Annotated in this window: 172 protein-coding genes, 7 tRNA genes and 1 other RNA gene (2 of these 180 only partly in view); 41 read left to right on the top strand and 139 right to left on the bottom strand. The window is 68.6% G+C overall.

Annotated features, from left to right (window positions below; genetic code table 11):
- The 3 genes from IFSED24_RS02465 to uvrA form a co-directional block, all read right to left on the bottom strand.
- Window positions 1-1124 carry the 5' portion of a sensor histidine kinase gene (locus IFSED24_RS02465; protein WP_491333644.1) on the bottom strand. 934 nt of this gene lie to the left of the window's left edge, so the window shows 1124 of its 2058 coding nt (coding positions 1-1124); the start codon lies at window positions 1122-1124; its stop codon lies beyond the left edge, outside the window.
- A 143-nt stretch (window positions 1125-1267) separates the two neighbouring features.
- Window positions 1268-2245, bottom strand: coding sequence for a UDP-glucose 4-epimerase GalE (galE, locus tag IFSED24_RS02460; RefSeq protein ID WP_491333643.1), 978 nt, complete (start codon window positions 2243-2245; stop codon window positions 1268-1270).
- Window position 2246: 1 nt separating this feature from the next.
- Window positions 2247-5039 (bottom strand): excinuclease ABC subunit UvrA, encoded by a 2793-nt coding sequence (gene uvrA, locus IFSED24_RS02455; protein WP_491333642.1) that lies wholly within the window; start codon window positions 5037-5039, stop codon window positions 2247-2249.
- A 147-nt stretch (window positions 5040-5186) separates the two neighbouring features.
- Between uvrA and mazG the strand changes: the two genes are divergently transcribed.
- Window positions 5187-5984 (top strand): nucleoside triphosphate pyrophosphohydrolase, encoded by a 798-nt coding sequence (gene mazG, locus IFSED24_RS02450; protein WP_491333641.1) that lies wholly within the window; start codon window positions 5187-5189, stop codon window positions 5982-5984.
- A 5-nt stretch (window positions 5985-5989) separates the two neighbouring features.
- On the opposite strand, the gene IFSED24_RS02445 is transcribed toward mazG, so the two are convergent.
- Genes IFSED24_RS02445 through IFSED24_RS02430 form a run of 4 tightly spaced genes read right to left on the bottom strand, consistent with a single transcriptional unit; the run spans window position 5990 to window position 10093 of the window.
- Entirely contained in the window at window positions 5990-7495 is a 1506-nt protein-coding gene (locus IFSED24_RS02445) for a hypothetical protein (protein WP_491333640.1), read from the bottom strand.
- A complete protein-coding gene (locus IFSED24_RS02440) occupies window positions 7492-7854 on the bottom strand; it encodes a DUF1844 domain-containing protein (protein ID WP_491333639.1) in 363 nt (120 codons plus the stop codon). The genes IFSED24_RS02445 and IFSED24_RS02440 overlap by 4 nt, the downstream gene beginning before the upstream one ends.
- Window positions 7851-8855 (bottom strand): CNNM domain-containing protein, encoded by a 1005-nt coding sequence (locus tag IFSED24_RS02435; RefSeq protein WP_491333638.1) that lies wholly within the window; start codon window positions 8853-8855, stop codon window positions 7851-7853. The genes IFSED24_RS02440 and IFSED24_RS02435 overlap by 4 nt, the downstream gene beginning before the upstream one ends.
- Window positions 8852-10093, bottom strand: a complete 1242-nt coding sequence (locus IFSED24_RS02430; RefSeq protein WP_491333637.1) for a hemolysin family protein — start codon at window positions 10091-10093, stop codon at window positions 8852-8854. The genes IFSED24_RS02435 and IFSED24_RS02430 overlap by 4 nt, the downstream gene beginning before the upstream one ends.
- A gap of 75 nt (window positions 10094-10168) precedes the next feature.
- Between IFSED24_RS02430 and IFSED24_RS02425 the strand changes: the two genes are divergently transcribed.
- Entirely contained in the window at window positions 10169-11167 is a 999-nt protein-coding gene (locus IFSED24_RS02425; protein ID WP_491333636.1) for a glycosyltransferase family 9 protein, read from the top strand.
- 2 nt (window positions 11168-11169) lie between these two features.
- Window positions 11170-12456 (top strand): 3-deoxy-D-manno-octulosonic acid transferase, encoded by a 1287-nt coding sequence (locus IFSED24_RS02420; RefSeq protein WP_491333635.1) that lies wholly within the window; start codon window positions 11170-11172, stop codon window positions 12454-12456.
- Window positions 12457-12508: 52 nt separating this feature from the next.
- On the opposite strand, the gene IFSED24_RS02415 is transcribed toward IFSED24_RS02420, so the two are convergent.
- Entirely contained in the window at window positions 12509-13615 is a 1107-nt protein-coding gene (locus IFSED24_RS02415; RefSeq protein ID WP_491333634.1) for a hypothetical protein, read from the bottom strand.
- 122 nt (window positions 13616-13737) lie between these two features.
- On the opposite strand from IFSED24_RS02415, the gene IFSED24_RS02410 reads away from it, so the two are divergent.
- Entirely contained in the window at window positions 13738-14685 is a 948-nt protein-coding gene (locus tag IFSED24_RS02410; protein WP_491333633.1) for a radical SAM/SPASM domain-containing protein, read from the top strand.
- Here IFSED24_RS02410 and queC read toward each other — a convergent pair.
- Both queC and IFSED24_RS02400 read right to left on the bottom strand, forming a co-directional pair.
- Window positions 14655-15350 (bottom strand): 7-cyano-7-deazaguanine synthase QueC, encoded by a 696-nt coding sequence (queC, locus tag IFSED24_RS02405; RefSeq protein WP_491333632.1) that lies wholly within the window; start codon window positions 15348-15350, stop codon window positions 14655-14657. The two genes, IFSED24_RS02410 and queC, sit on opposite strands and share 31 nt — an antisense overlap.
- Window positions 15350-16027, bottom strand: a complete 678-nt coding sequence (locus IFSED24_RS02400; protein WP_491333631.1) for a radical SAM protein — start codon at window positions 16025-16027, stop codon at window positions 15350-15352. The genes queC and IFSED24_RS02400 overlap by 1 nt, the downstream gene beginning before the upstream one ends.
- A 40-nt stretch (window positions 16028-16067) precedes the next feature.
- On the opposite strand from IFSED24_RS02400, the gene IFSED24_RS02395 reads away from it, so the two are divergent.
- On the top strand, window positions 16068-17294 hold the full coding sequence (locus IFSED24_RS02395; protein WP_491333630.1) for a DUF5700 domain-containing putative Zn-dependent protease: 1227 nt from the start codon (window positions 16068-16070) through the stop codon (window positions 17292-17294).
- Window positions 17291-18115, top strand: a complete 825-nt coding sequence (locus IFSED24_RS02390; RefSeq protein ID WP_491333629.1) for a lysophospholipid acyltransferase family protein — start codon at window positions 17291-17293, stop codon at window positions 18113-18115. The genes IFSED24_RS02395 and IFSED24_RS02390 overlap by 4 nt, the downstream gene beginning before the upstream one ends.
- A 48-nt stretch (window positions 18116-18163) precedes the next feature.
- Here the strand turns inward: IFSED24_RS02390 and IFSED24_RS02385 are convergent, their stop codons facing one another.
- The 30 genes from IFSED24_RS02385 to IFSED24_RS02240 all read right to left on the bottom strand — a co-directional run bounded on the left by IFSED24_RS02385 (window position 18164) and on the right by IFSED24_RS02240 (window position 52095).
- Window positions 18164-19894, bottom strand: a complete 1731-nt coding sequence (locus IFSED24_RS02385; RefSeq protein ID WP_491333628.1) for a dipeptidyl-peptidase 3 family protein — start codon at window positions 19892-19894, stop codon at window positions 18164-18166.
- A gap of 112 nt (window positions 19895-20006) precedes the next feature.
- A tRNA-Asp gene (locus IFSED24_RS02380) sits at window positions 20007-20084 on the bottom strand.
- Between the two features lie 69 nt (window positions 20085-20153).
- A complete protein-coding gene (locus IFSED24_RS02375) occupies window positions 20154-21527 on the bottom strand; it encodes a glycoside hydrolase family 3 N-terminal domain-containing protein (RefSeq protein ID WP_491333627.1) in 1374 nt (457 codons plus the stop codon).
- Window positions 21524-22912 (bottom strand): SpoIID/LytB domain-containing protein, encoded by a 1389-nt coding sequence (locus IFSED24_RS02370; protein WP_491333626.1) that lies wholly within the window; start codon window positions 22910-22912, stop codon window positions 21524-21526. Before IFSED24_RS02370 ends, IFSED24_RS02375 begins: the two co-directional genes overlap by 4 nt.
- Before the next feature lie 13 nt (window positions 22913-22925).
- The gene (locus IFSED24_RS02365; RefSeq protein WP_491333625.1) at window positions 22926-27242 is read right to left on the bottom strand and encodes a C25 family cysteine peptidase; all 4317 of its coding nucleotides are present in this window, start codon (window positions 27240-27242) and stop codon (window positions 22926-22928) included.
- 156 nt (window positions 27243-27398) lie between these two features.
- Window positions 27399-28070: a hypothetical protein gene (locus tag IFSED24_RS02360; RefSeq protein WP_491333624.1), complete on the bottom strand. Its 672-nt coding sequence runs from the start codon at window positions 28068-28070 to the stop codon at window positions 27399-27401.
- 431 nt (window positions 28071-28501) lie between these two features.
- Window positions 28502-29074: a hypothetical protein gene (locus IFSED24_RS02355; RefSeq protein WP_491333623.1), complete on the bottom strand. Its 573-nt coding sequence runs from the start codon at window positions 29072-29074 to the stop codon at window positions 28502-28504.
- Window positions 29075-29200: 126 nt separating this feature from the next.
- Window positions 29201-29821, bottom strand: coding sequence for a hypothetical protein (locus IFSED24_RS02350; protein WP_491333622.1), 621 nt, complete (start codon window positions 29819-29821; stop codon window positions 29201-29203).
- A 273-nt stretch (window positions 29822-30094) separates the two neighbouring features.
- Window positions 30095-30171, bottom strand: a tRNA-Val gene (locus IFSED24_RS02345).
- Window positions 30162-30338 (bottom strand): hypothetical protein, encoded by a 177-nt coding sequence (locus IFSED24_RS02340; RefSeq protein ID WP_491333621.1) that lies wholly within the window; start codon window positions 30336-30338, stop codon window positions 30162-30164. Before IFSED24_RS02340 ends, IFSED24_RS02345 begins: the two co-directional genes overlap by 10 nt.
- A 59-nt stretch (window positions 30339-30397) precedes the next feature.
- Window positions 30398-31483, bottom strand: coding sequence for an endolytic transglycosylase MltG (gene mltG, locus IFSED24_RS02335; protein ID WP_491333620.1), 1086 nt, complete (start codon window positions 31481-31483; stop codon window positions 30398-30400).
- Window positions 31480-31899 carry a Holliday junction resolvase RuvX gene (ruvX, locus tag IFSED24_RS02330; RefSeq protein WP_491333619.1) on the bottom strand — a complete coding sequence of 140 codons (420 nt, stop codon included), beginning with the start codon at window positions 31897-31899 and terminating at the stop codon, window positions 31480-31482. Before ruvX ends, mltG begins: the two co-directional genes overlap by 4 nt.
- Before the next feature lie 10 nt (window positions 31900-31909).
- Window positions 31910-32323: an ATP-binding protein gene (locus IFSED24_RS02325; RefSeq protein WP_491333618.1), complete on the bottom strand. Its 414-nt coding sequence runs from the start codon at window positions 32321-32323 to the stop codon at window positions 31910-31912.
- Window positions 32324-32342: 19 nt separating this feature from the next.
- Complete coding sequence (locus IFSED24_RS02320; protein ID WP_491333617.1) at window positions 32343-32681, bottom strand: STAS domain-containing protein; 339 nt, start codon at window positions 32679-32681, stop codon at window positions 32343-32345.
- 29 nt (window positions 32682-32710) lie between these two features.
- The gene (locus IFSED24_RS02315; RefSeq protein WP_491333616.1) at window positions 32711-33754 is read right to left on the bottom strand and encodes an RluA family pseudouridine synthase; all 1044 of its coding nucleotides are present in this window, start codon (window positions 33752-33754) and stop codon (window positions 32711-32713) included.
- Window positions 33747-34244 carry a signal peptidase II gene (gene lspA / locus IFSED24_RS02310; protein WP_491333615.1) on the bottom strand — a complete coding sequence of 166 codons (498 nt, stop codon included), beginning with the start codon at window positions 34242-34244 and terminating at the stop codon, window positions 33747-33749. Before lspA ends, IFSED24_RS02315 begins: the two co-directional genes overlap by 8 nt.
- Window positions 34244-34621: a TraR/DksA family transcriptional regulator gene (locus IFSED24_RS02305; RefSeq protein ID WP_491333614.1), complete on the bottom strand. Its 378-nt coding sequence runs from the start codon at window positions 34619-34621 to the stop codon at window positions 34244-34246. Before IFSED24_RS02305 ends, lspA begins: the two co-directional genes overlap by 1 nt.
- A gap of 21 nt (window positions 34622-34642) precedes the next feature.
- On the bottom strand, window positions 34643-37789 hold the full coding sequence (ileS, locus tag IFSED24_RS02300; protein WP_491333613.1) for an isoleucine--tRNA ligase: 3147 nt from the start codon (window positions 37787-37789) through the stop codon (window positions 34643-34645).
- A gap of 41 nt (window positions 37790-37830) precedes the next feature.
- Window positions 37831-38661 carry a purine-nucleoside phosphorylase gene (locus IFSED24_RS02295; protein WP_491333612.1) on the bottom strand — a complete coding sequence of 277 codons (831 nt, stop codon included), beginning with the start codon at window positions 38659-38661 and terminating at the stop codon, window positions 37831-37833.
- Window positions 38662-38809: 148 nt separating this feature from the next.
- Complete coding sequence (locus IFSED24_RS02290) at window positions 38810-39613, bottom strand: DivIVA domain-containing protein (RefSeq protein WP_491333611.1); 804 nt, start codon at window positions 39611-39613, stop codon at window positions 38810-38812.
- 111 nt (window positions 39614-39724) lie between these two features.
- On the bottom strand, window positions 39725-40438 hold the full coding sequence (locus IFSED24_RS02285) for a YggS family pyridoxal phosphate-dependent enzyme (RefSeq protein ID WP_491333610.1): 714 nt from the start codon (window positions 40436-40438) through the stop codon (window positions 39725-39727).
- Between the two features lie 23 nt (window positions 40439-40461).
- The gene (locus tag IFSED24_RS02280) at window positions 40462-41166 is read right to left on the bottom strand and encodes a hypothetical protein (RefSeq protein WP_491333609.1); all 705 of its coding nucleotides are present in this window, start codon (window positions 41164-41166) and stop codon (window positions 40462-40464) included.
- Window positions 41167-41184: 18 nt separating this feature from the next.
- Window positions 41185-43272, bottom strand: coding sequence for an elongation factor G (fusA, locus tag IFSED24_RS02275; protein ID WP_491333608.1), 2088 nt, complete (start codon window positions 43270-43272; stop codon window positions 41185-41187).
- Window positions 43273-43411: 139 nt separating this feature from the next.
- Entirely contained in the window at window positions 43412-44497 is a 1086-nt protein-coding gene (hydE, locus tag IFSED24_RS02270; protein WP_491333607.1) for a [FeFe] hydrogenase H-cluster radical SAM maturase HydE, read from the bottom strand.
- Window positions 44498-44506: 9 nt separating this feature from the next.
- The gene (kbl, locus tag IFSED24_RS02265) at window positions 44507-45703 is read right to left on the bottom strand and encodes a glycine C-acetyltransferase (protein WP_491333606.1); all 1197 of its coding nucleotides are present in this window, start codon (window positions 45701-45703) and stop codon (window positions 44507-44509) included.
- A gap of 104 nt (window positions 45704-45807) precedes the next feature.
- Window positions 45808-46827 (bottom strand): class II fructose-bisphosphate aldolase, encoded by a 1020-nt coding sequence (gene fba, locus IFSED24_RS02260; RefSeq protein ID WP_491333605.1) that lies wholly within the window; start codon window positions 46825-46827, stop codon window positions 45808-45810.
- Between the two features lie 104 nt (window positions 46828-46931).
- The gene (locus IFSED24_RS02255; protein WP_491333604.1) at window positions 46932-49178 is read right to left on the bottom strand and encodes a cache domain-containing protein; all 2247 of its coding nucleotides are present in this window, start codon (window positions 49176-49178) and stop codon (window positions 46932-46934) included.
- 86 nt (window positions 49179-49264) lie between these two features.
- Window positions 49265-49618, bottom strand: a transfer-messenger RNA (tmRNA) gene (gene ssrA, locus IFSED24_RS02250).
- 145 nt (window positions 49619-49763) lie between these two features.
- Window positions 49764-51125 (bottom strand): NADP-specific glutamate dehydrogenase, encoded by a 1362-nt coding sequence (gene gdhA, locus IFSED24_RS02245; RefSeq protein ID WP_491333603.1) that lies wholly within the window; start codon window positions 51123-51125, stop codon window positions 49764-49766.
- 202 nt (window positions 51126-51327) lie between these two features.
- Entirely contained in the window at window positions 51328-52095 is a 768-nt protein-coding gene (locus IFSED24_RS02240; RefSeq protein ID WP_491333602.1) for a sterol desaturase family protein, read from the bottom strand.
- Window positions 52096-52175: 80 nt separating this feature from the next.
- Here IFSED24_RS02240 and IFSED24_RS02235 point away from each other — a divergent pair, with 80 nt between their 5' ends.
- A complete protein-coding gene (locus IFSED24_RS02235; protein WP_491333601.1) occupies window positions 52176-53033 on the top strand; it encodes a metallophosphoesterase family protein in 858 nt (285 codons plus the stop codon).
- Here IFSED24_RS02235 and IFSED24_RS02230 read toward each other — a convergent pair.
- From IFSED24_RS02230 to ispF, 5 genes are all read right to left on the bottom strand, one after another.
- The gene (locus IFSED24_RS02230; RefSeq protein ID WP_491333600.1) at window positions 53011-56187 is read right to left on the bottom strand and encodes a PEP/pyruvate-binding domain-containing protein; all 3177 of its coding nucleotides are present in this window, start codon (window positions 56185-56187) and stop codon (window positions 53011-53013) included. The genes IFSED24_RS02235 and IFSED24_RS02230 overlap by 23 nt on opposite strands.
- The gene (locus IFSED24_RS02225; protein WP_491333599.1) at window positions 56177-57913 is read right to left on the bottom strand and encodes a PEP/pyruvate-binding domain-containing protein; all 1737 of its coding nucleotides are present in this window, start codon (window positions 57911-57913) and stop codon (window positions 56177-56179) included. Before IFSED24_RS02225 ends, IFSED24_RS02230 begins: the two co-directional genes overlap by 11 nt.
- Before the next feature lie 57 nt (window positions 57914-57970).
- Window positions 57971-59260: a Glu/Leu/Phe/Val family dehydrogenase gene (locus IFSED24_RS02220; RefSeq protein ID WP_491333598.1), complete on the bottom strand. Its 1290-nt coding sequence runs from the start codon at window positions 59258-59260 to the stop codon at window positions 57971-57973.
- 89 nt (window positions 59261-59349) lie between these two features.
- The gene (locus tag IFSED24_RS02215; RefSeq protein ID WP_491333597.1) at window positions 59350-62346 is read right to left on the bottom strand and encodes a PEP/pyruvate-binding domain-containing protein; all 2997 of its coding nucleotides are present in this window, start codon (window positions 62344-62346) and stop codon (window positions 59350-59352) included.
- Entirely contained in the window at window positions 62343-62831 is a 489-nt protein-coding gene (gene ispF, locus IFSED24_RS02210; RefSeq protein ID WP_491333596.1) for a 2-C-methyl-D-erythritol 2,4-cyclodiphosphate synthase, read from the bottom strand. Before ispF ends, IFSED24_RS02215 begins: the two co-directional genes overlap by 4 nt.
- A gap of 117 nt (window positions 62832-62948) precedes the next feature.
- Here ispF and IFSED24_RS02205 point away from each other — a divergent pair, with 117 nt between their 5' ends.
- Window positions 62949-64691 carry a sodium:solute symporter family protein gene (locus tag IFSED24_RS02205; RefSeq protein ID WP_491333595.1) on the top strand — a complete coding sequence of 581 codons (1743 nt, stop codon included), beginning with the start codon at window positions 62949-62951 and terminating at the stop codon, window positions 64689-64691.
- On the opposite strand, the gene IFSED24_RS02200 is transcribed toward IFSED24_RS02205, so the two are convergent.
- The 10 genes from IFSED24_RS02200 to typA all read right to left on the bottom strand — a co-directional run bounded on the left by IFSED24_RS02200 (window position 64672) and on the right by typA (window position 76073).
- Entirely contained in the window at window positions 64672-65730 is a 1059-nt protein-coding gene (locus IFSED24_RS02200; protein ID WP_491333594.1) for a phosphotransferase enzyme family protein, read from the bottom strand. The two genes, IFSED24_RS02205 and IFSED24_RS02200, sit on opposite strands and share 20 nt — an antisense overlap.
- A complete protein-coding gene (locus tag IFSED24_RS02195) occupies window positions 65727-67241 on the bottom strand; it encodes a tetratricopeptide repeat protein (RefSeq protein WP_491333593.1) in 1515 nt (504 codons plus the stop codon). The genes IFSED24_RS02200 and IFSED24_RS02195 overlap by 4 nt, the downstream gene beginning before the upstream one ends.
- Window positions 67242-67354: 113 nt before the next feature.
- Window positions 67355-68887, bottom strand: a complete 1533-nt coding sequence (gene amaB, locus IFSED24_RS02190) for an L-piperidine-6-carboxylate dehydrogenase (RefSeq protein WP_491335087.1) — start codon at window positions 68885-68887, stop codon at window positions 67355-67357.
- 22 nt (window positions 68888-68909) lie between these two features.
- Complete coding sequence (locus IFSED24_RS02185) at window positions 68910-70229, bottom strand: saccharopine dehydrogenase C-terminal domain-containing protein (protein ID WP_491333592.1); 1320 nt, start codon at window positions 70227-70229, stop codon at window positions 68910-68912.
- A gap of 17 nt (window positions 70230-70246) precedes the next feature.
- A complete protein-coding gene (locus IFSED24_RS02180) occupies window positions 70247-71530 on the bottom strand; it encodes a bifunctional lysine ketoglutarate reductase /saccharopine dehydrogenase family protein (protein ID WP_491335086.1) in 1284 nt (427 codons plus the stop codon).
- A gap of 86 nt (window positions 71531-71616) precedes the next feature.
- Entirely contained in the window at window positions 71617-72174 is a 558-nt protein-coding gene (locus IFSED24_RS02175) for a PepSY-associated TM helix domain-containing protein (protein WP_491333591.1), read from the bottom strand.
- 69 nt (window positions 72175-72243) lie between these two features.
- Entirely contained in the window at window positions 72244-72822 is a 579-nt protein-coding gene (locus IFSED24_RS02170) for a DUF4920 domain-containing protein (RefSeq protein ID WP_491333590.1), read from the bottom strand.
- A 74-nt stretch (window positions 72823-72896) separates the two neighbouring features.
- On the bottom strand, window positions 72897-73874 hold the full coding sequence (locus tag IFSED24_RS02165; protein WP_491333589.1) for an alpha/beta hydrolase: 978 nt from the start codon (window positions 73872-73874) through the stop codon (window positions 72897-72899).
- 62 nt (window positions 73875-73936) lie between these two features.
- Window positions 73937-74245, bottom strand: a complete 309-nt coding sequence (locus IFSED24_RS02160) for an MTH1187 family thiamine-binding protein (RefSeq protein WP_491333588.1) — start codon at window positions 74243-74245, stop codon at window positions 73937-73939.
- Window positions 74246-74261: 16 nt separating this feature from the next.
- Window positions 74262-76073 (bottom strand): translational GTPase TypA, encoded by a 1812-nt coding sequence (gene typA, locus IFSED24_RS02155; RefSeq protein ID WP_491333587.1) that lies wholly within the window; start codon window positions 76071-76073, stop codon window positions 74262-74264.
- A gap of 119 nt (window positions 76074-76192) precedes the next feature.
- Between typA and IFSED24_RS02150 the strand changes: the two genes are divergently transcribed.
- A complete protein-coding gene (locus tag IFSED24_RS02150; RefSeq protein WP_491333586.1) occupies window positions 76193-77284 on the top strand; it encodes a TrmB family transcriptional regulator in 1092 nt (363 codons plus the stop codon).
- Here IFSED24_RS02150 and IFSED24_RS02145 read toward each other — a convergent pair.
- The 11 genes from IFSED24_RS02145 to IFSED24_RS02095 all read right to left on the bottom strand — a co-directional run bounded on the left by IFSED24_RS02145 (window position 77272) and on the right by IFSED24_RS02095 (window position 95462).
- A complete protein-coding gene (locus tag IFSED24_RS02145; protein WP_491333585.1) occupies window positions 77272-78186 on the bottom strand; it encodes a diacylglycerol/lipid kinase family protein in 915 nt (304 codons plus the stop codon). The two genes, IFSED24_RS02150 and IFSED24_RS02145, sit on opposite strands and share 13 nt — an antisense overlap.
- 27 nt (window positions 78187-78213) lie before the next feature.
- Window positions 78214-78678 (bottom strand): hypothetical protein, encoded by a 465-nt coding sequence (locus IFSED24_RS02140; protein ID WP_491333584.1) that lies wholly within the window; start codon window positions 78676-78678, stop codon window positions 78214-78216.
- Between the two features lie 119 nt (window positions 78679-78797).
- Entirely contained in the window at window positions 78798-79712 is a 915-nt protein-coding gene (locus IFSED24_RS02135) for a hypothetical protein (protein ID WP_491333583.1), read from the bottom strand.
- A gap of 12 nt (window positions 79713-79724) precedes the next feature.
- Window positions 79725-81074, bottom strand: a complete 1350-nt coding sequence (locus tag IFSED24_RS02130) for an energy transducer TonB (RefSeq protein ID WP_491333582.1) — start codon at window positions 81072-81074, stop codon at window positions 79725-79727.
- Complete coding sequence (locus IFSED24_RS02125; protein WP_491333581.1) at window positions 81071-81484, bottom strand: ExbD/TolR family protein; 414 nt, start codon at window positions 81482-81484, stop codon at window positions 81071-81073. Before IFSED24_RS02125 ends, IFSED24_RS02130 begins: the two co-directional genes overlap by 4 nt.
- A gap of 2 nt (window positions 81485-81486) precedes the next feature.
- A complete protein-coding gene (locus IFSED24_RS02120) occupies window positions 81487-81906 on the bottom strand; it encodes an ExbD/TolR family protein (protein ID WP_491333580.1) in 420 nt (139 codons plus the stop codon).
- A 16-nt stretch (window positions 81907-81922) separates the two neighbouring features.
- Window positions 81923-82666 carry a MotA/TolQ/ExbB proton channel family protein gene (locus IFSED24_RS02115; RefSeq protein ID WP_491333579.1) on the bottom strand — a complete coding sequence of 248 codons (744 nt, stop codon included), beginning with the start codon at window positions 82664-82666 and terminating at the stop codon, window positions 81923-81925.
- A gap of 210 nt (window positions 82667-82876) precedes the next feature.
- Complete coding sequence (locus IFSED24_RS02110) at window positions 82877-85879, bottom strand: tetratricopeptide repeat protein (RefSeq protein WP_491333578.1); 3003 nt, start codon at window positions 85877-85879, stop codon at window positions 82877-82879.
- The gene (locus tag IFSED24_RS02105; protein ID WP_491333577.1) at window positions 85876-87147 is read right to left on the bottom strand and encodes a PorV/PorQ family protein; all 1272 of its coding nucleotides are present in this window, start codon (window positions 87145-87147) and stop codon (window positions 85876-85878) included. The genes IFSED24_RS02110 and IFSED24_RS02105 overlap by 4 nt, the downstream gene beginning before the upstream one ends.
- A gap of 23 nt (window positions 87148-87170) precedes the next feature.
- Window positions 87171-93938, bottom strand: a complete 6768-nt coding sequence (locus IFSED24_RS02100) for a hypothetical protein (protein WP_491333576.1) — start codon at window positions 93936-93938, stop codon at window positions 87171-87173.
- Between the two features lie 198 nt (window positions 93939-94136).
- Entirely contained in the window at window positions 94137-95462 is a 1326-nt protein-coding gene (locus tag IFSED24_RS02095; RefSeq protein WP_491333575.1) for a PilZ domain-containing protein, read from the bottom strand.
- A 101-nt stretch (window positions 95463-95563) separates the two neighbouring features.
- On the opposite strand from IFSED24_RS02095, the gene glgX reads away from it, so the two are divergent.
- Window positions 95564-97609 (top strand): glycogen debranching protein GlgX, encoded by a 2046-nt coding sequence (gene glgX, locus IFSED24_RS02090; protein ID WP_491333574.1) that lies wholly within the window; start codon window positions 95564-95566, stop codon window positions 97607-97609.
- A 143-nt stretch (window positions 97610-97752) separates the two neighbouring features.
- On the top strand, window positions 97753-98880 hold the full coding sequence (locus tag IFSED24_RS02085; RefSeq protein WP_491333573.1) for a cysteine desulfurase family protein: 1128 nt from the start codon (window positions 97753-97755) through the stop codon (window positions 98878-98880).
- Here IFSED24_RS02085 and IFSED24_RS02080 read toward each other — a convergent pair.
- Together IFSED24_RS02080 and IFSED24_RS02075 are read right to left on the bottom strand one after the other, a co-directional pair.
- A complete protein-coding gene (locus IFSED24_RS02080; RefSeq protein WP_491333572.1) occupies window positions 98877-99566 on the bottom strand; it encodes a hypothetical protein in 690 nt (229 codons plus the stop codon). The genes IFSED24_RS02085 and IFSED24_RS02080 overlap by 4 nt on opposite strands.
- Window positions 99567-99746: 180 nt before the next feature.
- Window positions 99747-103040, bottom strand: a complete 3294-nt coding sequence (locus tag IFSED24_RS02075) for a hybrid sensor histidine kinase/response regulator (protein WP_491333571.1) — start codon at window positions 103038-103040, stop codon at window positions 99747-99749.
- 197 nt (window positions 103041-103237) lie between these two features.
- On the opposite strand from IFSED24_RS02075, the gene IFSED24_RS02070 reads away from it, so the two are divergent.
- The 4 genes from IFSED24_RS02070 to IFSED24_RS02055 all read left to right on the top strand — a co-directional run bounded on the left by IFSED24_RS02070 (window position 103238) and on the right by IFSED24_RS02055 (window position 111980).
- Window positions 103238-103885 carry a TetR/AcrR family transcriptional regulator gene (locus IFSED24_RS02070; RefSeq protein ID WP_491333570.1) on the top strand — a complete coding sequence of 216 codons (648 nt, stop codon included), beginning with the start codon at window positions 103238-103240 and terminating at the stop codon, window positions 103883-103885.
- Window positions 103886-103887: 2 nt separating this feature from the next.
- Entirely contained in the window at window positions 103888-104970 is a 1083-nt protein-coding gene (locus tag IFSED24_RS02065; protein ID WP_491333569.1) for an efflux RND transporter periplasmic adaptor subunit, read from the top strand.
- 5 nt (window positions 104971-104975) lie between these two features.
- A complete protein-coding gene (locus IFSED24_RS02060; protein WP_491335085.1) occupies window positions 104976-109379 on the top strand; it encodes an efflux RND transporter permease subunit in 4404 nt (1467 codons plus the stop codon).
- Between the two features lie 162 nt (window positions 109380-109541).
- Window positions 109542-111980, top strand: coding sequence for a M20/M25/M40 family metallo-hydrolase (locus IFSED24_RS02055; RefSeq protein WP_491333568.1), 2439 nt, complete (start codon window positions 109542-109544; stop codon window positions 111978-111980).
- 180 nt (window positions 111981-112160) lie between these two features.
- On the opposite strand, the gene IFSED24_RS02050 is transcribed toward IFSED24_RS02055, so the two are convergent.
- Together IFSED24_RS02050 and IFSED24_RS02045 are read right to left on the bottom strand one after the other, a co-directional pair.
- The gene (locus IFSED24_RS02050) at window positions 112161-112583 is read right to left on the bottom strand and encodes a transposase (protein ID WP_491333567.1); all 423 of its coding nucleotides are present in this window, start codon (window positions 112581-112583) and stop codon (window positions 112161-112163) included.
- 224 nt (window positions 112584-112807) lie between these two features.
- Window positions 112808-113875, bottom strand: coding sequence for a FlgD immunoglobulin-like domain containing protein (locus IFSED24_RS02045; protein ID WP_491333566.1), 1068 nt, complete (start codon window positions 113873-113875; stop codon window positions 112808-112810).
- Between the two features lie 200 nt (window positions 113876-114075).
- Here IFSED24_RS02045 and IFSED24_RS02040 point away from each other — a divergent pair, with 200 nt between their 5' ends.
- From IFSED24_RS02040 to IFSED24_RS02030, 3 genes are read left to right on the top strand one after another with little or no spacing between them, the layout of a single operon-like run.
- On the top strand, window positions 114076-114645 hold the full coding sequence (locus IFSED24_RS02040) for an RNA polymerase sigma factor (protein WP_491333565.1): 570 nt from the start codon (window positions 114076-114078) through the stop codon (window positions 114643-114645).
- The gene (locus IFSED24_RS02035; RefSeq protein ID WP_491333564.1) at window positions 114642-115163 is read left to right on the top strand and encodes a hypothetical protein; all 522 of its coding nucleotides are present in this window, start codon (window positions 114642-114644) and stop codon (window positions 115161-115163) included. Before IFSED24_RS02040 ends, IFSED24_RS02035 begins: the two co-directional genes overlap by 4 nt.
- Window positions 115164-115179: 16 nt before the next feature.
- Window positions 115180-116079, top strand: coding sequence for a DUF4097 family beta strand repeat-containing protein (locus IFSED24_RS02030; RefSeq protein ID WP_491333563.1), 900 nt, complete (start codon window positions 115180-115182; stop codon window positions 116077-116079).
- A 65-nt stretch (window positions 116080-116144) separates the two neighbouring features.
- On the opposite strand, the gene IFSED24_RS02025 is transcribed toward IFSED24_RS02030, so the two are convergent.
- Window positions 116145-119555, bottom strand: a complete 3411-nt coding sequence (locus tag IFSED24_RS02025) for a right-handed parallel beta-helix repeat-containing protein (RefSeq protein ID WP_491333562.1) — start codon at window positions 119553-119555, stop codon at window positions 116145-116147.
- A gap of 319 nt (window positions 119556-119874) precedes the next feature.
- Window positions 119875-119950, bottom strand: a tRNA-Lys gene (locus IFSED24_RS02020).
- Between the two features lie 202 nt (window positions 119951-120152).
- On the opposite strand from IFSED24_RS02020, the gene nth reads away from it, so the two are divergent.
- On the top strand, window positions 120153-120794 hold the full coding sequence (nth, locus tag IFSED24_RS02015; protein ID WP_491333561.1) for an endonuclease III: 642 nt from the start codon (window positions 120153-120155) through the stop codon (window positions 120792-120794).
- Window positions 120795-120942: 148 nt separating this feature from the next.
- The gene (locus IFSED24_RS02010) at window positions 120943-122532 is read left to right on the top strand and encodes a hybrid sensor histidine kinase/response regulator (RefSeq protein ID WP_491333560.1); all 1590 of its coding nucleotides are present in this window, start codon (window positions 120943-120945) and stop codon (window positions 122530-122532) included.
- A gap of 72 nt (window positions 122533-122604) precedes the next feature.
- Here IFSED24_RS02010 and IFSED24_RS02005 read toward each other — a convergent pair whose 3' ends face one another.
- The 10 genes from IFSED24_RS02005 to smpB all read right to left on the bottom strand — a co-directional run bounded on the left by IFSED24_RS02005 (window position 122605) and on the right by smpB (window position 129031).
- Window positions 122605-123072, bottom strand: a complete 468-nt coding sequence (locus IFSED24_RS02005; RefSeq protein ID WP_491333559.1) for a single-stranded DNA-binding protein — start codon at window positions 123070-123072, stop codon at window positions 122605-122607.
- A 127-nt stretch (window positions 123073-123199) separates the two neighbouring features.
- Window positions 123200-123275, bottom strand: a tRNA-His gene (locus IFSED24_RS02000).
- 17 nt (window positions 123276-123292) lie between these two features.
- Window positions 123293-123369: transfer RNA gene (locus tag IFSED24_RS01995), tRNA-Arg, on the bottom strand.
- Between the two features lie 97 nt (window positions 123370-123466).
- Window positions 123467-123543, bottom strand: a tRNA-Pro gene (locus IFSED24_RS01990).
- Window positions 123544-123675: 132 nt separating this feature from the next.
- Window positions 123676-124689 (bottom strand): non-canonical purine NTP pyrophosphatase, encoded by a 1014-nt coding sequence (locus IFSED24_RS01985; RefSeq protein ID WP_491333558.1) that lies wholly within the window; start codon window positions 124687-124689, stop codon window positions 123676-123678.
- Window positions 124690-124707: 18 nt separating this feature from the next.
- Window positions 124708-125418 carry a ribonuclease PH gene (rph, locus tag IFSED24_RS01980; protein ID WP_491333557.1) on the bottom strand — a complete coding sequence of 237 codons (711 nt, stop codon included), beginning with the start codon at window positions 125416-125418 and terminating at the stop codon, window positions 124708-124710.
- Between the two features lie 6 nt (window positions 125419-125424).
- Window positions 125425-126279: a glutamate racemase gene (gene murI, locus IFSED24_RS01975; protein ID WP_491333556.1), complete on the bottom strand. Its 855-nt coding sequence runs from the start codon at window positions 126277-126279 to the stop codon at window positions 125425-125427.
- Window positions 126279-126917: a GerMN domain-containing protein gene (locus IFSED24_RS01970; RefSeq protein WP_491333555.1), complete on the bottom strand. Its 639-nt coding sequence runs from the start codon at window positions 126915-126917 to the stop codon at window positions 126279-126281. The genes murI and IFSED24_RS01970 overlap by 1 nt, the downstream gene beginning before the upstream one ends.
- Complete coding sequence (locus tag IFSED24_RS01965; RefSeq protein ID WP_491333554.1) at window positions 126914-128536, bottom strand: N-acetylmuramoyl-L-alanine amidase; 1623 nt, start codon at window positions 128534-128536, stop codon at window positions 126914-126916. The genes IFSED24_RS01970 and IFSED24_RS01965 overlap by 4 nt, the downstream gene beginning before the upstream one ends.
- 24 nt (window positions 128537-128560) lie before the next feature.
- Entirely contained in the window at window positions 128561-129031 is a 471-nt protein-coding gene (gene smpB / locus IFSED24_RS01960) for an SsrA-binding protein SmpB (protein ID WP_491333553.1), read from the bottom strand.
- Window positions 129032-129212: 181 nt separating this feature from the next.
- On the opposite strand from smpB, the gene IFSED24_RS01955 reads away from it, so the two are divergent.
- From IFSED24_RS01955 to IFSED24_RS01940, 4 genes are all read left to right on the top strand, one after another.
- Window positions 129213-129299 (top strand) — tRNA-Leu (locus IFSED24_RS01955).
- 163 nt (window positions 129300-129462) lie between these two features.
- Window positions 129463-130719, top strand: coding sequence for a hypothetical protein (locus tag IFSED24_RS01950; RefSeq protein WP_491333552.1), 1257 nt, complete (start codon window positions 129463-129465; stop codon window positions 130717-130719).
- A gap of 194 nt (window positions 130720-130913) precedes the next feature.
- Complete coding sequence (locus IFSED24_RS01945; RefSeq protein ID WP_491333551.1) at window positions 130914-133562, top strand: PP2C family protein-serine/threonine phosphatase; 2649 nt, start codon at window positions 130914-130916, stop codon at window positions 133560-133562.
- On the top strand, window positions 133559-135043 hold the full coding sequence (locus tag IFSED24_RS01940) for a tetratricopeptide repeat protein (protein ID WP_491333550.1): 1485 nt from the start codon (window positions 133559-133561) through the stop codon (window positions 135041-135043). The genes IFSED24_RS01945 and IFSED24_RS01940 overlap by 4 nt, the downstream gene beginning before the upstream one ends.
- A 6-nt stretch (window positions 135044-135049) precedes the next feature.
- On the opposite strand, the gene IFSED24_RS01935 is transcribed toward IFSED24_RS01940, so the two are convergent.
- Window positions 135050-136399: a tetratricopeptide repeat-containing glycosyltransferase gene (locus tag IFSED24_RS01935; RefSeq protein WP_491333549.1), complete on the bottom strand. Its 1350-nt coding sequence runs from the start codon at window positions 136397-136399 to the stop codon at window positions 135050-135052.
- A 96-nt stretch (window positions 136400-136495) separates the two neighbouring features.
- Between IFSED24_RS01935 and IFSED24_RS01930 the strand changes: the two genes are divergently transcribed.
- Window positions 136496-137011: a TrmH family RNA methyltransferase gene (locus IFSED24_RS01930; RefSeq protein ID WP_491333548.1), complete on the top strand. Its 516-nt coding sequence runs from the start codon at window positions 136496-136498 to the stop codon at window positions 137009-137011.
- Here the strand turns inward: IFSED24_RS01930 and IFSED24_RS01925 are convergent.
- Window positions 136981-138009, bottom strand: a complete 1029-nt coding sequence (locus IFSED24_RS01925; RefSeq protein WP_491333547.1) for a phytoene/squalene synthase family protein — start codon at window positions 138007-138009, stop codon at window positions 136981-136983. The two genes, IFSED24_RS01930 and IFSED24_RS01925, sit on opposite strands and share 31 nt — an antisense overlap.
- A 17-nt stretch (window positions 138010-138026) precedes the next feature.
- Entirely contained in the window at window positions 138027-139106 is a 1080-nt protein-coding gene (add, locus tag IFSED24_RS01920; RefSeq protein ID WP_491333546.1) for an adenosine deaminase, read from the bottom strand.
- Window positions 139107-139523: 417 nt separating this feature from the next.
- On the opposite strand from add, the gene IFSED24_RS01915 reads away from it, so the two are divergent.
- Window positions 139524-140996: a hypothetical protein gene (locus IFSED24_RS01915; protein ID WP_491333545.1), complete on the top strand. Its 1473-nt coding sequence runs from the start codon at window positions 139524-139526 to the stop codon at window positions 140994-140996.
- An 86-nt stretch (window positions 140997-141082) separates the two neighbouring features.
- Here IFSED24_RS01915 and IFSED24_RS01910 read toward each other — a convergent pair whose 3' ends face one another.
- The 6 genes from IFSED24_RS01910 to IFSED24_RS01885 all read right to left on the bottom strand — a co-directional run bounded on the left by IFSED24_RS01910 (window position 141083) and on the right by IFSED24_RS01885 (window position 149851).
- Window positions 141083-142360 carry an adenosylhomocysteinase gene (locus tag IFSED24_RS01910; protein ID WP_491333544.1) on the bottom strand — a complete coding sequence of 426 codons (1278 nt, stop codon included), beginning with the start codon at window positions 142358-142360 and terminating at the stop codon, window positions 141083-141085.
- A gap of 71 nt (window positions 142361-142431) precedes the next feature.
- Window positions 142432-143421 carry an ArsR/SmtB family transcription factor gene (locus tag IFSED24_RS01905; protein ID WP_491333543.1) on the bottom strand — a complete coding sequence of 330 codons (990 nt, stop codon included), beginning with the start codon at window positions 143419-143421 and terminating at the stop codon, window positions 142432-142434.
- A 61-nt stretch (window positions 143422-143482) separates the two neighbouring features.
- A complete protein-coding gene (locus IFSED24_RS01900; RefSeq protein WP_491333542.1) occupies window positions 143483-144739 on the bottom strand; it encodes a formylglycine-generating enzyme family protein in 1257 nt (418 codons plus the stop codon).
- Entirely contained in the window at window positions 144736-146025 is a 1290-nt protein-coding gene (locus tag IFSED24_RS01895; RefSeq protein WP_491333541.1) for a (Fe-S)-binding protein, read from the bottom strand. The genes IFSED24_RS01900 and IFSED24_RS01895 overlap by 4 nt, the downstream gene beginning before the upstream one ends.
- Complete coding sequence (locus IFSED24_RS01890; protein WP_491333540.1) at window positions 146022-148436, bottom strand: FAD-binding oxidoreductase; 2415 nt, start codon at window positions 148434-148436, stop codon at window positions 146022-146024. The genes IFSED24_RS01895 and IFSED24_RS01890 overlap by 4 nt, the downstream gene beginning before the upstream one ends.
- A 2-nt stretch (window positions 148437-148438) precedes the next feature.
- Window positions 148439-149851 (bottom strand): dihydrolipoyl dehydrogenase family protein, encoded by a 1413-nt coding sequence (locus tag IFSED24_RS01885; protein ID WP_491333539.1) that lies wholly within the window; start codon window positions 149849-149851, stop codon window positions 148439-148441.
- A gap of 210 nt (window positions 149852-150061) precedes the next feature.
- Here IFSED24_RS01885 and IFSED24_RS01880 point away from each other — a divergent pair, with 210 nt between their 5' ends.
- The gene (locus IFSED24_RS01880) at window positions 150062-152122 is read left to right on the top strand and encodes a S8 family serine peptidase (RefSeq protein WP_491333538.1); all 2061 of its coding nucleotides are present in this window, start codon (window positions 150062-150064) and stop codon (window positions 152120-152122) included.
- 19 nt (window positions 152123-152141) lie between these two features.
- Here the strand turns inward: IFSED24_RS01880 and IFSED24_RS01875 are convergent, their stop codons facing one another.
- Window positions 152142-153824: an ATP-binding protein gene (locus IFSED24_RS01875; protein ID WP_491333537.1), complete on the bottom strand. Its 1683-nt coding sequence runs from the start codon at window positions 153822-153824 to the stop codon at window positions 152142-152144.
- A gap of 242 nt (window positions 153825-154066) precedes the next feature.
- On the opposite strand from IFSED24_RS01875, the gene IFSED24_RS01870 reads away from it, so the two are divergent.
- Window positions 154067-154849 carry an electron transfer flavoprotein subunit beta/FixA family protein gene (locus tag IFSED24_RS01870; protein ID WP_491333536.1) on the top strand — a complete coding sequence of 261 codons (783 nt, stop codon included), beginning with the start codon at window positions 154067-154069 and terminating at the stop codon, window positions 154847-154849.
- A 22-nt stretch (window positions 154850-154871) separates the two neighbouring features.
- Window positions 154872-155843: an electron transfer flavoprotein subunit alpha/FixB family protein gene (locus IFSED24_RS01865; protein WP_491333535.1), complete on the top strand. Its 972-nt coding sequence runs from the start codon at window positions 154872-154874 to the stop codon at window positions 155841-155843.
- A gap of 68 nt (window positions 155844-155911) precedes the next feature.
- Here IFSED24_RS01865 and IFSED24_RS01860 read toward each other — a convergent pair whose 3' ends face one another.
- The 8 genes from IFSED24_RS01860 to IFSED24_RS01825 all read right to left on the bottom strand — a co-directional run bounded on the left by IFSED24_RS01860 (window position 155912) and on the right by IFSED24_RS01825 (window position 165171).
- Window positions 155912-156760 carry a tetratricopeptide repeat protein gene (locus IFSED24_RS01860; protein ID WP_491333534.1) on the bottom strand — a complete coding sequence of 283 codons (849 nt, stop codon included), beginning with the start codon at window positions 156758-156760 and terminating at the stop codon, window positions 155912-155914.
- A gap of 86 nt (window positions 156761-156846) precedes the next feature.
- The gene (locus IFSED24_RS01855) at window positions 156847-157914 is read right to left on the bottom strand and encodes an NAD(P)H-dependent flavin oxidoreductase (RefSeq protein ID WP_491333533.1); all 1068 of its coding nucleotides are present in this window, start codon (window positions 157912-157914) and stop codon (window positions 156847-156849) included.
- 45 nt (window positions 157915-157959) lie between these two features.
- Window positions 157960-159453 carry an alpha,alpha-trehalose-phosphate synthase (UDP-forming) gene (locus IFSED24_RS01850; protein WP_491333532.1) on the bottom strand — a complete coding sequence of 498 codons (1494 nt, stop codon included), beginning with the start codon at window positions 159451-159453 and terminating at the stop codon, window positions 157960-157962.
- Window positions 159450-160232 (bottom strand): trehalose-phosphatase, encoded by a 783-nt coding sequence (gene otsB / locus IFSED24_RS01845; protein WP_491333531.1) that lies wholly within the window; start codon window positions 160230-160232, stop codon window positions 159450-159452. Before otsB ends, IFSED24_RS01850 begins: the two co-directional genes overlap by 4 nt.
- On the bottom strand, window positions 160232-161473 hold the full coding sequence (locus IFSED24_RS01840; protein ID WP_491333530.1) for a glycosyltransferase: 1242 nt from the start codon (window positions 161471-161473) through the stop codon (window positions 160232-160234). Before IFSED24_RS01840 ends, otsB begins: the two co-directional genes overlap by 1 nt.
- Window positions 161470-162150: a DUF5752 family protein gene (locus IFSED24_RS01835; protein WP_491333529.1), complete on the bottom strand. Its 681-nt coding sequence runs from the start codon at window positions 162148-162150 to the stop codon at window positions 161470-161472. Before IFSED24_RS01835 ends, IFSED24_RS01840 begins: the two co-directional genes overlap by 4 nt.
- A 122-nt stretch (window positions 162151-162272) precedes the next feature.
- On the bottom strand, window positions 162273-164405 hold the full coding sequence (locus IFSED24_RS01830; protein ID WP_491333528.1) for a (Fe-S)-binding protein: 2133 nt from the start codon (window positions 164403-164405) through the stop codon (window positions 162273-162275).
- A gap of 91 nt (window positions 164406-164496) precedes the next feature.
- Window positions 164497-165171 carry an NTP transferase domain-containing protein gene (locus IFSED24_RS01825; protein WP_491333527.1) on the bottom strand — a complete coding sequence of 225 codons (675 nt, stop codon included), beginning with the start codon at window positions 165169-165171 and terminating at the stop codon, window positions 164497-164499.
- A gap of 287 nt (window positions 165172-165458) precedes the next feature.
- Between IFSED24_RS01825 and IFSED24_RS01820 the strand changes: the two genes are divergently transcribed.
- The 6 genes from IFSED24_RS01820 to IFSED24_RS01795 are packed head-to-tail and all read left to right on the top strand — an operon-like array spanning window position 165459 to window position 170884.
- Window positions 165459-165863: a CoA-binding protein gene (locus IFSED24_RS01820; protein WP_491333526.1), complete on the top strand. Its 405-nt coding sequence runs from the start codon at window positions 165459-165461 to the stop codon at window positions 165861-165863.
- A 31-nt stretch (window positions 165864-165894) separates the two neighbouring features.
- Window positions 165895-166872, top strand: a complete 978-nt coding sequence (locus tag IFSED24_RS01815; RefSeq protein ID WP_491333525.1) for a GDP-mannose 4,6-dehydratase — start codon at window positions 165895-165897, stop codon at window positions 166870-166872.
- Complete coding sequence (locus IFSED24_RS01810; RefSeq protein WP_491333524.1) at window positions 166869-168188, top strand: UDP-glucose dehydrogenase family protein; 1320 nt, start codon at window positions 166869-166871, stop codon at window positions 168186-168188. The genes IFSED24_RS01815 and IFSED24_RS01810 overlap by 4 nt, the downstream gene beginning before the upstream one ends.
- Before the next feature lie 12 nt (window positions 168189-168200).
- The gene (locus IFSED24_RS01805) at window positions 168201-168656 is read left to right on the top strand and encodes a dTDP-4-dehydrorhamnose 3,5-epimerase family protein (protein ID WP_491333523.1); all 456 of its coding nucleotides are present in this window, start codon (window positions 168201-168203) and stop codon (window positions 168654-168656) included.
- Window positions 168657-168680: 24 nt separating this feature from the next.
- Entirely contained in the window at window positions 168681-169820 is a 1140-nt protein-coding gene (locus IFSED24_RS01800; RefSeq protein ID WP_491333522.1) for a DegT/DnrJ/EryC1/StrS family aminotransferase, read from the top strand.
- Between the two features lie 41 nt (window positions 169821-169861).
- The gene (locus IFSED24_RS01795; protein WP_491333521.1) at window positions 169862-170884 is read left to right on the top strand and encodes a hypothetical protein; all 1023 of its coding nucleotides are present in this window, start codon (window positions 169862-169864) and stop codon (window positions 170882-170884) included.
- Here the strand turns inward: IFSED24_RS01795 and IFSED24_RS01790 are convergent.
- The 11 genes from IFSED24_RS01790 to IFSED24_RS01740 form a co-directional block, all read right to left on the bottom strand.
- Window positions 170881-171816, bottom strand: coding sequence for a dihydroorotate dehydrogenase (locus IFSED24_RS01790; RefSeq protein WP_491333520.1), 936 nt, complete (start codon window positions 171814-171816; stop codon window positions 170881-170883). The genes IFSED24_RS01795 and IFSED24_RS01790 overlap by 4 nt on opposite strands.
- Window positions 171813-172598, bottom strand: coding sequence for an iron-sulfur cluster-binding protein (locus IFSED24_RS01785; protein WP_491333519.1), 786 nt, complete (start codon window positions 172596-172598; stop codon window positions 171813-171815). The genes IFSED24_RS01790 and IFSED24_RS01785 overlap by 4 nt, the downstream gene beginning before the upstream one ends.
- A 47-nt stretch (window positions 172599-172645) precedes the next feature.
- Window positions 172646-174562 carry a tetratricopeptide repeat protein gene (locus IFSED24_RS01780; protein ID WP_491335084.1) on the bottom strand — a complete coding sequence of 639 codons (1917 nt, stop codon included), beginning with the start codon at window positions 174560-174562 and terminating at the stop codon, window positions 172646-172648.
- A 108-nt stretch (window positions 174563-174670) separates the two neighbouring features.
- Window positions 174671-175993 carry a dihydroorotase gene (locus IFSED24_RS01775; RefSeq protein WP_491333518.1) on the bottom strand — a complete coding sequence of 441 codons (1323 nt, stop codon included), beginning with the start codon at window positions 175991-175993 and terminating at the stop codon, window positions 174671-174673.
- A 19-nt stretch (window positions 175994-176012) separates the two neighbouring features.
- Window positions 176013-176963, bottom strand: a complete 951-nt coding sequence (locus IFSED24_RS01770; RefSeq protein ID WP_491333517.1) for an aspartate carbamoyltransferase catalytic subunit — start codon at window positions 176961-176963, stop codon at window positions 176013-176015.
- The gene (gene pyrR, locus IFSED24_RS01765; RefSeq protein WP_491333516.1) at window positions 176963-177511 is read right to left on the bottom strand and encodes a bifunctional pyr operon transcriptional regulator/uracil phosphoribosyltransferase PyrR; all 549 of its coding nucleotides are present in this window, start codon (window positions 177509-177511) and stop codon (window positions 176963-176965) included. The genes IFSED24_RS01770 and pyrR overlap by 1 nt, the downstream gene beginning before the upstream one ends.
- 181 nt (window positions 177512-177692) lie before the next feature.
- On the bottom strand, window positions 177693-179003 hold the full coding sequence (locus IFSED24_RS01760) for an ATP-binding cassette domain-containing protein (RefSeq protein ID WP_491333515.1): 1311 nt from the start codon (window positions 179001-179003) through the stop codon (window positions 177693-177695).
- A complete protein-coding gene (locus IFSED24_RS01755; protein WP_491333514.1) occupies window positions 178996-179760 on the bottom strand; it encodes a tetratricopeptide repeat protein in 765 nt (254 codons plus the stop codon). Before IFSED24_RS01755 ends, IFSED24_RS01760 begins: the two co-directional genes overlap by 8 nt.
- A complete protein-coding gene (gene dusB, locus IFSED24_RS01750) occupies window positions 179757-180797 on the bottom strand; it encodes a tRNA dihydrouridine synthase DusB (protein ID WP_491333513.1) in 1041 nt (346 codons plus the stop codon). The genes IFSED24_RS01755 and dusB overlap by 4 nt, the downstream gene beginning before the upstream one ends.
- A 187-nt stretch (window positions 180798-180984) precedes the next feature.
- Window positions 180985-181833 (bottom strand): thiamine pyrophosphate-dependent enzyme, encoded by an 849-nt coding sequence (locus tag IFSED24_RS01745; protein ID WP_491333512.1) that lies wholly within the window; start codon window positions 181831-181833, stop codon window positions 180985-180987.
- Window positions 181833-183563 carry a 2-oxoacid:acceptor oxidoreductase subunit alpha gene (locus IFSED24_RS01740; protein ID WP_491333511.1) on the bottom strand — a complete coding sequence of 577 codons (1731 nt, stop codon included), beginning with the start codon at window positions 183561-183563 and terminating at the stop codon, window positions 181833-181835. The genes IFSED24_RS01745 and IFSED24_RS01740 overlap by 1 nt, the downstream gene beginning before the upstream one ends.
- Window positions 183564-183716: 153 nt before the next feature.
- Between IFSED24_RS01740 and IFSED24_RS01735 the strand changes: the two genes are divergently transcribed.
- The 4 genes from IFSED24_RS01735 to IFSED24_RS01720 all read left to right on the top strand — a co-directional run bounded on the left by IFSED24_RS01735 (window position 183717) and on the right by IFSED24_RS01720 (window position 188551).
- Entirely contained in the window at window positions 183717-184805 is a 1089-nt protein-coding gene (locus tag IFSED24_RS01735) for a glycosyltransferase family 4 protein (protein ID WP_491333510.1), read from the top strand.
- Entirely contained in the window at window positions 184802-185593 is a 792-nt protein-coding gene (locus IFSED24_RS01730) for a nitrilase-related carbon-nitrogen hydrolase (RefSeq protein ID WP_491333509.1), read from the top strand. Before IFSED24_RS01735 ends, IFSED24_RS01730 begins: the two co-directional genes overlap by 4 nt.
- A 61-nt stretch (window positions 185594-185654) precedes the next feature.
- Window positions 185655-186248: an RNA polymerase sigma factor gene (locus IFSED24_RS01725; RefSeq protein ID WP_491333508.1), complete on the top strand. Its 594-nt coding sequence runs from the start codon at window positions 185655-185657 to the stop codon at window positions 186246-186248.
- A complete protein-coding gene (locus tag IFSED24_RS01720) occupies window positions 186245-188551 on the top strand; it encodes a YfbK domain-containing protein (RefSeq protein WP_491333507.1) in 2307 nt (768 codons plus the stop codon). The genes IFSED24_RS01725 and IFSED24_RS01720 overlap by 4 nt, the downstream gene beginning before the upstream one ends.
- A 100-nt stretch (window positions 188552-188651) precedes the next feature.
- On the opposite strand, the gene IFSED24_RS01715 is transcribed toward IFSED24_RS01720, so the two are convergent.
- From IFSED24_RS01715 to IFSED24_RS01650, 14 genes are all read right to left on the bottom strand, one after another.
- A complete protein-coding gene (locus IFSED24_RS01715; RefSeq protein ID WP_491333506.1) occupies window positions 188652-189071 on the bottom strand; it encodes a hypothetical protein in 420 nt (139 codons plus the stop codon).
- Between the two features lie 75 nt (window positions 189072-189146).
- Window positions 189147-190400, bottom strand: a complete 1254-nt coding sequence (gene glgC / locus IFSED24_RS01710) for a glucose-1-phosphate adenylyltransferase (RefSeq protein WP_491333505.1) — start codon at window positions 190398-190400, stop codon at window positions 189147-189149.
- A gap of 56 nt (window positions 190401-190456) precedes the next feature.
- The gene (locus tag IFSED24_RS01705; RefSeq protein WP_491333504.1) at window positions 190457-190825 is read right to left on the bottom strand and encodes a response regulator; all 369 of its coding nucleotides are present in this window, start codon (window positions 190823-190825) and stop codon (window positions 190457-190459) included.
- Window positions 190826-190908: 83 nt separating this feature from the next.
- Window positions 190909-192672 (bottom strand): PAS domain-containing sensor histidine kinase, encoded by a 1764-nt coding sequence (locus IFSED24_RS01700; RefSeq protein ID WP_491333503.1) that lies wholly within the window; start codon window positions 192670-192672, stop codon window positions 190909-190911.
- Window position 192673: 1 nt separating this feature from the next.
- Window positions 192674-194152 (bottom strand): glycogen synthase, encoded by a 1479-nt coding sequence (locus IFSED24_RS01695; RefSeq protein WP_491333502.1) that lies wholly within the window; start codon window positions 194150-194152, stop codon window positions 192674-192676.
- Complete coding sequence (locus IFSED24_RS01690; RefSeq protein ID WP_491333501.1) at window positions 194149-195111, bottom strand: galactose-1-phosphate uridylyltransferase; 963 nt, start codon at window positions 195109-195111, stop codon at window positions 194149-194151. Before IFSED24_RS01690 ends, IFSED24_RS01695 begins: the two co-directional genes overlap by 4 nt.
- Before the next feature lie 171 nt (window positions 195112-195282).
- Window positions 195283-198333, bottom strand: a complete 3051-nt coding sequence (locus IFSED24_RS01685; RefSeq protein WP_491333500.1) for a FlgD immunoglobulin-like domain containing protein — start codon at window positions 198331-198333, stop codon at window positions 195283-195285.
- A 609-nt stretch (window positions 198334-198942) separates the two neighbouring features.
- A complete protein-coding gene (locus IFSED24_RS01680; protein ID WP_491333499.1) occupies window positions 198943-202026 on the bottom strand; it encodes a FlgD immunoglobulin-like domain containing protein in 3084 nt (1027 codons plus the stop codon).
- 99 nt (window positions 202027-202125) lie between these two features.
- Window positions 202126-203013 (bottom strand): DUF3473 domain-containing protein, encoded by an 888-nt coding sequence (locus tag IFSED24_RS01675; protein ID WP_491333498.1) that lies wholly within the window; start codon window positions 203011-203013, stop codon window positions 202126-202128.
- Window positions 203010-203621: a class I SAM-dependent methyltransferase gene (locus IFSED24_RS01670; RefSeq protein ID WP_491333497.1), complete on the bottom strand. Its 612-nt coding sequence runs from the start codon at window positions 203619-203621 to the stop codon at window positions 203010-203012. The genes IFSED24_RS01675 and IFSED24_RS01670 overlap by 4 nt, the downstream gene beginning before the upstream one ends.
- Window positions 203622-203757: 136 nt before the next feature.
- On the bottom strand, window positions 203758-205851 hold the full coding sequence (locus IFSED24_RS01665; protein ID WP_491333496.1) for a chloride channel protein: 2094 nt from the start codon (window positions 205849-205851) through the stop codon (window positions 203758-203760).
- A gap of 152 nt (window positions 205852-206003) precedes the next feature.
- Window positions 206004-206363, bottom strand: coding sequence for a cupin domain-containing protein (locus tag IFSED24_RS01660; RefSeq protein ID WP_491333495.1), 360 nt, complete (start codon window positions 206361-206363; stop codon window positions 206004-206006).
- A gap of 97 nt (window positions 206364-206460) precedes the next feature.
- Window positions 206461-207327: an endonuclease/exonuclease/phosphatase family protein gene (locus tag IFSED24_RS01655; RefSeq protein WP_491333494.1), complete on the bottom strand. Its 867-nt coding sequence runs from the start codon at window positions 207325-207327 to the stop codon at window positions 206461-206463.
- A 218-nt stretch (window positions 207328-207545) separates the two neighbouring features.
- The gene (locus tag IFSED24_RS01650; RefSeq protein WP_491333493.1) at window positions 207546-208097 is read right to left on the bottom strand and encodes an ATP/GTP-binding protein; all 552 of its coding nucleotides are present in this window, start codon (window positions 208095-208097) and stop codon (window positions 207546-207548) included.
- A gap of 47 nt (window positions 208098-208144) precedes the next feature.
- Here IFSED24_RS01650 and IFSED24_RS01645 point away from each other — a divergent pair, with 47 nt between their 5' ends.
- The gene (locus IFSED24_RS01645; protein WP_491333492.1) at window positions 208145-208771 is read left to right on the top strand and encodes a hypothetical protein; all 627 of its coding nucleotides are present in this window, start codon (window positions 208145-208147) and stop codon (window positions 208769-208771) included.
- A gap of 2 nt (window positions 208772-208773) precedes the next feature.
- Here IFSED24_RS01645 and IFSED24_RS01640 read toward each other — a convergent pair whose 3' ends face one another.
- The 5 genes from IFSED24_RS01640 to opgC all read right to left on the bottom strand — a co-directional run bounded on the left by IFSED24_RS01640 (window position 208774) and on the right by opgC (window position 216937).
- Window positions 208774-210447 carry an alpha-amylase family glycosyl hydrolase gene (locus IFSED24_RS01640; RefSeq protein ID WP_491333491.1) on the bottom strand — a complete coding sequence of 558 codons (1674 nt, stop codon included), beginning with the start codon at window positions 210445-210447 and terminating at the stop codon, window positions 208774-208776.
- Window positions 210448-210506: 59 nt separating this feature from the next.
- The gene (locus IFSED24_RS01635; RefSeq protein WP_491333490.1) at window positions 210507-211112 is read right to left on the bottom strand and encodes a hypothetical protein; all 606 of its coding nucleotides are present in this window, start codon (window positions 211110-211112) and stop codon (window positions 210507-210509) included.
- A 9-nt stretch (window positions 211113-211121) separates the two neighbouring features.
- Window positions 211122-214553, bottom strand: coding sequence for a type I pullulanase (pulA, locus tag IFSED24_RS01630; RefSeq protein WP_491333489.1), 3432 nt, complete (start codon window positions 214551-214553; stop codon window positions 211122-211124).
- A gap of 132 nt (window positions 214554-214685) precedes the next feature.
- Entirely contained in the window at window positions 214686-215711 is a 1026-nt protein-coding gene (locus IFSED24_RS01625; RefSeq protein WP_491333488.1) for an early set domain-containing protein, read from the bottom strand.
- A 134-nt stretch (window positions 215712-215845) separates the two neighbouring features.
- Window positions 215846-216937 (bottom strand): OpgC domain-containing protein, encoded by a 1092-nt coding sequence (opgC, locus tag IFSED24_RS01620; RefSeq protein WP_491333487.1) that lies wholly within the window; start codon window positions 216935-216937, stop codon window positions 215846-215848.
- Window positions 216938-217215: 278 nt separating this feature from the next.
- Here opgC and IFSED24_RS01615 point away from each other — a divergent pair, with 278 nt between their 5' ends.
- Entirely contained in the window at window positions 217216-218643 is a 1428-nt protein-coding gene (locus IFSED24_RS01615) for a tetrathionate reductase family octaheme c-type cytochrome (RefSeq protein ID WP_491333486.1), read from the top strand.
- A 136-nt stretch (window positions 218644-218779) separates the two neighbouring features.
- Here IFSED24_RS01615 and IFSED24_RS01610 read toward each other — a convergent pair whose 3' ends face one another.
- The 9 genes from IFSED24_RS01610 to IFSED24_RS01570 form a co-directional block, all read right to left on the bottom strand.
- Window positions 218780-220543 (bottom strand): FlgD immunoglobulin-like domain containing protein, encoded by a 1764-nt coding sequence (locus tag IFSED24_RS01610; protein WP_491333485.1) that lies wholly within the window; start codon window positions 220541-220543, stop codon window positions 218780-218782.
- Between the two features lie 166 nt (window positions 220544-220709).
- Complete coding sequence (locus IFSED24_RS01605; protein WP_491333484.1) at window positions 220710-221657, bottom strand: thiamine pyrophosphate-dependent enzyme; 948 nt, start codon at window positions 221655-221657, stop codon at window positions 220710-220712.
- 15 nt (window positions 221658-221672) lie between these two features.
- On the bottom strand, window positions 221673-222866 hold the full coding sequence (gene porA, locus IFSED24_RS01600; protein ID WP_491333483.1) for a pyruvate ferredoxin oxidoreductase: 1194 nt from the start codon (window positions 222864-222866) through the stop codon (window positions 221673-221675).
- A 12-nt stretch (window positions 222867-222878) separates the two neighbouring features.
- Window positions 222879-223187: a 4Fe-4S binding protein gene (locus IFSED24_RS01595; RefSeq protein ID WP_491333482.1), complete on the bottom strand. Its 309-nt coding sequence runs from the start codon at window positions 223185-223187 to the stop codon at window positions 222879-222881.
- A complete protein-coding gene (locus IFSED24_RS01590; RefSeq protein WP_491333481.1) occupies window positions 223184-223765 on the bottom strand; it encodes a 2-oxoacid:acceptor oxidoreductase family protein in 582 nt (193 codons plus the stop codon). Before IFSED24_RS01590 ends, IFSED24_RS01595 begins: the two co-directional genes overlap by 4 nt.
- A 155-nt stretch (window positions 223766-223920) precedes the next feature.
- Window positions 223921-226953, bottom strand: coding sequence for a C1 family peptidase (locus IFSED24_RS01585; RefSeq protein ID WP_491333480.1), 3033 nt, complete (start codon window positions 226951-226953; stop codon window positions 223921-223923).
- 153 nt (window positions 226954-227106) lie between these two features.
- A complete protein-coding gene (gene priA / locus IFSED24_RS01580; RefSeq protein WP_491333479.1) occupies window positions 227107-229113 on the bottom strand; it encodes a replication restart helicase PriA in 2007 nt (668 codons plus the stop codon).
- A gap of 126 nt (window positions 229114-229239) precedes the next feature.
- A complete protein-coding gene (locus tag IFSED24_RS01575) occupies window positions 229240-229611 on the bottom strand; it encodes a response regulator transcription factor (protein WP_491333478.1) in 372 nt (123 codons plus the stop codon).
- 71 nt (window positions 229612-229682) lie between these two features.
- A protein-coding gene (locus tag IFSED24_RS01570) for an HD domain-containing phosphohydrolase (RefSeq protein WP_491333477.1) crosses the window boundary here: on the bottom strand, window positions 229683-230686 show its end. 2038 nt of this gene lie beyond the right edge of the window; the window shows 1004 of its 3042 coding nt (coding positions 2039-3042); its start codon lies beyond the right edge, outside the window; it ends in the stop codon at window positions 229683-229685.

The raw sequence follows: 230686 nt of genomic DNA, 5'->3' as shown, positions 1-230686 counted from the left end.
CCCAGATCCACGGTTTCGGGATTGATGGCCAGCCGCCCGGCCTCGGCGCGCTTGGCGTCGAGCAGGTCGCTGAGCAGCCGGTTCAATCGATCCAGGTTGCGCCTGGCCGTGCCCAGGAAGCGTTGCTGGTCGTCGGTGAGCGGCCCCGTGTCGCCACGCAGGACCAGGTCCAGACTCGTGCGCATGGCCGTCAGCGGGGTCCTCAATTCATGTCCCAGCACGCGCATGGTGGCCTCGTGCTCGGCCTCGTCGTGGTCGGCGGTGGACACCTCGTGCAAGCAGACCAGCCGTGGCTGCCGGGGACCCGCCTCGGCGGCCAGGGTCACCTCCAGACGGCGGCCCTTGCTCTGCGAGGCCGTGAGGATCTCGCGCTCCTGGCCCGCCAGGTCCAGTCGCTGCACCGCCCCCAGGAGCCAGGGTTCCCAGTGCTGGCCATCCCGACCGATGCTGGTCTCGAGGAGGGCCTGCGCCTTCTGGTTGACGGCCAGCACCCGGTCGTGGGACACCAGGGCCAGCGCCGCCGGCGCCGCCTCCCAGCCGGCCTGATCGGGCCAGATCGTGGCCGCGGAGGCGTCGGCGTCGGGCGCGTTGACCAGTCGGCTGCGCACCGCCAGCCAGACCAGCCGGGCGTCGCGGATCAGCGCGTGGCCCGGTTCCATCTCGGGGCGACGGCCCGCGAGCAGGACCACGCAGGAACGCGGCTGGTCGTCGATCTCGGCGAGGAAGGGCAGCGCCAGCGCCCACTTCAGGTCGAAGCGCCGCAGCAGCGGTGTTCCGGGCTGGAAAGGATCGGCGTCGAGATGGATCCAGCGCGGCTGCCCGAGCAGATCCTGGACCGGGCTGTGCCGCCCGGCCAGGGCCTCCAGCAACGCCCGCTCCTGACCACCCGGCACGCGGCCGGCGATCAGTTCGAGGTTCGTCGAGGCCGCCCCGTCCAGGGGCCAGGCCGCCACCAGGGCCAGGTCGCAGGGCGCGGTCCTCCGGGCCAGCCGGCAGGCGGCCTCGAGGACCCGTCGCGGCTGGCGGCTCTCCAGCAGACCGGCCGCCAGGCGCAGTCCATAGGCCCGATCGTCCCGTTGGGAGGAACGACCGCGAGCGAACAGACGGGCCAGCGTGGTCGGCATATTTTGCTCTCCGGTTGGTGCCGCCATGTTCCCCCTCCGCTCCCCAGCGGCCTGGCTGCCAACAACTTACGTTTCCTGGTGGGTGCCGGTGCGGGCGACCCACCAGGGAAGTTGCAACGGTTGTGCCAGGAAGAGCGCCCCGGTCAGCGGGCGTAGCCGTGGGGATGCTCGTGGTGCCAGGCCCAGGCGTCAGCGAGAAGCGAATCCACGCCGCTGCGCACCGGGCGCCAGCCCAGCAGGCTGCGGGCGCGGTCGTTGGCCGCCACCAGGCGCGCCGGATCGCCAGGGCGCCGGGGCTGCACCGGGGGCGCCACCTCGCGGCCGGTGACCCGGGCGGCCGCCTCGACGATCTCGTGGACCGAATGACCGTGGCCGGTGCCCAGGTTCATGGCCGTGAAGCCCGGATCCTGAGCCCAGGCCAGGGCCAGGGCATGGGCCTCGGCGAGGTCGCGCACGTGGATGTAATCGCGGATGCAGGTGCCGTCGGGCGTGGCGTAATCGTCGCCGAACACGGCAAATGTTTCCCCCGGCACCAGCAGCGAGCGCAACAGGCGCGGAATGAGGTGCGTCTCGGGATCGTGGTCCTCGCCATGGCCTTCCCAGGCGCCGGCTGCGTTGAAGTAGCGCAGCGCCACAGCGGCGAATCCGGCGGCCTGGGCGGCATCGGCCAGGGCCCACTCCATGGCCAGCTTGGTGTGGCCGTAGGGATTGACCGGACTGAGCGCGGCGTCCTCGGTGATGGGCACCTCTGCGGGTTCGCCGTAGACCGCCGCCGTGGACGAGAAGACGAAGCGGCCGGCGCCGCCGCGGGCCACGCGGTCGATGAGGGAGAGGGTCCCACCCACGTTGTTGCGGAAGTACTTGAGCGGGTCGCGCACCGATTCGCCCACCAGGCTGAATGCCGCGAAGTGGACCACGGCGTCGAACGGGCGGTGGAAGACCGTGTCGAGCACGGCGGGGTCGTGGAGGCTCCCCTCGTGCAGGAGGGTGCCCGCGGGCACGGCCTCACGGTGGCCGGTGGAGAGGTCGTCGAGGATCTCCACGGTGTGGTCCTGATCGCGCAGCAGGGCCGCCGTGACGCTGCCGATGTACCCGGCGCCGCCGGTGACGAGGATCCGCATGCTAGTTCCCTCCGTGGGCCTGCCGCACCGCGGCCAGCCTCTCGTTCAGGTAACGACCGGTGAGGCTGGTGGTGCAGGCCGCCACCTCGCGGGGCGTGCCCTGGGTCACCAGCCGCCCGCCGGCATCGCCGCCGCCGGGGCCCAGGTCGACGATCCAGTCGGCCTGGGCGATGAGGTCCAGGTTGTGCTCGATCACCAGCACGGTGTGGTCGCGGTCGACCAGCTCGTGCAGCACCGCCACCAGGGCCTGGACGTCGTCGGCGTGCAGGCCGGTGGTGGGCTCGTCGAGGAGGTAGAGGTTCCGCTTGCCCGAGGGCATGACCAGCTCGCGCGCCACCTTCAGGCGCTGACTCTCTCCCCCCGAGAGGGTCGGCGCCGGCTGGCCGAGCTTGAGATAGCCCAGGCCCACCTTCTTGAGCAGCCAGAGCTTGTCGGTGATGGTGGCCTGGCCACCGAAGAACTGCAGCGCCTCGGCCACGGTCATTTCCAGGACCTCGGCGATGTTCAGGCCGCGGTAGCGGATCTCCAGGGTCTGCGGGTTGAAGCGCCGGCCGCCGCAATCCTCGCACGGGACCTCGATGTCGGCCATGAACTGCATCTCGACCCGGTGGAATCCCAGCCCCTGGCAGGCCGGGCAGCGGCCGCCGGCGGTGTTGAAGCTGAAACGGCCGGCGGGGTAGCCGCGGACCAGCGCCTCCTTGGTGCCGGCGAAGAGGTCGCGCACTGCGGCGAGGATCTGCAGGTAGGTGGCGGGATTGGAACGGCTGGTCTTGCCGATGGGCGTCTGGTCGACCCGGATCACCTTGCCCACGGCGTGTCCGCCCTGGATCGCGGTGAACGGATGGGCGCGGCCGGGACCGCCGAGCACCTGCCCGGTGAGCCCGTCGTGGAGGCAGCCGTTCATCAGGCTGCTCTTGCCCGAACCCGAGACGCCGGTGAGCGCAGTGAAGCGCTGGAGCGGAACCTTCACGTCGAGATCGCGCAGGTTGTGCAGTCGGGCCCCCTTGACCGTGATTTCGGGGACGCGGCCATGGCGCGGCTGACGCTTGCGCGTGGGGTCGATGGAGCCGTTGAGGTAGCGCGCGGTGATGGTCTCGCCGCTCTCCAGCAGCGGCGCCAGGGCGCCCTGGTAGACCACGTGGCCGCCGTCGTGGCCCGCGCCCGGACCCAGTTCGACGAAATGCTCGGCGCGGCGCAGGACGTCGAGATCGTGCTCCACCACCACCACCGTGTTGCCGCCCTCGACCAGATCCTCGAGCGTGGCGATGAGGCGCTGGCAGTCGGCGGCGTGCAGGCCGCAGGTGGGCTCGTCGAGGACGTAGAGCGTGTCCACCAGGCGCGAGCCCAGGCTGTTGGCCAGGTGGATGCGCTGCGCCTCGCCTCCCGAGAGGGTGCGCGTGAGGCGGTCGAGCGTGAGGTAGCCCAGGCCGACCCGTTCGAGGAAGCTCAGCCGCGAGATCACCTCGTCGAGGACCTCGCCGGCGATGGCGCGGTTGTGCTTGGAGAGGCGCAGCCCGGCGACCTTCCGGAGCGCGTCGCTGACGGCCATCTGCCCCAGCTGCCCCAGATCCAGCCCGCCCAGCTTCACCGCCAGCGCCTCGGGCCGCAGGCGCGAACCGCGGCAGGTGCGGCACTCGGTGTCGCTCATGTAGCGGCGCGTGAAGAAGCGGTGATGAGCCTTCTTCATCTCGGCGCGCATCTGCTCGAGGTAGGGGATGATCCCGGTGTAGGCGCGGTCGGTCGACTCCAGCACCTGCAGCTGCTGCGCGCGGGTCAGCTTCTGCCACGGCTTGTCCATGGGGATCTTTTGGCGGGTGCAGAACCGGAACAGGCCCGACAGCTGGCGCGCGAAGCTCTCGGTGCTCCACGGCTTGATCGCCCCGCCGCGCAGCGTGAGCTGCGGATCGGGCACGATGCGCGCCTCGTCGAACTCGAGCTTGTTGCCGAAGCCGCGGCACGCGGGACACGCGCCTTCGGGCGAGTTGAAGCTGAACAGCCGCGGCGACAGTTCGGGATAGACCGTGCCGCAGGCGTTGCACACCAGCTTGCTCGAGAACTCCTGGCTCTCGCCGGTCTCGTGGTGCTGGACGGTGACCCAGCCGCCCGACTGCCGCAGCGCCAGCTCCACCGCCTCCACGAAGCGCGCCCGCGCCCGCGCCGCCAGCTTCAGCCGGTCGACCACCACCACGAAGGTCGCATCCTTGGGGGGCGCGGCCACCGCGCCCGCCGCCGCCTCCTCGAGCCGGACCACCTGCCCGTCGATCACCGCGCGCTGGAAGCCCTGGGCCAGCAGCGACTCGGTCCAGCCCGCCTGGCCCGTGGCTTCCTGGGGATACCCCACCAGCACCGGCGCCCCATCCTCCCACTGCTGCCGCACCTGCTTCCAGACGGTCTCGGGGGTCTCGCGCGTCACCGTCTCGCCGTCGTTGTGGCAGACGATCTTGCCCGTGCGCGCGAAGAGCACGCGCAGGTAGTCGTTGATCTCGGTCACCGTCCCCACGGTGGACCGGCCGCTGGTGACGGCGTTGCGCTGCTCGATGGCGATGGCCGGCGAGATGCCGTCGATCCAGTCGACGTCGGGCTTGGGCAGGCGCGCCAGGAACTGCCGCGCGTACGTGGACAGCGACTCGACGTAGCAGCGCTGCCCCTCGGCGTAGAGCGTGTCGAACACCAGCGACGACTTGCCGCTGCCCGACAGACCGCTCACGCAGGTGAGCCGGTTGCGGGGGATGTCCACGTCCACATTCTTGAGATTGTGCTGGCGTGCGCCCTTGATGCGGATCCAGTCGTCCATCCGTGGCCTCGTTGCTGGCGGTGGCTGCTACCCGAACGGAACAGGATAACAGGGAACGCGGGCGGGGGAAAGTTGAGGCTTTGGCCTGCGAGGCATTACCTTGTTCCGACCGAGTCCGTGCCCCTTCCCCACACCCCGAGGTCGTCCATGCTCCCCCACGTCCAGGCCCTCCTCGCCACCATCGACACCCTGCGCTCCCCCGGCGGCTGCCCCTGGGACCGCAAGCAGACCCTGGCCTCGGCGGCGCACCACCTCCAGGACGAGGCCGCCGAGGTCCTCGAGGCGGCGCTGGCCGGCGACCGCGAACACGTGCGCGAGGAGCTGGGCGACCTGCTGTTCATGGTCTGCTTCGTCACCCGCATCCTGAGCGAGGACCTGCCCACCGACCTCGACCAGGTGGCCCGCCAGGGCAACGAGAAGCTCATCCGCCGCCATCCCCACGTCTTCGGCGAGCACACCGCCGACGATGTCCAGGAGAGCCAGGAGCGCTGGAACCAGATCAAGGCCGAGGAGAAGCGGGGCCGGGGCCTGGATCCCGACCGGGAATCCATCCTCAAGGACCTGCCGGCGAGCCAGCCGCCGCTGAACCAGGCGTACCGGTACCAGAAGGACGCCGCGCGCGTGGGATTCGACTGGCCCACCATCGACGGCGTCTGGGACAAGCTGCGCGAGGAGGAGGCCGAGCTGCGCGAGGCCGCCACCGCGGGCGACCACGACGCCCTGGAGCACGAGCTGGGCGACGTGCTCTTCGCCTGGGCCAACCTGGCGCGCAAGCTGGGCGTGCACCCCGACATCGCGCTGCGCAAGGCCAACGCGCGGTTCCGTGGCCGCTTCCACCACGTGGAGGCCCTGTTCGGCAACGACCGCCAGGCCATGCAGGACGCTGGGCTCGACGGCCTGGAGGACGCCTGGCAGCAGGCCAAGGCGCGCGAGCGCGCCGAGTAGCCGGGTCAGTTCCCCTGCTTCGCCGCCTGCCGCGCCGCCTCCTGCTCGGGCGTCAGGTCCGGACAGCCGTCCTGGTCCCGATCGCCGTCGTAGTCCTCGGCCTGGTCGGGGCAGGCGTCGAGGCGGTCGTCGATGCCGTCGAGGTCGTTGTCGGGATCGGGACAGCCGTCCTGGTCCTGGAAGCCGTCGATGTCCTCGGGGCTGTCGGGACAGAGGTCGTCCTCGTCGGGGATGCCGTCGCGATCGCGATCCTGCAGCTCCTCGGGACAGCCGTCGGTGTCCTGGTAGCCGTCGTAATCCTCGGGCTCGTCGGGACAGAGGTCGTAGAGGTCGGGGATCCCGTCGCGGTCGTTGTCGGGATCGGGCTTGCCATCGTTATCCTGGAAGCCGTCGTAGTCCTCGGGGTCCAGGGGCGCATCGTCGTAGTCGTCGGGGATGCCGTCCTGGTCGTTGTCGTCCTCGGGACAGCCGTCCTCGTCCTCGAACCCGTCGTGGTCCTCGGCCTCGCCGGGACAGCGGTCGCGGCGGTCGAGGACGCCGTCGCCGTCGCGATCGCGGCCGCCGAAGGAGAACTGGCGCGATACTGCCAGGGCGTAGCCCTGGATCGGCAGCCGAGGATACCAGTCGGTGAAGTACAGCTCGTCCTTGTGGTAGCCCACCTGGTAGTCGGCGTGGAGCGCCCAGCCCTCCTCCAGGCCCCAGCGGAGACCCGCGGCCAGGATCTTCTGGTCCTCGCGCGGATAGACCTGCGCGGCCTTCCACAGCGAATACTCGGTGTACTCGAGCCAGAGCGCGGTGGTGCCGTTGCGGAATTCCACCCCCAGGCCCCAGATCAGGAAATCGTTGTTGCGGTCGCCGCCGCTGCTGGCGGCGTCGGGATACTGGGGGAACCAGGGCTGGGGCTGGGACACGGTAGGGTCGGCGTAGTCCTGGGCGCCGTAGCCCGCCGCCTCGTTGCCGTTGAACCGGGTCCCGAGGGTGGCGTGCAGCCGCAGCTCGGGTAGCTGGCTCTCGCGCCAGAGCGACAGACCCAGGGTGAGGCCCACTTCCGGCGAGAAGGCGCCCTCGCCGGTGGCCTCGGCACCCAGCGGGATGTTGCCGCCGCCCCAGCCAGTGAGGCCCAGCCAATCCGGCAGCCAGGGTGCCGCCGCCGCCACGCGCCACTGGCCGTCGGCGAGGCCGGACCCGCTGGCCTTGGCGCCCGGTGCCTGGTAGTTGGACCACATCCGCAGCGACTGGGACCACGACAGCGCCAGCCCCGGCATGGGTGTCCAGTCGGCGAACAGGCCGGTCTGCAGGACACGGTAGTTGGCGGGGCTGCCCGTGGGGTTGTAACCCACGCTGGTGGTGCCGCCGCGGAAGCCCACGGTGAGCAGGCCGTCGGGCGGCAGGAAGCCCGGGGTCAGCCAGGTCAGGCGGGGCGAATCCTGATGGACGCCCTGCAGACCGGGCGTCGCGCTCGCGGAGGCGGCGACCAGGAACAGGAGGATCAGCGGACGGAGCATCCTCACGCGTCGTCGTCCGTGGTGGGCCCGGTCGCGTCCTCTTCCTCGTTCTGGTCCCCGGCCGGCTCGGCCTGGTCACCGTCCGCGGTCGAGGCCTGGTCCTTCTTGACCTCGTCCAGGTAGTTCATCTGCAGGTCCATGACCGACTGGTCGAGGATCTGCAGGAGCGGCGCGGGCGTGTCGGTGCGGCACTTGACCTTGAGCATCTCCAGGAGGTCGATGGTCTGGCGGGCGCCCTCCAGATCCCGGGCCAGTTCGCCCGTGGCCGAACTGGTGACCTTGCCCAGCTGGATCATGGCCGAGTGCTGCAGGCTCATGACCAGCGACAACAGGACGCTGTCGTGCTTGCCGATCTGATCGCTCATCTGATCTCCTCCGGTTGATCGAACTCGTCGGCGATGGCGCCGGTGACCTTCTCGATGAGGTCCTCCAGCGTGACGATGCCCAGCGCCCGGCCGTCGCGGTCGACCACGGCGGCGAGCTGGGCGCGGCGCGCGTGCAGTTCCTCGAAAAGTTCGTACGGCGAGAGGCTCGCGTCCACCAGAAGCAGCGCCCGGATCAGGTCCACCGGCACGGGCTCGTCGGCCGCGGCCGTCGCCTCGGCCAGGAGCAGGTCGCGCGCCAGCAGGTAACCCTCCAGGTCGCCCCCGGTTCCCTGCACCGGCAGGCGGCTGAAGCCGCTGCTTGCCGCCGCGGTCAAGGCGTCGGCCATGGTCACGCCGCTGGGCACCGACCGCACGCTGGCCAGCGGGCGCATGAGGTCGGACACGCGCCGGTTGCTCAGGCGCAGGAAGCGGCCCATGGTCAGGCGGAACCGGCGATCACGGGCGTCCTCCGCGTTGGTGGACAGCAGCATGGCCAGGGCGCCGGCATCGAGACCGGGCGCCTGGCCCGAATCGTCACGCTGCAGGCGCTGCAGGAGCGCGGCGTAATGTCCCAGCAACCAGCGCACCGGCCAGACGGCGAACTGGAAGGCGCGCAGCGGCGGCAACGAGGGCAACATCAGCCGTTCGGGGTATTCGCGGTAGAGGATCTTGGGCACGATCTCGCCGAAGATCGCCAGCACCACCGAGACCGACAGCACGGCCACCCCTTCGCCGCGCCGGCCCAGCACCTCCACCAGCAGCACCGTGGCCACCGCGCTCGCCATGACGTTGCTCAGGTTGGTGCCCAGCAGGCAGGTCAAGATGGCGTCATCGAGGTTCTCGCGCAGACGGCTCAACCCGGTGACGCGGTGGTCGCCCGCCTGGTGGCGCCGCTGCAGGCGGACCCGGCTGACCGCCATCAGGCCGGTCTCGCAGCCCGAGAAGAATGCCGAGCCCACCACGGCGGTCACGAGCAGGACGAGGGCAAGGTCGCCGCTCATGACGGTTCCTCCGCGCCGCGGGCCGCGAGGTCCACGCCCAGGGTGAGGACCCGGTTGCCGTCCATGGCCAGCACCGTGATCGTGGCGCCCGGCACCGACAGCACGTCGCCGGACCGCGGGATGCGCCCCAGACGAGCCATGACGAAGCCGGCCACCGTGACGTAGTCGCGCGACGGCGGCAGCGAGAGCCCCGTCTCCTCGTGGAGCTGGCGCAGGTCCAGACCGCCGTCGATGGCGTAGTGGCCCGGGCCCAGGATCACCGTACCGCCGCCGCGGCCGGTGCCCGGGTCGCCCACGCGGCCGATGAGCGCCTGCAGACAGTCGGCCAGGGTGACGATGCCGGTGAAGTCGCCGTGCTCGTCGATCACGGCGGCGAGGTGGCCGGCACCCGCGCGCATCTCCACCAGTACCGCCGCCACGTCCTTGGTCTCGGGCACGTAGAGCAGCGGGCGCAGATCCCGGCGCAGCGGCTGCCGCTCGCGGCTGGCCAGAAGATCCTTGGTGTGGAAGAGGCCGAGCGGCATGGCGCCGGGCGTCTCCACCACGGGGAAGCGGTTGTAGCCGGCCTGCCGGATGGTGGCCAGCAGCCGGTCTCGATCCCAGTCGCGCTGGAGGGTGACCACGTCGGGCCGCGGGGTCATGACGTGCTGGACCTCAAGCTCGGAGAGCTGCAGCAGGCGCGCCAGGAAGTTGCCCTCGGTCTCGGTGAGCAGCCCGTCGCGCGCGGCGAGGTCGCAGGCGGTCTGCAGGTCGGCGGTGGTGAAGGGGCGGCTGCCGGTGCGCTCCCAGGGCAGCCGGCCCAGCAGATGCTCCAGCGAGCGGGTCAGGAGGCGGACCATGGGCCCCACCAGCGACACCCAGGCGCGCAGCGGCGCCTGCATCACCAGCGCGAGGCGGCGCCGGCCGCGCAGCGCAACCAGCTTGGGCGTGATCTCGCCGATCAACAGGAGCAGGATCGTGGCCGCCGGCACCGCCACCACGAGCCCCGACGGGCCGAAGTGGCGCAGGCAGACGCTGGTCGTGACCGCGCCGGTGGCGATGTTCACCACCAGGTTGCCGAGCAGGATCGACGAGAGCAGGTCGTTGGGGCGGTCGACCAGCTGGGCCGCCCGGCGGGCCGCCGCGTTGCCGGTGGCCAGGGCGTTGCGCTCGAGGGCGGTCAACGAGAAGAACGCCGTCTCCGAGCTGGAGAAGGCGGCTGACAGGAGCAACAGGACGGTCAGGAGCAGGATATCCAAGCAGGGCCTCCGCGGTGGACGGAGCATAGCCGGTTCCTTGACGCCTCGCAAGCCAAGGCCTAGCATCGCTTGGCCATGCAAGAAATCCTCGTCATCCGCTTCGGCGCCCTCGGCGACCTCTGCCTCGCGGGCTGGACCCTGTCCCGCCTCGCCGATGCCCCCGTGCGCGTCACGCTGGTGACCAAGGCCCGCTTCGCCGACCTCGCCGCGCGCTTCGAGGGGGTCGACGAGGTCATGGCGCTGCCCGAACCCGGGAGCCTGGCCGACCTGCGGCGGCTCGCCGCCCGGCTCCGCTCGCGGCGCTGGGACCTGGTTCTGGACCTCCACCGGGTGATTCGCAGCGGCCTGCTCGTGTTCCTCATGCGGCGCCGTGCCGACGCCACCCTGGCCAAGGACACCGTGGCCCGCCTGCGCCTGCTCCGCGGTGGCCAGGCCGATCCCGCGCTGGCGCAACACATGCGCCAGCGCCTCGACGCAGTCCTCGACCGGGCCGGCCTCACGGGCCTCGAACCCCGACCGCCCCTGGCCACCCTGGCGGCGGCGAACCCCCGCCCGGCGGTTCTCGGCCTCGCCCCCGGCGCCCAGTGGGAACCCAAGCGCTGGCCCACGGCGCACTGGGTCAGCCTGGTCCGGCGCTTCCGGGCCGGCCACCCGGCGCCCATCCGGGTGTTCCTCGGCCCGCGCGAGGCGGCCTGGTTCACGGGCAGCGAGCTGGCGGCGGAGCTGGCCCGGACCGCGGGCGTGGAGATCGTCCGCGACCGCCCACTGACCGCGGTGGCCGCCGCGCTGGCTGATTGCCGCCTGCTGGTGTGCAACGACAGCGGCCTGCTGCACCTGGCCGAAGCGGTGGGTACGCCGGTCACGGCGCTGTTCGGCCCCACGGTCCAGGCCTTCGGCTATGCCCCGCACCTGCCCGGCAGCGTGCTTCTGGAGGAGCAGGGTCTGGACTGCCGCCCCTGCTCACGCAACGGCAAGCGTCCCTGCCACCGCGGCGACCTGGCCTGCCTCGAGCGCCTCGACCCCGACCGCGTCCTGGCCGCCGTGGCCACCCACGGGCCCTGGAAGGAGTACTGATCTTGGGCCTCGCCCTCGGACTCTACCGCGCGCTCTCGCCCGCGCTCGCCGCGCTGGCGCCGCTCTCGCGGCCACTGGTGCCCAAGCTCCAGGAGAGCCTCGACGGCCGCCGCGGCGTCATGGACCGCCTGCTCGCCGCCGCCCCGCAGCTCGCCGGCTGCCTCTGGGTCCACGCCTCGAGCGTGGGCGAGTTCCTCCAGGGCATCCCCATCATCGACGCCGTCCGCGCCGAGCTGGGACCGGCGGCGCCCCCAGTGGCGGTCACCCACTTCTCGCCTTCGGGCTACCAGTTCGCCCGCCGGAAGCCGGTGGCCGACCTCCACGACTATCTCCCCCTCGACCGCCCCCGCGACATGACGCGCCTGGTGGCCGCCTGGCAGCCCCGCGCGCTGGTGTTCGTGAAGTTCGACGTCTGGCCCAACCTCGTGCTGGCCGCACAGCACGCCGAGGTCCCCACCTTCCTCATGGCCGGATCGCTGGCCCCCGGCTCGGAGCGCCTGCGCTGGCCGGGCAAGGCGCTCTATCGCGACGTGTTCGACCGCTTCACCCACCTGGGCGTGAGCACCGAGGAGGACCGCCGCCGCTTCACGGAGGACCTGGGCGTGCGGGCGCCGGTCTCGGTGACCGGCGACACCCGGGTCGAACAGGTCATCGTGCGCTACGAGCAGAGCCGGGGCGGCGCAGTGAGCGAACGCCTGCGCGCGGTGGGCGGTCGCCTCCTGGTGCTGGGCTCGACCTGGCCGCCCGACGAGCAGCTCTGGCTGCCCGTGCTGTCCGATCTGTTCGCGCGCCAGCCCGACCTGCGCGTGGTGCTCTGCCCCCACGAACCACTCCCCGAACGACTGGCCGCCATCGAGGCCGACCTGGACTCCCGACAGACGGCCTCCATCCGCCTGTCGGCCCTGCTCGACGGCGAGATCGGCCGGGCCCGGGTTGTGCTGGTGGACTCGGTGGGCGTGCTCGCCGAGATCTATCGCGCGGGCCATCTGGCCTACGTGGGCGGCAGCTTCACCACCGGCGTGCACAACACCATGGAGCCGGCCATCGCCAGCCTGCCCGTGCTCTTCGGCCCCCGGATCCAGAACGCCGAGGAGGCCGGTGTACTGGTGCGCGAGCGGGCGGGGTTCGTCTGCGCGGAGCCCGGTCAGGCCCTGGCCTGTGCCAACCGTCTCCTGGACGACCCGGAACTCCTGCGCCGCACCGGAGAAGCCGCCCGCCAGGTGGTGCTGGCCCAGCGCGGCGCCACGCGCAAGAGCCTGGCGGTGCTAGCCCCGGCGCTCACCCTCTAAGTTATTCCGCGAAGAATGTTCCCACCTCCCAAGTGAATTCGCGGCAACCACTTCACACCGCGTACGTCAAGTCATGCCGCCTGTTGATCTTCAGCGCCCGCGTCACCACCTCCTGCCAGTAGTACCGCCGCCACCGCACCGGCAACCCCACCTGATCCACGAATAATCGCCTGCCCAACACCTCCCCCACCGTCAACCGTCGACGACACACACCTAGCAGCTGCGCCGGCGTCTGCCCACAACCCCGCACCCGCTTCGTCTTCACGTAGTTCTTCACCACCAGGAAGATCGCCAGCTTGTAAGCCGCACTGTTCCGACGCTTCGTGTAAGCGATCGTCTCCCGCTTGTGCTCCGCCTCACCATGGCGGATCAGCAGATCCAGCAGGTTGATCTCGAACAGCTTGTTGATCCGGTTGCGGACCTCCTTCGAACTGGTCACGATATGGCGGATCCGGCAGCTAAGAGCCCGCAACGCCCTGGGATATGCCTTGTGCTCGTCGCTGTGGATGGTCATCGCACTCGCGCCCTCGGTCAGGTATTCCAGCAGCTCCTGCATGTCCTTACGCACGGCCTGCGGGTCTGGCCTGCCGCGGACCTGCTCGTAGACGGCGCGCCGCTCCTTCTGCTTCGGGGTCATCGTGCCCGACCGGCGTACCTCGCTGTCGGTGAAGTAGGGGAAGAAGGCGGTCTCCCTGTCCACGGCGACGTGGAAATGGAACGGGTGGAACTGGCTGTGCTCGAAGGAAACGAAGCCGTCGATGGCCAGGTCCTTGAAGACAGGCCTGTTCTGCATCATCCGGGTGTGGAAGAGCAGGGCATGCCGACCGAGACGGTAGATCTGGCGGTCGATGGTCGAGGGCGCAACGCCGAGGTCGAAGGCGATCTGGCTGTTGCAGGCGCCGCCGGTGACCTTGGTGGGCAGTTGGTCGAGGATGTCGGGCCGCTTGAGCCAGTAGGTGGTGCTGAAGGTCTGTGAACTGAAGGTGACGCCGCAGGCTTTGCAGCGGAACCTGCGGATACGGTTTGGGGGCACCTTTCGCCGGTAGTAGCCGGAGCGTTTCCAGCGCCATCCTTTGTTCAAGGGGTTGTGGAAGTGGCACTTGCGCGAGGGGCAGTGGGGTGGGACCCACGCGGGATTGTACAGATCGTGATTTTCCATGCAGAGGAAACTGCAAGATAGGAGCCGGCAACATTCTAAGCGGAATAACTAGGCCTCTGAACTGGCTACGCCGCCCGCCTGCTCCTATCTTGCCGGCTCACGCCCAACGGGAAAGGACCGCCATGCGCCCCCATCAGGCCGACCGTACCGACCTCGCCCCCAACCTGCCCAGCCGCGAGGATGCCGGCGCCCGCTGGCGCATGCCCTACGCCGAGCGGCCGCGCTACATCCAGCTCGAGACCGTGACCAAGTGCAACGCCGCCTGCCCGTTCTGCCCGCAGAACGAGCTGGATCGCGGCGTGCCCAAGATGCCCGACCGCACCTGGCAGGCCGTGGTCGACCAGACCCGCGGCTGGGGCCTGACCTACCGCCCCTTCCTGACCAACGAGCCGTTCGTGGACGTGCGCCAGCCCGAGATCTGCCGCTACATCAAGGAGCACGACCCCACCGCCAAGGTCGAGTACAACTCCAACGGCGAGCTGATGACCGAGAAGACCGCGCGCGCCATCCTCGCCGCCGGGGTCGACATCATCCGCTTCTCGGTGGATGGGCTTTCGCGCGAGACCTACGAGCCGAGCCGCGTCGGCGTGAGCTACGACCGCGTCTACGAGCGCGTGCCCGCGTTCCTGAAGATCTGGCGCGAGGAGGGGTACGAGGAGCGGGGCGTCTTCACCGAGGTCCGGGCCATCCGCGTCCCCGAGAACGAGCACGAGATCGAGGACTACCGGGCGTTCTGGTCGCCGCAGTGCAGCGACGTGGTGATCACCGAACTCTACCAGTGGCCCTGGACCGGCCAGCAGCCCCACGACGTGGTCAAGAAGCCGTGCCTGAAGGTCCTCGACGAGCTGTTCGTCTACGCCAACGGCAACGTGACCATGTGCTGCTGGGACGTGCACGAGCGCGCGGTGATCGGCAACGTCCACGAGCAGACCATCGAGGAGATCTGGACCGGCCACGCGGTCAATCACCTGCGCGCGCTGCTGGACGACGGGCGGCGCGACCTCATCCACCTCTGCTCGCGGTGCAACGCCTACAAGAACTACGATTTCTCGCGATTCTCGGTGCGGTAGACGATGGGGTCGGGGATGCCCGCCGCCGCGAAGCCCCGCAACCGGAGCCGGCAGCTCTCGCACTCGCCGCACGCCCGGTCCTCGGCGACGTAGCAGCTCCAGGTGAGCTGCAGCGGCGCCGCCAGGGCCAGGCCGCGCCGCACGATGGCCGCCTTGTCCAGGTGGATCAGCGGGGTCGCGAGGACGAGGTGCGTGTCGGGGCGCGTGCCCGCGGCGATGGCCTGGCCGAAGGCGCGGAAGAACGCCTCGCGGCAGTCGGGATAGCCCGAGCCGTCCTCTTCCACCGCCCCGATGAACAGCGCACGGGCGCCCAGGACCTCGGCCCAGCTCGTGGCGATGCAGAGGATGTGGGCGTTGCGGAACGGGACGTAGGTCGAGGGGATGGCCGCGCCGGCGGCGGGCAGGCCGGTCTCCACCTCCGCCTGGGGATCCAGGAGGCTCGAGCCGCCGATGCGGGCGAGATGGTCGAGGTCGCAGACCAGGCGGCGCTCCGCCGGAACCTCGTAGTGGTCGGCAATGGCCGTGAAGGATCGCAGTTCGCGATCCTGGGTGCGCTGGCCGTAGTTCACGTGGAGCAGGGCCAGGTCGTAGGCCCGGGCCGCCTCGGCCACGCACACGCAGCTGTCGAGGCCGCCGCTGGCGAGCACCACGGCGAGATCACGCATCAGACACCTCCCTCGGCCTCGGGCCAGACCACCTTGTGGAGCTGGATTTGAAAGCGGACCGGCAGGCGGTCGTGCAGGATCCAGGCGGCGAGATCGCGCGGTTGGAGCGCGCCCCAGCCGGGCGACATCGTCACCGGGACGCCGCGCGGCAGTCGGCGCAGGCGACCGCTCACGGCGAGGCCGGCGGTGACAAGCTCGCGGGCCCAGGCGTAGTCGGCGTGGTCGGTGATCACGATCTTGACCTCGTCCTCGGGTCCGAGCGCCGCCAGCCCGTCCCAGTCGATCTGGTCGGCCGCGATGCCGCTGCCCGGGGTCTTGACGTCGACCACGCGGCAGACTGCGGCCGGCACTTCGGCCAGCGCGATGGCCGCGCCCACGGTGCCGCTGGTCTCGAGCACCACGGCCAATCCGGCCGCGAGGGCACCGGTCATCAGAGGGTGGGCGTCGCGCTGCAGGAGCGGCTCGCCGCCGGTCAGCAGGAGCATGGGCTGCCCCAGCTCGCGGACGCGCGCCAGGACCTCGTCGGTGCTCATCCGCTCGCCACCCTGGAACGCATACGCGGTATCGCAGTACACACAGCGGCGGTGGCAGCCCGTCAGACGGACGATGACGCAGGGCCAGCCGCTATGACGTGACTCTCCCATCAACGCAGGGTATATTTCCCGGACCAGCAGCATGGATGGATCCTCCGGATCCGCAACCAGGAGCAGAGCTAGCGTGACGAAGATAACCCGACGGACGCGTGGGCACAATCACACCCGGCGGGCGGCGATCCTGGCCCTGATGGCCGCCGCCTCCCTGCTGGCCGCCTGCGGCGGCGGCGGTGACAGCCAGCCCGTCGCCGACGAGGCCGGGCACACCTACCTGGCGAAGAACTGCGCCCTGGTGGTGACCGACCATGCCCTGAACGATTTCTACTCGCTGGCCGACCGCGTCACGGCGGGGGAGGCTCCCTCCCTCGACGACATCGTGGCCCTCACCGCGGATCCGGTCTGGGAGCGCTGGCGCCGCAGCTTCGAGGTCAGCGTCCCCTCGGACATCAACCTGGCGCGCAACATCTTCATCGCCCAGGTCGGCCGGAACAAGCTGCCGCCCCGGCTGCGCGACAAGTCCTACCGCGTGGACATGGTCCGCAATTACGAGGTGAACCTGGACCTGCGCTCCGAGGTGGAGGCCTTCGTGGCCCGGTTCATCGCCGAGGAGTCCGCGTGCGGCATCGGCGCACACCTGGAAGGCTGGCTCCCGCCCGATCAGCTCCCCGACACGCTGCGGATCGACTTCCTCGCCGGCAACCCCGAGATCCGCCTCTACGAGGATCACTTCATGGTCGACGGCAGCCTGGCCTTCGCCGCGGGCCGCGAGCAGCTGGTGCGCTTCCTGGCCACCATGCTCTACCGCGACCGGGCGCTGATCCCCGGCCTGGCCCCCAACGAGGCCCATGGCCCCGACATCCTCCTGAACAGCCTCCGCATCGTGCGCAACGAGGCCGTCCCCACCTTCATCGATGAATTCGAGCGCATCACGTTCGACCCGCGCCATCCCATCCTGGGACCCTCGGCCGCCGTTCCCGACGAACTCTGCGGCCAGGCCGAACGGACCCTCCGCTCCCTCGACCGGAGCCTGACCCGCGTGCTCCAGAAGACCGATCCCACCGACGAGGACTGGCGCGCCCTCTACCGCCTCTTCGTGGGCGCGCAGAGCTGGCAGCCCACGGGCTGGTACATGGCCCGCGTCATCGTCGATCAGCTCGGCGTGCCGGCGCTCCAGGCAGCCCAGCACACGGTGGCCGACTTCTTCGCCGCCTACCAGGAAGCCTGCGCGCAGCTGCCGGCGGAGCCCACCGCCCCGACGGGCTCGCTGGAGTGGCACCTCCAGGCCGCCCCCGCGTTCAGCACCGCCAACGCCATGTGGATCGACGAGCAGCTGCGGAGGGCGTTCCCGTGAGTCCGAGCAACCGCGACCGTGGCGACATCAAGGAATTCTTCCCGGGCGACCGCTACGACACGCCCGCCGAAAACACGCGCGACCTCATGGACCGCCTCTGCCTCGGCGGCTCGCTGTGGTTCTACCTGTTGCACTCGCGGATCGTCCTGCAGTCGCGGTCGTACGCACTGCAGGACCACTACGACGACGCCACCTGGGCCCAGACCTCGTACGACATCCTGCGCAGCCTCGAGCGCTGCGGCGCCCGCTTCCACATCGCCGGCCTCGACAACATCCGCCGCGCCGCCGGCCCCGTGGTCTTCATCAGCAACCACATGAGCACCACCGAGACCCAGGTCTTCCCCTGCCTCATCTCCCCCATCATGCCGGTGACCTTCATCGTCAAGCGCAGTCTGACCACCATGCCGTTCTTCGGCCCGATCATGCGCTCGCGCGACCCCATCTGCGTCACCCGCGAGAACGCGCGCGAGGACATGGTGACGGTGATGACCGAGGGAGTGCGCAAGCTCCAGGAGGGCGTCTCGGTCATCGTCTTCCCCCAGGCCACCCGGCACCTCCGCTTCCAGACCGACCAGTTCAACTCGCTGGGCACCAAGCTCGCCGGACGCGCCGGCGTCCAGGCGCTGCCCGTGGCCATCAAGACCGACTTCTGGCAGCCGGGCCGCCTGCTCAAGGACTTCGGTCCGCTCGACCGCAAGCAGGAGATCCACATCGAGTTCGGGGAGCCGCTGGACATCGAGGGGAACGGGCGCGCGCAGCACCAGGCGGTGGTGGATTTCATCCGGACGCGACTGGTTGCGTGGGGGGCCGAGGTGGCGTGAAAAGGAAAGGGGCGGAACCCGCGGGTTCCGCCCTGGTTGGCTCGCCCCCTAGTCCCCGGGGTAGTGCACGAACTCCGGCTGGATGTCCACCGGGATCGCCTCCAGCCTGGCCAGCGCGTCGGCCAGCACCGGCGGCATGTGCGCATACTCGGCGATCAGGGCCTGGGCCGCGGCGTAGTCGCCCTCGGCCTCCATCACCAGCAACTCGTTGAGCAGCAGCTCCACCGTGGGCAGGAACCGCTCGAAGTTCACGCGGAACTTGCCGGTGACCGGATCGTGGGCGATGGCGCCCTTCTCCAGCAGGTAGTTGAACTGGATGGCGTTGGCCTGGCCGTGGGCCTCGTTGATCCCGAAGCGCACCGAGCGGAACAGGCCGGCCAGGAAGGTGACGGGCTGCTGCTCGGTGATGGCGGCGGGGAAGTAGTCGCGGCCGTCGGCGTGCAGCTTGAGGATATCCCATTCGCCCATGATGTCGGCCTTCGCCTCCTCGATGGTGGCGTAGGTGTCCTTCAGCTCGAGCCGGACCTCGGTCTCGCGGCCGTCGAGCACCAGTTTGCCCGGCCCCAGGCCGTGGCTCATCTCGTGCCACAGCGTGTGCAGGAAAAAGCTCTCGGCGGTGAGGTGGCCGAGCTGGTCATCGGCCACCAGCGTCTCGGCGATGGGGGTCAGGATCTTGTTGAACTTGGCGTCCATCATGTTGCGCAGCATGACCTTCTTGCTGCCCTTGGCCTCGCGCACGCGCTCGTCGTTGGGCAGGTTGAAGGCGATGGTCTGGATCCCGGCGCGGGTGTCGCCGCCCGAGTAGACCAGGTCGACCACGCGGATGGGCGACTCGCTGCCGCGGTCGAGGTTCTTGTGCTCGTCGGCAAGGGGCAGGTTGGCCTCGAGCCAGGGCAGGTCGTCCTTGAAGCGGGCCAGGCGCGCGGACTCGTCGGGGTCGGTCACGGTGATGAACGCCTCGAACGCAGCCTTGTAGCCGAAGAGACCATCCTCGTAGACCTCGTAGGGGCCGATGGTGGCCTCGACCCGGGCGTCGACGTCCATCCAGAGCATGTCCGACTCGAAGTAGTCGTCGCTCAGGAAGGCGGTGGCGCGGGCCTCGAGGTAGGCGGCGAGGCTCGGGTTCTCGGTGTGGGCGGCGGCCTGGCGCAGGTGCGCGGCGGCCTGCTCGAGGCCGGGACGGAAGAACGTGCTGTAGGGGATGGCCGCCAGCTCGCCGTCCGCGTCGCGGCGGACCATGGTGAACAGGCCGTCGAAGCCGCCGGCCGGGTCGGCGATGAGGTCGCGGTCGGCGCGGGTCAGGTCGCGCGGGTAGAAGTTGGCGCCCTCGGGATGCTCCCAGCCGCCGACGAAGGCCTCGTGGTGCATGCGGCGGTCCCAGGGGCCGGCGTTGATGGCGAAGTACCGGTGCAGCGCCGCGGCGCCCTGGCCGTCGTAGCCGGCGACCCGATCGTGCATGGCGTCGTAGCACGGGGTGGCCTGGACGCGGAACAGGTCGTTCATGATCCGGCCTGCGGCCACCAGCTCGTCAAGGACCGCGCGCTGGCTCGCCGAGAGGCCCGACAGGTCGGGGGCCACCTTGACCACGGCGTAGGCCTCGGTGCGCTCGGCCAGGTCGGCCAGCGGCGCCAGCGGGGCCTCGCCCAGCCAGTCGCATTCGTTGTCGGCGAATCCCTCGCCCACCCATCGGTTCACCGGTTCGACTCCTTGGTTGCCGCCACAGCCGACGAGCAGCAGGACGGCCGCGGTCAGCAGGACGAGGACGGACGTGCGCATCATGGGAGGCTCCTTGTGTGCGTTGGAGGGATCGGTTGCTTCGCGGGTACTGTGACGCATGGCCCGGCGCGGGTCAATATGCATGAAAAAACCGCCTGGTGGCGGTGTAAGGAGGTGGCGGGAGCGACGAGACTTGAACTCGCGACCTCCGGCTTGACAGGCCGGCGTTCTAACCAAACTGAACTACGCCCCCGCCAGGAAACGTAGGAGCGGCAATATAGCGCGCCCCACGCGGTCTGTCAAATGGTGACCGCGCAGTTTTTCAGGGGGCCAGCGGGGCGAAATCGGCGGCCGAGCAGTCGGCCACAGCGTCGATCTCCCACCCGGGTCCCAGCAGGCGTTCCAGATCGCCCGCCAGGCTGGGATGGCCCGCGGCCAGGGCGGTGCCCAGGGCGGCTGCGAGCGGCTCCAGGAGCTGCGCCAACGCCACGGTGAGGGGGCGGTGCGAGGTGACCAGGAGCGCCGCGTAGGGGTCTCCGGGGGCCAGTCTGGGCGTTAGGGGATCGAGACGGTCGAGGCGGGGCCACCAGGACCGGAGACGCGGCTCGAGGCCGCCCGCCTCCCCCAGGCGGTCGCCGCTGGTGGCGTCGAGCCAGAGCACGCGGTCGGGACCGGAACGCAGGCGAATCGGGGCGGCCGCCCGGCGACGGGCCTCGTCGTAGGACGCGGCCGCGGGGCCGCAGACGGCCAGGTCGAGGGCGGGCGGGTCCGTGGGCAGGCGGGGGCCGCCGTCGTCGGGCAGGGGCAGCGCGCGCCAGGGAATGCCGCGCAGGAGGACGCGGTCGCAGCCCCCCGTGGCCTCGAGCCAGCTCGCGGTGAGGATGGCGGGGTCGGCCAGGCCCTCGGTGCGGCCGTCGCCGGCGCCGAGCCCGCGCTCGGCCAGGGGGGCGCGCAACGCGCCCATGCTCACGTCGTCGCTCCAGATCTGGACGCCGGAGCCCAGCTCGCGGCGCAGCGCGGCCAGGCCCGCGGCGTCCACCGTCAGGGGCGGACGATCGGCGGCCACCGGCAAGTGCCCCACCATGATGGCGTCGGCGCCGGCGGCGAGCGCGGCGCGGAAGGGGGCGTCGCGGTCCGGGTTCGCGGCCGCGGCGGGATGGTCGTGGGTGTCGCGGCTGGTGGCGCCGTGTCCGGGCCAGTGCTTGGGGCAGCCGCGCAGGCCGGCGACCGCGAGGCCGGCCATGGCGGCGGCGGCGTGGCGCGCAGTGCGGTCCACGGTGGCGGCGAAGGCGCGGGCGCCGATCACCGGATTGTGGGGCTCGTCGAGGACGTCGCAGCAGGGGGCGAGCACGCGGCCAAGGCCCAGGTCGCGCAGGCGCCGGCCGGTCTCCTCGTGGACACGGCGGGTGAGGTCAGGATCGTCCAGGTCACCCAGAAGACGCGGCGCCGGCGGGCGGCCCGCGGCGGCCTGCAGGAACGACACCGCGCCACCCTCGTGGTCGGCGCAGATCTCGGCGCCGGCGGGCAGCACGGCGTGGAGCTCGGCGATGAGGCGGCGGCAGCCGGCCGTATCCAGGCAGTTGCGGGCGAACAGGATCACCCCGGCGGGGCGCCAGTGGGCGAGCCAGTCGCGCTCGCGCGGGTGCAACTCCGGACCGGCCAGGCCCACCACCAGACGTGTGGCCAGCTCGTTCACGGCATCGCCACCGTGCCCAGCGGCTCGATGCACGTGCCGGGATAGTAGTAGGACAGGATCCCGCGCGCATCCTGGCCAGCGCGCGCGCGGCCCACGGCGCCCATCTGGCACAGGCCCAGGCCGTGGCCCCAGCCGCGGCCCACGGCGGTCACCCCGCGGCCGGCGTCCACCTCCAGGTCGAACCAGGCGCTGCGCAGGAGCGCCGGGCTGCCGCTGGGGGGGCGCAGCACCCAGCGGGTGCGGTCGCCGCGGACGCGGTAGAGGCCGGCGTCGGTGGTGATCTCGAGGACGTCGACCCGGCCCTCGCTGGTGCGCGAGCGGATCTCCAGGTCGTGCAGCGCGCCGGGATCGCGGCCGTCGGCGCCGCCCACCGCGGGCGAGAAGGCGTCGGCAGCCCAGGCCGCGCGCGCCGGGGCGGCCACGATGTCGAGGTACGCGGGCAGCGTGCGCTGGAGCACGCGCGTCAGCTCGCTCCAGGTCCACTGCTGGCGCCACTGGAGGTACTTGCTCTCGGCGCACCAGGGATTGCCGTCGGGGCGCCGGTCGGCGCGGCCCTGGAGCACTGGGTCGGAATCCACGGGCCAGATCTCGTGAGCGCTGGCGGTGTGGCCGCCGCAGGTGGAGTGGTAGATGGTGTCGACCAGCTCGCCGTCGCGGCGCAGCACCAGCCCCGCGGTGGCGGCCACCGCGGCGGAACAGAGCGAGTCCTCCACCGCCACGCCGCCGTAGACCTGGTCGCGGGTGTCGGCGTAGACGTCGAAGCCGCGGTCGCCGCGGCCGTCGAGGTGGGCCGCGGTGTAGGTGCGCGCGGCGATGGCCTGGGCCTCCACCGCGGCCAGGTCGGTGGCCTGGCGGCCGCGGCCGATCTCGCCGGGCACCACCCCGGCCAGGTAGCTCTCGAGCTCGAGCACGTTGATCAGCGACATGCCCACCGAGTCCTGCGGGGTGGGCACGAAGTGCAGCTCGCCGCGCCACGGGCGGTCGTCCCAGCGCAGCACGTGGTCGGGGTCGTCGCTGGCCAGGATGATCCAGTCCATGATGCCGCCCTGCAGATCGCTGGCGTACATCACCTTGCTCTGCAGGTGCCAGGTGGAAACGGTGTCGCCCGGGGTGAGGTCGAGGACCTTGCGGCCGAGCTTGCCCGAGGCCAGGTGCCAGGGGCCATCGCAGGTGACGCGCTGCTTGGCGAGGTTCTCGGCCAGCCCCACCCGCACGAGCACGGGCCCGTCGGCGGGCGCCGGGGCGGGTCCGAGAGGCCGCGCGTCGGTGGTGACCTTCTTGGGGGCCATGCAGCCCGTGCTCAGCGCCAGGAGCAGTCCGAGCAGCGACAGCCGCGCCGCCACCCGCAGGCGACGGCGCGACCGATGATCAGAACGATGAGACATGCGCACCTCCGTGTCAGCGCATGATGACCAGCCTCTGCATGCCGCTGGAGACCAGGCCCGCGGCGCTGTCGATCTCCACGCGGTACAGGTACGTCCCGTTGGCAAGCTGGTCGCCCTCGCGGTCGCGACCGTTCCAGGATACGACCTCCTGGCCCGTTCCGGCCAGCGCGAAAGGCACCTCGGCCACGTAGCGACCGCTCACCGTCCACACGCGAACCTTGCCGCGCCCGCCGTGCAGGCCGGTGCCGAACACGAACTTCGTGCCCTCGCGCATGGGGTTGGGGAAGTTCACCAGCCCGGTGATGTCGATCTCCGTGGGCGGCGCCTCGGTGGTCTCCAGCTCGATGTAGCTGGTGAACCCGTCGATCGTCAGGTCCACGCCCCGTTCGGCCTTGCTGGCCGAGGCGGTGGCGGTGAAGGCGACCTGCAGGGTGTGGGCATCCAGGACGGAGTGGCTCACCGCCGAGAGCGCGAGGTTCTGGCCGGTCAGGGTGACCACGGTCTCCTCGTCGAACCAGGCCGCGCTGCTGACGGTGGTCTCGAAGTCCACCGGCTCGCCCGGCGTGAACGTGAAGGATGCGGGATCCAGCGGCTCGCTGTCCGCCACGAAGATCGTGGCCGCCTCCTGGACCACGTGCAGCGTGAGCACCACGCCGTCGGTGGCCGACGGCGGCGCCGCGCTGTCGTACAGGTGCACCAGCAGGTCGTGATCGAAGGGCCGCACCGGCAGGGTCAGTTGGTAGTCCATGACCTGGCGGCTGCCGTTGTCGTAGTACGGCGTCTCCACCACGGTCTGGCCGGTGAGGTCCTGGCCCGTGCTGTCGAGCACCAGCAGGCGGTCGATCCCCGCCTCGTCGCGCGCCTGCAACGTGATCGTGCGCTGGCCGGAGGCGTCGATGGCGGGCAGGTCGGCCTCGCCCGAGATGGCCCCGCCACCCTCGCCCTCGAGCACGGCGTCGAACTCGGGGGGACCGCAGTCCAGCACCATCAGCGGATCGCCCAGGATGGCGTACTGGTAGACCATGCGGCGGTTGGTGGAGCTCTGGGAGAGGCTCAGCACCGACGCCTCGGCGGCCCACATCAGCTCGCCCAGCAGCCAGCGGCTGGTCACCTCGGCGCCGTCGATCGCGACGTGCGGCGGCTCCTGGGTCATGATCCTGATGGTCTCGCGGCTGAGGATCTCGTTGCTGTTGAGGTACTCGTAGCCGCTGCTGCCGTAGACCGCGGAGGCGCCGCCCTGGGTGTTGAAGAGGAACTTCTCGCCCATGTTGGGATCGATGTTCCCCGAGGGGTGCCCCACGTTCTGGATGAAATCGCCCAGGTGGCAGCCCATGCCGAAGAAGACCCACGGCCGGCCCGAGTTCTGCAGGAGATCGACATCGTCGCGGTTCGCCGTCGATCGATCGTCATCCTGGAACCAGATCTCGTGGCAGAGCAGCCAGTGGTTGGCGTGGCCCTGGTAGTGGGCGATGAGGCCGCCGTTGCTCAACGCTGCGATCAAGGCCCCTGGCGCCCCGCTGGCCACGCACCAGTTGCGCGCCTCATCCAGCTCGACGGTGTCGCCGATGTCCGGGTGCAGCGGATCCATGAAGGGACGCAGCAGCACGGTATCCGCCTCGAGCGACACCAGTCCGGCATTCTCGACCCAGAGGCCGCCCATGTAAGACTCACTGTTCTCGAAGGCCACTTCCGATGGTTGATAGGTCACGATGGTGCCCTCGACCGCCAGCGTGCTGCTCGACCACGCATCATCGGCGATGAAGATCCCGCGCCGCCGCCAGCTCTGGCCGTCGCTGGCGTTCTCCACCTGCTGGATCTTGGTGAGCATCAGCTCCACATCGGCGCCGCTGTTGCAGCTGATCCGGCCGACGTACAGATCGGCGGGTTCGGAAATGGTCTCCGGGAAGCCGGAATCGCCCGCGTCGGGGTTGCCGTACCACTTGTCCGAGGCCAGGACCTCGGGCGCCAGGTTGCTGCTGGCGGTCTGGATATGGTGATGGGTCGGCACCCAGTCGCGGGCCCAGTCCTGGCCGTTGCCGGTCACGCCCAGCATGCGCGGGTTTTCGTTGGCGTCGCCGAAGATCACCAGCGCCCAGGTGCCCCAGGTGGGGCTGGCCAGCGCGTGATTGGCCAGGCGCTTGATGGCCCAGGGGGACTTGAGGCCGCCCGAGTACCAGTCGTAGAGGTCCTGTGGCTCGACCACCTGGAAGGTCAGGCCGCCGCCCGCACGCTGCCGCCGGTACTCCACCCACTGGTCCGCGCCCTCGCGGAACTCGGGGTGCGTCACCACGATCACCTCAGCGTCGCTCTCGAGCAGCTGGGTGGGGATCACCGGATCGGCGACCGCCTCGGCCTCGGTGTAGCGGATGTCTGGCACGCCGTTGCTGGTCATGCGGGCTGCGGTGTAGAACTCACGCTGGCCGCTCGTCTGGTCGACCTGCAGCGACAGCAGGTAGCCGTCGCCGTCGGCGGTCACGTTGCTGCGCGTCAGGGCGACGAATCTGGGCCGGCGTGGGTCGGTCACCTCGACGAGCCCCACGTCGTCGGTGGTGAAGCCGGGGATCTCCAGGTTCATGATCGCCGTCTCGTCGCCGCCGGGGAAATGAAGCCGTTCGAGGGGCGCCTCGTAGTGCGCGTCGTACTCCACGCGCACCCAGTCGAGGAACGAGAACAGGTTGAGCGAGGTGATGGCGTTGCGCATGCGGAAGGTCAGGTTCTCCTCGAAGAGAACGCTCGCCGGCAGCGCGGTCTCGTAGATGCGCTCGTAGCGCGTGGCGATGAGGAAGCCGGGCAGCGTGTGGACCACCGAGCCGTCGTTGAGGAGGTCCAGCAGGAGGTTCCGGTTGCTGTTGGAATTCCCCGAGATCCCCGCTTGCAGCACCGCGCCGGTCTGGTCGGGCTGCGGCGATTTGAAATCCAGCGCGACCTCGGCCGTGTAGTCGAGGACGGTATTGTAGTAGTACCGGTCCATGGTGATGCCCGGGATGTTCTCGCGGTAGCCCAGCGCCGCCTCGTAGTAGTCGATCCGGCGGTAGGTCTCCTCCGGCGTCCCATCCGACGGCGGCAGGCTCACCTGCTCCATGCGCGCCCAGGTCTCGCCGGGCGTGGGCGTGGCCAGCTGCAGCCAGTAGACATTGTACTCGTTGGCGATCTCCCGGTCGTCGCCAGCCGAGTCCAGCGCGTAGGTCTGGTCGCCGACGGTGTAGCTGAAGGGGCCGTCGTCGCGGGGTCGCTGGGCCCAGAAGAGGAACAGGTCGTCCCCGTCGAAGCCGTCGCCCTCGCCCACCATGTGGATGGGCACCTCCACCTCCACGTAGGGACGCGAGAGATCGTCGGCGGGATCGTCCAGGTCCGCGGAATAGCGCCGCTGGTAGAGCCGGATCGCGCTCTCGGCCACCGCCTCGCCCGGCAGCAGGTTGTTGGCCAGCAACTCGCTCGCGCGCACCCGGTAGAGTTGCGTCCGGTTGACCAGGATCCGCACCTGGGGATGGCCCAGGTCCTGGGCCTTGTCGCGCGGCCGCAGCGGCCGCGGCGGCAGGCTGCCCAGGTGGGTCGATTCCAGCGGCAGCCGGGTCACCTGGTCGGCGTTGAGGAAGAAGCCCGCGAAGCGGTCGTCGCCCTTGGCGGTGCGACGCTGACGGGCGCTCGGCGGTGCATCCTTGCCTGCGGCCGGATCGTCGACGAAGCGGATGCGCCACTCGCCTCCGGCGAGCACGCGCTGGGCCCGGGCGTCGCTGCTCGCGCGCACGGCCTGCACCGAGTAGGACACGATGCGGCGGCCGCGCCACCAGGACACCTCGCCCAGGGTCACCGCGGGGCCCGCCGCCAGCGCGGGATCGGGACGCCGCATGTCCTCCTGCACCGAGGCCGGCACCTGATCCAGCGGCGGCGCAAAGCCCGGCCGCGGCAGCCACGGCTGCTCGAACACCTCGTCGGTGGCGGGGTCGCGCTGCATCACCGGGACCGACGCCCGCATCAGACGCCGTCCATCCAGCGGCTGCCAATCCTCCTTGACCACCTCGAGACGCGGCGTGGTCCCGGGCGGGATCACCAGCCAGCCACCCTGGCGCGGCGTGCGGATCTGCCCGGGCAGGGCCATGCTCACGCAGCCGTCGATCCGGAGCTCCCAGGTGGGATCGCCGTCGATCCGGGGGCCGGCCTGCCATTGCGGCTGGGCCAGGTCCAGAGAGAAGTGGATCTCCTCGCGCGTGCTCGAAAGCACTGTCGGCTCGCCGGCAGCGAGGATGGGGGTCGCCAGGGCCATCAGCAGGACGACCGGTCCCAGGGTGCGGACCTGCCATGTCCTGTCCACAGACAGGTCAACGGACATGGATCGCGGCTCCATTCTCAGGGGGTTCAGCGGAATCGATCAGGGGTGGGCTCGATTTCACGACATAGGGAAGTATACCAAGGCATTCGGCGGGGGTCAAACGACGACGGGGCGGGTCGGCCCGCCCCGTCTCACGATACGTCGCCAGTCCAGACTCTACTGGAAGAGGCCCTTGACCTCGGACCAGCTCTTGGCCTCGACGGAAACCGAAGTTCCCCAGCCGAAGACGGGCAGAGACAGGTCCCCATCCACACTGTTGGGGTACATGGCGAAGAAGATGTCGGGGTTGCCGTTGTCGTTGTAGGTCATCTGGCCCGGGACCGTCGGCGGGCTGGCAGGACCGAACCGCATGAACACAGGCTCTCCCGGAGTCGGCACGTTCAGGAAGAGGATCGAACCATCGAAGATCACCACCGGCTCACCGAAATGGGGCACGGGGGTGTTCACACCGGCCAGGTACATGAAGCTGCCGCTGCCGAAGTTGGTGATGCCGCCCTGGCCAGGAACCCAGTTCTCGACCGCGAAGCTGACGTTGGTGCCCTGCACCAGGTTGGTGCCAGCATTATCGAACAGGATCTGGAACTCGAAGCCACCCAGCGTCTGGGACACACCCTCAGGATAGTACAGGACGATCTTGATGGGGTACGGCGTGAAAAGGCCGTACGCCGGGATGAAGTTGTCGCCCGGCCCATCGGTTTCGTCCCAAGTCGTGTAGACGCAGAGCATGCTGAAGCCGTTGTCCACCGGCGGGTCCATGGCCATGGAGGCCGCAGGCAGGATCATGGCCACCAGAGCCATTCCCAACAGAGCGTTGACCGTCTTGCGCATGAGTCTTCCCCTTTCCATTTCGGCTAGCGAATCAGCCCAGGATTTCTTTCGAGCGCCGGCCTGAGGCATCGCGCCTCTGCAACGGGCCAGGTCAGACTAGATATCAGCCTGCTGCACCCGACCCGACCGAGCCTCCTGCCCGGTCTAGATGGGCCGTTGCGGGCAGCCTTACCCTGAGCTCCGTGCCCAAGTTGACCGGAGTCCGGCGCTTCCACCGGTCTTCTGCTGCATGAATATCCCCGCAAAGATCGGTCCTGTCAAGCAACGATACCACACCTGAAGCCATCGTAAACAAAAGGAAACACGGGGAAACCCCCGGATTAAACTCCTGTTTGGTCCCTGGTGCAGGTTGCACGGATCGAGGGCATCAGAACGTAAAAAGAGCCCCGGACCGAAGTCCAGGGCTCTCGGGAAAAGACGCCTGATCGAGATTAGTCGAACAGAGCCTTCACGCCAGTCCAGCTGTGGTTCTCAACAGCGGTCGGGCCACTCTCAGCATTGAAGGTGAAGACGTGGGGCTGACCGGTGATGAATCCGCAGGGGATCAGGTCATCGGGGTTGGCGCCGTTGGAGATCACCGGACCGTTGTGGCCGGGGATGCTCGGAGGATCGGCAGCCATCATCATGGCCTCGAAAACCTCAGCCGGGGGGGTGAGGGAAATGACACCGATGGTGGCGCAGATGAAGATCTCGCCATCCACAGGCTGCGGAGTCGGGTAGCCGACCAGGTGGTTGGTATCGCCACCGAAGTTGTTGCCACCGTAGATATCCAGGTTCTGAATGGTCAGCGGGGGCATGGTCCAACCGACCTCGTAGCCACCGACGGAGCTCACGCTAGCGTTGTGCAGCGTGATGTAGAGGTTGAACGGCTGGTACTGCTCGATCAGCTTGAAGTTCTCGTAGCCGCCAGCACCATCGGTCCAGAGACCGAATTCGTTCTCTTCCTGGGCGAGGGCGCCGCTGGCCATCAGGGCCACCAGAGCCAGAACTAGCAATTTCTTCATGGTTGCTCTCCTGAAGCAGCGCAGGTCTGATGAAGATGCCGGAGGGGGCTGGTTCCCTGCTGCCCCGCCGCCTGCATCGGCGGGGCAGCTTCCGGCACGTTTGTGATGGTCTACAGCCTAGTTGGACTAGTTGCAGCCCGCGCCAATGCCACCGGTCATGCGGACGATGTCCGCCAGGTTGATGGCATTGTCGTTGTTGAAATCGGCACAGTAAGAATAGTCACCGTTCAGAACCTGCGTGAAGGTCACGATATCAGCCAGGTTCACGGCGAGATCACCGTTCAGATCGGCGCTGTTGAAGGTAATGTCCAGGCCACCACCGCTGAGGGGGCTGCCCGCGACAATGATCTCCACCGTCTCCCCTTCGGAGCAGCCGCCACCATTGACCGGGTTGGTCCAGGTGGTCTGACCGTTCTCGTCAGTGGAGGCATCAGCGTCGGTACCGCCGTTGCAGTACGCCAGGCCATCGTCGCTGGTCTCGAGCCACAGATCCTGGAAAGGATACAGGAAGATGCCATCACCGTTGCTGTCGACCAGCGTCAGGGTGATGGTGGCATCCACGGTGGCGCCGCCATCGGCGAAGGCCTCATCCAGACTCGATCCCAGACCATTGGGCAGTGCAAACACCGAAGCGCCAGCAGCACCATCGGGAATAACAGCAGTCGACAGGCCTAGGTCAGGAACGCCAGCCCAAGCCAAATTAGCCAGGCTCACGACCAGGATGCCGAGCAAGAACCTACGAAGCATTAGGTCACCTCCAAAAGTGATCCGTTCAAGCGAGGGTGGCTAACCCAGGCGGAGTACGTGTGAGAACCGCGTAGAGTCCTCCTTCCCACTCGGAGTCCATCACTTGACGTGTATTAGACTACCACAGGGGAGCGCCGCAAGCAACTATCTTTTTTCCCAGCATACCAATAATTTGCAATACCGTATCTGTCGCGATGACGGCAAGATTCGTCATTCGCCACCAGATGCCAGCGAGAGCCCATTGGTTCAAATTTAAGCATTGTAGATCAATCGTGGTGGGCGAAACAGGATTCGAACCTGTGACCCCCTGCTTGTAAGGCAGGTGCTCTAACCAGCTGAGCTATTCGCCCACCCCGCTGCGGAACTGGCGCCAGATGAAGACGGGTAGCGCCACGCAGTAACCACCGACGAGGAGCAAAGGGCCCCAGGAGAGTCGCTGAGCGTCGAGCAGGACGTAACCGAGGCCGATGGCGGCCAGGCCCAGCAGGAGGATCCAGTATTGGCGCATGAAACTCACGGTGTGCCTTCCTCGTTGGCAGGTGTCCGCCGCAAGGTTACGGCCTGGGTGCGGTGGCGTCAACGTCGGCGCTGACGCATGAGGCGGCGATAACGCTCGACGGCTTCCTGATGCTCGGCGAGCGTCCGCGAGAAGACGTGCCCGCCCTCGCCGTCGGCCACGAAGTAGAGCGCCCGGCACGAGGTGTCCGGTGCCGCGGCGGCCGCCAGGGCCGCGGTCCCGGGGCAGCCGATGGGTCCCGCGGGCAGACCCCCGCGGCGGTACGTGTTGTACGGCGAGTCCACCTCGAGATCCTTGTAGAGGAGCCGCTGGCCGCGCTTGCTTAACCAGAAGGCCACGGTGGGGTCGGCCTCCAGGCGCATGCCGTTGGCGAGCCGGTTATGATAGACCGCCGCCACCCTGGGGCGCTCCTCGGCAAGCTGGGCCTCGGCCTCGACGATGGCCGCGAGGGTCACCAGCGCGTGGGGCGAGAAGGGCTGGCCGGTGGCGAGACTGTCGAGCCGCGCCAGTTGCAGCCCGACCACGCTCCGGGCCACCGTGGCCGCGTCGCTGCCCTCGGCGAAGTGGTACGTGTCAGGCGCCAGATACCCCTCGCACCAGTGGATCTCGCGGTCGCCGCCGGTCGCTTCGATGACCTCGGTCAGCCGGCGGCGCTCGACCGCGGTCATGAGCGTGTCCGCGCCGCGCCGGATCATGGTGTCGGCCGCGGCCAGGATGGCCGCGGGATCCAGGTCGAGACTGTCGGCGAGGCTGCGAGCGAGGGCGGCCGCCTCCAGGCCCTCGGTCAGTTGCACCACCACCGGCAGGGGACGCCCGGCCAGCAGCAGCGCCAGGATCCGGCGCGGCGAGGCGCCGGTCGGGATCTCGTACCGTCCGACCTGCAAGGTGTGGTCGCGTCCGCTGAGGCGGGCTCCCAGCAGGAAGATCCGGGGATGGCGCAGGAGACCCTGCTGCTGCAGCTGCCCGGCCACGTGGTGCAGCGTGGCGCCGGGTGCGACCCGCACGATGGTGACCGGCGGCTGGGCGGACCGTGGGGCGGGGCCCGTGGTCCAGGCCCGCCAGGCGATGATTCCCAGGATGACCCCCGCGACCAGGAACGCCAGGGTCGTCGCCACCAGCAGACGAAGCCAGCGACGTCCCCTCATGACGAGTCCGCCGCGAGTCGGTCCAGATGGTTCTGGAGGATGATCTGGGCCGCCACGTCGTCCACCTCGCCCCGCCGGGCGGGGCGCCCCCGCAGGGCGATGGCGCGCGCGGCCTCCTGGCTGGTGTAGCGTTCGTCGAGCAGGACGATGGGCAGTCCCAGCGCCTCCTCGACCCTGCTGGCGAATCGCCGGACCCGGGCCGCCATGTCGGTCTCGCGGCCGTCGGCGGTCAGCGGCAGCCCCATGACCACGCCCGTGGCGCCGCGCTCGGCGGCCAGGTCGCGCAACCGCTGCAGGATGGAGCCGTCACGGCCTTCCACGTGGACCCCCACGGACAGAGCCAACCGCGTCTCGGGATCGCTGACGGCGATACCGATGCGACGCAGGCCGTAGTCGAGTCCGATGAGGACAGGCATGAGCGGCGGGTCAATCCGAATGGTTCAGGTTCTTGGTGAGCCGGACGCGGAAGCGGCCGTCGCTGGCTCGGCCATAGGTGAGTTCGTCGGTGAACTCGCGCATGATGAGGATGCCGCGCCCGCGTTCGCGCATGAGATCCTCGGCCGGTTGCCAGGACGAGTAGTCGAATCCCGGCCCATCATCCATGACGGCCACGTGGATCTGGTTCTCGCCCACCTCGATATGGACCTCGATGGGGCGCTCCTCGGCAAGCTGATTGCCGTGCTCCATGGCGTTGGTGCAGGCCTCGATGACCGCCGTGCCGAGTTCCTCGAGAAGCTGACGGGGACAGTCCAGATCGCTCCCCACCTCGAGTAGCACCGCGTCGGGCACGCCGAGGAAGGCCATCTGACTGGGCAGCTTAAGTTCGATGCGGGAGTTCACGTCGGTCCCCCGTCCAAGGTTAGGCAAAACTCCGGACTGCCTCGTCCTCATCCTCGAAGGAGTGGAAGACGGTGGACAGCTTGGACACGATGAAGATGTTCTCGATACGCTCGGTGACCTTCAGCAGTTTCAACTCCCCGCCCGCTCTGTTGACCGTGGTGTACCCCGAGATGAGGATCCCGAGTCCCGTGCTGTTGACCCACTTCACCTTCTCCATGTTGACGATGAAGTTGACCACACCCTCGTGCATGATGGTCCGCAGCACTTCGTTGAAGGCTTCGGCGTCGGGCCCCCCCATGAGCTTGCCGCTCATGTCCAGGATGGCGATCCCGTCGCGCCGCCGTTCCTTGATCTTCACGCGTCGTCACTCCTCTGGTCGGTGGAGGCTCACTCCTGCGGCACGTCACGGCAGGATAGTTCAGCCGACCTTTCCTGTCCAGCCTCAGGGCCACCTTCGCTGCGACCGAGTTCGCGCCGCAGTCCCGACAGGGCGTTGTCGAAATCTTCGGGCAGGGGGGCCGTGAACGAGAGCCGGCGGCCGTCCGCCGGGTGCTCGAGATGCAATTCGGCGGCGTGCAGCAGTTGCCGAGGCGCCGCCGCCACCAGCCGGGCGGCCGCCTGGCGGTCCACGGGGCGCACGTTGTGGGCGCGCCGATCATCGCCGTAGACCGGGTCGCCGACCACCGGGTGGCCGTGATGGGCGAAGTGCACACGGATCTGATGGGTCCGTCCGGTCTCCAGGCGCACGCGGCAGAGCTGGACGAACTCCAGGTCCTCGCAGACCTCGACATGGGTGATCGCCTCGCGTCCCCCACGCGGGACCACGGCCATCCGCTGCCGATCGGTCGGGTGGCGACCGAGATTCCCGCGGAGCTCGCAGGTCGCCTCGGGCCACAGGCCCCAGCTCAACGCGAGGTAGACCCGGCCCAGGGTGCGGTCGCGCAGCTGGGCAGCGAGGGTGCGGTGGGCCACCGCGCTGAGGGCCACCACCAGGAGCCCGCTGGTCTCACGGTCGAGGCGGTGCACGATGCCCGGGCGGAGCGGGTCGCCGGTGTCGGCCAGGGCGCGCTGATGATGGAGCAGGGCGTTGACCAGGGTGCCGTCGGCATGTCCCGGGGCCGGATGCACCACCAGTCCCACCGGCTTGTTGATCACCAGCAGGTCCGCGTCCTCGTAGACGATGTCCAGCGGGATGTCCTGGGGGCTGGCAGTGGGAGGCTCCGGTGCCGTGATGCTCACCGCGATCTCGTCGCCGGCGGCGGGGCGGAACGACTTGGGGCGCAGCCGTCCCCCCACGGTGACCGCCTCGGCGGCGAAGGCTTTCTGGATGTGGCTGCGGCTGAGCCCGGGCAGGCGCTCGGCCAGGATGCGATCGAGGCGCTGGCCGGCCTCCTCGGCGGTGACGACGAAATGGAGGGGCTGTTCAGTCATGGCCGAGACGCCGGGCCCGCCGTTCGCGGCGCTCCTCGGCCAGCAGGCAGAAGAGGAGCAGGGCGCCACCGCACGTCACCCCGATGTCGGCCACGTTGAAGGTCCAGAACCGGTGCGGCCCGATACCGAAATCGAGGAAGTCCACGACCAGCCCGTCGTAGAACACCCGGTCGACCAGGTTGCCCAGAGCGCCGCCGAGGATCAGGCCCATGGCCAGGCGGCGCCAGCGCTGGACGGCGGGAGTCGCCAGCAGGAACCAGATCAGCAGGACGGCCGCACTGGCACTGATCGCCACCAGCATCCAGCGGCCGAAGGGAGTCAGGCCCATGGCGGCGCCGGGGTTGCGCACGTAGGCCAGACGGAAGAAGTCGCCCAGCACCTCGACCCGGTCGAAGCGCAGGGTCTCGGCATGGGCCAGCACCAGGCGCTTGCTGACGAAGTCCACGATCAACAGTCCGACGGCCCAGAGCCAGGCAGAGGAGCGCCGCATCAAAGGCGTCCTTCCTCTTCCTTCTCCTTGCACTCGATGCAGAGGCGGGCGTGCGGCAGGGCGCGCAGGCGCTCCATGCTGATCTTGCCGCCGCATTCGTCGCACTTGCCGTAGCTGCCATCCTCGATGCGATTGAGCGCTTCCTCGATGTGGTAGAGGTACCGCCCCTCGGTGCTGGCGAACTGGATGGTGGCCTCGTACTGGTACTCGTCGGTCCCCTGGTCGGCGAGGTGATTGGAATGCGCCTTGCCGGTGCCACCGCCGTCCTGGCCGTCGAGGCCACGGATGACCTTGTGGTGGTCGGCCATGGAGTGCATGACCCGCTCCTTCTCGGCCATCAGGAGCTTGCGGAACCGCTGCAGTTCGGTCTTGCGCATGCGTGTCCCCTTCCGCTGCGCTCAGATCTTGGCGAGCTTGACGGTGATTTCCGAATCCTCGATCCGGAAGGTATCGCCATGCGGCATGTCGCCTGCTGCCGCGAGCGATTCGGCCAGGGTCTCCTGGCAGATACGATCGGCATGGACGGCCACGGTCGCCTGCACCGCATCGGGGCCGGCCACCACGAGGCGGATACGGTCGCTCACCTCGAGGCCGCTCTTCTTGCGCAGATTCTGCACCTTGTTGATGATCTCGCGGGCCAGGCCCTCGGCGCGCAGCGCGTCGTCGAGGGTGGTATCGAGCGCCACCGTGAGCCCGCCCTGCCCGGTGGCGGCGAACGGCGCGATCCCCTCCTGGCGTACCTGGATCTCCTCGAAACCCAGGGTTTCCTGCCGCCCGTCGGCCTCGACATCGATCTGCCCATGCTCGCGCAGGTGCATCACCTGGTTGGGCGTCAGGGCGTCGATGGCCTTGGCCCAGACCGGCGACTGCTTGCCGAAGCGCGGTCCCAGCGCCCGGAAGTTCGCCTTGGCGGCGAGGGTGGCCACCTCGCGGGGATCGGCCACGGCCTCGAGCCGCTTCACGTTCAGTTCGCTGGCCACGTAGCTCGTCAGGGTCGCGTCGCCCAGCAGCCCCGCGGCACGATCGTCGGTGCTGTGCACGAGGAGCCGCCCCAGCGGCTGTCGCACCTTGAGCTGGGTCTCCTGGCGCAGACTGCGCCCGAGGCCCACCACGTCCTGGGCCGCCTGCATGCGCCGCTCGAGATCCACGTCCTGCAACGTCGGGTCGACCGCCGGGAAGTCCTGCAGGTGGACCGAGAGGTCGGCCTGCTCGTGACCGCGCAGGCCGCGGTAGAGTTCCTCGGCGGTGAAGGGCACGAAGGGCGCCAGGAGGCGCAGCACCGTCTCGAGCACGGTGAAGAGGGTGGTGTAGGCGGTGTGCTTGTCGGTGTCGACCTCGCCGTGCCAGAACCGCTTTCGCGAGAGCCGGACGTACCAGTTGCTCACGTCGTCGAGGACGAAGGCGGCGAGGGTCTTGCCCGCGCGGGTGAGGTTCATGTCCTCGAGGTCGTCGTGGACCGAGCGCGTGACCGACTGCAGGCGGCTGATGATCCAGCGGTCGAGCAGATCGGGCGCGGTGGCACGCGCCGGATCGGGCGTCCAGCGGTCGAGGTTGGCGTAGGTGGCGAAGAACCTGTAGGTGTTCTCGAGCGTGCCCAGCAGCTTGCTGCGCGCCTCGTCCACGCCCGACTCCTCGAACTTGGTGGGGATCCACACCGGATTGACGGTGATCATGTACCAGCGCAGGGGGTCGGCGCCGTGCTGGCGCATGATGGCCATGGGGTCGACGGTGTTGCCCACCGACTTGGACATCTTCTTGCCCTTGCGGTCGAGGATCAGCTCGTTGACCAGGCAGCGCTTGTAGCTGCTGCGGCCGGTGAGGAAGGTGCCGATCACCAGCATGGTGTAGAACCAGCCGCGGGTCTGGTCGATACCCTCGGAGATGAAGTCGGCGGGATACTGGTTCTGGAAGAGCTCCTCGTTCTCGAACGGCCAGTGGTACTGGGCGAAGGGCATGGAGCCCGAGTCGAACCAGCAGTCGATGACCTCGGGCGTGCGGCGCATGGTGCCCTGGCAGCCCTCGTGGGTGCAGCCGAAGGTGAGGTCGTCCACGTGCGGCCGGTGCAGATCGAGGCCGCTCTGGTCCCGGCCGGTGAGCTCGCTCAGTTCGGCGCGGCTGATGGGCAGGTGCAGCCCGCCGCATGCCTGGCAGACCCAGACGTTGAGCGGCGTGCCCCAGAAGCGGTTGCGGCTGAGCGACCAGTCGATGTTGCCGGCGAGCCAGTTGCCGAACCGGCCCGACCCCACCTCGGGCGGCGCCCAGACGATGTCCTTGTTGGCGGCCACCAGTTGCTCGCGCATCCTGCTGGTGGCGATGAACCAGCTCGGCGTGGCGTAGTAGATGAGCGCGTTGCCGCAGCGGTCGTGGAACGGGTACTCGTGGGTGTAGGTGGCCTTGGCGTAGAGCTGGCCGTGCTCCTGGAGATGCTCGACGATCCTGGGGTCGGCCTTCTTGACGTGCAGGCCCTGCCAGGGCGCGACCTCGGCGGTGAACTGGCCGTTCTGGTCCACCGGCTTGAAGAACGCCAGGTCCTCGCGCTGGCCCACCTGGAAGTCGTCCTCGCCGAAGGCCGGCGCCATGTGGACGATGCCGGTGCCCGAATCGAGGGTCACGAAGTCGGCGGCCACCACCTTGAACGCTTCCTTGCCCTCGGGTACCGCGCAGAACGGCAGCAGCTGCTCGTAGTGCCGGCCCAGCAGGTCGCGGCCCTTGAAGGTCTCGAGCACCTCGATGCCCCGTTCGGCGTCGAGCACCGAGAGGCGGGCCTCGGCCAGGATCAGCACCTCGTCGCCGTGGCGGACGCGGACGTAGTCGAAGTCCTCGCCCACGGCGAGCGCCACGTTGCTGGGCAGGGTCCATGGTGTGGTGGTCCAGGTCAGGAACGACTCGTCGGCATCGGAGGCCTTGAGGCGGACGAAGACCGAGGGGTCGCTGACGGTCTGGTAGCTGTTGGCCATCTCGTGGCTCGACAGCGGAGTGGCGCACACCGGGCAGTAGGGCACCACCTTGTGGCCGCGGTAGAGGAGGTCGGCGGCGTGGAAGCGCTGCAGGATCGCCCACACCGACTCGATGTACTCGTTGGTGTAGGTGATGTAGGGGTCGTCCAGGTCGACCCAGTAGCCGAGCAGCTCGGTGAACTCGTCCCACTCGGCCTTGCACGACCAGACGCTCTCGCGGCACTTGTCGTTGAAGGCCGCCAGGCCGTAGTCGAGGATCTCCTGCGCCCCCTGGATGCCCAGGGTCTTCTCCACCGACCGTTCCACCGGCAGGCCGTGGGTGTCCCAGCCCGCCTTGCGCACCACGCGGTGGCCGGTCATGGTCTTGAAGCGACAGATGATGTCCTTGCACAGCCGCGCCATGACGTGGTGCACGCCCGGCTTGCCGTTGGCCGTGGGCGGCCCCTCGTAGAAGACCCAGTCGGGCGCCCCCTCGCGCTGCGCGATGCTGCGGCGGAAGGTGTCGTGCTCGCGCCAGAACGCACTGATGCCATGCTCGGATTCGGCATCGTGGAAGGGTCGCGACGGGGATGGGTACAGCTCGGCCATGTCCGCGAACGTCCTCGCAGGTTGGCGGCTGGCGCGGCGTGCTAAGGGCGCGGCGCCTTCCGCAGGAATCCGGTGACGAGGGCCTCCAGCTTGGGCTGGGCCTCGTTCGCCGTCTTGAGAATGTCTTCGACCCGGGCCGGGTGCAGGTTGTCCGGCAGGCAGGCGTCGGTGATCACCGAGATGCCCAGGACCTTCAGGCCGCCGTGCACGGCCACCAGGTTCTCGGGCACGCTCGACATGCCCACCGTGTCGGCTCCCAGCAGGCGCAGGAAGCGGTACTCGGCGGCGGTCTCGAGATTGGGCCCCGCCACGGCCACGTAGACGAAGTGCCGCAGCGCCAGCCGCTGCTCCAGGGCGACCTCGTCGCAGAGCGCGATATAGCCGCGGTCGTAGGGCTCGCTCATGTCCGGGAAGCGCGGCCCCAGTCGCTCGTCGTTGGGCCCGATGAGCGGGTTGTCGCCCATGAAGTTGATGTGATCGACGATCACACCGATGTCGCCAGGGCGATGCTTGGGGTTCATGCCGCCCACGGCGTTGCTCATGATCAGCGAATGCGCGCCCAGCGCCTTCATCACGCGCACCGGCAGGGTGATCTCCTCCATGGAGTACCCCTCGTAGTAGTGCGTGCGCCCCTGCATCACGCAGACGGCCCGGCCTTCCAGGGTCCCCAGCACCAGGTTGCCATCGTGGCTGGTGGCGGTGGATTCCACGAAATGCGGCACCTCGCCGTAGGGGATGGACACCGGGTTCTCGATCCGGCCGGCCAGCTTGCCCAGACCCGTCCCCAGGATCAACCCGTATTCGGGGCGGATCGATGCGCGGGCGCCGATGAACTCGGCCGCTTCCTGGATGCGGGAGTAGAGATCGCTCAAGCCCAACCTCCGGAGCATGTTATGCGCATCCCGGCCTTGTGGGCCGGGCGATAGAGGGCATGGTAAATTAACACGCCGCCAGTCGCCAAAAAAGCAGAAAGAGCGGGAATCGGTCGATCCCCGCCCTTCCTGGTGTTGCGCGCGGCTGTCAGGAGCGGTGAGCCTCCTCGGCCGCCGGCGTCTGGTCCATCGGCTCGACCGTGGGCTTCAGGGTCTGCTCGGCGTCCTGGACCAGGCCCGCGACCTGATCGACCTCCGGACTCGCGTCCTGCGGTGCGGCTTCGGGCCTGACCTCGGGCCTGGACTCCGCCGCCGCGGCGGCGGACTTCTCGGCCTCGATGGCGTAGTCGCGCCACTGGTCGTTGGCGCTGTCGAGATGGGCGCTGGGCGCCGGGGCCGGACCGTACGCCACCGGCGGCGCGGTCGGCGTGTCCGATCCGGTCCTGCCGGACGCCTCGGGCAGCACGTCGATGTGGTCGAGCAAGCGTCCGTCGAAGTCCTTGAAATCGGTGCGATGCTGCTCGGTGAACTGGATCTGGGCCTCGGCCAGGCTGCGGAAGCGACCGAGGTAGGTCTCCTTCTCGCGGTGCACGGCCAGGGCCTCACGCCGCAGCTCGTCGAGCTGGGCCCGCCCCTCGGCCAGCACCTGCTGGACCCTGTTTCGCGCCTCCTGCAGCAGGACCTCGCCCTCCTTGCGCGCGGTCTCGCGCGCCTCCTGGGTGACCTTCTCGGCGGTCATCAGGGTGTCGCGCAGGGTCCGCTCGAGGTTCCGGTACTCGGAGAGCTTCTCGTCCTGCTCGAGGACGCGCTCGCGGAGCTGCTTGTTGTCCACCAGCACGGCCTCGTACTCGTCGGCGAGGGTGGTCAGGAAGGCCCGCACCTCATCGCTGTCGAAGCCCCGCATGCCGCGCTTGAATTCCTGCTTGCGAACGTCCAGGGGCGTGATCCTCATCTGTCTCTCCTTCAGGAGCGGCCAACCCGCGGGCGCGACCGGCCAGTTTTCGACCACCTGGGCCGAAGAATCGGTGTCTACCGGCTGAACGCATCAAGACCGGTGCCAGCGTCAGTCCGCACGCGGTCCGAACACCGCCGTCCCGACGCGCACCAGCGTGGACCCCTCGGCGATGGCCGCCTCGAAATCCCCGCTCATGCCCATGCTCAGCTCGGGGAGCGGCCGGCCACAGGCCCGGGCCGCCTCGTCTCGCAACTCGCGGACGGCGGCGAAGCTGCGCCGCAGTTCCGCCTCCGGCGCGCCGGCCCGGCCCATGGCCATCAGGCCGCGCAGGTCCAGGTGCGCCAGGTCCGCCACCGCACAGGCTAGAGCCTCCACCCCCCGGGGGGCAACCCCGTCTTTCTGCGGCTCCTCGGTGACGTTGACCTGCAGGAGCACCGGCTGGACCACGCCCAGCTCGCCAGCCTGACGGTCCAGCCGGCGGGCCAGGTCGGCCGAATGGACCCCGTGGATGAGGGTGAAGCGTCCGGCCGCACGGGCCGCCTTGTTGCGCTGCAGGTGGCCGATGAAGTGCCAGCGGACCGGTGGCGCGGGCGCCGGCATGGCCGCCGCGAGCTCGTCCTGGCGCAGCAGGGCATCCTGGATACGGTTCTCGCCCAGATCCCGCTGGCCGGCCGTCACCGCGGCCACGACCAGGTCCAGCGGGATGCGCTTGGTCACCGCCACCAGGCGGACCGCATCCTCGGCGCGGCCGGCACCGCGGCAGGCGGCGGCCAGGCGCTCGCGCAGTCGCGCCAGGTTGGCGGCCACATCGATGTCGGGCACGTTCGCCCCTCCAGTCGGCCCGGCTAGCGCCAGCGGAGCACCCGCGTCTCGGGATCCAGCTCGAGCGAGACGGTGGCCGGCTGCTCGCTGTCGTGCTCCTTGAGGATCTGGACGCGGATGTGGTCGCCCTGGGGCTGCAAGCTGAGGATCACCGCCAGGTTCTCCTCGTGCCAGGCCACCTCGCGCGGGATGCCGCGGTCGTCCAGCTCCTGACCCTCGCGGTGCAGGTTGCTGCCGGTCCAGATCTCGGCGTCCATCTCCCGGGCCAGGTCGCAGATGCCCTGGATCTCCCAGTCCTCGCTGTACTCGAAACGCGGGGTTCCGTCCATGATCACCATGTCGGGGCGGAAATCGGCGCCGTCGCGCAGGAAGGCGATGGACTGCCGCAGCTTCTCGAGCGTGAAAGTCTCGGGGTTGTAGACCAGGATGTGCCGGCCGCGCTCGACGTCGAGCTGTCGCTCGAGCATGCGGTCCAGGTGGAGCTGCTCGGCGTAGGCCTGCAGGACCTGGTCGTAATAGGCCTGCAGGCGCTCCACGGGCTCCTTGGTGGAGATGTGCAGCACCTTGCGCCCCTGCAGCAGATGGTCCAGGGCCAGGCCGATCAGGAAGCCGGTCTTGCCCACGCCGGTCCGCGACACCACGACCCCGAAGTTGCCGCGGCCCAGCCCACCACCCAGGGCCTTCTCCAGGACCCGCACCGGGCTCTTCTCGAAGACATTCATGCTCATGCTCCTGCTCCTGCCAGTCTAGTTGCCCTGGGACCGCTTTTCCAGGTAATCCTTGCGCAGCTGCTCGGCCGTGTCGGCCGGCGCCGGCGCATAGCGCGCGAACTCCATGGTGAACTCGGCCTTGCCCGCGGTGGCCGAGCGCAAGACGCTGGCATAGCCGAACATCTCGCCCAGGGGAACGTGGGCATCGATGCGCACGAAACCGGTGTCCTCGGTGGTACCGACGATGATGCCGCGCCGCTGCATGAGGGTCTTCAGAACCTCACCCTGCAACTCGCCCGGCCCCTCCACCGAGACCATCATCAGGGGCTCCAGCGCCACCGGATTGCCCTTGACGTAGGACTCCCGGAACGCCATGCGGCAGGCGGTGGCGAAGGCCATGTCCGACGAGTCCACCGCGTGGCTGTCGCCGTCCTCGAGGACCACCTTCAGGCCCTGGACCGGCGCCCCGATGAACGCGCCCTCCTCCATGCAGCTCGCGAAGCCCTTCTCGCAGGCGCCGATGTACTCGGTGGGGATGTTGCCGCCGACAACCGCGCTCTCGAAGTGGAACTCGCCATCCTCGCTGGGCTCGATGCGGCCGATGACCTTGGCGTACTGGCCCGAGCCGCCGGTCTGCTTGCGATGGATGTAGTTGAACGCCACCGCGCCGGTCATGGTCTCGCGGTAGGCCACCTTGGGCTGCCCCGTGGTGACCTCGGCGCCGAACTCGCGCTTCATCCGCTCGACGTAGACGTCGAGGTGCAGCTCACCCATGCCCCGGATCAGGGTATCGCCGGTCTCGGCGTCCACCGCGGTCCGGAAGGTGGGGTCCTCGCGGGTGAACCGATGCAACGCCTTGGACATCTTGGCCTGGGCCTTGCCGTCGCTGGGAATGATCGCCAGCGAGACCACCGGTTCGGGCACGTGCATGCTGGTCAGCGAGATCTGGCTGCCGGCGGTGAAGGTGTCGCCGCTGGCGCAATCGATGCCGAAGAGCGCGACGATGTCGCCGGCCGCCGCCGATTCGATGTCCTCCATCTGATCGGCGTGCATCCGGCCCAGGCGGCCCACCTTGACCTTCTTGCCGGTGCGCGTGTTGACGATGTCGCTGCCCTTGCGCACCTCGCCCTGGTAGAGACGGATGTAGGTGAGCTGGCCGTAGGGCCCGTCCTCCAGCTTGAACGCATGGGCGATGAGCTCGCCCGCGGGATCGTTGCTCAGGACGAAGCTGCGCTCCTCGCCGCCCCTGAGGATCTCGATGGCCTCGTTCTGGACCTCGGTGGGGTCGGGCAGGTAGCGGATCACCGCGTCGAGCAGCAGCTGGACGCCACGGTTCTTGTAGGCGCTGCCCAGGAAGACCGGGGTCAGCTCGTTGGCCAGCACGCCCTTGCGCACCGCGTCGTGGATCAGGTCCGCGGTCACGGCCTCCTCGAGGATGGCCTCGGTGAGGTCGTCGCTGAACATGCTCACGGCGTCGAGCATGACCTCGCGCCGGGCCTCGGCCTCCACGCGCAGCGGTTCGGGGATGTCGCCCCAGACCACGGTCTCGCCGTTGGGCCCCTCGAAATGCGCCGCCTGCATCCGCACCAGGTCGATGACGCCGTTGTGGGCGGCCTCGAGCCCGAGCGGCAGCTGCATCATCACCGCGTTGTGGCCGAGCTTCTCGCGCAGCTGGTCGGTGACGCGCATGGGGTTGGCGCCCGAGCGGTCGCACTTGTTGACGAAGGCCAGCCGCGGCACCTTGTACCGCTTCATCTGCCGGTCGACCGTGATCGACTGCGACTGCACCCCCGCCACCGAGCAGAGCACCAGCACCGCGCCGTCGAGCACCCGCAGCGCGCGTTCCACCTCGATGGTGAAGTCGACGTGCCCCGGGGTGTCGATGATGTTGATGTTGTGGCCGTCCCAGTCGCAGTTAGTGGCCGCGGACTGGATGGTGATCCCGCGCTCGCGCTCGAGGTCCATGGAGTCCATGGTGGCGCCCACGCCGTCCTTGCCCTTGACCTCGTGGATGGCACGGATACGGCCGGTGTAGAAGAGGATCCGCTCGGTCAGCGTGGTCTTGCCCGAATCGATGTGGGCGCTGATGCCGATGTTCCGGACCCTGGTGAGGTCGCTCGTCATGATCGTCGTCCCGGTTTCAGCCCATGAAAGAAGAGGTCGGCCGCAGCCAACCTCTGGTGTTGCGCACTGCTGTGGCGCGAAAGTCGGCGGGAAGGTAAGCGCAGGGGGCCCCGGCGGCAAGTTCCGAACCGAAAACTGGTCAACCGGCCGTCCGGCGCAGGTAGTGCGGACTGGTCCCCGGCTGCAGGTACCCGATGCGCTCGCCGATGGCTGCCACCGACCGCTCGAGCGCCCGGCAGCTCTCCTCTGAACCCTCGTCCAGTCCGGGCTTGCCGTCGTAGAGCTGGTAGCCGCGGCGGAACCGGGTGTCGGTGACGTTGGGCATGAGGATGTTGGCGCCCGCCAGCAACCCCCGCTCGCGGCCATCCTCGCCCAGGGCCTGCAGCGCGGTGGTGGCGGCGATGTTCACGTCGCGCAGCACAAGCCGCACGCAGGCGATCATCTTCAGGCCCAGCTCGAGCTGGCGCGCCCGGACCGCGGCGAAATCGCCGAGGCTTTCGGCCAGCGGCGTGTCGTGGTGCGGGATGAAGGGGCCCATGCCCACCATGTCCACGTCCTGGTCGCGCATGAACAGCACGTCGCGGGCCAGGTCCTCGGCGGTCTGGCCGGGCAGGCCGATCATCACGCCGGTGCCCACCTGATAGCCGCAGCGGCGCAGGCGGTCGAGGCAGGCCAGCCGCTGGTCGAAGCTCTGCTCGTCGGCGTGGATGGCGGCGAAGAGGTCGCGGTTGGTGGTCTCGACGCGCAGGAGGTAGCGGTGGGCGCCCGCCTCGCGCCAGCGCCGATACGTCTCCTCGCGCTGTTCGCCCAGCGAGAGGGTGACCCCCATGGCGCGGCCCGAGATCTCCTGCATGCCCCGGAGCAGGCGCTCGACGTAGGCGAGGAAGGCGGCGTCACTGCGCTCGCCGCCCTGCAGCACGGCCGAGCCGAAGCCCTGCTCCCAGGCCCAGCGGGCGGCGGCCAGCACCTCGTCCTCGTCGATGGTGTAGCGCTCGAGGCCGGGATTGCCCCGGCGGATCCCGCAGTACAGGCAGTCGCAGGCGCAGACGTTGGTGATCTCCATCAGTCCGCGCAGGTAGACCACCGGGCCGACCTCGGCCAGCTTGACCGCGTAGGCCGCTGCGTAGAGACGCTGCAGTTCGACCGGATCCTCCAGCGACAGCAGGGTCGTGAGGTCGGCCAGCTCCAGCCGCTTCCTGGCGAGGATGGTCTCCAGCGCGGTCATGCGCAGCTCCTAGATGGCCCCGTGCTGCCTGCCGACCTTGGCGAAGGCCGCGAGCAGCCGGTCGATGTGTTCGGGCGTGTGGGCCGCCGAGGCCTGCAAGCGGATCCGAGCCTGCCCGTTGGGCACCACGGGGAAGCTGAAGCCGATGCAGTAGATCCCCTCGGCGAGGAGGTCGCGCGAGACGTTCTGGGCCATGATGGCGTCGTTGTCGAACCGGCGGAAATGGACCGGCACGATGGGGTGGTCGCCGGGATCGATGTCGAAGCCCAGGTTGGTCAAGCCCTGGCGGATGGCCTTCTGGTTGGCGTCGAGGGTGCGCAGCGGCTCAGGGTCCTCGCGCAGGATCCGCAGGACCTCGAGCGAGGCGCCGCAGACCACCGGCGGGATCGAGTTGCTGAACAGGTAGGGGCGCGACTTCTGGCGCAGCCATTCGACGACCTCGCCCGGCCCGCAGGTGGCGCCGCCCAGGCCGCCGCCCAGGGCCTTGCCCAGGGTGGTGGTGATGATGTCCACCCGGCCCATGACCCCGAACTTCTCGTGGGTGCCGCGGCCGGTGGGGCCGGTGAAGCCGGTGGCGTGGCTCTCGTCCACCAGGACCAGCGCGTCGTAGCGATCGGCCAGGTCGCAGATGTCGGGCAGGTTGGCGAAGTCGCCGTCCATGGAGAAGACGCCGTCGGTGACGATCACGCGGTAGCGCGCCTCCTGGGCCTCGCGGAGCCGGTTCTCCAGCGACTCCATGTCGGCGTGGCGGTAGATGTAGCGGCGGGCCTTGCAGAGGCGGACCCCGTCGATGATCGAGGCGTGGTTGAGCTGGTCGGTGATGATGGCCGAGTACTCGCCCAGCAGCGGCTCGAACACCCCGCCGTTGGCGTCGAAGCAGGCGGCGTAGAGGATGGTGTCCTCCAGGCCCAGGAAGTCGGCCAGCTCGCGCTCGAGCTGGCGGTGCAGCTCGGTGGTGCCGCAGATGAAACGGACCGAGCTGAGTCCGTAGGCCCAGCGCGCCAGGGTCTCCTGCGCCGCCGCCACCACGCGCGGATCCGACGCCAGTCCCAGGTAGTTGTTGGCGCAGAAGTTCAGGACGGTGCGGCCGCCCACGGTGACCTCGGCGCCCTGGGGCCCCTGGAGGACCCGCTCATCCTTGTAGAGGCCCTGCTCGCGGATGGTGGCCAGTTCGCCCGCCAGCAGGTCCTTGATCGCTCCGTACACGCTGGTGCCTCCATGAGAGCGGCGGCCACCCCGAGGGCGACCGCCGGCTCCTGATCGGGTTTCGCACCCGCAATCTAATCACTGACCAGGCCGAAATGAAGCGCCTACTTGTAGCGGGCGGCCATGTCCACCAGGCTGATGCACTTGATCTTGTCGGCCCAGCCCGCCTGGCCGAAGGCGACCATGCGGTCCTCCACCACCACGGCCATGGCCTCGCGGGCGGGCTTCATGTAGTCGCGGGGGTCGAACTTGCCGGGCGTCTCGGCGAAGACCTTGCGGATGGCGCCGGTGATGGCCAGGCGGTTGTCGGTGTCGACATTGATCTTGCGCACGCCGTGCTTGATGCCGCGCTGGATGTTCTCCACCGGCACGCCGTAGGTCTCGGGCATGTCGCCGCCGAACTCGTTGATGATGTCCACCAGGTGCTTGGGCACCGAGCTCGACCCGTGCATCACCAGATGGCAGTTGGGCAGCTTGGCGTGGATCTTCTCGATCACGTCCATCTTCAGCACGTCGCCGGTGGGCTTCTTCTTGAACTTGTAGGCGCCGTGGCTCGTGCCGATGGCCACCGCGAGGGCGTCGCAGCCGGTGGCCGCGACGAACTCGCCGGCCTGGTCGGGGTCGGTCAGGTGGGCCAGCGCCTCGTCGCCCGTGAGGCCCGCGCCGTGGCCGTCCTCGATGCCGCCCAGGCAACCCAGTTCGGCCTCCACGGTGACCCCCAGGGTGTGCGCCACGTCGACCACCTTCCGGGTGACCTCGACGTTGTACTCGTAGCTCGCCGGCGTCTTGCCGTCGGCTTCCAGCGACCCGTCCATCATCACCGACGTGAAGCCCTGCTGGATCGCGCTGAAGCACGTGGCGGGGCTATTGCCGTGGTCCTGGTGCATGGCGATGGGGATCTGCGGGTTGAGTTCGGCGGCCGCGAGCATCAAATGCCGCAGGTAGTTGTCGTTGGAATAGGACCGGGCGCCGCGGCTGGCCTGGACGATGACCGGGCTGTTGGTCTTGGTGGCCGCCATCATGATGGCCTGGATCTGTTCCATGTTGTTGACGTTGAAGGCGCCCACGCCGTAGTCGTGTTCGGCGGCGTGGTCCAGCAGGATGCGCATGGGTACCAGTGGCATGACGATCTCCTCCACTTCTGGCTGCGAGGAAGGACGGAATTCTGCGCAAAAGCTACACCCGGCGCGGGGTTGCAGCCAATCGATATCTCGAAATACCGCGAACCTCAGGTCTGGAACACCGCCGCCAGCGCCTGGCTCAGCGCCGCCTGCCGGTAAGGCTTGGCGATGAAGCCCACGCCTTCGTGGCCCTGCAGGTCTTCGAGGGCGCCCTCGGGGTCGAAGCCCGAGGAGAAGACGACGCGCACGTCGGGATCGAGCTCGCGCAGTCGCACGAACGTCTCGCGTCCGCCGAGACGCGGCATCACCAGGTCCAGAAGCACCGCGACGATGGCGCTGTGCTGGCGCGTGTAGATCTCGATGGCCTCGAGACCGTCGCGGGCCATCAGCACGTCGTAACCCAGGGCACGCAGCTGGGCCCGAGCCATGCTGCGCACCAGCTCCTCGTCGTCCACCACCAGGACCAGGCCGTGGCCGCGGACCACCGCGGGCGCCGGGCCGTCGGTGAGGGTCAGGGCGCTCGTGTCCTGCGGCAGCAGGATGCGTACCGTGGTCCCCTCCCCCGGCTGGCTATCGATGCGGATCGTCCCCTGATGCTCCTTCACCGTGCCGTAGACCGTGGCCAGGCCCAGGCCCGTGCCCTGCCCCAGCGGCTTGGTGGTGTAGAACGGTTCGAAGACCTTGTCCTTGATGGCGACCGGCATGCCGGTGCCGGTATCGGCCACCGCCACCTCGATATAGCGCCCCGGCTCCAGGTCGGGCGGCAGGTCCATACCGGCCTGCTTGGTGAGGTCGACGTTGGCCGTGGTGAAGGTCAGGGTCCCGCCGTCCGGCATGGCGTCGCGGGCGTTGATGCCCAGGTTCAGGAAGGCGTTCTGCAGCAGGGTGGGGTCGCCGACGACCTTGTTGGCCTCGGCGGTGAAGCGGGTCTCGATCCGGATCTGGCGGTCGAGGCTGCGCTGCAGCAGACCGATGGCCTCGCGGATGGGCTCGTGGATGTCGAGCGGGGTGGACAGGGTCTTGCCCTTGCGCGAGAAGGTGAGCAGCTTCTCGGTGAGGTCGGCGGCGCGGCGCGAGCCGTTGATGATCATGGCGAGCTGCGGGCGGAGCGGCGAGTCGGCGGGCAGCTCCATCTCCAGGAGTTCGGCGCTGCCCATGATGGCGGCGAGCATGTTGTTGAAGTCGTGGGCCACGCCGCCGGCGAGCTGGCCGATCACCTCCATCTTCTGCACCTGGCGCAACTGCTCCTGCAGCGCATGCTCCTCGGTGACGTCGCGGAACACCAGCACCACGCCCACGATCCGGCCGTCGCGGTCGCGGATGGGCGCCCCGCTGTCGGCGATGCGCCGCCGCAGCCCCTCCCGCGTGACCAGCACCGTGTGGTTGGCGAGGGTGACCACCTCGCCGGTGGTCAGCACCTGGTCCACGGGACTGGGCACCACCTTGCCGGTGGTCTCGTCGACGATCTGGAAGATCTCGACCAGGCGCCGACCGGCCGCATCGTCCTGCGGATATCCGGTGAGTTCCTCGGCCACGGCGTTCATCTGCCGCACCCGGCCCGCGGTGTCGGTGGCGATCACCGCATCGCCGATGGACTGCAGCGTGATGCGCAGGTTCTCCTCGCTGTCGGCCAGCCGCGCGTGGGCCTCGGCCTCCCGCCGCTGCGAGCGCACCATGCGTACCGAAAGGATGAGCGCCAGGCCGCAGGCCAGGGTGGTCAGCACCAGGCCCGCCAGGATCAGCCGGCGGCGCAGGCTCGCCAGGTCCTGCTCCATATCATCGGTGTACACGCCGGTGCCCACGATCCAGCCCCAGGGCTCGAAGCGGTCGACGTAGGAGATCTTGTCGACCAGGCGCTGCAGATCGTCCTTCCAGTGCCAGCGGTACTCGAGGAAGCCGTCGCCGTCGGGGCTGACGGCCAGGTTCATCTGGTCGATGAGCACCTGCAGGTCCTCGCCATCGGGCCCCTTCACCACATGGGGGTCGGCCCCCTCGAGGTCCGGGCGGTAGGGATGCATGACGAAGCGGCCGTCGGGCCCGATGATCCAGAAATAGTCCTTGCCTTCCTCGCCGAAGCGGAGCGCGCGCAGCCTCATGATCGCGCGCTTCTGGGCCTCCTGGCGCGACATGAGTCCGGCCTGGACCTCGCTCTCGCGCGAGTCGAGGTTGCTGACCGCCGACTCCACGAGCCGGCGGCACAGGTCGCGCTTCTCGCCGAGATAGGTGCGTTCGAACAGCGGTACCAGCAGAACGAAGACGATGACCACCGACAGGAGCAACAGGACCAGGGCCGGCGCCAGGACGGGCAGGAAGGTGCGCAGGAACAGACCGGTTCCACGATTTGGCATCCGCATGCAGCCAGACCTCCGTGCCGACCCCTTCTCCACGGGCAAGGGTTAGCACAGAGCAGGCCGTTGCGTCATGCAGTTTCTCGATGGAGTGGTGGAGGCGGCGGGAATCGAACCCGCGTCCGTAACCGGTACCCCGTAGGCGTCTACATGCTTAGCCGTCTGTTGATCTCGCCCGCCGGAAGGTCAGTCGGCATACCAACCGGTGGGCCAGTCTCACTTAAATTTCGCCCTTTGCCAGAGACCTGCGACGGGCTAGTCATCGGATTACGTCGCCCCTGCGAGCCGAGCCGATGACACCCCAGCTCGCGGGACGAGCGGCTACTTAAGCCGCCAGTGCGAAGTTAGCTTCGTCACTTATTGGTTTTTCCACTGTTTAGCGGGATGAGTGGGATCCCGGCATGCAGCCCACGGTCCCCCGACCACGTCGAAGCCATGTCGCCCCCACCGTAGCGGTCGGACCGTCTGTCACAAGGTAGTCTACCCGACCGGCGAGTGCCAATTCACAAAAAAGGGGAAGCGGCCCCGGAGGACCGCTTCCCATGCCAGCGAACCGATGGTTCGTGAGGCCTACCAGTGACCCTGGTTTGCCTACCAGTGACCCTGGGCCATCATGGCGTCGGCGACCTTGAGGAAGCCGCCGATGTTGGCGCCGTTGACGTAGTTGCCGGGGGTCCCGAACTCCTCGGAGGCCTCGACGCACGTCTTGTGGATCGACTTCATGATGCCGGCCAGGCGCTGGTCGACCTCTTCGCGGGTCCAGCTCAGGCGCAGGCTGTTCTGGCTCATCTCCAGACCGGAGACGGCCACGCCACCGGCGTTGGCGGCCTTGCCCGGACCGTAGAGGATGCCCTTGTCCAGGAAGAGGTTCACGCCGTCGGGGGTGGTGGGCATGTTGGCGCCCTCGCTCACCACGTAGACGCCGTTGTTCAGCAGGTTCTGGGCGTCCTTGGCGTTGATCTCGTTCTGGGTGGCCGAGGGGTAGGCGCAGTCGGCCTTGTGGTTCCACAGCGGGTTGTGGTCGAGGCTGGGATCCGCGGGAGTGTACACCGCGCTGGAGAACTTCTCGGCGTACTCCTTGATGCGGCCGCGCTTGACGTTCTTGAGCTCCATGATGAAGGCCAGCTTCTCGCGATCGATGCCGGCCTCGTCGTAGATGTAGCCCGAGCTGTCGCTGGCGGTCAGCGGCTTGGCGCCCAGGTCGAGCAGCTTCTCGGTGGTGTACTGGTACACGTTGCCGGAGCCGGAGACCAGGGCGGTCTTGCCCTCGAGGGTCTCGCCGCGGGTGGCGAGCATCTCGGCGGAGAAGTAGACCGAGCCGTAGCCGGTGGCCTCGGGACGGATGAGGCTGCCGCCCCAGCCCAGGCCCTTGCCGGTCAGCACGCCGACGAACTCGTTCTTGATCTTCTTGTACTGGCCGAACAGGAAGCCGATCTCGCGGCCGCCGACGCCGATGTCACCGGCAGGCACGTCGGTGAACTGGCCGATGTGGCGGTTCAGCTCGGTCATGAAGGCCTGGCAGAAGGACATGACCTCGTTGTCGCTCTTGCCCTTGGGGTCGAAGTCGCTACCGCCCTTGCCACCGCCCATGGGCAGGGTGGTCAGGCTGTTCTTGAAGACCTGCTCGAAGGCCAGGAACTTGAGGATGCCGAGGTTCACCGAGGGGTGGAAGCGCAGGCCGCCCTTGTAGGGACCGATGGCGCTGTTCATCTCGATGCGGAAGCCGCGGTTGACGTGGATCTCGCCGCTGTCATCGACCCAGGGCACACGGAACATGATCACGCGCTCGGGCTCGACGATCCGCTCGAGGATCTTGGCAGTCCGGTACTCGGGACGCTTGTCCAGCACCGGCCACAGGGATTCGACAACTTCCTCGACGGCCTGATGGAACTCGGGCTGAGCCGCGTTCTTGGCCTTGACCTCGTCCATAAACTGAGCAACGTTCTGGGCCATTTTCGATTCTCCTTGTGTGGAGCACCTGAGAGCGATCACTGGCGCGCTGGCCAGTTTCCGTGCGTGCCGCAAAAGTAGGGCGCGTCCCCGTTAAAGCAAAAAAAAACGCCGCCCAGCACCGATTTCGCGGCGTTCCCGCCCTCGGATCCGGCAAATGACTAACTCTTAACAACTTCCAGGGCCAGCCGGACCGACCAGCCCATCACGAGCGCAGCCGGCCCGTGCCGAAGATCCAGTCCCAGAGAGGCACGCTCACACCGAAGCGGCTGTCCATGTCCTGGTAGTGATGCGCCAGGTGGTAGCGTTTCAGATACCGCAACCAGCCCGTCTTGAACGTCAGGTGGTGCCAGGCGTAGTGCCCCATGTCGTAGGCCAGATAGCCGAGCAGGAGGCCCGACATCACGGCCAGCGCCAGCGGCAGGGGCAACGCGAGACGCAGCAGACCGAAGAGCACGAGCGCGATGGCGACGCCCGCCAGGATCGGGAACACCAGCCGCGTCCCGTCCCAGGGGTCCTTGTGGTGGATCCCGTGGGCCAGGAAGTGCAGCTTGCGTTCGAATCCGTTCTGCGGCCGCTTGTGGAAGAGCACCCGGTGCAGGCCGTACTCCACCAGGGTCCAGACGAGGAACCCGCACAGGAAGGCGACGCCGGCCCGGTCGACGGGCAGCCCCAGCCCCAGCGCGGTCGCCAGGCACGCCACCACCACCGCGCCCCAGAGACCCAGCACCACCTGCCAGCGGATATGCGTCTGGGACTCGAGCCACGGGTTGGCGAAGATGGGGAACGAGCCGGGCCAGCGGGCGGCGGGCTGGGCCGCGGCGAGCTGGCGCGAGAAGCTCGGCGTCAGATGGATGTGGACCCAGTCCCAGTAGCGATCGCCGAGATCGTCGAGCTGGGCGAAGACGGGACGGGTGTAGTCGATCCCGAATTCATCGACATGGTTCGTCGCGGGAGCGCCGGGGCGATTCAAGGCGTGCCTCCTGGGGATCGGGAAGCTATCTTCGAGATCCGGAAACCGGAACAATATACCACCGCCACACGGGAACGAAAGTGCTCTGGTTCTTCACCTCCGACCTGCACGGCCAGCCCGGCCGCTACGCCGCCCTGTTCGCCGCCATCCGCGCCGAACGGCCGGCGGCGGTGCTGCTGGGGGGCGACCTCACGCCGCACCCCTGGGCCCCCGGCGAGGTCGACTTCTGGACCGGCTTCCTCCGGCCGCAGCTCGCCGCGCTGCGCGACCATCTGGGCGACCAGTATCCCGAGATCGTCGCCATTCCCGGCAACGACGATCCGCGCGCCCAGGAGGCCTCGTGGGTCGAGATGGAGCAGGCCGGACTCTGGCGCTACGCGCCGGGGCGCTGGGTCGAGGTCGGCGGCGTGCCGGTGCTGGGCTACCCCTGGGTTCCCCCCACGCCGTTCCTGCTCAAGGACTGGGAGCGCTACGACGTGAGCCGGTTCACCGATCCGGGCTGCGTCGCTCCCGAGGACGGCCGGCACAGCACGCCGGTGGAACGCCGCGAAGTGGTGCTTGCCACTATCGCCGGTGACCTGGAGCGGTTGACCGCGGAGCGCGATCCCGCGGCGGCGGTCCTGCTCTGCCACACCCCGCCGTACCAGACGGTCCTCGACCGCGCCGCCCTCGACGGACGCATGGTCGACCACGTCCCGCTCGACGTCCACGTGGGCAGCATCGCCCTGCGCCGTTTCCTTGAGCGCTGGCAGCCCGCCCTGAGCCTGCACGGCCATGTCCACGAATCGGCGCGGCTGACCGGCGCCTGGCGTCAGCAGCTGGGCCGGACCTGGTGCCTCTCGGCCTGCACCGACAGCCCCCGGCTCGGCCTGGTCAGCCTCGATCCCGCCGCGCCGGACCAGGCCCGTCGCCGGCTCATGGGCCCGCCTGCGGCCTGACGCTGCCACCGAGGGGCAACGGGCGCGCCGCGTCGGTCAGGGCGCCGATCTTGGCGGCCCAGCTCGTGCGGCGCTCGATGTCCTCGTCGGTCAAGAGGTGCACGTCGAGCAGTTCCTCGCGCCGCACGCCGGTCTCGAGGTAGTTCATCTCGGCAAGGCAGCGGCTCCAGCCGTCGAGCCAGGCCAGCAGCTCGGCGCGCTGCCGCGGATTGTGCCGCACGTGGATCAGCAGGTCGATGTCGCTGCCGGGACCGGCGGTGGCGTTCTTGGCCGAGCCGAAGACGTAGAGCGCGACCACGCCGAAGCGCTCGGCATCCAGTTCGGCGGCGATCTTCTCGGCCATGCGCAACCGCCAGAACCAGTACTGCTCCTGGGGCCGCTCGGCCTGGCCGCCCGGATGGACGGCCGGTTTTTCCACCGAACCGTCGGGCGCGGCCAGCATGCCCACCGCCCGTTCGAGATCGGCGTTGAGCAGCACCCGCAGGATGCGCCCGTCGCAGGAGCGCGGCACGTCCAGGACCCGCACGCAATCCGCCCGATGCGCGAACTCGGGCACCAGCTCGGCCAGCAGGTTGTCGCTCTCCGCGAAGAGGTCGGCCCGGAAGACCGTCTGGCCGTCCTCGGGATAGAGCGGCAGATAGCGGATCCGCGACTCCACCAGATCCTGGAAGAAGTGCGTGCCGAAGCTGAGGTCGGGCATGGACTTGCCCTTGCCGTAGGCGACCTCGACGAGCAGGGCGGTGTTGCAGATGTCGGCGTAGGTCACGTTGACGCCGAGCTTCAGATCCCCCCGGCTGCCCCAGCGCCCGGGACCCATGAGCGCGAACTGGCGCTTGGGCAGGATCTCGTTGAGCCGGCCGACCACCCGGCCGATCTCGCGCAGGCTCGCCTCGTCCGGCAGGGCGGCATAGGCGGCCGGATCGACGTACACCACGTGGGTCAGGTCGGGCACGTACCCGTTGGAGACGTGGCGACTGGAATCGAAGACCAGGCTCTCGGCGGCGATGTCCTGGGGAATGGGCGCGGGCGCCACGTCGAAGGCCTGGCTCTGGGGCCGGCATTGCAGCAGGTAGAAGTGCCGGCCGTCGTGGGCGAATTCCACGTCCACCGGCGTGTGCATCGCCTCCTCGAGCACCGCCAGCAACCGGCGCATGACCTCCAGGAACGGAGTGTCCTCCACCAGACCGTTGAACGTGGTGATCACGTCGGACTCCTCGGGGTCGAAGAGCAGCGGCACCGGCTTGCGCAGCATGTCGCGCGAGAGCACGGAGAATACTTGGTCGAGGCCGGGATAGTCGCCGCCGCAGGCGCGCAGCAGATCCTTGATGTCGACCGTCTCGAAACGGTTGGTCTCCAGGTCGAGGACGTCGGCCTTGCTCGCGCTGTAGCGTATCACCTCCTCGGTGATCACGTTGGCCCGCAACCGCGGCTGACCGGGAACCAGCAGCGTCGGGTAGTCCTCGCCGACCCGGTCGACCGCCCGGGTGCCCAGGCCCGGCACCAGGCGCACCAGGCCGTCCTCGCGCTGGATCCGCGGCGACCAGCGGAACTCGTTGCGGCTGAAGGCGACGCCGGCGTAGGCCGGCAGCCAGTAGCGGCCCACCCGCTGGCCCACCACCTCCTGGATGAGGATGCCCATCTGCTCGTCGAACTCGAGCAGGCCGCGGTCGCGCCGGTACTCGATGGGGTCGGGCGCGAGCAGCGAGGCGTAGATCTCGGCGATGGCGTCGAGCAGCGCGGCGAGCCGCTCCTCCTTGGTCCCCTGGTTGGCCAAAAAGAGGCTCTTGTACTTGCCCGAGAAGGCGGTGCCCAGCCGGTCCTCGAGGAGCGACGAGCTGCGGATCACCAGCGGCACCGGGCCCAGATCCTCCAGGGCCAGCGCCAGCTCCTTGACCAGTTCGGGCGGGAAGGTGGAGTTCTTGAAGAGCTGGATGATGTTGGGATATTCGCGCCGGATGGTGGCGATGTCCTTGAACTTCTGCTCCCAGACGTCCTCGAGGTCGTTGTAGCTGACGAAGTCGAGGACCGCGTCGGAGGGGACGAACCAGGTCCGGGGCACCTTCAGCGCGACCAGGTCCTCGTCGCCGCTGCGCTGGAGGATCCACTGGGCCAGGAGCAGACCCGCGGCCTTGCCGCCGAGCTTGCCGTGGGCGTCGGCCGACATCACCACGTGCTGCAGCACGTTGCGGAACTCGGCGATGGACGCCACGTCGCGGGCCACCTGGTTGAACTCGAGCTGCTCGGTCAAGAGCCGGTGGGTGAGCATGACCCGCAGGCTCTTCCGCGAACTCTCCGACAGGGTCAGGCCGTCCTGGAGGACGTGGTGCAGACGGTGCATGGCGTCGGCGATGTCGCCGATCGAGGAGCGCGGGTTGTTGATGACCTTGAACAGGAAGCTGGCCCGATCCTCCTGCATCCACTTCTGGATCTGGTCGAGGATCTCCGCGTCGGGCATGTGGGCCGACGCCAGCTCGAAGGGACGTTCGGGCGCAGTGAGGTCGTCCATCTCCATGCGCAGCACCGGGATGTTCTCGCGCGTGGAGTCCGGCGCCGGTTCCATGCGCTGCAGCAGCTTCTGGGCCTCGGCCAGGCCCATGGCGCAGAGATGGTTCAGCATCCGGCGCCCCACGCGCCGGGCCAGCTGCGGATCGGTGTCCTGCAGCATCTGCAGCACCACACGCCAGCCCGGCTCGCTGCGCGGCGCGTTCTCCTCGCTCATGGCGTCCATACGCTGCCAGAGCGCCTGCACGCGGCGGTAGAGCAGGAAGTGGCCGAGGCGGTCGGCGATGCTCCGCAGCAGGCGCTCCTCCTCGTGGAGGAACGGGCCATGCTCGGCCTGCGGCACCTCCTCCAGGTAGCAGACGAGCAACCGGCCGACCTGCTCTTCCTGGACCAGGATCGGGGCCGAGAGCTGCCAGTCGGTGTTGCGGAAGTCCGCGCCGTGGCAAGCCTGCCCGGCGAGTTCCACCGACGCGGCGCAGATGTCGACGTACTGCATGCCGGCGGGGATCACGTCGGCCACGGCCTGCATGGTCTCCGTGAGCGGCCGTTCCTCGTCGCTGAGGATGCCCTCGATCTCGTAGACACAGCTGAGTTCCTTGGCCCGCTCACGCAGTTCGTGGATCAAGGGGTTCGCATCGCGTTCAGGCGTCATGCAGCTTCACCACCCCACGACCGCCACGACCGTCGACCACCACCGTGCAGGGACGCGGCAGGCGGACGTGGCGGACCAGTTCGGACTCGGACTCGGCCGGGAGCGCCTCGAGACGCTCCCACGCGATGGCGTGGGTGCCGCGATGCGGCACCGACAGGTACAGGATACGCAAACCCACCAGGTTGTGGAAGAAATGCGATCCCTGGCTCAACTCGGGTTCGAGACCGGGCAGCGTGGCCTCGACGATGGCGCGGGCGCCCCCGATCTGGGACCAGGTGACCGGCACTCCCAGCCAGGGATCGCTGCTGCCCCAGCGCCCGAATCCGATGAGGAGGTACGGCCGGCCGGCCGCCACCAGGTCCCGGTTCACCGCGGCCAGTTCGTCGGCGATGCGCCGGGTATGCCGCGCCTCGAACGCCTGCGGCCGCAGGTAGACGCAGTCCTGCAGGTCCTCGCGCACCCCGTTGCCCATGACGTGCTCGCTGGCCAGCAGGACCTCGACGCCGGTGAGTTCCTCGGCTCCCAGCTCGACCGCGCCCTCGGCCACGGCCATGGGACGCATCTGGAGCAGGCCGAGCCGGGGTGCGGCGCCGGGCGCCAGAGTGACCGCGAACTCCAGCTCCACGGCCTGGCCGGCGCACGCCTCGGCGCGGGCCAGGACCCGGCGCAGGACGGTATTCAGCGGCGGCAGGCGGTGCTGCAGAATGGGCGCGAAATCCAGGAGCCGCGGCCCGGCGCCCTGGACGCCCGGGCGGAGGCGGCCCGACTGGGCATCGAAGGTGGAGACCAGCGGGCCGAGCACCCCGTCGTCCTCGGCCACGGCGAGGTCGGACTGGATCAGGAACTCGTCTTCCACCAGCGGATCGGGTCGCGCGGGGCCCGCCATGTTCACGGCCCAGAAGCGCGTCTGGCTGTTGCGCAGCAGGTCGGCCGGGCCGGCGGCCGGTGGCGGAGCGGTTGGCCGCCGCGGCACGTAGGTCCAGGTCAGGCCGCCGTCGACGATCTGCTTGCCCAGCCCCAGCGCCAGGTTGATCACCCCGTCTTCGGGACGGCCGCCGCCCAGCGGATACGGGTTCCACGAGCGCGCCACGCCGGCGATGTCGGGATAGAAACGTGCGCCGTGCCGGCGACCGAGCACCTCCTGCACCACCACGGCCATGGCCTCGGGCCGGTCGCTGAGACCCAGCGAGCGGCGGTAGTCACGAGCGCCGGCGAAGAACGTGGAGGCGTAGACGAACTTGATGGCGGTGTCGAGCTGGGCGAAGCGCTGGTCGGGGTCGAGGCGGCGGTTGGGGATCATCTTGGTGGCGTAGACCCCGGCGAAAGGGTGCGCCAGGGCGTCCTCGAGCAGGCTCGACGAGCGTACCGCCAGCGGCTGGTGGATGCCCTCGGTGAGCGAGCGCAGATCGCCGAGCCAGACCGCCGGCAGGTGGCCCTGCTGGAAGCGGGCCGCGATGCGGTGGTCGGACATTCCGTCCCAGTCCACCTGGCGCAGGCCGTTGAGGTCGAGGAACGACTCGAAGAGGTCGGTGGCGAGAACCGTCAGGCGGGGCACGTCCACGGTGAAGCCGGCGGCCTCGTCCGGGGTCAGCTGGCCGGCCACCTCGTCGCGGAGCTCGACCAGGCCGACGGCCTTGCCGCCGAGGGCGCCGTGGCCGATCTGCGAGGGCACGCCCGCCTCGGCCAGGAGACGGCGCCGATAAGGAGGAAGCTTGCTGGTCGCCAAGGGGCTACCTCCCGGGAAGGGGCCGGACCGGAGCCCGGCCCCGTTTCAGCCGCTGCGTCAGACCCAACCACGTTCGTGACAGGCCTCGGCCACCCGGTTGATGGCCACGACGTACGCCGCGTCGCGCATGTAGAGCTTGCGCTTGGCGGCGAGGTCGCTGATGGCCTGGTAGGCCGCGGTCATCTTGAGGTCGAGCTTGCCCAGGACCTCGTCCATCTCCCAGAAGTAGTTCATGTTGCACTGCACCTGTTCGAAGTAGCTGCAGGTCACCCCGCCGGCGTTGGCCAGGAAATCGGGGATCATGAACACGCCGCGCTCCTCGAGCACCGCGTCGGCGGCGGGAGTGGTGGGACCGTTGGCGCCCTCGGCGACGATCTTCACCCGGTCGCTGATCTTGCCGACGTTGTCGCCGGTGATCTGGTTCTCTAGCGCGGCGGGGATCAGGATGTCCACGTCCTGCTCGAGCCAGGCCTCGCCCTCGAGCACCTCGTACCCCAGCTCGCGGGCGCGCGCCTTGTCGATGCCGCCGAAGCGGTCGGCGATGGCGCGCAGTTCGGCCAGGTCGATACCGCTTTCGCGCTGGAACGAATAGGAGGTCTGATCCTCCTGGTCCCAGCACGAGACACAGACCACACGGCCGCCGAGCTGCTGGTACAGCTCGATGGCGTACTGGCTGACGTTGCCGAAGCCCTGGACGCTGGCGGTGGTGGCCTCGGGCGCCAGGTCGAGCTCGCGCAGCGCCTCGCGCAGGCAGTAGACCACGCCGTAACCCGTGGCCTGGGTGCGGCCCAGCGAACCGCCCATGCCCACCGGCTTGCCGGTGATCACGCCGGGGTAGTGGCCGCCGTGGATGGTCTCGTACTCGTCCATCATCCAGAGCATGTGCTGGGGGCTGGTCATGACGTCGGGCGCCGGGATGTCGGCCACCGGGCCGACGTTCTTGGCCATCTGCCGCATGTAGCCGCGGCAGATCGCCTCCTGCTCGCGCGGGCTCAGGTGGTGCGGATCGCAGATCACGCCGCCCTTGCCGCCGCCCAGCGGGATGTCGACCACGGCGCACTTCCAGGTCATCCACATCGAGAGTGCCCGGACGGTGTCGACGGTCTCTTGCGGGTGGAAACGGATGCCGCCCTTGGCGGGGCCGCGCGCATCGTTGTGCTGGATGCGGAAGCCCTGGAAGACCTTCACCTTCCCGTCGTCCATGCGCACGGGAATGGAGAAATGGAACTCGCGCAGCGGGCTGCGCAGGAGGTCGCGGGTGCCCCCATCCAGTCCGATCAGATCGGCGATCTTGTCGAACTGGGTGCGGGCCATCTCGAATGGATTGTAACTGGTGCTGGACGCCATGACGGCCCCCTTTCGGTTAAGGTCAGGCGAAACAACCGACCCCGGGACCGTCCCAGTCAAGCTAATCTATATATTTTGCCGGCGGTGGATTACGAATTATCTTTCTTGCTTGTGCCGGAATCAAACCGGACGATCCCCCGCCGACTCTTGCCGTCGATCAGGACCTCCAGCGTCCGGTCCAGCCGGACGTGGCGCACGAACTCCTCCCCGTTGCTCGTGGCCCGTTCATCCAGCAGCTCCCAGTGGCAGCGCGTGCGTGGCCGGCCGTGGTTCACCGTGAGATAGCCGACCTGGAAGCTGGTCAGGTTCTGGAAGAAGTGGGTCCCCTCGCTGGGGGTGACCTTGAAGTCGGGCAGGTCGGTCTCGACGATGACCTGGGCCCCGGAGATCTGCTCCCAGCGCACGGGAATGCCGAGCCAGCGGTCGCTGCTGCCCCAGCGGCCGGGGCCGATCAGCAGGTAAGGCCGGCCGGCGGTGCGCAGCTTGGTATTCATGGCCGCCACCTCGGCGGCGATGGCCACGGTCTGGCCGCGGTCGAAGTTGGCCGGTGGCACGTAGACGATGTCCGCGATCTCGTCGTAGCGGCCGTTGCCCAGGGCAATCTCGGTGGTGATCAGGGCGTCCTCGTCCGCCAGGTCCTCGGCGGTCAGGGTGGTGCTGGTGCTGGTCAGGGCCAGCGGCCTGATCTGCAGGAAGCCGAAGCGGTGCGGCAGGCCGGGCTCGGTGGCCAGGGTCACGGCCCACTCGATTTCGACCGGGGCGCTCATACAGTTGCGGCCGAGGTCGAGCAGGAACGCCATGATGTCGGCCAGCGGAAAGAGCCGGGACTTGAGCACGTGGGCGAAACTCACCAGCCGCGGCCCCGACCGGCTGATGCCGTCGTAGATCGCGCGGTTCTCCACCGAATATGTGCTGCCCACCGAAGCCAGGGTGCCGTGGCGCTCGGCGGCGGCGAGGTCCAGCGACACCATGTTGTAGTTCTCGTTGGCCTGGGGATAGGCGTCGGCCTGCGAGAGGTCGACCGCGAAGAACTCGCGCTGGCTGCCCTTGAGCCAGTCGTCGATGGTCCCGAACTGCGGCAGCTTGCCCGGGCTGCGCGGATTGAAGCGCAGCACGTTGCCGCCCTCGACCACCATGCGGCCCAGGCCCAGCGCGGCGCACACCACGCCGTCCTCGGAGCGCGTGCCCGGCGCGGGATAGAAATCCGTGGAGTGCCCCACGCCTGCGAAGTCGGGATAGACGTAGATCTCGTGCTTGCGCCCCACCACTTCCTGGAGCACCACCGCCATCTTCTCCTCCTCCACCCGGCTGCCCGAAGCCTCGAGGTAAGCGCGGGCGGAACGGTGGAAGACCGAGGCGTAGACCAGCTTGATGGCGTCGCAGAGCTGGTCCAGGCGCACGGTCATGTCGGGATGGCTGTTGGGCAGCATGTAGGTGGCGTAGACGCCCGCGAACGGCTGGAACTGGCTGTCCTCCAGCAGGCTCGAGGAACGCACCGCGATGGGATAGTGCACCGCCTCGAGGAAGGCGCGGAGATCCTCGATCACCCCGGCCGGCAGCTTCTGGTCGAGGAAGAGGCGCACCACCTCCTCGTCGGCGAGGTCGCCGCCGAGCACCCGTTCACGCAGGCCGTTCTGGTCGAGGAACGCGTCGAAGATGTCGGTGGAGACCACCGCGGTGGGCGGGACCTCGATGACCACGCCCTCGAAGCGGTCGGTGACAGCATAGCGGTTCAGGAGCGAGTTCATGAACGCCAGCCCCCGCGCCTTGCCGCCCAGCGAACCGTTGCCGATGCGCGTGAAGGCGGTGCTGGCATCGAAATGCTGGCGCTGGAAATCGGCGACCACGCCGCGCTGCGACTCGGTGCGGAAGCGTTGCAGGCTGGTGAGCAGCCAGTCCCGCAGGTCGTCCACCGAGTCGAAGTCATCGGCCTTGCGCGGGCGCAGCATGGCCGCCAGTGCGAACTCGGTGCGGGCGCGCATCCAGGTCGAGAAGTGATCATGGGTGGCGTGGTGGTAGATCGATTCGGCGGGCACCTCCTGCAGCTTCATCACCATGTCGCGCAGGTCGCGGGCGCGCGCCACCTCGCGGCCGTTGGGCAGGCGGAAGACGAAGTCGCCGAAGCCGAAGTTGATGGCCATGAAGCGGCGCAGATCCTGGAGCAGGCGCGGCGAGTTCTTGTTGATGAAGCCGGCGCCCACGGCCTCCGCCTCGCCCTGGAGGGCCTGGTTGGTCGACTGCAGCACGGTGGGCATGTGCGGGTCGGCGGCCTTGACCTGCTTGATGAACGACACCCCCGCGCTCTCCACCGATTCGCCCGCCCAGGGGAAGCGGCCGTCGGAGATCACCCCGAGCAGCGAGTTCTGGTACCGCTCGAACCAGCTCCAGGCCTCCTCGAAGGTGGTGGCGAGCAGGATCTTGGGCCGGGCGCGCATGCGCAGCAGACGGTGGCTGAGGTTGATGCCCTCGTCCATGAGGTTCTGGGTCTGCCGCACGATCTCGGTGTAGAGCATGGGCAGGTAGATCGAGTAGAAGCGGACCGAATCCTCGATGAGCAGGATGGTGCGCACGTCGCCGTAGCGTGTGTCGTGGGGCAGGTTGCGCTGGTCCTCCCAGCTCTTGATCCCCGCCAGCAGCAGGCGGACGTCGCCGTTCCAGAGGAAGACCCGGTTGATGTGGCCCGCCTCGCACTGGGTCTGCACGTGCTGCAGTTCGCGCGGGTTGAGCACCAACACGTAGACCGGCAGGTCGGGGGCGCGGTCCTTGACCTTGCAGGCCAGCTCGGCCGCCTGCAGGTCGCCGAGCCGGGACATGGTGATCACCAGGTCGAAGCGGCGCGCTTCGAGCAGCTCGATGGCCTCGCGGCCGCTGCTCGCCTTGGTGATTCGCGGCGCGAAGCTGAGGTTCAGCTCGCGGTACTCCGAGAGCAGCAGCTCGGTCAGGCGGCCGCCCTCCTCGAGGGTGAAGGCGTCGTACATCGAGGCGACCAGGAGGATCTCCTGGACACGGAAGGGCATGAGGTGCCCGAAACCGCTGAAGCGCTCCTCCGCGCCCTCGCGGAGCTGATTCCAGAAGGAGTCGTTCATGATGCCTCGGGGCGGGCCAGGAGCAGGGCCACCGCGTAGACCGTGAGCGATTCGCCGCGTCCCTCGGGCCCGAGCCCCTCGCCGCGGGTGGCCTTGACCGAGACCGCGTCGGGGGTCACCGCCAGCGCCGCGGCCAGATTGGCCGCCATGATGGGCTTGGCCTCGGCCAGGTGCGGCCGCTCGGTCATGACGGTGAGGTCGACGTTGCCCACCTGCCAGCCGGCGGCGTGGACCTTGGCGCAGGTCTGCCGCAGCAGATCCACGCTGTCGGCGCCGGCGTAACGGGGATCGGTGTCGGGGAAGTGGGTGCCGATGTCGCCGAGGCCGGCCGCGCCGAGGATGGCGTCGGCCACGGCGTGGCAGACGGCGTCGCCGTCGGAATGGCCGTGGGGGCCGACGGGGCACTCGGGGAAGTCCACCCCGCCGAGCACGCAGCGCTGGCCGGGAACGAGGCGATGGCGGTCGAGGCCGAAGCCGATGCGCATGGCAGGTCCTTTCGAGGCGGTCCGGTGCGACAGCTTAGTGCAAGGCGCGCACCGACGAAAGTCGCGAATGAAGATTCCCCGCTGGCCTGGCGGCCTCGGCCCGGCTAGTCTGGCCCCATGCAACTCGACAACCTCGACCTCCTGGTCATCCTCCTCTGCCTCACCGCCGCCTTCGCGCCGGCGCTGCTGTTCGCCCGCAAGGCCGGACGCGGCACCACCGAGTTCTTCGCCTCGGGCCGCGCCGCGCCGTGGTGGCTCATCGGCACCTCCATGGTGGCCACCACCTTCTCCACCGACACCCCCAACCTGGTGACCGACCTGGTCCGCACCGGCGGCGTCGCCGCCAACTGGGTCTGGTGGGCGTTCCTGCTCACTGGCATGTCCACGGTGTTCTTCTTCGCCCGCCTGTGGCGCCGCTCGGGCGTGCTCACCGACCTCGAGTTCTACGAGGTCCGCTATGGCGGCCGCCCCGCCGCCTGGGTCCGCGGTTTCCGCGCGGTGTACCTGGGCCTGGTCTTCAACGGCGTGATCATGGGCACCGTAACGCTGGCCGCGGTCAAGATCGCCAACGTCATGCTCGGCTGGCAGCGCCTGGAGACCGTGGTCTTCTGCGCCGTCCTGTGCATCGGCTTCTCGGTGCTCTCGGGGCTCTGGGGCGTGATGGTGGCCGACATCGTCCAGTTCGCCATCGCCATGGCCGGCGTGCTGGTGGCCGCGGTGGTGTCGCTGCGCCATCCCGCCGTGGGCGGCCTCGACGGGCTCCTCGCGCGGCTCGACCCCGCCACCTTGAACCTCCTGCCCGCCTGGGACGACGGTCAGGCCGTGGCCACGCTGCTCCTAGTGCCGCTACTGGTCCAGTGGTGGGCGGTGTGGTATCCGGGTTCCGAACCCGGCGGCGGCAGCTACGTCGCCCAGCGCATGCTCGCCGCGCGCGACGAGCGCCACGCCCTGGGCGCCACCCTCTGGTACAACGTGGCCCACTACGCGCTGCGGCCCTGGCCCTGGATCATCGTGGCGCTCTGCTCGCTGCTGGTCTTCCCCCGCCTCACCGACATCCAGACCGCGCTACCGGGCCTCGACCCCGCGCTCCTCGGCCACGACATCGCCTACCCCGCCATGCTCACGCTCCTGCCCCACGGCCTGCTCGGCCTCCTGGTGGCCTCGCTCCTATCTGCCTACATCTCCACCATGTCGACCCACCTGAACTGGGGCGCCAGCTACCTGGTCCACGACCTCTACCGCCGCTTCCTGCGCCCCGGCCGCGCCGAGCGCCATTACGTCCGCGTCTCGCGCTGGACCACGGCGCTGTTGATGCTGGTGGCCGGCGCCGTGGTCTTCGTGGTCGACACCGCGAGCCAGGGCTTCCAGCTCCTGCTCTCCATCGGCGCCGGCACCGGGCTGATCTACCTGCTGCGCTGGTACTGGTGGCGGATCAACGCCTGGAGCGAGATCGCGGCCATGGCGGCCTCGTTCGCCACCGCGCTGGTGCTGCGGCCGCTGGACCTGCCGTCGCACCAGGCGCTGCTGCTCACCGTGGCGGTCACCACGGCGGTGTGGCTGCTGGTGACGCTGTTGACCCCGCCGGCCGGCGCCGCGCGTCTGGACGCCTTCTACCGGCTGGTGCGCCCGGCCGGTCCGGGCTGGCGGCCGGTCCGGGCCCGGAACAGCGACGCGGGGCCGGCGGACGACCTGCCCCGGGCCCTCCTGGGCATGAGCCTGGGCTGTGTCCTGGTCTACGGGGTGCTCTTCGGCACCGGCAGCCTGCTCTACGGGCGCCTGATGCTGGGCGGGATCCTCATGGCCGCCGCGGCGGTCGCGGGCCTGGCACTGGCCCGCCTGCTCAGATCGCTGCTGCGCTGACCAGCTCCTGCAACCGCTTCACCGCCGCCAGCAGGTTCTCCAGCAGCCGGAGCTGGTTGCGCGCGCGGTCGAGGTTGTGGCCCGGACGCGTCACCGGATAGTAGGCGTCGCCGGCGAGGTGGTCGGCGAGGAATCGCGTCGCCTGCTCCCAGGTGATCGCCAGCCCCGCCAAAACCAGGTGTTCGCGCTCCATCTCGGTGAGCAGGCCGCCGCAGCCGCGCAGGTAGCCGCGGACCAGCTCCGCGAAGCAATCCTCGTCCACCGTCACCCGCGCCAGGTCGACCTCGTCCTCGGGCGCACGCGTGGCCAGCGTGCGCATCAGGTCGCCGAAGTCGTGCAGCACGGTGCCGGCCATCACCGTGTCGAGGTCGACGACGGCGACCGGCTCGCTGGTGCGGGCGTCGAGCAGAACGTTGGCCAGCTTGGCGTCGTTGTGCGCCACGCGCACCGGCAGCTCGTCCACCGGCAGCGCGGTGGCGAGCCAGCCCAGGCGCTGCAGGCGGTCGACCTCGTCGCGGCAACCCGCCAGCCGCCCCACCGGATCGAGCACCCGCGCGCCCACCAGCGCGGTCAGGCGCAGGCTGCCGTCGTGGAAGCCGGGCAGCGTGGTGAGCAGTTCGCTCGCCGGGTAGTCGGCCAGCGCGGCGGCGAAGCGCCCGAAGGCCAGGCCCGCCATGCGCGCGTCGGCCGGCGTGCGTGGGCTCGTGAGACCCAGGGCGCCGGGGATGAAGTCGCAGAGCCGCCACACCGAGCCGTCGGGCTCGCGGTGGAGCCAGTTCGCGTCGTGGGTCGGCCGGAAACGCAGGACGCGGTGCGCCGGGTCGGCGAGGCGGCGGCGCAGGTGATCGGTCACCGCCAGCGCGTTGGCCATGACCGCGTCGGGATCGGGGAAGACGCCGGTGTTCAGCCGCTGCAGCAGGAAGAGTCCGCCGTCGACCGTGGTCACCTGCCACGCCCCGTGGATATGGCCCCCCGGGTGGCGGCGCACCGCCACCGGCGGCGTGGGCAGTTCGAACTGCGCGGCGACGGCTAGGCTCATGGCGCGACGGACTCCGCCGCCAGCTGCCGCGCGCCCTGCAGCGCCTCGCGCACCCCGGGGTTCTCGGGTGCGAGGTTCGCCGCCTGTTCGAGATCGGCCAGCGCGGCCGCGGCATCGCCCTGGTGCAGGCTCAGGACCCCGCGGTTGTACCAGGCCTCCACCAGTTCGGGGTCGATGACCAGGGCCCGATCCAGCAACCCGCGCGCCTCGTCCTCGCGCCCCACGGCCACCAGGGCGATGGCGAGGTGGGTCGAGGCCAGCGGCGCGCGGTAGCCCAGGGCGTGGGCGCGTTCGAGCGTCGCCACGGCCTGTTCGTGACGACCGGCCAGCACCTCGAGCCGGCCGAGGCTCGCCAGGATCTCCGGGTCCTCCACCCGGTCGGCGGTGAGCAGGCGCCGGGCCAGGTCCAGCTCGGCGCCGGACCAGAGCGGCTCGTCCTGCGCGAGCGGCGACAGCCAGCGGCTGCGCAGCCCTTCGCTGGTGGCCAGCCGCCGTTGGAGGCAGCGCTGCGACGCCGCCAGCGCTTGCCGGCGCCAATGGCCGCGTTCCTCGGGGTCGGCAGCCCTTCGCAATTCCTGGAACGACAGATCGAGCCAGGCGGCGAGCGAGCCGGTGACGTAATACCGCTCCTGGGCGAGCCAGACCGGCTTCTGCCCGCCGACCAGACCCACCTGGCGCACCGCCTCTCCGTCGGCCCAGGGCATGGCCTCGGCCGCCATCTCGTAGGCGAGCAGGGCCTCGGCGGTCTGCCCGTAGGCCTCGTGGATGAGACCCATGTCGCGCAGGTAGCGCGCGCGGTGGGGGCGCAGGAAGGCGCGATCGAAGTCGTCGGGCGGGATCCGACAGGCGTCCTGCATGGGATACAGGCTGATGTAATGCTCCTGCTTGATCACCCCGTGCAGCAGGATGTCGGGATGCTGGTTGGGCAAGAGGACGCGGAAGCGTCGGCCCGCGAGCCAATGGTCGACCCAGCAGGCCCAGCGTGTGGTTTCGTCCGCCATGCCCTCGCCGGAGCCGGCGCGCAGCAGCGAGCGGACGAGCGCCACGGTCGGCGTCTCTGCGGCCCGCTCGGCCGCCGCCAGCCCCAGGGCCCATTCGCCCTGGTCGTAGCGCCACCAGGCCTCCAGCAGATCCTCCTGGCCGTGCCAGCCGCCGGCGGCCCGGCAGCCGGCCAGGGCCGCGGCCGTCTGGACGTCGTCGCCGAACCAGACCCGCTGTTCGGCGAGCCGGTACCAGGCCTGAGCGTTGGCGGGAGCGAGGCCCACGGCGGCCTGGAGTTCGGCGAGGCGCGTGGCGAGGTCCGCGGCGGCGGCGGCGCGCTCGTAGGCGGCGCGGGAGAGCTCGTGCCGCCGGGCCTGCTCGCCGGGGTCGAGGAAGTCGAAGGCCGAGAGGCTGAGCGGCGGGTAGACGACCTCGTCCGCCGTGGTCGCGGCCGGCGGGGTCGATCCGCAGCCGCCCAGGATCCAGCAGATCGCGAACAGGATCGCCGGCGGCATGATCCGGTGGGTCATCGGCGGCACCTCCATGGTTGCCCTTGAATCTAGGGTTCCGCGCGCCCCGTTCCAACAGGAAAGCCCCGCCGGCCACCTGGCCGACGGGGCTCGCCGTGAACCGCGTGAACGTCCTAGACGTCGAACTTCACGCCCTGGGCCAGGTGGACCTCCCCGCCCCAGTTGATGGTGTTGGTCTGCCGGCGCATGTAGGCCTTCCAGGCGTCCGAACCGCTCTCGCGGCCGCCGCCAGTCTCCTTCTCGCCACCGAAGGCGCCGCCGATCTCGGCGCCCGAGGTGCCGATGTTCACGTTGGCGATGCCGCAGTCCGATCCCTTGTAGCTGAGGAAGGTCTCACCCTCGCCCACGCTGTCGGTGTAGATGGCCGAGCTGAGGCCCTGGGGCACGTCGTTGTGCAGCGCCAGCGCCTGCTCGAGCTTCTTGTACTTCATGACGTAGAGGATCGGCGCGAAGGTCTCGTTCTGGACGATCTCGGCCTTGTTGTCGATCTCGATGATCGTGGGCTCGACGAAGGTGCGCCGGCCGAACGGGGGCTTCTTCACCTTGCCGCCGCAGAGGATCTTGCCGCCCTGGGCCACCGCGGCCTGGATGGCGTTCTCGTAGTCCTGCACCGCGCCCTCGTCGATCAGGGGACCCATGAGGGTCTTGCCGTCGAGGGGATCGCCGATGTTCACCTTCTTGTACAGCCCGATCATCTTCTTGAGGTAGGTGTCGTAGATCGACTCGTGGATGATCAGGCGGCGCGTCGAGGTGCAGCGCTGGCCCGCGGTGCCCACGGCGCCGAAGAACGCGCTGGCGAGCGCGCCCTTCAGGTCGCACTTCTCGCTGATGATCAGCGCGTTGTTGCCGCCCAGCTCGAGGATGGTCCGGCCCAGGCGTGCGCCCACGACCCCACCGATGCGCTTGCCCATGCGGGTCGAGCCGGTGGCCGACACCAGCGGGATGCGCGTGTCGGCGATCAGGCGCTCGCCGATGGTCGAGCCGCGGCCCACCACCACGCCGCTGATGCCCTCGGGCAGGCCGTTGGCCTTGAAGACCTGGTTGACGATGTTCTGGCAGGCGATGGCGCAGTACGGCGTCTTGCTCGACGGCTTCCACACGCAGGTGTCGCCGCAGATCCAGGCCAGCGCGGTGTTCCAGGCCCACACGGCCACCGGGAAGTTGAAGGCGCTGATGATGCCGATGGTGCCCAGCGGGTGCCACTGCTCCATCATGCGGTGGCCCGGGCGCTCGCTCTGCAGCGTGGGGCCCGAGAGAAAGCGGCTCTGGCCCACGGCGAAGTCGCAGATGTCGATCATCTCCTGCACCTCGCCCAGACCCTCGGTGAGGATCTTGCCCATCTCCAGCGAGACCAGGGCGCCCAGGGCGTCCTTCTTCTCGCGCAGCGCCACGCCGATCTGCCGCACGATCTCGCCGCGCTGGGGCGCAGGCAACGCGCGGAACGCCACGAAGGCCTTCTGGCTCGCCTTCATGACCTTCTCGTAGTCGGCCGCCGTGGCCTGGGTCACCTTGCCCAGCAGCTCGCCCGTGGTGGGGCTGTGGACCTCGATCACGTCCTTGCCCGTCGCGAACCATTCGCCGCCGCAGTTGGCGCCGGCCATCCTGGCCTTCAGGCCCAGTTCCTTGAAGATCTTCGCCTTGGTCATCTTGGCCATGGGTCGGTGCCTCCTAGTAGGTCTCGGTGGACTCTTTGCATTCGATGTTCAGGGTGGCGAGCTCGTCCAGGACCGGGTTGTAGATACCCGGCAGCACCGGACGCAGGACGCCGGTCTCGGTGATCTCGCCCTCGAGGATCATGTGCGCGCCGATGGCCGCGGGCAGCGATACGGTGCGGCTCATGGAGCTGTCCCCGCCCTCGATGCCGAAATCGATGAGCTGCGAGGTGATGTGCTCCTTGTGGCCGTCGGGGAAGCTGGCCTGGAAGTCGTGGAACAGGACGATGAGGTCGAGCTCGCCCGGGGCGAAGGCCAGCTTCTCGAACATCAGGTCGCCCATGGCGTCGAGCATGGTGGTCTTCTCGCCCTTGACCTTCTGGTCGGAGAACATGCCCAGCCAGTGGAGATTCCAGGCCGGCAGGCTGTCGGCGGGGATGCCGGCCTTCTTCGCGAAGGCCACGCGCAGGTCCTCGTCGGGGCCGCAGCCCAGGTGCGCGCGCATGATCTCGGCGTAGGTGCGGCCCTCGACCGCGAACTCGTCGAGGTCCAGCAGGCCCTGGGTGCGGTAGTTGTAGAGGCAGTCGCACCAGCCCATGTTGCGTAGCGTGCCCCGGAACAGCGTGGGGATGCCCTGGAGCCCGTAGACCTCCTGGTAGCTGACGCTGTCGCGGTTGGGGTAGGCCTCGAAATCGCCGAAGCCCGGGACCTGCAGCACGTGCATGTCGCGGAACAGGCGCTCGGGTGCCACGGTCACCTGGCGGCCGTTCTCGAGGTACTGGGCGCCGTTGCGGCTCGCGACGAGCACGCCGCGCGGGGCCCAGCTGAACTTGTAGCCGAAGGGATTGTCGTTGTGCTGGGGCGCGGGCAGGCCGCCGCAGTAGCTCTTGAACGCCACGACCTCGCCGCCGCGGTTCTTCACGTCGTCGATGATCCGCATGGCCGACATGTGGTCGATGCCCGGGTCCACGCCGATCTCGTTGAGGATGGTCAGGCCCTTGGCCTTGGCCTCGGCGTCGAGCGCCGCCATCTCGGAGGAGACGTAGCTGGTGGTGACCATGTTCTTGCCCTGGGCCAGGCAGTGCCGGGCCACCACGGGGTGGAACGGGGGCGGGACGAGGCTGATGGCCAGGTCGGTGCCGGCGATGAACTCGGCCAGCTTGCCCTCGTCGGAGAGGTCGAGCGCGAACGCCTTGCCGTGGGCGTGACCGTCGACGAGCGCCTCGGCCTTGGCCACGGTGCGGCTGGCGCAGGTCACCTCGTAACCCTTGTCCAGCAGGTAGCGCACTAGCGGCCGCGCGACCAGGCCGGCACCGAGAACCAGAACCTTCTTCATGTGGTCATCCTCCAGTGTTACTGATCCAGGTACTTCTCGATGTACTGGTAGTCCGGTGTCAGGGCGCCCTGATGGACGATGACCGCGGTCTTCAGTTCGGGCGGCAGATCCAGCTCGGCGAACGGGACCGACCAGTCGCACGCCGCCAGCGCCGGGACCATGGTCCGCAGCACCTGGCTGAAGTGCTCGCTGCTCTCGCGGGAGACCTCGCAGGGCAGGTTGTCCACGGCCATGACCGCCGGGCCCGGGCCGTCGACGCCGGCGGTCACCTGGTCGGTGTCCGGGTCGTAGACGAAGCTCGGCTGGTCGGGCATGGTCGAATGCAGCGTGATCTCGACGGAGCCCTCGTAGTCGCAGCTGATGTCGCCGATGACCTGCAGGCGCGCCTCGCGATTCTGGCGCACCCACTCGCGGGTCACGAGCCGCGGATAGCGGGGCTCCCAGTAGATGGTGTTCATCAGCAGGTCGAGGTGGGCGAGCTTCGCGTCGAAGTCCGCCCGGTAGCGCTCGGGATGCCGGTAGTACTCCTGGAGCGCGAACGGCTGTCCCTGGGCGGGCGTCACCATGTGCTCCTCGCGGAATTCCACGCAGCGGATCACCGGCGCCTGCGGATCGCGGGCGGCGCTCACGGCCAGGTCGGCCGGATCCACCCACTCGACGGGCAGGCACTCGAGCACCTCGCGGCAGCCACGGGCCACGTTGCCATAGCCGGCCACGCCGATGGTCAGCGGCCGCAGCGCGGCGGGCAGCTCGGCCTCGAGACGCGCACCCACCTCGCGCAGGTGCGCCTTGGCCGCGGCGAAGCTCGGGTACTGGTAGGTCTGCTTGATCTCGGCCAGCGGGGTCGTGATGCCGCGGGCCTGGAGCCGCTGCCCCAGGGTCCACAGCGAGTCGATCATGCCCGCGTAGCCGGCGTGGATCGAGAAGAAGATGAGCCGCCGGCCGTCCCGGTCGACGATCCTCTCGTAGTCCAGCAGGCTGCAGCCCAGCTCGAGGAGCCGGCGCAGCATGGGCATGTTGTAGTCCTGACCCTTGATGACGTGGGAGAAGTAGAGGTAGGCCTTGTTCGGCTCCAGGAGTTCCTTGGGGATCTCCTTCACCGCCAGGATCAGCGCGCAGGGCCCCAGATCCTCGGCGACCTCGATGCCCAGGTCCCGGTAGTCGCTGTCGGGGAAGATGCGGTTGTCGGCAGGCTGGACCCGGAAAACGAGTCCCTGTTGCTGCAGCTCCGCGAGGTCGGCGGGCACCAGCGGCACCCGTCGTTCCCAGCGGTTCTTGTCCTCGCGTCGGATGCCGATCATCACGGCTCGGACCCCTCTCGCTCCGGTTGCATGGTCGGACCAGGCAGCAAAGCTAGGTGGGGTGAAAACGCGAGTCAAGAAACGGCTTAGAGGTACTTCTCGAAGACCACGTAAAACACGGGCAGCAGCAGGCCCAGGGTCATGAGCACGCCCCCGCGGCCGGCCAGTCCCTTGCGCCCCTTGACCAGGAAGATGCCCGACAGCGCCAGGATGGCCAGGACCCCCGCATAGACGTCGGCGATCCAGGTCCAGGCGCCCTTGCCCTGGTTCAGGTGCATGAAGTTGACGTCGCGCAGGAGCGGCCGCGGCGAGAGGATCCGCGATTCCACCGCGCCGGTGACCAGGTCCACGTCGACCGTGCCGCTGGGTACGATCACCCGGAGCTGGGTCTGGGTGGCCCGCCAGACGTTGCGCACCGGCTCGGCGAGGGCGAGCTGCTCGAGCACCAGGGGCGCCACCTGGTCGGTGGGCCCGTCGCCGGGCGCCTCGATGGTCCAGTGGCGGACCGTCTGCTCGTAGCTGGGATTCCATTCCTCGGTGTGGTTGACGGCGACGCCGCTGATGGCGTAGGCCAGGGTCAGGCCCACGGCCAGGAAGCCCAGTTCACGGTGCAGGAAGCGGCAGACTTTGCGCAGACGGGTCACGGAAGGCCTCCGGAGCGGATGCAGGCGGGCCCGGCCGACACGGTCCGGGCCCGCTCGGTGCGTGCTGTCTTACTCGGCCGAAGCCAGGACCACGGCGCCGGTCCCCTTGATGCGATAGAAGGTGATGCCCTCGGCGGGCACGGTGCTCTGGTCGAAGGCCTCGCCCTGGCAGCTGGCCTCCTGCTCGAGGTAGGCGCAGGCCTGCTCGTGGGTCAGGGGGATGCCCTCGAGCACGCCCTCGACGATGGCGGTCTCGCCGATGATCTCGGGCGGGAAGACGATCTCGCCGTCGTTGACCTTGAGCTGGATCTTCTGCTGCTCCTGGTCGCTGGCGATCTCGATCCAGCAGCCGCGGTGCTTGCACACGTTGACCACGGGGCCCTGGACGCGCACGGTCTTGCCGAGGAAGGGCTCGGGGTCGGCCAGCAGCTTGCTGACGGGCATGGTGGCGGCCGAGGCCACTCCGGCGCCGTAGACCTTTCCCTCGGGGGCCTTGGTCACGGCGTTCATGGGGTCGCAGTCACCGTCTTGCGAGTGGCCGGCGGCGGCATGGTCGTGCCCCTCGGCGTGCTGGTCGGTGTCGCCGCCACCGCAGGCAGCGAGCGAGAGGAGGGCCACGAGGCCCAGGATGGCGATCATCAAGCGCATGGTCAGCCTACCTTGGTTCGGGGTCGGGGTCGGTCGATCGTCTGGTGAAAAGGTGGCCCTTCGCGGCCCGATTTTCAAGGAACCGGCGGCAGAGCGAAGCGAAATCCCTCGGCGAGGCCGTTCCGCCAGGTCGTCCAGTTGTGCCCCGAGGGGCGTTCGCTGTATACAACGTCGTAGTCGGCGGATTCCAGCGCGGCGGCGAGATTTTTGTTGGGCTCGTGCAGCCACTCCAGGGTGCCGGTCTGCAACTGCCAGCGGAGCGGCCGCCAGGCCTCCTGGCCGACGCGCTCGGCCCACCACTCGCGTCCGCCGTGGGGATCGGCGCCGATTCGCTGGCCCGGATGGAAGAGGAAGGCGCCCGACTGGGCCACCACGGTCTGGAAGCGCAGGGGGTGGCGCCAGCCCAGTTCGGCGCTGCAGAACGCGCCCATGCTCGCGCCCCAGGCGGTGCGCTGGCCGTTGCACGGCGCGGACTCCTCCACGCCGGGCATGGCCTCCTCGAGGAGGAACGCCAGGTAGCGGTCGTTGAGGTGGTACTCGCGGGAACGGTCGACCGGGGGCACGAAGACAAGGTGGGCCGGGGCACAGACGCCGGCGGCCAGGAGACGGTCGTATACCTGGGGCGCCCTGCCCCAGCCGTAGTAGGCCTTGCCGTCCTGGAACCAGACGTGCGGCAGGCTCGCGCCCTGGTGGCCGGCCGGGGAGTAGACCAGGACGTGGCGCTGCTGCTGCAGGTGGGCGCTGTCGAACCGCAGACGCGCGGTCGCACCCTGCGGCGCGGTCCGGGCCGCGATGACCGACCAGGGGTCGGGCTCGTAGCGCGGGCCGGCCAGGTAGCGGGCGTATTCCCACCAGGGGTTGTTGGGCGGGTTGGGATTGTCGGGATCGGGGCGTTTCTCGCCCCGGGCATCGAGCCAGGCGTACTCGAAGTAGGCGTCGTCGGGCAGCGTGATGGGGACGAGCTGCGCCACCGGACGCGGGGCGCGGAGCCAGTCGTCCTGGTCGCTGATGAGGTGGGTGGCCCAGGGTGGCGGTGTCAGGCGGATCTCCATGGGTGGAGATGGTAGGCGCTCGGCAGGCGGGGCGCCAGGCCGGATGGCCGCCCGCCGCGCCATCAGGTCCGCAGATCCCGACCGGTCTTGGCCTTCACCGTGGCGACCTTGCTCTCGAGCCGCCCGCCCGAGCCGTCGCGGTAGTCGACCTTGAGGTTCACGGCGATGCGGCCGCAGTCGGTCTGCATGCGCTCGAAGCAGCGGGTGACCACGCCCAGGACCTCGTCCCACTCGCCCTCGATGGTGGTGCCCATGGGGCCGAGCCGGTAAGGCAGGCCGCTGTCGTCGATGATCTCGAGCGAGCGCTTCACGTAGTCGCTGACCGAGGCGCCCTTGTCCGTGGGGTACATGGAGAACTCGAGCAGGACCATGGCGTCTCCTTGCGGTTCAGTCGTTGAGCTGGCGGCGCTTCGCCTCGCGCTTGCGGTCGTGCTCGTCGAGCAGGAGCTTGCGCAGGCGCAGCGACTTGGGCGTGACCTCCACGCACTCGTCGCCAGCGATGTACTCGAGCAGCTCCTCGAGCGACATCTTCAACGGCGGCGCCAGCTGCGCCTTCTTATCCGAGCCCGAGGCACGGATATTGGTGAGCTGCTTGGCCTTCTGCGCGTTGACCAGCAGGTCCTCGTCGCGTGGACTCTCGCCGATAATCTGACCGGTGTAGAGGTTCTCGCCCGGTGCGATGAAGAAGCGGCCGCGATCCTGCAGCGCATCGAGCGCGTAGGCCACCGCCGGCCCCGCGTGCATGCTGATGATGCTGCCGGCCTGCCGCTGGGGGACCGAGCCCTTGAACAGCTCGTACTGGTAGAAGCGGTGGTGCATGACGACCTCGCCGGCGGTGGCGCGCAGCATGTGCGAGCGGAAGCCGATGAGGCCGCGGCTGGGGATGTGGAAGAGCAGGCGCGTGCGGCCGTCGCGCGGGACCATCTCGATCATCTCGGCCTTGCGCTGCGCCGCGTATTCGATCACGGTGCCGGTGTACTCGTCGGGCACATCGACGTTGAGCTCCTCCACCGGCTCGGCCTTCTTGCCGTCGATCTCGCGGTAGATCACCTGGGGCTGCCCCACCATGAACTCGTAGCCCTCGCGGCGCATGGTCTCCATGAGGATAGAGAGGTGCAGGATGCCCCGGCCCGACACCCGGAAGGTGTCCGACTGCGCGGTGTCCTCCACGCGCAGCGCCACGTCGCGCTCTAGCTCGCGCAGCAGGCGCTCGCGGAGCTGGCGGTTGGTGGCGTAGCGGCCCTCGGTGCCGTAGCCCGGGCTGTTGTTCGCCATGAAGTTCATGCTCAGCGTGGGCTCGTCCACGGCGATCAGGGGCAGCGGCTCGGGGTGCTCGGGATCGGCCAGGGTGTCGCCGATGTCCACGTTCTCCAGACCGACGATGGCGCAGATGTCGCCGCACCCCACGCGCTCGGCCTCGGCGCGGCCGAGGTTCTCGAAGGTGTAGACCTGGGCCGCGCGCGTCTTGATGCGCCGGCCGTCGCGCTTCAGCAGCATCACCGGCTGCTTGGCCTTCAGCTCGCCGCGCACGATGCGGCCGATGCCGATGCGGCCCACGTACTCGCTGTGATCCATGGCCGCGATCAGCATCTGCAACGGGCCCTCGCGATACTCGGGCGCCGGGATGTGCGCCACGATCTTCTCGAGCAGAGGCTGCAGGTCGCGGCGCTCGTCCGCGAGCTCGTCCACGGCCCAGCCGTCGCGGCCCGAGGCGTAGACCCCGCGGAAGTCGAGCTGCTTGTCGCTGGCGCCGAGGTCGACGAAGAGGTCGAAGATCTCGTCGAGCACCTCCTGCGGCCGCGCGGCGGGACGGTCGACCTTGTTGATCACCACCAGCGGCGTCAGCTCGAGCTGCAGCGCCTTCTGCAGCACGAAGCGCGTCTGGGGCATGGGCCCCTCGAAGGCGTCCACCAGGAGCAGCACGCCGTCGGCCATCTTCAGCACGCGCTCCACCTCGCCGCCGAAATCGGCGTGGCCCGGCGTGTCGATGATGTTGACGCGCGTCTGCCCGTAGGTGATCGCGAAGTTCTTGCTGGTGATCGTGATCCCGCGTTCGCGCTCGAGGTCTCCCGAATCGAGAAACCGCTCGCGGACCTGCTGGCCCTCACGGAAGACGCGACACTGCTGGAGGATCTGATCCACCAGCGTGGTCTTGCCGTGATCAACGTGGGCAATGATGGCGATATTTCTGATGTCCATGGTGCCGCCATGATAAGCGGCCGCGGGCTGGCGTCAAATGACTGCTTTCTTGGCACTTGACAGGAAGGCCGGCCAGGACAAGCATATCCGTGTAGTCGCCCGACAACAAGGAGGGTCCCATGGACCGGGAACTGGCGTCCGCGCTGAAGGACCTGGGTCTGACCGCCACCGAGGCCGCCATCTACGTGGCCCTGCTCGAGCACTGTGGCGATGGCCCCATCTCGGCTTACAAGCTGGCCCAGATCATGGGGCGCGACCCTGCCAACATGACCAAGGTCCTGTCCACCATGGTCAAGGGTGGCGCCGTCCGCATGTCCGGGCGACGTCCCAAGCTCTACGCGCCGGTGGCCCCTGCCGACTTCACCGGAGCACTCATCGGGCGGCTGCAGAGCACCCAGACGGTGGCGGTCAAGCTGCTCGAGGAGATCGGACGCCCGCCGGACGACGAGAGCTTCCGCCCGCTGGAGACCCGCCAGCAGATGGCGTCGGTGGCACGGCAGCTCCTGCGGGACGCCGGTCGGGTCGTGCTCCTGGACGCCTCGCCCGAGATCCTGGGTGAACTCGCGGCGGACCTGGCGCGCGTGGCGGCCGAACAGGGCGCCAGCGTGCTGGCCCGGAGCACCGTGGCCTTGAACATTCCCGGCGTGCGCGTGTGGGCCGAACCCGGCGACGACATCCTGGCCAGCGCCGCCCCCGGGCCATGGCTGCGCATGACCGTGGATGGGCAGGCGTGCCTCGAGGCGGCCTGCCATCCCGGTGATCCCGACCGCCTGCTGCACGGACTCTGGAGCCGTAGTCCGAGCCAGGCCTTCCTGGCGCATCGCCAGCTGGGCGCCGAGCTGATCCTGGCCGATGTGCTCGAACTCCTGCGCGAGGGGGCCGGCCCGGAGCTGATCCGGCGCCGCGCCGAGGACCAGTCCGCCCTCATCCTGCGCCAGGTTGGCTGGCGGCGACGCTGGCGCGAGGCGGGGCTGCCAGACTGGGAGCCCGCCACCGAGGTGGCCGACGAGGTGGCGCCCGAGGAGGTGGCCCAGGCCCTGGCCGAGCTCGCGGCCGAGAGCGCGCCGGCGCGCTTCGAGCCCGAACCGCCGGGCAAGACGGTCACCTCGACCAGCGCCGAACCGGCAGCGGAGGATGACACCGAGGACGCGAGCGGGCCGCTCAAGTTCATCTTCCGGCGCCGCAAGAAGGGCGACGATCAGGAACGGTAGCGGGGCCCCACCACCAGCTTCACCGCCCGGGGCTTGACCGAGGCCTTGACCGGCGTGTCGCCCAGCATCTCGCCGTCGATCTGCACGGGCAGCATGGGGTCGGCCTCGATGGTGACCCGTTCGGCCTTGAAGTGCTTCATGCGCGGAACCTTGGGGCTGCGCCAGGTGAGCATGCGGAAGAGGATGGCGATGATGTCCCAGAGCGAGCGGCTGGAGATCATGGTCACGTCGAGCAGGCCGTCGTGGGGGTCGGTGTCCGGGGTCACGCGCAGGTTGATGTCGGGCAACAGTCCGATGTTGGTCAGCAGGACCGTGTTGGCCTTGCGCCGGTGGCGGACACCGTCGGCTTCCACCGTGACGAACGCGCTCTGGCGGCGGAACAGGTTGCTGATGGCGGCCCAGACATACGTTCCCAGGCCGAAGAGGTTCTTCAGCTTGCGGGGACTGTCCTTGATGATGTTGGCGGGGTAGCCCACGGCCGTCATGAGCACGAAGTGGCGGTCGCGAGCCTCGAGGTAGCCCACGTCGAAATCGAGGACCTTGCCCTGGAAGACCGCGCTGACCGCTGGTCCCGGGAACCAGGGAATGGCCAGGGTCAGGGGGATCACGTTGGCCGTGCCGCCCGAGATGTGCGCCAGCGGGACCTTGTCCGCGGTCGAGACCTGGCCGACCACGGCCTCCTGGAGCGAGCCGTCCCCCCCCATGATGCAGACCAGATCGAACCCCTCGCCACCCGCGGCGCGGGACCAGCGCTCGATATCGCCGGGGCCCTCGCTATCGCGCTGGGTGACCTGCAGACCGCGCCGCTCGAGGTCGCGCACCACGCGGCGGGCATACCGCGGGGCGAGGCCGGGCCCGGAGACCGGATTGACGATAACAAGGGCGTTCTTGAAGTCTGGCATGGCGCCATACTAGCCCATGGACCGGATTCACGGAAGGTCGCAATCCCAGGTCCCCTTCCAGGACCGGATCCGCAGGCTGACGCCCTCTTCCCGTTCCTGCTCGGGTACGCCCTCGTCGGTGATCCGGACGGTCCAGGCGCCGAGCCACTGCTCGCCCTCGTACGCGGTCACCAGCACCAGCTGCTCGTCCACGAAGTCGTGGATGAAGGCCAGCGCCGGGCCGTGGAAGTCTTCCACCTGATCCTGGCCGCTGACACCGAACCGGGTGTGGAAGTTCTCGCCGAAGCCCACCGAGACCTCCCACTCGCTGGTGGTGATGAACAGGCCGTTCTTGCCGTCGCCGGCCGGACGCGGGACCTCCACCAGCAGGGCCTCCCGCTCGAACTCCTCGTAAGGATCGTAGCGGGCGTGGCGGATCCAGTCGGGGAACTCCCGGAACAGGCGCTGGGCGAAGAGCCGGGAATGATCGTTCAGACGGGACACATCGAGCATGAGAGCCTCGCAGGACACGCAGGGGGACCGGCCTGGAGCTCTACGCCCAGACCGGTCGATGAGTTCCGGCACCAATCCCCTGGACTGAAGAAACAGCAAACGGGGACGGGCTGCCAGACCTAATCAGCGTGCTCGATGATCACCGCGACGGTGCCGTCCATCTCGGCCCGCAGATCGGGTTTCTGGACCGCCTCGGTCTCGATCTGCTCGCGGGGCACGATCATGCTCGCCGCGAGGTGATCCGCGACCAGCGCGGCACGGCGCTCCGCCAGGGTCATGGTCTCGGCGGTCACCACCACGCGCACCGGCGAATAGGGATGGCGCCGGATCTCGTCGGCGGCCCGGACGAGCCAGTCCTCACCGCCGGCGGTCAGCTCGCTGACCTGGCGGGGAAAAACCTCGCCGCCGGCGATCTCCAGCACCCGATGGCCGTCGCGGCGATAGTCCAGCGCCGGCAGCCGGAAGCTCTCGCCGGCGTAGTTGTAGGTGTTGGTGCCCTTGTCGGTGGTGGTGAAGACGTAGCTGTACGGATAGCCCACGCGCAGCATGTCGCCGTGGTCGGTGCGGCCGTCCCAGCTCACGTTCTTCGGCGGCTTGCCCTTGCCCTCGTAGTTCCGGCAGGGGCTACCCCGGAAATCGGTGATGGTCAGCTGCCAGCGGTGGGCCTTGTGTCCCTCGGGCTCCTCGGTGTAGAACCGGGCCACCGGCGTGGTGGGAATCTCGGGCAGCCAGTAGTGTGGCGGCTGGCTGCTGCTGAGCGGCTCGAGGTTGTTGAGGTGCGGCTGCAGGCCCGAGACCGGACTGACGGCCAGGGCCTCCTCGTCCATGCTCGAATAGAAGGAATCCACGGTGGCGGCGTCGAGCTGGATCTCGAAGGTGCCCTTCTCGATGGCCTGCCGCACCTGGTTCTGGGCCTCGACCACCATCTCGGGCAGCGCGGCCCCGGACTCGCCGTCCTCGGTCCACTGCTCGCCCTCCTGGGCCAGGGCCCCGGTGGTTAACAAGATGATCAGCAAGAATGCGAGCTTCTGCATGGTTTCCCTCGCCTAGTTCAACCGGAACACGATGGTGATGACACCCCACTGTTCGACGGCCGCCTGGTCGGTCGGCAGCGGGGCGAACTTGAACTTCCGGATCGCCGCCATGGCGGCCTTGTTGAGGTCGCGGTGCACCGAGGTCTGGTCGAAGAACACGTTGTCCTTGACCCGTCCGTCGGGCAGCACGGTGAAGCGCACGGCGACCACGCCTTCCCAGCCCTTGCGCCGGGCCTGGTCGGTGTAGACCGGCGGCTCGCTGTGCAGGATCTTGCGGCCGGAGATCTGGCCCGAGATCGTCATGCCCACGCCCTTGCCAGAATCCAGATTGGCCACGGCCTCCTGGACCTTCGGCTCGGACTGGTCCGCCTTCTCGCTGGCGTCGGCGACGATGCCGCGGCTGGTGGGCGCCTCGGCCAGACGACCGCGCCGGCCGCTGAGGCCGCCACCACCGCCACCGCTGCCGGTGCCGTAGTCCAGGATGGTCTTGCGGCCGCCCTTGGCCGTGCTCGGCCCGGCCACGTCGACGACCCCGCCGCCGCTGCCGCCGCGGGCGACGTTGGCCGGAGCCAGACCGGATTTCGGCGGCTGGTACGACCCGGCCTGCGGCGTGCGGCCGCTCAGGCTGCCGCCACCCAGGTTCGCCGGGGCCTCGGCCACCGCTCCGCCCTTGCGGCTCGTGGTGCCGGCGGCGGCCACCACGGGACCACTGCCCACGGTGGCGCGGCCGCCCCGGTCCTTCAATCCGCCGCTGGAGGGCTTGAATGCCTCCCGGGTCTTCGGCGCGGCCGGCCGGGGCACAGCGTCCTTCTTTTCGGTGAGCTTGCCGGCGAGGCTGTCCTCGAGCTTGTCGGTGTCGATGACCTGACGCTGGGGCAATGGCGCCGCCTGCGCCACCAGCTGATCGGCCTGCGCCAGCTCCTTGCGCGGAGCGGTGACCGGCGCGATCTCGGGGACCGTGACGGCCGCCAGATCCTGCTTCCGGGGCTCCTGCCGCTGCGGCTCCAGCTTGGGCGCCGGCGCCAGCGGCTTGGTCTCCTGGACCAGCTCGGGCATGGGCGCCGGCTCGGGGGTCGCCACCACCGCGGGCTCGGCCTTCTTCTTCATGGCCGAGTCGGTGGTGATGCCGGGTCCCGGCGGACCCGGAGGCGCCAGTTTCTTGAGCTTGACCTTCTCCGCCACGTCCTCGCCGTAGCGGGCCTCGATGTAGGCGATCTCGGTGAGCTCGTCGTTGGCCCAGTTCTCCACCGCCTGCCGACCGGCCAGGAAGGCCAGCAACAGGAGAGCCAGCACGTGCACCACCGCGCTGACAGCGAACGACCCGCCGGTCTGCGACGACCGATCGATGGCCTGCTGCATCATCGCGCGCCCTCCTTCGGCCGGGTGGCCAGGGCGATGCGCGGGGCGCCGGCGCCCTCGATGGCCGCGATCAGCACCTCGACCTCGCCGTAGGGCAGGTTCTGGTCGGCCTTGACCACGGCCACGCCGTGGGACATGGCCGCGAAGACCCCGCCCAGCGCCGCCGGCAATTCGTCGAGCGCCAGTTCGGTCTCCTCGACGATGATCCGGCGATCGGCGGTGTAGACGATCTCGATGTTGTCGGTGTCGTCGGCCTGGCTGGCCATGGCCTCGGGCAGGTCGACGTCGACTTCCTCGCCGGTCAGGAAGGGAGCGATCATCATCAAGGTGAGCACCACCACCAGCGAGACGTTGATGATGGGCACCACGTTGACCTTGGTATCCACGTTGAGGACTTGCTTGCGCCGCGCCACGTCTATCCCCCGATGCGGTTGAGCAGGGCCAGGTTGTCGGCCCCGCTGGCCTTGGCGATGTCCAGGGCGGTGACCACGCGACCGAGCGCCACCAGGTCATCGGGCACGATGACCACGGTGCGGTCGCTCCGCGTGGCGAGTTCACGATCCAGCGTGGCCGCGATCTCCTCGTCGGGTAGCAGCTTGCCGTTGAGCTTGAATCCCTCGGGCGTGACCGCCAGGGTCAACAGGTCCTCCTGGAGCTCCTCCACGGGCTGGACCTCGGGATTCTCGCCGCCGGTCTCGGCCTGATTCACGTCGAAGCCGTTCCACATCAACGCCGGCATGGTGATCAGGAAGACCACGATGAGCGTGGTGGTCACATCCGCCAGCGGCGTGATGTTGGCGTCGTTCAGACCTGCATTGACTTGCTTGCGCGCCATGTTCGACTCCTACGTCCTAGGCCAGGACCGGCTGTTCGGCCGCCGGCTGACGACGTGCTGCGGGGGTAGGCTGGCCGCTGGCCGCCCGGCGACGCTGGTACTGGCTGGCCAGGGCGAACCAGGTCTCCCGCGCGTCTTCGAGCTGCGCCACCCGCGAGCGGATGCGACGGACGTAGACGTTGAAGAACACGGTGGCCACCACGGCCACGATGATGCCCGCGGCGGTGGTCAGCAGCGCCTCGGAGACGCCCATGGCCACCACGGCGCCGCCGCCGGAGCCCGTGCGGGCGATGTCGGCGAAGGCGCGAATGATACCGACCACGGTACCGAACAGACCGAGCAGGGGCGCGATGTTGGCCATGGTGCCGAGCACGCCGATGTTGCGTTCCATCTCGACCTGCTCGAGTTCGATGGCGGTGTCCACGCGCTGGACCTGCTCCTCGTGCGGGCGGTTCATGTTCATGACCGCCTGGGCCATGACCCGGGCCACCGGCTTGTTGAGCCGCTGGCAGTGGTCCAGAGCCGCGCGGGGGTTGCCCGCCTTGAGGTGGTTCGCCAGCTCGTTCAAGAACCGGCGGTTGTCGACGCTGGAAGCCTGGAAGTACAGGAGGCGCTCCACCGCGAACGCGAGGGTCACGATGGAACAGACCAGCAGGACCACCATGGTGGGAGAGGACTGGAAGACCTGGATGATTGACATGTCGCCGAACATGGGCTGCACACCTTCCTGATGGGGATCCCGCCTCGGTGCGTTCTGCACGGGATCGGTCTTGCAATTCGCCACCGGGAGTCGGGGTCTACTGCCGCCAGTTCCCGGATAGCGCCGGAATGCTTGCTACCGTGCTGGAACTCGGCAAGGAGTGTGCCACCGCTCGCGCCGTCCTCGGCAGCCGTGAGGAAGCCTCGGAAACGCCACGACCCCGGGCTGGCGGCGCCAACCCGGGGTCGCGGAGTCGCGGAGAAAGGCCGCCTAGCCGCCCGAGGTGACCCCCGACTCGCGGATGGCTCCGATGCGCTGCTCGGCCATGGCGGTCCACTCGGGCTTGCCGCCGGCGGCGATGATGCGCTCGTAGGCGCCGATGGCGCCGGGCCAGTCGCCCCGCTCCTCGGCGATGCGACCGATCTCGGCGAGCGCGGCGATCTTGAACGGATCGGACCCGCCGCCATCGGCCGCCTGCCCGTACCGCGCCAGCGAGCCCTCGACGTCCCCGGCCTTGCCCAGGCATTCACCCTGCCGGTAGCGGATCTCCGCCAGCGGCGAACCGGCCTGGGCCGCGGCGCGCTCGTAGGCGTCCACCGCGCGGGGCCAGTCCCCCAGCTCCTCCTGGTAGAGCGCCGCGATCTGGAGCCAGATGCCCTCGGCGTTCTCGTGATCGGGGTAATCGGCGGCGAAGCGCTCGAGGCTGCCGATGGCCGCGTGCCACTCCTCCACCTCCTGGTAGCTGATGGCCGCGTTGTACGCCGCCAGCGGCGCGTACTCGCCGTCGGGGAAGAGGTCGGTGAGGTTCTCGTACGTGGCGGCCGACTCCTCGTAGCGTTCGAGCTTGAAGAGCACCGTGGCCGCGCGCAGGTACGACAACTCGGCGAGGTCGTGATCGGGATGCGTGGTGGCGAAGTTGCGGAAGCCCGCCAGCGCCTGGTCGAGCGACTCGGCGCGGTAGTAGCTCTCGGCGAGATAGAAGAGCGCCCCGGGAGCCGACTCGCTCTCGGGGTAGTCCAGGGTCACGCGTTCGAAGGCCTCGGCCGCCTCGCCGTAGCGTTCGGCGGCGAAGGCTTCCTGGCCCTTGTTCCAGTAGACGTCGGCGGCCAGCGCGCTCTCGGGGTGGCGCTGCAGGTACTCGGTCATGTCCTTCTCGCTGCGGTAGTAGCAGCTCTGGATGCCGAGCTCGGCGTCCTCGACGCGCTCATCGACGGGGTAGGTCTCCACGAACGCCGTGAAGCGGCTGATGGCCAGGTCGTCCTGGCCCTGGTTGTAGGCGCAGTTGGCCAGGCCGAACGCGGCGTCGGCGGCGTAGCGGCTCTTGGGGAATTGCGACTGCAACCGGCTGTAGCTGCGCGCCGCATCGTCGAACCGGCCCAGGCCGAACTGGGTGTCGGCGATGCGGTAGAGCGATTCCTGGGCCTCGGGCGCCTTGGGGAAGCGCGCCAGCAGGCTGCTCCAGGCCTCCACCGCCTGCTCGTAGTACTGCAGGCGGTAGTAGCAGTCGGCCTGGTTGGCGAGCGCGGTGGCCGCGGCCGGATCCTCGGGGTTGGTCTCGAGGAACTCGCTGAACTGCTGCAGCGCCTCCTCGTACTTGTGCTGGTTGAAGAAGATCGACCCCACCGCCAGGCTGTTGGTCCCGCTCTCGCTCTCGGCGTTGGCCAGCACCAGCAGGAAGCGCTCCTGCTCGGCCAGCGCCTCCTCGTACTGCCCCGACCGGCTCAGCGCGGCCACCAGACCCTGCAATGAGGGCGCCGCCACGTTGGCCCGGGGATAGCCGGTGAGCACCAGACGGTACATCCCCGCCGCCTCGCGGTAGAGGTCCTGGGCGAAGTAGGCCTCACCGAGATGGTAGTAGGTGCGCGCGCGCCAGTGGCTCGGTGTCGGCAGCAGCTTGCTGGCGATGTAGTTGTAATTGGTCAGCACGCGGTCGAGCTGGCCGAGGCGCTTGTAGGCCAGGGTCGACAGGAAGAGAGCGCGCTCGGCGACGTCGGTGTTGACGTGCTTGTCGGTGACGTTCTGGAACGCCAGGAGCGCCTTCTTGTACTCCTCGAGCTGGAAGTGGCTGAAGCCCTTCAGCACGCGGACCCGCGGCGCCAGGGGGTCGCCCGGATAACGGTCGAGAAACTCGTCGGCCAGCACGATGGCCTGGCCGTGGTTGCCCTCCTGGGCGTAGGCGTAGACCACCTTGTGCAGCGCGGCCGAGGCCACGGTGCTCTCGGGGAAGCGCTTGATCACGTCGGTCCAGGCGAAGATCGCCTCGCTGGGACGGCCCAGCTGCAGACAGCAGTCGCCGATGAGGTACTGGGCGTAGGCGCAGACCTGGTTGTCGGGGAAGCCGGTGACGATCTGCTCGAGCTGACGCATGGACTCGTCGTAGCGACCCTCGCGGAAGGTCACGCAGGCGATCTTGTAGCGCGCGTTGGGCTCGAACGGGCTCTGCGGATACTGCTCGAGGAAGTCGCGGTAGCTGCGCACCGCCACGGTGTTCTGACCCGAGTGGTAGAACGCCTCGGCGATGGAGAAGGCCACGTCGTCGGCCAGCGGGCTCTGGGCGTACTGCCGCAGCACCTGCTTGTAGCGCTGGATCGCCAGGATGTACTGGCCGTTTTCCTCGAGGGTGCGCCCCAGGAAGTAGAGGCCGCGGTCGCTGGGCACCTGCTCGAAGAACTCGCGTGCCTCGTCGTAGCGGCCGTCGTGGAAAGCGAACAGGCCCAGCGCGAACTTGACCTCCTGCAGGTCGCTGTACCCCGGCCGCCGCTCGAGCAGCTCGCGGTAGGCTTCCTCGAGGCGCAGCCAGGTCCCGGTCACGATGTACGCCTGGCCCAGTTCGTAGAGGCCCTCGGCGAGCAGGAAGGTGTCGTCGTAGCGGTTCACCAACCGCTTGTACTTCTCGATGGCCTCGTCGTAGCGCGCGAGGTTGAAGAGGCATTCGCCCTGGCGCAGCAGCACCGAGGCCTCGAGGTAGCCGTCACGGCCGTTGCGACCGTCGACCTCGGCATACTCGCGCAGCGCCCCTTCCCAGTCGCCCATGGCCTGGTAGCATTCACCGAGCATGAACTGGGCGGCCGCCGCCCGTTCACTGCCGCCGTAGCTCTTGACGAACAGCCGGTACTGCTGCATGGCTGCCGACTTGTCCTCGCCGGCGGCGTAGGCCTTGCCGGCGGCTTCCCAGAGCGCGTCCTCGGGCGGGACGAGCGAGGGCTCGTCGGCCAGCGCCACGCCCACCGTTAACAGCGCCAGCAGGATCAGGATGACTCGCACGTTGCTCATCGTTCACTCCCCTCGGCAGCGCCCGCGGCGCTGCCGCCGATCTCCATACGGATGGGGGTCCGGGTCCGCTCACGGAAGCCCATCACCTCCACTTCGCTCTCGTAATCCCACAGCTGTCCCAGCTCGTCGACGATGCCGATGCTGGCGGTGTAGATCCCGTCGGCCACCAGACGACCATCGGTGTCCTCACCGTCCCAGGTCACCGCATCGGGCGGGTTGCCCGCGCCCTCGAGACGTCGGACCTCGCGGCCCTGCTGGTCTTGGATCACCACTTCCCAGCGATCGACATCGCCGCGGACGGCGGTCCGGATGCCGAACGTCACGTTGCGGTCGGCGCCCGAGGGACTGAAGAGCGCACGGTTGCGGTCCATCTTCACGCCGTAGGGCACGCCGAAGCGCAGGGTCGCCGAGACGATGTTCTGGCTGCCGAGCTCGGTGTTGACCATGGCGTAGTCGAACTGCCAGTTCTCCCAGCGCAGGCCGGCGCCCGCCGACCACTGCTCCTTCTCGCCGTCGTAGCCGCCGCGCAGCGCCAGCATCCGCAGCGGCCACACCTCGAGGCCGGCGCGATAGCTGGCGTCCATGTAGCGCGTGCGCACCAGGTCGCTGGTCATCTGCAGGCGTCCCTGGAAGAAGTTGAGGGCCAGACCCGCGCGGACGCTCTGCGGCAGCTCCTCCTCGTCCTCGATCAGGGTGATCTTGGGGGCGACGGCGTTCTGGATGGCCACGCCCAGTCCCAGGGTGCGGTGCGGCCGGTAGTGGAGGCCGACGTCGAACCCGGTGCCCGAGGCGCTGACGCCGCCGATGTCCTGGTGGACCGACTTGATCGCCAGGCCGAACGAGAGCCGGCCGAGCGCCTTGGCCCAGCTCAGCGAGAAGATCCCCTCGTCCTCGCTGAAGGTCTCGTCGAGGTCCTGGAAGACGTCGGTCCGCTGGAAGTCGCCGCTGGTGGTGTAGGTGCCGCTGAGGGCGAAGGTGCCGTAGGTGGCCGTGGGCAGGCCCAGGGTCATGAACCCGTACTGAGTGTCCATGCCCAGCGAGGCGCCCATCGCGGCCAGCTCCATGGTCCGCAGCGAGGCGTAGCCCGCGGGGTTCCAGTAGCTGGTGGCGGCGTCGTCGGCCAGGCCGGCCACGGCGTTGCCCAGCGCCAGGCTGCGCGCGCTGGCGCCGTAGCGGAGATAGCCGCCCGGCACGCCGGCGTCGTTGGCGGCACTCGCGGCGCCGGCCAGCAGCACCGTCAGCAGGGCGATCCTCAGGATGGTGTTCATCGTGCCTCCGGTCGTGGTGCGCATCACTTCACCACCGCGATCTTGCGGCGCAGGTCGAGGCCCGCACCATGGATGCGACAGATGTAGCCGCCGTTGCCGACCACCCGGCCCTTGCCGTTGCGGCCGTCCCATTCGTATTGCTCGGTGACCCCGGCGGAGACGTTCATCTGATCGCTGTGCACGATGTCCCCGTAGAGGTCGAAGAAGGTGATGTTGACCGGGCCCGTGGCCGCGGCGCGGAAGAGGACCACGGTGGTCTCGCGGCCGGCGCGGAACGGGTTGGGCCGGTTGGTCACGTCCTGGCTGCTGGCCATGGCCGCCGCGGTGTACAGCGTGACGGACTTGACCGCCTCGCTGACGCCGCCGGTCTCCTCGGCGTAGAACCGGATCGTGTGGATCCCGGGCGTGAGGTACTCCTCGCCCAGGTCGGCGAGCGTGAAGGGCCCGGTGTAGAGCGTGCGCGGCCGCGGGTCGTCGGTGACGTCGAGGTCGAACCAGACGCCCTGCACCGGATCGGGACCCTCGACCATCGCCTCGAGGCTGAGCTCGGTGCCCGGCAGGACGTAGTAGCCCTCGCCGTAGGTGGCCGCCTCGGGGAAGAGTTCGAGCGTGGTGACCGGCGGGCCCTGCAGCGTGAGGGCCACCGGCGCGGAGAACGCGTCGCCGGCGGCGGCCTGCAGCAGAATGTCCTGCGAGCCGTGGTCGTCGACGTGCAACTCGCAGGTGGCGCCGCCGTCGACGTCGGCCACCAGTTCGTTGGTGACGCCGCGCAGCGAACCCAGCCCCGCATCGCCCTCGAGCAGCCAGACCGTGATCGGCGTGCCGGCCACGGCGTTGCCCGAGGCGTCGCGGGCGGCGACGCGCAGGGTGATCCGATCGGCAGGCCGCAGCGGGTGGTCCAGCTCCTGTCCCGGCAGGTCCTCGGCCACCAGGGTGCAGACCGACACGGGCGCCGGCCGGACCACGATGACGTCGCTGAAGAACTGCTCGCCGGTGCTGTCGGAGACCCGGATGTAGATCGACTCGGCGCGGTCGTAGTTCTGGAACGGGAAGGCCCGCTCGCCCTCGAGGGTGGTGCCCACGGTGTCGGCCAGCACGCCGGCCGGCGACAGCGAGAAGTCGGGACGCGGCGTGTTGCCGCTGTAGGCCCGCAGCACGAACGAGCGGTCGTCGCTGGTGACGATCTGGCCGGTGACGATGTCGATGCGACGCACGGTCATGGCGAACGGCTCGCCAGCCACCGCCGAGTCGGGCACGTCGATGGCGTAGCGCACGCCTTCGGGCACCACGGTCAGCACGTCGCTGTAGGTGGTGCGGCCGCGGCTGTCGCGGACGCGGATGACGATGTCCTCGCTCGCGGCGTAGTGCTGGCCGCTGACCACGCACTCGCCGGCGGTGAGGGTTCCGCTGGCGATGCCCAGCTCGGCCGAGCCGGCGCTGCGGTCGGGCCGCAGCGCGGTCATCTCGAAGGCACCGCCGGCATTGATGCGCGCTCCGGTCTCGGGATTGACCAGTCGGACGGTCACCGTGAAGGTGGCCGGCGGGCCGGCGGTGACCACCGCCGGATCGGGCAGGACCACGCGGTATTCGGCCTCGTTCACCGGCACGTCGACCCGGCCCGAGCTCACCTCGGGATGGCCGGGATCCACCGCGAATACCGAGATCAGGCCCGGATTGCCTAGGACGATCTCGATGTCGCGGCTGCCGCCGATGAACGGACAGCCGGCCAGGTCGGAGTCGACGAGGTCGAGCGCGCCGCCGCTGCTCGAGAGCTGGATCTGGCCGTCGTCGATGGTGCGCACCAGGTTCCAGTACTGGTCCACCGCGCGCACCGTCAGCGTGAACGGCACCTCGGCCTGCTGGGTCAGCACCTCGCCGGATTTACCGGTGCCGGTCAGGCCGCCGGGGTCCGGCGTCTCGCCGGGCGCCACGATCTGGATCCGCTTGAACCCGTCGGCGAGCATGCGGCAGGTGTTGCTGATGCCGATGATGCCGGTGGTGTCGGAGACCTGGATGAAGATGTCCTCGGCCTTGCTGTAGGCCTGGGCGATGTTCCGGAAGCCTGCCTGCAGGATGCCCTGCTGCACCTCGAGGTGCCCGGTGCCGGCCAGGCCGGTCTGGGCGCTCATGATCTGGATGTCGAAGAGCCGGTCCTGCGTGGTGACGCGTTCGCCGGTGTTGCTGTCGATGAGCTCCACCGTGAGCGGGAACGTCTCGGGCGGACCCACGGTGGCGCTGTCGGGCAGGGTCACCGCGTAGTAGAGGCCGCCCGAATCCATCTCGATGACGGTGCTGAAGGCCTCGCGGCCGTAGTCGTCGTCGACGCGGATGATGATGTCCTCGACCGTGCTGTAGCTCTGGTTGTTGATCACGCAGACGCCGCCGATGAGCTGCGCCTCGGTCTGGCCCAGCTCGCCGTTTGCCGCGCCCTGGTTGGGCAGCAGCGGCGTCATCCGGAACCGGTTCTGTGCCGTGGGCACCACGTTGCCGGTGACCGGATCGATGAGCTTGACGGTGATCTGGAAGCCCGGCACGGGCCCCGTGGACGCGGTGGCCGGCACGGTGATCTCGTACTCGAAGGGCGGATCCACCGGGATGTAGGTGGTCTGGGCCGGCTTGGTCAGGTCCTGCTCGTCGTAGACCGTGACGTTCACCGTGCCCTCGTCGGTGAGGAAGCCGTTGAACGTGCGCCGACCGTTGACGAAGGGGACGTAGTTCTCCTCGGGATTGCCGTCCTCGGCGAACGACCCGTCGCTCGCCACCAGGCGCAGGATGCCCACGCTGGTGGTGTCGGCCAGGTTCCAGTACTGGTCGACCGCGCGGACGGTCATGGGGAACGGCTCGCCCGAGCGTTGCGTCACCGGCGTGCCGCTCTTGCCGGTGCCGTCGAATTCGGGCCGGCCGGCCTCCACCACCTCGCCGGGTGCCACGATCTGCAGCCGCTTGTAGCCGTCGGCCGCCAGGGTGAAGACCGGGCTCGCGCCGCTCAGGCCGGTGGTGTCGGTCACCGTCACGTAGATGTTCTGGGCACGGGTGTAGCTCTGCTGGAACGTCACCGTGCCGTGGTCCAATCGCTGGCTGGTCACGCCGACCACGCCGAGGCCCACGCCGCCGGCGGCGGCGTTGATCCCCACGGTGAAGCGGCGGTCCTCGGTGATGATGGTGTGGGTGTCGACGTCGCGCAGCGTGACCGACACCGGGAAGGTGGCCGGCGGCCCCACGCGGTGCGTCTCCGCAGCGTCCACGCCCACCACGTACTCCAGACCGTTGGGCAGCATCTGGATGGTGGAACTGTAGCTCTGGCGTCCCGAAATGTCGGTGATCCGCAGGACGATGTCCTCCACCGTGTTGTAAGCCTGGTTGGCGATGGTCACGGTGCCGGCGGCGAGCTGGGCGCTGGTCACCTGCAGCGTGCTGCTGGCCGGCTCGAGGTTGGCCTTCAGCGCCTCGATGGCGATCCAGTTGTTGGCCGCGGGCAGCGGGTCGCCGTTCTCGTCGACCAGGCTGATGGTGATGCTGAAGGTGGAAGGCGGTCCCACGAAGGCGGTCGGCGGAGTGTCGATCCGGTAGGTCGCGCCCTGCTCCACCTCGAGGGTGGCCGACTGGCCGGTGATGTCGGTGTGATCGAGGGCCGACGCCCCCAGGGTCACGTACCCGGGCGTGGTCAGGTACAGCGGCATGACGATCTCGCCGTTGACGAGCGGCTGGTCGTTGTTCAGCGGGTTGGTCGGCGTGAGCGAACCGTCATCGCTGGCGAGGTGGACCCGTTCGTCCACGTTGTCGACCAGGTTCCAGAACTGGTCGGTGGCGCGGATCCGGGCGTCGAACTCGAGGCTCGCGGTCTGCGGATCCGGGGTGCCGACCTTGCCGTCGGCCTCGGGGCCGCCGGGTTCGGGGGTCTCGCCGGGCAACAGCAGCATCAGGCGATCGAAGTCGCCGGCGGTGATCGCGATGCTGGACGTGTCGTTCACCGCGGGATCGATGAGGTCGGCGATGGCCAGCTGGTGGCTCTCGGCGGCCTTGAAGTAGAGGTCGAAGGTGCCGGTGCCGTCGACATCCAGCGCCTGGTCGTTGGGCGTGATCATCTGGAAGTAGCCGCTGCTGGTGAAGTGGACCTGCGGCCGCGCGGGCACCGGGTTGAACCAGGCGTCGGTGGCCAGCACGGACGCCTGCACAGGATCGCCGGCCTGGAGCGGCACCGGGGTGCCCACCTTGCCCGGCGGGATGCCCGGCGTATGCGTCTCGCCGGGCAGGAGCACCACCAGGTCGGCGTAGTCCTGGGCGTCGGCGAACACGTCGAAGGTGTTCGAGCTGTCGGTGAGCGCGTAGGTCTCCTCGCGCACGAAGAGGCGCACGTCCACGCCGGCTCGGGTGATCTGGATCTGGCCGCGCCATGCGCCCTGGAAGCCGCCGCCGCCCATGCCGGCGCCGAGGTCGACGCTGGTGGGGGTCAGGATGCCGGTGCCGTGGCTGACGAAGAGCGTGACCTCTTCGGCGTAGTCGGTGATGTGGTTGTCGAAGATGTCGCGGGCGATCACCGTCAGGTTGGGCAGCCAGCTGCCGGCCTGGTGGTCGGGCACCAGCTCGAGCACGTCGTTGGGCGTGGGGTTCGAGCGGTTGTTGATGCCGATGTCGAAGTGGTCGATCACGCCGGCGCGCACCGGGATGGTGGTGAACGCGTTGCGGCCCGAGATGACGTCGGACACCTCGATGGTCTGCCGGTTCGGGTCGGCCAGCGTCACCAGCGCCACCTGGAAGTCGCCCAGGTTGTCGTTGAGCTGCTGCGGGTTGACGGGCAGGTTCGCCGCCGCGTCGCTGCTCGAGAAGTTGATGTTCATGGGCAGCACCGGCGAGCTGTCGCTCACCGGGTTCCAGTACTGGTCGGTGGCGAAGACGCGCACGTCGAAGGGCACGCCGGCGTCCTGGGTCCCCGGCTCACCGAGCTTGCCGTCGTCCTCCACGCCGTCGAAGATGCCCGGCGCCAGGGTCTCGCCCGGGGCCTGCACCACGAGGCGGTCGAACACGTCGGGCGACACGCCGACGCCGGCCGAGTTGTTGGCATCGAGACCGCTGCTCTGCGCCTGGAGCATCTGGGCGTCCGAGGCGGTGCGGAAGATCAGGCGGATGTCGGTGGGGTTGCTGATCTGGACGATGTTGCCAGGATAGTCGGGCAGCTCGAAATAGCCGGAGGGGCAGCTCAGGGTGACGTTGCGCGTGCCCGGGGCCAGGTTGTTGTAGCGGTCGACCGGGCGCAGCGTCACGGGATTGATGATCGTCCCGGCGGTGACCGGGTTGGGCGTGCCCCAGTTGCCGCTGAAGTCCGGATCGTTGAGGCCGTTGACCCAGGTCTCGCCCGGGAAGGTCACCAGGATCTTCTCGCAGGGACCGTTGTTCACCTGGAACGACGGCGACGCGCCCACCACCCCGCTGTCGACGATGATGTAGGCGGAGAAGCCGCGCTTGGTGACCTGGACCATGGCGTCGAGCTGGCCGTTCACGAAGGTGCTGTTGCTGGTGATGATGTAGTCGGCGCTCTCGTCGGCGACGCCGATGCGCGCGCGCAGCGACACCTGGCCGTTGAGCGGGAAGACGTTGCCGTTGCTGTCGCGGGCGATGATCCGGATGTTGAACGGGATGGTGGTGACCTGCACGTCGCCGGGATTCCAGATCCCGGTGTCGAACTCGAAATGGTCGAGACCCTCGGGGTTGATCACGACGTCGCTGCGGCTGGTCCCCGTCACGGCGCCAGAAGCGGTGGTGGTCACGCGGGTGGTGCCCGACCGGATCAGCGTCAGGTTGTAGCTCGTCTCGGGGTTGCCGCCCATGACCGCGGCCCCGGGCAGCACCACGCCGCCGTCGGGATCGTCGCTGGTCCACGTGACCGTGGGGTACGGCCCGGCCATGACGGGATTCCAGTGCTGGTCGGTGGCGTAGACCTGCAGGCCGCCGAAGCTCGAGCCCGAGGTCTGGCTGTTGGGCACGCCGCTCTTGCCCGGGCTCACGCCCGGGGTGAGGGTCTCGCCCGGCAGGAGCAGGACGATGCCGTCGAGCGGACCGGGCAACAGCGGCGCCACGGTCCCCTGGCCCTGGGCGGGCGACACCTGGCCCTCGTAGACCACGGTGTTCAGCGCATGGAGCGTGTTCTCGCGGGTGACGGGATCGGTGCCCCAGAAGGTGACCGCCTGGGTGGTGGTGCCGCCCGTGAACGAGCCGCCGGCCACCACGATGCTGGCGCCGGTCGAGAAGTGTCCGATAGCCGCGGTCAGCACCACGTCGTCGCGGAAGTTGGGCACGGGATTGCCGCTGCCGTCGCGCGCGGTGAGGGTGACGTCCACCGCCTGGTCGACGTACTTGGTGCCCGCCGGCACACTCACCGAGAAGGTGTGCACCGGATTGTAGCAGTTGATCAGGACCTCGGCCGTGGGCACCGAGGCGTCGTCGGCGTCGGAGACGCGCAGCCGCACCGGCTGTCCCGCGGCGAGGAAACTCACGCCGTCGAACTGGCGCTCGCCGTTCTGCAGGTAGGCGTTCGCGGGCAGATCGGCCGCCACGTCGGGCGAGGCCAGGGTGGCGTTGATGAAATCAGCGGCCGTATCGGTGGACCCGTCGGCGTTGACGGCGCGCACCTGCACGCTGAAATCGGTCCGGACGGTGACCGCGGGATGGCCCGCCACCAGGTGGGGGTTGACCACCGTGATCTCGAGGTGGTCGAAGGCCGCCGCGGACCCGGTCAAGGCCATCAACAGGGCCATCATGAAGACGGCTTGCAAGATCCGGTTGCTGTGCATCATCGGTCCCATCGGTCCCTTGTCAGGTTGCGATTTGCATCGGCGGTGGCCCGGAGGTTCGCAACCTGCCCGGCTCGCCGCGGCCATCGTGGAGGATGAGGGTGATTGACGTCGCCTTCATCCGTTCGCCAGGGAAGGGATCAAGTCCCATGCCATCCCCCTCAGGGTGGGTCGTTCCTCAGGATGTCCCGTGATGGCGCCTCAGACCGCTTGTGGTTCCGCGCTGCGCTCGGCCAGCATGGCGCGCTGGCGGGCCATGACATACTGCCGGACCGCCTGGGTCCCCTGCCGATCGCTGGGGCCGCGCACCACGAACTCCAGGCCGATGCTCGTCTCGCTGCGCCCGCGTCCGCGCGGGGCGGTGGAGAGCCGGCGGACCAGCCCGGTCAGCACGATGGGCTGACGCAGCTCGCGGCCCTTGATCCATACGCGGATCAGACCGTCGCGAGTCAGGCCGTCGCCAGGAACCTCGTCCGTCATCAGGCCCGCGCCGGAGAAGCTGAGGTCGGCGACGCGGCCACGGGTCGCCCCCGTCGGGGCCTCGGCCGGGGGTTCCGGTCCCCGGGCCAGCGGATCCTCGCCGCCTTCGGACGCAGCCGAGGCGGGCAGGACCTCGAAGGACGCCTCGAGCTCGTCGCCGGGACGCACCCGGAAATACCGGCGCCGCTGGTCCAGGCTGAAACGGCGCGGCATCTCGAACTGGAAGCAGGGCAGGGCGGCGCCCTGCTCCAGCATCAAGGGTTCCTCGCCGGCGCAGATGGTGCGGAAGCGAAGCACGCGGCCGGCGGCGCCGAACGACCCCTCGAGCTCCAGCCCGGGCCGCAGCACCGAACGCAGATCCCGGTCGAGGTCCAGACTCAGCAGCAGGATCTCGCGGTCCTGATTCTTGTCGCGCTTGACGACCACCGCGTTGCTGGCGTGCACGTGGTCGTCCTCGCCGGGGATCAGCAGTTCGAGGTCGTGTTCGCAACGGCTGAGGTAGGTAGCGAGGCGGCCGATGGCCACCGGCTGGTCGATCGTATCGAGCCGGGCGATGTCGCGAGGCAGGAGGCGCAGCGCCAGCTCCTCCTCCCACTGCGGCAGCTTGATGCTCTCGTACTCGGCCCGCGAGGTGACGTCGGCCATGAGATAGAGATTGCCGGCGGCGGTCTGCTGGCGCACGATGAAGCTGCGCACTCCGCGCAGGACCTGCGGTTCGCCGTTCGGTGGCAGGATCTCGTAGGTCCCGATGGGCCGCTTGGCGGGGACCCGCGCCACCAGCGCAGACTTGAAGTTCTCCACCAGCGCCTGGAAGCCCGCGGGCTCGCGCTCGGCGCGCTCCTCCAGGTAGCGGGCCAGCGGACTGGACAGCCCCAAGTAGATCTGGTGCACCGGGCTGTTGGCCACGGTCACCCGGGCCAGTTGCGGCATGGCGAAGGACCACTCGCGGACCTGGGTGATCTGGGTGCGGATCTTTCCCTGGGGAGCGATCCCTTGCAGGGCCTGGCGACCGGCACCGTAGACTGCTGTCAAGGTTTCACGAATCATGTATCCTCTCCGGGGCGAACATTCAGGCCGATTCGTCCCTCGTGGTATCGACGGTAAGCGACGTGCCTTGACAGGATTCCCATCCAGAAGGATCTGACGCCATGACCGACCCGATCCGTCCCGGCGATCCGTCTCCCCTGGGCGCCACCCCCACTCCCGACGGTGTGAATTTCTCGGTCTACGCCCGCCACGCCGAGGCCCTGGAACTGCTGCTCTTCGACAACGAGGACGCCGCCAATCCCGATCGCGTCTTCGCGCTGACGGCCGACCGGCACCGCACGGCCGACTACTGGCACGCCTTCGTGCCCGGTCTGCGCCCCGGCCAGCTCTACGCCTACCGTGCCCACGGCCCCGCCCAGCCCGAGGTCGGCCACCGCTTCGACCCCGCCAAGGTGCTGCTCGACCCCTACGGACGCGCCGTGGCCGGCTACGACCGCTACGATCGCCGCGCCGCCGCCGCCCCCGGCGACAACGCAGCCGCCTCGTTGCGCTCGGTGGTGGTGGCCGCGAACGATTTCGACTGGGAAGGGGACCGCCCCCTGCGCCCCGACGGTCGTCGGGAGCTGATCTACGAGGTGCACGTCAAGGGATTCACCTGCGGTGCCGGCTCCGGTGTAGACGATTCCATCAAGGGAACTTACGCCGGCATGGTGGCGAAGATACCCTACCTCCAGGAGCTGGGCGTCACCGCCGTGGAGCTGCTCCCGGTCCACGCCTTCGACCCCCAGGACGCTCCGCACGGCCGCACCAACTACTGGGGCTACAGCACCGTGGGCTTCTTCGCCCCGCATCCGCTCTACAGCAGCGACCGCAGCGGCCAGGGGTCGGTGAACGAGTTCCGGGAGATGGTCAAGGCCTTCCATCGCGCCGGCATTCGCGTCTATCTCGACGTGGTCTACAACCACACGGCCGAGGGCAACCAGGACGGCCCCACGCTCAGCTTCCGCGGGCTGGCCAACCGGTCGTACTACATCCTCGAGCGCGACCGGCGCCGCTTCGCCAACTACTCGGGCTGCGGCAACACCTTCAACGCCAACCACCCGGTGGGACTGCGCCTGATCCTCGACTCGCTGCGCTACTGGGTGGAGGAGATGCACGTCGACGGGTTCCGCTTCGACCTGGCGAGCATCCTCACCCGCGACACCCGCGGTACGTCGCTCCTGCGGCCGCCGCTCTGGCTGGGCATCGAGACCGAACCGGCGCTGGCGGGCACCGAGCTCATCGCCGAGGCCTGGGACGCCGCCGGCCTCTACCAGGTGGGTTCCTTCCCCGGCCAGCGCTGCGCCGAGTGGAACGGCCCGTTCCGCGACGACGTCCGCCGCTTCCTGCGCGGCGACGACGCCGCCATCGAGGCCCTGATGGCCCGCCTCGTGGGCAGCCCCGACCTGTTCTCCGGACCGCGCGACCGGCCCTCGCGCAGCGTCAACTTCGTCACCTGCCACGACGGCTTCACCCTGGCCGACCTGGTGACCTACAACCGCAAGCACAACGAGGCCAACGGCGAGGACAACCGCGACGGCGGCGACCACAACCTCTCCTGGAACTCCGGCGTCGAGGGCCCCACGCCCGCGCCGGCGGTGAACGAGGTGCGGCGACGCCAGGTGCGCAACTTCATGACACTGCTCCTCTTGAGCCACGGCCGGCCCATGATCTGGATGGGCGACGAGGTCCTGCGCTCCCAGCAGGGCAACAACAACGCCTACTCCCAGGACAATCCGCTGGGCTGGTTCCGCTGGGAGGACACCACGGAGAACGCCGACATGTTGCGCTTCACCCGCGAGATGGTGCGCCTGGCCGCCGGCATCGAACAACTCGCGGTCGACCGCTTCTGGCGGGTCACCGACCACCTGAAGAAGGGCGACCTCAGCTGGCACGGCGTGGTGGCCGGCAAGCCCGACTGGACGCCGCTCTCGCACAGCCTGGCCTGGACCCTCGAGGGCAGCCGCTTGCACATCATGGCCAACGCCTGGTGGCGCGCGCTGGATTTCGAGCTGCCCGCCCTGCCCGTGAACCTGCGCTGGCACCGGGTGGTGGACACGTCGCTGGCCTCGCCCGCCGACATCGAGCCGGGGTCCGACGCGCCCGCGGTGGACACCGAGAGCTACCGGGTGTCCTGGCATTCGGTGGTGGTGCTGCAGGCGCGGTGACGGGTCGTTGACGGGACAGGTGCTGGACCGGAGCTCGGGTGAATGCTGACCACCGCCGAGGTGAGCCATGCCGCGCGACTGATCCTGGCTTTCGGCCCGCGACTTGGTTACGATCCCTCCGGCACCATCACCGGAGGCTCGCCATGGATCCCGTCTATCTCGACTACAACGCCACCACGCCCCTGGATCCCCGGGTCGTCGACGCCATGCTGCCCTGGCTCCGCGACGGAGCCGGCAATCCCAGCAGCAGCCACACCTGGGGCCGCGAGGCGCGGGCCGCCGTGGACGAGGCGCGGGCCCAGGTCGCCGCCCTGCTCGGCTGCGACGACGACGAGATCATCTTCACCAGCGGCGGCAGCGAGGCCAACAACCACGCGCTCAAGGGCACGGCCTGGGCACGGCGCGCGCAGGGGCGCCACCTGGTGATCTCGGCGGTGGAGCATCCCGCGGTCACGGTTCCGGCCGCCTGGCTCGAGCGCGAGGGCTGGCGCGTCTCGGTCGTGACGGTGGACCAAGACGGCGTGGTGGAGCCGGCCGCCGTGGCCGGGGCGCTGACCGAGGAGACGGTCCTGGTCAGCGTGATGCACGCCAACAACGAGACCGGCGTCGTGCAGCCGCTGGCCGGCATCACCGCGGGCCTCCGCGACCACGCCGCCTGGTTTCATGCGGATTGTGCCCAGTCCGTGGGCAAGGTCCCCGTCGATGTCCGCGACCTCGGCCTGGATCTGGCCAGCCTGGCGGGCCACAAGCTCTATGCGCCCAAAGGCATCGGCGCCCTCTACGTACGGCGGGGATTGGAGCTCGAGAACCTGATTCACGGCGCGGGTCACGAGGCGGGCCGACGCGCCGGCACCGAGGCCGTGGCCCAGATCGTGGCGCTCGGCACGGCCTGCCAGCTCGCGGGCGAGGATCTGAACAGCGAGATGCCGCGCCTGGTCGCGCTCCGCGACACACTGGCCGCTCGACTCCGCGAACTGCGACCCGAGGCGGTGATCCACGGCGAGCTGGTACCGCGCCTGCCCAACACGCTGAGCATCGCGCTGCCCGGAGTGTCCGCACCCGATCTCCTGGGACGGGTCGGGCAACGGCTGGCCGCCTCGGCCGGCGCCGCCTGCCATGGCTCGGGCGGCGAGGTCTCCGGTGTTCTGGCGGCCATGGGTGTGGCTGACGAGACGGCGCGCGGAACCATCCGCCTGACGGTGGGGCGTTTCACCACCGAGAGCGAGATCGCCCGGGCCGCCGAGATCCTCGCCACGGCCCTGACCGGCTAGAAGGCCAGTCCGGCGCGCACCGAGAGGTAGCTCCAGTCGTAAGTGGCGTCGCTCAGACCGTCGGCCTGGGCCAGCGCGCGCTTCTCGGCCTCGCAATACGTGTAGACCACGCTCAGCTCCACCGGCCCCATGGCCAGCCCGCCCCCAGCACCAAAGGCCAGATCGTTGGTGCTGTTCTGATATGTGCCCAGATCCTGGGCCCAGTCCTCGTAGCGGTTGGTGCAGAGCGCCACCCCGAGCGTGAGGTACGGCCGGACCACCGTCCGCCGCGGGGTCAGGAACTGCTGGATGTCCAGGCCCCAGCGGTAGGTCGAGGTCTTGATGTGGTAGGGCACGCCATCCTGGCTCAGGCCATCCCACTGGCCGAAGCGCGCATAGTGGAAGGCCGGCCCCACCGCGGTGGTCGGTCCGAGATAGTAGCGCAGGCGAGCGCCGAGTTCGTAGCCGGTGGCCGCGCCCAGGCCCTTCTCCGTCCCGATGTAATCGTCACCGAGGTCGCCGAACGGCAGGACCGCACCACCCTCGAACACGAGCTGGAAGGGTGAGGGACGGGTCGCGACCGGGGTGGGCCGCGGTTGATGCACGATGACCGTTCCGCGCCGGGGCTGGGCCTGGACCTCGGTCACGAGGATGGAGCCGAACGCCAGGGCCGTCAGCAGCAGGGTCATGATGAGTGGCTTGCGCATGGCCGGCCTCCTTTCATCCCGTGAGGGACAGCTCCTCCAAAGCATGACCGGTGCCAGGCTGCGGCTAGACCACTAATTGCATATTTCACATTGTCTTGAGGCGATCAACTCGAGAGAAGTCAAGCGCTCGACCTGTCTCCGGACGGAGACAGGTATGGCCCGGTAGGAACACCGGCGGCATCAACCCGTCGCCTCGCGATCCAGCATGGTCCGGACCCGCTGGAGCAGCTCGGCCGCCCGATATGGCTTGCCCAGCAAGCTGCCCCCCACCTGCAGCATGTATTCCGACTCGAGGATGTCGGCGCTGTAGCTGCTGCAGAAGAGCACGGGCACCCCGGGCCGTAGTTCGCTGATGTTGTCGTAGAGCAGCCGGCCGTCCATCCGGGGCATCACCACGTCGAGCACCAGCAGCTGGATCTCGGCGGCGTGCGCCATGAAGACCTCGAGCGCGTCCTCGCCGTCACGCGCCTCGAGCACCTTGTAGCCCGCCTTCTCCAGGATCTGGCGCGTGAGGCTGCGGACCATGTCGTCGTCCTCCACCAGCAGGAGCAGCTCCCCGTGGCCGCCGGTGTCGGCAACCACCTGCGCCGCTTCCGGCCCCACCAGTTCATCGGTACTGGGCACCGGCAGGAAGACGTGGAACGAGGTGCCCACGTCGAGTTCGCTCTCGAAGTCGATGTAGCCCTGGTGCTGCTTGCAGATGTTGTAGGTGGTGGCTAGCCCCAGCCCCGTACCCTGGCCGAATCCCTTGGTGGTGTAGAACGGCTCATACACGTGGTCCCGGGCGTCTGGGGGAATGCCGCAGCCATTGTCCCGGACCGTGACCTGGAGGTAGCGCCCCGCCTTGGCCCAGGGTCGCGTGGCAGTGAACTCGCGCCCCAGCTGGCAGCTGGCGGTCTCGATCTCGATCCGACCCTCTCCCGGCAACGAATCGCGGGCGTTCAGCACCAAGTTCAAGAGCGCCTGCTCGATCTGCTGGGGATCGACGTAGATCCGCGGCAGATCCGGTTCCTGGCGCACCACCAGTTCCACCTGCTCGGGCAGGAATCCACGGCTCATGCCGACGATCTGGTCGGTGAGCCGATTCAGGTCGAGCATCTCGGGCTGGAGCGAGTCGTACCGGCTGTAGGACAGCAGCCGCTGCACCAGTTCCCGGGCGCGCCCCACGGCGGTCAGGACCATGGCGATCTGGTCCTGCTCGGTGAAATCACTCGGCACGGCCTGCTGGATGGTCTCGGTGTAGCCCTGCACCACCTGGAGCAGGTTGTTGAAGTCGTGGGCCACCGCCCCGGCGAGGCGGCCCACCGCTTCCATCTTGCGCGACTGCTGCAGGCGAGCCTGCAGTTGCTTCTGGCGCGTGACGTTCTCCACCAGGCTGAACACGCGTACGACCCGGCCCTCGGTATCGCGGATCGGCACCTTGACCACGTGCAGGTCGAGGTGGCGGTCGGCCAGCTGCAGGCTCAGCTCGCCCAGGTCCTGGGGCAGGCCACGCCCTGCGGCCAGGCGGTCCTGCCGGCGCAATTCCTCGGCCACGGGCGCGGGAAAGATGTCGCGGTCGCAGCGCCCGAGGACTTCCGCCTTGGTCAGGCCCAGCTCCTCCTCCATGTACCTGTTCCAGACCACGTAGTTCAGGTCCTGGTCGAGATCCTTGGCCAGGATGCCCAGCGGCATGGTCTCGATGAGCGAGACCAGCAGCTCCTGCTGCATGGCGATCTCCTGGCCGGCCCGCTGCAGGCTGGTCAGGTCCTTGATCACCGTCAGGGTGCTCGGGCCGGTGATGTCGGTCAGGGGCAGGCTGGTCACCGCGGCAGGGAAGAGCCGGCCGTCGCGGTGCCGGAGCGAGGTCTCCCGGCCGGCCTCGGGTTTGGCGCCCTCGCTGGCGGCGAACACATCCCGGCTGCCAGGCGGCAAGAGGGAGGAGAGTTCGCAGCCGACGAGATCGTCGAGCTCGGCCCCGAAGAGCCGCGCGCTGGCGGGATTGGCGAAAATGACCTGCCTGCCGTCGTGGATCAGGATGCCGTCGGGCAGGAACTCGACCAGGCGCCGGTAGCGTTCCTCGCTGCGGCGCAGCTCGCTCTCGGCGCGCAGGCGCTCGGTGACCTCCTCGATGATGGCGAAGATCTCGGTCTTGCCGCTCTCGGGATTGAGGGTCAGGCCGCAGGAGACGTGGACCTTCATGTCGCGACCGTCGTGGCGGCGCAGGTCGAGGACCCGCGAGAGACGCCCGCGGAGATCGGCCCGCAGGTCGACGATGAAGCGATCGCGATCGGTCGGTCGCTGGAAGAAGGTGCGCACGCCGTCGTGCTGTCGGGCATGGGCGAGCATGTCCTTCACGGAGGAGAAACCGTAGAGCTCGGCCGCCGCCGGATTGGCGAAGAGGATGGTCCCGGAAAGATCGGTGACGGTGATGCCGACGTGGGCGGCCTCGTAGAGCGTCTGGTACCTGGCGGCGGTGAAGCGCACCGCTTCCTCGGCCCGGCGGCGACTGGTGATGTCGGCCGCCACGCCCACGGCGACCGGCTTGCCCTCGGTCCCCGCCTCGACGTGGACCGTGCGCGCGTGGAGCCAGCGCACCTGCCCATCGGTGCGGCAGATCCGGAACTCCTCGTCCAGGGGCTCGTGGTGGTTGACGGCCTGGTCGATGGCCAGGCGCATGCGGTCCCGGTCCTCGGCATGGATCCAGGGCAGCCAGGCCTTCAGCCCGAGCCCCTCGAGCGTGTGGTGGGGCACACCGAAGATCCGCTCGAACGCCGGATTGATGTAGGTGATGTCCTGCCCCTCGCGCAGGTAAAGGATCTCCTGCATGGATTCGGTGATCAGCCGCAGGCGGCGCTCGTTCTCGGCGAGGGCGGCCTCCGTGCGGCGTCGCTCGCTGACATCGCGCGAGATGATCACCAGTTCCGGCTCGCCGCCACGCACCGGCGCGACCCGCCTGCCCACCGATTCGAGCCAGATCACGCGCCCGTCGGCGTGGTGCAGGCGGGCGGTCACGGGCAACGGCTGTTCGCTCGTGCCCAACCGTTGCAGCGTCTCGGCCAGATCGGCGCGGTTCAGAACCTGCCAGCCCTCCAGGTCGCGCCGTCCCGGCAGCGTGTCGGGATCGACCCCGAAGATCTCCTGGAATCCCGAGCTGGCGTAAAGGAACGAGCCGTCGAGACGGTGGCGCGAAAAGAGGTCCCCGGCGCTCTCGAGCTGGCTGAGCAGGCCGGATTCGCGACGTCCCACCCGGCGCAGATAAGCCACCGCGAGCCAGGCGACCACCAGCATGGCCGACAGGAACGTGAGACGCCCCAGCAACGTATGGCTCGGGATCTCGGTCAGGAGGGTTCCGGTCAGCGAGGGCCCGGCGGCGCCCGGCAGCAGGACCTCGCCCGCGTGGAAGCTCGAATAGAGATAGACCGAATCGAGGACCCAGTAGAGGACGCCGAGGATCAGGACCAGGATCAGGGCACGTCGGGAAAGGGTATCCATGGGGCCTCCGCCGGGACTGTCATCGCTGCTCCCGCCAGAGATAGGCCTCTTTCATTGAAGCGGCAACGTCGATTCTCTGGGCTCACCCCCTGATTTCCTGGAATTCCGGGAACTCGTCTTGACAACGGGATGTTCGAATGCAGATTTATAAAATGAACCATAATTCATTTCGCATCCGTGAACCGAGGAGTCCGCTCATGAGTCACACCTTCAACAAGACCTTGGCCCGCAAGGAACGACGCCGGGCCCGGGACCGCGAAGAGGTCCTGAACGCGGCCGCGCGCCTGTTCGCGGCGAACGGATTCAACGAGACCGGCATGGTGGAGATTGCCGAGGCCTCGGACTGCTCGGTCGGCAAGCTCTACACCCTGTTCGCCAACAAGGAAGACCTGTTCGTCTCGCTGGTGAGCGACCGCATGCGGCAGATCAACGAGGCCAGCGCCACGGCGGTCCAGCCCGGTTCCACCCCGCTGGATCAGCTGCGCGAGCGTCTGGTCGCCGCTCTCGACTTCTTCGTCAGCGACCCCCACTTCTCGCAGATCTTCCTGAACGAGTACCCCACCGTGGCCGACGGAGTGCTCCAGCAGGAGAGCCTCCGGCACCTGAACCAGATCAAGGAATACCTCGGCCGGGCCATGGCGACGGGTCAGATCCAGCCGGAGGACCCGGAACCCATCGCCGCCATGATCTCCGCCACCCTCTCCGGCCTGATCGACCTCGCCGAGGCGCGGGGCGAGGCCGTGACCACGGGCTGGATCATGGATTACATCGAACGATTCTTCCTGACGCCGCTCGAAACCAGGGTCTCGCAACGCCAGAACTCAGCAACACCGGGAGATGCCTGACCATGCGATTCTTCACCAGGGGCCGTTTCGCCCTCTTGGCCATGATCCTGATCCTGTTCGTGGTCATCGGCTGGCGACTGCGCGTCCAGGCCAACCAGACCGTCCCCGAGAGCATCGAGAGCGTGCAGGCCGAGCGCGGCCTGCCCGTGGAGACCGTGGTCGCCGCGCCGGGCGAGCTGTCGCTCTGGCGGATCCTGGCCGGTACGGTCGAGGGCCTGCGGCAGTCGCCCATCGTCTCCACCAACACCCTGGAGATCGTGGCGGTGCCGCATACCGAGGGCGACCGGGTCGAGGCCGGCGACACCATCGTCCTGCTCGCCGAGACCGCCCCCAACCCGATGCTGCACAGTCTGGCCCGCTCGCGGGCGCTCTACGAGGACGCGCAGCGCGATGTCGAGCGCCTGCGCAACCTCTACGCGGAGGGGGCGGTCTCACGACAGGAACTGGACAAGGCCGAGACGCAGCTCCAGGTGGCCCTGGCCGACCTGCGCAGCGCCCGCGACGGGGTGGAGTTGAAGGCGCCGCACGCGGGGATCGTCACCAGCATCGTGGTGGAGACCGGGGATATGGCCAACGCCGGGAAGCCCCTGGCCTGGGTGGCCCAGACCGATTCGGTGCGCATCTGCTTCGAGGCGGGTAGCCGCCAAGCACTCAGCCTGGAACGGAATCAGCTCTGTCGCTGGGAAGATCCCGACACCGGCAAGCAGCACGAGGGCCGGATCACCCAGCTCGATCTGGCCGCCGATCCCAAGACACACCTGCTGAGCGGGGAAACCACCTTCGCCAACCCCGATGGTCGGTTGCTGCCTGGCCTCCTGATCTCCATGGCCGTGCGCATCGGTCGGACCACCGACCTGCCGATCCTCCCCGCCAACTGCCTGGTCTCACGCGACCAGGGACCGCATCTCTTCGTGGTGGCGGCCGACACCGCACAGCTCGTTCCGGCGAGCGTGGCGCTGCGCAGCGGCGATCTCGTGGCCGTCGACGGTCTGGCCCCCGGCACCCAGGTCGTCCACCACGGACAGGGCCGACTCGTCGGTGGTGAACGGGTGTGGGTCGTGGCGGCCGGGGAGGTGCAGCCGTGAACCTCATGCGTACCCTGGTCCAGCGACCCGTCCTGACCACCATGTTCACGGTGGTGCTGGTGGTGCTCGGACTCTTCAGCTACCTGCGCCTGACCACCGAGCTCTTCCCGAACATCGAGGTGCCGGTGATCACCGTCACCACGATCTATCCCGGCGCCTCGCCGTCCGAGGTCGAGTCCCAGGTGACCAAGCGCATCGAGGACGAGGTGGCGGCCCTGGCCAACGTGAAGAAGCTCGAGTCCACGTCCATGGACGGCGTCTCGTCGGTGGTGGTGGAGTTCGAACTGGAGACGAGCCAGGACCAGGACGCCATCGACGTCAAGGACAAGGTCGACGCCATCCGCGGCGAGCTGCCCGATGACGCCGAGGATCCCGTGATCCAGAAGTTCGACCTGGCCGCCAGCCCCGTGCTGCAGATCGCCATGTACGGCGACTTGCCCCTGGCCGAGATCTACCGCTATGCCGACGAGGTCCTCTCCGATCGTCTGAGCCGGGTCGAGGGCGTCTCCGAGGTGGAGATCATCGGCAGCCGCGAGCGCGAGATCCGGGTGGTGGTCCAGCCCGAGCTGCTCCGGCCCTACGGCCTGAGCCTGCTCGACGTGCTCGGCGTGGTCGCGGCCAGCAACCTCAACGTGCCGGTGGGCCAGATCACGCGGGGAGCGCTGGAGTCGTCGATCCGGATGCTGGGCGAGGTCCAGGATCCGCACGAACTGGCCGATCTCCGCCTGCCGCTCGCCAACGGAGGCGAGATCCCGCTCTCGGAGGTGGCCCAGATCCTGGACACCACCGAGGAACTGCGCGAGGGCTCGGAATACCAGGGACAGCCGGCCATCACCATGGCGATCAAGAAGCGCTCGGACGGCAACACCCTGCACGTGTACGACGGCGCCATGGCGATCATCGAGGAGGTCCGCCCCGACCTGCCCGAGGGCATGCGGCTCGAGGTGGTCAAGGAGGACGCCTCGTTCGTGGCGAGTTCGGTGGGTGACGTGCTGGTGAACATCGCGCTGGGCATCGTGCTGACCGGCATCCTCCTCTACCTCTTCCTGCACAACCTACGCCTGACCTTCATCGCCGCGGTGGCCATGCCGGTCTCGGTGGTCGCCACCTTCCTGCCGATCCAGGCCAGCGGTTTCAGCCTCAACGTCATGACCATGATGGCGCTCGGCATCTGCATCGGCACCCTGGTGACCAACGCCATCGTGGTGCTCCAGAACATCGACCGCCTGGCCAAGCAGGGTCACAGTCCCGAGGACGCCGCGGTGCTGGGCACCGCCCAGGTGGCCATCGCGGTGGTGGCCTCCACCCTGACCAACGTGGTGGTCTTCACGCCCATCGCGTTCATGAGCGGCATCGTGGGCCGGTTCTTCATGCAGTTCGGCCTGACCGTGGTCTATGCCACAGTGTTCTCGCTGGTCGTGAGCTTCACCCTCGTGCCCATGCTCGCCGCACGCATGGTCGGCAGGTCCACGGAGTCGCGAAACCCGGTGATCGGATTCGTCTTCGGCGCCTGGGACCGCCTCTACGCGACCATCGAGCGCGGCTATCGCGACGCCCTGGCGACCGCACTGCAGCGCCGGGCCCTGACCCTCGGCCTGACCGCCCTGGCCTTCTGCGGCGCCCTGGTGCTGCTGGGACGTCTCGGCGGCAGCTTCACCCCCACGGCCGACCAGGCCGCGTTCACCGTGCGCGTCGAGCTGCCGCCCGGCGCCAGCCTGGACCGCAGCCTCGCCGTCGGCCGGGACATCGCCCGCATCCTGGGCGATCAGCCCGAGGTCACCGGCGTGCTCATCAAGGCCGGTGGCGAGAACCGAGGCGTGGAGGACGTGGACATCCTGGCCACGCTGGTCGACAAGACCGAGCGCGAGACCGGACTGACCGACATCATGAATCGCATCCGACCGTTGCTGGCGGGCATCGCCGACGCCAAGATCATGGTGGCCATCGAGGATGCCGCCGGCCAGACCGAGTCCGATCTCCTCATCAACCTCATGGCCGACGACCCCGCGGTCCTGGCCGCCGCCAACGCACGCTTGCTCGAGATCATGACTGCGGTTCCCGGACTCGTGGAGATCCAGAGCAGCTTCGAGGCGGGCAAGCCCGAGCTGCAGATCGTGCCCCAGCGAGTGAGAATGGCCAGCACCGGCCTGACCGCGGCCCAGCTCGGGCGGACGCTGCGCGTGGCCTATGCCGGCGACGAGGCCGGTGTCTATCGTGATCATGGCGAGGAGTACGACGTGGTCGTCCAGCTCCCGGCGACGGTCCGCGCTAATCCGAGCGAGCTGGCCGACCTGCCGCTGATCACGCCAGCCGGCTACACGGTGTCTGTGGACGAAGTGGCGCGTGTCGTCGAGGCCCGCGGCGACGCCGAGATCCTGCATCGCGGCAAGGTGCGCATGGCGGAGATGGGCGCCAACATCTCCGCGGGATCGCTTTCCGGGGCCCGGCGGGCCATCGACCAGGCGCTGGCCGAACAGGGTCTGCCGGCCGGGGTGACCATGCTCTGGGCCGGCGACGCGGAACATCAGGACGAGAGCTTCGCGGCCATCCTCGAAGCGCTGATCCTGGCCATCGTGCTGCTCTACATCGTGCTCGCCGCCATCCTCGAGAGCTTCATCCATCCGCTGACGGTGATGATCACCCTGCCGCTGGGGCTGATCGGCATGGCCCTGACCCTCTTCCTCGTCGGACAGGACCTGAACATCATGTCGCTCATGGCCTTCGTCATGCTCCTGGGCATCGTGGTGAACAACGCGATCCTGCTGCTCGACCGCACGGCCCAGCTGCGCACCGAGGGCCAGGACATCCGCGCAGCGCTGCTGGCTGCCTGTCCCGAGCGGCTGCAGCCCATCCTCATGGCCAACCTGGCCATCGCCGTGGGCATGGTGCCGCAGATCGTCCTCGGCAGCGCCGGCAGCGAGTACCGCCTGCCCATGGCCTGGGTCCAGCTTGGCGGCGTGCTGGTCTCCATGGTGTTGACGCTGTTCGTGGTGCCGGTGGTCTACCTGCTGCTGGACAGGTTCACCTTCGCCGCGCGCCGTCCGGCCCGGCTGGCGCCGGCGGCCACGGCGCTCTGCCTGGCCCTGCTGCTGCCCCAGGCGACCACCGCGCGCGATCTCGCGCTGGCCGAGGCCGTGGACCTGGGCCTGGCCAACAGCGAGTTGCTGCAGCAAGCTCGCCAGCAGGTCCTCAAGGCGGCCGGAACCGTGGAGGAGGCCACCAGCGGCAAGCTGCCCCAGCTCACACTTTCGGGGCAGTACGGCCGCAACCTCAAGAAGCCCTCCATGTTCATCCCGCCCGACATGCAGGCCGGAGGCTTGCCGCCCGTCATCGAGATCGGCGAGGACAACGACCTGCAGGCCATGGCCAGCATGACGGTGAACCTATGGACGGCTGGACGGCTGTCGGCCGCGCGGGGAACGGCTCAGGCCCTGCTGGCGAGCACCGACTACCAGGAGCGTACCGCTGCCGACGGCATCCGCTACCAGGTGATCGCGGCCTACAACGAGGTCCTGCTGGCACACGCCGAGCTGGCCATCCAGGAAGCTGCCCGCGACATGGCCGCCGAGGCCGCCCGGGTCGCCAGCGCCGGACTGGCCGAGGGAACCGTCAGCCGGTTCGACAAGCTGCGCGCCGACGTCGAGGTGGCCAACCGGCGGCCCCAGCTCATCGCCGCCCAGAACGACCTGGACACCGCCCTGCTGCGGCTGCGTCGACTCTGTGGCCTGCCCGCCGACACCGCGCTGACCCTGACCGACGGCCTGCAGCGGGTATCGCCGCCGGCAGAGATCGGACCGCTGCTGGAGACCATGCACGGAGACAGTCCCGAATTGCTGGCCCTGCGCGCTCAGGTCCGCGCCGCCGAGCAGCAGCTGCGCTTCCAGAAGGCGGGCCGCGATCCCGTGGTGCAGGCCGGCCTCAATTATGCCTACCAGGGACAGTGGGCCGACCAATGGTGGCCCGACGGCGATCAGGACGCCACCAGCTCGGCCGCCACGCTGGCGTTCAGCTGGCCGGTGTTCGACGGATTCGCGACGCGCGGTCGCATCAGCCAGGCTCGCGCCGACCAGCGCACGGCCGCCCTCGAACTCGAACGTATCGAGCAAGACAAGACCCTCGCCGTCCGCACCGCGCGACTGACTCTGCTCAACTCGCTGGCCATCCTCGATGGGGCCGAGGAAGCCGTGGACCTGGCCGAAGAAGCCTATCGGCTCGCCGAAGTGCGCCTGCGCAACGGCCTGGCCACACCGCTGGAGCGGCTGGATGCGGAGCTGGCTCTGTCCACGAGCCGCGGCCAGCTGGCCCGCGCCCTCTATGCCTGCCGGATCGCCCAGGCGGTGCTGGAGCTGGCGGTCGGCGGTACGGTACCCGAGGCCCAGCTCGACGCACTGCTGGCCGACGAGGGCTGATCCCAGGCGGGACGGTCGCTGGAGCCGGCGGGAGCGGTCCCACCGGCTCCATTCATCACGAAATCGTGATCTTGCGTCCGTGGAACCCCTCTGCCGGGTGTGCTATGATTGGCGGTGATGTCCTTGCTGCCACCGTCGCTGGTCCTTTCCCGGGAGTCTTCCATGCGCCGCCTGTCCTCGCTGATCCTCGTCCTGGTCCTGGCCGCAACCATGAGCCAGGCCGCCGACCGTTCGCTGGTCTACATCCACACGGCCGGCGAGCAGGGCCCTGCCTTCACCGGTGCCGGACTCGAGCTCGCAGCCGAGATCCCCGGCGGCTTCCTCGCCTTCCTGGCTCCTGACGGCCTCGCGCGCCTGCAGGCCTGGGGAACCGAATATCAGGTCCTCGGCCCCGACGACCCGGACACCGACATCCTGGTCCAGTACGATGTCCTCGGTGGCGACCGCCATACCGAATTGCCCGGCGAGGCCGAGATCCTGCTGCGCACCGAAACCTTCACCATCGTGCGCCTGCCGCACGACGAGAACCGCATCCTCTCGTGCCTGCCCGACATCCAGCGGATCTTCCGCCGCCCGCTGCGCTTCGTGACCCGCCCCTGGGACGCACCGCCGGCCGCCGCCACCCGCGACGCCGACCCCGACATCCAGGCCATGGTCGACACCGTCGACGAGGCCTGGCTCCAAGAGAAGGTCCAGGCGCTGGAAGACTTCGGGACCCGCCACAGCCAGTACCCGGGCGGTGAACAGGCCAGCTACTGGATCCGCGACGAGTTCTTCTCGTACGGCTACTGGGACGTCACCCTGCAGGATTACAACAGCTGGAACGACAACGTGGTCTGCGTCAAGCCGGGCACGGCATACCCCGACCGGTACGTGGTCATCGGCGGCCACTACGATTCGACCAGCAACGACGGCTACCTCAACGCCCCCGGCGCCGACGACAACGCCACCGGCACCGTGGGTGTCCTCGCCGCGGCCCGCGCCCTGGCACCCTACGATTTCGAGTTCACCATCGTCTTCATCGCCTTCAGCGGCGAGGAGCAGGGCCTCTACGGCAGCGAGGCCTGGGCCGACCAGGCCGCGGATCAGGGCCTCGACGTGGTGGGCGCCATCGCCCTCGACATGCTCGGCTACCGCCAGGCCGGCGACACCGCCGACATCGACATCATCAGCAACGCCTCCAGCCAGCCGCTGCGCGACCTGGTCGACCAGGCCGTCTCGCTCTACGTCCCCGACCACCTCGCCGTCACCGGCTCGCTCCCCGGCGGCGCCAGCAGCGACCACGCCAGCTTCTGGAGCGCCGGCTACCGCGCGATCCTCTTCTTCGAGGACAGCGGCAGCTACTCGCCCTACATCCACTCGGCCCAGGACCTCATCGGCCCCAGCGTCAACGACTTCGCGTTCATGGACCGCAACGTGCGCACCGCCATCGCCACCCTGGCCCTGATGGCGCGACCGTTCCACATCGCCATCGAGCACACGCCACTCGCGCACACCGAAGCAACCGGGCCGTTCGTGGTGACCTGCCGGATCCTCTCGCAGGCCACGCTCGACCCCGCCGGCCTCCAGCTGCATTACCGCACCGACGGCGGCGCCTTCACCACGGTGGCCCTGGCTCCCGCGGAGGACGCCCACACCTACACGGCCGCCATCTCGGCCCAGGCCCCCGGCACGCTGGTCGAATACTACCTCTCCGCCGCCGATCAGGAGGATCACGTGATGTTCCATCCAGACGGGGCCCCGGCGGAGCTGCATTCCTTCCGCGCCGGCGTCGACCTGGTGCTGGTCGACGACGTGGAGACAAACCTGGGCTGGTCGCTTATGGCTCCCGGCGACGACGCCAGCACCGGCCGCTGGGAGCGGGCCGATCCGGTCGGCACCTCGTATCAGCCCGAGAACGACCATACCCCCGACCCCGGCCACATCTGCTTCGTCACCGGCAACGGCGCCCCTGGCGAACCGGCCGGCGCCCAGGATGTGGACGGCGGCCACACCACCCTCACGAGTCCGGTGTTCGACCTCGCCGGCGCGACCTGGGCCGAGATCAGCTACTGGCGCTACTACGTGTTGGAGACGACCTACGACGAGGTCTTCACGGTGGACATCAGCAACGACGGCGGCGCCTCGTGGACCAACCTGGAGACGGTCCCGGCCACCACCGCCTGGGTCCAGGCCACCTTCGAGCTCGACGGCGGCAGCCTGCCGCTCACCGACAGCATGCAGCTGCGCTTCATCGCCGAGGACACCGGTGGCGGCAGCCTGGTCGAGGCCCTGATCGACGACGTGCAGATCGCCGCGGTCGTCAACGGCACCACCGCGGCACCGGACACTCCGGCCATCGCCGCCAGCCTGCAGGGTCACCCCAACCCCTTCAATCCCATGACGACCCTGGGCTATGCGCTACCGCGCGCGGGCTTCGCCGAACTCCGCGTCTTCGATGCCCGGGGGCGTCAGGTGGCGCGGCCGCTGGCAGTGGCCCACCCCGCCGGCGCCGGCGAGGTGGTCTGGAACGCGGCGGGCCTGGCCAGCGGCGTCTACCTGGTCCAGCTGCGTCTGGATGGGGATCTGCTGCGGTCGACCAAGCTGATGCTGGTCCGCTGATATGGAACGGCTAGTCAAGCATTGATCTTTTCTCCCCTGGCCCCGGGCTCTGCTCGGGGCCCTTTTTTCGCGGGGAAGCGGCTTCAACGACGGTTGATCAGACTGGTATCCGCGGGTTTGTTACTGCATACCGCAATCGAGGATTACCCACTCCGCGTGCCACTTCCCCGGCTTCGTGATTCAGATGTCTTGCGCCTGGACCATCAACGCCGACCAGATGAGCCAGGCCGCTTCGATCAGCACCCGCCGCAATTCGTCCGACCCGGTCTTGGTGATCGACCCTCGTCGCCTGACGTTGCCACTGCTACGCTCGCTCGGCACCAGCCCGGCGTAGGCCATCAGACCGGTTGGACGAGCGAAGCGCCGGATATCTCCCAGCTCGGTCAGGATGATCATCGCCGTCAGGGTCTTGATGCCCCGGAAGCAGCACAGCGCCTCGACCTGAACACGAAACGGATCCCGGCGGGCATAGCGGTCGATCTGTGCCTCGAGCGAGTGCTTCTGCGCTTCGAGATACTCCACGTGATCCAGGCAATCGCTCGACCCGCGGCTGCTGGTCATCATCGAAGAGAATGGCCGCGGTGATAGAATCCTGGTGAACATCCATCCCCACCCACACGCAATCAGTGCTATGCTCGGACATGGCTGGGCTCCTTTGCGGAACGAGAGCGGTAACTCTCGTGTGGTCCTTGGTTTTGGTGACCGAAGTCACTTTATACCGTTGGGCCCAGCCGTTTCATTTTGTCTAGCTCGTGGACGAGGACACCCATGCGAACGGGCCCCGGACCGCAGTCCGGGGCCCTTTGTCTTGCCATGCTCTCAGGCGATCACTTCAGGAGCGTCAAGGAGCGCGATTCGACGCCGCGCTCGGTCTCCAGACGGCAGAGATAATGGCCGGACGGCAGGCTCCGGCCCGCGCGATCGCGTCCCTGCCAGGTCACCTCGTGCCAGCCGGCAGTGAAACGACCACTGGCCAGCTCGCTCACCAAGCGGCCACGACTGTCGTGGATCGTCAACCGCGCGGTCATGTCGCCGGGCAGCGAGAAGGCGATGGTCGTGCTGGGGTTGAACGGGTTGGGCCAGTTCGGCGCCAGGGCAGGGCGATCGGGCAGGACAGTCGGCGTCGACACCGTCGGCTGCTGCCAGCCGGCCACTCGCGCCATCATCCACCAGAAGGCGCGGCCCTTGCGGTAGCAGTTGAAACAACGCGAGTGAGCACAGCTGCTGCAGCCGGGACAGGGGTGATCGTCGCACCATTCCAGACACCAGTTGCAGCTGTCATCATCGTCCGGATACCAGGTCCCGTCGGGGTCGAAGCTCTCGATGTCGGCGAAATCGAAGAGGACCTTGTCGTTGGCCTGGCAATAGTCGCGGATCTGATCGTTGCGCTGGTAGAGGTTCCCCTCGGGGCCCGTGCCGTCGAGATGGCCGGTCATGTAGACGAAGACCACGCCGGGGTAATCGACTTCGAGCTGGTTCAAGGCGGCGAGGTAGATGTCAATGCCCTCTTCCGTGTTGTCGCTGCAGCCACCGCACCAGGACCACAGCACGACGTTGCAATCGGGATGTTCGTCGAGGTAGCTGCGCGTGGGCGCGACCCAGCTCGTGTCGCCGTTGTGACCGAGATCGTCGGAGATCTCGTGCATCGTCACATCGGCATAGAGGTCGCCATCCTCGTCCTCGAGGATCGCGATGCCGGAGGTGATCTGGCTCCCGTGCGAGGTATGGCCGTAGAAGAACCGGTACTGACCCCGGATGGTGTCGAAATAGCTGACCGGGATCGAATCGAACTGGTTGGCGGCATCGTGATCTGCAACGATGGGTTGAGCCTGGACCGCGACGGTGCCGGCCATGATCAGCAGCGCCAGGAAACCAAGGGGCAGTGGGCGAGACATGGTTCCTCCTCGAGGCTAGAGATCACGGCGGATTCCAGGTGATGGAAGAAAGAAGCATGCCGCCAATTATAGCACATTCTGCAATTCGATTTGCATCTTCACCGCTGCGCTCCCGTAAATATCCTGATTCGCCTTCAAACCAGAACGGTGGTCGAGACGTCCAAGAACAGACCCGAACAACGACCGTCCGAGGTGAACCGATGCCGTCCGCAGCTCTCAGCAAGCTCGAAGCTCCCTGCACCGACGCCGACCTGGTCCAGGCGGCCAGGAACGGTCAGCGCGCAGCCTTCGAGCCGCTCTACCGCCAGCATGTGGGCCGGGTCTACGCGCTCTGCCTGCGGCTGACGGCGGACGTGGATCTGGCCGAACAGCTGACCCAGGATGCCTTCGTGCAGGCCTGGCGCAAGCTGCCCGGTTTTCGCGGCGACAGTGCTTTCGGCACCTGGCTCCACCGATTGACGGTCAACGTGGTCCTGGACTGGCGGCGGGCCCGATCCCGCCGCTGGCGTCACGAAACCACCCTGGATCCCCTGGATCAGGGAGACCAGATCGCCGCTGCCAGGCCGGCGCCGCCGACACGGGTGGGTGAGCGTCTGGATCTGGAGCGGGCCCTGGCCGCGCTGCCCGAAGGGGCCCGGACGGTGTTCGTGCTGCACGAGGTGGAGGGCTACCTGGTCCGGGAGGTCGCCGACCTCCTCCAGGTAGCCGAGGGCACGGTGAAGGCCCAGCTTTTCCGGGCCCGCCAGCTGCTCAAGGAGGCTCTGGCATGACGATTCACGATCCACTGCGCGACGCCCTCGAGGGCCTGCCGCGCGAGATCCAGCCCCGCCGCGATCTCTGGCCTGACATCGAGGCGCGGCTGGCCGAAGAGACCAGCGATCGGCGTGATCCCGGGATCGTCGCCTGGCGGCGCCTGCTCCGGCAAAGGCACCTGCCGACCGTGAGCATGGTGGTGGCCGCCTCGCTGGCGGTCCTGCTGATCGCGGGGCCGGATCGCGTGCCTCTGCCGGCCTCCGAACCTGGCAACCTCGCCACCCTCGACGAGAGCTACGCCTCGGTCCGGTCCGACGTCCTGGAAGTCCTGGACGACCGCTGCAGCCAGCTGCCACAAGCCGCCTGTGACGGTCTGCGTTCGGGTCTCGACGATCTGGATCACTGCGCCACCGACCTTCGCCAGGCCCTGCGCGTCACACCGGCAGGTTCGGCGGAGGCCCGGCGGCTCACGATCCGTTATCACCGCACACTGGAGAAGGCACGCGGCCTCGCAGGTCACGCCGCCAGACTCTGAACCGGAGGTCCCGAACATGACACGGCACATGCGCATCGCGGGTCTGGCACTCCTGGCCCTGGCTCTCATCTGGGTGTTGCCCGCGCTGGCAGGCAGTCCCATCGACGAGACGCGCCAGGTCGACAAGGATGCCACCATAAGCATCGAGAACATCGCCGGCGAGGTGATCGTCAAGGGCTGGAACCGCAACGAGGTCCACATCACCGGCACGCTCGACGACAAGGCCGAGGAGCTGAAGATCACCGGCGACGGCAGCCGTCTGGACATCGAGGTCAAGTATCCCGACAGGGTCAAGAACATCGATGAGGGCACGCAACTGGAGGTCATGGTTCCCAGCGGCTGCGACCTCGAGGTCAGCGTGGTCTCGGCCGACATCCAGGTCGACGAGGTCCGCGGCAAGGTGGAGATCGAGTCGGTCAGTGGCGAGGTCATGCTCCGCGGCGAACCGGCCGACCTCGATGTGGAGACCGTCAGCGGCAACCTCGACATCGACGTCGAGACCGACACCGCCGACGTGGCCTGCGTCTCGGGCGACATCGAGATCAAGGGCGTGCGCAAGGAGCTCGAGTGCGCGGTGGTCAGCGGCAACATCACCGTCGATGCCGGCAAGCAGATGGAAGCGCTGGAATGCGAGACCGTCTCGGGCGACGTCACCGTGAGCGGCACCCTGCCCCGCAAGGCCGAATGGAGCCTGGCCGCCCATAGCGGCGACATCCTCCTCGAGCTGTCGGGCGAGGTCGACGCCGAGTTCAGCATCGAGACCTTCTCGGGCGAGATCCACGACGCGTTCGGCCACCAGGCCCATCGCACCAGCAAGTACGCCCCCGGCAGCGAGCTGGAATTCACCGAGGGCGACGGCAGTGCCTCGGTCGATATCGAGGCGTTCTCGGGCGACGTGAGGATCAAGCAGCGGTAGCCGCCGCAGACGTGGCGACGACGAAGGACCCCCGACCGCGTGGCCGGGGGTCCTCGTGTCTGCGATCATTTGACCAGCATCATGCGCTTGATCACGGTCCGTGTACCCGCATCGAGGCGGTACAGATAGACACCGGAGGAGAGCGATCCTCCGCGCTGATCGGTCCCGTGCCACGGGATGTCATGATAACCGGCCGGCAGGTCACCGTCGATCAGGGTGGCCACGAGCGCCCCCCTGAGGTCGTAGATGCGCAGCAGGACCCGGACGGGCCTGGTCAGGTCGAATCTGATCCGCGTGGCGGCATTGAAGGGGTTGGGCTGGTTCTGGTGGACCGCGAAACGCGTGGGCAGCTGCTCTCCGAGGCCGGGATCCGCCACGTCGGTGATGGCGCCGTCGTGGGTCGCGTTGAGATAGGGTACGTAACGGACCCGTCCCAGCCCCTCGTCATCCAGCTCGTCCCAGATCCCGTCCTCGATCTCCTGCCAGTCCATGGTTCCCCAGTAGACGCAGTAGGCGTTGATATCGGTCGGGCCGTTGCGCAGGTTCCGCCCGGGCTGGCCATCGCCGTTGTCATAGATGTCGTTCCATTCGGCGAGGCTCATGCCGAACGTGGGTGTGGCACCGTCGAGCCAGATCCCATGGGAAGAATTGTCCACGATGACGTCGTTGCGGAAGCTCACCTGACCGTTGGTGGCGTAGACTCCGTAGGTGTTGTCCTGCAGCGTGCAGGCGTCGAGCACCACCGATCCGGACGAGCGCAGATCGATGGCGTAGGTGGCCCGGTCGATCAGGCAGTGGGAGAGTTGACCGCTGCCCGCGGTGAGGAAGCGCAGGCCATACCAGTTGGACGTGGCGTCGCGGGTGAAGACGATCTCCGATCCCGGAGTGCCCACCGCGGTCAGCGTGCCGTAGACGTTGAGCCGGTCGCTGGCGCCGAAACGGATCTCCTGCCCCGCCGCGATGGTCAGGCCGCCGCCGGCCGAGATGCCCACCGTGCCGTTCACCACGTACTGCAGCCCCGGGAACACGCGCCAGGTGCCGGTGCGCGCGCTCGAGCCGCCGACCACCTGGATGTTGTTGTTCACGTTGCCCGTGGTGGGGATCACGCACCCGGCGGCGGGATACGAGCCGGCGGTGATCGACACCGGCCAGGTGTTGCCGGTGATGGTGTTGCCGCCGCCGAGGGTGAACTCGCCAACGTCGTCGAGGTAGATGGCGCCGTTGGCGCCCGAACTACCGGTGATCGTCAAGTTGTCCAGGCTCGGCGACTCGCAATCGGTCAGCGTCACCCCCGTCGTCGTGTTGTCCCGGATGGTGAGCGGCGAGGTCCAATCCAGCCCCGGCAGATTCACCAGGTTGAGACCCTGGTTGCTGTTCTCGAGCACCGAATCGCTATCGAGCAACGTGGGCGCCACGCCGTTGCCGTAGAACGCGCTGGTGGAATGGTTGGACAAGGTCACGCTCGTCAATTCCACGGTCCCGTCGAGGGCGTAGATGCCGTAAGCGCCGTCGTCGATCACGGTGCTGGTCACCGACAGCGTGGCGCTGGAACGCATGTCCAGGCCGTAGGTGGCGTGCTCGAGACGGCAGTGGGCGAGAGTGCCGCTGCCCGCGGTGAGGAAGCGCAGGCCGTACCAGTCGGACGTGGCGTCGCGGGTGAAGACGATCTCCGATCCCGGGGCGCCCATCGCGGTCAGCGTGCCGTAGACGTTGAGCCGGTCGCTGGCGCCGAAACGGATCTCCTGCCCCGCCGCGATGGTCAGGCCGCCGCCGGCCGAGATGCCCACGGCACCGTTCACCACGTACTGCAGCCCCGGGAACACCCGCCAGGTGCCGGTGCGCACGCTCGAGCCGGCGACCACCTGGATGTCGTCGTTGTCGTTCCCGGACGTGGGGATCACGCACCCGGCGGCGGGATACGAGCCGGCGGTGATCGACACCGGCCAGGTGTTGCCGGTGATGGTGTTGCCGCCGCCGAGGGTGAACTCGCCAACGTCGTCGAGGTAGATGGCGCCGTTGGCGCCCGAACTACCGGTGATCGTCAGGTTGTCCAGGCTCGGCGACTCGCAGTCACTCAGCGTCACCCCCGTCGTCGTGTTGTCCCGGATGGTGAGCGGCGAGGTCCAGATCAGACCCGGCAGGTTCACCAGGTTGAGCCCCTGGTTGCTGCTCTCGAGCACCGAGCCGCTATCGAGCAGCGTGGGCGCCACGCCGTTGCCGTAGAACGCGCTGGTGGAATGGTTGGACAGGGTCACGCTCGCGAGCTCGACCGTACCGTCGGTGGCGTAGATGCCGTAGGCGCCGTCGTCGACCACGGTGCTGGTCACCGACAGCGTGGCATTGGCGCGCATGTCCAGGCCGTAGGTGGCGTGCTCGAGACGGCAGTGGGCGAGGGTGCCGCCGCCCGCAGTGAGGAAGCGCAGGCCGTACCAGTCGGACGTGGCGTCGCGGGTGAAGACGATCTCCGATCCCGGGGCGCCCATCGCGGTCAGCGTGCCGTAGACGTTGAGCCGGTCGCTGGCGCCGAAACGGATCTCCTGCCCCGCCGCGATGGTCAGGCCGCCGCCGGCCGAGATGCCCACGGCACCGTTCACCACGTATTGCAGCCCCGGGAACACCCGCCAGGTGCCGGTGCGCACGCTCGAGCCGGCGACCACCTGGATGTCGTCGTTGTCGTTCCCGGACGTGGGGATCACGCACCCGACGGCGGGATACGAGCCGGCGGTGATCGACACCGGCCAGGTATTGCCGGTGATGGTGTTACCGCCGCCGAGGGTGAACTCGCCAACGTCGTCGAGGTAGATGGCGCCGTTGGCGCCCGAACTACCGGTGATCGTCAGGTTGTCCAGGCTCGGCGACTCGCAGTCACTCAGCGTCACCCCCGTCGTCGTGTTGTCCCGGATGGTGAGCGGCGAGGTCCAGGCCAGGCCCGTCAGGTTCACCAGGTTGAGCCCCTGGTTGCTGCTCTCGAGCACCGAGCCGCTATCGAGCAGCGTGGGCGCCACGCCGTTGCCGTAGAACGCGCTGGTGGAATGGTTGGACAGGGTCACGCTCGCGAGCTCGACCGTGCCGTCGGTGGCGTAGATGCCGTAGGCGCCGTCGTCGACCACGGTGCTGGTCACCGACAGCGTGGCATTGGCGCGCATGTCCAGTCCGTAGGTGGCGTGCTCGAGACGGCAGTGGGTCAGGGTACCGCCGCCCGCGGTGAGGAACCGCAGGCCGTACCAGTCGCTCGACGTGTTCCGGCTGAAGAGGATCCCGTTGCCAGAGGTGCCCAAGGCCTGCAACGATCCGTAGACATTGATGCGCTGGCTCGCGTTGAACAGGACCTCGGCGCCATCCTCGATGGTCAGGGTCACGCCGGCATTGACATTCACGGCGCCGACGACCGTATGGGGATTGTCGGCCGCGAACCAGGTCTCGTTGGAGGCGAGGGTGCCGGAGTGGTCGACCGCGTGGGCTGGCGGGATGCCCAAGCCCAGGACGACCAGGGCGAGGCAGGCAGCCGTTATTCGGCATCCGCATCGCGAATGCCCATCGGGGTACAGCATGGGGTCACCTCCTGGATTCAGGGGTAGGCAACGAAGGCGACCCTGGCGATGCTGTTCAGGACCTGACTGGAATCTGGTCCGCTGCGGTGTGGCGAACAAGCGGGGTCGACGATCGCGCACGTGATCTCATCGTTCATCTCGGCCTGTACAGCCATATCAACGATGCGCCCCCCGCGTTGACACACGCTGTCTACCAGATACACGAAAAAGGGGCCGCGTCTGAGACGCAACCCCTTCTCGAAGCTGGTACGCCACCAGGGACTCGAACCCCGAACCCGCTGATTAAGAGTCAGCTGCTCTGCCAGTTGAGCTAGTGGCGCACCGAATGCTCGAAACTTGTGCCAGAACGGGGCCAGGGCTATCCTGACCCCGTCCTGGGACGCGGAATCTAGTACCAGGGCCCACCGTTGTCAAGATCCCGTGAAACGACCCGGGCCCCGGTTTGCCTCCGTGCAACCCGACTTCAACCGGACGAGGGGACCCAGGTTCCCGTTCCGAGACCTCCTCGCGAAAGGATGGGACATGCGCACCCTCCGCACCCGAAAAATCCGCGCCGAGAAGGTCTTCCAGACCTTGCGCGAGGAATTCCCCCGGAGCCGATGCAGCCTCGAACACGGCGATGCGTGGCAACTCCTGGTGGCCACCATCCTCTCGGCGCAATGCACCGATGCCCGCGTCAACCAGGTCACGCCCGATCTCTTCCGCGCCTTTCCCGCGGTGGAGGATTTCGCCGAGGCGCCCCTGGGAGCCATCGAGGAGGCCATCCGCAGCACGGGCTTCTACCGCAACAAGGCCAAGAGTTTGCAGGGGGCCGCGCGCGCCATCATCGAACGGCATGAGGGCGAGGTCCCCTCGGTGCTGGCGGATCTGGTGAAGCTGCCCGGGGTGGGCCGCAAGACCGCCAACGTGGTCCTGGGCGAGATCTGGAACCGCCCCGAAGGCGTGGTTGTGGACACTCATGTCAGCCGGATCGCGCTCAAGCTCGGCCTGACCGATACCAAGGACCCGGTGAAGGCCGAGCAGCAGCTCAACGCGGTGCTGCCCCGCGAGTCGTGGCGCGATTTCACTCACCTGATCATCGATCACGGCCGCAAGACCTGCCGGGCACGCAGCCCCCTGTGCGATGGCTGCTCCCTGTATCGGTGGTGTGAAGCTCGGTCATGATAACGACTTGCGCCGTTCACGGGCCCGTGCTACGGTGATGGTGTCGGCATGCTTATGTGCGACCGTCCCGGGGGGCGACGGTTTCCGGTCCGCGATGGTCCTGGCGACCATCGACGAAACGGCCAGAACTTGCTTCCAGGGAGGGACCATGAGTTCGGCAATGGAACCGCAAGCCGGCTCTCAGGTGCAGGCAGGTGGGCTGGCCGACCCCAACCTCAGGCGGATCGTCCAGGGTCTCGCCCACGTGGCCATCTGGGGTTGCAGTCCGGATGGCAAGATCATCTTCTGGAACCGCGGCTGCGAGCGATTGATCGGGCACTCCGCGACCGCGGTCCTCGGCTGCGATTTCGCGGACATCCTCCTGCCCGCCGAGGATCGCCACCGGATCCGCGCGCATCTCACCGCGCGTGAACACACCAGCCCCAGCACCAATTGCCGGATCTTGCACCAGGATGGGCGACCCTTCGAGGTCCTGCTCCATCACGAGGTCGTGCGCACGCCCCCCTCCTCCAGCGCCCAGTCCTTCGTGATGGTCACCCCGTTGCGTGCCGGTGTGCTGCCGCCCGACGAGCAATTGCTGCATGCCCAGAAGCTCGAGAGTCTCGGCGTGCTGGCTGGCGGCATCGCGCACGATTTCAACAACCTCCTGCTGGGTGTGGTCGGCAACGCCGACCTGGTCCTCATGGAACTGCCCGGAGACCACGCCCTGCGCGACGCGGTGGAGCAGATCGCCCAGGCCGGTCTGCGGGCGGCCGATCTCTGCCGCCAGCTCCTGGCCTTCAGCGGCAAGGGCAAGGTCCTGGTGGAGAAGCTGGACCTGTCGCGGCTGGTCCAGGACATGGCTCCGCTCATGCACATGAGCCTGGGCGGAATGCGCCTGTGCCTCGACCTGGCCGAGGATCTACCCGCCATCGAGGGCGACGCCGCGCAGATCCGACAGGTGGTCATGAACCTGGCCACCAACGCCGCTGAAGCCATGAGCGAACAGCCCGGAGTGCTCGTGATCCAGACCCGGCTGCATGATGCGGCCCGCAGACCCTTGCGGGACGAGTTCACGGGGCGGAATCTGCCCGGCGGAACCTATGTGGTGCTCACGGTGCAGGACGAGGGTCCGGGACTGACCTCCGAGCAGCTGGCGCGTGTCTTCGACCCCTTCTTCACCACCAAGTTCATGGGCCGGGGCCTGGGCCTGGCCGCGGTCCAGGGGATCGTCCGCGCCCACCACGGCACCGTGACCGTGGAGACGCAGCTCGATTCAGGCGCCGCCTTCTCGGTATTCCTGCCGGCCCTCGGAGTGCGGGCCGCCACGGCAACCGCACCGATCGAACCGGCTCAGGACCTGGTCACGGCCCAGAGCGAGGTGGCCCACATCCTGGTCGTCGACGATGAGCAGCATGTGCGCGACGTGGCCGGACACCTCCTGGCATCGGCCGGTTACGAGGTCAGTCGGGTCGAGGACGGCACCGAGGCGCTGGCGATCCTCGCCCGCGATCCCGGGGCCATCGGTCTGGTGCTGCTGGATATGACCATGCCGGGCCTCGACGGTCTCGAGGTCCTCGAGCGGATCCGGCGCTTGCGCCGTGACTTGCCGGTGCTGCTGTCCAGTGGCTACGGGCGCGAGAAGGTGGGGCACGTGCTGGCTACCGACGAGCATTGCGCCTTCATCCAGAAGCCCTACCGCCGCCGCGAATTGATCGCCAGCACCAAGGCCCTGCTCGGCGAACCGGACGCCAGCTGATCGCGATGGTCCCGATGCAAAGGCCGCCCCAAGCCGGGGCGGCCTGCTTCACGGGACCGAGGTCGGCAAGGATCAGAACGGCAGATCGTCGTCCTCCACCGGACCGCCGGACTGCATGGGTGGCGGATTGAAGTCGCCGCTGTCCTGCCCCCCGCCGCTGTAGGACTGGCTCTCCCCGCCCGGTGCGCGGTCCTCGCCCTCCTCGCGGCGGCCGAGGATCATCAGCTCCCGCGCCACGATCTCGGTGGTGTAACGGTCATTGCCGTCACGGTCCTGCCATTTGCGGGTCTCGAGCCGCCCCTCGATGTAGACCTGCTTGCCCTTGCGCAGGAAACGCTGGGCCCGTTCGGCCAGGTGGCGCCAGGCCACCACGCGGTGCCACTCGGTGCGTTCCTGCCACTCGCCAGTGCTCTTGTCCTGCCAGCGCTCCCCGGTGGCGACCCGCAGGTTGGCCACCGGCACATTGCCCTGGGACGTGTACTTGATCTCGGGGTCGGCCCCCAGGTTCCCGACGAGGATGACCTTGTTCACACCAGCCATCGGATCCTCCTGATTGGAATTCAGCGGCCACGAGGACCGCCCGTATGCATGGGAGGCACCATAACAGAAACGGCCTGCCGGGTGAACAGGCCGTTACACAGGTCGCGGCACGGATGCCGCAAAAAAATGGGGTGGATGATGGGACTCGAACCCACGACCACCTGGACCACAACCAGGGGCTCTGCCAGCTGAGCTACATCCACCACCATGAATCTGCCGGTGGCACGCCCGGCAGGATTCGAACCTGCGACCTGTGGATTAGAAGTCCACTGCTCTATCCAACTGAGCTACGGGCGCACCGTTCTCGTTCCTGTCCAGGCGGAGGGGTATAATGGCGACGATCGGCCCGGGTGTCAAGGACCAGCGTGCCCAGGGCGACCTCTCCGCGATGAACTGGTCGGGGCGACAGGATTTGAACCTGCGACCCACGGCTCCCAAAGCCGTTGCGCTACCGGACTGCGCCACGCCCCGACCGAAGGCAAACCTCGTACCCGTCCCGGTTGCGACCGTGTCCGGGTAGGAATTGATAGATCGCGCCACCGCCCATGTCAATGACGGGTGACGGCCAGCACGCGTTCGCCGCCGGAGCGCGACGCCATGCGGTCAGCAGCCATAGATGCGGCGCACGGAGGCCAGCAGCCGCATCAGGGCCTTGCCCCGGTGGCTGATCGCGTTCTTGTGCGCCGGATCGATCTCGGACAGGGTCAGGTCCAGTCCCACGGGCTCGAATACGGGATCATAACCGAAACCGCCGGTGCCGACCGGCTGACGGCCGAGCCGGCCGAGCAGGCGCCCCGTGGCGGCCAGTTCGAGCCAGATGGGCTTGCCGGCTCCCCGCCCGGGAGCGTCGGCGGGCAGGCCGGCCGGAGCCACCGCCGTCGGAGGCGGTTCCCGATCCGTTGGCCCGGTCGCGGTCCAGATCCGGGAGTCCGGGAGCCGCATGGCATCGGCAGGCGCGTCCTCGGGACGGCGGCCGGCCAGCAGGGGCGCCAGCAACCCGTCGACGATCCCGATCAGACGCGTCCGATCCGCTCCCCAGGCCACCGGCAGGCTACGGACCCGTGCTGCGTAATCCGCCCAGCAGCGCCGGCGATCGCTCAGGGCGTTCCAGAACGTGTCGGCATCCTGACCAGCAGGCAGCGCGCGTCCCAGCGCCCAGGGGTCGTGCAACCAGCGCCCGGTGCCGGCGACCGCCGCCGCCGGGATCTCGGTCGGCGGCGTGGGATCCACCCAGACCATGCTCGTCTCGAAGCGGGCCTCGCGGGCATCGTCCGGGACTCCGGCCATCAGCTCGAGCGCCAGCTGGGCGTTGTCGTCGTAGGTGGCGGCGGGGCCGGCGAAGCGCGAGGCGAAGATGTCGGGCATTCCTCCGAGCGCGCGCAGCTGGAACGACGTGTCATCGGCGATGGCGATCTCGCCGGTGAACGCCGCGGTGATGAGCGCCTTGCGCGTGGCGTTGCCGAGTGCGGTGGTGCCGTCCTCGATGACCTCGGGCAATCCCGGATAGTCGAGGCTCGAGGTCACCTGGAACGGCAGGTCGGCGCAGATCTGGCGCAGTTCGCGCAGCTTGTCGACGTTGCGACTGGCCAGAACGACGGTCCGGGACTCTGTAGGCATGGTTGGCTCCTCCGCGGATCAGGCCGAAAGGACCTGACGTTGCAGGCCGTTGATCTTGGCGATGGCCGCTGCCGAGAGGTCGAGCATCCGATCCAGTTCCTCGCGTCCGAAGGGCGTGCGCTCGGCGGTGCCCTGGATCTCGATCAGCCCGCCGCCCTCGGCCATGATCACGTTCATGTCGGTCTCCGCGGTGGAATCCTCGCGATAGTCGAGGTCCATCAGGATCGAACCTTCGACCACGCCCAGGCTGATGGCACCCACCAGGCAGCGCATGGGATGCTTGCGCAGCCGCAGCCGCTCGAGCGCGTCGTAGAGCGCCACCGCGGCGCCGTTGATGGCGGCGCAGCGAGTGCCGCCGTCGGCGCGGATGACGTCGCAATCCAGGGTCACGGTGAGCTCGCCGAGGGCGTGCAGGTCGGTGATCGTGCGCAGGGCCCGACCGATGAGGCGCTGGATCTCCATGGTCCGCCCACCCTGGCCGCCGCTGGCCGCCTCGCGCCGCATGCGCTCGTTGGTGCTGCGGGGCAGCATGCCGTACTCGGCGGTGACCCAGCCCTGGCCCGCGCCCTTGAGCCAGCGCGGCACGCCGTGGTTGATGGTCGCCGAGCAGATGACATGGGTGTTGCCCATCTCCACCAGGCACGACCCCTCGGCGTGGGGCAGGTAGTCGCGGGTGATCCGGGTGGGGCGGAGCTGGGTCTCGCCGCGGCCGTCGCTGCGTTCACTCATGTCTTGTCAACCTTCCTTGCCAGAGGACAGCCGCCCCTGGTCCTCGAGTTCGTCCAGGTTCACGGTCTTCACGCCGGTGATGGGCTGCCCCAGGCAGCGGGCGCCAACCTCGGTGAAGGTCCAGGGGATATCGCTGAGGTAGAATTCCAGGTTCCCGGCACCGCTGGCCGGGCAGAGGAGGTCGGTCTCCTGCAGACGGGTGGCCGCCGCCGCGGCCAGCGTCTCGGCCGAGTCCACCAGTTGCACGGCCTCGCCCATGAAACGGGCAATGGCCGGCTTGAGCAAGGGATAGTGCGTGCAGCCCAGGATGAGGGTGTCGATGGCGGCCTCGCGCAACTCGGTGAGGTACTCCGCGCAGGCCAGGTCGGTGAGCCGATGGTCGACCAGCCCCTCCTCCACCAGCGAGACGAACAGCGGGCACGGCCTGGCCAGAATGGCCTCGGCCGGCAGTCGCCGCGAAAGGCCCGCCTGATAGCGGCCCGAGGTGATGGTGCCACGGGTGCCGATCACGCCCACAGGCCCCTTGGCGCTGAGCGCCAGCGCCCGGTCGACCCCGGGGTCGATCACGCCGAGGACAGGAACCGGCAACCGTTCGGCCAGGAAATCGAGGGCGAAGGCGCTGGCGGTGTTGCAGGCCACCACCACCATCTTGACGCCCAAGGAGACGAGGAAGCGCGCATCCTGCCAGGCGAACTTCTGGACCGTACCAGCGCCCTTGGTGCCGTAGGGCACCCGCGCGGTGTCGCCGAAGTAGACCAGGTCTTCCGCCGGCAAGCGCTGGTGCAGCGCGCGCAGCACGGTCAGGCCGCCCAGCCCCGAATCGAAGACACCGATGGGACGCTGGCGATCGGCCACGGTCATCAGAGCCACCGCCGGGGATCGAAATCGCGATCGAGGGAGAGGTGGCCGCCCAGGGTCTCGGCCTCGTCGCCCCCGATGAGGATCCGGCAGTTGCGGACGTCCGGGAAATTGAGCGCCACGGTCCGCAGGATCGAGGTGAGCGTCGCGGCCTCGGCGGCGCTGCCTCCGGGATGACGGACCACCAGCTCGGCGCTGAAATCGAGCACCGCCTGCCGGCCCTCGTCGTCGAGGAAGGCCGCCAGGACCTGCGTCCGCTCGGGCAGTGCGCTGACGGCGCCGCTACGCTGAGGCCCGGCACAGAGTTCCTGGATCAGCGCGAGCAGATCCTCCTCGGGCCGACCCCGGCTGGGGATCCGCCTTCGTTCGGACACGTACCCGGCCGCATCCCACTCGGGGAAGACCAGAATCACCGCGCGGTCGCCCGCCGCCGGCCCCTGGTCCTCCTGGATCACCTCGCCAATCAGGTCGTCCGTGCCGACCCCGCGGTCGGTACCCAGATGCCACAGGAAGAAACCGCTGCCGGCGGCCAGCAGGACCAGCGCCAGCCAGAAGGGCCAGCGCAACGCACCGCTCTGGCGCTGGCGGCGGCGGCGGTCGGTCTCGGTGGACGGCGGTCGGCGCGAGGAACCCGGCATCATTCCTCCTCCTGCCCGATCGCGGCCGTGCGCGCCACCCGGTCCCGGTAATGGAGGATGGCGTCGCCCAGCGCGCGCGCCAGCCGCTGCTGGTAGGCGCTGGTGACGAGCTGGTGCCCCTCCTCGGGATGGGTCAGGAAGCCCATCTCCACCAGGACCGCCGGCATCCAGGCTCCCACCAGGACCCGGAAGCCTGCCTGCCGCACTCCGCGGTCGGGCAGACCGAGATCGCGACAGACCTCGGCCTGGACCACCTCGGCCAGGTCGCTGCTGCTGGAGATGTACTGGTTCTGCACCAGGTCCCAGACGATGAATTCCACATCGCCGGGTTCGTCGTGCTCCAGGTTCTCCACCGCCTCGACGCTCTTGCTCCAGTCGCTGCGCGCCGGCGAGAGGAAGTAGGTCTCCAGGCCGTGAGCCCCCTCGTTGAACCAGCCGTTGCAGTGCAGCGAGATGAAGAGGTCGCCATCGGCGGCGTTGGCGATCTCGGCGCGCTCGGCCAGGCCCAGGTGGTCATCCCCGTCGCGGGTCAGCACCACCGCCAGTCCGGCACGCTCGAGATAGCGGGCCAATTTCTGCCCCACGGCCAGGTTGACTTCCTTCTCCAGGATCCCACCGATGCCCTCGACCCCGGGATCGGAACCGCCGTGCCCCGGATCGATGACCACGGTCCGGATCTCCAGACGCCGGGTCATGTCGACCGGACCTTCCTCGAGGGCGAGTTCGGCCTGACCGCGCGGCACGGGCTCGGGCAGCGCCGACACCTGCTCCTCCTCCACCACCAGCACCACCTCGCGTCCGTCCTGGGCGGTGTAGGTCCGGTAGCGGGTCACCAGATCGTCCACCCGCACCGAGACCACGGCATGGCCCTCGTACTGGCGGGTCTGCACCCCCAGGACCAGGCCGCGCGGCGTGTCCAGACGCAGGCGGCCCAGATCGGCCTCGGCGCCGTAGAGCTTCAATTCGATGAGCCCGGGTTCGGGGCTGCTGGCGCGGAAGCTCAGGACCTCGCGACAGAGCACGTGCACGCTGGTCGCCCGGGTCAACTGGGTCACGCGCAGCTGGGTCACATTGACCTCGGCCTGGCCCAGGACCAGCCGCTGCGCGTCATCCTGCCAGCGGATGAACAGGCCGGCTTCGGGCGCCAGGATCTGGGTCAGGAAGACCATGGGCAGCCAGAGGTCGCCATCGGTGTAGAGCGCGGGCACCGGCAGGAGGATCTCCCGGTCGTCCATGGCCACGAGCCGGCTGCCGTCGGAGAAACGGAAGTTACGATCGGCGATCTGGAGCGTGAGCCGGCGGCTGACACCCTGCCAGAGCCGGCTGGCCTGCAGGATGTCGGCAGCCACGGCCGAGCGGACATAAAGCTCCTGCGAACCCTGCAGAAGTTGCCGTCCCGCCGCCTGCCGGGTCCGCTGGGTGGCCCGATCCTCCACCGTGATGGAGAGATCCCGGGCCTGGGGATCGACCCGGCGCCAGGCCAGCGGATCGGAGGACTCGTCGCCGGGAGCGGCATCCTGGGCCCGGATCGGCGCCACGATCGATCCGGCCAGGATCAGCACCAAGAGGACGAGCCCACTCGTGCCGACCCCGCGGCGGGGTTGCCTGTTGCCTGCTGCCATGGCTCTCCTTCGCCAGCTGCGCGCTCAGCCGCGACGGCCCAGGATCTTGGCCATCTGCCGATCGGCGTCGCGCTGCGCCTTGTCGTGTCGCTTGTCGTAGAGCTTCTTGCCGCGGGCCAGGGCGATCTCGACCTTCACCCGCCCGTGCTTGAAATAGATCTTCAGCGGGATCAGCGTGCGGCCGCCCTCCTCGAGCTTGAGCAGCAGCTTGCGGATCTCGCGTCGGTTCAGGAGCAGCTTGCGGCGGCGGAACGGCTCGTGATTCATGCGGTTGCCCATCTCGTAGGGCCCGATGTGCATCTTCACGAGCCAGACCTCGCCGTGCTTGATCTCGGCATAGCTGTCGCCAAGATTGACCCGACCGCCGCGCAGGGCCTTGACCTCGGTCCCCAGCAGGACGATGCCGGCCTCCCACGTGTCGAGGATCTCGTACTCGTGACGGGCCTTGCGATTCTGGGCGATGATCTTGATACCGGACGGTGTCTTGGCGGCCATGATCCCTCGGCTTGAATACGAATGAAGACGGACCAGAACCTAGCACGCAACACCGCCGTCCTCAAGCTCGTCCCTCATCCCGCCAGGCGAGCATTTCCCGGTTGACAGCCCCCCGGGCCGAGCTTAAGTTTCTCGCCCGTCGGCAGGACGGTCGTTCTGACGGCGACATCGCGAATATGGTGCCCAGGTGGCGGAATTGGTAGACGCGCTACGTTCAGGTCGTAGTGGGGGTAACCTCGTGGGAGTTCGAGTCTCCCCCTGGGCACCACAGCACCCGTGATACGGGCTTTTTTTTTGCCCCCCGACCGTCACACATTCCCCTCCCTCCCATCCGGCACGCCTCCTGCATGGTCTGGACCCGGAAGTCCACGGATCAGCGCCCAGATCCCTGTATTCCGCCGCCAGCCCACTTGCACGCTCTGGAGGCCCCCATGCGCTGGATCGACATCGCGTTGCCCACACCTGGAAGCTGTTCGGATTTCGACCGCCAGCTGGACGAGGCCCGGACCATCTGCGATTCCGTGCCGGATCTCCAGGCCCGGCTCGGGCTGGACACCCCAGCGCTGACGCGCTGCATGGAACAGGTCGGGCGTCTACTCTTCGGCGCCGTGACGGGACAGGACGGCAGCGCCTTCGATCCCACCGCCGACCGCCCGGGCGCCATCACGCCCGACCGGGGCCAGGCCATCCACGACCAGCTCATCGGCTATCACATCATCGGCGACGCCGCCCAGACGGCCCTGCCCTGGCACTGGCTGCACAACGGCGTGGAGTTCCTGCTCGAGAAGTCCCCGGTGACCGCGGGCAACCGGACCTCGCGCATCCCCGAGATCGATCCCGACCGTCTCTGGATGCAGCGCCAGAGCGACGCCCTGTTCGCGGGCCAGGAGCCCTGTCCGCGTGACCGACCGGAGATCCTCTTCGTGCCCGGCCACAGCCGCGACGAGATCCGGCGCCTCATGTTCCGCGAAGCCGACGGCATCGATCAGGCCCTGACGGCGGGCAGCCCGGTCCAGGCCCGGTTGCGCATCCCCGGCGCCGTGACCCCAGGCCTGCTGGCCTCGCGCGCCATGCTCTACCAGGCGCTGCATTTCGCCGCTCCCACCAGCCAGCCGCCCGAGATCTCGGGGGCCGGCGAGAACCGCTGGCTGGCCGGACTGATGGCGGCGGCCGGGCAACCGGACGCCAGCACCGTGGACGACCTCGTCGGACTGGATCTCGAGATCGTGGGCGTGGATCCGGTGGAAGCCGCCCTCGATCAGGCCCTCGAGGCCTACACCAGGCGCGGTGTCCCGGCCCCGGTGGGTGGCCGGGCCGACGGGGCGATCCCGAGCGCCGCGCCGGGCTGGATGCTCGACGACGGCCCCGTGGTTCCCGAGGATCTCGGCCGGACGAGTTGCCTGCCGCCGCTGGTGTTCTCCAACAGCTGGTGCAGCCTGGGCTGGCTCGGCCAACGCTTCCTCGACTCGGGCGCCTCCACCTTCGTGGGGACGGCCGTCCCCCTCTTCAGCCGCCCGGCCAGACTGTTCGCCGCCTTCTACTACGGAGCCCTCGGCCAGGGAGTCTGCGCCGGAGCGTCGCTCCGTCAGGCCGCCCTCGCCCTGCGCGAACGGCTCGGACCGGAACACCCCGCCTGGCTGTCCTACGGCCTGCAAGGGTATGGCTGCCTGCGCCTTATCGACCTGTAGAAACAGGACCCGGTCGGGCTGAAAATCCGCTTCCAGCGCAGAAGGTTGCAACCCTCCTGGCTCGCCGTGCGTCTAACTTGAGACTGCGGCCAGAACCGTATCATTGATTCCGGGCAGGTCCGTCGCTAATCTGCACCTGGGCGCCGCCAACCCGCGACGGGCCCGCGCCATCGACGTTCCCGAACGGACAGGTCATGCCACCGGTCGTTTCCACCGAGAACTTGCTGGATAGCCTGCTGAGGCTCCTGTTCTCGCGTCAGGTCTTCCTGATGCTGGGAGTCCTCGCCGTGGTGTTCTGCGTTTTCGCCGCGGTGGACGCCACCAAGGTGCGGCCCAACGATGGCACGATCTGGCTGCTCGGCCGACCGAACCTGACGGTCCTGGAAGTCACCGCCCGCACCAGCGGCCCTCCATCGCCCCTCCGTCGCGGCGACGAGATCCAGGGGATCGCCCACCGGGTAGTCCGTTCGCCCCGTCAGGCGGCCGAGGTCCTCGAACAGCAGCGACCTGGCACCTCGGTCCCCTACCTGATCGAACGCGACGGCCGGCCCCTGGTGGTGCAGGTCCCCTTGAGCGGATTCCGGGCGGCCGACCGCAATTATGCCCTCAACGTGGTGCTGGCAGCGATCTATCTGACCATCGGCTGCCTCGTCTACCTGAAGAGCAACAACGACCGTCCCGCCCGGTTGTTCTTCCTGCTCTGCCTGAGCTTCGCCATCTACTTCATGACCAACCTGGAACGGTCGAGCTATTTCTGGGGCGACATCATCACGCGCAACGGCGGCGCCTTCGCCCGGTTCATGCTGCCCGCGTTCTTCCTGCAGTTCTTCCTCGTCTTCCCCGAGAAGAAGCAGGCCCTGGCCCGGCATCCCTACCTCTCGCCCCTGCTCTACCTCCTGCCGCTGATGTTCTACGTGCGCTTCACGCTGGACCAGTTCTTCGGCGACCAGGGAGCCCGCATCGACGCCGTGACCTGGATGATCCTGGGCCTGTTCTACCTGGCCGGCCTGGCCGCGCTCATCCACAGCTATCTGAGCTATCGCGATCCCCTGCTCCGCGAGCGGGTCCGGATCCTGACCTGGGGCACGCTGGTGGGCGTGACCCCGTTCCTGGTCTTCAAGATCGGCCTCGAGGAGATCACCGCGCACAGCGAGCTGGCCGACCTGGGCGTGATCCCCCTGGTGGCCATTCCCGTGAGCTTCGGCTACTGCGTGGCGCGCTACCAGGTGCTGCAGATCGACTTCCTGGTCAAGCGGAGCCTGCTCTACAGCGTGATGACGGGATTGCTGCTCCTGGGCTGGGCCGGCGGCGTGTTCTGGCTCGGCAGCCAGGCCGTGTCGCTCATCGGTTCGAACAATCCGTTCCTGGCCGTGGGTCTGACCCTGGCGGCCGCCGCGCTCCTCTGGCCCGTGCGCAACCGCCTGCAGGCCGCGCTCGAGGCCCGGCTCTATCGCTCGCGCGCCAACCTGGCGGCCGTCATCGAGAAATTCAGTCGCGAGATTCCCGGCCTGATCCAGCAGCAGACGCTGCTCGACCGGATCGGAAAGGGGCTGGTGGAAGCCCTCGAGGTCCATGACCTCTGGTTCTTCGTCCCCGCTACCGGCGAGGAGGTCGACGTCTGGGCCCGCGTCTGGCCCGAGGGCGACGAGCGCACCAGCGCCGGTCCTGCCCCCGGCCGGCCCATCCCCCCCAGCCGGATCGACCTGCGCGCCACGCTCAAGACCATCGGCGAACGGCTCGAACCGTTCTGGATCGACCCCGCCGAGGCCCAGATGCTCGAGGAGCACCAGGCCATCACCCGCGAGCAGCTCGAACTGGCCGCGCGCCGCCGTGAGATGCGTCAGCTCGCCGCCGGCGGCATCAATCTCCTGGTGCCGCTCACCGCCTCGGGCAGGGTCATCGGCCTCGTGGCCCTGCCCCCGAAACCGGGCAGCGAGCCCTATCAGCTCCATGAGATCCAGCTTTTGACCATCGTGGCGGGACAGACCGCGGTGCAGCTCGAGAACGCCCGCCTCCTCGAGGAAGAGGTGACCAAGCAGAAGCTCGAAGAGGAGATGCGGCTGGCCAGGGCCATCCAGAGCCGGCTGCTGCCCGCCGAGATCCCCAGCTACAAGGGGATTCAGATCGACGCGGTGAACCTCTCGAGCAAGGCCGTCAGCGGCGACTACTACGACATGATCCCACGGCAGGACGACCAGCTCGCCCTGATCATCGCCGACGTCAGCGGCAAGGGCATGCCGGCCTCGCTGCTCGCCTCCAACCTGCAGGCCAGCCTGCGGGCGCAGTGCGACATCTGGGACTCGCCCGGCGACATCCTGGCCCGGGTCAACCATCAGCTGCATGCCGCCACCGACAGCATGCACTTCGCCACGGTCTGGCTCGGCTTCTTCGACCCCAAGACCAGGCGCCTGCTCTACAGCTCGGGCGGCCACGACTCGCCGGTCCTCCTGAGCCGCGACGGCCAGATCCGGCATCTCGAGGAAGGCGGCCTCCCCCTCGGCGCCTTCGACTTCGGCGACTACACCGAGGGCGAGGTCGTGCTCGAAGAGGGCGATCTCCTGCTGCTCTACACCGATGGGCTGACCGAGACCAAGAGCCCCGACGGCGAGGACGAGTACGGCGTGGAGCGTCTGGACAGCTTCCTGCGCGAACACCACCACCTGGATGTAGGCAAGCTCCTGCCACGCATCGACCAGGAGCTGCAGCTCTTCCGGGGTCGCCGCGACGCCGAGGACGACATCACGCTCATCGCCCTGAAGATCGCCCCGGCCACCACGGCCGGCCTCAACGCCGCCGCCGCGGCCGACACCGGGTATACTGCCACCCCCAAGGAGGCGTCATGAAGCGCATCGCACCCATCATCCTGATCGCCGCCCTGGTCCTCGTGGCGGTGGGGCTGTTCCTGGCGAAGCGCGACCCGGCCACGCCCCATACCCAGAACCAGGCTGCCTGGGACGCCTACATCGAGGGTGAATTCGCCCTGGCCAGCTTCCGCTACACCGACGCCGCCGCCAAGCTCCAGGAGGCGCTCGATCTGGATCCCCAGCTCGCCGTGGCCCACGCGGCCCTGAGCGAGCTGTACGGCCGCATGGGCAAGGGCGACCTCTTCAAGGAGCACATCGCCATCGCCGACAGCCTCTGCGACGGCATCACCGACGACCAGGCCAAGCTGCTCCTGCAGGTGCGCCTGTCCAACGCCGGATCGAGCAAGTTCCACAGCCAGCAGGACTCGTTGCTCGCGGCGGCCGAGAAGGTGGCCCCCAACGATCTGACCGTGCTGCTGACGCGCACCATGAGGGCCACCGAAGCCGAGGACCTGGCCACCGCCGAGGAGATCTACAACCACATCCTGGAGATCAATCCCAACTACGCCGCCGCCTACAACTTCCTGGGCTACCTCTACCTCAACCAGGGACGCTACGAGGACGCGGAGACCGCCATGCGCCGCTACGCCTTCGTGGCCCCCGACCTCGCCAATCCTCACGATTCGCTCGGCGAGGTGCTGATGACCATCGGTCGTTACGAGGAAGCAGAGGTCGAATTCCGCACGGCGCTGGCCAAGCAGCCGGATTTCTTCTACTCGCTCATCAACATCGGCGCCATCTACATCTCCCGCGGCGAGGTCGACCGGGCACTGACCCTCTTCGATCGCGTGCGCGGCGAGGTCATCGACACGAGCTGGGAGCGGCACCTGGACAATCGCCTGCTGGACGGGCTCTTCGTCCATCGCCTGGCCGACGAATACGACCACTACGCCAGCGAATACATCGCCAACAATCCGGACCGGGAGGGCATCCCCTACCTGCGCATGAGACGTCTGCTGCTCACCGGGCAGGCCACCGCGGCGATCAGCGTCCTGGACTCGCTCATGGCCGATATCCATGCCCAGGAATGGTACGAGACCAAGGAGGATGCCAGGCGGAGCATCGACATCAACGAGCTGCGCACGCGCGGCCTGGCGGCCGAGAGTCTCGGCAACCACGGGGAGGCGGCCCGCTTCTTCAAGGACGCCCTCGACCTCGAGGCCAATTTGCCGCCGCATTACAGCCTGTTCGAGCGGATCCATCTGGCCTACAACCTGATCCCGCTGCGGGCCTTCGACGAGGCGCGCATCCACATCCGCGATGCGCTGTCGATCAATCCGCGCATCGCCGAGGGAATCCTCGTGGCGGCCAGCATCGAGGCCGCCGCCGGCCAGACCACCGAGGCGCTGCGCCTCCTGGACACGGTCGAACGGATCCTGGAACGCGCGGACCGTGACTTCCCGGCGCTCGTGGACGCCCAGCAACTACGGGAGCAGCTGCCCGATCCAGACCGGATCTGAGCGGAATCAATTCTGAGGCTGGAGCGACTCGAGAACGCTGGCGACGGCCTCGGGGAAGTGTTCGTGCACCTTGGCCCGCCAGCTCTCGGCGTTGTCGTGAAATCCCAGTTCATCCATGAGGCTGCAGCCGCGTTGCCAGGCCAGCACGCTCCATTCGCTGGCCGTGACGGCGCGCAGGTACAGGCGCAGGGCGCGCTTGCGATCTCCTGCCAGCCGGGCGCACTCGGCCAGTCCGACCCAGGCCGCCGCGTATTCCTGATGACAGCTCAGCGCTCGTTCGAACGCCTCCGCCGCCACCGCCACCTTGCCCTCGAGCAGCGCCAGTTCGCCCGCGCAACGTTCGCCATGGACCCGGGCGAGCCCTTCGGCCGGAGCGGCTGCCAATCGCTCCAGGTCGCCCTGGAGCTGCGCCAGGATCTCGGACCGGCGGGCCTCCTCGCCGGCGGCCGCCAGCGCCGCCAGCGCCGCGCGGGCCGACTGATAGCTGAGTTCGTTGCTGGCGCCCCAATCGCGATACGCCGCGCGGGTCACCTCCGCCGCCTCCTCGTGGCGCGCCACGGCGAGCAGGGCGGCCGCGAAGTCGGTGGCCAGGGCCGCGCCGAAGGAGACCAGCCGCCGCATCTCCGGCGGCAGCGAGGCGACCTTGCGCCAGGCCGCCTCCAGGTGCTTGAGGCTCGCACGAAGGCCGGCCACGGGCAGCGCCTCGCCATCGAGCTGGAGCAGGGTCTCGCTGCCCAGCTGATACTCGAAGTAGGGATCCTCGGGATAGTCCAGGACCGCCTGGCGCAGCAACCGCAGGTTGCGGTCGCGCTTGCGCGAACGCTGGTCAGCACCGCCACCGTCGTGGACGATCACCAGCGGCGAGTCCGCCAGCACCAGACCGGTGGTCTCCGCATGCACCAGCAGGCTCGGCACCACCTGCTCGTGCACCGGATAGCGATAGCGGATGTCGGGATGGCTCCGGAACAAGCGCACCTCGGGGAAGGCTCCAGGGCGGTCGCTGCCGCCGTTTCCGGTCAGGCGGACGCGGTAGCCGGCGATCCCTGGATCCCCCAGCAGACGCTGGAATTCCACCGGACGGATCCCCTGCAACTGCTCGTCGCAATCCAGGACGAGCACCCAGTCGCAGGAGGCCGCCGCCAGCGCGGCGTTGCGGGCAGCGGCGAAATCGTCGTGCCAGGCGTAGTCCACCACGCGGGCGCCATAGCCTTCGGCGATGATCCGCGTGTTGTCACGCGAGCCGGTATCCACCACGATGATCTCGTCCACCAGCGCGAGGACCGACTTGATGGCCTTGCCGATGAAGGCTTCCTCGTCACGCGCGATGATGCAGAGACTGACTGTCTTGCGTTTCATGAGCCAGTGGGATTCCTTTGCGAGAGCCCGTTGTTGATTGCGATATCGGCCTGTGGGCGCGCGAGTTTAGCCCCGTCGCGCCGGTCGGGAGGGATCATGGCATCCAAGCGCTTCCAGACCCCTGAATGCCCCATCTACGGGCTGCTGGACAACGTCCGCAGCGCCTGGAACGTGGGATCCATGTTCCGCACCGCGGATGCCGCCGGCCTCGGCGGACTCTATCTCTGCGGCATGACTCCCACACCGCCTCGCCCGGATCTGGAAAAGACCGCGCTGGGCGCCAGCAGCACCCTCCCCTGGGACTACTGGCCCCGGACCGCCGATGCCATCGCGGCCGCCCGCCAGCAGGGGCTCCAGGTCGTCGCCCTGGAGTGCTCGCCCACCGCCGAGACCTACGACAGCTTCGCTTACCGCTATCCCCTCTGCTTCGTGGTGGGGCACGAGGTCCGGGGCGTGCAGTCCGAGATCCTCACGGCCTGCGACGCGGTGGTCGCCATCCCCATGCACGGCGCCAAGGAGTCGCTGAACGTGGCGGTGAGTTTCGGAATCATGGCTTATGCGGCCAGGCGGGAGTGGGAACGTCAGCTCACGGCTTCCAGGCGCCAGGCGTAGGCCCGCAGCAGGTGGTTGCTCGCGGCGCAGACCCGGGCGGCCGTCACCGTCCGGTACACCACCGACCGCCCGACCTTGACGCGCTGGCCGGCCGCGGGGTACTCCGCATCCTGCTCGAGGGCCCGCAGCGTGCGCAGGGCGAGGTAGTAGGGGATCAGGCAGAAGAGGCGCAGCTGATACTCGGCGCGGGGCACCAGCAGGCAGTATTCACGGGCCCGACGGAGCCTGGCGTGCGCACGGTCGGCCAGCCGCGCGAGCACGGCCTGGGCCTGCTGGCGCTGGTCAGGTCGCAGGAGATCGGCGGCGTCCAGCCCCTCGGCCTCGCACACCGCCCGGGGCACGTAGCTGACCCCGCGCTGCCGGTCACGCGCCACATCGGCCAGGATGTTCACCATCTGCAGGCCGGCTCCGAAATCCTCGGCCAGCGCGTCGAGCCGCTGGGCGGCCTCGGCGGTGATGCGAGGACGGAGCGTGGTGAAGAGAGCGGTCAACAGATGTCCGACCGTGCCCGCCACGAAGTAGCAATAGCGGTCGAGGTCAGCCTCGGTCTCCAGCCCGCGCAGGGTGCCGCCGGCCACCGGACGCGGCAGGCGCGTGGCGAACTCGGCCATGCCGGCGCACATCTCCTTCACCCAGGGGATGACCGCCTGGCGCACGGCGGCGGGTTGAGCGCGCAGGAGCGCCGTCACCGCCGCGGCCTGGGTGGTCAGCCGGGCATCCGCGTCGTCGCGGTGCGCCATGGCCGAGGCCAGTGGCGACAGATCGACAGTCGCCGACTCGAGCCCGCAGGCGAAGAGTTCGAGCAGCTCGCGCTTGGCTTGAGGCGCCAGTTCGGGATCATCCTCCACCGTGTCGGCGACCCGGCAGAGCAGGTAGCTGAGCAGCACCGGCCGCCGGACATCCACGGGCAGGAAACGGATGCAGAGCGCGAAGGTTCGCGAGACCCGGGGCAACATGGTCTCGCACCAATCCCAGGAACCCGGAACGACACCGGTCATGCCAGCTTCTTCCGCCATCAGATCAGGATCCGGCGCCGGCGCGAGATCTCCCCGGAGAACGTGGCGCCCAGGGCGTCGAACTCGGCCAGGACCTGCTCGATGAGCCGCCGCTTCTCGGCCAGGGGCAGGAACGCGGCCTTGAAACCGTTGAGGACCAGGCCGAGGACGGCATCCTGGTCCAGATCGAAGGCCTCCACGGCCAGCGCATACTCGTCGGTCATGGTGGTGGCGGAGACCAGGCGGTTGTCCGTGTTCAGGGTCACCCGCAGCCCTTCGGCGAGGTAACGGGCGATGGGATGCTCCTGCAGCGTCCGCACCGCGCGGGTCTGGACGTTGCTGACCAGGCACACCTCCACGGCGACCCGGAAATCGTTGACCCAGGCCATGAGGTCGGGGTCCTCCACCAGGCGGGTGCCGTGGCCCAGGCGGCGGGCGCCGGCGAAGTGGAGCGCCTGGTGGATCGAGGTGGGACCGAAGGCCTCGCCGGCATGGACGGTCACCGACACGTTGGCGGCCCGCACGATGTCGAAGGCCTCGAGGTGCTCCTTGGCCGGGTTGTCGCGCTCGGCGCCGGCAAGGTCGAATCCCACCACGCCACGACCGTGCCAGCGGGCGGCCAGACGGGCGAGGTCCACGCTGGCCGCGGGTTCGAGGTGCCGGATGCCGCAGATGATCTGCCCGCTGCGGATCCCGTACCGGCGCCGGGCCTGGTCCAGTCCTCGCTGGACCGCGGCCACGGCCTGATCCCCCTGGAGCCCCTGGCGCGTGTGCAGCACCGGCGCGTAGCGCACCTCGAGCCAGCGCACGTTCTCGCGATGGGCGTCCTCGGCCAGCTCGAACGCCACCCGCTCGAGGGCCGCCTCATCCTGCATGACCGTCAGGGTGATGTCGAAAGCCTCGAGGTAGTGCTCCAGGCTCGAGCACTCGGCAGGAGCGCGGCAGACGGCCAGCACGTCCTCCTCGCTGCGCAGGTCGGGCAGGACGTCGCGCTCGCGCGCCAGCGCCAGGACCGTGGCCGGACGCAGCGAACCATCCAGATGGACATGCAGGTCGGTCTTGGGCAGGGCGTGCAGGAAATCCCAGGACGGGCGGGTCATGCTGCTCCTTCCCCGGGCGCCCCGCTCCGGGCGCCACCAGGAGACAATAAAATATCGATGCGGGCGACGTCGGCCAGTAACCTCGGGGTGCGACTCAAGCCCGTCGGTACCGGCGCGACCTCGATGTCCCCCCGGCGACTAGCCAAGAAGCCGGGAGAAACCCGCATCGAACCAGCCACGCACAACGCACGCGAAGCGACATGGCTGGATAAGTATACAGATGTCGACGGTCATTAACAAGGCGTCCAATACATTGGACAAGGCTTTTTCCAACCCATATATTCCATTCAGGTTTCCGGGTCGCCCCACCCGGAAATCGGCCCCGGATCCCCCTCGATCCGGCGGTCGGAACGGTGGCGGTCCCGGTTGGGTCCGGGATCCATTCGCCCTATTCCGAGAATGACGAGGAGAACGGGAATGAACGTGGGTATGCGCCCCGGGACCAGGTCCATCCAGCCGTTGACCGTGCTCGCTGTGATCATCCTGATGGCAGCGGCTTCTTTTGCCCACGCCCAGGACGACATCGCCGGCAAGTGGCGGACCGAGCAGCAGACGCCCTCCGGCAAGATCGTCGTCATCATCCAGTTCCAGCAGGACGCCACCGGCCGCTGGACCGGCACCGTCAAGAACAGCCGGAATCCCGAGGAGATCGGGGAGCTGAAGTCGGTGCAGGTGGACGGCAGCATGGTGACCTTCCACATGCTGACCGACATGCCGGGCACCGACAACCAGGTGCGCTCCAATTACATGCTGCGACTGCGCCCCGCCGAGAACAAGCTCAAGGGCAACGTCAACATCATTATTCCCGGAATGGGTGAGCGTGATGTCCCCATCGAGTTGACCCGCATGGTCGAGCAGGCCGGCGCCGAGGGCATCAGCTTCCAGCAGAATCGACCGGTGATCGGGGCCTGGAGTGCGCGTCCCGACGACGACGACAAGCAGCGCGAGGTCCAGATCGAGGTCCTGGCCGACGGTGACGGTTACCGGGGCACCCTCACCGACACCGGTGTCGACGAGACCGTGGCGCTGCGCGATCTGCTGGTCAAGGACTCCACGGTGTCGTTCAACTTCCGCTTCGAGGGCGCGCCGTTCATGTCCTCGTTCTGGGGCCGCTACGACAGCGAGCGGGACCGCCTGCGCGGCAGCATGTCCATCGGCGGCCAGAGCCAGCCCATGACCTTCGAGCGCACCAGCGCCGGGCCGGAGTCGCTGCTCGACGAGTTCGAAACCGAGAAGACGCCGCTGCCCAAGAAGCACGAGAGCCAGTTCGCCGCGGTGGGTCACCTGAGCTACTGGGTGCCGCTGTACGTGATGAAGGACAACGTGCGCAACATCAACGACATCACCTCCCCGCAGCTGGCCTTCGACGTCGGCGCGCGCTGGTACTTCATCGACTACATCTCCATCGGCGTCCGCTACGCCCGGGGCGGGCTGGGCTTCGACACCAACGAGCAGAACCTCGCACTCTTCGACCCCGTGGACGGCCCCCAGGGCGACGGCCTCTCGGCCGCACTGAACAAGGACTCGAACCTCAAGATGGATGGTGTCGAGTTCACGCTCAACGGCTACCTGGGTCAGAGCCTCTTCCCCACCAGCCGCTTCAACCCCTACCTGACCTTCCTGGCCGGCCGGACCAGCTGGGAGCTGACCGAGGGCGGGCGCGGCACCGACATCATCGACATCTTCGGCGAGCCGATCGAGGGCTCGAGCTGGACCTTCGGCGGCGGGCTCGGCACCGAGTACGCGCTGGGCAAGCGGTTCGGACTCGAGTTCGAATGGCTCTGGGCCTACACCATGACCGGCGACGAGAAGAAGTGGGAGGACACCACCTTCCAGTGGACCAACCAGCATGTCTATCGCCTCAGTCTCGGCCTCGTCTGGTGGTTCTGAGCCCTCGCTGACGCCAGCCGACCAAGAACAGCCGCCTCCCCGGGGAGGCGGCTGTTTGTTCCTGTGGATCAGGGACAGGCGGCGATCTACGTCCCGGCGGCGTAGTCGGTGAGGTAGATCATCTGCTCGGGCGACAGGGCGTCGAGTGACGCTCCCACCGTGGCGAGCTTGATGCGGGCGATGTCCTGGTCCTGGTCCTCGGGGATGTCGTGGACCGTCACCTCCAGGTCCTTGCCCTCGGACGCCAGCCTCACCATGCTCAGGAACTGGTTGGCGAAGCTCATGTCCATGACCTCGGAGGGATGCCCCTCGGCCGCGGCCAGGTTCACCAGGCGACCCTGGGCGAGCAGGTAGATCCGCCGACCGTCGGCCAGGGTGTACTCCTCGCAATTGGTCCGGATCTCGCGCTTGCTCTTGGCCAGCGCCTCGAGATCGGTGATGTTGATCTCGCAGTCGTAGTGGCCGGTGTTGCAGACCACGGCACCGTCCTTCATCACCTCGAAGTGCCGTCTGGTGATGACGTCCTTGCAACCGGTGGCGGTGATGAACACATCGCCGTGACGCGCGGCCTCGTCCATGGTCATCACGCGGTAGCCGTTGAGGACGGCCTTGAGCGCGGCGGTGGGCTTGACCTCGGTGGCGATGACGTTGGCGCCCAGGCCGTCGGCGCGCATGGCGCAGCCGCTGCCGCAGTGGCCGAAGCCGGCGACCACGAAGTTCTTGCCCGCCAGCAGCACGCTGGTGGCGCGCAGGATCCCGTCGATGCTGCTCTGGCCGGTGCCGAAGACGTTGTCGAAGTCCCACTTGGTCTCGGCGTCGTTCACCGCGATCACCGGGTACTTGAGCGCCCCATCGGCCGCCATGGCCCGCAGCCGGTGCACGCCGGTGGTGGTCTCCTCGGTGCCGCCGATGATCCCCTGGATCAGTTCCGGATGGTCGTTGTGGACCCGGAAGATGAGATCGGCGCCGTCATCGAGGGTGAGGTGGGGCTTGAAGTCCAGGGTGCGGTCGATGCACCAGTAGAACTCCTCGACGTTCATCCCGTGCCAGGCGTAGATGCTGATGTCGTTCTCGGCCAGGGCCGCGGCCACCTCGTCCTGGGTCGACAGCGGATTGCAGCCAGACCAGCTGATCTCCGCCCCGGCGGCCTTGAGGGTCTCCACCAGGACCGCGGTCTCCTTGGTCACGTGCAGGCAGCCGGCGATCCGCACGCCCTTGAGGCTCTGCAGCTTGGCATGCTCGGCGCGCAGCTTCATCATCACCGGCATGCGCGACTCGGCCCAGTCGATCTTCATGCGCCCCTTGGCGGCCAGGCTCAGGTCGCGGACCTTGAAACGGTCGCCGGTGCTGTAGGTCTCGGACATTCCATCTCTCCTTGTCGTTGTTACCCCGCAGGGTGGAAGGCGCCCTTCGGCGGGCCGCCAGGTTCCATCGTTCAGGTTCGGGTCGCCACGGCCAGCAGGACATCCGGCCAGGTGAAGCCCTCACGGCCGGCCTCGGGGCCGATCTCGTCGTGGTCACGCTGGGTGCGCCGGCGGACCAGCCAGCGGCGCGGTTCGAGCCCGGCTTCCTCGAGCCAGGCTGCGATCTGTTCGCGGTCGAAGCCGAGCCACTGGTGGGCCAGGTCCTCGCGCATCCAGTTCAGGTTGTGGCGGGTGAAGTCGAGCAGGACCACCTGGCCGCCGGGCTTGACCACCCGGGATAGCTCGGCCACCGCGGTCGCCGGTCGCGCCACGTGGTGCAGGACCATGGAACAGGTCACGGCATCGAGCTCGCCGTCAGCGAACGGCAGCGCGCTCACGTCGGCCAGCTCGAAGCTGACATTATCGTACCCGGCGTCGCGGCAACGGCGACGCGCCCGCTGGAGCATGGCCTCGCTATGGTCCACGGCGATGACCTCGTCGGCGGCCGCGGCCAGAACCGGCAAGAGGGCTCCGGTGCCCGTGCCCACGTCGGCCACGCGCAGGCCGGCGGGCACCAGGGCGGCCACCACCCCGCTCTGCAGGTCGGGATGCTCATATTGGCGGCGGATCCGGTCCCAGTGGTCGGCGACGCCAGCGAAGAACTCCTGGCCCCGGGCCTGACGCGCTGCCAGGACCTCGGCCAGGCGCTCGTCGTCGCTGCGGGCCTGGTCGAGACCGTCGGCCGCGGCGACCACGGCGCGCCAGAGTTCGGCCCCGCCGGCGAACTCGCGGGCCGTCACGGCCCGGTACCAGCTCCAGGTCCCCTCCTTGCGCTGCTGTACGTAACCGGCATCGCGCAGCACCGCCAGATGGCGGGAGATGCTGGGCTGGCGCATCTCGAGGATGCTCACCAGTTCCTGGACGTTGAGCTCCTCGTGCGCCAGCAGACGCAACAGACGCAGGCGTGTGGGGTCGCTCACCGCATGGAACAGGGTCGTGGGCTGGCTGACGGCAATATTCATGGATACGAATATAAGAATAATGACCCCACCGTCAAGGGGCCTCCATCACCCCAGGCGATGGTCAGGGCGTCCGCGCCACCCGGAAGCCGAGATCGTTGCAGACGAAGCCGGGATCGATGCGGCAGAAATTGGTGGTGCGACAGGCCTTGGCGTCGGTGTACCAGCTGCCGCCGCGGATGGTGCGGTCGGGACCGATCCCGGGCGACTCCACGTTGTCCGGGCTGAGGTCGGGAAGGCTGGCGTAGAGGTCCCAGATCCATTCCCAGACGTTGCCGTGCATGTCGTGGAAGCCCCAGGCGTTGGCCTGGCGCGTGCCCACTTCATGGGTTCGCCCCTTGGCATTGCGGTCGAACCAGGCCGTGCGCTCGAGATCGCGCCAGCGGCCGCCGGCGGCGAACATGGTCAGCGATCCCGCCCGGCAGGCGTATTCCCACTCCGCGTCCGTGGGCAGCCGATAACCGTCTGCTTCGCGGTTCCAGGTGGCCGAACCCTCGGCGATGTCGTAGACCGGCGCGAAGCCCTCGCGTTGGCTCAACGCGTTGCAGAATTCCACGGCATCGAGCCAGGTCACGGTCTCCACCGGCAGGTCCGGCCCCGGGAAATGGCTGCCACAGCCGCCCAGGACCTCTTCCCACTGGGCCTGGGTCACCTCGGTGGCGGCCAGCAGGAAGGGCTCCTGTGGCTCGGGCAAGGGGCGCGCCTGGATGTAGCGCTGGTCCTCGGGCGGCTCGTGGAACGGCCGGCCGGGTTCGACCAGGATCATGTCCATGCCCAGCGAGTTCGGACCGGCCGACGCGAGGATGCGCGCACGAAGGGCGACCGCGGCCAGGCTGTCGGCGCGGACATCGACCAGGGTCGGCGCCTCGACGGCGTCGGATTCGCCGGCGATCACCCGGGCCAGTTCGCCGGCCGCCCGCCCCGCCAGATCCACCAGCACCTCATGATCGCCGGCCTGGACGCGACGCACGGCCAGGACCGCCCCGTCGGGCGCGATGTAGACCGTCAGGCGGAGCGTGGCCGGCTCGACCTCGACATCCAGGCGCGCCGCCACCGCCATGGACGCCCCGTACTCGGCGGCCCGATCCACGGCACACCGTCCGGTGCAGCCAGGCGCCGCACGGCCGGCCATCAAGGTGCTGAAACCTTCCGGGGGCAGGGTCAGCAGCAGACCCCGCCGTACCGCGGCGTCGATGCGTCCGGTGAGCTCGGCCGAGGGCCGTCCCGGCCCGGCGGTCTCGAAGACGGCGATGCGCTGGTCGGCGCTGGCCGCGAGCGCCAGCGTGAGGATTCCCAGGCAGAGAACGGACATCAACCTCATGGCTTCTCCTCGCGAGCCCGGTGCCAGGCATACCAGACCAGGTCGCTGAGTGGCAGGATGGGAACCTCGAAAGCGGTCAAGGCCAGGCCGTCGGCGATCTGACCGAGGCAGCCCGGATTGGTGGTGACAACCAGGTCGCAACCGGTGGCGGCCAGGATGCCGGCCTTGCGGCGACCCATGGCGGCCGAGAGATCGACATGGCGCAGGCCGTAGACGCCGGCGCCGCCGCAGCAGACCTCGGCCTCCGGCGGTTCGAGCAATTCGATTCCAGGGATCCTTCGCAACAGTCGCCGTGGCTCGATCAGGATCCCCTGGCCGTGTCGCGCGTGGCAAGGGTCATGGAGAGCCACGCGGAGCGGCACGGCGGCCAGGCCGGTCGGCGCCAGGCGGTCGAGCAGGACGACCGCATCGATCACCCGTGCCGCCATGGGGGCGGGATAACGCTGCAATTCGCGGCCACAGCCGGCCGCCGCCACCACCACGTGGTCGCAGGTGTCGAGCGCGCGGGCGAAGGCCTCCAGATTGTGCTGATGCAGGCGCTCGGCCCGCTCCTGACCACCGGTGTGGGTGGCCAGGGCGCCACAGCATTCCTGGCCCTCGGGTTCGATGATCCGGCAGTCCAGGCCTTCGAGGAGCTGGCGCAAGCGCCGGGCGGTCCCGGGCAACAGGCTGCTATCGGCGCAACCCCGGAACCAGGCCAGTCGGCAGCCGGAATCGGCCATCGCCGCCGACGGAGTCGGGACCGCCGCCTCAGGAACCCGACGGCTGCCCGCGAGATCGTCGAGCAGCGTGATCAGCTGATGGTCTTCCTCGGGGGCCAGCGGCATGCTCCCGAGCTGGCGGGCCAGGCGGGACAGCGGCCGGGGTGCGGAATCCAGTCTCTGCCGCCAGAGCGGCCCCAGGGTCCGCTGGAGCGTGGCGCGAGCCACCTGGACGATCTGTCGCAGCGGGCGGAGGACCGAGCCGCGGTCCAGTGTCGACACGGGCACGGGGCCAGCCCAGCCTGGTGCTCGACCGCCGAGGTCCTGCAGATGCTCGATCAGGTCGAAATCGACGCCGCTGGGACAGGCGCTGGTGCACGCCATGCAGCCGAGACAGAGGTCGAAGGCCTCACGCACCGAGTCCTCGTCGGCAGGCAGGCGGCCGCCCAGCACCTCGCCCAGGAGCAGCAGGCGGCCCCGTGGCGAGAGGGTCTCGTTGCCGGTGGCCAGATAGGTGGCGCAATGGGGCAGGCAGAGCCCGCACTCCACGCACGAACGCAGCAGGGTGTCGAGGCGTTCGTTCAAGAGGTCGCCTCCCCCAGGGCCTGCGTGAGCCAGTCGGGGCACGGGAGCCGGTTGGCCGGATCGAAGAGACGCTTGAGACCAGCCAGCAGGTGGCGAGGCACATCCGCCGGCGGCGGCAGCGGCGGCTGCAATCGACCGTCCCGGAAGACGGGGTCCGCGAGCCACCCCACGGGCTCCTCGCCGAAACGATCGGGCGTCCAGATCATGCTCGGCCGGTTCTGCCAGACCAGGCGGCTGGGTCGCGGCCAGTCGGGATTGCCCTCTCGCAGACTGAGCAGCGTCCAGTCCGGAGAGCCCCAGGCCCAGGCGGGCAGGCCGGCCAGGATCTCGCTGCGGTCCAGCTCCGGCATGCCTACCCGTTCGGCGCGGGGACGGCGCAGGCCGTGGTCCTCGCTCCAGGCCAGCAGGTCGGCATCGAGCACGCCCAGGTCCCAGTCGCGGTCGCGGCCGGCAGCCAGGATCCAGAGCGCCGGCGTGTCCGCGAGGCGCTCGCGAATGGCCACGGCTGTCCGGTGGTGGCGGCGCAGCACGCGCATGAGATCGTGGCGTGCCTCGTTCGTGAACACGGACGGCACATCTGGCCAGACCCACGCGCCCACGCACGGCGGGGCGGGTTTGAGCTGCAGGGTGGCCGCCAGGGGTCGGGCCAGGATGCCGCCGCTGCCCACCAGAAGCCGCACCAGGTCGTATCCAGCCACGTTCTTGAGCACCGGCGCGCCGGTATGCAGCAGATCGCCGGCGCCGGTCTCGGCCCAGAGCTCGAGCACCGCGTCCGCGGGGCGCAGGTCCCCCAGCAGCGACGGGCCGGAGGTGCCCGCATCCACCAGCTCGCCCACGGTCATCAGCCCGGCCAGGCCCGGTCCGTGTGCCTGGCGCTGCAGGGCGGCTCCCACCGGGATCCAGAATCCCCGGGCCATGGCCACGGCTTGCAGATCGACCAGCGAGGTCGCCGCCGGCGCGGTCACCGTCAGACTGTCCCAGCGGAATTCTGGGCGGTCAGGAACGGTCGTCGTCCTGGTGGCGGCCACCGCCGGATCGGGCAGGACCTTGCCTGGATTGCAGATGCCGGCGGGGTCGAAGAGATCCTTGATGCCCCGGAGCAGCTGCAGGGCGGTGGCGTCGAGCTGACGGTGGATGAGGTGGCGCTTCTCCAGACCCACGCCATGCTCCCCGGTGCAGCTGCCGCCCAGGTCGAGCGCTCGCTGGACGATGGCGTCGGCGGCGCGATGGGCGCGCTGGACCAGGTCCGGGTCGCGTTCGTCGTAATGCACGCCGGGATGCAGGTTGCCGTCGCCGGCGTGGAACGCCGTGGCCACCTCCACCCGGTGCTCGTCCCTGATGGTTTGGATGTCGCGCACCAGCGTGGTCAGCTGGCCCAGCGGCACCACCACGTCCATGGAGATGTAGGCCGGAGCCAGCCGCCCCACCGCGCCGAAGGCCTTCTTCCGGCACGTCCAGAGCTCGAGCCGTTCGGCCTCGTCACCGGCGGCACGCACCGCGCGGGCGCCCGCCTCCCGCAGCACCGCCTTGGCGAGTTCTGCGTCCTCGGCCGCTGCGGGCGCGTTGCCCGCCACCTCGCAGATCATCACTGCGTCGACATCGGTGGGGAAACCGAACGCGAAGGCCTCTTCCACGGCCTGCAACATGACCCGGTCCACCAGCTCGCAGGCCTCGGGAACCACGCCCGAGCCCATGATCTTCACCACGGCGCGGGTCGCATCCTCGAGCCGCGGGAACTCGGCCAGCAGGGTCACGGTGGCCTCGGGGATGGGCAGGAGGTCGAGATCGGCAGCGGTCACCACGCCCAGGGTGCCTTCGCTGCCGATGAGCAGACCGCGCAGGCCGATCCCGCGATCGAGCACCCCGCCGCGGCCGGTGGTCCAGGCCCGGCCCCGCGAGTCGAGCCAGTCGAGCCGCCGCACGTGCTGGGCCGTGCCCCCCACCTTCAGGCAGTGGGGACCGCCGGCATTCTCGGCGATGTTGCCGCCGATGGTGGCGGCGGACTGGCTGCTGGGATCGGGGGCGAAATGCAGGCCGGCAGGGGCCGCGTGGCGGCTGACCGCGTCGTTGAGCACGCCGGGTTCGGCCAGGACCCGCCGCCGCTCGCGATCCACCGGCGCGAGCCGCGTCAGGCGGCAGGTGCTGAGCACCACCGCACCCTCTTGCGGGAGCGCGCCGCCCGAGAGGCCCGTACCGCCGCCGCGCACCACGAACGGGAGGCCATGCGCCGCGCACAGAGCCACCGCCCGCTGGAGTTGCGCCACCGATTCCGGCAGGACCACGCAGAGCGGGCGTCCCAGCACCTCGTGGGAAGCGTCGCGCGCGTAGACCATCCGGCTGGCAACGTCGGCGAGCACGGCCCGGGGGCCGAGATCGCGGCGCAGTTCGCGGATCAGGTCGACGGTGGACACGGTCACGCTCCGGTCTGGGGTTCGGCGGCGGCCGCATGCACGGCCGCGCCCACCGCCTCGCTCAGGGTCGGGTACGGGAGGACGATGTCGGACCAGCGGGTCAGGTCGGCGTCGAGGCCCAGCGCGGTGGCCGCGGCGGCGATGAGTTCGGTGACCCGGGCGCCCACCAGGTGCACGCCCACCGGCCGGCCGGTCTCGCGGTCGGCCACCACCTTCACGAATCCCCGGGGATCGCCCAGGATCGCGGCCTGGTCCAGCGTCTCCAGATCGCAACGCCCCACCCGGACCAGACGCCCCTCGGCCTCGGCCGCGGCCTCGGTCAAGCCCACCGCAGCCAGCTCGGGATGGCCGTATACGCAGCGGGGGATCTGCTGGTGGCGGATCGGGGGTCGGGCGTGGCCGGCGGCGTGGTCGATCGCCTGGAGCGCCTCGCGGCGGGCCAGGTGCGCCAGCCGTGGCGTGGGCGTGACGTCGCCGATGGCGTAGAGGCCCTCGGTGGCGGTCCGCTGGTGGCAATCGGTGAGCAGGCGTCCCCGGCGATCGGTCTGTGCGGTGACCGTCTCCAGGCCCAGCTCCCTGGTGTCGGCGCGCCAGCCCGCCGCCACCACCAGCCTCTCGGCCGTGAGGACTTCCTCGGACCGGCTGGCGATGTCGAGCAGCGTGCAGGTCACGGCCTGGTCCACAGCCGTGGCCGCGATGGCTCGGTTGGCCGTGCGCACCGCCACCCCTTGCTGCCGCAACGAGGCCTGCAGCAACGCGGCGGCCTCGGAATCTTCCCGGGGCAGGATCCGGTCGCCCATCTCCACCAGGGTGACCTGGCTACCGAAGGCGGCGAAGACCGTGGCCACCTCCACGCCCACCGGGCCGGCCCCCACCACGAGGAGCGACGCGGGAACGCGGTCGATCCGCTGGAGGTGATCGCTGGCCAGGATCCGCACACCGTCCACCGCGACCCCGGGGACGGTCACGGGGTCTGCACCGGCAGCCAGCACGATCCTGCCTGCGGCGATCTCCTCGGTGGCTCCCGTGGGCCGCGTCACCAGCAGGCGGCCCGGCCCCGCGAGGCGGCCCTGGCCTGCCACCCGGCGCACTCCGGCCCGGATCAGCGACTGGCGCCGGACTCGGCCGAGGTCCCTGGCAACGGCCTGGCCATGACCAAGGACCTGCGCCCAGTCGCAGGTCGACCCGCCCGCGGCGATGCCGAGCCGGCGGGCATCGTGCTGGCAGGTCCGCCAGACCGCGGCGGCCTGGACCAGCGCCCCGAGGGAGACCCCGCCGTCCTGCGGACCGGTCGCGGCCAGGTCTCTCTCCGGCGCGACGAGGATGGTCTGCAGGCCATGATGAGCCGCCCGCAAGGCCGCCTCGTGGCCGCCAGGGCCGTCACCGAGCACGGCGAGGTCGCAGGAAAGGGACATGCAGACGCTCCAGGGATGCGATGGAGTGCAGAGCTGGCCGCTAACATAGCGATGCAAGCGCCTCCCCTCAAGCTCGCGGGCGCCGGTCAGCGCCATGAGTTGACTCCTGTCACCTCCATTCCTAACGTGTCAGGAGCCACCGTGACCCGCACCGCATCCTGCTGCGGATGTGATAGGATTGTCCTGACGAATCCCGACACGGAGGCTGCCATGCGCGACCAACTGCTCCCCATCCGCCTGATCTGCCTGATCTGTCTGATCTGCCTGCTACCGGTCCTCGCGGCCAGCGCCGCGGAGACCGATGGACAGCGGCTCGACACCATCCGCATCCGGGCGCTCGCCGAATCCGCGGCACTGCGCGGCCCGGCCTATCGGGCCCTCCTGGGCAAGGTCGTGGGCCCCCAGGCCAGCCTGAACGCCGATCCACGGCTCGAGCTGATGGGCGTGCGGCCCGACGGCCGACCGCTGTTCTACGCCATCGAGAACCTGGATGCCGCGATCACCGTGAGCACCGACGCGGCCTGGCCCGGCGGCTGGACCGGCCTCGCCCTCGATGGCGCCAACCAGGCCGGCGAGCTGGCGGTGTGGGATGCGGGCGCGGCCCTCGCCACGCACCAGGAATTCCAGGGACGGGTCGCGGTGCCCGAGGGCGCCATCCCCACCCATTACCACTCGACCCACGTGGCGGGCACCATGGTGGCCGCCGGCATCGATCCCCAGGCCCGCGGCATGTCCCCCGCGGCCCGGCTGGACAGCTATCGCTGGGACGACGACGTGGCCGAGATGGCCGCCGCCGCAGCCGCCGGTTTGCGCCTCAGCAACCACAGCTACGGCGGCGTGGTGGGCTGGCGCTTCGGCTGGGGCGAGGACGACGAGAACTGGTACTGGTTCGGCGATCCCACCGTCAGCGAGGTCGAGGACCCCGGGTTCGGCTTCTATGGCAGCGGCGCCGCCGACTGGGACGCCATCGCCCACGCCGCCCCCTACTACCTGATCTGCAAGAGCGCGGGCAACGACCGCAACGACTACGGTCCCAAACCGGGCGGCGGACACCTGGTCTGGCAGGACGGCGGCTGGGTCTGGTCCACCACCGTCCGCGACCCCGACGGCGGTCTCGACGGCTTCGACACCATCGGCTACCGCGGCAACGCCAAGAACATCCTCACCGTGGGCGCCGTCCACGACATCGCCGGCGGCTGGTCCGGTCCTGCCGACGTCCTGGCCAGCGACTTCACCAACTGGGGGCCCACCGATGACGGCCGGATCAAGCCGGACCTGGTGACCAACGGCGTCGAGCTCTACAGCACCCACAACAGCGCCGATGACGCCTACGCCACGTACTCGGGGACGAGCATGGCCAGCCCCAGCGCTTGCGGCTCGCTCAACCTGCTGGTCCAGCAGTACGAGACGCTCCACGGCGGCGCCCCGCTCCTGGCCAGCACGCTCAAGGCCCTGGCGCTGCATACCGCCAGCGAGGCCGGCCCGGCGCCCGGCCCCGACTACATGCACGGCTGGGGCCTGCTCAACACGGCCGCGGCCGCGCTCCTGATCCAGGACGATGCGGCGGGCGGGCGGCGGCTCCTGGAGGAGTCCCTGGTCGAGGGCAGTACGCACGTCTCCCGCTGGTACCACAACGGCGGCGGGGAGCTGGCGGTCACCCTAGCCTGGACCGATCCCGCCGGCACGCCCCCGGGCTGGTCCCTCGATCCGCCCGACCCCATGCTCGTCAACGATCTCGACCTCCGGCTGGTCCGCGAGGACGACGGGGCGATCTTCCTGCCCTGGTCGCTGGATCCAGCCAACCCCTCCGCCCCGGCCGCCACGGGCGAGAACCATCGCGACAACGTGGAGCAGGTCCGGGTCGCGGGCGCGGCGGCCGGCACCTACCAGGTCCTCGTGGCTCACACCGGAGACCTCCAGGGCGACCAGGTCTTCTCGCTGGTCCAGACCGGTCTGCAACGGATCTCGCTCACCGCCGCCGGCGACGTGGCGGCAGCGCCCCGGCTCCATCGCGCCACCCCCAACCCGTTCAATCCTCGCACCGAGATCTCCTTCGCCCTCGACCGCACTCGGGCGGTGGGACTCACGGTCTACGATGCCCGCGGCCGGCGCGTGGCCGAGCTGGTCCGCGGCGAGCTGGAGGCCGGGAATCATGCCGTGACCTGGGATGGACGTGATGCTGGCGGGCGGGCGGTGGCGGCCGGCGTCTACCTGGTGCAACTCCGCGCCGGCGATCGCATCGATCACCTGCGCGTGACCATGGTGAAGTGAGTTTTCGCGGCGACGCCCGTCAGGCCGGGGTCCCGGCGGGCAGCACCGAGGCGATGGCCTGGGCCAGCTCCGCCACGCGCAAAGGTTTGCTCAGGTGCAGGTCCATGCCGGCCTCGAGCGATTTGCGGATATCGGCACGCGTGGCGTCCGCCGTCACGGCGAGGATGGGGATCTGCGCCAGTCCGTCGGTGCGCGCGCGGATGCGACGCGTTGTCTCGTAGCCGTTCAGGATGGGCATGCGCACGTCCATGAAGATCACGTCGAACGGCTCGGCCTCCAGCATGGCCAGGGCTTCCTCCCCGTTCTCCACGATGACCGGCGTCACCCCCAGCCGCCGCAACAGCTTGCCCACCACCATCTGATTGATCCGGTTGTCCTCGGCCACCAGGGCCCGGATCCCGAACTGAGGCAGGTCCCGCTCCGTGGCCTGCTGGGGGGTCTCAGCCGGCGCCTGGCACCTGGCGAGGGGCAGCGTCACCGTGAAGACCGAACCCTCGCCCTCGGTCGATTCCACGGCGACGTCTCCGTCCATGAGCCGGGCCAACTGCTGGCTGATGGCGAGCCCGAGTCCGGTGCCGCCGTAGCGACGGCTGGTGGAATTGTCGGCCTGTTCGAATTGATCGAAGATGGCCGCGATCCGCTCGGGTGCAATGCCGATGCCGGTGTCCGTCACGGTGATCGCCACCATCGCCGGCTCCGCTCCCTCGAGGCAACGGCAACGGAGGGACACCGACCCCTGCTCGGTGAACTTGATCGCGTTGCCCACCAGGTTCAGGGCGATCTGCCGGATCCGTCCGGCATCGCCGCGGAACCAGCGATGCATCGCGTCCGGATAGTCGAAGCTCAGCGCGAGTCCCTGGGCCGACGCCGTCGACCGCAAGAGGAGATGGACATCCTCGAGGACCTGGGCCAGATCGAACGGCTCCTTCTCGAGGGTCATCCTGCCCGCGGTGATCTTGGCGTGGTCGAGGATGTCGTTGATGATGTTGAGCAGCGACTCGACCGAGCGAGTGATGATGTTCAGCTGGTCGCGCTGGTCGCCGTCGAGATCGGTCTCCGCGAGCGACTCGGCCATGCCCAGCACCCCGTTCATGGGCGTGCGGATCTCGTGGCTCATGGTGGCCAGGAACTCGTCCTTGGCCTTCTCCGCCAGCTGCGACTCGGCCAGGGCCATCTCCAGGCCCTGCATCTTGCGCAGACGCCGCAGCACGCTCTGGTAGAAGATCGGCAGCACCACGACCCCGACCAGCAGCCCGATGCCGGTCTCGATCTGATCGTGCCAGTGATCGCTCAACCCAACCACCGACCCCAGGCCCAGGAACCCCATCAAGATCCCGGTGATCAGGAAGCGTTCGCCGAAACGGATCCCGTTGCCGATGATGATCCACAGGAACAGCGGATAGAACATGGCACCGTAGCGGCCCGAGAGGTGCAGGTAGAGGGTCATCACCCCCAGATCGGCGAACATGGACACGTAGCGGCGCCAGGGATGACGGCCGGGCAGGTTGCGGACCATGGTGAGCCAGATCGTCGAGAAGACCGTGTAGCCGGCGATGGTGGTCATGGCCCGGTAGAACAGCGCCGTCCCGTAGAGGTCGTTGAATACGCTGATGACCAGGAATGCCACCAGCGAGGCCAGGCAATTGAAGAGCCGGGCCAGACTCTGGGAGCGTTCCTCGTCGACATTGTGGAACGGGATCATCGGGCGGCATCCATTCGCTCGACGGCGTGCGCTGCTGGGTCCTCCTGCTCTCATGATCGGACAGGAACGTGAGGAATTGAGTCAGAAATGCCCGCCCGGACGTGCCGGGTGATTGACGCCGCTGGCCTGCCCGCCTATCATGCCCCGTTGAGCAACCTGCGGCGCCCTGTTCGGGGCGCTGCGATCAATCCGCCACCGCCCGACGCGGCAGCGTGCGATCCCCCGTACGCATAGGAGGAGCCATGAAGATCGCGGTCTGCGTGAAGCAGGTGCCCGATTCCGAGACCCGGATCAACTTGCCGGGCCCGGTGCCGGAGCTGGACCGGTCGTCCTTCACCATGGTCGTCAACCCCTACGACCAGTTCGCCGTGGAGGAAGCCGTCCTCATCAAGGAGAAACTCGGCGACGGCGAGATCACCGCCATCACCGTGGGGCCCGAGGCCAAGGTCCGCGAGATGATCAAGAAGGACTGCCTCGCCGTGGGCTGCGACAAGGCCGTCGTGGTCGACGACCCGGCGCTGGCTGCGGCCGACCCCTTCGCCATCGCCCAGGTGCTGGCCGCCGTCTTGAAGCGCGATGCTTACGACCTGGTGCTCTTCGGCATCAAGGCCATCGACGACGACGCCAGCCAGGTGGGCGTGATGGTGGCCGAGTTGCTGGGCATGCCCCATGTCGGCTACATCGGCCATCTCGAGCTGAAGGACGGCGCGCTCACCGCCAGGCGCGAGATCGAGGGCGGCGTGGAGGTGGTGGACAGCCCGCTGCCCGCGGTGCTCACCTGCAGCAAGGGTCTGAACGAACCGCGCCTGCCGAGCCTGCCCAACATCATGAAGGCCGGCATGAAGCCGGTGGAAGTGGTCGACTGCGCCGGTCTGGGGCTGGCGCCCCCCGCCGCGCTGACCGAGATCAAGCAGTATTCCCCGCCGCCGCCCCGTGGCGCCTGCACCATGATCACCGCCGACGATCCCCAGGCCGCCGCCCGCGAACTGGCGCGCGCGCTGCACGAGGACGCCAAGATCATCTGACCCGACCCGAAGGAGGCAGGACATGCCGAACATCGCCGTTTTCATCGAGCAGCGGGCCGGTCAGATCAAGAAGGTCTCCTGGCAGATGCTCAGCGAGGCCCGCAAGCTGGCCGAGGCCCAGGGTGGCGAGGTCTGGGGTGTGCATCTGCACGCCGCCGGCTGCGACGTGGCCGCCCAGGCCGGCAACTACGGCGCGCACAAGGTCTTCACGGCCGAGGCGCCGGAATTCGAACGTTATGACAGCGAGCTCTGGACCCAGGCCATGGCCACGTTCGTGGCCGCGCACCAGCCCGATGTGGTGCTCGTGGGCTCCACCGCCATGGGCAAGGACCTGGCGCCCAAGCTGGCCGCCCGCCTGGGTGCGGCCTGCATCAGCGACGCCGTGGGCCTGTCCTGGGACGGCGGGCTGGTGGTGCGCCGCCCGGTATTCGCCGGCAAGTGCTACGCCGAGGTGGTCGCCAAATCAGCCGTGGCCGTGGTGGGGATCCGTCCCAACGCCTTCGCCCTGGCCGAGACCGGCGGCACGGCCGAGGCCCTGAGCTTCGCTCCCGGCCTGGATGCCGGGGCGGCCAAGGCCCGGGTCACCGCCGAGGAGAACGCCGCGGCCGGACAGGTCTCGCTGACCGAGGCCGAGATCGTGGTCTCGGGCGGTCGGGGAATCAAGGGTCCCGAGAACTACGAGCTGATCGAGAAGCTAGCGGAGGCGTTCGGCGCCGCGGCCGGCGCCAGCCGCGCCATCGTCGACGCCGGCTGGGTCGACTACAGCCATCAGGTGGGCCAGACCGGCAAGACCGTCGCCCCCAACCTGTACGTGGCCTGCGGCATCTCGGGCGCCATCCAGCACCTGGCGGGCATGAGCTCGTCCAAGTGCATCGTGGCCATCAACAAGGACGACAACGCGCCCATCTTCAAGGTGGCCGATTACGGCATCGCGGCCGACCTCTTCGCGGTGCTGCCGACGTTGACCGAGGCGGTGCAGGAGATCAAGAAGTAGCCGCTTCTGGCAGGCAACGACAGAGGGGCCGTCTCGCGAGACGGCCCCTCTTCCGTGTCATGGGGTGCTCAGTTCTGCCGCTGTAGCAACGACCACACCTCGGACATGTCCACACCAGCGTTCTGCGCCTTCACCGCGTGGCTGTAGGCACCCATGTAATCCTCCCGGTGGGCGCTGGCCAGCCCCAGCCAGCCGTGGGCCGCGGCGTGATCGGGATGGATCTCGAGCGCCCTGCGGCTCGCCACCATGGCTGCCTCGTATTGCCCGAGCTGGCAGAGGAGACCGGCCCGATGGCTGTGGGCGTCGGCACAACGTTGGTCCAGTTCGATGGCACGGTCATAAGCCGCCATGGCTTCCTGGCTCCGCTGCTGCTTCTGCAGGATCTCACCGAGCGCCACGCACAGCGCCGGCGTCTCGTCTGCGGTCAGGAACTCGCGGCATTCCTTCTCGGCGGCGCGCAAGCTCCCCGCCTCGGCCAGGCAGTTCACCAGGCGGTAGCGGCCGGCCGCGGCGTGTTCGTCGGCCTGCAACGAGGCCCGATAGCTCTCGGCGGCGGAATCGAGCCAGCCCATATCCATGTAGAGATCCCCCAGGCTCAGATGAGCCGGCGCATAGGTCGGTTCCAGGGCCAGGGCCTCCTCCAGGGCGTTGGTGGCCTCATTCAGCCGGCCCTGACGCCGGTAGATGTCGCCGAGCAGGGTCAGGAGTTCGGGGGTGGCCGTGGAACGTTCGAGCCCCTCTTCGAGAATCTCGGCGGCCTCGACCAGATCACCGGCCTGCATGGGTGCGGCCGCCGCCTGCAGGTAATTGGCGGCAGCCTGGGAACGGAGGGACTCGTCCGCCATGGCCGGGGCGGCCAGGTGCACGAGGCCCAGGGAGAGGGCGAAAAAGGCAAGACAACGGCAAAGCTGGGCCATGGTGCATCTCCCCGAAGCAGGACCACTGCGGGCATCTTGCATGCCCGCCGCTGATTCGAGGGAAGATGATCAAGAAGCGTACCGCATCAGGCCTGGCCGGCCACCGCACCCCCGCCCAGCCGCTGTTCCACCTGCCCGAGCGCCCGGTCCGCCCCCTCCACCAGCTCCACCAGGATCTCGCGCAGTGGCTGCACCTTCTTCACCAGGCCCACCGACTGTCCGGCCATGAGCGAACCGATGTCGACCCGACCCTCGATGGCGCCCTCGCGCAGGCTTCCCACCCAGTACTTCTCGACCTCGTACTGCGCTTCCTGACGGTTGATCTCGCCGTTCTCGAGTTGCTTGAGCAGCTTGAGCTGGAGCTTGCCGAACTCGTCCATGGCCGGGTTGTTGAGCGCGCGGACGGCCACCACCGGCAGCTTGGAGCTGTACTGGGGCGTGGCGATGGCCTCGCGGGCGCGGGCCTTGATGAAGACATCCTTGAAGTTCTGATGGACCGCGCACTCCTCGGCCACCACGAAGCGCGTGCCGAGCTGGGCACCGGCAGCGCCCATGAGTCCCAGATGGCCGATCATCTCGCCGGTGGCGATGCCGCCCGCGATGAAGATGGGCACGGTGTCACCGTACTCGAAGAGGACGTTCTGGAGCAGCACCACCGTGGAGACGTGGCCGATGTGGCCACCCGCCTCGCTACCCTCGAGGATGAGGGCGTCGGCGCCGTAGTCGAGCATGCGCCGGGCGATGCTGGTGTTGGAGGCGAAGCAGAGCACCTTGGCGCCGCTGCGCTTGGCCTTCTCGACCTCGGTGCGCCGCGGGATGGACCCCGCGAAAACGATGTGGCTGAGCCCGGCCGAGCAGAGGATCTCCAGATGCGCCTGGTAGTTCGGCGCGATGGTGATGAGGTTGGCGGCGAAGGGCCGGTCGGTGAGTTCCTGGGTCTTCTTCACCTCCGCCTCGAACAGTTCGGGCGGCATGTTGCCGGCGGCCAGGCTGCCGAAGGCGCCCAGGTTGCCCATGAGCGAGACCAGGTTGGCCTCGCTGATCCAGGTCATGGCGCCGCACATGATGGGAACGTCGACGCCGAGGAACTCCTTGCCGCGGGCGAAGACTCTGTCGAGGCGTGGGGTCATGGCCACCGGTGGCTGCATAGTCATGTCAGGTCGCTCCTTGAAGCTGGAATTGACCCAGGAATACCCCGATCAGGCTTCCGACGCAAGGGGCTCGGTGCCTGGGAAGAACTCGTCGACCGTGGGGAAGTCCTTCAGACGTCGCTGCAGCGCGGCATGGAGGAACCGGTCGACCCACCAGAACACATCCTGCTTGCGGACGTTCCGCTGCAGGCCCCGCATGCGCCGCTGACGCTCCTCCTCGGACATGTTCAGTCCCTGATGGATGGACTCGGCCATGCCCACGATGTCGTGGGGATTGAACATGAGCGCGTGGCGATGCATCTGGGCCGCCGCCCCGGCGAACTCGCTCAGCAGCAGCACGCCCTTGCCCTCGAGATCGCAGGCGCAGTACTCCTTGGCCACCAGGTTCATGCCGTCCTTCCAGGGCGAGGCGATGAGCATCTCCGCGGTGCGGTAGTAGGCCAGCAGCTCGACACGGTCGAGGTGGCGGTAGTGGTAGTGGACAGGAACCCAGCCGGGGCGGGAGAACTCGCCATTGATCTCGCCCACCAGGCGTTCGATCTCCTGCTTGAGCTGATCGTACTCGGCGATGTCCCAGCGGCTGGGGACCACGACCTGGACCAGCGTCACCCTGGTTCTCAGTTCGGGCCAGTGACGCAGCATGTGCCGGAAAGCCTGGAGCTTCTCGGGAACGCCCTTGGTGTAGTCGAGCCGGTCGACGCCCAGGATGATCTGGCGTTCCGGATAGTTCTCGTGCAGGTACCAGGCGCGCTCGGCCACCTCCTCGGCGGCGGCGTCGCGGGCGAATCCTGCGGCGTCGATCCCGATGGGGAAGACCCCGATCAGGGTCTGACGTTCCTCGAAATCGATGGTGGTGCGGCCACCCTTGGTCTGGGCGCGGGCGCGCTCAGGCAACAGCGTCCGCACGCAGCGCACGAAATTCCGCCGGTCGCGCTGGGTCTGGAAGCCGACGAGGTCGTACTGGAGAAGATCCTCCAGGATCTGCAGCCGCCAGGGCAGCTTGAGGAAGACGTCCGCCGGCGGGAAGGGGATGTGCAGGAAGAAGCCCAGGCGCTGCTGGACTCCCGACCGACGCAGGTGCTGGGCGACCTGGATCAGGTGATAGTCGTGGATCCAGACGAAGTCGCCCTCCTGGACCTGCTGCTCGATGGCCTGGGCGAAGCGGCCGTTGATCTCCTGGTAGACGTGCCAGGCCTCGGGCATGAAGTGGCTCCGCGAGGGCAGGTCGTGGAAGAGCGGCCAGATCGCGCCGTTGGCCAGGACCGTGTAGAAGAGGTGCTTCTCGCGGGCGTCCATGAACACCGGGGCCAGATCGTAGCCGAAATCGGTGGCGGCCTCGGTGATGGCTCGCCGGAGGTCCTCGCTCTCCAGCTCGGTGGTCCCGGGCCAGCCGACCCACAGGCCCCGGCGATTCTTGAGCACCGGCTCCATGGCCGTCACCAGGCCGCCCGAGCTCGCATGGACCTCCCAGCGCCCCTCGTGCTGGTCCATCACCAGCGGCAAGCGGTTCGAGACGATGAGCAGACGTCTGGCTTCGGTCATGATGGGGTCCTCCTGCAGGTGGCGAGCCAGCGTTCGAAAAACGCGATCAGCTCAGCCGGCGGTGTCAGCCGCGCCCGGGCTGCGGTGGGCCGGTCGTCCGCATTCACCAGCAGGGGCAGTCCCCGCGCTTCGGCGGCCAGCACGGCGAAGGCATCCTCGTCGGTGCGGTCGTCCCCCAGGTAGGCGACCACCGTCCCGGGATCCATGCCGGCCATGATGCTCGTCAGGGCGCGGCCCTTGTCCCACAACGTACAGCGCAATTCCAGCCCGGCGGCGAACTCGAGCAGCGCCAGGTCCTCGCCCTCGGCATAGGACGCGAGCAAGGCCCTCGCCTCGGCGGCCAGGCGCTCGGGGTGGTCGGCGCCGCGCCAGTGCAGCGCCAGGCTGGCGTGCTTACGCTCGACCAGTTCCCCTGGCCAACCGGCCGCGTCGATGGCCTGCTGGGCCGAGTCCAGGGCCACGGCGGCCTTCCGCGGCAAGGGATGCTGGTGCAATCGGCCCCGGGCGTCGATGCTCTCCCAGCCGTGATTGCCCCAGGCCTCCAGCGGAGGCTGAAGGCCAAGCAGACCCGACACCTCCGCCGGCGGACGTCCTGAGAGCAGGACCAGCCGGGTTCCGGTCTCGTCGCGGATCCTGGCCAGGAGCGCGGCGACTCCGGGATAGGGCACGGCCTCGTCGCGCTGGCGCCGGAATGGCGCCAGCGTGCCATCGTAATCCAGCGCCAGCAGCGTGGCCGGCGCCGCACCGAGACCGGTCCAGAACTCCGCCGGCACCACCATCAGGCCACCTCGATGCGCTCGGCCCGGCCCTTGAGGAGGCAATGGAACAGCGTCAAGTACTCCACCAGGTGTCGGGTGAGCAGGTAGTGCTCCTGGACGAACGCGTGGGCACGGCGCCCCATGCGTTCGCGCTCCCCGGCATGGGACAGCAGGTAGCGCATGCGCAGGGCCGCCCCCTCGGGAGTGTCGACCAGGAAGCCGGTCTGGTGGTCATGGACCTGGAGCCTGATCCCGCCCACGTTGCCTCCGATCACCGGCTTGCCCTTCCAGAGACCCTCGGTGACGGTCAGTCCGAAACCCTCGCGGATGGATTTCTGCAGGATCAGATCGCTGGCCCGCTGGAGCGCGTTGATGGTGCGGTGGGCGTCGCCGGGCAACAGCAGGATGCGGATATCCGGATCCTGACCCGCCGCCGCCTGGACCTCGCGCAGCATGGCGGCGCCCTCGGGGTCGTCACTGGCCTCGCCGCCGGCGAGCACCAGCTGCAGACCGGGCACATATTCGCGCACCAGATGGAACGCCTGGATCACGCCCACCGGGTCCTTGAACCGGTCGAAGCGGCTGACCTGGGTGACGAGGAAGCGCTCGGGGTCGAGGTTGAACTGCTGACGCACGGCCGTGATCTCGGACTCGTCGAGGTCGATGTTCTTCTCGGCCAGCGGGTCGATGCTCGGCGGGATCAGGTAGCACGGGTGCGGCAGCCGCCGGGCGAACGACGGCAGCGAGAAGATGCTGGCGTCGTAACCGGCCACGTGGGGCAACAGGTACTTCCAGACCGGTCGGTGCGGACGACTGAGGTCGATGTGGCAGCGCCAGACCCAGCGGCCCCGACGATCGGGGACATGCCCCAGCAACGGGGCCGGCTGCGGATCGTGGATCACCACGAGGTCGGCGTCCTGGAGCGTGGGTCGCAGGATCTCCGCGTTGTGCGTGTTGATGTCCTCGTACGCGCGCAGCTGGACCTCTGTCGGTTCCACGGGGAAACCCTGCAGGGCGTTGTGGAAGGTCTTGGTGCACGCGAAGAACGGTTCGTCCCCGGTGATCACCTCCCAGGAGGTCTCCAGGCCCAGTTCCTGCATGAACGGCACGAGCTTGTTGAGGATCTCGGCCACGCCGCCCCCGACCCGGGTCGAATTGACATGGACGACCTTGAGTCCGGCCAGCGGTCGGGCCAGACCGCGCAGCTGCTCGATGACATCCTCGCCCACCACGCCGGCATACTGCTCGAGAAGGCTGCTCATCCGGTCACCTCCTGCAGTCCGGCCGACACCGCGTCCAGCACCTGTTGCTTGAGCTTGACGAGCGAGCCCTGGAAGGGGTCGACCATGGCCAGCCGGTCGGCCACCGGGCGATAGCGACCGCCATCGAGGCCGGCGACCCAGGCGCGCAGATCGTCGAGGCCATCCTCGCGACGCCGCCGGGCATCGACGAAGTGGTAGAAGATGGAGCTGCGGCTGAAGCGGGGCAGCGCCGTGGGCAGATCGGCAGGATCGGCGATCTTCTGGCCGGTGGGCAGCACCACGATCCGGGCCGAGAGGAAATTGAATTGCCGGTCGCGCTCCACCCAGAGAGGGCGATCGAGGGCGTCCAGCCGTTCCTCGCAGAGCTCCACGAGTTCCTCGCGCAGGTCCTCGATGGTGGCGTAGCTCACCGGATCCACCATGGCCAGCCGTTCGGCGAGGATGCCATCGCGCAGTTCTCGCCCCACCCAGACGGCGAAATCGTTCAGATATTCGGGATCGTCCAGCGCGGGCCGCAAGAGCCCGCCCCAGAAGTGGTAGTAGATGCTGGCCGCGTCCACCTCGAGCAGGGCATCGCACAGCTCGCGCAGGCTCTGCACCGCATGGCCGGTGGTCCTTGCCAGGATGGCGCATTCCATCACGCCGAATGGGTCGGTTCTGGTCTCGAGGGGTGTCATGGGTCTCCCTTCGTTGCATAGATACGGGCGCTTGCCCTCCCAACTTAGTCAAAATACGTAACTTGACAAACGAAGACGGCCACCCCCGGCGGGGCGGCCGTCCAGATCGGAACCGGTCCAGGTCAGCTCGTCACGGGTGGATCCCCGTCCTCTTCGGGTGCGGGCCCGGCGTCCTCGACACGGTCCGGCGCGGTGTCCGCCGCCGGCGACGGCGGCTCGACCGGCACGGCAGGATCCCCGTCCTCGACCAGGTTGTCGGCGATCACCTCGGCGATATCGCGCACCCGCATGCTCTCCTGCCGGTCGGTCTCCTTGACCGCATCCTCGAGCATGGTCAGGCAGAACGGGCAGCTCGCACAGACCTCGCTGGCCCCGGTCTGCGCCGCCTCCTCGATGCGGTTGTGGTTGATGCGGGTGCCCAGATCCTCCTCCATGAACATGCGCGCGCCGCCGGCGCCGCAGCAGAAGCCGCTGCGGCGCGACCGCGGCATCTCGGTCTGGCTGAGCCCGGGCACCGCGGCCAGGACCTGGCGCGGCGCGTCGTATTCCTCGTTGTGGCGGCCCAGGTAGCACGAGTCGTGGAAGGTGATCTCGTGAGCGGCCTCGGCCGACACCTGCAGACGGCCCTCTGCGAGGAGGTCGCGCAGGAGCTGGCTGTGGTGCACCACCTCCACGCCCTCGAGGCCGAAATCGGGGTACTCGTTCTTGATGGTGTTGAATCCGTGGGGGCAGGCGGTGAGCACCTTGCGGACCGCGTACTTCTGCAGCTGCTGGATGTTGTGCTGGGCCTGCATCTGGAAGAGGTACTCGTTGCCCGCGCGCCGGGTGGCGTCGCCGCAGCAGCCCTCCTCCAGGCCCAGGATGGCGTAGTCGATCCCGGCCGCCCGCAGGCAGCGGACGAGGGCCTTCATGACCTTCTGGTTGCGGTCGTCGAAGCTGCCGGCGCAGCCCACGAAGAGCAGCCACTCGGCCTCGCCCTTGTCGCGGAGTCGGGGCACGTCCAGCCCCTCGCACCAGTCCTCGCGGGCCTGGCTGCTGACGTTCCAGGGGTTGCTGTTGGTCTCCATGCCGCGCATGGCGTTCTGGAGCGCGGCGGGCATCTTGGCCTCGGTCATGGCCAGGTAGCGGCGCTGGTCGACGATGTTGGGCACGTGGTCGATCTGCACCGGGCAGTGCGCCATGCAGTAGCCGCAGGTGGTGCAGGCCCAGAGCACATCCTCCTCGATGACCCCTCCGGGCAGGGTCGCACGCTCGATGGAACCCGCCAGCGCCTTGACCTCGGCGTCGTTGCCCTTGCTCTTGAGGCGGCCCATGGCGGCCAGCTGGTCGGCGATGCCGTAGACATGGTCGCGCTCGTCGCAGATCAGCTCGCGCGGATGCAACGGCTTGTCGGTGGTGTGCGTGGGGCAGCCGGTGTTGCAGCGCCCGCACTCGGTGCAGGTGTACATGTCCAGCAGGCGGCGCCAGCTGAAATCCTCGACCTTGCCCACGCCGAAGCTCTCGGCACCCTCCGCCATGAGCTTCTCCAGGTCCAGCTTGTCGAGCTTGCCGGACGGAGTGAGCCGCTCGGTGAACACCGCGGGCAGCGCAGTCAGCACGTGGAAGTGCTTGCCGAAGGGCAGGTAGTTCAGGAAGGCCAGCACCAGCCCCACGTGCAGCCAGAAGTTGAGGTGGTGCCAGAAATGGAGCGCTCCCTCGGACTGGCCCGCGAACAGGGGCATCAGCGCCGTGGCCACCCAGGCCCAGCCCTGCTCGACGTGGTCGCCGGGCAGGTTGAACTTGGCGGCATCGCCCAGGAGGTCGGTCAGCATCAAGAGGCCGATCCAGCCCAGGATCAGCACCGCCTCTCCGCTCTGCTTGAGCCGGGCCGGGCGGGTGACCAGACGCCGGGCCAGTCCGTAGACGACGGCCGCCAGCACCAGCACCTCGAAGAGGTTCTGCACCACCAGGTAGCCCTCATTGAAGCCAGGAATCCGCCAGTCGGCGTCGAAGCCGCGGAAGATGAGGGTCAGCGTGCGGAAGGCCACCACCAGGAAGCCGGCGAAGATGGCCGCGTGCATCCAGCCTGCGCCCTTTTCGTAGAGCAGCTTGCGCTGGCCGAAGCCGACCTCGAGCAGCGCTTGCAGACGCCGGCCCAGGTGGTCGAGCCGGTTGTCGGGCTGGGCCGCCCGCAGGACATCGAGACGACGGATCATGGTGGCGGTGAACAGCGCCAGCGCCGCCACCAGCAGGATGAGCATGGCCAACGGACCCATGGAATGAACCCTCCGGAGAATTAGGGTCAGGAACGGTTCGAAACCGTGTCGACCACTATAGCATGGGATCCACAGGCCGGAAGATCAAAGGCTAGCTCGCCGCACCCACCCGTTCGCGCTCGGCGAGCAGCGCCCGGCAGACCGCCAGTCCGGCCGAGCCGTCGGCGACCACCGCCTCGGCGGGTTCGGTCTCCAGGGGGGCGATGCGACCGCCGTGCCGGCTGCCGGTCCGCAGGAAGGTGGCAGCGCTGAGCAGGTAGAAGCCGCCATCTTCCACCAGCCAGGGGACGTCGCCCTCACGGGCATCCAGGCCGGGCCGGCGGGCGGGGTCGAAGTACGGTACCAGGCCCATGTCGGAACGCTGCCACAGGAGCGCCGACTCGCGGTGGCAGCTGAAGACGCAATCGGCCCCCTCGCGCAGGACCAGGGTCAGGGCCTGGGCCAGGCGCCCGGGCCGGCGCAAGGGCAGCAGGGGATCGATGGCCAGGACATGGTCGCAGGTGCCGCCATCTTCCGAAAGGGCCTGTTCGATGGCCGCCTCGAGGGTCGTGGCGTCAGCCGGACGCAGCAGGTGATCGCAACCCAGAGCCTTCAAGGCGCCGTCGGGCGCGCTCGCGGGCAGGCTGACCACGGTCCGTTCGGGACCCGCCTCGCGCACCGTCCGCACCGCCCGCTGCAGCAGGGTCTCCCCCCCCAGGGCCTGCCGCGCCGCCTTCGTCGATCGTCCATCGCACCCCACGGTGATCAGCGCCATCAGTGTCCGCACGCTCTCGCCTCTCTCCGGGCTGTGGCACGGCCTGTGCCGTCCCGCGATCATTCTGGACAATGCTCATCCGGACCGGTACATTGGCGCGGTTCGGCCATGTTTGCGGCAGATTCTGCCTGCCGTCCCGGATGTCATCGCGATGTCTGAAATCTGGCCTTCCGGATCCTGGCCGCGTTCCGTGCCCGTTGGCGGCCTCCCAGCCGACCCGACTCGCCCACGTGGGCCGACCAAGGGTCCGGCCCTGACGAGAATCTTTGCAAGAACGGGCCCAGCCCCGAGGAACACCCATGGACGATGGTCAGCTCAAGGCACTCCTCACGGACATGAAGCGCGTGGCGGTGGTGGGGATCTCCCCCAAGGAAGACCGCGCCAGCCATGGCATCGCCCGCTGGCTCATCGGCCTGGGCGTCGAGGTCGTGGGGGTCAACCCGGCCCACGACGAGATCCTGGGCGTGCCGGTCTATCCCGACCTCGCAGCCGTGCCTGGACCGGTGGACATCGTCGACATCTTCCGCCGCAGCGAGACCGTGGGGCCCATCGTGACCGCCGCATTGGCTCGCGGCGACGGCACGATCTGGATGCAGGAAGAGGTGGTCAACGAGGAGGCCGCAGCCGAGGCCGCCGCGGCCGGGGTTCCCGTGGTCATGGACCGCTGCCTCTACAAGGAATGGTTGCGGCTGCTCAACGGCTGAGCCGCGGCCCGTCGGAGGGGATCCCACCCGCATGTCCGAATCTCCTGTCCTGGTAACGGGGGCCTGTGGCTTCGCCGGCCGGCATCTGGTGGCCGACCTCCTGGCCGCCGGACGGACCGTCCACGGTCTCGACCGGCCAGGAGCCGGCGACGGCCAGCGCGCGCCGGACTGGCTCCGGCACCGGCGCGAACTGGGCACCGGCGTCCCCGGGCAGGCGACCGAACTGGCCGACCTGCTCGCCGACGAGCGGATCGCCGCGGTCTACCACCTCGCGGGCCAGAGCTCGGCCGGCGCCAGCTTCGCCGACCCCGTCGGCACGATCCACGCCAACCTGCTGGGCACGCTCGAGTTGCTCGAAGCCCTGCGCCTGCTCGCCGATCGGGCCGCCGCTGTGCCGCGGCTTTTGGTGGTGGGATCGGGCGAGGAGTACGGCCGGGCGGCCTCCGGACGCCCCTGCCGCGAGGACGATCCGCTCCTGCCCGTGTCGCCCTACGGCACCAGCAAGGCCGCGGCGACCCAGCTCTGCCTCCAGTACCATCGCAGCTTCGGGCTGCCGGTCCTGCCGGTCCGGGCCTTCAACCACACCGGTCCGGGACAGGACCAGCGGTTCGCCTTTCCCTCGTTCGCGGCCCAGATCGCCGCCATCGAGGCCGGTCGCGCCGAGCCCGTGCTGCGCACCGGCGACCTCTCACCCCGCCGCGATTTCCTCGACGTCCGCGACGTCGCGACCGCATACCGGACCCTGGTCGAGGAGGCCGAGCCCGGGATTTTGTTCAATGTCTGTTCGGGCTCGGCATTGACGATCGAGGGCGGACTGAAGATACTTCTGGGGTTGTCCAGCGCCCGGATCGAGGTGGTCCGGGACCGGACCCGCCTGCGACCGGTGGAGGTCCCCTGCCTGGTGGGGGACCCCACGCGCCTTCGTGATGCAACCGGCTGGCAGCCACGCCACGCCATCGAGGATACGCTGCGCGACCTCCTGGAGGCCGCGAGGAAGGAATTGTCTTGAGCCGTATCTGCATGATCGGAACCGGATACGTGGGGCTGGTCTCCGGCGCCTGCATGGCCGACTTCGGCCACCAGGTCACCTGCGTCGACATCCTGCCCGAGCGCATCGCCGCCATCGAGGCCGGCGAGATGCCGTTCTACGAGCCCGGGCTCGACACCCTCGTGGCCAAGAACGTGGATGACGGGCACCTGAGCTTCACCACCGACCTGAAAGCCGGCATGGACGCCGCCGACGTGGTGTTCATCGCGGTCCAGACCCCGCAGAGCGAGGGCAGCGGCGAGGCGGACCTGAGCTACATCTGGCAGGTCGGCCAGCAGATCGGCGAACGCCTGGACAGCTACAAGGTCATCGTGACCAAGAGCACCGTCCCGGTGGGCACCGCCCGCAAGCTCAAGCAGATCATCACCGACGCGCTCCCCGCGCCCGTGGCCTTCGACATGGCCAGCAATCCGGAGTTCCTGCGCGAGGGGTCGAGCATCGAGGACTTCATGCGCCCCGACCGCGTGGTCATCGGCACCGAGAGCGAGCGGGCCGAGCAGCTGATGCGCGAGATCTACCGGCCGCTCTTCCTGCTCGACACGCCCATCGTCCACTGCCCGCGCATCGAGACCGCCGAGCTGATCAAGTACGCCAGCAACAGCTTCCTCGCGGTGAAGATCAGCTTCATCAACGAGATCGCCACCCTGGCCGACAAGGTGGGCGCCGACGTCTCCCAGGTGGCCAAGGCCATGGGCCTGGACCGGCGGATCGGCGGCAAGTTCCTCCACGCCGGCCTCGGTTTCGGCGGCAGCTGCTTCCCCAAGGACACCCACGCGCTGTGCCACATCGCCCGCCAGCACGGCGAGCACGCCTCCATCGTCGAGGCCGCCATCGCGGTCAACAGCGGCCTGCCCGCCCGCGCCGTGGCCAAGGCCAGCGAGATGCTGCCCGACTTCGCCGGCAAGACCGTGGCGCTGCTCGGGCTCGCCTTCAAGCCCAACACCGACGACATCCGCTGCGCCGGCAGCCGGCAGATCGTCGCCATGCTCGAGGAGCGTGGCGCCAGCCTGCGCGTCCACGACCCCGTGGCCATGGACAACTTCCGCCGGGTCTATCCCGACCTCACCTACTGCAAGAATGCCTACGAAGCCTGCGAGGGGGCCGACCTGGTCATCCTGGTCACGGAGTGGAACCAGTACCGCCAGCTCGATTTCAACCACCTCGGCGAGATCATGAACGGTCGTCGCTTCCTCGATTGCCGCAACGTGTATTCCCACGCCTACGCCCAGGGCTTCGACTTCGACTACCGCAGCTTCGGCCGCCCCCACCTGGGCTGAGAGGACCAAGTCATGATCGACGGCGCGCAGATCAAGCAGCTCAAGGTGATCCCGGACGAACGGGGCTTCCTCTACGAGATGCTGCGCAGCGACGACCCCTTCTTCCAGCAGTTCGGCCAGTGCTACCTCACCGCGGTCTACCCCGGCGTGGTCAAGGGCTGGCACTGGCACAAGCTGCAGACCGACCACTTCGTGTGCGTCAAGGGCATGGCCAAGGTCGTGCTCTACGATCGCCGCGAGGATTCCCCCACCCGGGGCGAGGTCAACGAGTTCTTCATGGGCGAGCGCAACCCCATCCTGCTGGTGATCCCCAAGGGGGTCCTCCACGGCATGAAGGGCATCGGCACCGAGACCGCCATGATCGTCAACCTGCCCACCCATCCGTACAACCACGACGAACCCGACGAGTTTCGTGTCGACCCCCACGACACCGCCATTCCCTACGACTGGGACCAGAAGGATTTCTGAACCGTCGTGGATTGAAAGGATCCCATGTCTACCCAGAAGAAGCAGCGCATTTCCCGCTATGACCTCGTGACGCCCATGCAACCGCTCAAGGACCAGATCATGGCCGACTTCGAGCGGATCCTCATGTCGGGCCAGTATATCCTGGGCGAAGAGGTCCATGCGCTGGAGCGCGAGATGGCCGACCAGTGCGGCGTGGCCGACGCCGTGGGCGTGGCCAGCGGCTCGGAGGCCCTCTACCTGGCGCTGGCCATGGCCGGCGTGCGTCCGGGCACCGAGGTGATCACCACGCCTTACACCTTCGAGGCCACCATCGAGGCCGTGATCATGCTCCACGCCCGGCCGGTCCTGGTGGACATCAAGCCGGACGACCTGAACATCGACCCGGCCAAGATCGAGGCCGCCATCACGCCGCGCACCCGGGCCATCCTGCCGGTGCACATCTTCGGCGCGCCGGCCGACATGGACCCGATCATGGACATCGCGGCCAAGAACGACCTGCAGGTCATCGTGGACATGGCCCAGGCCTGGGGTACGCTCTACAAGGGCCGCCCCTGCGGCAGCATCGGCCGCATGAGCACCCTCAGCTTCTACCCCACCAAGAACCTGCCGGGCATCGGCGACGGCGGCCTGATCTTCTGCCGCGAGCAGGCCGACGCCGACCGGATCCGCCAGCTCCGCGGCCACAAGGCGCTCTGGATCAACAAGAACCTCTATTGCGGCTGGAACAGCCGGCTCGACGAGATCCAGGCCATGGTCGTCCGGCACCGCCTCGCCAATTTCCACGACGAGCAGCGCGACCGCGACCAGGTCGCCGCCGCCTACGACGCGGTGATCCCCAAGCAGAACCGCCTCGCCGTGGAGGACCTGGGCCAGGGCACCAAGGTCACCTACCATCAGTACTGGGTCCGCTGCAAGGCACGCGACCGGCTCCAGCACCGCCTCGACAGCGAGGGCATCGACACGGGCATCTACTACGACCCGCCCTTGAACCATCATCCCCTCATGGAGTACTGTCGCATCGCCGGCAGCCTGGAAGTGGCCGAAGTCGCGGGGCGCGAGATCCTGACCCTGCCCATTCACGCGGCTTTACCCTTTGCCCAGGCCGAGAGAATCGGTAAGCTGGTGGCGGAGTTCCTCGGACGTCAGGAAGAGGCCGCGGACTGAAGGTCGCGGCCTCGCCCCACCCCCCATGTGGAGGCTAGGCAGTGACCGCCAAGGTCGTCAGTTTCGGATGCCTGAACACCCAGCTTTCCAAGGACCAGACCCAGGTCCTGATGGATCGCCTGAACGAGGCCAACCCACGCCTCGAGACTCGCCTGCAGGTGGTGCCGTCGCCGGTCACCGAGGAGCAACTCGAGAGCGAGTCGTTCCTCGCCGCCAGCACGGCGGAGATCGAGCACCTCGAGGACCAGTTGCTGGCCGGTGAATTCCGCCTCGCCGTGGTCCGAGCCCTCGACATGGTGCTGCCGCTGCGCGAGGGGCTGGCCTACGCCGCCATCCCGGCGCGCGACACGCCCTTCGACGCCTTCCTCACCCGCCAGAACGCCATCATCGACGACATGCCCGAGGGATCGGTCATCGGCGTGCTGAACCTGCGCTCGCGCACCCAGATGCAGGCGCTCTGGCCCGAGCTCGACGTGCAGCTGCTGCGCGGCGGCATGCAGGCCGCGCTGGAGGCGCTCCTGCGGCGCTGCGACCTGGATGGCCTGGTCGCCCCCGCCGCCGTGGCCGAGCACCTCGGCCTGCAGAGCATCGTGGCGGAGATCTTCAATCCCGAGATGATCCTGCCCAGCGGCGGCCAGGGTGTCCTGGTGGTGCTGGGTCGGGCGGACGACGTCGAGGCGCGGGAACTCCTGGCGCCCCTGCACAGCGAGGCCACGCAGCGCGAGATGGAGGCCGAGCACGCGTTCCTGCAACGCTTCGCCAGCGATCTGGAACTGCCGGTGGGCGTGCTGGCCCGCTGCACCGGCGGCCGCCTGATCATCTCCGGCTCGGTGGGTTCCTCCAACGCCGCAGCCGCGGCGCTCCAGGTACGCGAGGGCCCCGCCGACCAGGCCATGGCTCTGGGCACCGAGCTGGCCGAATCGATCCTCCAGAGCGACCAGGCGCTGATCGGCCTGCTCGAGGCCGAGTTCCCCGAGGGGTTGCCCGCGGACGTGGACGAGGAGGAAGAGGTCGACCCCGACGTGGCGCTGCTGCGCGAGTTCCCCGAGCTGGAGGACGATTAGCCCTGGCCCGACGCGACCAGCGTGGCCAGTTCCGCGGCCACCCGGGCCGCCGCGAACGGATCGCACATCTGCGCCGTCCCCACCTGGACCGCCGCGCACCCGAGCGCGAAGAACTTGAGCGCATCGCTGGCGTCGGCGATGCCACCCACACCCACCACCGGCACCCCCACCTCGCGCACGATCTCGTCGACCTTGGCCAGGGCGATGGGCTGGATCGCCGGTCCCGAGTAGCCGCCGAAGCGGCGCGGCAACGCGGGCTGGCCCGTTTCGAGGTCCACATCCAGGCCGACCACGGTGTTAATGGCCGCCACGGCATCGCAGCCCGCCTCGGCGGCGGCGGCGGCCAGCGGCGCGATGCGCGCCACGTTGGGGGTGAGCTTGGCGATGAGCGCCCGGTCTGGCAAGTGCGGCCGTGCGGCGGCCACGCAGGCCGCCACGGTCTCGGGGCTGCTGCCGAAATCGTGCCCGCCCTCGGCCACGTTGGGGCAGCTCAGATTCAGTTCGACGCCGTGCCAATGCGTCATGTTCCGGCCCAGGGCGTGCAATTCCGCCACCATGGGGCCGAACTCCTCGGGCCGGGTGGCGGCCAGGCTGACCACCGTGGGCACCTCCAGCCGCTCCAGCTCGGGCAGCACCTCGGCCAGGAACGCGGCGAAGCCCACGTTTTCCAGACCGATGCTGTTGATGGCGCCGTGCTGCAGTTCCACCAGGCGCGGCATGGGGTTGCCCGACCGCGGCTGGGGCGTGACGGTCTTGGTGACCACGGCCCCGATCCCCTGGTAGGGCGTGGGCAGATCCTCGGCGGCGATCTCGTGACCGCTGAGCCCGTAGGCGAAGCAGCCCGACGCGGTCCAGATCCGTCCCGGCAGCTCACGGGGCCCCAGGGTGAACGGACGACACACCGGTGTCTGGAACCAGGCGGGACGGTTCACGACGCACCTCCGGGGTGGGAAGCGCTGAAGCGGTCCCAATCGAGTTCGTCGGCCGAGAACACCGGCCCCTCGGTGCAGCTGGTGGCGTTGCGCCAGCCGGCGAGGTCGTCGCTGAGGACGGGCACCACGCAGCCCTTGCACACGCCGTAGCCGCAACCCATGTGTTCCTCGAGCGAGATGTGGCACGGCCAGCCGCGCTCCCGGGCCAGGGCGGCCGCGGCGCGCAGGAGCGGAGTCGGGCCGCACGACAGCACGTGGCGCGGCCGGGGGTCGTTCTCGGCCGCGAGCAGGGTGCGCGCGAGGTCGGTGACCAGGCCGTGGAACGCGACGCGATCGGCGGGCATGTCGTCCGGCCGATCCACGCTCACCTGCCAGGGCTCGGGCAGCAATCTCCAGGGCACGTCGCCGCCGTCACGACCACCGAAACAGGCCATGTCACCCGGGCGTCCATGCCGCTCCCACCAGGCCTGCAGCGGCGGCAGGCCCACACCGCCAGCGAGCAGGAGCATGGGCGTGTCGGTGGTCGGAGCGGGGAAGGGCCGGCCCAGCGGGGCCAGGCACTCCACGGTCGCGCCCACCGCGAGGTCGGCCAAAAGCGCCGTACCCCGGCCCACCACCCGGTAGAGAAACGAGATGAGCTTGCCCTCCACCGCGAGGACGCTGAAGGGTCGCCGGAACACCAGGCGTCCCGGTCCGGTGAGGTTGAGCATAGCGAACTGGCCCGGGGCGAAGTCGATGGCCCGGGGTAGTTCGAGGTCGAGGCGCAGGAGGCCACGGGACACGGGCGCGTTCGCGGACACGCGGCCAGTGAGGTCCCAGGTGGCGGTTTCTAGAAGTCCCACCGTTGCGGCTTCTCCTTCTTGGGCTCCTCCTCCGGCTCGGGCTCCGGTGGAAGCGCAGTGGTATCGCTGACAGTCGGTGCGGGTTCGGTCTCTGGTGGCAGCGTCAAGGTATCGAGCACCGCCGGGCGTGTGGTCATGGTCTCGGGAGCGGTACTGAAATCGGCCACGGTGTCGCGGGGTGCGTCGCCCGCCGCGAAGCTCAGAGTCTCTCCGGGGGCCACCGCCGGGCTGACCTCGGCCGCCACCGCGGCGCGGGCGGCAGCCTCCGCGGCCTGACGCTGTTCGAGCCGGAGCCTGGCGGCCGGCGGCGGTGGATAGATCAGGGGATCTCGCCTTTGCAGATAGATCAGCCGGCGGCGGAGGCCGAACCTGGTGGGACTCTCCTCCGTGGTCTGGGCGCCGAGCAGGTCGCTGGCCGATGCCACCAGACCCTGGTCGGCTCGCTGGGCGGCCAGGCGCGCCGACTCCTGGGCCAGCAGGAACGCGAGCAAGTCGCTGTCCTCGCCGCTGCGCGCCTCGTAGGCCTGCGGCGAATCCGGGAAACGCCGGTCAAGCTCGGCTGCGAAAACCGCCGCCGAGTCGGGATTGTCCAGGTAGGCCGCCTGGACCAGCATGGCGCCATAGAGGGCCCGCGGCGCGATGGTGCTGTCGGCGGCGGTGTCGGCGGCCACGGCGGTGTAGAGGTCGTAGGCCTGGTGCACGCGGTCGAAGCCGAAGAGCAGCGAGTTGGCCTGCAGCAACCGCAACCGGGCGGCCCGAGGTGGCTCGGCGTCGGGCAACTGACCCGCCGCGGCCAGATAGTCCCGGATGGTGCCCAGGAGCCGGCGCGTCACCTCGGGTTCCTCGAGCAGGTTGGACCCGGTCACCGCCTCCTGGAAGTATTCCTTGGCCTTCTCCAGGTCCTCGCGTTCGAGGTAGGCATAGCCCAGCATCTCGGCGCGCACCGGCTTGACCTCACGCGTGAGCTGCTCATCGGGCATACGCTCGAGCATGGCCATGGCGTCGCCATCGCGCCCCTGGGCGAAGAGGCTCTCCGCTTCGATGAGCTGCACATCCCCCTGCTTCTGATAGATCTCCGCCTCCATCTTGAGGGTGCGGATCAGCGCGTCGGCCCCCTCGTGATCGCCCAGCTGGACCAGGCAGCGCGCCAGCAGCATGCGCGCCCGGAACACGCGGTCGGCCTTGCTGGAACGGTCGAGGACGTTCTGCAGCACCGGCACCGCCTCCTGGTAGCGCTCGAGTTCCCAGTAAGCCTCGCCCAGGCGGATGCTGCTGTCGTCCCAGTTCTCGGAGTCGGGGAAGCGTTCGAGGTAGCGGTGATAGGCCGTGATCGCGTCTTCCCAGTCCTCCAGGGTATAGGCGTTGTCCCCGCTGGCCTGGAGGGCATCGGACTGGAAACGGCTCTCGGGGTACTGCCGCTCGAGGCGGTCGAGCAGATCCTGGCTGCGGCTGGCGTCGCCGAGCATGAGAAAGTTGACCGCCTGCAGGAAGAGCGCCTCCTCGAGGAACGGGGTCTGGGGGAAGTTCACGAAGAGCAGGTCGAGCTTGCGGATCGACATGCGGTAGCTCGCGAGCCGCTGGTAAGACTTCCCCTGCAGAAAGAGCGCGTCGTCGGTGAGGCTGTTGCCGGGATAGCGGTCGAGGATCTTCTGGGCCTTCTGGATGGCCCGCTGGTACTTCTGCTTCTGATCGCCGGAGACCTTGGCCACGTCCTCGCCGGATTTGAGCTTCTCCTCGCGCTGACGTTCGGCGTCGTCGAACGCCTTCTCGGCGTTGTAGAACGTGTTGTACTTGGCGCAGCCGCTGGCCAGGATCAGCGCTAGGGGAATCAGCAGCGCCAGCGTCTTGACCAGGCGGCGGGCGGCTCCCCTGAAAGCAGCCGCCGGTCCCGAAGTGTCTTGCATCGTGCTCAAACCGCGCTGCCTTTCGCCCACAGGATTCAGGGGGGTCCTGCAGCGTCGTTTCGTGGACTGAGGCGTGGAACCGCTGGGTCGTCCCGGAGTTCCGGGCCGCTAATCAAGGCTAGGGTCCTCCTCGCGCCAGGTCAACCGACCGCGCATGAAGGTGGCCAGCACGCGCCCCTTGAGCGTCTCGCCCAGGAAGCTGCTGTTCTGGCTTCGCGACCGCAGCTTGTCCGCGGTCACCACCCACTCGCGCTCGGGATCCAGAAGCACGAAATCGGCCTCGCTGCCTTCCTCGAGACGGCCGATGGCCAGACCCATGACGTCGGCGGGCCGCTCGGCCATGCAGGCGACCAGCTGGCCCAGGTCCATCTTGCCCGTATCCACCAGGTAGGTCACCCCCACCGCGAAGGCAGTCTCCAACCCGATGACGCCGAAGGGCGCCTGGTCGAACTGCAGTTCCTTCTCGGTGGCCGTGTGCGGCGCATGGTCGGTGGCGATGCAGTCGATGGTGCCGTCGGCCAGGCCGTCGGCGATGGCGGCCACATCGTCGGGTTCGCGCAGCGGGGGGTTCATCTTGAAGCGGGGCGAGTAGTCGCGGCAACGGCTGTGGTCGAGGCTGAAGTGATGCGGGGTGGCCTCGGCCGTCACGTGCACCCCGTCGGCCTTGGCCCGACGGATGATCTCCACGGCGCCCTTGGTGGACACGTGGGCGATGTGCAGATGGCCGCCGGCCGCGCGCGCCAGCTCGATGTCGCGGAAGGTGGCGGAATCCTCGCTGGCCCGCGCCATGCCCGACAGGCCCAGGCGGGTCGACCAGTAGCCCGCGTGCATGCAGCCGCCTGCCACGATGCTCAGGTCCTCGGCGTGGCTCATGATGGGCACGCCCAGCACCTTGGCGTACTTCAGGGCGTTGCTCATGAGCTTGCCGCTCTGCACCGGCGAACCATCGTCGGTGAAGGCCACGGCGCCGGCGGCGACCATGGCGCCCATCTCGGCCATGGCCTCGCCCTGGCGGCCCACCGAGATGGCGCCGGTGGGCAAGACCCTGCAGAGGCCCGCTTCCACGCCTCGGTCGATGACGTAACGGACCAGGCCCGCGTTGTCGATGGTCGGGTCGGTGTTGGGCATGGTCACCACCGCGGTGTAGCCGCCGGCCGCGGCGGCGCGGCAGCCGGTGGCCACGGTCTCCTTCTCCTCCTGGCCCGGCTCGCGGAAATGCACGTGGGTGTCGATGAACCCGGGCGCCAGGACCAGGCCTTCGGCGTCGAGCACCGGCAGGCCCTCGGCGGTGGGTTTGCCCACCCCGATGGCCTCGATCCGCCCCTTCTTCACGTGCAGGAAGCCCTTGCGGTTGGACACCTTGCCACCGCGAGCGAGCTTGACGCCGGTCACCAGGTACTCGGCGGGGATGCGCTGCCAGCTCCACTCCATGTCGTGTCTCCTTGTGCGGTCAGGCCGCTTCGTCGGACGCCAGGGCGCCCGGATCGCCGCCGGACAGCAGGTAGATGAGGGCCATGCGCACAGCCACGCCGTTGGCCACCTGGTCGAGGATCACCTGGCGCGGGCCGTCGGCCACCTCGCTGGCGATCTCCACGTTCCGGTTCATGGGGCCGGGGTGCATGATGAAGGCCTCGGGCTTGAGCCCGCGGACCACGTCCTCGGTCACCCCGTAGAGCCGATGGTACTCGCGGTTGCTGGGGAAGCCGGTGCCCGCGCCGCGCTCGAGCTGGATGCGCAGGATGTTCAGCACGTCGGCCTGGGCCACCGCCCGCTTCAGGTCGTATTCCACCTTGACGCCCAGCCGCGCGATGTTGCCCGGCACCATGGTCGGCGGACCGCAGACCGTGACCTCGGCGCCCAGCTTCTCGAGACCCCAGATGTTCGAGCGGGCCACCCGGCTGTGGGCGATGTCGCCGATGATGGTGACCTTCTTGCCGCGCAGGTCGCCCAGCCGCTGACGCATGGTCATGATGTCCAGCAGCCCCTGGGTGGGATGCTCGTGGCAGCCGTCCCCGGCGTTGATCACCGGGCACCTCAGAACCCGGGACAGGTACTGCGCCGATCCGCTGCTCTTGTGGCGGACCACCAGCATGTCGATCTTCATGGCCGCCAGGTTCTCGGCGGTGTCGCGCAGGGTCTCGCCCTTGCTGAAGCTGCTGGTGGCCACCGAGAAGTTCACGATGTCGGCCGACAGCCGCTTCTCCGCCAGCTCGAAGCTGATGCGGGTGCGCGTGCTGGGCTCGTGGAAGAAGTTCACCACCGTGCGGCCGCGCATGATGGGCACCGACCGGACCGGCCGGTCGAACACCGCGCGGAACCGCGAGGCGATGTCGAGGATCAGGAGGATCTCCTCGGCGGACATGTCCTCCAGACCCAGGACGTCCTTACGCTTGAGGCTCATCAGTCCTGCACCTCCCCCACCACCACTTGCTGCTTCCCGTCGATCTCGGCGACCTTCACCTTGATCACTTCCTTCTGCGAGGTGGGCACGTTCTTGCCGACGTAGTCGGGACGGATGGGCAGCTCGCGGTGGCCGCGGTCCACCAGCACCGCCAGCTGGATCGCCCGGGGCCGGCCCCAGTCCATGATCACGTCGAGGGCCGCGCGCACCGTGCGCCCGGTGTAGAGCACGTCGTCCACCAGGATCACCACCTTGTCGGTGACGTCCAGCGGCATCTCGGTGGTGGCCACCCGCGGCGACGGTCCCAGCTTGGAGAGGTCGTCGCGGTAGAAGGTGATGTCGATGGCGCCCATGGGCAGGTCCTCGCCCTCGACCCCCTTGATGGCCTCGCGCAGCAGGCCCGCGAGCGGCACGCCGCGGCGCTGGATGCCCAGCACGACCAGGTCGCTGGTGCCCCCGTTGGCCTCGAGGATCTCGTGAGCCATGCGCTTGATGGCGCGCGTGACCTCTTCCTGGTTCATGATGACCGCTTTTTCGGTGAAGCTCATGATTCTCCTCGCCGGTTGAGGGCCGGGCACAAAAAAACGGCCCGCGCGCCGGTGCGCATGAGGCCGCTCTGTTTCCTGCCGCCTCCTCTTCGGGCCTCGCGGGACCGCGTTAAAAAGGACCTGGAACTCCCCGAAGATAGCAGGGCCGAGGCGCCGGTGCAAGCGCCTCGCCCGCGCCCGCTCAGCCGGGCCGTGGCCGCTGGTAATATCCCGCGCTTTCCAGGTCCAGAATCCGGCAGCCGCATGCCTGCAGGAAGGACCGATCGTGGGACGCCACCACCAGCGCCCCAGCCGGTGGAGCGTCCGCCACCAACGTCGCCACCAGGGCCCGTCCGCGCGCATCGAGGGCGGCGGTGGGTTCGTCGAGGAGGGTCAGGGAACGCCGGGAGTGCAGGGCCAGCGCCAGGGCCAACCGGCGCTTCTGTCCGCCGGAGAGGTCGTGGGGGTGCCGGCGCAGCAGATGCGCTGGCAGGCCGAGTTCGGCGAGGAATGCCTCGGGGGCGGTGGATGCGAGCCGGGGATCGAGCCGGATCTCGGCCGCCACGTCCGGCCGCGTGAAGCAGTACTCGGGGAACTGTGGCGCCAGGGTGGCCAGTCCATGATCCAGATCCTGGTCGCCGCGGCCATAGAGCCGGCGCCCGTCGAGTCGCACCCCGCCAGTGTCGGGACGCCGCAGTCCGGCCATCACGGTCAACAGCGTGCTCTTACCGCAGCCGTTGGGACCGGTCAGCCCCAGGCGCTCTCCCGGGCGCAGCGCCAGGTCGACGTCGGCCAGCCCGGTGCCATCAGGGAAGCGGCAACCCACCGCCGAAAGTGCGAGCACCGGCTCGCCTGTGGCCGACTCCGAGGGCGCCGGCGGCGCGTAGGGAGGCTCGAGGAGCGCCACCACCCCGGGATGTGTGAGCAGTGTCGCCACCTCGCCCCTGGCCAGGACCGCGCCCTGGTCGAGAGCCAGGGCCTGGTGGCAGAGCGCCACCTCTTCCCGCGACTGGCTCGCCCAGATCATGGTGCCGGGCCAGGCCGCGAGGCGTTCGCGGAGCCAGCCCGCCTGGGCGGCATCCTGGAGGCTGGTGGGCTCGTCGAGCAGCAACACGTCGGGCTGGCCGGCAAGCACCTGGGCCAGCTGGAGGCGCTGTTTCTGACCCGCCGACAGCAGGCGCGGGTCTTCGCCCTCGCGGCCGGTCAGGCCGAATTCGGCCAGCACCGGCCCGGGGTCGAGTCCAGGATGGCCCAGGGTGAGTTCCTCGACCACGGTCCGCGCCACGAATTGCTCGTCGGGATCCTGGAAGACCAGTCCCGGGCGGCATCCCGGCAAGACCCCGGGCGTGGCCAGGTGACGCAGCAGCGAGGACTTGCCCGAGCCGTTGCCGCCGATCACCGCCAGGCGCTGCCCCGGCAGCAGGATCAGCTCGAGATCGTGGAGTACCGGGAAGGGGCCATCCGGGCCATCGCGCTCCAGGGTGAGCCCCCGCAGGACGATGGGGTCAGCCACCTTGCAGCTCGCGGAGATGACGGCGGGCCTCGGCCGCCCAGCTGCTGTCGGGATCCAGTTCGAGGTACCGCTGCCAGGCCTGGAGGGCTTCCTGACGGCTACCCGATTCCTGGAGCGCTCGCGCGTGGCCGAAGGCCGCCCGGCGGTGGTCGGGATGGGCAGCCAGAACCTGTCCGAAGGCTTGGGCGGCCTCGATGTACCGGGTCTGCTTGAAGAGGGCGTTGCCGTAGGCGAAGCCGAAGTCCGCATCGCCCGGCCTGGCCGCCACCAGATCGGCGAGCAGGTCGGCCGCAGCCTCGGACCGGCCGCGCTTCAGCAGCACCAGCGCCAGGTTGTACCGCGCGTCGGTGAGATCTGGTTCGGTCCGTAGGGCCAGGCGGAACTGGCGCTCGGCCTCGTCCAGGTCCCCGCGCGAGAACGCCGTCACGCCACGGTTGTACGGTTCGAGGGCGGCGGCGCGGCGGCGCGCCTGGTCGTACTCGGCCTGGGCGAAGCTGAGCCGCAGGACCGATCCGGCGGCCAGGCGCGAGGGGTCGGTGACCCCGTTCTCCTGGGCGATGTCGGCGGCGCGGGCAGGGTCGCCGTAGTAGAGGTCGGCGATCCGCGCGAGCGTCTCGCCCTCGCCGATGGTGTGCTCGAGGGTGTACGGGCCGATCGGGTGTGGCGGCGCCGTCTCGACCGCGGGGCCCGCCTGCTTGCTGCAGGCCGCCAGGCCAGCGACGAGGCCGACCGCCAGGGCGAGGCGCACGATTTTCACGAAGCCAGATCCTCCCGGTCGCTGGAGACCTCCCCGGCCTGGCGCGGATCGCCGGCGCGGGCAGCCTCCTCGAGGACCGCGATCATACCAGCGCTGCTGTCCTCCGCATAGAGTCGCCTGCGCATGCCGGCGGCTCCGGGATAGCCCCGGAAGCACTTGGCGATGTGCTTGCGCACCACCAGACAGCCGGTCTTCTCGCCGCGCTGGGCCACCTCGAGCCGGACGTGCCGCGCGATGACCTCGCACATGGCCGCGAAGCTCGGCGGTTCCCAGGCGCGGCCCTCCTCCTCGGCCTTCATCTGGTCGAAGATCCAGGGGTTGCCGATGGCGCCGCGCGCCACCATGACCCCGTGGCAGCGCGTGTGCCCGGTCAACGCCCGGAAGCTCTCCCCGTCGACCACGTCGCCGTTGCCGACCACCGGGATCTCCAGCACCTCCACCAGCCGGGCGATGGTATCCCAGTCGGCCTGGCCGCGGTACTTCTGGTTGCGCGTGCGTCCGTGGAGCGTGACCCAGACACAGCCCGCCTCCTGCAGCAGCAGGCCGATCTCCTCGTAGTTGAGACTGGTCTCGTCCCAGCCCGTGCGGAATTTGGCCGAGACGGGCAGCGGCGCCGCCGCCTCGACCACCGCCCGGACGATCTGCTCGAGGAGCGGCACGTTGGCCAGGAGCGCCGACCCGCCGCACTTCTTGACCACCTTCTTGGCCGGGCAGCCGAAGTTGAGGTCGAGCACGTCCATGTGGCGGCGCTTGAGCAGGCGGGTGGCCGCGGCCATGTGGTCGGGATCCTGGCCGAAGATCTGGATGCCCACGCGCCCTTCTTCCCCCTCTGTGTCGATCAGTTTCCAGGTCTGTTCGTTCTCGTAGTAGAGGCCGCTGGCCGAGGTGAATTCGCAGAAGCCCATGTCGGCGCCGTGGTCGCGGCAGATGGTGCGGAAGGGGCGGTCGGTCACGCCGGCCATGGGCGACAGCAGATGGTGGACCTGGTCGAACCAGGACACGCGGGGATCGATGCGGGCGGGTTTGCGGTCGAACAACGGGGACTCCTTGGCGGTCGAGGCGGCGATGCGGGCAAGATAATCAATGCGGATGGGTCGCGGCCAGCCGCCAGCACCGGGGCCGGCCCGAGGAACGGGGCGGCGACCCACTGCCGCTCTTCCAGGAGGCGAGGGCCCCGGTCGGCTGACCGGGGCCCTGTTCCGGCATCACGAACGCGGTTCCGGACTACTTGTACTTGGCCAGCAGATCCGGCAAGCCGTCGTAGCGCCCCACCCGCTCCTCGATGGAGTCCAGACGCTCGTGGATGGTGTCGCGCTCCTGCTGGTACACGAGACCGGTCCAGAACGTGGATGTGTCGAGCGCCTTCTCCATGGCCGCGAGCCGATTGCTGGGATCCCAGTCCTCGGGCAGCGGCTTGACGATCTCGTTCATGGTCTTAAACGTAATCTGCTTGTTCATGGAGACGCACGGCGAGAAGATGTGCAGCACCGAGAAGCCCTTGTGCCGCAGCGCCGCGGTGAACAGGCCCTTCAGGTCCTTGGGCTTGCCGCTGTAGCCGCGGGCGACGAAGCTGGCGTTGTAGCTCAGGAACATCAGCAGCGGGTTGAGCGGGTCCTCGATGTAGGCGTACGGCGCGGTCTTGGAGGTCATGTCCAGGGGCGAGGTCGGCGAACTCTGCCCCTTGGTCAGGCCGTAGATCGAGTTGTCGATGAGGATGTAGGTCATGTCCACGTTCTTGCGCGCCACGTGGGGGATATGACCGCCACCGATGCCCAGGCCGTCGCCGTCGCCGCCGACGGCGATCACGGTCAGTTCGGGGTTGGCGATCTTCACGCCGGCGGCGGTGGGCAGGGCCCGACCGTGCACGCCGTGGAAACCATACGTGTTGCAGAAGTACGGGAACCGGCCCGAGCAGCCGATGCCCGAGACGATGACCGTATCCTTGGGCACGGCCTGGACCTCGGCGAGGGCCTGGTAGAACGGCGTGATCACGCCGAAGTCACCGCAGCCCGCGCACCAGATCGGCTTGAGGTCGGACTTGAAGTCGGCAACCTTGAGGGCGGTGTCGCTCATCACAGCTCCTCCTTGATGGCCGCGTAGAGCTCCTCGGCGGTGAAGGGCACGCCGTGAGCCTTGTGGATCTCGATGGGTTTGATGCCGAACTTCCCCTTGAGGAAGTGGGCGTACTGCCCGGTGTAGTTCTCCTCGGGGACGATCAGTTTCTTCAGCGGCCCCAGGAACTGACGGATCCGCCACTCGTTCAGCGGCGAGAGGATCCGTGGGTGCAGGTGGGCCACCCGCACGCCGGTGTCACGCTCGATGTTCTCGAGCGCCTCGGTGATCGCGCCGTAGGTGCTGCCCCAGCCGATCACGCCGATCTCGCAACCCTCGGGCTCGTCCTCTTCCACCTGGGCCTGCTGGACCACGCGCTGGCCGAGGACCTGCAGCTTGCGGAAGCGTTTCTCGGTCATGAGCTCGTGGTTGGCCGGTGTGTAGTTGGGCGCACCCTTGGGAGTGTGCTCGAGGCCCGTGCCCATGTACATGAGGTTGTGCACGCCGGGGATCGGCATGGGGCTGACCCCGGTGTCGGTGATGGCGTAGCGCTCGAAGGTCTCGGGGTCGGTGTCCAGTGCCGGGGTCAGGCGCTCGCCCAGTTCCACTCCGGTCAGGTCGGGCGTGGGGATGTTCTGGCTCGTGTAGGCCAGGGCCTGGTCGGTGAGCACGATCACCGGGATCTGGTACTTCTCGGCGATGCGCACCGCGCGCACCGTCTGCCAGAAGCAGTCGTAGATGTCGAGCGGCGCCATGATGCAGCGCGGCGACTCGCCGCTGGTGCCGTAGATGGCGAACTTGAGATCCGACTGCTCCGTCTTGGTGGGCAGGCCGGTGCTGGGTCCGCCGCGCATCACGTTGATGATGGTCAGCGGGCACTCGGTCATGGCCGCCAGGTTGAGCGCCTCGCTCATCAGCGAGAGGCCGGGGCCGCTGGTCGGAGTCAGCACCCGCTTGCCCGCGTAGCTGGCGCCGATGCCGGCGGCCAGCGTGGCGATCTCGTCCTCGAACTGCACCGCGCGGCCGCCGAACTTGGGCAGTTCGCGGCAGAGGAACTCGAAGATCGGGGTGGCCGGGGTGATGGGGTAGCCCGGCACGAAGTTCACGCCCGCGGCGATGGCGCCGAGGGCCACGGCCTCGTTGCCGGTGACCAGGATGTGGTCGCGCTCGGGTTGACGCTTGAACGGCTTGCGGATCTCCACGAGGTTTTTGTCGGCGAACTCGTACCCGGCCTCCACGGCGTCCTGGTTCATCTTGATGACCTCGGCGCCCTTCTTGCCGAAGTGCTGGGCCACCAGTTCCTTGCCATAATCAACGGGTACGTCGAACACCGAGAGGAGCGCCCCCATGGCCACCATGTTCTTGCCCCGGCTCGTGCCGGTGACCTCGTTGCTGATGGCGTCGAGGGGCAGTTCGATGCGATGGCGGCCGCCGAGACGGTCGTCGAGCTTGACGAAAGCGGGGTCGTAGACCAGCACTCCGTCGTCCTTGATGTTTCCCACGTACGCGTCGTAGGCGTTGTGGTTGATGGCGCAAAGCACATCCACGGACTGACTCAACGAGCGTGCGGGACCATCACTGCCGCGGAGCTGGAACATGGCCAGACCGCCGCGAATTTCCGCCGGGAACGTGCGAAACGCGTGGATGTTGAGACCCCCACGCGCCACGGCCTTGGACAGAATTTCGCCACAGGAAATGACGCCCTCGCCACCCTCGCCGCCGATCCTGACGACCAGATCCTGGGTAGCCAACGTGAACCTCCAACGTGGTCCAGGTGACCCAGGGGAACGGTGGAACCGGCCGGTTTCGCCACCATTTCTTCCCCTGGCTGCCGAATGGGGCTAAAGTAAACACTCTTTGTACACGCACACAAAGTAAAACCCTGAACAAAAGGTCATTTTCATTTGCAACAGCGCCACGTCTGCTTCGTGAACTCGCTCCGCGGGCTGGGCGGCGCCGAACTCTGGTTCCTCGACGCCGCCGCCGGGCTGCGCGATCGCGGTCTCAGGACCAGCGTGGTGGCCCAGCCGGGCAGTGCGCTCCTGCAACGCGCTCAGACCCGTGGCCTCGACACCGCCGCCATCCCCATCCGCTTCGACGGCGCCCCCTGGACCCTCGCCGCGCTCTACTGTTACTTCCGGCGCCAGAACGTCACCGCGCTCGTCTGCAACCTGACCAAGGATCTGAAGGCCGCCGGCCTGGCCGGTCGCTGGGCCGGCGTGCCGGTGCGCCTGGCCAGCCGCGAGAGCGATTTCCCGCTCAAGAACAAGCGCTACTATCGCTGGTACTTCCAGCGCGCCGCCACCGGGGTGCTGATCAACAGCGAGGCCACCCGCCGCACGGTCCTCGCCAGCGTCCCCTGGCTCGACCCCCACCGCGTCCATCTGCTCTACAAGGGCATCGACCTCGACCGATTCCAGCCCGCCGGACACGATCTGCAGCAACGCCCTCCGGTGGTGGGGTTTCTGGGCCAGCTCATCGCACGCAAGGGCCTGGACGCCCTCATGGCGGCCTGGCAGATCGTCGAGGCCGCCGAATGGTCCGAGGCACCGCAACTCCACCTGGCCGGGGTCGGTCCCCTGCAGGACGAACTCCTGGCCTGGCAGCGGCAGCTGCGACGGCCCGGTGCCGTGCGCCTCACGGGCTTCGTGGAGGATGTCCCTCGCTTCTGGGCCGGTTGCCGCTGCGCCGTCCTGCCCTCGCGCGCCGAGGGCTTCGGCCTGGCCGCCGCCGAGGCCGCCGCCTGCGGTCTGCCCGTGGTGGCGACGCGGACGAGCAGCCTGCCCGAGGTAGTCCTGGACGGACGGACGGGCCTGCTGGTGCCGCCGGACGATCCCGTGGCGCTGGCCGCGGCCCTCCAACGCCTCTTGCGCGACCAACCCTGGAGCGCCAGACTGGGTGCCGCCGGGCGCCACCATATCGCCACTCGCTTCGATCACCAGCGGTGCCTGGACCAGTTGCAGCGCCTCACCTGCCCGGGAGTGGAACCATGACCGTGATCCGCGCCGCCGTCGTCCAGACCGATCCTGCCTTCGGCGAGGTCGCGGCCAACCGGGACAGTGCGCTGGCCCTGGTCCCGGCCGGCTGCGACCTGGCCGTCCTGCCCGAGCTCTTCGCCACCGGCTACCAGTTCACCGACCGCGCCGAGCTGGCCGGCCTGGCCGAGCCGGTCCCCGACGGCCCGACCTGCCAGGCGCTCGCCGCCCACGCCGCCCGCAGCGGCACCACCCTGGTGGCGGGCCTCGCCGAGCTGGCCGGCGACCGGCTGTTCAACACCGCGGTGCTGGTCCGTCCCGACGGCACGGTCGAGCGTTATCGCAAGACGCACCTCTTCTGGGACGAGAAGCTGATCTTCGACCCCGGCGACCTGGGCTTCCCGGTGTTTGCGGCCTGCGGCACCACGATCGGCCTCATGGTCTGCTTCGACTGGCTCTTCCCCGAGGCCGCCGGCACCCTGGCCCGCCGCGGCGCGCGCATCGTCTGCCACCCGTCCAACCTGGTTCTGCCCCATTGCCCCGACGCCATGCCCGTCCGCGCTTTGGAGAACCGCGTCTTCACCATCACCGCCAACCGGGTGGGCCGGGAGCACCGCACCACGAGCCGACTGCGGTTCATCGGCCGCAGCACCATCGCCTCGCCGCGCGCCGAGCGCCTCGCCGAATGTGGTACCGAGGCGGCCGAGGCCCGCGTCGTCGATCTCGACCTCGCGCTCTGCGACCCCTGGCTCACGCCGCGCAACCATGTGATCGAGGATCGTCGACCCGAGTTCTACGATCGATGAGCGTAAACGGGCGCCCTTCCCGCCCCGTCTTTGCCGGTAACCCCCGGAGGAGGTGACGGCGATGGCAACCTCAGCGAATCGGCAGGATCTGGACCTCACGCGGCGCGCCGCCCAGGGCGATGAACGAGCCTGGCGCGCCATCTACGAGGACACCTGCCAGCAACTCTTCAACTTCCTCTGCTTCCAGACCGGTGACCGCGAGACCGCCCGGGACCTGCTGCAGGACACCTACCTGAAGGCCTGGCGCCACCTCGACAGCTTCCGTGGCGACGGCTCGCTGCTCTCGTGGCTGCGCGGCATCGCCCTGCGGCTGGCGCTGGACTGGCGCCGCGGCCTGGGCCGGAAACTCCGGCAGATGGTGAGCCTGCACCAGGAAGAGGGCGACCTCGACCTGCCGGCCCCGGAGCGCCGCGAGGCGCACGAGGCCGGACTGAGCGTGCGCAGCCAGGCGTTCCAGGCCGCGCTGCAGCGGCTTTCGGCCCGGCAGCGGGCAAGCCTGGTCCTCCACGAGCTGGAGGATCTGCCGTTCGCCGAGGTGGCCCGCGAGATCGGGTGCGCCGAGGCCACGGCCAGGGTCCACCATCACCGGGCGACACAGAGGATGCGAGAGCTGCTGGCGCAGCCCGTCGACGCAATGGGAGGGCAGCAGACATGACGAAGAAAGAGTACCGCGAGGCCTACCGGCTGACCGACCGCGAGAAGGCCCAGGTCTGGAACGAGGTCCGCGCCCCGCTGGCGCGTCATCCGCAACGCCCGCGCCGCTGGCTGCCGGCGCTCGGCGGCCTGGCCGCCGCTGCCTGCGCCGTGGCCATCGCCCTGATCCTCACCACCGATGACGATGGCCGGGGGCCCCTGCCGGCGACCCAGGACGTCGCCGTCCGCTCCTCCGAGCAGCCGGCGGCGGCGCCCCCGGCCCCCACGAACGAGAGTCCCGTGACCATCCATCCTGGCAAGATGGCCACGGAATCGGGGGAGAAGACGCTGGACGAGGCGGCCAGGGCGCCCCGGCAGCTCGTGGCTTCTCGTGCCGCCGCCGACCTGGCAGCGCCTGGCGCCGGCGTGATCAGGGGCCAGGTCCGCGACCAGGAGACGGGCGAACCCCTGGCCTTCGCCGCGATCTCGATCCAGGGCACCCCCATCGGCACCATGGCCGACAGCCTCGGTGCCTTCACGCTGGCCGAGCTCTCGCCCGGCGCCTACACCCTGGAAGTCCGCTACCTCGGTTACGATCCTGCCGCGCTGACCCTCGCGGTGGCCGCTGGCGACACGGTCGTTCACGACATCGCCATGCCGGCCGTGGTGGTGGCCACGCTCGAACCCTACGACGTGGACGCGGCGCGCTACATGGTGGAAGTGAAACAGGCGACCGGCGCGAAGGCCGGTGGGGCCAAGCGCGAGGGTGAGCGCCAGGTCCGGGGCGGTCGGTCCGGCGAGGTCGGCACCATGGTCGACCAGTCCGTCTCCTCGCCCGCCCCCACCGTCGGCGCCGAATCCGGCGGCCGGCGCAACCCCAACGACCGCCCCTACGACCTGGTCTACCACCAGCACACCGGGGTCAACCCGTTCGTGGCCACCGAGGAGGATGCGCTCTCGACCTTCGCCATCGAGGTGGACGATGCGAGCTGGACCGTGGCCCGCCGCTACCTCACCGACGGTCACCGGCCGCCGCCCGAGGCGATCCGGCTCGAGGAGATCGTCAACCGCCTCGATCCCGGCTTCGGCCACACCGGCCGCGAGGACTTCTCGCTCCACGTCGATGGCCTGCCCAGCCGCTTCGGCGCGGGCTACCAGCTCGTGCGCATCGGCGTGCGCGCCCGCGACATCGCGGCCTCGGAACGCCGCCCCGCCCATCTGGTGTTCGTCATCGACATCTCCGGCAGCATGGCCCGCGAGGACCGGCTCGAACTAGTGAAGCGGGCGCTGCGCGTGCTGGTGGACGAGCTCCGGGAAGGCGACCGCGTGGGCATCGTGGTCTACGGTAGCACGGCCCGCACCGTGCTCGAGCCCACCGGCATCGAGGACCGCGCCCGCATCCTGGACGCCATCGACGGCCTGCAGTCGGGCGGCTCCACCAACGCCGAGGCCGGCCTGCGCCTGGCCTACGCCATGGCCCGCGAGCACGCCGCCGCGGGCGCCATCAACCGGCTCATCCTCTGCAGCGACGGCGTGGCCAACGTCGGCCACACCGGCCCCGGTTCCATCCTCGAGGCCGTGCGCCACGAGGCCGACCAGGGCACTGGCCTGACCGCCATCGGCTTCGGCATGGGCAACTACAACGACGTCATGATGGAGCAGCTGGCCAACCAGGGCGACGGCACCTACCACTACGTCCAGCAGCTCGCCGACGCCGAGCGCGTGTTCCGCCAGAACCTCACCGGCACCCTCCAGTACGTGGGCGCCGAGGTGAAGACCCAGGTGGAGTTCGACCCCGCCAGCGTGGTGCGCTGGCGCCTGCTCGGCTACGAGAACCGCGACGTGGCCGACGAGGACTTCCGCAACGACGCGGTCGACGCCGGCGAGATCGGCGCCGGCCACGCCGCGGTCGCCCTCTACGAGGTCAAGCTCACCGCCGAGGCCGCCCGGGATCTCGAGCGCGGCCGCCCCCGCGAGCTGGGCACCTTGCGCCTGCGCTGGGCCAAGCCGCGGTATCACGAAAAGGCGGGCGAGGTCACCGAGATCGACCGCGCCATCTCCACCGGCGACCTGGCCCGCACCTGGGACGCCGCGAACCCGCGTCTGCGCGCCGCCGCGGTGGCCGCCGAGTTCGCCGAGATCCTGCGCGAGAGCTACTGGGCACGCGGTAGCGAGATGAGCGCCCTGATCGATCCGGTCACCACCCTGGTCAGCGAACTGCCCGCCGACCAGGACGTGATGGAACTGGCCCAGATGATCCGCCGCACCGCCGCTCTGGAATCCGAGGAGGAAGACGGCCCGCCCCCGATCACCGACGAAGAGTAGCGAGCCGCGGCGGCGGCTTGGCGCGAAACTCCGCAGCAGAAGGCCGGCCATTCAGGCCGGCCTTCGCGAGGACCTTCGCGTCATGCCGCCGCCGAGACACCTAATGGAGAGTCGGGGGGGCGTCGTCGCCGTTCTCGCCGGCTTCCAGGCTCTCGGTCTCGCCGCGGAACTCGGGGAAGGGCTCGGATTCGGGATCGAGCTCGAGGCAGTGCTCCCAGATGCGCAGGAGACCGTCGAAACCCAGGCGCTGGGCCAGGGCCACCACCTCGTCCTCGAGGTAGGCCGTGAGATACTCGGTCCGGCGGTCCCGATCGCGGAGCTGTTCAACGATGGGCAGATCGCGGCGACGCTGGTCGTCGGTGACGCGCGACCCCTGGAGGTAGTCGATGTACATGTTCCAGTCGCCGCGGAAGTAGCGCAGGCAGATCAGGCTCACCTCGACCTCGGACTCGCTGAGCGAGGCGCCGTCACCGGGGGGTTCGTTGTCGAGGCGGTCGGTGGATTTCTTGCTGTCGGCCATGGTTCCTCCGGAAGCATGGGGCCGACGACTGGGGCCGGCCCTCTCCCGACAATGTGGTGCCGACCAGTCGCGCGGTCAACCGGTCTCGAGGCCCGAGAGGTCCATCTCCTTGGGAATGACCACGATGCCGTTCTGAGTCACCGTGAACAGGTTGCGGTCCTTGTCCAGGTCGCGGCCGATGACAAGCCCCTCGGGGATGATCACGTTCTTGTCGCAGATCACGCGGTGCAGTTCGGCATAGCGCCCCACCTGCACGCCGTCCATGAGGATGGACTCCGATACCTTGGCGAACGAGTTCACCTTGACGCCGCGGTGGAGGATCGACTTCTGCACGTGGGCGCCCGAGACGATGGAGCCGCCGCCGATGATGGAGTTGGCCAGGATACCCGGCTGGGGCTCGTCCTCGTTGAAGCTGTGCACCGACTTGGCCGGCGGCACCGGCGGCTGCCACGCGCGGAAAGGCCATTCGCGATCGTAGAGGTCGAGCGGCGGCTTGCGCGAGAGTAAGTCCATGGCCGCCTCGTAGAAGCTGTCGAGGGTCCCGATGTCGCGCCAGTAGAGCGGCTCGCGGGTGTCTTCGTTGCGGAAGGGATAGGCGAAGACCTCGCCTTGCTGGACCAGACGCGGGATGATGTCCTTGCCGAAGTCGTGGTGGCTGTCGCTGCGCTTGGCGTCGTGGCAGAGCTCCTTCACCAGGCACTGGGTATCCACGAGGTAGATGCCCATGTTGACCAGGCAGTGATCGGGGTCGCCGGGGATGGTCTTGGGGTTGGGCGGCTTCTCCTCGAAGCCGATCACCTGCCAGGACTCGTCCACCTCGAGGATGCCGAAATGTTGCGCGCCCTCCTTGGGCACCACTGCGGCGCCGAGGGAGAACGTACCGCCATGATCGAGATGGAAGCCCATGAGGTCGCCGTAGTCCATCTTGTAGACATGGTCGCCCGAGAGCAGAAGGCAGTACTCTGGCTTGTCCTTCTCGAGCAGGTAGACATTGTGGTAGACCGCATCGGCCGTCCCCTCGTACCACTTGGTGCCGACGCGGTGTTGCGGCGGGATGCGGTAGAGGAATTCGTCGGCCTCGTAGTTGAAGATGTTCCAGCCGCGCTGCAGGTGCTTGTCCAGCGAGTAGCTCTTGTACTGGGTCAGCACATAGAGCCGGCGCAGGCCGCTGTTGAAGCAGTTGGAGAGGGTGAAGTCGATGATGCGGTAATTACCGCCGAAGGGGACCGACGGTTTGGAGCGGTCCTTGGTCAGGGGATAGAGTCGTTCGCCTTGCCCGCCCGCCAGGACGATGGTCAGCGTCCGCCGCATGCGCTCGAGGATGTCCACCGATTCCCGCTCCCTCGGCCCCAGCCAGCATCCGCTGGAGCCACGAGAACCGGGGCTCAGCTCTCGATCATCTTGGCATCCAGCAGTTCCTTCACCTTACCGAGCAGTTCCGTGGTGTCCGACGACTTGGTGATGTAGGCGTCAGCCGACCAGGTCAGGTAGTTCTCACGGTAGCTCGAATAGGCGGTGTTCAGGATCACCGGAATGGTATTATCCATATCCAGGATCCGCTGCAAAGCTTCAATTCCATCCATGCCCGCCATGCGGATGTCCAGGATCACCAGATCCGGGTGCATGGTCTCGACGTATTCGAGGCCCTGCTCGGCATTGTTGGCGGTCATGGTCTCGTAGCCGGCTCGTCTGAGTTCCGTCTCGTAGAGCAAGCGCAGATGGGGTTCGTCGTCGACGATCAGAACCTTGGCCATGTCCTCAGACCTCCCTTGTCTGGAGCCCTCCACGTCCCAGCGCCCAGCCTAAACGATACCCCGGACCCAAATCCAGGAAAAGTCTACTCTTCAGAGACATTTTCCACCTTGGGCCGCGGGAGGATGAAGCTGAAACAGGCCCCGCCCTCGGTCAGATTCTCACCCCGAAGGACTCCCCCGTGGGCCTTGATGATCTGGGCGCAGATGGTGAGCCCCAATCCTGACCCCGTGGTCTTGGTAGTAAAGAAGGGCGAGAACATCTTTTCAGCCACATCTTTCGCAAGACCCGGGCCGTCGTCGGCGACCTGGAGAAGCACCCCCCCTTCCAGCGCCTTGCTGCTGAGGCGAACGCGGCCCCCGTCCGGCTGGGCCTGAATGGCATTAAACACAAGATTGTGAAGAACTTGCTGGATTTCTCCAGGATGGCAATTCACGCTGGAATCGCCAGCCTGCAGATCCAGCTCCAGGACCACGGATCGGTGGTCCAGGGTGGGCTGCATCTTGCGTGCCACCTCCAGGGCGATCTGGTCGGGTGGCATGATCCTGCGCATCATTTTTTGCGGTCGGATGAAATCCAGCAGGTCGTGGATGATGCGTTCGAGCCGGCTGGTCTCCTCGGTGATGATCTGGGCATACTGACGATTGGGATCGTCCTCGGCGAGGTTGCGCAGGAGCGCCCGGGCGAACCCGCCGATGGCCACCAGCGGGTTGCGCAGTTCGTGGGCCACGATGGCCGACGTCTCACCCATGACCGAGAGCCGCTCCATGCGCAGCAGAGTCTGCTGGTCCTCCTTCTGCTTCTGCTGCGCCTTGCGCAGGTCCAGGACCTTGCGGGCCAGCTCCTCGGTGAGCCGCGAGGACTCGATGGCGTTGGCCGAATGGTTGGCGAAGAGCTGCAGGAATTCCAGATCGAGTTCGGTGATCTCCAGGCCGCTGATGGCGTTGTCGGCGATCAGCACGCCGATGGCGCCGCGGCGCGTGGCCAGGGGCGCCACCGCGAACTCGCCCACGCCGAGCCAGCCGCGCACCACCTCGAGTCCCGGGCTGTCGTTGTCCCCGTTCACCATGAGCACCCGTCGCGAGTACATGGCGCGGATCAGGATGTGGTCCTCGTCGGCGAGGTCGACCACCATGTGGCGCACGATGTTGTTGACCGCCACGTCGGTCTGCCGCAGCGAGGAATCGTAGCTGGTCATCATCTCGTAGAGGTCGGTGGGCTGGTCGGCCAGGTCCCGCCAGATGCGGTCGGCCTCCTCGCGGCTGCTGGGCCCGATGGCGATCTCGCCGCGCAGCGTGCGCGAGCGTTCATCCACCAGCAGCAGGAACGCGCGGTTGAATCGCAGCCCCTGTCCGGCGGTCATGGCGATGAGCACCGACTCCAGCACCTGGGGCAGGCTGAGCTGGGCTCCATAGAGCGCCTCGCTCACCTGGTTGAGGAGGTTCAGCTTGGCCAGCCGGGCGGCACGCATGGCGTCGCGCGCTTCCATCTCGCTGGCGTCGTGCAGGACCAGGTTGTAGTAGCGCTGGCCCGCCGGCGTGGTGAACTGCTCGCAGTGGATCTCGGCAGGCAGGAGCGCCTCTCCCACCTTGAGATCGAGCTGGCGGAAGCAGCCATCCTCAGGACAGGCTCGGTCGCGGCACCCGGTGAAGACGGCGAGGCTGGTGGTCAGGTCCTCCAGCGGGCGGTCCACGATTTCCTCGCGCGGCAGCTGCAACATGCGGCAGGCGCCGGCGCTGGCGGCGGCCACGTTCCAGTCGGCGTCGACGATGAGCTGCGCCACCCGGCTGGCCGCCAGGCCGAGGGCGACCAGGGATTCCTGCGAGGGTGTGGCTGGCTGGTCGTTCATGTCAGCTCCGTGACGATCGAGGATCGGTTGCAAGGAGTCGCCGGTAAAGACGCTCGTAACCGGCGGCCGCGGCATCCCAGCTGAAATCGCAGGCCATCCCGCGGCGCTGCAACCGGCGCCAGGCCTCGCGGTCGGCGAAGAGGGCCCGGGCACGTTCGAGGGCGCCCCAGAACGCCTCGGCGGTGGCCTCGGCGAAGACGAAGCCGGTTCCAACGGCAGCCGTCGCCTCCTCGACGGTATCGGCCAGGCCACCGGTCCGGCGGACCAGGGGCGGGGTACCGTAGCGCAGGGCGTAGAGCTGGGACAGTCCACAGGGTTCGAACCGGCTGGGCATGAGGAAGATATCGCTGCCGGCATAGATGGCGTGGGCGCGCGCCTCGCTGAACTCGGCCAGGAAGACCACGCGCCCTGGATGCCTGGCGGCGGCCGCGCTCAACGCCTGCTGGATCACCGGATCGCCGGTACCCAGGACCACCAGCGAGAAGCCACCGGCCACCAGGCGGTCGACCAGCGGCAGGAGCAGATCGAGACCCTTTTGCGGCACCAGGCGGCCCACCATGCCCAGGAGCGGCCGATCGCCGGCCTCCAGGCCCACATCGGCCAGGAGTCGGGAGCGACAAATGGCCTTGCCGGCCAGGTCGTCGGCGTCGTAGGTCTGGGCGAGGTGGGGGTCGTGGGTGGGGTCCCAGGTTTGGTAATCCGCGCCGTTGAGAATGCCCGAGAACGCCTCACCGCGCTCGGCGAGGACCCCCTCGAGGCCACAGCCGAGGTCCGGATCCGACACCACTTCCCGGGCATAGGTCGGGCTGACCGTGTTGACCAGGTCGCTATCGATGATGCCCCCCTTCAGGAGATTCAAGTAGCCGAAGAACTCGAAGGGGCCGGGAAAGCGAGCCAGGGCTTCCGGCAGGCAAGCCCGCAGCAGCCATTCGGTCCCGTGGATCTCCTGGTGCGCGAGGTTGTGGATCGTCAGCAAGGTGGCCCCCGGTCCGGGCAGGTCGCGTCCCGCGTACCAGCGGCGGCGATAGACCGGCGCGAGTGCCGCCTGCACATCATGCGCATGGACCACGTCCACGGGCCAGTTCATCAATTCGGGCAAGACCAGCGCAGCCTGGGCCAGGAGGCTTGCGCGCTCGACGCTGTCGCTGAATCCCTTGCCCGCGTCATCGGCATAGACCCCGTCGCGGCCATAGAGCGGCGCACACTCGACCAGATCCACCGCGACGTTCTCCGGAGCCCCGCTCCAGCGCCAGAAGCGGACCGAGAGCATGCGCTGGCCCACTCGCAAGGGGATCGGATCGGGGCGTTTGCCGGGCACCAACCCCAGTGCCTGGCGATCCAGATGTCCATAGAGCGGGAGCACCACCCGCACACGATGCCCCCGGGCAGCCAGGGCCGCGGGCAAGACCCCTGTCACGTCGGCCAGGCCTCCCACCTTCACGAGGGGGCTCATCTCCGCTGCGACCATCAAGATATTCATGCCAGATCCTCGGTCGTGGTTAGGTCGGCCTGCCTCAGCGCCGCCGCCGCCGCCTCGGGGCGGACCGGATTGATGTGGAATCCGGTGCCTGTCTCGAAGCCGGCCAGGGGAGCCAGCCTGGGCAGAAGTTCCAGGTGCCAGTGGAAATCCTCCACGCCCACCGGGGTCGAGTGCAACACCAGATTGTAGGCTGGGTCGCCGGCCGCCACCCGCAAGGCGCGACAGGCCCGCCCGAGCAGCGCGGCCATCTCGGTGATTTCGGGCGCCGTTGCGGCGGTGAACCGGGCCGTGTGACGCCGGGGTACGAGGGTCAATTCCCAGGCGAAACGGCTGGCATGGGGCGCGAAGGCCAGCGCCTCCGGGGATTCCAGGACCATGCGATCGGCAGCGACAGCCTCGCGGGCGAGATGGCAGAGCAGGCAGTCGCCCCCTTGCCGGCGCCAGTCGGATTGGGCCGTGATCTCCGCCTGAAGGACGGTGGGGACCACCGGCGTGGCCAGGATCTGCCCATGGGGGTGGCTGAGGCTCGCCCCTGCGCCAGCGCCCGCGTTGAGGAAGAACAATGCCGAGACGATGCCCTCGCGGGCTTCCAGATCGGCGACCCGGGCCTGCACCACGGTGAGCAGATCGGCCAGATGGTCCGCCGGCAACCGCGACAGATCGGCCGCATGGTCCGGACTCAGGACCACCACCTCGTGGCGTCCCGCGGCCGCGGTCACCGCCGGATAGCGGTTCTCGAACACGCGCACCCGCCAGGGCGGTCGATCCTCCGGCAGGCCTGCCGGCCGTCCGGTGACCATGATCTCGGGAGGGGTCTCGGTCTCATGGCCCGGACAGAAGGGACAGGCGACGTGGGCCTGCGGCCTGGTCTCCAGCCGCACGTCGTGGGGGCGCGTCCCGCGGTCGGGCGCCAGGATGGTCCAGGTCGCATGCAGGAGATCGCGCCGGAGTTCGGACATGGTGTTTCCCGGAAATTAGGCCACGATCCTTGGGAACCATTCCCCCGGACCGGCGTAAGAGAAGCTGTATCCAGGAGCGTGCGAGAGCTTACCCCCCCTTCAGCTCCATGGATCAGGCGACAGGCACGAGCGGGGCCCTTGCGAGCGGGGCCCCGCTTCTTCTATCCCAGACTAGCGGATCAGGGTCATTTTGCCCAGGCTGCTACCCGCCCCGGACCGCAATTCGTGCAGGTAGATCCCGGAGGCACACGCGCGGCCGCTGCCGTCGGTCCCATCCCAGACCACAGCACCCGGACCCGCTGGACGTTCCTCGTCGAGGAGCTGCCGCACCAGGCGTCCCCGGAGGTCGTAGACCTTCAGGGTCACCCGGCCGGAGGCCGGCACCACGAAGGCGATGGTCGCCCGGGGATTGAAGGGATTGGGCTGGCAGGTCACCGTCTGGACCAGGGGCGACGGGGCGGCCACGAAGGGGTCCAGGGACTGCCCGAACGCCATCAAGATATCGGCCAGCAGCAGGACGCGCGCGGGGACTCCGCTCACCGCGCCACCGCCGTCGGCACGGTCGAACACCGCGCCCAGGGTGGTGGGCAGGGTCACCACGTCGTGGACGGGATCTCCGGCGATGTGACGCAACAGCGCGGCCTGGGCATAAACGCCGCCGCTGCCGTCAGGTGCGAGGTATTCGGCCAGCCGCTCGGCCGTGGCCGAGGGGTCGAGCAGGTCGATGGTCCGCACCGTGGGGCAGCCGCCCCGGATCCACCAGCCGCCCAGCGACGAGACCACCGAGTTCCCGGCGAGCGCCGCCACCGACGGCGAGAGCTGTCCGGCCAGCACGGTGCTCGCGTCGCGGGCCACCACCTCCGCGCCCAGGATCTCGGCGAGGAAGCTGGTGCCGGCGATGCCGGCCGTGGCCACGTCGCTGGCCAGGTTGTCGCCACAGAAGAAGGCTCGCCGCATGTCCTGCTGGAGCCAGCTGTCCAGCAGCGGGAGGTCGGCCGAGGGGTCGCCAGCCGTATCGCCGTTGCTGAGAGTATGCCGGCTCACATCGCCACACTCGTAGAGCAGCGTGGTATAGGCGGCGATCTGGTCGGGCGCCGCCCGGCCACCCAGACCGTTGCCCACGCCTTCGGCCGCCGCCCTGGTGCGGAAGAGGTCGTAGTCCACGCCGCACGCGAGGTCGAGCATGCCCAGCGCGTGTCGCCAGGGATCATCGGTGGCCACGGCGGGCAGCGGGTCATCTCGCCAGACCAGGATTCCAGGCTGGTCGTCCGCGTTGGCCGAGTGGACGCTGGGCAGGGCGCGCATGACCGCCGCTGCGGGCCAGGCGGTGGTGGCGGTGAAGTCGGCGAAGCCCGTGGTGTCGGCGGGCCAGCTGACGGTCACGGGAACGCCCCCGGCCTCGGTGGTCGCCTGGAACTGGAAGTGCAGCACGTCGCCGGGATAGATCAGCCCCGTGTCGGGCAGATCGAAGGACCAGCGGCTCGGCACGACCTGGCCGTCCGGAGCGCGGCACGAATCGCCCTCGACGGTGACGGCCACCACACCGTCGGCATCGGGCGCCTGGATCCGGACATCGTCGAAGAGCGGGTTGGCGGCGATCAGGACCTGCAGCCGCGGCAGCTCCACGAGCTGGCTGCCGGCTCGGAGCTGGTGGACCGCCACCACCACCGAATCGCCCGGATCGTTGCGGTCGTGATCGGGAGGACTGATGTTGCGGGCCATGTCGAACCGGCACGAGTTGCTGGCCAGGTCCGCGAGGTCCAGACCGCCATTGGCCGGGAACACGTCCTGCGGCAGGTGCGCATCGTCCACCATCAGGCGTGGGCCCGCCGCGGAGAAGGCGCGCACCGCCACGTTGTCGAAGTAGGGTGCCGGTGTGGCGTCGTTGCCCTGCAGACCCCAGAGCCAGCCCGCCTCCAGCACCTGCAGTTCGACCTGGATCCAGCGCCGGTCCGGCACGAGCAGATCACCGGCCAGTTCGTGGTGCCGCCGGTAGGTCGGTCCGCCATGGAAGACCACGTCCCGGCTGCGCCAGGGTGCGTCCGCGAGCGCGGTCGGGTCCTCGCTGACTGTGGAGCGCACCCGCCAGCGGTAGACCACTCCGGGCGACTGCCCGGTCAAGGGTTCGTGGACATAGGCCTCGAACTCGAGCAGGAGATCGTCGGTGTCGGGCGGCCAGGCCAGCGCCGGCGAGACGACGCCGTTGTCGAGATGGTAGAGGTCGCCCAGCAGGCCGCCCGTGGTGTTCACCACGTAACCACCCGGACCGTAGCACCAGGTCACGCAACTCGAACCGCCGGTGCCGGGAACCACCAACCCGTCATCCACGAAGACAACCTGGGACGAGCTGTTGCGCCGGCATGGATCCAGCTCCTGCAGATTCACCGCCAGCCCCGCGAAACAGCCGACCTGCCCCTCGTAGATGGGATACCATGAGTTCCCGCTGCCCGGCTCGAAATCGTCGAAGGTCGCCTCCAAACCATCGACCAGCACCTGGATGTCGTCCACCTGGCACGCACCGTCGGTGTCGTAGATGCCATCCTCGTCGGACCACTCCTCGTCCGACTGGAAGAACCAGCGCAGGCGGATCTCATCCCCCTCGGGTCCCGTGAGATCCGCGGGTGTCAGCACCACCGTCTCGTCCACCTCGCGGTCGATGCGCCAGCCGCTCCAGCTCACCAGGTCCTGCCACTCCTCGGCTCGGGCCACCTGCAGCGTCAGGAAGTCGAAACCCGGTTCGGTGTCGTGGTTGAGGCGGGCACGGATCTGCACGCTGATGGTCTCGCCCACCTGGTCCGGTCGCCACGCCCATTCGAGCCGTTCCTGCCAGTCGTTGCCATAACCCGCATCGCCGCTGGGAAACACGGTGCCGCACCACATGGCATGGTTGCCGGGCCCGTGGCCGCCGAGGGCTTCGGCATGGAAGGTCGAGACGTTCCAGAGGTTGCCGACACCGATGGTGTGGTCCTGTCCCGTCCACCCGTGCCACGCCGGTTCGTTCCCGGCATCCTGGAAGCGACCGTCCAGCCGCTCTGGTCCGCCCAGCAAGACGACCGTATCTCGCGATGCCGTCGCGGGACCGCTACCGGCGATGAAGGCGTACTGACTCGTGGTCACGGGGCGTTCTTGCTGGGGCCAGGGACGAGGCCGGGCACTTGCAGGCATGGCCACGCCCAGCAGCACCAGGCCCAGCACGATCTGAAACGAGAACCGGGCTACCATGCGAACCTCGAGATGATGGATGGAGTCTGCTTGATATTTCGTCGTTAATCTTACCGCATGAAGTAACTTGAGGTCAAATACCATGGATCATGAAATCAGCAACCAGACTCCTGGCGACAAGCCGGGAAACCCTCCGGCGACAGACAAGAAAATTGACCGCATAATTCATTGATTTCATTGAAATTAAAATCTATGTGTCGGCACTATAAACACATTTGACAGCATGGGTGTGGCCAGGCCTCGTCACCAGACGGGCGCATCCATGTAACCTGTTGTATTTAATTATCTTAATCAATCTTTGCTCGACAATTGATCCCGGCACTCCGATTGCAAGGACTGGAGTGGCGAACAATCTGAACAGAACGGATCGCTTCTGCGACCGGGTTCCGCGTCTCGGAGGTCCGTGAGGCCATCGCGGCCACGATCGCCCCACGGCCTCCAGACGCAAACCTGGCATCCCCTCCCCCCACCCTCATCCGCTTCCAGCCGCGACCAGACCGTCGGGGACGACTGGCCTGATCGTCGGACTCGAACAGGCCCATCCTGCGCGAGAAGCAGGCCCCGGATCCGCAGATCCGGGGCCCGTCCGTCGCGAGAACGGTTTGCTGGTTACTTGATCAACGCCATGCGCGTGACCTTGGTCTGGCCGACCGCCCTCGTCTCGGCGAAGTAGACGCCGGACGCACTGCGGGCGCCATCGCGGTCGGTTCCGTCCCAGGTCAGCTGGTGCACACCGGCCTGGAGATTGCCATTGACCAGGGTCTTGATCAACTCGCCACGGACGTTGAAGATCTTCACGCTGACCTGCCCGGCGCGCGGCAGGCTCAGCTCGAGCGTGGTCTTGGGGTTGAAGGGGTTGGGATAGGCATGCATGTCGAGGTTCTGCACGGCGGGGGTATCGCCCACGCCGATGGGAGCCTCGAGCTGCAATCCGAAGTGATTCAGGATGTCCCGTAGCATGACCGTGCGAACGCTCAGGCCCGTCATGCCCGGAGGCGGCTCGTACCCCGGCGCGTTCTGCGCCCACATGAAGTCGTAGGGCATGGTGATGACTTCGGTGTCGGTGGTGGTGTTGTAGTGGTAGAGCGCGGCGGCGTAGGTGTAGACACCGCTGTTGCCGTGCTCGTCGGTGAACTCGGCCAGGCGGATGCCGTTGGCGATGGGCTCCACGGCGTCGAAGGCATTGATGCCAGGGCAGCCGCCATAGGCGACCCAGTAATCCGCCGACTCGAAGATGCCATTGGCGCTCTCGGCCTGCACGATGGGCGCCGTCTGACCGCCGATGTAGTTCCGCACCTCGTTGTTGATGAACTGGGCGCCGAGGTAGTTGTTGGTGAAGGCCTGCCCGAGCGCCCCCTGGTTCTGGAGGTCGAAGAACAGGTTGTCGCCGGTCATGAACGCCTTCTTGTCGCCGCGCAGGAACCAGGCGTCGACCACCTGGATGTCCTGCGAGGGGTCGGAGGCGAAGACACCGCTGCTGAGCAGGTTATTGAGCAGGTTGCCGGCGGTGTAGAGCAGGATGTCGTAGCCGTCGAGCACCGCGCTGGTGGCTCGGCCGCCCAGACCGTTGCCCTCGCTGGCGTCGGGCGCATTGGTGTGGTAGATGTCGTAATCCACGCCTTCGATCAGCCCGCAACCCTGCAAGGCGAAGAACCACTCGTTCTCGCCGCCGCGAGACCCGAAATCGTTCCAGAGCAATATCTTGGGCTGCTCCCCGGCCACGTCGGTGAACACGGAAGGCAGACCACGGCAGATGAAGTCGCTGTGGTAATGCAGATCGTGCTGGAAGCTGGCGTAACCGGTGGTGTCGCCGGGCAGCATGGTGTGACCGATGTCGCCGGCGAGGTTGTCGAACGCCTCGTAGTAGTAGTGGATCACGTCACCGGGATAGAAGAAACCCGTGTCCGGCAGATCGAAGTGGTAACGATCCTCGACCAGAGCTCCCAGGTTGTTGTACGTGCTGTCGCCGTACACCACGCCCTCGATGAGGTCCGCCCCGTCCTCGAAGAAGTCCTCGGTGGTGTTGAACCCCGCGGGTAGCGAACGGTACGGACGGAACAGTTCGTTGGCCTTCATCCGTACCACCATCCGCGGTTTCTCGTCCATGGTCGACCCCGCCCGCACCGGCACCACGTCCACGAAGAGCGAATCGCCGGGGTCGTTACGGTTGTCCGCGGTGGGACTGATGTTGCGGGCCATGTCGAAGCGGATGTGGTTCGAGCCCAGGTTGCCGAAGTCCAGGTCGCCCTGCTCGGGGAAGTTGTCCTGGGCGTTGAACAGCGGGTCGTAGTTGATGGCCGGGCCGCCGTACGGGTAGGCCAGGACGCGGATGTTGTCGAAGTAGGGGTGCGGCGTCCCGTCGAAGCCGAACACGTTGAAGAACCGGCCGGCCTCCCAGACCTCGAGCCGGATCTGGAACCAGCGCCGGCCGGGCGTCAGGTAGGTGTTCAGGTTGATTGGGTGGTTCTGGTACACCGGCGGGCCGAACCAGACGGTGTTGTCCCACTGCCAGTCCTCGAACTTGAGGTCGTAGGGATCCTCGGACGTCGTGCTGCGCACCCACCAGACGTACATGGTGCCGCCCGACGAGGGCGTCATGGGCTCGTGCATGTAGACGCCGAAGATCATCTGGGCCGCGTCGGCGTTCTCTGGCCACGCGATGGGCGGCGAGAGGATGCCGTTCTCGATGTAGTAATCGGGTCCCAGCATGCCACCGGTGTTGTTGACGATGTAGCCACCGGGGCCATAGCACCAGGTGGTGCACTGGGTGCCGCCAGTGCCGGGGACCGCGAGGCCGTCGTCGACGAAGGCCACCTGCACCGAGGTGTTGCTGCGGCAGGGGTCCAGATCCTGCAGACCGGAGTAAAGCTGGGCGAAGTCGCCCACGCCGCCGACCACTTCCTCGAACCAGTGGTCGGAGACACCGTCCTCGAAGTCCTCGTAATCGACCTGGGTCCCATCGACGATCACCGCGATGTTGTCCAGCCAGCAAGGTCCGTCGGATTCGAAATCGCCGTCCTCATCCGACCAGCCACCGTCCGACTCGAAGTACCAGCGGACCCAGAGTTCATCGTAGCTGGAACCGGTATAATCGTTGGGATCGATGGTGGCGGTGAAGTCGACGTTGTAGGTGCGGGAACCGTCCCAGACGGCCGCCTCGTTGATGTTCGTCCAGCCTTCGGCCCGGTAGACCTGCAGGTAGATGTAATCGTACTCAGGTTCGGTGTCGACCCGCAGATGCGCGGTGATCCGCACCGTGGAGGCCACGCCGGGATCGGCCACCTCGTGCTTGTAGACCAGGGGATTGCGCCAGAGGTTTCCGTAGCCGAAGTTGTATCCGCCGGGGACCTCGACGTTGACGCCGCAAACCATGGAATACGAGCCATCGAGCACTCGATCGCTGGAGACGTTCCATGCCTCGACGCCGTTGAAGGTGAAGTCTTTCGACTCCCAGCCCTGCCATTCGGGAACCCCGTAGAGGTTCTCGAACTTGCCATCCTGGCGTTCGGTGCCACCTATCAGGTAGATGGTGTCCACATCCGCCTTGGCCATGCCTACTGGAACCGCCCTGGCTTGGTTGCTGCCAAGGGAGTTCATGATCGGATCGATGGTGTTGTCTTCGTTGTCAGCAACCGCCGCGCCGGCCAGGGCGAAGGTCGCCAGAATCATAACGGTCAAGAGCTTGCGCGCCATGATACCCTCCAGTTCCTACAGAGAGTTCACGGTCAACGCGGGGGGTGCATGAATGTACGGATCCGACGGGAAAAGTTCCAACCCCGGGCGATTGTTTTTCTAGCTGGTGGTCAACGGCAGGTCGCGCACGGGCAGTCCGGTCGCCAGGAGATCGTCGACGTATGCTCCGAGAGTCCGGAACCGGCCGCACTTCAGAAGGTCCGAGAACTTGCCCGCCACGGTCCCCTGCCCCACCTGGCTGCGCCAGCGCAGGAAAGCGCCCTGGCCGGTGGCGGGACGGAAATCGTCGAACTCCCAGGGATGCAGATAGATCACGCAGGGCTGCCCTTGACGACGGGCAGCCGCACGGATCATGCGGTAGCTCCAGCCCGGCAGCAGACGCAGGTAGCCACCGCCGCTGAACGGCAGGTTCACCCCGGCGACCCGCCAGGTGGGCATGGGCACGACCACGAAGGGTGGCTCGGCGGTCTGCCCGGAACCGAGGATGAACGGCTCGCGCGGCGAGCGGGGCTGGCCGTAGCGCGGATGCCGCACCGGAAAGAGCGAACAGTCGTAGGCGAAGCCGCGTTCGCGCAGGATCTCCAGGTAGTCGTGCACCGGCGGGGTGATGGTGAAGCTCGGCGCCCGATATCCCCGGGGTTGGACCCCGCAGGCCGCGAGCGCGGACAGCGCCCGGTCCAGGTCCGACCGGAAGGCGTCCGGTGTCTGCTCGTAGACCACCGGATGGGCGAAGGAATGGCAGCCGATCTCGTGGCCGGCCGCGGCGATCCGGCGAACGAGGTCGGGGTAGCGGTCCGCGGTCCAGCCGAGCACGAAGAACGTGGCGCGGACCTGCTGATCCGCGAGGAGACGCAGAACGAGATCCGTGTTGGCCTCGACCCGGCATTCCTGAGCGGCCCACTGCGAGGGCGGAACCTGGCCCAGGTAGTTGTGCCCGTGGAACCACTCCTCCACGTCGATGGTCAGGATGTCCGGCGCTGGCGTCACGACGCATCCTCCGGGCTGGGCACGGCCACGCAGGCGAACTGGAGCCAGCGGGCATCGGCCAGCCGCCCCAGGGCCATCAGGTTGCACAGGCGAAAGCGCCACGACCGCGTGGGGTTGATGCCCTCCTGCCGGACGAGGCGATAACCGGATCGAGCGAAGAGCCCGTGCATGCTGGAACGAGTATAGAACCGCAGGTGGGTGCGGTCGAGGATCCCCTCGTCGGTGTATTCCCAGGCTCCTCGGGTCACCAGGTCCCAGAGATGCGGAAAATGCTGCACGTTGGGAATGCTGGCCACCAGGCAGCCTCCCGGAGCCAGCGTGCGCCGCAACGCACGCAGGAGATCCTCCGGCCAGGCCAGATGTTCGAGCACGTCGTTGAGGACGATGCAGTCGAAGCGGGCCTCCGGCAGCTGGGTGACGTTCTCCTCGGCGGGGCCAACCAGGACGCGATCGAGGAAGGTGGCGGCGTCGGCCGCTGCCGCGGCGTCCAGTTCCAGGCCCCAGATCTCGAGGTCCTGCCCGTGTTCTCGCCGCTCCTGGCGAAGCCCCTGAGCGAAGGCGCCGTCACCGCAACCGACATCGAGGATGACACCGGCGACGGCTGGCACGAACGCTCTCATCTGCGGCCGGGGATGGCTGTGATAACCAGGCGCGCTCACGTGACCTCTCTGGGGGCAGGGGCCGGGTGTAGTCCGTATAATGCGGTGCAGAATAACACGGATGGGCACCGGTTGCACCCTATCGTCAGCTCGGCGACAGGGGGCCGCCGTAACCCTCGAGCCGTGTGTCCTCGAGCAGGCGCTCGAGATCGTCGACCTGTCCCACGATGATCAGACGGTCGCCGGCCTCCAGGGGCTGGTCCGGATCGGGCAGCTCGTTCTGGGCCCCGCCCAGCAGGCGGCGATGCTTCACCGCCAGCACCGAGATGCGATAGCGGGGTCGCAGTTCGAGATCCAGGAGCGAGAGCCCGAGCCAGCTCGCGGGTGGAACCAGAACCTGGACCTTGTAGGCTTCGGGCAGGTCGACGCAGTCGCGCATGCGCGCCTCGCCGTGGACCAGCTTGATGCCCATGTCCTCCTGATGCAGGACTTCGCGGTTGTAGACCTCGAAGATGGCCTTGCGCGTCACCACGCCCACGAGGACGGGCTGTGCGCGCGACATCAGGACCGGCAGGTCGCCGGTGTCCTCGGCCCCCAGGCTCAGCAGGCAGTCCTCGAGGGTGTCGTCACGGAAGACCATGGCCGGCGCCTCCTCCACCAGGTCGGCGGCGATGAGGACCTGCCCCAGGCTCTCCTCGTGCAGGATGTCCTTGACGTCGTGGATCGTGATGCGCCCGGCGAGTCCGCCGGTCTCGTCGGTGACGTAGTAGTGCTCCTCGTCGCCTGCGAGGAAGAGCTTGAGGATGTGGTCGAAGCTGGCGTCGTGGGGTACGGTCACCGGGTTGGCGTCCATGATGTCGGCCACGTGGTACTGCTTGAGGATCGCGCTCTCGCGGCCGAACTCGAGCCGGCGCCCCTCCCGGGTGAACTTCAGGGTGAAGATGCTGTCGGAGATGAGCGTGCGGTAGGCCACGTTCGCCGCCACGCTGGCCAGCATCAGGGGCAGCATGACCCGGTACTCGCCTGTCATCTCGAAAAGGATCAGGATGGCGGTCAAAGGCCCGCCCGTGGCCGCCCCCACCATGGCGGCCATGCCCACCATGGCGAAGGCCCCCACCGGAACGTCGAGGCCGGGCCAGATCACGTTCAGGAGCGCCCCACAGGCGCCGCCCGTCATGCCTCCAAGGAACAGCGCCGGAGCGAAGATCCCGCCCGAGAAACCCGAGCCCAGGGTGAGGCAGACAGCCACCAGCTTCACCACGATCAGGGTGGCCATGAGCGTCAGGTCCATGTTCCCCTCGAGGGCCTTGACCATGGAGCCGTAGCCCACGCCATAGACCTGGGGGAACCAGAGGAAGAGCACGCCGAGCGGGATGGCGCCCAGGAGGGGCTTCAGCGGGGCCGGGAAGCGCAGGCGGTCGAACTTCTCCTCGGCGAAGTAGAGCGTGCGCACGTAGAGCATGGCCACCAGGCCCACCACCAACCCCATCAGCAGGTAGAGCGGGAACTCCACGTGGCTGTTCATCTGGAAGCCGGGCACCGGGAATGCCGGCGTGTCCCCCAGGAAATGGCGGCTGACCGCGGTGGCCAGCACGCTGGCCACGATGATCGGGCTGAAGGTGACCACGGCGAAATCGCGCAGCAGGATCTCCAGCGCGAAGAAGGCGCCGGCGATGGGAGCGTTGAAGGTGGCCGCGATCCCGGCCGCCGCGCCGCAGCCGATCATGGTCCGCAGCCGCTGCGGCGAGAAGTGGAGCCACTGGCCGATGGTCGAGGCCATGGCCGCACCGATCTGCACGATGGGCCCCTCGCGGCCCACCGAACCGCCGAATCCGATGGTCACGGCGCTGGCCAGGATCTTCACGCCGGCGACGATGGGGCGGATGATCCCGTTCTTGAAGACGATGGCGCCGATCACCTCGGGCACGCCGTGGCCCTTGGCCTCGCGGGCCAGGTAGTGCACCAGCGGCCCCACGATGATGGCGCCAATGACCGGCAGCATCAGCTTGCGCCACCAAGGCAGCGGCAGCAGGAGTTCGGCGGTGTGCTCGCCATGACCGATGGCGAAGCCCTGGAAGAAATCGACGAGGAGTCGGAAGATGATGGCGCCGAAGCCGCCCACCAGACCGATGACCACGGCGATCGCCATCATCTGAGTGGTCTCGTCTGGTGAGATCCTGTCCTGCAAGGTGAGCAGGGCGTGGCGGAGACGCTGCCGCCCGCCTTGGCGCTGGGTCATGGAATCGCCTCTAGACCTTCTCCTGGAAGTGATCGTCCGCTGACTGCGAGATCGTCGCTGCGGTCCACAAACTGGTCAATGCCAGGTCTGGCGTCAAAGAAGAGGCCGGCTCAGGTGCCGGCCTCCCATCAAGAACTTCGGTGACCAGGCGGTCAACCGAGCACCGCGAAACGATCGGGTGCATCGGACATGTCCACCAGGACGGTGCGCTGGCTGAAGCTGGTCCGGTGGTTGACTCCCTCTGGCACGTGATAATGATCGCCCGTCTGGTAGTAGTTGGTGCGTCCCTCGATCTCGAGCACCATCTCGCCGGAGATCACCGTGCCGCGCTGGGCGCAGTGCGAGTGATCAGGAAAAGAAACGCCTTCTTCGAACACGAAGAAGACCACCTGTTTTTCGTCGTCATGGAGCGCAAAGCCCGTCACGCCGTCGATCGGCATCTCCACTTTGGGCAGGGCGAGGACTTCCCGGGGCAGCAAACCTTCGAATGCATCGGTCCGGGTGGATTCCATAGGACGTCCTCCAGGCTGGGGTTCAGGTGGGGCCCGGCGCGCGGACCGCTCATGACCCCATTTTAGCGGACTGGGAACGACTTGCAACCCCGCACGATCAACTGGCCAGGCTGAACTCCGCGAAGACCGGGTAGTGATCCGAGGGGGGCACGTCCGACTGGGCCAGCAAACGGTCGAAATCGACCCGATCCACGGTTTGGACCTCGAGCTGGGGTCGGAAGAACACGTAGTCGATCCGGCGATGTCCCAGTAGCCAGTTCCCGATCCGATCACGCAGATCCAGGCCCCGGAAGGTTGCCGACTGGCGGTCCTCCCCGTGGCCGGCGTGCTGCCAGGCGTCGATGAGACCGGCGCGTTCGCCAGTCTGGCGGCCGAGATCGCGGATCTCCGCCGAGGCCGACGACGCGTTGAAGTCGCCGGTGAGGAAGACGGGCATGTCCTCGCCGAACTCGGCGAGCTTCTGCTGGACGTATTCCTGGATCAGCCGAGCGCCGTGGCGTCGGTGGCCGGGCATGAAGGCCTCGAGGTGGGTGGTGCCGAAGAGGAAGGGCCGGCCGGTGGCCTGATGCTCGAAGAGCGACCACACCGCCACCCGCGGCCGCGAGGCCAGGGCGAACCGCGACGCCGGCTGCTGCGGGCTGGGCGACAGCCAGAACGCATCGCCGGGCAGCGGCATGCGCCGCACCGAATCACGGCGATAGAAGATGGCGCTGTACCAGCTCTCGTGGCTGTGCGAACGCGCCGGGCCGAGGTTGCCCTCGCCATAGAAGTCGTAGTCGGTGAGCCGGTCGCTGAGATCGTTCAGCTGCTCGAGATTCGCTTCCTGGGTGCCGACCACGTCGGGCTTCAGGGATTCGAAGACCTCGACGATACCATCACGCCGCTGCTCCCAGGGGAACCTCTTCCGCTTCTTGGAGGCCGAAAGCAGGTTGAACGTCATCACACGCAGATTGTCTTGGATCAAAGCTCTCTCCGCAGGATCTATGCTTAGTGACCGGGGGAGCGGTCACCTGGCAGCGAGTTCGGTTACCCGTCCGGATCTCCCGTACATACTCCGGAATCGCATAAAGGTTCCATCTAGAGATGCAAATCCGGTACCGGTGGGTCTGAGACAATATGTGTCTGAAATGTTTTCGGGGCAAGTCATGATTTCTTGACCGAAAAATTAAGAGAAGGTGGCGCTCAGAAGAGGTCGAGCTGGGGGGCGTGGGCGGGCAGCTGGAGGGCACGGAGGACCATGGCGACCCATTCCGTGCGGTCGTCAGCCGGTAATTGCAGGCAGGAAAGCCCGTATTCGGCGAGCAGCGTGTCGATGATGCGGTCGATGGCCAGCTGGAAGGTCACCGAGACGTCTCGGGTCCCGTCGAACCGTGGCGGGGCCACCACGGGCACCTTGACCAGCAGGTGGTAGGTCGCCATCCAGGCCCGGACCAGCGCCTCCATGGCCGGCTGGCGTCCAGCGGCGTTGACCAGATACGCGTAATTGTCTAGAATGGCACGATCGCAAACGATGATCTCGAAGGCCGATGCGAGCTCGATCTCCTCGGCGATCTGCGTGTGCAGGATCCACCGCTGCGCGTCATTGGTGGTGTCCTGATTGATGGGCAAGGGACAGCGTCGCGCCACCTCCTTGACGAGGTCGACGCTCCGGTCCAGCCGCTTGAGAGCGGCGGCCAGTTCGTAACACAGCGTGGTCTTGCCCACGCCGTGGGTCCCGATGAAGGCGATCTTCATGCCCGGGAGCTTAACGCCAAGGGACGGCCAAGTCCAGGGAGAGCAGCATGAATACCACCGGCACCAAGGACAGCTGGCGCGAGATCCGTGGCGGCTTGCGCCCCAGCCTCATCCTCATTCTGGGCGCGGTCCTGATGCCGCTCAGCCCCATCCTCGCCCTGTTCGACCCGCTGGCCACGGCGGCCTGGTACATCTGGGCCATCGCCCTGGCGATCACGGGTGCGGGCCTGGCCCTCAGCAGCGCGCGGCCGTGGCTGAGCTGGTTCGGCATGATCCCCGCCGGCCTCTTCCTGCTGCAGGCCATCATGCTGATGCTGGTGATCTACGGGCTGGAGCCCCTGTCCCTCGGCTACCACCTGCTGCCGCTGCCCCGTGACCTGTCGTTGATCGCGCTGGCGGCCGCCGAGCGCAAGAACCTGGCCCCCTGGCGGCGCCAGTTCCTGACCGGCGCCGCGCTCCTGGCCGGCCTGAAGATCGTGGCCAACAACGTCCTCACCCTGCCCGAGAACCTGCTGATCATGGCCGACATCACGACGCTGCTGGTCATGGGCGCCGCCCTGGTGGCCGTCGCCATCGGTCTGCGGCATCGCGAGAACGAGTGGGCCGGGCGGCGGCTCGCCGAGATGGAATCCGGGATCCGGTTCGGCGGTGTGGTCCAGTCTTCGGGTCAGTAGGCTCAGTCCTGCTCAGGTGTCAGCTGCACCAGGAGATAGGACTGGCCCAGGATGAAGCCGGCCGGCCGCCAGTCGCTGATGGCGCCCTCCTCCCCCACGGCGAGCCCGGTCAGCTCGGCGCCGGAGATCAGGTCCTGTGCGGTGTAGGTCCCGGGTGCGAGCTGGCTGCTGGGCACCGACAGGCTGAAGCCGCCGATGGTGCCAGAGGCCAGGTTGTGCACCGCAACCACCCCGTCGCCCTCGTGGTGGCGCAGGAAGGCGAGGAGCGCGCCGTTGCTCACGTCGAGCCGATGGTAGGTCCCGCGCTGCAGGGTGGTCGAGCGCGCGCGGGCCTGGACGAGCGTGCGGTAGTGGTTCCAGAGCGAGTTCTCGTCGGCCCGCATGACCGCGACGTTGTTGGTGGCGTAGTTGCTGCCCACGGCGTACCAGGGCGAACCGCTGGTGAAGCCGGCGTTGGGACCGTCGGTCCACTGCATGGGCCGGCGCTTGTCCTCGTCGGGGCTCCAGGCGCTCTGCATCCCCACCTCCTCGCCGTAGTAGAGGAAGGGCACCCCGGGCAGGGTGAGCAGCATGGCCGCGGCCACCTTGTTGCGGCCGACGTTGTTGCCGAGCTGGGAGTACAGCCGCCGCTGGTCGTGGTTGGTCAGGAAGGTGGCGTACTGGTGGTAGGGGAAGAGGCTGATGAGCTGGCGGAGCTGGGCGACGACCGCGCCCGGACTGCCGGCGTTGGCCGCGGCAATCATGCCCTCGGCGAGGTCGAAGTCGAAGCAGGTCTGCAGGCCGGCGTCGATGTACTGCAGGACGATGCTGGTCTCGTCGTAGACCTCGCCCACGAGGTACGCGTCCGGGTGGCTGGCCGTGATCTGCTGGCTGAAATCGGTCCAGAACGCCAGGGTGGCCGGGGTGTCCTCCAGCGTGCTGCCGTCCTCGATGAGGTACTTGATGGCGTCCAGCCGGAAGCCGTCGGCGCCCATGTCCTGGAGCCAGAAGTCGGCGATGTCGGTCATCTCCTGGACCACGGCCGGGTTGGTGTAGTTCAGATCGGGCATGCCGCTCCAGAACACGCCGTAGTAGTAGCCGCGGCTGCCGCCGTTGTGCCAGACCGGACCGCCGCCCCAGGGCTGGGTCCAGCCAGGGTTGTCGCCGCGCCAGAGGAACCAGTCGGCATAGGTCGCGTCACCGGCCGCCGAGGCGGTGAACCAGGGATGCTGGTTGCTGCAGTGGTTCATGACGTAATCGACGATGATCTTCATGCCGCGCGCGTGGGCCTCGCTCACGAGCTGCTGGAAGTCGGCGTTGGTGCCGTAGTCGCTCTCGACCGTGTCATAGTCGGTGGTGTCGTAGCCGTGGTAGCTGGGCGACTGGGCGATGGGCATGAGCCAGAGCGCGGTGACGCCCAGGTCGGTGTCGGTATCGGGATTGCCGTCGTTGAGGTAGTCGAGGCGTGAGATGAGGCCCTGGAGGTCGCCGTTGCCGTCGCCGTCGCTGTCGGCGAAGCTGCGCACGAACACCTCGTAGAACACCTGGTCGTTCCACCAGAAGGTGGTCCCCGGCTCCTGGGGCGTCTCGCCGCTGCCCGGCGGGACGGTGGGAACATGGGGTTCGTCGTCGCTGGAACAGCCGGCCAGCCAGGCCGCGGCGACCAGGACCAGCGCCAGGATCACGAGGCGTCGCATGGGTATCCTCCGGTAGGGACGAGGGGCGGCAGCCGGTCGGGCCGCCGCCCCGGGTCACGTCAGCTCGCGAGGGCCTCGATCCGCGCCGCTAGCGCGGCTCGACCCTCGACGGTATCCACGTCGGCATCGAAGCCCGCATCCAGCTGCTGGACGAACGCCAGGCTCTGGTCGAACTGGCCTAGCAGGTAGTGGGCCACCGCCTGCAGCAGCACGATGTCGTCGTGGTCGATGGTGTCATCATGGGCGAAGACCCAACCGGCCGCGACCTCGCCGGCGGCAGTGAGGCAGTCGGCGTGGTCGCCCGATGCGTCGAGGGCGAAGGCCAATCCGGCGTACATCTGGTCGGCGATGGACAGGGTGTCGCCGCGCAGGGTCAGGGCCTGCTGATGGTGCGCCAGCGCCGAATCGGCCGCGCTCTGGCGAGCGAAGGTCCAGCCCAGCCCGTCGTGAGCCTGGGCCAGCAGCTTGCCGCGGCCGAGCAGCTCGCGGAACTGGGCCTCGGCCTCGGCCAGGTCGTCGGCCTCGAAGGCGGTCCAGCCCGCCGCGAGCACGGCCTCGTCGGTGGCCGGCGGCGGCGGCGTGGTGCCGTCATCGTCGTCGCCGCCGCAGCCGAGGGCCAGGACCAGCGGCAAGGCCACCATCAGGATGAGGATCAGCTTCTTCATGGCGACCTCCTACTTCACCATCAGCATGCGCCCGGTGAGCGCCTGCCGGTGGGTTGCGAGCCGGTAGAAGTAGACCCCGGACGGCTGGGTGCGACCGCTCCGGTCGCGGCCGTCCCAGATCACCGCTTGCAGACCCGCCGTCAGCGGGCCGGCGACCAGGGTCCGCACCAGCTGCCCGCGCACGTCGTAGACGCGCAGGCTCACCGGCTGGGCAGCCTCGCCGGCCGACAGCTCGAAGCGGATCTCGGTCTCGGGGTTGAAAGGATTGGGCGCGTTGCCCAGCAGACGCGTGGCCGCTGGCAGCACGGCGCCCGGCGCCAGGCGGAACAGGCCCAGGCGGGTGATCTCGGCCTCGACCATGCCGTCGGCCACCGCCGACGTGGGCAGGGTGAGCCAGGCGTCGCCGTCGCGGAGCTGGATCACCTGGCCGGGCTCCCCGGTGCGCAGGCGGAGGCAGGCCGGACGCTCCAGCCGCGCGCCCTCCACACCCAACAGGTAGCTGCCGACCGGCAGTTCGGGACGGCCCTCGCGGCCGGCGATCACGAGCCACCCGCCGGGACGGGCGCCGTCGGGCACCGTCAGCTCACACCGGCCATCCACCGAGCTGGCCACGGCCCCACCCTGGAGATCCCAGGCGGTGACCCGCCGCCACAGCGTGCTGGTCTGGCCGCTCACCGCGATGTTCAGCTCGCCCGATTCGCTCAGCACGTACCGGCCGATCCAGCTGCCGGCAGTCTGCTCGGTCATGGCCACGTCCTCGCCGTTGACCGTGACGGTGACCGCGGTGGAGCCGTCCAGGGCGTTGACGGCCAGGTGCAGGTAGCGGTCGAGCGACTGGTTCTGGAAGATGTTCAGCTGCACGCCCGGCGCCGACTCCCGGTACAGCACCATGGTGCTGCGGGCCGGCACCGCCACGGAGGCCGGCGCGCCCTCGGGGCTGACGTAGCTGGCCAGCACCTCGGTCCCCGCGTGGTCGGCGTCCACCACCAGCGCCCACTGGCCGGCGGGCAGGATGATGTCCGCGGCCGCGGCGTCGGGGTTGTGCGCCACCAGCAGGTCGCCCCAGTCGTCCTCGGGCGTGACGTCGGCCAGGGTGTAGGCGATGGCGCCGCCCGGCTGGTCGTCGAGGAACGTCTGGTTGGCCAGGATGTCGGCCTTGGTCTCGAGGCGCAGCTCGGGCCGCGCCAGCCGCAACGCGATGAGGCCCTTGTAGTACTCCACCACGTCGTCGTATTCCACGCGGCGCGCCCAGTCGAGCTGGTTGACGTCGTCGCCCTGGTTGTAGCTGTTGCGGATCGCCTCCTCGGCCTGTCCCGGATCGCCGGTGCGCTTGGTCCTGAGGAACTCGCTGCCGGCGTGGATGAAGGGGAGGCCCTGGGCGGTGAGCACCATGCTGATGCCGAACCTGTTCATCCCGATCAGCGCGGCCTCGTCGTAGCCCGGCGGCGGGTTGGTGGGGTTCCAGCGGTAGTCCAGCTTGTCCCACCAGGTGTAGTTGTCGTGGGCGGAGATGTAGTTGATGGTCTCGGTGGGGCCGTCGGTGAAGTCGTTGACGGCGCCCTCGAGCCCGTTGACCACGTTCTGCCGGCGGTTCACGTCGCCGGTGGCGAAGCCGCCGTCGGTACCGTCGGTGGAGCCGCGGATGGCGTTGCGGATGTTGTCGTTGAAGCAGCCGAAGCCCAGGCCGCGCTGATCGCCCTTGCCGGTGAGGATCTCGGCGCCGTAGCCGCCCCAGGGCTCGCCGTAGACGATGGCCTGCGGATAGAGCTGCTTGGCCCGGAAGGCGATCTCGGTCATCAGGTCGGTGTCGATCAGCCCCATGAGGTCGAAGCGGAACCCGTCGACGTGGAACTCCTCCATCCAGTAGAGGCAGCTCTCCAGGATGAACTTGCGCGCCATGAGCTTCTCGGTGGCCACCTCGTTGCCCACGCCCGAGCCGTTGCTGTAGCTGCCGTCGCTCTCGAGGCGGTAGTAGTACTTGGGCACCATGGCGTCGTAGAGCGACCCCTGCGGACCCACGTTGTGCGTGTGGTTGTAGACCACGTCCATGACGACCTTGATGCCGGCGTCGTGGAAGCCCTGGACCATCTCCTTCATCTCGCGGATGCGGACCTTGCCGTCGTCCGGGTCGGTGGCGTACGACCCCTCGGGCGTGTTGTAGGCGTAGGGATCGTAGCCCCAGTTGCGGCTCTCGGGGTTGTTCTCGTCCACCGAGGTGAAGTCGTACATGGGCAGGATCTGCACCGTGTTGACCCCGAGGTCCACGATGTGGTCGAACCCGGTGGGCTTGCCCTCGAGGCTCGTGCCGGGCTCGACCACGCCGCGGAACTTGTGCTGGTTGGCGGGCGTGCCGTCCCAGTCCTCGCTGGCGGTGACGTCGCGGACGTGCAGCTCGTAGATCACGCTCTCGGAGACCGGGAAGGTGGGGCGCGTGTCGTCGGCCCAGCCCTCGGGGTCGGTCTCGTCCAGATCGATGATCATGGAGCGCTGGCTGTTGCTGCTCAGCGCGATGGAGTAGAGGTCGGGCGTGAGGTAGGTTTCGCCGTAGACCGTCATCTCGTAGAGGTAGTAGCGGTCCTCGAGGTCGCCGGCCACGGTGGCGGTGCGGACGCCGGGGTGGTCGGGATCGGGGGCGAGCTCGTACGTCGCCACCGGCTCGTCCTCGACGGGATACGGGTTCTCGTAGACGAGGACCGACGCCGCGGCGGCCACCGGACTCCAGAGCTTGAAGGTGGTGGCTGCGGGCGTGTAGGTGAAGCCGAGGTCGTTGCCCTGGTAGACGTAGGCATCGTCGTCGAACTCGTGCTGGACGGGCACGTCGTTGCCGCCCACGTCGTCGTGGACCGTGTAGAGCAGCGAGATGTCCAGGGGCTCGGCCATGTTCAGGATCACCACGCGAGGCGAGGTGGCCGTGCGGCTGGATACCGTGAGCTCGGTCTCGCCCTGCTGGACGTGGAAGGCGTCGAGCTGGCTGGCGTCCTGGGCCAGCCGCAGGGTGATGGTCTGGTCGCCGTCGCTGATGGCCGACAGGAGCCGCACGTCGGGATTGGGCTCCTCGGTGAAGATCTGGGTGAAGCCCGAGAGGATCCAGATCTCGGGGTGGGTGTCGTAGTCGCTCCAGAACATGTCCGGGCCCGGGTCCTTGTTGTCCCCGTTGTGGATGATGAAGCCCAGATCGCTCTCGGGCGAGGCGATGGGGATGTCCCAGTAGACGCCGTAGTCGTCGGTGTCGGTGGGCGGCAGAGGGTTCTGCCAGGTGTAGGGGACCCCGTTGATGTAGAAGGTGCCGCCATCCTCCTGGATGGCGCCCCAGAGGTGGATCCCCCAGCCGCTGTAGTTGTCGTCGAAGCGGTGGTAGTGGATCCGGAGCGTGGTCTCGTCCTGGGCCAGCAGCGGGGTGGCCAGGGCGACCATGAGAAGGAGCAAGCAGAGCCTGCGCATGGGAAGACCTCCGTCTGCAGGATGCGGCCGGGATGGCCGGAACCGGTCGAGTGCCGGGATTCTAGACGAACTCGTACGGAAAAGAAAGGGACAGCCCCTGGGGGGCTGTCCCCGAACGACCGATCTGCGCGATTACTTGCCCGCCGGACAGGCGCCGAACACGGCCGTGTAGGTCATGGCCGTGGTGCCGGTGGTGAGAACCCGGTTGAACCCGCCGTTGTTGTTGTCAACACCGCACTCCGACGGCACGCCCTCCTGGCCGTCCCAGGTGGTGCCGTTGATGTAGACGAACTCGTACTCCGTGTCCGAGCTGAGCGTCAAGGTGACCTCGTAGACGTTGTCCTCGTTCTCGTCGGTCATGATGATGGCGCCGGGCGTCCATTCGGCATACCCATCGCCGCCGAAGCTGCCGGCGATACGCATGCCATCGCCCGAGACGGTCTCGGCGGACATGTCCACCATGAAGGTCACCTCCACCGGCGGGGTGGCCGCCTCGATCTCGAAGGTCGTGGTGCCGGTCACCATGCCATCGGCTGCCACCGTGAACGGGATGTCCGATTCCGGCAGCCAGATGCCCCACTCCGAACCATCGTCGTGGATGGCGCCCCAGGCGTAGTCGCCGGCTTCCAGGCCGGCCGCGATGTTCCGGTAGACGTACATCCCGTCGGCGCTCTGACCATCGCGTTGGACCGTGGCCCAGCCGTCGTAGCTGCCTTTGATCTTGATGTTGTCGTACTCCTCGGCCCGGTGGTTGATCACCAGCAGCCGGAAGCCGGTGCCGGCCTCGGGATCCAGCTCCACATCGGTGTCGCCGGAGATGGCATAGGCGTCGTCGACCACGATCTCCAGGCCCTCGCGGACCGCCACCATGGCCTTGCTGCCGTCCTCGTAGTAGAGCCCGTACTCGTAGGTGCCGGTACCGAGGCCGCTGATGGTGGCCGACCAGATGATGCCGTCGGCGGTCATGGCCACGGGGCTGTCGCCCGTCAGCGCGCCGTTGACGTGCAGGTTGTCCCAGTCGCCCACCATGTCGTCCACCATGATGGTGGCGGCGACGGTGACGTTGCCGGGCACGTAGGGGTCGCCGACGTCGGTGCAGGCCGAGAAGACGAGAGCGACCGCAGCGAGAGTCAGCGCTAGCAGCGCGAGCTTCTTCATCTGATTCTCCTTTCGGATTCCCGGCGCCGTCGTCCGTTGCGGGCATGAGGCGCCACCAGTGGCGATTCGGAGCGTTTCCGCAGGCCGAGCCTAGACCAGGAATCATGAAACCGTCAACAGGACAGATTCGGTGATCAGGATTCCGCGAGAACCCGCCGCCGGCGCCAGGCCCGGTGCGCCAGCGCGGGCAAGGTGAGGCTCGCCACCGCCAGCGTCAACAGGACCAGGCGCGCCGGCAGGCCATGCTGTTCGGCGACGTCCAGATAATGGGGGCGCAGCAGTAGCTGCAGCACCGATTGCCAGGCGAAGACCTGCAGCGAATGGCGTCCCAGCAGTTCCAGCCAGGACACGTGCAGCAGACCGGGCCGACGCGCCCCGACCTGGACCAGCACCCAGGCCAGCAACCCCACGTTCACCAGACGCAGCCAGCCCAGGTTGACCCGGCCGACCTCGAGGCGCGTGCCGGCGAGTTCGGGGATCCCGATCCCGTGGCGCAGCGCCATGCCTGCGGCCAGCGCGCCCAGGGCCAGCCCCACCAGCGGCCAGGGAGCAGGCCGCAGCAGGCGCCGGCCGCCGCCGCGGTAGCGCCAGCCACTCCAAACTCCCAGCACGAACAGGAACTGCCAGGCCAGCAGGTGGAAATGATTGGGCTGCCAGTCCACCGGCACGCCGGCCAGGACGAAGCGCAGGTGCCACGGGTAGCCCTCGGTCATGGTCAGCGCCTGGTCCAGGGCCCAGAGCGCGGCGCTGAAGCCGAGGACGCGCGCCGTGAGCCCGCGACGCAACCCGCCGAGGACGAGCGGCAGGGCGGCCACGAAGAGCAAGTAGAGCGGCAGGATGTCCAGCGGCGGTTCCTGGTTGAGCAGGAGCGCGCCGCCGAGAGCGTTCAGCCCCGCCGCGGGCAGGCCGCCCTCGGGCCGCAGCGACGGATGCAGCAGCCAGTAGGCCAGCAGGCCGGCCACCACCAGCAGGTGGTAGCGGTAGATGGAGGCCAGCCGGCGCCGCACCCGCGGTCCCAGCTCGCCCGGCACCTCGGCATAGCGCGTGTAGACCAGGCCCGCCACGATCCCCGACAGCAGCACGAAGGCCTCGGCGGCCGAGGCGAAGCCCAGGGTCTCGTAGCTGAAGCGGTAGACCGGGCCGTAGAGGTCGAGGTGATCGATGGTCATGATCACCAGCATGAGGCCGCGGAGCGTGTCGAGGGAGCGGATGCGCTGTGTCGGCATGGGGTGCTGCGAGTCCTCCGGCCGGTGGTTCACGGGTTGACCCGGGAAGCAAACCACGTCGCACCCGCGAGAGCCACCCGAGATTGGTCCCTCGGCACGGGCAAGGCTATATCCAGGTGTATAACCACCTATACAACATGGTTGAACGGACCACGGCACCACGAGCAGGGCAATTACTATAAGTTGTTTTAATGCAATTTATTATAAAATTTTTCCACCTGGCCCGCAGTTTGCTTTACCCCCGGGTTCGCCCCGAGTCCGCATCCCAGGAGGAATCCATGCAAGTCCGCACGTCCCTGAGCATCCTGCTGCTCGGCGTGGCCCTCTGCGCCACCGCCGCCGCCCAGACCGACCACCACGAATTCGACGAGCTGAAGCAAGATTTCCAGTCCGGTGAAGAGGTCACCCGGGCGTGCCTCGGCTGCCACGAGAACGAGGCCAAGGAAGTCCACGCCACCCTGCACTGGACCTGGCGCCAGCCCGGCGACGAGACCGGCACCATCGGCAAGGCCGCCATCACCGCGAACAACTTCTGCATCAACGTCCAGAGCAACTGGCCGCGCTGCACCTCGTGCCACGTGGGCTACGGCTGGAAGGACGCCAGCTTCGACTTCACCGCCGAGGACAAGGTGGACTGCCTCATCTGCCACGAGCAGACCGGCACCTACAAGAAGTTCCCCAAGGGTGCGGGCTACCCCGCCAAGGAACCCACCAAGTTCAACGGCAAGATGTTCAACCCGCCCGAGTGGTCGACCGTGGCCCAGAGCGTGGGCGTGCCCGACCGCCAGAACTGCGGCGTGTGCCACTACTACGGCGGCGGCGGCGACGCCGTGAAGCACGGCGACCTCGACAGCTCGCTGCAGGAGCCCAGCCGCGACCTCGACGTGCACATGAGCGCCGACGGCGCGGGCTTCTCGTGCCAGGAATGCCACACCACGCTGAACCACCAGATCGCCGGCCGCCAGTACGGACTGCCGGCGTCGCTGATGACCGCCGAGTTCGCCGAGGCCGGCGTCGACGCGCAGATCAGCTGCGAGTCCTGCCACGACGCCGAGCCCCACGCCAAGAAGCTGCTGAACAAGCACCTCGCGCGGGTGTCCTGCCAGGCCTGCCACATCCCGGCCTACGGGCGCGGCCAGTCCACCAAGGTGTGGTGGGACTGGTCCGAGGCCGGCCAGCTCGACGACCAGGGCAAGCCCAGGGTGGTCAAGGGCGAGGACGGCAAGGACGTCTACAACGGCAAGAAGGGCAGCTTCCGCTGGGCGAGCGACGTCACCCCCGAGTACTACTGGTACGACGGCACCATGAGCACCGTGAAACTCACCGACACGATCGACCCCGCGCACGAGGTCTGGGTCCAGGCTCCCAACGGCAGCGCCGACGACGACGCCTCCAAGCTCTGGCCGTTCAAGATCCACCGCGGCAAGACGCCTTACGACGCGGGCAACAACACCATGGTGGTGCCCAAGCTGCTGGGCAAGCCGGGTAGCGGCGCCTACTGGGGCGACTATGACTGGAACACCGCCATCGCCAAGGGCATGCAGACCGCCGGCCTGCCCTACAGCGGCGAGTTCGGGTTCGTGGAGACGGCCTACGCCTACCCCGTCACCCACATGGTGGCGCCCAAGGAGAACACCACCGCCTGCGCCACCTGCCACGTGAAGAAGGGTCGCAAGGAACTGAAGCCGGGATTGGGCGAGTTCTAGCCTCCGGGCTGGACGCGCCCAGGGGGCCCGGGTCATGCGGACGCTCGGGCCCCGACCATTTTCCCACGCTGGATCCGCAGACGAAAGGCCCGGTGACGCTGGTCACCGGGCCTTCGTGTCTCCACCGTGAGCGGGCCTACTTGGCCAGGACCATGGTCCGGCTGAGCACCAGGTCGTCGGTGACCAGGCGGTAGATGTAGGTGCCGCTGGCGGCGCGCCGACCGTCGGCGGTGTCGCCCCGCCAGGTCGCCGTGTGCCGGCCCGCGCCGCGGACGCCGTCGACCAGGGTCCGCACCAGATGCCCCTGCACGTCGTAGACGTCCAGGCGCACGTGCTGGTGGCGCGGCAGAGCGAAGGCGATCACGGTGCTGGGGTTGAACGGGTTGGGAGCGTTCTGCGCCAGGGTCAAGGCGGCGACGGGCAGGTCGCCGGCCGGCTGGTCCGGATCCTCGATGGACACCGAGCCGCCGCCGAGCGTGCCGTCGATGTTCAGACTCTTGGCGGCCAGGTCGATGGTGCCCGAACGCTCGTCGGTCCACACCAGCCGCGTGCAGCCGTCGGCCACGCCCTTGGCCACCAGGCGACCCTTGTCGCTCAGCGTGGTGGCGGCGTCCACGGGCGACGGATCCCACATCACGTTGCCGTCGACATCGACCATCATGGCGGTGATCAGGTCCTCGGCATAGACACCCGAGGGGTTGGCGATCCAGGCCAGGGTGATGCCGGCGGGGTTGGCGGCGGCGTTGAGGAAGTCGATGGCCGCCGGCGAGACGGCCACGAACGTACGGCCGGCGTCACCCCAGAGGCGATCGCCCTCGGGGGAGAACTTCTGTCCCAGCAGGCCGAACATGTTCTGGTTGCCGTTGGTCTTGCGCCAGAAGGCCAGCACGCAGCCGCTGTCCTGGTCGTAGCACGCCTGGGGATAGACCTCGGAGTAGCTGTCATCGGTGCTCAGGCGCTGGCCGCCGTAGGGGAAGAGCCACTGGCCGTCGCTGTCGAGGTGCTGGACGAAGGAGTAGATCATCAGGCCGGAGCCGCCCTCCCAGCAGAACACGGCCCCGCCGGCGCCGTCGGACTGCATGGCGAAGTCGTGGCCGAAGGGCAGCGAGCCCTCGGAGAAGATGGTGATGGGCACGACCCAGACCGGCGCACCGGCCGCGTCGAACTTCTGGGCGGCCACCTGGCGGTTGGACATGTAGCCGTCGTTGGGCACCCAGGCCACGATCACGTCGCTGGCGCCGGCGGCGATGACCTGCGGACGGCCGGGCATCTCGGTGGCGCTGGCGAGGACCACCAGGCCGCCGGCGGCGTAGCGGAGCGTGCCGTCGGGAGCGATGCGCTGCATGCGGATGGCGTCGTCGCCGGCGTCGGGGTGCTCTTCCCAGACCACGATCACGTCACCGTCATTGGCCACCGCCAGCTCGGGCGGACCGACGAACGCGCTGGTCGCGGCGACCTCGATGCCCGCGGGCCCCCAGGGGAAATCGCCGGCCGGGGTGATGCGGTTGACGCTGACGGTGGGATCGCCGGTGCGGATGTCGGTGACGGCGGTGACGGCGTCGTCACCGGCCAGGGCCAGCGCCCAGTCCATGACCCAGGAATTCTGGGGCTGGTCCGAGGCCAGCAGGCCGTTGTGCACCCAGACCTCGTTGCCCTGGGCGTCGAGGCGCTGGACGGCGAGGTCGTAGTTGCCGGAGCGGTTGTCGTACCAGCCGGCGTAGCAGCTGCCGTCGGGCGCGACGACGAGGTGCGGCACGGTCTGCTCGCCGGGACCGTCGCCGATGAAGAGGTCGACGGCGGGGTCCTCGGGCCAGGCGGCCAGCGCGGCGGCGGGCAGGATCAGCGCGGCCAGCACGAGTGCCATGACCGCGCGACCGGGAGACGTTCGCAAGGTTCTCATGGGTTCTCTCCTCGGAGGGGGTGGGGCAGATCGGCGTGAGTATACTCCTTTTTGAAGAGTGAAGTCAGTCAAGTTTGCAATACCATGTGCTTGGCGCATGAACCCACAAACAGAAGGGCGGACCACCTGGTCCGCCCTTCCTCACGAACGATCGAGAACCGCGGCCCTAGGCCGTGGCCTCCTCCTGCTTCAGCAATTCGGCCCACTGGCTGTCGACCCACTCCTGGCAGTGCTCGAGGATGCCCTCGTTGCCCGGCTTGAAGAGGTGTCGGAACCGCGCCTGCGTCTTCATCCATTCGGCGATGGGCAGCCGCTCCTTGGGCTTCTTGTTGATGGTGTAGTGGCCGTTCTCCACCTCGAACAGCGGCCAGAAGTTGGCTTCCACCGCGTGCTTGGCCACCTGCATGGCCTGCTCCTGGGGGAAGCCCCAGCCCACGGTGCAGGGCATGAGGATGTTCAGGAACGCCGGACCGCCGCACGAGAGCGCCTTCTCCACCTTGGTGGCCAGGTCCTTCCAGTGGAAGGGCGTGGTCTGGGCCACGTAGGGGATGTTGTGGGCCACCAGGATCTTGGTGAGATCCTTGCGGTCCTGCTCCTTGCCCTGCTTGACCGTGCCCGCGGGCGCGGTCGAGGTGTGGGCGCCGAACGGGGTGGCGCTCGACCGCTGGATGCCGGTGTTCATGTAGGCGCCGTTGTCGTAGCACACGTACACCATGTTGTGGCCGCGTTCCATGGCGCCGGACAGCGACTGCAGGCCGATGTCGTAGGTGCCGCCGTCGCCGCCGAAGGCGATGAAGTTCATCCGCTCGGCCTTGGCGGCCGCGTCGGGAAGATCTCCGTGCTTCTTGAGCGAGCGGTACGCGGTCTCCACGCCGCTGATGGTGGCGGCGCAGTTCTCGAACGCGCTGTGGATGAACGAGGTCTTCCAGGCGGTGTACGGGTAGATGGTGGTGACCACCTCCATGCACCCCGTGGCGCCGCCGACGACGGTGTTCTGCCCCGCGGTCAGCATGATCTGCCGCAGGATGTTCGAGCCGGTACAACCGGCACAGGCGCGGTGGCCTCCGGTCAGGAGGTCGTCGTTATGGACCAGCTGCTTCAGACTGACAGCCATGATCTCCTCCTTTCCTTAGGCCCGGATCCCGAGCAGGTTGTGGATGGGCACGTCGTGGCCGGCAGCGATCTTCTGCATGGCCTCGATGACCTCGGCCGCGTGGCCGAGCTCGAAGTCGCGTCCACCCAGCCCATAGAGCCAGTTGTGGATCGGCGTGGCGCTCTTGTCGCCGTACATGGCGCTGCGGATCTCGGTGAACACCGGACCGCCCCAGCCGCCGAAGCTCGCCGAACGGTCGCAGATCGCGATGGCCTTGCGACCGGCCAGGACCGGGCGCAGCTGCTCGGCGGGGAAGGGCCGGAACAGGCGCAGCTTCAACAGGCCGACCTTCACGCCCTTCTCGCGGTACTCGTCGATCACGTCCTTGGCGGTGCCGGCGCTCGAACCGAGGATCACCATGACCAGCTCGGCGTCGTCCATCTTGTACTCTTCCCACATCCCGTAACGGCGGCCGGTGAGTTCGGCGTACTCGTCGAACACCTGCTGCGCCACGTCGAAGACCCTGGGATAGGCCTCGAGCTGGCTCCACTTGTGCTCGAAGTAGTAGTCGGTCAGGTCCAGCGGGCCGACGGTGACCGGGTTGGCGGGATCGAGCAGCGTGTACTTGTGCTTGTAGGGACCGATGAAGTCGTAGGCCGCATCGTCGTCCAGCATGTACAGCGCGTCTTCCTTGTGGCTGACGATGAAGCCGTCGTAGTTGACCATGGCGGGCAACCGGACGTCCATGTGCTCGCCGATGCGGAAGTTCATCAGCCCCGTGTCGTAGGCCTCCTGGGCGTTCTCGCAGAAGTGGTGGATCCACCCCGCGTCGCGGCCGCCCATGGAGTCCGAGTGGTCGCAGTGGATGTTGATGTTGCCCGACAGCGCGCGGTTCACCAGCGCCATCTGGATGGGCAGCCGCAGCGAAGCGGCGATGTAGACGATCTCCCACATCAGCGCGAAGCCGGCCGAGCTGGTGGCGGTGATGGTGCGGGCGCCGGCTGCCGCCGACCCCACGGCCGCCGACATGGCCGAGTGCTCGCTCTCGACGAGGATCATCTCGGCGGTCGACTCACCGTTCGCCACGAACTCGGCGAACTTGTGCATCATCTCGGTCTGCGGCGTGATGGGGAAGGCGGAGGCGACGTGAGGGCGGGCCTGCTTGAAAGCATAGGCCACGGCCTCGTTGCCGCTCAGCGCCGTGAGCTGTTGATCCACGGTCTTGGTCATCTCAGGCGCCTCCTACTTCTCTTCGCGGATCATCACCAGCGCGGCCTTGCCCTTGGCGGCAGGCGGACACTCGGTGGCGCAGATTCCGCAACCCTTGCAGTGGTCCAGCTCGATTCCGACGACCTGCGGCTTCTCGCCGCTGAGGTCCACCTTGATGGCGGTGTCGGGACAGTAGATCCAGCAGAACATGCAGTGAATGCAATTCTCGGGATAGAACTGGGGCACGAAGGTGCGCCAGTCACCGGTCTTGAAGTCCGCAGCGTTGCCGGCCTCGGGGATGATGCCGGCCTCGGGCAGATCCTGTGCTCGCTTCAGGCTCATTCCGACACCACCTCGTTGTAGGCCTTCTCCACGGCCCGGAGGTTGCCCTCGACCACGGCCTGGGAGAACTTCTTGCTGAACTTCGCCTTCATGGCGCTCATCATCTCGTCCAGTTCCATGATGGGCTTGGCGGCGAGGAGCGCACCGGTCATGGGCATGTTGGGGATGGGCTTGCCGAAGCTGTCCAGCGCGATCTGGGTGGCGTCCACGGTGAACACCTTGGCGCCTTCCACCTTCAGCTTCTTCTTGATCTCCGCCGGCGTCAGCGAGGTGTTGATCAGGAAGACGGTGTCCTGGTCGGTGCCCGCGGTCACGCCCGCCGCCGGAGAATCCAGCAGCGAGGGATCCAGCACGATCACGATCTGGGGGTGCTCGATGCCGCAGTGCCTGCGGATCGGTTCGTCGGAAATGCGGGTGAACCCGCGCATGGGAGCGCCGCGGCGTTCCGGACCGTACTCGGGGAATCCCTGCCCGTACTTGCCCTTGGCGAGCACGGCCTGGGCCACGAACATGGCCGCGGTCTTGGCGCCCTGCCCGCCGCGCGCATGCCAGCGGATCTCGACCATCTGAGCAGCCATCCTTCACCTTCCTTGTGGCTGAAAGTGGCGAAAATGGAAAGACATCTCGCGGATGTGAAAATTCGCTCGGGTCCAAATTAGTGACTCATACCGGACGAAACAAGAATAAAGGGGCGCCAGATACCTGACGCCCCTCATCCAGTTATGGCCACCTGCTACTTGGCCAGGACCACCTTGACCGTCCTGCTGGTGCGGCCGTCATCCAGGCGCACGAAATATAGGCCCGTGGCCGCGCCGCGGCCCGACTGGTCGGTGCCGTTCCAGATCACGGTGTGATGCCCGGCCGCCAAGGTCCCGTCCTGCAGCGTCTGCACCAGCCGGCCGCGCAGGTCGTAGACGCAGAGCCGCACGTGGGCGCTGGCGGGGACAGCGAAGGCGATGGCCGTGCGCGGGTTGAAGGGGTTGGGCGCCACGGCGGTGATGGCCAGGGCCTGCGGCACGCCGGCGTCGGGAACCGGCACGCCGCCACCGGAGGTGTAGACCCGGTTGCTGAAGCCACCGGCGTGCCCGGCCGCGTCGATGGCGCCGACCACGTAGTACCACGACCCGGCGGGTGCGACCTCGTTGAATTCGCACTCGGGATGGGTCACCTGGCCGCAGAGGTTCTCCACTGCGGGCAGGAAGACCTCGGCGCTATCGCGGTAGACCGCATAGCTCGCCGCACCCTCCACCGCGGTCCAGCTGAGATCGGCCTGGCCCGCGTTCAGGTCGAGCACGAGTCCCGTGACCCGGTGCGGAGTCATGGCGACGGCGGCCGCGCCGCCGGAGAGGCCGCGGTCGGTGGTCGAGCCGTCCCAGTCCTCGCCCGCCGCAGTGGAACCGCTGTCGATGGCCGGCGAGTGCAGGCCCGGAGCGAAGTCGCCGACCTCGGCATCGGCATAACGCGGGTCAGCCACCAGATCGTGGGGGCTGCCGCCGCCGGGCAGGTCGTCGCCCAGGTTGCCGAAGGCCAGGTTCCAGTCGTGGCTGGCCGACGGACCGCCAACCAGGAGGCCGCCACCGTCGTTGGCGGTGACGATGTTGTTGAACACGTCCAGTTCGCCGTCGGCGATGATGAAGCCCGCACCGCCGTTGCCGCCGCTGTTGGCGTGCCAGACGCAGTTGCTGACAGTGCCCGCGGTGAGCGCCTGCGCGTAGCAGCCACCGCCGAGTCCGACCGCGGCGTTGCCGGCCACCAGCACGTTGCGAAGCTCGAGCGACCCGCCGGTGGCGAAGATTCCGCCGCCGTTGCCGGTCCAGAGCGTGTTGTCCTCGAGCGAGCCCCGCTCGACGACGAGATCGGCGTTCGCGACGTGGATCCCGCCGCCCGCGTTCAGGGCCCGGTTGGCGACGATCGCCGTCTCCCGCACCGTGACCTGCGCATCGGCGGCCATGGCCAGCGCACCACCGACGCCCGCGCCACCCCCGCGGATCTCGCAGCCGGCGACGGTGGCCTGTCCCCCGTGGACATAGATGGCCGCACCGGGGTTGGCCGCGGTGCTGTCGCTGGTGGCGTTGGCGAGGAACGTGCAATCCTCGATCAGGGCCCCTTCGCTGGCCGACAGCGCCACCGCACCGCCGTGGCTGCCCACGTTGCCGGAGAAGGTGCAGTTGCGCACGGTGGGCGCCCCGCCATGCGCCATGATGGCCCCGCCCCAGCCGGCAGCGCTGCCCGGATCGGCCCGGTTATCCTCGAAGCGGCAGTTCTCGATGAGCGGCGAGGCGTCCACCGAGATGATGGCCGCCCCGTGACGACCGTTCACGGGCACCGAGCCGAGCGGAGCCTGGCAATCGTGGAAGATGACGCCGTCGACGCCGCAGAACGTGCGCGCATTGTAGTTGAACCGCACCGCGCCGTTGACCCCACGGATCCGGGTCTCGTAGACCTCGGGGTCCCGCACGGTGAAGTCCTCGTTCCAGCCGCCCAGGATGTGCAGCTGGGAGTTGATGGTGATGCCGCTCTCGAGGTAATCGCCAGCGGTGACCAGGATCGAGTCGCGGCCCGCACCGGCGATCACCGCGTCGGCGATACTGTGGGCCGCCTTGGCCGGGGTGTCGTATGGCGGCTGGTTTGAGCCGGCAGACGAGACGTAGCGGGTCTGGTGCCCGATGATGGTGAACTCGTCGGCCGTGAAGCCGAACCCGCGGTAAGTTCCCTCGCTGGGGAAGACTACGACGGTGGCCCGATCGGTGGAGACGTTGGGCAGGAGCCACTCGTAGCTGCCGGTGTTGGGCACGTTCTCGGCGATCAATTCGCTCTGGCACGCCCCGTTGGTCCCGTAGTAGAGGTCGACCGCATCGACGGGTTCGTTGAGGGCGAACCAGTTGATGGTGACCGGGAAGTCGCCGTAGTAGAGCAGATCGGGCTCGGGCGAGGAGATGCCCATCCGCACCGGCGGCGGCGTATAGTTCAGCGCCGTCACCCCGTAACCGATGTTGCAGGCGCCGTAGGCCACGTAGCAATAGCCGCCCATGCCCCAGCCCGCACCCCAGCTGTTCTTGACGATCCAGGCCCCGTTGTCGCCCAGGCGGTCTTCCCAGCCCACGATGAGGACCAGGTGGTTGGTGCCGTTGCCGGGGGAATCGATGACGCCGCCCGAGTAGCCGTCCCAGTCGTCGTTGGCGTCCACCGACGTGCAGACAGGACCGTTCTGCATCACGCTCGTCTTGATCTGGTCGATGTCGTTGTCGATGTTCACCCAGGTGTCCAGATCGGCGAACTTGAGATACTCGTCCTGGCGGCAGGCGACATCGTCGGAGGCCTGGTAGGGCATGCAGCCCTCGAGGATCGCGCCGTGATGGCGGAAGACGTAGTAGGCCGAACCGGCCCAGCCGCCGTCGCAGCCCGAGCCGTAGGGATTGCACGAAACGATCTGCTGCTCGGAGAGGTCGAGCTTCTCGTGGTAGTAGATCCGGACCTTGGCCTCCAGCTCGCCCACCGCGGCGAAGGCCCAGCACGAGCCGCAGTCGCCCTGGTTCTTGGCCGGCGTCATGGCGTCGAGGTCGCGCCAGTCCCAGCCCTCGGGCAGGGGATCCTTGTCCGTGGGGATCAGCACCCGATGTTCCTCGAGAATGCGTTCGTAATCCGGTGGCGGCACGAAACCGCGCTGGTAGGTCTGAGCCAGCGTGGAACCGGCGGCCAGGACCAGCACGGCGGCGAGGCCAGCGATCAGCAGGATTCGAGGGGTCGGGGGTCCGCAGCGGGACATGGATCTGCCTCCCGGAAACGAGGAACGGCGCGGGCGGATTCGGGCAACATGCAAACGAATCGGGGCCCGATGGGGCATCCGGCACCCATCAGTATACAATGTGAACATCACAAAACTGTAGATCAACTTTCATGCCGAAATGCAATTTGGTTTTCAGAACAGCCCCACCGGGTCCACGTCCAGGATCAGATCCAGGCCGCGATGCGCATCGCGCAGGGCGCGGCAACAATCCGCCACCCAGGCCTTCTCGCCCCGCGAGAGGTCGCCCTTGATCAGGAGTTGGTGCCGGTATCGGCCCTGCAAGCGGGCGAAGACCGCGGGCGCCGGGCCCAGGATCTGGCGGTCGTCGCCCGCGAGCTGACGGCGGAGTGCGCCGGCGAGCTGGGCAGCGGCGTGTTCGGTGACCCCCTGGCGGATCCCGCTCACTCCGAGCCGGACAAGACGCCGGAAAGGCGGGTAGCCGGCGACGCGGCGCTGGGCCGACTCGAGCAGCGCGAAGGTGTCGTAATCGTGGTCGGCGGCGGCGAGGATCACCGGGTGTTCGGGCTGCCAGGTCTGCAGCAGCACCCGGCCGGCGCCGGTGCGGCCCGCCCGGCCCGCCACCTGGGTCAGGAGCTGGAAGACACGCTCGGCGGCGCGGTAGTCGGGGAGCGAGAGGCTGTCGTCGGCGGCCAGCACCCCCACCAGGGCGACGCCGGGGAAATGATGCCCCTTGGCCACCATCTGGGTGCCCACCAGGATGTCGGCCTCCCCCGCGGCGAAGGCCGAGAGGATGCGGGCGTGGCTGCCACGGCGCCGGGTGGTGTCATGGTCCAGGCGCAGGAGGCGCGCCTCGGGGAACGTGGCCTGCAGGACCAGTTCGGTCTTCTCGGTCCCGCCGCCTCCGGGAATGAAGGCCATCGACCGGCAGGCCGGACAGGTGTCGGGTACGGGATCCTGGTGGCCGCAGTAGTGGCAGAGCAGCCGGCGCGGCCGCAGGTGCATGGTCAGGCCGATGTCGCAGTGGGGGCACATGACCACCTCGCCGCAATCGCTGCACTGGAGCTGGCGCGCGAACCCCCGGCGGTTGTGGTAGAGGATGATCTGCTTCCGCGCGGCGAGGGTCTCGCCCACGGCGGCGAGCAGGGGTTCGCTGAATCCGTCCTGGGGACAGTCGCCGCGCAGATCCACCAGTTCGACCGCGGGCAGCGGACCGCCCACCCGGTCAGGGAGGCGATAGAGGGCGTGGCGGCCCTCGCCGGCGCGATGCCAGCTGCCGAGATCGGGAGTGGCCGATCCCAGGAGCACCACGGCCCCGGCCTCGCGGCCGCGGACCAGCGCCAGGTCGCGGGCGTGGTAACGCGGCTTCTCGTCCTGCTTGTAGCTCGTGTCGTGTTCCTCGTCCACCACCACCACCCCGAGGTCCCGCACCGGGGCGAAGAGCGCCGAACGCGGGCCCACCACCACGCGGATCTCCCCGCGGGCCGCCGCCTCGTGGACCCGACAGCGCTCGCCGCTGGACAGACCGCTGTGGATGGCCGCCACGGTCTCGCCGAACCGGGCAGTGATGCGGGCCAGCGTCTGGGGTGTGAGCGCGATCTCGGGCAGCAGGTACAGCGCACTGCGACCGCGGTCCAGCGCGTCCTGGATCACGCGCAGGAAGACCTCGGTCTTGCCGCTGCCGGTCACCCCATGCAGGAGCAGCGAGCCGAACTCGCCGCGCGCCAGCTGCGCCCCCGCCGCATCCACCACGACCTGCTGGTGGTCGGTGAGGGTGACGGAGGCCGCCTCGTCCAGCGGGAAGGCCGGGCTCTCGCTCCGTGAGCGACGGCTCCGGGTCCCCGGCCGCGGCGGATGGAAGAGCGGGACCACCTCGCCCAGGGGCAGGGCGTAGTAGCCCGCGAGCCAGACGGCCAGCCGCAGCCGGTCGGGTTGCAGACGGTAGGTCTCGGGGAGCACCTCGGCGAGATCGCGCAGCGGGTAGCCATCGATCTCGCCGAGATCCTCGGGGTTGGGCCGCGTATCGGTGACCAGGCCGATCAGACCGCGCCGACGTCCGAACGGCGCGCGCACCAGGTCGCCGGATACCGGCGCCGGGCCGGGCACCTCGGCGGGCCAGCGGTACGTGAAAGTGCCCGGCAAGGGGACGGGCAGGGCGACATCGACGAGCAGGCGGTCCAAGAGAACCTCGCTGGGGCGGGCCAGGGATCAATTGACGCCATGGTAGTCGCCGACAGCGTGTCTCACAAGACAGACGAAGACGCCGCCTCCTCGGCGGCGTCCCATCGCTGAACAGGGAGCAGTCCGCTAGTGCCGGACGCCCAGCATCTCGTTGACCTTGTCCACCAGCCGTTGCGGGCTGAAGGGTTTGGTCACGTAGTCGTTGGCGCCGGCAGCCAGACCGGATTCGCGATCGCCCTTGCCGGCGCGGGCGGTGAGCATGAGCACCGGAATGTGGCTGGTGCGCGGATTCTGCTTGAGTTCGCGGCATACCGTCAGGCCGTCGTGACCGGGCATCATCACGTCGAGGATGATCAGATCGGGCTCCTCGCTCATGGCCAGTTGCAGGGCCTGGTCGCCATCGGTGGCGGCCACCACCAGGAACCCCTCCGCCTCGAGGCTGAAATCCATGATGTTGAGGATGTTGGCCTCGTCGTCGCAGACCAGGATCTTCTGCAAAGCATTGCCTCCATGGCTGGCTTCCGGACGATTTCTCCTGTCCGGATGATCGGCCCGCGGGCCGGATTTCTTTAGCCGCGAATGAGCTGCACCGGGTGCAGCGGCGCGGGCCGCTTCAGATCTTCGCCGTCGTCGGCGCGCTGTCGGAGCTCCTCGATGAGCGACTGCCGCCGTTCAGCCTCCTCGAGGAAGACGGCGGCCAGGCGCGGGCAGTAGCGGGTGCCGGCGAGGGCCTGGATCTCGGCCAGGGCCTCACGCAGCGGCACGGCCGGCCGCCAGGGACGTCTCTGGAGCAGCGCGCGCAGGCTGTCGGTCAGGGCGATCAGGCGCGAACCCAGCGGGATGGCCTCGCCAGCCAGCCCCTTGGGATACCCCGAACCGTCGTAGTTCTCGTGATGGTGCAGGATGATCTGCCGCACCTTGGGCGGCGGCTGCAGCGGCGCCAGGGTGACCAGGCCGACCTGGACATGACGCTCGATCAGCGCGCGCTCGGCCTCGTCCAGCCGGCCTTCCTTGTTCAGCAGATACGGTGGCACCGAGCCCAGCCCCACGTCGTAGTACTGCAGCGCGAAGGCGAGGTGGCGGATATCCGTCTCGGGCAGGCTCAGGCGGCGGGCAGTGGCCAGGCAGATCTCCTGGCAGACCGCCGAGACGTCGGCGTGGGGCAGCGTGCCCACGCGGGTGGTCACACGGAGCGACGACTGGATCGCCGCGAAGTCACGCACCAGCTCCTCGTGACCAGTGAAGCGCCCGAGCAGCTGGACCAGCCGCGGTGCCATGGCTTCCAAGAGCAGGCGGTCGTCGTCGGTGAGCGGGCGGTCGTCCAGACGCTCGCGCACGGCGACCACGCCCACGACCTCGCCGTCGTCCAGCAACGGCACCACCAGCACCGGTGTCTCGCCGGCGAGCAGGACGTCCCCCGACTCGGGCCGGGTCAGCTGGCTCTGTCCTTGCTGCCAGACCTGGCCGGCCAGGCCCACGCCCGCCGCGAGCCGCAGGTCCTGGAGCTGGCCGGCGGGCAGGCCCGTCGCGGCGAGGACCGAGAGGTGGTCCTGGTTGTGATCGGCCACCAGCA

Source organism: Candidatus Latescibacter sp. IFSED24 (assembly GCF_058273205.1).
This window is presented reverse-complemented; position numbering and strand designations above follow the sequence as displayed.

Excerpts from the sequence above, each read along its gene's own strand:
- IFSED24_RS02350 (WP_491333622.1), bottom strand. The coding sequence starts at position 29,821 with ATGCTTCGTAGGTTCTTGCTCGGCATCCTGGTCGTGAGCCTGGCTAAT.
- typA (WP_491333587.1), bottom strand. The coding sequence starts at position 76,073 with ATGGACATCAGAAATATCGCCATCATTGCCCACGTTGATCACGGCAAG.
- IFSED24_RS01720 (WP_491333507.1), top strand. The coding sequence starts at position 186,245 with ATGACGAAGAAAGAGTACCGCGAGGCCTACCGGCTGACCGACCGCGAG.
- murI (WP_491333556.1), bottom strand. The coding sequence starts at position 126,279 with ATGACCGTGGCCGATCGCCAGCGTCCCATCGGTGTCTTCGATTCGGGG.
- IFSED24_RS01850 (WP_491333532.1), bottom strand. The coding sequence starts at position 159,453 with ATGACCGAAGCCAGACGTCTGCTCATCGTCTCGAACCGCTTGCCGCTG.
- IFSED24_RS02365 (WP_491333625.1), bottom strand. The coding sequence starts at position 27,242 with ATGTCCGTTGACCTGTCTGTGGACAGGACATGGCAGGTCCGCACCCTG.
- IFSED24_RS02085 (WP_491333573.1), top strand. The coding sequence starts at position 97,753 with ATGGATCCCGTCTATCTCGACTACAACGCCACCACGCCCCTGGATCCC.
- IFSED24_RS01885 (WP_491333539.1), bottom strand. The coding sequence starts at position 149,851 with ATGTCCCTTTCCTGCGACCTCGCCGTGCTCGGTGACGGCCCTGGCGGC.
- fusA (WP_491333608.1), bottom strand. The coding sequence starts at position 43,272 with ATGACGAGCGACCTCACCAGGGTCCGGAACATCGGCATCAGCGCCCAC.
- IFSED24_RS01635 (WP_491333490.1), bottom strand. The coding sequence starts at position 211,112 with ATGAAGAAGCTGATCCTCATCCTGATGGTGGCCTTGCCGCTGGTCCTG.
- ruvX (WP_491333619.1), bottom strand. The coding sequence starts at position 31,899 with ATGCCTGTCCTCATCGGACTCGACTACGGCCTGCGTCGCATCGGTATC.
- uvrA (WP_491333642.1), bottom strand. The coding sequence starts at position 5,039 with ATGGACGACTGGATCCGCATCAAGGGCGCACGCCAGCACAATCTCAAG.
- IFSED24_RS01800 (WP_491333522.1), top strand. The coding sequence starts at position 168,681 with ATGTCTACCCAGAAGAAGCAGCGCATTTCCCGCTATGACCTCGTGACG.
- IFSED24_RS01835 (WP_491333529.1), bottom strand. The coding sequence starts at position 162,150 with ATGACACCCCTCGAGACCAGAACCGACCCATTCGGCGTGATGGAATGC.
- IFSED24_RS02150 (WP_491333586.1), top strand. The coding sequence starts at position 76,193 with ATGGACCGGGAACTGGCGTCCGCGCTGAAGGACCTGGGTCTGACCGCC.
- IFSED24_RS02100 (WP_491333576.1), bottom strand. The coding sequence starts at position 93,938 with ATGATGCACAGCAACCGGATCTTGCAAGCCGTCTTCATGATGGCCCTG.
- IFSED24_RS02105 (WP_491333577.1), bottom strand. The coding sequence starts at position 87,147 with ATGAACACCATCCTGAGGATCGCCCTGCTGACGGTGCTGCTGGCCGGC.
- pulA (WP_491333489.1), bottom strand. The coding sequence starts at position 214,553 with ATGCGCAGGCTCTGCTTGCTCCTTCTCATGGTCGCCCTGGCCACCCCG.
- IFSED24_RS01875 (WP_491333537.1), bottom strand. The coding sequence starts at position 153,824 with ATGATCCCGTTCCACAATGTCGACGAGGAACGCTCCCAGAGTCTGGCC.
- IFSED24_RS02130 (WP_491333582.1), bottom strand. The coding sequence starts at position 81,074 with ATGATGCAGCAGGCCATCGATCGGTCGTCGCAGACCGGCGGGTCGTTC.
- IFSED24_RS01860 (WP_491333534.1), bottom strand. The coding sequence starts at position 156,760 with ATGGCCCAGCTTTGCCGTTGTCTTGCCTTTTTCGCCCTCTCCCTGGGC.
- IFSED24_RS01715 (WP_491333506.1), bottom strand. The coding sequence starts at position 189,071 with ATGGCCGACAGCAAGAAATCCACCGACCGCCTCGACAACGAACCCCCC.
- IFSED24_RS01910 (WP_491333544.1), bottom strand. The coding sequence starts at position 142,360 with ATGTCCGAGACCTACAGCACCGGCGACCGTTTCAAGGTCCGCGACCTG.
- IFSED24_RS01840 (WP_491333530.1), bottom strand. The coding sequence starts at position 161,473 with ATGAGCAGCCTTCTCGAGCAGTATGCCGGCGTGGTGGGCGAGGATGTC.
- IFSED24_RS02280 (WP_491333609.1), bottom strand. The coding sequence starts at position 41,166 with ATGAGCATGAATGTCTTCGAGAAGAGCCCGGTGCGGGTCCTGGAGAAG.
- IFSED24_RS01705 (WP_491333504.1), bottom strand. The coding sequence starts at position 190,825 with ATGGCCAAGGTTCTGATCGTCGACGACGAACCCCATCTGCGCTTGCTC.
- IFSED24_RS01690 (WP_491333501.1), bottom strand. The coding sequence starts at position 195,111 with ATGTCCGAACTCCGGCGCGATCTCCTGCATGCGACCTGGACCATCCTG.
- IFSED24_RS01725 (WP_491333508.1), top strand. The coding sequence starts at position 185,655 with ATGGCAACCTCAGCGAATCGGCAGGATCTGGACCTCACGCGGCGCGCC.
- nth (WP_491333561.1), top strand. The coding sequence starts at position 120,153 with ATGCGCACCCTCCGCACCCGAAAAATCCGCGCCGAGAAGGTCTTCCAG.
- IFSED24_RS01900 (WP_491333542.1), bottom strand. The coding sequence starts at position 144,739 with ATGAGGTTGATGTCCGTTCTCTGCCTGGGAATCCTCACGCTGGCGCTC.
- IFSED24_RS01870 (WP_491333536.1), top strand. The coding sequence starts at position 154,067 with ATGAAGATCGCGGTCTGCGTGAAGCAGGTGCCCGATTCCGAGACCCGG.
- IFSED24_RS02120 (WP_491333580.1), bottom strand. The coding sequence starts at position 81,906 with ATGGCGCGCAAGCAAGTCAATGCAGGTCTGAACGACGCCAACATCACG.
- IFSED24_RS01950 (WP_491333552.1), top strand. The coding sequence starts at position 129,463 with ATGCGCTGGATCGACATCGCGTTGCCCACACCTGGAAGCTGTTCGGAT.
- IFSED24_RS02200 (WP_491333594.1), bottom strand. The coding sequence starts at position 65,730 with ATGAGCCTAGCCGTCGCCGCGCAGTTCGAACTGCCCACGCCGCCGGTG.
- IFSED24_RS02005 (WP_491333559.1), bottom strand. The coding sequence starts at position 123,072 with ATGGCTGGTGTGAACAAGGTCATCCTCGTCGGGAACCTGGGGGCCGAC.
- IFSED24_RS01935 (WP_491333549.1), bottom strand. The coding sequence starts at position 136,399 with ATGAAACGCAAGACAGTCAGTCTCTGCATCATCGCGCGTGACGAGGAA.
- IFSED24_RS01745 (WP_491333512.1), bottom strand. The coding sequence starts at position 181,833 with ATGAGCGACACCGCCCTCAAGGTTGCCGACTTCAAGTCCGACCTCAAG.
- IFSED24_RS02160 (WP_491333588.1), bottom strand. The coding sequence starts at position 74,245 with ATGGTCCTGCTCGAGTTCTCCATGTACCCCACGGACAAGGGCGCCTCG.
- queC (WP_491333632.1), bottom strand. The coding sequence starts at position 15,350 with ATGCGTGATCTCGCCGTGGTGCTCGCCAGCGGCGGCCTCGACAGCTGC.
- IFSED24_RS02180 (WP_491335086.1), bottom strand. The coding sequence starts at position 71,530 with ATGATCGGCATCCGACGCGAGGACAAGAACCGCTGGGAACGACGGGTG.
- pyrR (WP_491333516.1), bottom strand. The coding sequence starts at position 177,511 with ATGAGCTTCACCGAAAAAGCGGTCATCATGAACCAGGAAGAGGTCACG.
- IFSED24_RS02095 (WP_491333575.1), bottom strand. The coding sequence starts at position 95,462 with ATGATTCGTGAAACCTTGACAGCAGTCTACGGTGCCGGTCGCCAGGCC.
- IFSED24_RS02415 (WP_491333634.1), bottom strand. The coding sequence starts at position 13,615 with ATGGAAAATCACGATCTGTACAATCCCGCGTGGGTCCCACCCCACTGC.
- IFSED24_RS01610 (WP_491333485.1), bottom strand. The coding sequence starts at position 220,543 with ATGAGAACCTTGCGAACGTCTCCCGGTCGCGCGGTCATGGCACTCGTG.
- IFSED24_RS02010 (WP_491333560.1), top strand. The coding sequence starts at position 120,943 with ATGAGTTCGGCAATGGAACCGCAAGCCGGCTCTCAGGTGCAGGCAGGT.
- IFSED24_RS02255 (WP_491333604.1), bottom strand. The coding sequence starts at position 49,178 with ATGCGGATGCCAAATCGTGGAACCGGTCTGTTCCTGCGCACCTTCCTG.
- IFSED24_RS02305 (WP_491333614.1), bottom strand. The coding sequence starts at position 34,621 with ATGCGCAAGACCGAACTGCAGCGGTTCCGCAAGCTCCTGATGGCCGAG.
- IFSED24_RS01730 (WP_491333509.1), top strand. The coding sequence starts at position 184,802 with ATGACCGTGATCCGCGCCGCCGTCGTCCAGACCGATCCTGCCTTCGGC.
- IFSED24_RS01805 (WP_491333523.1), top strand. The coding sequence starts at position 168,201 with ATGATCGACGGCGCGCAGATCAAGCAGCTCAAGGTGATCCCGGACGAA.
- IFSED24_RS01585 (WP_491333480.1), bottom strand. The coding sequence starts at position 226,953 with ATGTCCCGCTGCGGACCCCCGACCCCTCGAATCCTGCTGATCGCTGGC.
- IFSED24_RS01775 (WP_491333518.1), bottom strand. The coding sequence starts at position 175,993 with ATGGAGTGGAGCTGGCAGCGCATCCCCGCCGAGTACCTGGTGACCGGC.
- ispF (WP_491333596.1), bottom strand. The coding sequence starts at position 62,831 with ATGCGCATCGGCTTCGGCCTCGACCGCCATCGCCTCGTTCCCGGCCAG.
- IFSED24_RS02440 (WP_491333639.1), bottom strand. The coding sequence starts at position 7,854 with ATGAGCGATCAGATCGGCAAGCACGACAGCGTCCTGTTGTCGCTGGTC.
- smpB (WP_491333553.1), bottom strand. The coding sequence starts at position 129,031 with ATGGCCGCCAAGACACCGTCCGGTATCAAGATCATCGCCCAGAATCGC.
- galE (WP_491333643.1), bottom strand. The coding sequence starts at position 2,245 with ATGCGGATCCTCGTCACCGGCGGCGCCGGGTACATCGGCAGCGTCACG.
- IFSED24_RS02195 (WP_491333593.1), bottom strand. The coding sequence starts at position 67,241 with ATGACCCACCGGATCATGCCGCCGGCGATCCTGTTCGCGATCTGCTGG.
- IFSED24_RS01940 (WP_491333550.1), top strand. The coding sequence starts at position 133,559 with ATGAAGCGCATCGCACCCATCATCCTGATCGCCGCCCTGGTCCTCGTG.
- hydE (WP_491333607.1), bottom strand. The coding sequence starts at position 44,497 with ATGACCGCGCTGGAGACCATCCTCGCCAGGAAGCGGCTGGAGCTGGCC.
- IFSED24_RS02435 (WP_491333638.1), bottom strand. The coding sequence starts at position 8,855 with ATGAGCGGCGACCTTGCCCTCGTCCTGCTCGTGACCGCCGTGGTGGGC.
- IFSED24_RS01985 (WP_491333558.1), bottom strand. The coding sequence starts at position 124,689 with ATGCCTACAGAGTCCCGGACCGTCGTTCTGGCCAGTCGCAACGTCGAC.
- IFSED24_RS02185 (WP_491333592.1), bottom strand. The coding sequence starts at position 70,229 with ATGAAGAAGGTTCTGGTTCTCGGTGCCGGCCTGGTCGCGCGGCCGCTA.
- IFSED24_RS02205 (WP_491333595.1), top strand. The coding sequence starts at position 62,949 with ATGCAACTCGACAACCTCGACCTCCTGGTCATCCTCCTCTGCCTCACC.
- IFSED24_RS02065 (WP_491333569.1), top strand. The coding sequence starts at position 103,888 with ATGCGATTCTTCACCAGGGGCCGTTTCGCCCTCTTGGCCATGATCCTG.
- IFSED24_RS02140 (WP_491333584.1), bottom strand. The coding sequence starts at position 78,678 with ATGCTCGATGTGTCCCGTCTGAACGATCATTCCCGGCTCTTCGCCCAG.
- amaB (WP_491335087.1), bottom strand. The coding sequence starts at position 68,887 with ATGACCAAGGCGAAGATCTTCAAGGAACTGGGCCTGAAGGCCAGGATG.
- IFSED24_RS02110 (WP_491333578.1), bottom strand. The coding sequence starts at position 85,879 with ATGAGCAACGTGCGAGTCATCCTGATCCTGCTGGCGCTGTTAACGGTG.
- IFSED24_RS02060 (WP_491335085.1), top strand. The coding sequence starts at position 104,976 with ATGCGTACCCTGGTCCAGCGACCCGTCCTGACCACCATGTTCACGGTG.
- IFSED24_RS01815 (WP_491333525.1), top strand. The coding sequence starts at position 165,895 with ATGTCCGAATCTCCTGTCCTGGTAACGGGGGCCTGTGGCTTCGCCGGC.
- IFSED24_RS01965 (WP_491333554.1), bottom strand. The coding sequence starts at position 128,536 with ATGGCAGCAGGCAACAGGCAACCCCGCCGCGGGGTCGGCACGAGTGGG.
- IFSED24_RS01650 (WP_491333493.1), bottom strand. The coding sequence starts at position 208,097 with ATGAAGATCGCCTTCATCGGGACCCACGGCGTGGGCAAGACCACGCTG.
- IFSED24_RS01640 (WP_491333491.1), bottom strand. The coding sequence starts at position 210,447 with ATGCGACGCCTCGTGATCCTGGCGCTGGTCCTGGTCGCCGCGGCCTGG.
- IFSED24_RS02145 (WP_491333585.1), bottom strand. The coding sequence starts at position 78,186 with ATGCCAGACTTCAAGAACGCCCTTGTTATCGTCAATCCGGTCTCCGGG.
- IFSED24_RS02165 (WP_491333589.1), bottom strand. The coding sequence starts at position 73,874 with ATGGAGATCCGCCTGACACCGCCACCCTGGGCCACCCACCTCATCAGC.
- rph (WP_491333557.1), bottom strand. The coding sequence starts at position 125,418 with ATGAGTGAACGCAGCGACGGCCGCGGCGAGACCCAGCTCCGCCCCACC.
- IFSED24_RS02075 (WP_491333571.1), bottom strand. The coding sequence starts at position 103,040 with ATGGATACCCTTTCCCGACGTGCCCTGATCCTGGTCCTGATCCTCGGC.
- IFSED24_RS01595 (WP_491333482.1), bottom strand. The coding sequence starts at position 223,187 with ATGAGCCTGAAGCGAGCACAGGATCTGCCCGAGGCCGGCATCATCCCC.
- IFSED24_RS01645 (WP_491333492.1), top strand. The coding sequence starts at position 208,145 with ATGAATACCACCGGCACCAAGGACAGCTGGCGCGAGATCCGTGGCGGC.
- IFSED24_RS02035 (WP_491333564.1), top strand. The coding sequence starts at position 114,642 with ATGACGATTCACGATCCACTGCGCGACGCCCTCGAGGGCCTGCCGCGC.
- opgC (WP_491333487.1), bottom strand. The coding sequence starts at position 216,937 with ATGCCGACACAGCGCATCCGCTCCCTCGACACGCTCCGCGGCCTCATG.
- IFSED24_RS01700 (WP_491333503.1), bottom strand. The coding sequence starts at position 192,672 with ATGAACGACCAGCCAGCCACACCCTCGCAGGAATCCCTGGTCGCCCTC.
- IFSED24_RS02385 (WP_491333628.1), bottom strand. The coding sequence starts at position 19,894 with ATGATGCGCACGTCCGTCCTCGTCCTGCTGACCGCGGCCGTCCTGCTG.
- IFSED24_RS02135 (WP_491333583.1), bottom strand. The coding sequence starts at position 79,712 with ATGCAGAAGCTCGCATTCTTGCTGATCATCTTGTTAACCACCGGGGCC.
- fba (WP_491333605.1), bottom strand. The coding sequence starts at position 46,827 with ATGCCACTGGTACCCATGCGCATCCTGCTGGACCACGCCGCCGAACAC.
- IFSED24_RS02355 (WP_491333623.1), bottom strand. The coding sequence starts at position 29,074 with ATGAAGAAATTGCTAGTTCTGGCTCTGGTGGCCCTGATGGCCAGCGGC.
- IFSED24_RS01680 (WP_491333499.1), bottom strand. The coding sequence starts at position 202,026 with ATGGCGCGCAAGCTCTTGACCGTTATGATTCTGGCGACCTTCGCCCTG.
- IFSED24_RS02055 (WP_491333568.1), top strand. The coding sequence starts at position 109,542 with ATGCGCCGCCTGTCCTCGCTGATCCTCGTCCTGGTCCTGGCCGCAACC.
- IFSED24_RS01925 (WP_491333547.1), bottom strand. The coding sequence starts at position 138,009 with ATGACCGGTGTCGTTCCGGGTTCCTGGGATTGGTGCGAGACCATGTTG.
- IFSED24_RS01625 (WP_491333488.1), bottom strand. The coding sequence starts at position 215,711 with ATGAAGAAGCTCGCGCTGCTAGCGCTGACTCTCGCTGCGGTCGCTCTC.
- gdhA (WP_491333603.1), bottom strand. The coding sequence starts at position 51,125 with ATGGCCCAGAACGTTGCTCAGTTTATGGACGAGGTCAAGGCCAAGAAC.
- IFSED24_RS01665 (WP_491333496.1), bottom strand. The coding sequence starts at position 205,851 with ATGACCCAGCGCCAAGGCGGGCGGCAGCGTCTCCGCCACGCCCTGCTC.
- IFSED24_RS01945 (WP_491333551.1), top strand. The coding sequence starts at position 130,914 with ATGCCACCGGTCGTTTCCACCGAGAACTTGCTGGATAGCCTGCTGAGG.
- IFSED24_RS02360 (WP_491333624.1), bottom strand. The coding sequence starts at position 28,070 with ATGCGCAAGACGGTCAACGCTCTGTTGGGAATGGCTCTGGTGGCCATG.
- porA (WP_491333483.1), bottom strand. The coding sequence starts at position 222,866 with ATGACCAAGACCGTGGATCAACAGCTCACGGCGCTGAGCGGCAACGAG.
- IFSED24_RS02030 (WP_491333563.1), top strand. The coding sequence starts at position 115,180 with ATGACACGGCACATGCGCATCGCGGGTCTGGCACTCCTGGCCCTGGCT.
- IFSED24_RS01780 (WP_491335084.1), bottom strand. The coding sequence starts at position 174,562 with ATGCAAGACACTTCGGGACCGGCGGCTGCTTTCAGGGGAGCCGCCCGC.
- glgX (WP_491333574.1), top strand. The coding sequence starts at position 95,564 with ATGACCGACCCGATCCGTCCCGGCGATCCGTCTCCCCTGGGCGCCACC.
- IFSED24_RS01605 (WP_491333484.1), bottom strand. The coding sequence starts at position 221,657 with ATGGCTGTCAGTCTGAAGCAGCTGGTCCATAACGACGACCTCCTGACC.
- IFSED24_RS01865 (WP_491333535.1), top strand. The coding sequence starts at position 154,872 with ATGCCGAACATCGCCGTTTTCATCGAGCAGCGGGCCGGTCAGATCAAG.
- IFSED24_RS02215 (WP_491333597.1), bottom strand. The coding sequence starts at position 62,346 with ATGAACGACTCCTTCTGGAATCAGCTCCGCGAGGGCGCGGAGGAGCGC.
- otsB (WP_491333531.1), bottom strand. The coding sequence starts at position 160,232 with ATGGTGGTGCCGGCGGAGTTCTGGACCGGTCTCGGTGCGGCGCCGGCC.
- IFSED24_RS02080 (WP_491333572.1), bottom strand. The coding sequence starts at position 99,566 with ATGCGCAAGCCACTCATCATGACCCTGCTGCTGACGGCCCTGGCGTTC.
- IFSED24_RS01830 (WP_491333528.1), bottom strand. The coding sequence starts at position 164,405 with ATGGGTCCGTTGGCCATGCTCATCCTGCTGGTGGCGGCGCTGGCGCTG.
- add (WP_491333546.1), bottom strand. The coding sequence starts at position 139,106 with ATGACCCGCCCGTCCTGGGATTTCCTGCACGCCCTGCCCAAGACCGAC.
- IFSED24_RS02170 (WP_491333590.1), bottom strand. The coding sequence starts at position 72,822 with ATGCGCTTGATGATCGCCATCCTGGGCCTCGTGGCCCTCCTCTCGCTC.
- IFSED24_RS01685 (WP_491333500.1), bottom strand. The coding sequence starts at position 198,333 with ATGGTAGCCCGGTTCTCGTTTCAGATCGTGCTGGGCCTGGTGCTGCTG.
- IFSED24_RS01820 (WP_491333526.1), top strand. The coding sequence starts at position 165,459 with ATGGACGATGGTCAGCTCAAGGCACTCCTCACGGACATGAAGCGCGTG.
- IFSED24_RS01970 (WP_491333555.1), bottom strand. The coding sequence starts at position 126,917 with ATGATGCCGGGTTCCTCGCGCCGACCGCCGTCCACCGAGACCGACCGC.
- IFSED24_RS01695 (WP_491333502.1), bottom strand. The coding sequence starts at position 194,152 with ATGAATATCTTGATGGTCGCAGCGGAGATGAGCCCCCTCGTGAAGGTG.
- IFSED24_RS02070 (WP_491333570.1), top strand. The coding sequence starts at position 103,238 with ATGAGTCACACCTTCAACAAGACCTTGGCCCGCAAGGAACGACGCCGG.
- IFSED24_RS01905 (WP_491333543.1), bottom strand. The coding sequence starts at position 143,421 with ATGAATATTGCCGTCAGCCAGCCCACGACCCTGTTCCATGCGGTGAGC.
- mltG (WP_491333620.1), bottom strand. The coding sequence starts at position 31,483 with ATGAGGGGACGTCGCTGGCTTCGTCTGCTGGTGGCGACGACCCTGGCG.
- IFSED24_RS02400 (WP_491333631.1), bottom strand. The coding sequence starts at position 16,027 with ATGCTGCTGGTCCGGGAAATATACCCTGCGTTGATGGGAGAGTCACGT.
- IFSED24_RS01915 (WP_491333545.1), top strand. The coding sequence starts at position 139,524 with ATGAACGTGGGTATGCGCCCCGGGACCAGGTCCATCCAGCCGTTGACC.
- IFSED24_RS02040 (WP_491333565.1), top strand. The coding sequence starts at position 114,076 with ATGCCGTCCGCAGCTCTCAGCAAGCTCGAAGCTCCCTGCACCGACGCC.
- IFSED24_RS02410 (WP_491333633.1), top strand. The coding sequence starts at position 13,738 with ATGCGCCCCCATCAGGCCGACCGTACCGACCTCGCCCCCAACCTGCCC.
- IFSED24_RS01880 (WP_491333538.1), top strand. The coding sequence starts at position 150,062 with ATGCGCGACCAACTGCTCCCCATCCGCCTGATCTGCCTGATCTGTCTG.
- IFSED24_RS01855 (WP_491333533.1), bottom strand. The coding sequence starts at position 157,914 with ATGACTATGCAGCCACCGGTGGCCATGACCCCACGCCTCGACAGAGTC.
- IFSED24_RS02315 (WP_491333616.1), bottom strand. The coding sequence starts at position 33,754 with ATGACTGAACAGCCCCTCCATTTCGTCGTCACCGCCGAGGAGGCCGGC.
- IFSED24_RS01770 (WP_491333517.1), bottom strand. The coding sequence starts at position 176,963 with ATGAGCCTCAAGCGTAAGGACGTCCTGGGTCTGGAGGACATGTCCGCC.
- IFSED24_RS01590 (WP_491333481.1), bottom strand. The coding sequence starts at position 223,765 with ATGGCTGCTCAGATGGTCGAGATCCGCTGGCATGCGCGCGGCGGGCAG.
- IFSED24_RS02290 (WP_491333611.1), bottom strand. The coding sequence starts at position 39,613 with ATGAGGATCACGCCCCTGGACGTTCGCAAGCAGGAATTCAAGCGCGGC.
- mazG (WP_491333641.1), top strand. The coding sequence starts at position 5,187 with ATGCTCCCCCACGTCCAGGCCCTCCTCGCCACCATCGACACCCTGCGC.
- IFSED24_RS02425 (WP_491333636.1), top strand. The coding sequence starts at position 10,169 with ATGCAAGAAATCCTCGTCATCCGCTTCGGCGCCCTCGGCGACCTCTGC.
- IFSED24_RS02220 (WP_491333598.1), bottom strand. The coding sequence starts at position 59,260 with ATGGCGTCCAGCACCAGTTACAATCCATTCGAGATGGCCCGCACCCAG.
- IFSED24_RS02370 (WP_491333626.1), bottom strand. The coding sequence starts at position 22,912 with ATGTCTCATCGTTCTGATCATCGGTCGCGCCGTCGCCTGCGGGTGGCG.
- IFSED24_RS02045 (WP_491333566.1), bottom strand. The coding sequence starts at position 113,875 with ATGTCTCGCCCACTGCCCCTTGGTTTCCTGGCGCTGCTGATCATGGCC.
- ileS (WP_491333613.1), bottom strand. The coding sequence starts at position 37,789 with ATGGCCGAGCTGTACCCATCCCCGTCGCGACCCTTCCACGATGCCGAA.
- IFSED24_RS01930 (WP_491333548.1), top strand. The coding sequence starts at position 136,496 with ATGGCATCCAAGCGCTTCCAGACCCCTGAATGCCCCATCTACGGGCTG.
- lspA (WP_491333615.1), bottom strand. The coding sequence starts at position 34,244 with ATGCGGCGCTCCTCTGCCTGGCTCTGGGCCGTCGGACTGTTGATCGTG.
- IFSED24_RS01660 (WP_491333495.1), bottom strand. The coding sequence starts at position 206,363 with ATGGAATCCACCCGGACCGATGCATTCGAAGGTTTGCTGCCCCGGGAA.
- IFSED24_RS02050 (WP_491333567.1), bottom strand. The coding sequence starts at position 112,583 with ATGTTCACCAGGATTCTATCACCGCGGCCATTCTCTTCGATGATGACC.
- IFSED24_RS02230 (WP_491333600.1), bottom strand. The coding sequence starts at position 56,187 with ATGACGCCTGAACGCGATGCGAACCCCTTGATCCACGAACTGCGTGAG.
- IFSED24_RS01615 (WP_491333486.1), top strand. The coding sequence starts at position 217,216 with ATGCAAGTCCGCACGTCCCTGAGCATCCTGCTGCTCGGCGTGGCCCTC.